The organism is Corynebacterium stationis, from assembly GCF_001941345.1.
GTDB lineage: Bacteria > Actinomycetota > Actinomycetes > Mycobacteriales > Mycobacteriaceae > Corynebacterium > Corynebacterium stationis.
Genome location: NZ_CP009251.1, coordinates 113766 through 341186 on the forward strand (window position 1 = coordinate 113766; position 227421 = coordinate 341186).

223 protein-coding genes, 7 tRNA genes, 1 other RNA gene and 1 pseudogene (2 of these 232 running past the window's edge) are annotated in these 227421 nt (G+C 54.9%); 124 read left to right on the forward strand and 108 right to left on the reverse strand.

The genetic code is table 11. From position 1 onward, the window contains the following. Positions 1-621 carry the 5' portion of a LysR family transcriptional regulator gene (locus CSTAT_RS00595; protein WP_075722117.1) on the reverse strand. Its footprint begins 306 nt before the window's first position, so only the first 621 of its 927 coding nucleotides appear in the window; the start codon lies at positions 619-621; its stop codon lies off the left edge, out of view. A gap of 71 nt (positions 622-692) precedes the next feature. Here CSTAT_RS00595 and CSTAT_RS00600 point away from each other — a divergent pair, with 71 nt between their 5' ends. The 3 genes from CSTAT_RS00600 to CSTAT_RS00610 all read left to right on the forward strand — a co-directional run bounded on the left by CSTAT_RS00600 (position 693) and on the right by CSTAT_RS00610 (position 4068). Then, positions 693-1730, forward strand: a complete 1038-nt coding sequence (locus CSTAT_RS00600; RefSeq protein ID WP_075722118.1) for a YeiH family protein — start codon at positions 693-695, stop codon at positions 1728-1730. A gap of 112 nt (positions 1731-1842) precedes the next feature. Next, positions 1843-2982, forward strand: a complete 1140-nt coding sequence (locus CSTAT_RS00605; RefSeq protein WP_075722119.1) for an HNH endonuclease signature motif containing protein — start codon at positions 1843-1845, stop codon at positions 2980-2982. 75 nt (positions 2983-3057) lie between these two features. Continuing rightward, positions 3058-4068 (forward strand): pirin family protein, encoded by a 1011-nt coding sequence (locus tag CSTAT_RS00610; protein WP_075722120.1) that lies wholly within the window; start codon positions 3058-3060, stop codon positions 4066-4068. On the opposite strand, the gene CSTAT_RS00615 is transcribed toward CSTAT_RS00610, so the two are convergent. From CSTAT_RS00615 to CSTAT_RS00625, 3 genes are read right to left on the reverse strand one after another with little or no spacing between them, the layout of a single operon-like run. Further along, the gene (locus CSTAT_RS00615) at positions 4065-4970 is read right to left on the reverse strand and encodes a CPBP family intramembrane glutamic endopeptidase (RefSeq protein WP_075722121.1); all 906 of its coding nucleotides are present in this window, start codon (positions 4968-4970) and stop codon (positions 4065-4067) included. The two genes, CSTAT_RS00610 and CSTAT_RS00615, sit on opposite strands and share 4 nt — an antisense overlap. Beyond that, positions 4970-5629 (reverse strand): DUF3887 domain-containing protein, encoded by a 660-nt coding sequence (locus CSTAT_RS00620; protein ID WP_075722122.1) that lies wholly within the window; start codon positions 5627-5629, stop codon positions 4970-4972. The genes CSTAT_RS00615 and CSTAT_RS00620 overlap by 1 nt, the downstream gene beginning before the upstream one ends. Positions 5630-5684: 55 nt before the next feature. Then, on the reverse strand, positions 5685-7205 hold the full coding sequence (locus CSTAT_RS00625) for a DASS family sodium-coupled anion symporter (protein ID WP_244892863.1): 1521 nt from the start codon (positions 7203-7205) through the stop codon (positions 5685-5687). A 296-nt stretch (positions 7206-7501) separates the two neighbouring features. Here CSTAT_RS00625 and CSTAT_RS00630 point away from each other — a divergent pair, with 296 nt between their 5' ends. The 5 genes from CSTAT_RS00630 to CSTAT_RS00650 all read left to right on the forward strand — a co-directional run bounded on the left by CSTAT_RS00630 (position 7502) and on the right by CSTAT_RS00650 (position 11339). Continuing rightward, the gene (locus CSTAT_RS00630) at positions 7502-8314 is read left to right on the forward strand and encodes an ABC transporter ATP-binding protein (RefSeq protein WP_075723747.1); all 813 of its coding nucleotides are present in this window, start codon (positions 7502-7504) and stop codon (positions 8312-8314) included. Beyond that, positions 8311-8970, forward strand: a complete 660-nt coding sequence (locus tag CSTAT_RS00635; protein WP_083640568.1) for an ABC transporter permease — start codon at positions 8311-8313, stop codon at positions 8968-8970. The genes CSTAT_RS00630 and CSTAT_RS00635 overlap by 4 nt, the downstream gene beginning before the upstream one ends. Beyond that, on the forward strand, positions 8967-9641 hold the full coding sequence (locus CSTAT_RS00640; protein ID WP_075722124.1) for an ABC transporter permease: 675 nt from the start codon (positions 8967-8969) through the stop codon (positions 9639-9641). Before CSTAT_RS00635 ends, CSTAT_RS00640 begins: the two co-directional genes overlap by 4 nt. Positions 9642-9652: 11 nt before the next feature. Next, complete coding sequence (locus tag CSTAT_RS00645) at positions 9653-10579, forward strand: ABC transporter substrate-binding protein (RefSeq protein ID WP_075722125.1); 927 nt, start codon at positions 9653-9655, stop codon at positions 10577-10579. Between the two features lie 73 nt (positions 10580-10652). Next, a complete protein-coding gene (locus CSTAT_RS00650; RefSeq protein WP_075722126.1) occupies positions 10653-11339 on the forward strand; it encodes an alpha/beta fold hydrolase in 687 nt (228 codons plus the stop codon). Here CSTAT_RS00650 and CSTAT_RS00655 read toward each other — a convergent pair. From CSTAT_RS00655 to CSTAT_RS00675, 5 genes are all read right to left on the reverse strand, one after another. Beyond that, on the reverse strand, positions 11336-11863 hold the full coding sequence (locus CSTAT_RS00655; RefSeq protein ID WP_083640570.1) for a GNAT family N-acetyltransferase: 528 nt from the start codon (positions 11861-11863) through the stop codon (positions 11336-11338). The two genes, CSTAT_RS00650 and CSTAT_RS00655, sit on opposite strands and share 4 nt — an antisense overlap. A 16-nt stretch (positions 11864-11879) precedes the next feature. Next, positions 11880-13703 (reverse strand): ABC transporter ATP-binding protein, encoded by a 1824-nt coding sequence (locus tag CSTAT_RS00660; RefSeq protein WP_075722127.1) that lies wholly within the window; start codon positions 13701-13703, stop codon positions 11880-11882. Then, the gene (locus tag CSTAT_RS00665; protein WP_083640573.1) at positions 13700-15304 is read right to left on the reverse strand and encodes an ABC transporter transmembrane domain-containing protein; all 1605 of its coding nucleotides are present in this window, start codon (positions 15302-15304) and stop codon (positions 13700-13702) included. The genes CSTAT_RS00660 and CSTAT_RS00665 overlap by 4 nt, the downstream gene beginning before the upstream one ends. Positions 15305-15368: 64 nt before the next feature. Beyond that, a complete protein-coding gene (locus tag CSTAT_RS00670; protein ID WP_066792074.1) occupies positions 15369-15572 on the reverse strand; it encodes a hypothetical protein in 204 nt (67 codons plus the stop codon). Between the two features lie 335 nt (positions 15573-15907). Then, complete coding sequence (locus CSTAT_RS00675; RefSeq protein ID WP_075722129.1) at positions 15908-16813, reverse strand: hypothetical protein; 906 nt, start codon at positions 16811-16813, stop codon at positions 15908-15910. A gap of 300 nt (positions 16814-17113) precedes the next feature. Between CSTAT_RS00675 and CSTAT_RS00680 the strand changes: the two genes are divergently transcribed. Together CSTAT_RS00680 and metE are read left to right on the forward strand one after the other, a co-directional pair. Continuing rightward, on the forward strand, positions 17114-18088 hold the full coding sequence (locus CSTAT_RS00680; RefSeq protein WP_075722130.1) for a methylenetetrahydrofolate reductase: 975 nt from the start codon (positions 17114-17116) through the stop codon (positions 18086-18088). Positions 18089-18097: 9 nt separating this feature from the next. Further along, positions 18098-20404, forward strand: a complete 2307-nt coding sequence (gene metE, locus CSTAT_RS00685) for a 5-methyltetrahydropteroyltriglutamate--homocysteine S-methyltransferase (RefSeq protein ID WP_075722131.1) — start codon at positions 18098-18100, stop codon at positions 20402-20404. 22 nt (positions 20405-20426) lie between these two features. Here metE and CSTAT_RS00690 read toward each other — a convergent pair whose 3' ends face one another. Continuing rightward, complete coding sequence (locus CSTAT_RS00690) at positions 20427-21116, reverse strand: HAD family hydrolase (RefSeq protein ID WP_075722132.1); 690 nt, start codon at positions 21114-21116, stop codon at positions 20427-20429. Between the two features lie 101 nt (positions 21117-21217). Between CSTAT_RS00690 and CSTAT_RS00695 the strand changes: the two genes are divergently transcribed. From CSTAT_RS00695 to CSTAT_RS00710, 4 genes are all read left to right on the forward strand, one after another. Beyond that, positions 21218-21754 (forward strand): peptidylprolyl isomerase, encoded by a 537-nt coding sequence (locus CSTAT_RS00695; protein ID WP_079005632.1) that lies wholly within the window; start codon positions 21218-21220, stop codon positions 21752-21754. A 115-nt stretch (positions 21755-21869) separates the two neighbouring features. Further along, complete coding sequence (locus tag CSTAT_RS00700) at positions 21870-22523, forward strand: rhomboid family intramembrane serine protease (protein ID WP_083640576.1); 654 nt, start codon at positions 21870-21872, stop codon at positions 22521-22523. 627 nt (positions 22524-23150) lie between these two features. Next, the gene (locus CSTAT_RS00705) at positions 23151-23495 is read left to right on the forward strand and encodes a PadR family transcriptional regulator (RefSeq protein ID WP_228385289.1); all 345 of its coding nucleotides are present in this window, start codon (positions 23151-23153) and stop codon (positions 23493-23495) included. Then, on the forward strand, positions 23488-24012 hold the full coding sequence (locus CSTAT_RS00710) for a DUF2812 domain-containing protein (RefSeq protein WP_075722133.1): 525 nt from the start codon (positions 23488-23490) through the stop codon (positions 24010-24012). Before CSTAT_RS00705 ends, CSTAT_RS00710 begins: the two co-directional genes overlap by 8 nt. Before the next feature lie 143 nt (positions 24013-24155). Here CSTAT_RS00710 and crgA read toward each other — a convergent pair whose 3' ends face one another. The 8 genes from crgA to CSTAT_RS00750 form a co-directional block, all read right to left on the reverse strand. Further along, positions 24156-24431, reverse strand: a complete 276-nt coding sequence (crgA, locus tag CSTAT_RS00715; protein WP_066792089.1) for a cell division protein CrgA — start codon at positions 24429-24431, stop codon at positions 24156-24158. Between the two features lie 76 nt (positions 24432-24507). Continuing rightward, positions 24508-26523: a Stk1 family PASTA domain-containing Ser/Thr kinase gene (pknB, locus tag CSTAT_RS00720; RefSeq protein WP_075722134.1), complete on the reverse strand. Its 2016-nt coding sequence runs from the start codon at positions 26521-26523 to the stop codon at positions 24508-24510. Further along, positions 26516-28096, reverse strand: coding sequence for a serine/threonine-protein kinase (locus tag CSTAT_RS00725; RefSeq protein WP_075722135.1), 1581 nt, complete (start codon positions 28094-28096; stop codon positions 26516-26518). Before CSTAT_RS00725 ends, pknB begins: the two co-directional genes overlap by 8 nt. Then, complete coding sequence (locus tag CSTAT_RS00730; protein WP_066792092.1) at positions 28096-29511, reverse strand: penicillin-binding transpeptidase domain-containing protein; 1416 nt, start codon at positions 29509-29511, stop codon at positions 28096-28098. The genes CSTAT_RS00725 and CSTAT_RS00730 overlap by 1 nt, the downstream gene beginning before the upstream one ends. After that, positions 29508-30848 (reverse strand): FtsW/RodA/SpoVE family cell cycle protein, encoded by a 1341-nt coding sequence (locus CSTAT_RS00735; protein ID WP_066792094.1) that lies wholly within the window; start codon positions 30846-30848, stop codon positions 29508-29510. The genes CSTAT_RS00730 and CSTAT_RS00735 overlap by 4 nt, the downstream gene beginning before the upstream one ends. After that, entirely contained in the window at positions 30849-32396 is a 1548-nt protein-coding gene (locus CSTAT_RS00740) for a PP2C family protein-serine/threonine phosphatase (protein ID WP_075722136.1), read from the reverse strand. It lies immediately after the preceding gene. Between the two features lie 3 nt (positions 32397-32399). Beyond that, complete coding sequence (locus tag CSTAT_RS00745) at positions 32400-32864, reverse strand: FHA domain-containing protein FhaB/FipA (protein ID WP_066792099.1); 465 nt, start codon at positions 32862-32864, stop codon at positions 32400-32402. A gap of 173 nt (positions 32865-33037) precedes the next feature. Further along, positions 33038-33901: a DUF3662 and FHA domain-containing protein gene (locus CSTAT_RS00750; RefSeq protein WP_066792101.1), complete on the reverse strand. Its 864-nt coding sequence runs from the start codon at positions 33899-33901 to the stop codon at positions 33038-33040. Positions 33902-34122: 221 nt separating this feature from the next. Between CSTAT_RS00750 and CSTAT_RS00755 the strand changes: the two genes are divergently transcribed. After that, positions 34123-34207 (forward strand) — tRNA-Leu (locus CSTAT_RS00755). 79 nt (positions 34208-34286) lie between these two features. Here the strand turns inward: CSTAT_RS00755 and CSTAT_RS00760 are convergent. The 5 genes from CSTAT_RS00760 to CSTAT_RS00775 are packed head-to-tail and all read right to left on the reverse strand — an operon-like array spanning position 34287 to position 37812. Then, complete coding sequence (locus CSTAT_RS00760) at positions 34287-35423, reverse strand: ATP-binding cassette domain-containing protein (RefSeq protein WP_075722137.1); 1137 nt, start codon at positions 35421-35423, stop codon at positions 34287-34289. Continuing rightward, entirely contained in the window at positions 35414-35893 is a 480-nt protein-coding gene (locus CSTAT_RS00765) for an energy-coupling factor transporter transmembrane protein EcfT (RefSeq protein WP_244892864.1), read from the reverse strand. The genes CSTAT_RS00760 and CSTAT_RS00765 overlap by 10 nt, the downstream gene beginning before the upstream one ends. Further along, positions 35887-36072, reverse strand: a complete 186-nt coding sequence (locus CSTAT_RS13720) for a hypothetical protein (RefSeq protein WP_244892865.1) — start codon at positions 36070-36072, stop codon at positions 35887-35889. Before CSTAT_RS13720 ends, CSTAT_RS00765 begins: the two co-directional genes overlap by 7 nt. Then, positions 36072-36827 carry a glycosyl transferase family 9 gene (locus tag CSTAT_RS00770; RefSeq protein ID WP_075722138.1) on the reverse strand — a complete coding sequence of 252 codons (756 nt, stop codon included), beginning with the start codon at positions 36825-36827 and terminating at the stop codon, positions 36072-36074. Before CSTAT_RS00770 ends, CSTAT_RS13720 begins: the two co-directional genes overlap by 1 nt. A gap of 46 nt (positions 36828-36873) precedes the next feature. Beyond that, positions 36874-37812, reverse strand: a complete 939-nt coding sequence (locus CSTAT_RS00775) for a nucleoside hydrolase (RefSeq protein WP_075723750.1) — start codon at positions 37810-37812, stop codon at positions 36874-36876. Between the two features lie 365 nt (positions 37813-38177). Between CSTAT_RS00775 and CSTAT_RS00780 the strand changes: the two genes are divergently transcribed. The 4 genes from CSTAT_RS00780 (at position 38178) to CSTAT_RS00795 (ending at position 40084) form a co-directional block, all read left to right on the forward strand. Continuing rightward, positions 38178-38456, forward strand: a complete 279-nt coding sequence (locus CSTAT_RS00780) for a hypothetical protein (protein ID WP_075722139.1) — start codon at positions 38178-38180, stop codon at positions 38454-38456. Positions 38457-38642: 186 nt separating this feature from the next. After that, positions 38643-39074, forward strand: coding sequence for a hypothetical protein (locus CSTAT_RS13965; protein ID WP_419186557.1), 432 nt, complete (start codon positions 38643-38645; stop codon positions 39072-39074). 103 nt (positions 39075-39177) lie between these two features. Continuing rightward, positions 39178-39714: a P-loop NTPase family protein gene (locus CSTAT_RS00790; RefSeq protein WP_075722140.1), complete on the forward strand. Its 537-nt coding sequence runs from the start codon at positions 39178-39180 to the stop codon at positions 39712-39714. A 55-nt stretch (positions 39715-39769) separates the two neighbouring features. Continuing rightward, positions 39770-40084: a CHY zinc finger protein gene (locus CSTAT_RS00795; RefSeq protein WP_075722141.1), complete on the forward strand. Its 315-nt coding sequence runs from the start codon at positions 39770-39772 to the stop codon at positions 40082-40084. On the opposite strand, the gene CSTAT_RS00800 is transcribed toward CSTAT_RS00795, so the two are convergent. Beyond that, positions 40081-40638, reverse strand: a complete 558-nt coding sequence (locus CSTAT_RS00800; RefSeq protein WP_075722142.1) for a hypothetical protein — start codon at positions 40636-40638, stop codon at positions 40081-40083. The genes CSTAT_RS00795 and CSTAT_RS00800 overlap by 4 nt on opposite strands. A 38-nt stretch (positions 40639-40676) precedes the next feature. After that, entirely contained in the window at positions 40677-42020 is a 1344-nt protein-coding gene (locus tag CSTAT_RS00805; RefSeq protein WP_075722143.1) for a M20/M25/M40 family metallo-hydrolase, read from the reverse strand. A gap of 176 nt (positions 42021-42196) precedes the next feature. On the opposite strand from CSTAT_RS00805, the gene bioB reads away from it, so the two are divergent. Genes bioB through CSTAT_RS00820 form a run of 3 tightly spaced genes read left to right on the forward strand, consistent with a single transcriptional unit; the run spans position 42197 to position 44385 of the window. Then, on the forward strand, positions 42197-43177 hold the full coding sequence (gene bioB, locus CSTAT_RS00810; RefSeq protein ID WP_066792114.1) for a biotin synthase BioB: 981 nt from the start codon (positions 42197-42199) through the stop codon (positions 43175-43177). Beyond that, positions 43177-43440: a biotin synthase auxiliary protein BsaP gene (gene bsaP / locus CSTAT_RS00815; RefSeq protein WP_066792115.1), complete on the forward strand. Its 264-nt coding sequence runs from the start codon at positions 43177-43179 to the stop codon at positions 43438-43440. Before bioB ends, bsaP begins: the two co-directional genes overlap by 1 nt. A 9-nt stretch (positions 43441-43449) precedes the next feature. Then, on the forward strand, positions 43450-44385 hold the full coding sequence (locus CSTAT_RS00820; RefSeq protein ID WP_075722144.1) for a Sir2 family NAD-dependent protein deacetylase: 936 nt from the start codon (positions 43450-43452) through the stop codon (positions 44383-44385). An 8-nt stretch (positions 44386-44393) separates the two neighbouring features. Here the strand turns inward: CSTAT_RS00820 and CSTAT_RS00825 are convergent, their stop codons facing one another. The 3 genes from CSTAT_RS00825 to CSTAT_RS00835 form a co-directional block, all read right to left on the reverse strand. Continuing rightward, positions 44394-45542 (reverse strand): esterase/lipase family protein, encoded by a 1149-nt coding sequence (locus CSTAT_RS00825; RefSeq protein WP_211273020.1) that lies wholly within the window; start codon positions 45540-45542, stop codon positions 44394-44396. A gap of 335 nt (positions 45543-45877) precedes the next feature. Then, complete coding sequence (locus tag CSTAT_RS00830) at positions 45878-46903, reverse strand: tellurite resistance/C4-dicarboxylate transporter family protein (RefSeq protein WP_244892867.1); 1026 nt, start codon at positions 46901-46903, stop codon at positions 45878-45880. A 77-nt stretch (positions 46904-46980) separates the two neighbouring features. Then, entirely contained in the window at positions 46981-48582 is a 1602-nt protein-coding gene (locus CSTAT_RS00835) for an SLC13 family permease (protein ID WP_075723752.1), read from the reverse strand. 127 nt (positions 48583-48709) lie between these two features. Between CSTAT_RS00835 and CSTAT_RS00840 the strand changes: the two genes are divergently transcribed. From CSTAT_RS00840 to CSTAT_RS00885, 10 genes are all read left to right on the forward strand, one after another. Beyond that, on the forward strand, positions 48710-49606 hold the full coding sequence (locus CSTAT_RS00840) for a LysR family transcriptional regulator (protein ID WP_075722146.1): 897 nt from the start codon (positions 48710-48712) through the stop codon (positions 49604-49606). A 102-nt stretch (positions 49607-49708) separates the two neighbouring features. Then, a complete protein-coding gene (locus CSTAT_RS00845; RefSeq protein WP_066839189.1) occupies positions 49709-50785 on the forward strand; it encodes a tartrate dehydrogenase in 1077 nt (358 codons plus the stop codon). Beyond that, positions 50785-51906, forward strand: a complete 1122-nt coding sequence (locus tag CSTAT_RS00850) for a glycerate kinase (protein WP_075722147.1) — start codon at positions 50785-50787, stop codon at positions 51904-51906. Before CSTAT_RS00845 ends, CSTAT_RS00850 begins: the two co-directional genes overlap by 1 nt. A 175-nt stretch (positions 51907-52081) precedes the next feature. After that, entirely contained in the window at positions 52082-52333 is a 252-nt protein-coding gene (locus CSTAT_RS13970; RefSeq protein ID WP_419186558.1) for an Abi family protein, read from the forward strand. Then, positions 52266-53021, forward strand: a complete 756-nt coding sequence (locus CSTAT_RS00860; protein ID WP_075722149.1) for an Abi family protein — start codon at positions 52266-52268, stop codon at positions 53019-53021. The genes CSTAT_RS13970 and CSTAT_RS00860 overlap by 68 nt, the downstream gene beginning before the upstream one ends. Positions 53022-53084: 63 nt before the next feature. Beyond that, on the forward strand, positions 53085-54506 hold the full coding sequence (gene amn / locus CSTAT_RS00865; protein WP_075722150.1) for an AMP nucleosidase: 1422 nt from the start codon (positions 53085-53087) through the stop codon (positions 54504-54506). A 130-nt stretch (positions 54507-54636) separates the two neighbouring features. Beyond that, positions 54637-55293 carry a biliverdin-producing heme oxygenase gene (locus tag CSTAT_RS00870; protein WP_075722151.1) on the forward strand — a complete coding sequence of 219 codons (657 nt, stop codon included), beginning with the start codon at positions 54637-54639 and terminating at the stop codon, positions 55291-55293. A 309-nt stretch (positions 55294-55602) separates the two neighbouring features. Beyond that, on the forward strand, positions 55603-56103 hold the full coding sequence (locus CSTAT_RS00875; protein ID WP_066839198.1) for a ferritin: 501 nt from the start codon (positions 55603-55605) through the stop codon (positions 56101-56103). Positions 56104-56261: 158 nt separating this feature from the next. Further along, positions 56262-56726: a cytochrome C biogenesis protein gene (locus tag CSTAT_RS00880; RefSeq protein ID WP_082869451.1), complete on the forward strand. Its 465-nt coding sequence runs from the start codon at positions 56262-56264 to the stop codon at positions 56724-56726. Between the two features lie 71 nt (positions 56727-56797). Next, positions 56798-57391 carry an HAD family hydrolase gene (locus CSTAT_RS00885; RefSeq protein WP_075722152.1) on the forward strand — a complete coding sequence of 198 codons (594 nt, stop codon included), beginning with the start codon at positions 56798-56800 and terminating at the stop codon, positions 57389-57391. On the opposite strand, the gene CSTAT_RS00890 is transcribed toward CSTAT_RS00885, so the two are convergent. Both CSTAT_RS00890 and CSTAT_RS00895 read right to left on the reverse strand, forming a co-directional pair. Next, positions 57388-58590: an ROK family transcriptional regulator gene (locus CSTAT_RS00890; protein WP_075722153.1), complete on the reverse strand. Its 1203-nt coding sequence runs from the start codon at positions 58588-58590 to the stop codon at positions 57388-57390. The two genes, CSTAT_RS00885 and CSTAT_RS00890, sit on opposite strands and share 4 nt — an antisense overlap. 129 nt (positions 58591-58719) lie before the next feature. Continuing rightward, on the reverse strand, positions 58720-59454 hold the full coding sequence (locus tag CSTAT_RS00895; protein ID WP_075722154.1) for an NAD-dependent deacylase: 735 nt from the start codon (positions 59452-59454) through the stop codon (positions 58720-58722). Between the two features lie 26 nt (positions 59455-59480). On the opposite strand from CSTAT_RS00895, the gene CSTAT_RS00900 reads away from it, so the two are divergent. Together CSTAT_RS00900 and CSTAT_RS00905 are read left to right on the forward strand one after the other, a co-directional pair. Further along, positions 59481-60044 carry an LOG family protein gene (locus CSTAT_RS00900; RefSeq protein WP_066792127.1) on the forward strand — a complete coding sequence of 188 codons (564 nt, stop codon included), beginning with the start codon at positions 59481-59483 and terminating at the stop codon, positions 60042-60044. Positions 60045-60109: 65 nt separating this feature from the next. Beyond that, positions 60110-61771 carry a DUF885 domain-containing protein gene (locus tag CSTAT_RS00905; RefSeq protein ID WP_075722155.1) on the forward strand — a complete coding sequence of 554 codons (1662 nt, stop codon included), beginning with the start codon at positions 60110-60112 and terminating at the stop codon, positions 61769-61771. A gap of 22 nt (positions 61772-61793) precedes the next feature. Here the strand turns inward: CSTAT_RS00905 and CSTAT_RS00910 are convergent, their stop codons facing one another. Further along, on the reverse strand, positions 61794-63428 hold the full coding sequence (locus tag CSTAT_RS00910) for an HNH endonuclease signature motif containing protein (RefSeq protein ID WP_075722156.1): 1635 nt from the start codon (positions 63426-63428) through the stop codon (positions 61794-61796). Between the two features lie 113 nt (positions 63429-63541). Then, on the reverse strand, positions 63542-64003 hold the full coding sequence (locus tag CSTAT_RS00915) for a LysE family transporter (protein WP_075722157.1): 462 nt from the start codon (positions 64001-64003) through the stop codon (positions 63542-63544). A gap of 98 nt (positions 64004-64101) precedes the next feature. Between CSTAT_RS00915 and CSTAT_RS13725 the strand changes: the two genes are divergently transcribed. After that, positions 64102-64218: a winged helix-turn-helix domain-containing protein gene (locus CSTAT_RS13725; protein WP_283117165.1), complete on the forward strand. Its 117-nt coding sequence runs from the start codon at positions 64102-64104 to the stop codon at positions 64216-64218. 115 nt (positions 64219-64333) lie between these two features. Here the strand turns inward: CSTAT_RS13725 and CSTAT_RS00925 are convergent, their stop codons facing one another. Then, the gene (locus tag CSTAT_RS00925) at positions 64334-65389 is read right to left on the reverse strand and encodes an AbrB family transcriptional regulator (protein ID WP_066792131.1); all 1056 of its coding nucleotides are present in this window, start codon (positions 65387-65389) and stop codon (positions 64334-64336) included. 64 nt (positions 65390-65453) lie between these two features. On the opposite strand from CSTAT_RS00925, the gene CSTAT_RS00930 reads away from it, so the two are divergent. Then, complete coding sequence (locus tag CSTAT_RS00930; protein ID WP_075722158.1) at positions 65454-66224, forward strand: TSUP family transporter; 771 nt, start codon at positions 65454-65456, stop codon at positions 66222-66224. Here CSTAT_RS00930 and hrpB read toward each other — a convergent pair whose 3' ends face one another. Next, positions 66225-68570 (reverse strand): ATP-dependent helicase HrpB, encoded by a 2346-nt coding sequence (gene hrpB, locus CSTAT_RS00935; protein WP_075722159.1) that lies wholly within the window; start codon positions 68568-68570, stop codon positions 66225-66227. Positions 68571-68572: 2 nt separating this feature from the next. Beyond that, positions 68573-69145 carry a sugar O-acetyltransferase gene (locus tag CSTAT_RS00940; RefSeq protein ID WP_075722160.1) on the reverse strand — a complete coding sequence of 191 codons (573 nt, stop codon included), beginning with the start codon at positions 69143-69145 and terminating at the stop codon, positions 68573-68575. Between the two features lie 42 nt (positions 69146-69187). On the opposite strand from CSTAT_RS00940, the gene CSTAT_RS00945 reads away from it, so the two are divergent. The 7 genes from CSTAT_RS00945 to CSTAT_RS00975 all read left to right on the forward strand — a co-directional run bounded on the left by CSTAT_RS00945 (position 69188) and on the right by CSTAT_RS00975 (position 73200). Continuing rightward, entirely contained in the window at positions 69188-69868 is a 681-nt protein-coding gene (locus CSTAT_RS00945; RefSeq protein ID WP_075722161.1) for an alpha-ketoglutarate-dependent dioxygenase AlkB family protein, read from the forward strand. Between the two features lie 105 nt (positions 69869-69973). Next, the gene (locus CSTAT_RS00950; protein WP_066792135.1) at positions 69974-70693 is read left to right on the forward strand and encodes an SDR family oxidoreductase; all 720 of its coding nucleotides are present in this window, start codon (positions 69974-69976) and stop codon (positions 70691-70693) included. Positions 70694-70702: 9 nt separating this feature from the next. Further along, a complete protein-coding gene (locus CSTAT_RS00955; RefSeq protein WP_075722162.1) occupies positions 70703-71359 on the forward strand; it encodes a LysE family translocator in 657 nt (218 codons plus the stop codon). 17 nt (positions 71360-71376) lie between these two features. Beyond that, positions 71377-71706 carry a YbjQ family protein gene (locus CSTAT_RS00960; protein WP_066839242.1) on the forward strand — a complete coding sequence of 110 codons (330 nt, stop codon included), beginning with the start codon at positions 71377-71379 and terminating at the stop codon, positions 71704-71706. A 2-nt stretch (positions 71707-71708) separates the two neighbouring features. Then, positions 71709-72020: an MGMT family protein gene (locus CSTAT_RS00965; protein ID WP_066792138.1), complete on the forward strand. Its 312-nt coding sequence runs from the start codon at positions 71709-71711 to the stop codon at positions 72018-72020. 55 nt (positions 72021-72075) lie between these two features. After that, positions 72076-72369, forward strand: coding sequence for an RNA-binding S4 domain-containing protein (locus tag CSTAT_RS00970; protein ID WP_066792139.1), 294 nt, complete (start codon positions 72076-72078; stop codon positions 72367-72369). Positions 72370-72372: 3 nt separating this feature from the next. Beyond that, positions 72373-73200: a VOC family protein gene (locus CSTAT_RS00975; protein WP_066839247.1), complete on the forward strand. Its 828-nt coding sequence runs from the start codon at positions 72373-72375 to the stop codon at positions 73198-73200. On the opposite strand, the gene CSTAT_RS00980 is transcribed toward CSTAT_RS00975, so the two are convergent. From CSTAT_RS00980 to CSTAT_RS00990, 3 genes are read right to left on the reverse strand one after another with little or no spacing between them, the layout of a single operon-like run. Then, complete coding sequence (locus CSTAT_RS00980; RefSeq protein WP_075722163.1) at positions 73163-74041, reverse strand: PrsW family intramembrane metalloprotease; 879 nt, start codon at positions 74039-74041, stop codon at positions 73163-73165. The two genes, CSTAT_RS00975 and CSTAT_RS00980, sit on opposite strands and share 38 nt — an antisense overlap. Further along, the gene (locus CSTAT_RS00985) at positions 74038-74664 is read right to left on the reverse strand and encodes a hypothetical protein (protein ID WP_075722164.1); all 627 of its coding nucleotides are present in this window, start codon (positions 74662-74664) and stop codon (positions 74038-74040) included. Before CSTAT_RS00985 ends, CSTAT_RS00980 begins: the two co-directional genes overlap by 4 nt. Before the next feature lie 27 nt (positions 74665-74691). Further along, positions 74692-76281 (reverse strand): Na+/H+ antiporter NhaC family protein, encoded by a 1590-nt coding sequence (locus CSTAT_RS00990; protein ID WP_075722165.1) that lies wholly within the window; start codon positions 76279-76281, stop codon positions 74692-74694. 148 nt (positions 76282-76429) lie between these two features. Between CSTAT_RS00990 and CSTAT_RS00995 the strand changes: the two genes are divergently transcribed. Together CSTAT_RS00995 and CSTAT_RS01000 are read left to right on the forward strand one after the other, a co-directional pair. Further along, positions 76430-78373 (forward strand): M13 family metallopeptidase, encoded by a 1944-nt coding sequence (locus tag CSTAT_RS00995; RefSeq protein ID WP_075723754.1) that lies wholly within the window; start codon positions 76430-76432, stop codon positions 78371-78373. 24 nt (positions 78374-78397) lie between these two features. Next, positions 78398-79303 carry an alpha/beta hydrolase gene (locus CSTAT_RS01000; RefSeq protein ID WP_066792143.1) on the forward strand — a complete coding sequence of 302 codons (906 nt, stop codon included), beginning with the start codon at positions 78398-78400 and terminating at the stop codon, positions 79301-79303. Here CSTAT_RS01000 and CSTAT_RS13380 read toward each other — a convergent pair. Further along, on the reverse strand, positions 79281-79532 hold the full coding sequence (locus CSTAT_RS13380) for a hypothetical protein (protein WP_156450135.1): 252 nt from the start codon (positions 79530-79532) through the stop codon (positions 79281-79283). The genes CSTAT_RS01000 and CSTAT_RS13380 overlap by 23 nt on opposite strands. A 253-nt stretch (positions 79533-79785) precedes the next feature. Between CSTAT_RS13380 and CSTAT_RS01005 the strand changes: the two genes are divergently transcribed. The 4 genes from CSTAT_RS01005 (at position 79786) to CSTAT_RS01020 (ending at position 83161) form a co-directional block, all read left to right on the forward strand. Further along, positions 79786-80973 carry an ABC transporter substrate-binding protein gene (locus tag CSTAT_RS01005; protein WP_211273021.1) on the forward strand — a complete coding sequence of 396 codons (1188 nt, stop codon included), beginning with the start codon at positions 79786-79788 and terminating at the stop codon, positions 80971-80973. Beyond that, positions 80970-81752 carry an ABC transporter permease gene (locus CSTAT_RS01010; protein WP_066792144.1) on the forward strand — a complete coding sequence of 261 codons (783 nt, stop codon included), beginning with the start codon at positions 80970-80972 and terminating at the stop codon, positions 81750-81752. The genes CSTAT_RS01005 and CSTAT_RS01010 overlap by 4 nt, the downstream gene beginning before the upstream one ends. Then, positions 81745-82533 (forward strand): ABC transporter ATP-binding protein, encoded by a 789-nt coding sequence (locus CSTAT_RS01015; protein ID WP_075722166.1) that lies wholly within the window; start codon positions 81745-81747, stop codon positions 82531-82533. The genes CSTAT_RS01010 and CSTAT_RS01015 overlap by 8 nt, the downstream gene beginning before the upstream one ends. A gap of 184 nt (positions 82534-82717) precedes the next feature. Continuing rightward, positions 82718-83161 carry a hypothetical protein gene (locus tag CSTAT_RS01020; RefSeq protein WP_075722167.1) on the forward strand — a complete coding sequence of 148 codons (444 nt, stop codon included), beginning with the start codon at positions 82718-82720 and terminating at the stop codon, positions 83159-83161. 92 nt (positions 83162-83253) lie between these two features. Here CSTAT_RS01020 and CSTAT_RS01025 read toward each other — a convergent pair whose 3' ends face one another. The 5 genes from CSTAT_RS01025 to CSTAT_RS01045 form a co-directional block, all read right to left on the reverse strand. After that, on the reverse strand, positions 83254-86649 hold the full coding sequence (locus CSTAT_RS01025; protein WP_075722168.1) for an arabinosyltransferase domain-containing protein: 3396 nt from the start codon (positions 86647-86649) through the stop codon (positions 83254-83256). 11 nt (positions 86650-86660) lie between these two features. Continuing rightward, positions 86661-88601 carry a galactan 5-O-arabinofuranosyltransferase gene (locus tag CSTAT_RS01030; protein WP_419186537.1) on the reverse strand — a complete coding sequence of 647 codons (1941 nt, stop codon included), beginning with the start codon at positions 88599-88601 and terminating at the stop codon, positions 86661-86663. Between the two features lie 125 nt (positions 88602-88726). Further along, entirely contained in the window at positions 88727-89485 is a 759-nt protein-coding gene (locus tag CSTAT_RS01035; protein ID WP_075722169.1) for a decaprenylphospho-beta-D-erythro-pentofuranosid-2-ulose 2-reductase, read from the reverse strand. Between the two features lie 13 nt (positions 89486-89498). Continuing rightward, a complete protein-coding gene (locus CSTAT_RS01040) occupies positions 89499-90914 on the reverse strand; it encodes a decaprenylphosphoryl-beta-D-ribose oxidase (protein ID WP_075722170.1) in 1416 nt (471 codons plus the stop codon). Positions 90915-91021: 107 nt separating this feature from the next. Beyond that, positions 91022-91315 carry a hypothetical protein gene (locus CSTAT_RS01045; RefSeq protein WP_156845073.1) on the reverse strand — a complete coding sequence of 98 codons (294 nt, stop codon included), beginning with the start codon at positions 91313-91315 and terminating at the stop codon, positions 91022-91024. Positions 91316-91528: 213 nt separating this feature from the next. On the opposite strand from CSTAT_RS01045, the gene CSTAT_RS01050 reads away from it, so the two are divergent. Beyond that, on the forward strand, positions 91529-92206 hold the full coding sequence (locus CSTAT_RS01050; protein ID WP_419186559.1) for a response regulator: 678 nt from the start codon (positions 91529-91531) through the stop codon (positions 92204-92206). A gap of 51 nt (positions 92207-92257) precedes the next feature. Here the strand turns inward: CSTAT_RS01050 and CSTAT_RS01055 are convergent, their stop codons facing one another. Continuing rightward, entirely contained in the window at positions 92258-92920 is a 663-nt protein-coding gene (locus tag CSTAT_RS01055; protein WP_075722173.1) for a GntR family transcriptional regulator, read from the reverse strand. Positions 92921-93022: 102 nt separating this feature from the next. Here CSTAT_RS01055 and CSTAT_RS01060 point away from each other — a divergent pair, with 102 nt between their 5' ends. Beyond that, entirely contained in the window at positions 93023-93676 is a 654-nt protein-coding gene (locus tag CSTAT_RS01060) for a flavin reductase family protein (RefSeq protein WP_075722174.1), read from the forward strand. Continuing rightward, positions 93673-94932 carry an MFS transporter gene (locus CSTAT_RS01065; protein WP_075722175.1) on the forward strand — a complete coding sequence of 420 codons (1260 nt, stop codon included), beginning with the start codon at positions 93673-93675 and terminating at the stop codon, positions 94930-94932. Before CSTAT_RS01060 ends, CSTAT_RS01065 begins: the two co-directional genes overlap by 4 nt. A gap of 158 nt (positions 94933-95090) precedes the next feature. Here the strand turns inward: CSTAT_RS01065 and CSTAT_RS01070 are convergent, their stop codons facing one another. The 3 genes from CSTAT_RS01070 to CSTAT_RS01080 are packed head-to-tail and all read right to left on the reverse strand — an operon-like array spanning position 95091 to position 97894. Beyond that, positions 95091-95369, reverse strand: a complete 279-nt coding sequence (locus CSTAT_RS01070; protein WP_006823787.1) for a hypothetical protein — start codon at positions 95367-95369, stop codon at positions 95091-95093. Positions 95370-95392: 23 nt separating this feature from the next. Then, positions 95393-96847 carry an MFS transporter gene (locus CSTAT_RS01075; RefSeq protein ID WP_075722176.1) on the reverse strand — a complete coding sequence of 485 codons (1455 nt, stop codon included), beginning with the start codon at positions 96845-96847 and terminating at the stop codon, positions 95393-95395. Between the two features lie 33 nt (positions 96848-96880). Then, the gene (locus tag CSTAT_RS01080; RefSeq protein ID WP_075722177.1) at positions 96881-97894 is read right to left on the reverse strand and encodes a nucleoside hydrolase; all 1014 of its coding nucleotides are present in this window, start codon (positions 97892-97894) and stop codon (positions 96881-96883) included. 80 nt (positions 97895-97974) lie between these two features. On the opposite strand from CSTAT_RS01080, the gene CSTAT_RS01085 reads away from it, so the two are divergent. From CSTAT_RS01085 to CSTAT_RS01100, 4 genes are read left to right on the forward strand one after another with little or no spacing between them, the layout of a single operon-like run. Then, positions 97975-98415 (forward strand): hypothetical protein, encoded by a 441-nt coding sequence (locus CSTAT_RS01085; protein WP_075722178.1) that lies wholly within the window; start codon positions 97975-97977, stop codon positions 98413-98415. A 14-nt stretch (positions 98416-98429) separates the two neighbouring features. Next, positions 98430-99413 (forward strand): plasmid pRiA4b ORF-3 family protein, encoded by a 984-nt coding sequence (locus CSTAT_RS01090; RefSeq protein WP_075722179.1) that lies wholly within the window; start codon positions 98430-98432, stop codon positions 99411-99413. Between the two features lie 6 nt (positions 99414-99419). Next, complete coding sequence (locus tag CSTAT_RS01095) at positions 99420-99830, forward strand: GtrA family protein (protein ID WP_075722180.1); 411 nt, start codon at positions 99420-99422, stop codon at positions 99828-99830. A gap of 24 nt (positions 99831-99854) precedes the next feature. Beyond that, a complete protein-coding gene (locus CSTAT_RS01100) occupies positions 99855-100313 on the forward strand; it encodes a GtrA family protein (protein ID WP_066792158.1) in 459 nt (152 codons plus the stop codon). Between the two features lie 7 nt (positions 100314-100320). On the opposite strand, the gene glfT1 is transcribed toward CSTAT_RS01100, so the two are convergent. Beyond that, a complete protein-coding gene (gene glfT1 / locus CSTAT_RS01105; RefSeq protein WP_075722181.1) occupies positions 100321-101262 on the reverse strand; it encodes a galactofuranosyltransferase GlfT1 in 942 nt (313 codons plus the stop codon). Between the two features lie 43 nt (positions 101263-101305). Here glfT1 and CSTAT_RS01110 point away from each other — a divergent pair, with 43 nt between their 5' ends. Further along, positions 101306-101962 carry a GNAT family N-acetyltransferase gene (locus tag CSTAT_RS01110; protein ID WP_075722182.1) on the forward strand — a complete coding sequence of 219 codons (657 nt, stop codon included), beginning with the start codon at positions 101306-101308 and terminating at the stop codon, positions 101960-101962. 210 nt (positions 101963-102172) lie between these two features. Here the strand turns inward: CSTAT_RS01110 and CSTAT_RS01115 are convergent, their stop codons facing one another. From CSTAT_RS01115 to wzm, 3 genes are all read right to left on the reverse strand, one after another. Then, positions 102173-102607, reverse strand: coding sequence for an XRE family transcriptional regulator (locus CSTAT_RS01115; protein WP_066792161.1), 435 nt, complete (start codon positions 102605-102607; stop codon positions 102173-102175). A gap of 202 nt (positions 102608-102809) precedes the next feature. Continuing rightward, the gene (wzt, locus tag CSTAT_RS01120; RefSeq protein WP_075722183.1) at positions 102810-103607 is read right to left on the reverse strand and encodes a galactan export ABC transporter ATP-binding subunit Wzt/RfbE; all 798 of its coding nucleotides are present in this window, start codon (positions 103605-103607) and stop codon (positions 102810-102812) included. Positions 103608-103615: 8 nt separating this feature from the next. Then, positions 103616-104509 (reverse strand): galactan export ABC transporter permease subunit Wzm/RfbD, encoded by an 894-nt coding sequence (gene wzm / locus CSTAT_RS01125; RefSeq protein ID WP_075722184.1) that lies wholly within the window; start codon positions 104507-104509, stop codon positions 103616-103618. A gap of 103 nt (positions 104510-104612) precedes the next feature. On the opposite strand from wzm, the gene CSTAT_RS01130 reads away from it, so the two are divergent. Next, a complete protein-coding gene (locus CSTAT_RS01130) occupies positions 104613-105821 on the forward strand; it encodes an aminotransferase class V-fold PLP-dependent enzyme (RefSeq protein WP_075722185.1) in 1209 nt (402 codons plus the stop codon). A gap of 55 nt (positions 105822-105876) precedes the next feature. On the opposite strand, the gene CSTAT_RS01135 is transcribed toward CSTAT_RS01130, so the two are convergent. Next, the gene (locus CSTAT_RS01135; protein ID WP_075723756.1) at positions 105877-106833 is read right to left on the reverse strand and encodes an NAD(P)H-quinone oxidoreductase; all 957 of its coding nucleotides are present in this window, start codon (positions 106831-106833) and stop codon (positions 105877-105879) included. A 138-nt stretch (positions 106834-106971) separates the two neighbouring features. Here CSTAT_RS01135 and CSTAT_RS01140 point away from each other — a divergent pair. Further along, positions 106972-107059: transfer RNA gene (locus CSTAT_RS01140), tRNA-Ser, on the forward strand. Between the two features lie 47 nt (positions 107060-107106). Here CSTAT_RS01140 and CSTAT_RS01145 read toward each other — a convergent pair. From CSTAT_RS01145 to CSTAT_RS01160, 4 genes are read right to left on the reverse strand one after another with little or no spacing between them, the layout of a single operon-like run. Further along, positions 107107-108216, reverse strand: a complete 1110-nt coding sequence (locus CSTAT_RS01145) for a ThiF family adenylyltransferase (protein ID WP_075722186.1) — start codon at positions 108214-108216, stop codon at positions 107107-107109. Then, on the reverse strand, positions 108213-108692 hold the full coding sequence (locus CSTAT_RS01150; RefSeq protein ID WP_075722187.1) for a molybdenum cofactor biosynthesis protein MoaE: 480 nt from the start codon (positions 108690-108692) through the stop codon (positions 108213-108215). The genes CSTAT_RS01145 and CSTAT_RS01150 overlap by 4 nt, the downstream gene beginning before the upstream one ends. Continuing rightward, positions 108682-109161 carry a MogA/MoaB family molybdenum cofactor biosynthesis protein gene (locus CSTAT_RS01155; RefSeq protein WP_075722188.1) on the reverse strand — a complete coding sequence of 160 codons (480 nt, stop codon included), beginning with the start codon at positions 109159-109161 and terminating at the stop codon, positions 108682-108684. Before CSTAT_RS01155 ends, CSTAT_RS01150 begins: the two co-directional genes overlap by 11 nt. Positions 109162-109188: 27 nt before the next feature. After that, complete coding sequence (locus CSTAT_RS01160; RefSeq protein WP_075722189.1) at positions 109189-110394, reverse strand: molybdopterin molybdotransferase MoeA; 1206 nt, start codon at positions 110392-110394, stop codon at positions 109189-109191. A gap of 23 nt (positions 110395-110417) precedes the next feature. Between CSTAT_RS01160 and CSTAT_RS01165 the strand changes: the two genes are divergently transcribed. Further along, positions 110418-110684: a MoaD/ThiS family protein gene (locus tag CSTAT_RS01165; RefSeq protein WP_075722190.1), complete on the forward strand. Its 267-nt coding sequence runs from the start codon at positions 110418-110420 to the stop codon at positions 110682-110684. On the opposite strand, the gene CSTAT_RS01170 is transcribed toward CSTAT_RS01165, so the two are convergent. Beyond that, entirely contained in the window at positions 110681-111082 is a 402-nt protein-coding gene (locus tag CSTAT_RS01170) for a phage holin family protein (protein ID WP_075722191.1), read from the reverse strand. The two genes, CSTAT_RS01165 and CSTAT_RS01170, sit on opposite strands and share 4 nt — an antisense overlap. Positions 111083-111206: 124 nt before the next feature. Here CSTAT_RS01170 and CSTAT_RS01175 point away from each other — a divergent pair. The 3 genes from CSTAT_RS01175 (at position 111207) to CSTAT_RS13390 (ending at position 112878) form a co-directional block, all read left to right on the forward strand. Further along, a tRNA-Ser gene (locus tag CSTAT_RS01175) sits at positions 111207-111298 on the forward strand. A 606-nt stretch (positions 111299-111904) separates the two neighbouring features. Further along, positions 111905-112030 (forward strand): hypothetical protein, encoded by a 126-nt coding sequence (locus CSTAT_RS13890; protein ID WP_272867664.1) that lies wholly within the window; start codon positions 111905-111907, stop codon positions 112028-112030. Positions 112031-112737: 707 nt separating this feature from the next. After that, a complete protein-coding gene (locus CSTAT_RS13390) occupies positions 112738-112878 on the forward strand; it encodes a hypothetical protein (RefSeq protein WP_156845074.1) in 141 nt (46 codons plus the stop codon). A gap of 133 nt (positions 112879-113011) precedes the next feature. Here CSTAT_RS13390 and CSTAT_RS01180 read toward each other — a convergent pair whose 3' ends face one another. Further along, positions 113012-113428 (reverse strand): LppP/LprE family lipoprotein, encoded by a 417-nt coding sequence (locus CSTAT_RS01180; RefSeq protein ID WP_083640579.1) that lies wholly within the window; start codon positions 113426-113428, stop codon positions 113012-113014. A 459-nt stretch (positions 113429-113887) separates the two neighbouring features. On the opposite strand from CSTAT_RS01180, the gene mgtE reads away from it, so the two are divergent. The 3 genes from mgtE (at position 113888) to CSTAT_RS01195 (ending at position 117401) form a co-directional block, all read left to right on the forward strand. Further along, the gene (mgtE, locus tag CSTAT_RS01185; RefSeq protein WP_075723757.1) at positions 113888-115252 is read left to right on the forward strand and encodes a magnesium transporter; all 1365 of its coding nucleotides are present in this window, start codon (positions 113888-113890) and stop codon (positions 115250-115252) included. Positions 115253-115541: 289 nt separating this feature from the next. Next, positions 115542-117125 (forward strand): SLC13 family permease, encoded by a 1584-nt coding sequence (locus CSTAT_RS01190; RefSeq protein ID WP_075722193.1) that lies wholly within the window; start codon positions 115542-115544, stop codon positions 117123-117125. A 203-nt stretch (positions 117126-117328) separates the two neighbouring features. Next, positions 117329-117401, forward strand: a tRNA-Arg gene (locus tag CSTAT_RS01195). 112 nt (positions 117402-117513) lie between these two features. On the opposite strand, the gene CSTAT_RS13270 is transcribed toward CSTAT_RS01195, so the two are convergent. Continuing rightward, entirely contained in the window at positions 117514-118668 is a 1155-nt protein-coding gene (locus tag CSTAT_RS13270; protein ID WP_169833249.1) for a tyrosine-type recombinase/integrase, read from the reverse strand. Next, positions 118616-119281, reverse strand: coding sequence for a hypothetical protein (locus CSTAT_RS13575; RefSeq protein WP_075722195.1), 666 nt, complete (start codon positions 119279-119281; stop codon positions 118616-118618). The genes CSTAT_RS13270 and CSTAT_RS13575 overlap by 53 nt, the downstream gene beginning before the upstream one ends. 162 nt (positions 119282-119443) lie before the next feature. Between CSTAT_RS13575 and CSTAT_RS01210 the strand changes: the two genes are divergently transcribed. The 10 genes from CSTAT_RS01210 to CSTAT_RS01250 all read left to right on the forward strand — a co-directional run bounded on the left by CSTAT_RS01210 (position 119444) and on the right by CSTAT_RS01250 (position 123945). Beyond that, a complete protein-coding gene (locus CSTAT_RS01210) occupies positions 119444-119626 on the forward strand; it encodes a helix-turn-helix transcriptional regulator (RefSeq protein WP_075722196.1) in 183 nt (60 codons plus the stop codon). A gap of 31 nt (positions 119627-119657) precedes the next feature. Continuing rightward, entirely contained in the window at positions 119658-119963 is a 306-nt protein-coding gene (locus CSTAT_RS01215; protein ID WP_075722197.1) for a hypothetical protein, read from the forward strand. A 12-nt stretch (positions 119964-119975) separates the two neighbouring features. Further along, positions 119976-120263: a hypothetical protein gene (locus CSTAT_RS01220; protein WP_075722198.1), complete on the forward strand. Its 288-nt coding sequence runs from the start codon at positions 119976-119978 to the stop codon at positions 120261-120263. A gap of 80 nt (positions 120264-120343) precedes the next feature. Beyond that, positions 120344-120598 carry a hypothetical protein gene (locus CSTAT_RS01225; protein ID WP_075722199.1) on the forward strand — a complete coding sequence of 85 codons (255 nt, stop codon included), beginning with the start codon at positions 120344-120346 and terminating at the stop codon, positions 120596-120598. A 37-nt stretch (positions 120599-120635) separates the two neighbouring features. Next, positions 120636-120812: a helix-turn-helix domain-containing protein gene (locus CSTAT_RS01230; RefSeq protein WP_169833250.1), complete on the forward strand. Its 177-nt coding sequence runs from the start codon at positions 120636-120638 to the stop codon at positions 120810-120812. Beyond that, a complete protein-coding gene (locus CSTAT_RS01235; protein ID WP_075722200.1) occupies positions 120790-121074 on the forward strand; it encodes a hypothetical protein in 285 nt (94 codons plus the stop codon). Before CSTAT_RS01230 ends, CSTAT_RS01235 begins: the two co-directional genes overlap by 23 nt. A gap of 54 nt (positions 121075-121128) precedes the next feature. Continuing rightward, entirely contained in the window at positions 121129-121302 is a 174-nt protein-coding gene (locus CSTAT_RS13395; RefSeq protein WP_156845075.1) for a hypothetical protein, read from the forward strand. Between the two features lie 34 nt (positions 121303-121336). Beyond that, positions 121337-122650 (forward strand): AAA family ATPase, encoded by a 1314-nt coding sequence (locus CSTAT_RS01240; RefSeq protein ID WP_075722201.1) that lies wholly within the window; start codon positions 121337-121339, stop codon positions 122648-122650. 12 nt (positions 122651-122662) lie between these two features. Then, positions 122663-123244 carry a hypothetical protein gene (locus CSTAT_RS01245; protein ID WP_075722202.1) on the forward strand — a complete coding sequence of 194 codons (582 nt, stop codon included), beginning with the start codon at positions 122663-122665 and terminating at the stop codon, positions 123242-123244. An 80-nt stretch (positions 123245-123324) separates the two neighbouring features. Further along, positions 123325-123945: a hypothetical protein gene (locus tag CSTAT_RS01250; RefSeq protein ID WP_075722203.1), complete on the forward strand. Its 621-nt coding sequence runs from the start codon at positions 123325-123327 to the stop codon at positions 123943-123945. Between the two features lie 912 nt (positions 123946-124857). Here CSTAT_RS01250 and CSTAT_RS01255 read toward each other — a convergent pair. After that, positions 124858-125430, reverse strand: coding sequence for a GNAT family N-acetyltransferase (locus tag CSTAT_RS01255; RefSeq protein ID WP_075722204.1), 573 nt, complete (start codon positions 125428-125430; stop codon positions 124858-124860). Positions 125431-125463: 33 nt separating this feature from the next. Continuing rightward, entirely contained in the window at positions 125464-126870 is a 1407-nt protein-coding gene (gene pdxR, locus CSTAT_RS01260) for a MocR-like pyridoxine biosynthesis transcription factor PdxR (RefSeq protein WP_075722205.1), read from the reverse strand. 88 nt (positions 126871-126958) lie between these two features. Between pdxR and pdxS the strand changes: the two genes are divergently transcribed. Beyond that, on the forward strand, positions 126959-127879 hold the full coding sequence (gene pdxS / locus CSTAT_RS01265) for a pyridoxal 5'-phosphate synthase lyase subunit PdxS (protein ID WP_156845077.1): 921 nt from the start codon (positions 126959-126961) through the stop codon (positions 127877-127879). 93 nt (positions 127880-127972) lie between these two features. Here pdxS and CSTAT_RS01270 read toward each other — a convergent pair whose 3' ends face one another. Together CSTAT_RS01270 and CSTAT_RS01275 are read right to left on the reverse strand one after the other, a co-directional pair. Then, entirely contained in the window at positions 127973-129055 is a 1083-nt protein-coding gene (locus CSTAT_RS01270; protein ID WP_075722207.1) for a type I restriction enzyme HsdR N-terminal domain-containing protein, read from the reverse strand. Positions 129056-129459: 404 nt separating this feature from the next. After that, the gene (locus CSTAT_RS01275) at positions 129460-130476 is read right to left on the reverse strand and encodes a prephenate dehydrogenase (protein ID WP_075722208.1); all 1017 of its coding nucleotides are present in this window, start codon (positions 130474-130476) and stop codon (positions 129460-129462) included. Between the two features lie 38 nt (positions 130477-130514). On the opposite strand from CSTAT_RS01275, the gene CSTAT_RS01280 reads away from it, so the two are divergent. The 6 genes from CSTAT_RS01280 (at position 130515) to CSTAT_RS01305 (ending at position 134067) form a co-directional block, all read left to right on the forward strand. Further along, positions 130515-131009 (forward strand): tRNA adenosine deaminase-associated protein, encoded by a 495-nt coding sequence (locus tag CSTAT_RS01280; protein ID WP_075722209.1) that lies wholly within the window; start codon positions 130515-130517, stop codon positions 131007-131009. A gap of 58 nt (positions 131010-131067) precedes the next feature. Continuing rightward, the gene (locus CSTAT_RS01285) at positions 131068-131514 is read left to right on the forward strand and encodes a nucleoside deaminase (RefSeq protein ID WP_075722210.1); all 447 of its coding nucleotides are present in this window, start codon (positions 131068-131070) and stop codon (positions 131512-131514) included. Positions 131515-131565: 51 nt separating this feature from the next. Continuing rightward, entirely contained in the window at positions 131566-131778 is a 213-nt protein-coding gene (locus CSTAT_RS01290) for a CsbD family protein (RefSeq protein ID WP_066792228.1), read from the forward strand. 107 nt (positions 131779-131885) lie between these two features. Further along, a tRNA-Ser gene (locus tag CSTAT_RS01295) sits at positions 131886-131976 on the forward strand. A 595-nt stretch (positions 131977-132571) separates the two neighbouring features. Beyond that, the gene (locus CSTAT_RS01300; protein WP_066792229.1) at positions 132572-133042 is read left to right on the forward strand and encodes a transporter substrate-binding domain-containing protein; all 471 of its coding nucleotides are present in this window, start codon (positions 132572-132574) and stop codon (positions 133040-133042) included. Further along, a complete protein-coding gene (locus CSTAT_RS01305) occupies positions 133039-134067 on the forward strand; it encodes a cation efflux transmembrane domain-containing protein (protein ID WP_075722211.1) in 1029 nt (342 codons plus the stop codon). Before CSTAT_RS01300 ends, CSTAT_RS01305 begins: the two co-directional genes overlap by 4 nt. Positions 134068-134081: 14 nt before the next feature. Here CSTAT_RS01305 and CSTAT_RS01310 read toward each other — a convergent pair whose 3' ends face one another. From CSTAT_RS01310 to CSTAT_RS01320, 3 genes are read right to left on the reverse strand one after another with little or no spacing between them, the layout of a single operon-like run. Next, the gene (locus CSTAT_RS01310; RefSeq protein WP_075722212.1) at positions 134082-134960 is read right to left on the reverse strand and encodes an SDR family oxidoreductase; all 879 of its coding nucleotides are present in this window, start codon (positions 134958-134960) and stop codon (positions 134082-134084) included. Between the two features lie 54 nt (positions 134961-135014). Next, a complete protein-coding gene (locus CSTAT_RS01315) occupies positions 135015-137669 on the reverse strand; it encodes an FAD/NAD(P)-binding protein (RefSeq protein ID WP_075722213.1) in 2655 nt (884 codons plus the stop codon). After that, positions 137669-138613 (reverse strand): pyridoxal-phosphate dependent enzyme, encoded by a 945-nt coding sequence (locus CSTAT_RS01320; protein WP_075722214.1) that lies wholly within the window; start codon positions 138611-138613, stop codon positions 137669-137671. Before CSTAT_RS01320 ends, CSTAT_RS01315 begins: the two co-directional genes overlap by 1 nt. 309 nt (positions 138614-138922) lie before the next feature. Between CSTAT_RS01320 and CSTAT_RS01325 the strand changes: the two genes are divergently transcribed. Both CSTAT_RS01325 and tgt read left to right on the forward strand, forming a co-directional pair. Further along, entirely contained in the window at positions 138923-141451 is a 2529-nt protein-coding gene (locus tag CSTAT_RS01325) for an MMPL family transporter (RefSeq protein ID WP_075722215.1), read from the forward strand. 11 nt (positions 141452-141462) lie between these two features. Beyond that, positions 141463-142731, forward strand: a complete 1269-nt coding sequence (tgt, locus tag CSTAT_RS01330; protein WP_075722216.1) for a tRNA guanosine(34) transglycosylase Tgt — start codon at positions 141463-141465, stop codon at positions 142729-142731. Positions 142732-142763: 32 nt separating this feature from the next. On the opposite strand, the gene CSTAT_RS13400 is transcribed toward tgt, so the two are convergent. The 7 genes from CSTAT_RS13400 to CSTAT_RS01350 all read right to left on the reverse strand — a co-directional run bounded on the left by CSTAT_RS13400 (position 142764) and on the right by CSTAT_RS01350 (position 153600). Then, the gene (locus tag CSTAT_RS13400; RefSeq protein ID WP_156845078.1) at positions 142764-142922 is read right to left on the reverse strand and encodes a hypothetical protein; all 159 of its coding nucleotides are present in this window, start codon (positions 142920-142922) and stop codon (positions 142764-142766) included. Between the two features lie 14 nt (positions 142923-142936). Continuing rightward, on the reverse strand, positions 142937-143182 hold the full coding sequence (locus CSTAT_RS13730; protein ID WP_244892868.1) for an IS30 family transposase: 246 nt from the start codon (positions 143180-143182) through the stop codon (positions 142937-142939). A gap of 1 nt (position 143183) precedes the next feature. After that, positions 143184-143612: an IS30 family transposase gene (locus tag CSTAT_RS13735; RefSeq protein ID WP_244892869.1), complete on the reverse strand. Its 429-nt coding sequence runs from the start codon at positions 143610-143612 to the stop codon at positions 143184-143186. A gap of 128 nt (positions 143613-143740) precedes the next feature. Next, positions 143741-143878 carry a helix-turn-helix domain-containing protein gene (locus tag CSTAT_RS13740; RefSeq protein ID WP_336469899.1) on the reverse strand — a complete coding sequence of 46 codons (138 nt, stop codon included), beginning with the start codon at positions 143876-143878 and terminating at the stop codon, positions 143741-143743. A gap of 1016 nt (positions 143879-144894) precedes the next feature. Beyond that, positions 144895-146061, reverse strand: a complete 1167-nt coding sequence (locus CSTAT_RS01340; RefSeq protein WP_075722217.1) for a 5-methylcytosine restriction system specificity protein McrC — start codon at positions 146059-146061, stop codon at positions 144895-144897. After that, on the reverse strand, positions 146045-148657 hold the full coding sequence (locus CSTAT_RS01345; protein WP_075722218.1) for an AAA family ATPase: 2613 nt from the start codon (positions 148655-148657) through the stop codon (positions 146045-146047). The genes CSTAT_RS01340 and CSTAT_RS01345 overlap by 17 nt, the downstream gene beginning before the upstream one ends. Positions 148658-148659: 2 nt before the next feature. Beyond that, positions 148660-153600 (reverse strand): DEAD/DEAH box helicase, encoded by a 4941-nt coding sequence (locus tag CSTAT_RS01350; RefSeq protein ID WP_075722219.1) that lies wholly within the window; start codon positions 153598-153600, stop codon positions 148660-148662. A 102-nt stretch (positions 153601-153702) separates the two neighbouring features. Between CSTAT_RS01350 and CSTAT_RS01355 the strand changes: the two genes are divergently transcribed. Further along, positions 153703-154845 (forward strand): YihY/virulence factor BrkB family protein, encoded by a 1143-nt coding sequence (locus tag CSTAT_RS01355; protein ID WP_075722220.1) that lies wholly within the window; start codon positions 153703-153705, stop codon positions 154843-154845. 19 nt (positions 154846-154864) lie between these two features. On the opposite strand, the gene CSTAT_RS01360 is transcribed toward CSTAT_RS01355, so the two are convergent. Together CSTAT_RS01360 and relB are read right to left on the reverse strand one after the other, a co-directional pair. Beyond that, positions 154865-155131 carry a type II toxin-antitoxin system RelE family toxin gene (locus CSTAT_RS01360; protein WP_075722221.1) on the reverse strand — a complete coding sequence of 89 codons (267 nt, stop codon included), beginning with the start codon at positions 155129-155131 and terminating at the stop codon, positions 154865-154867. 9 nt (positions 155132-155140) lie between these two features. Beyond that, on the reverse strand, positions 155141-155368 hold the full coding sequence (gene relB, locus CSTAT_RS01365; protein ID WP_066792244.1) for a type II toxin-antitoxin system RelB family antitoxin: 228 nt from the start codon (positions 155366-155368) through the stop codon (positions 155141-155143). Between the two features lie 248 nt (positions 155369-155616). On the opposite strand from relB, the gene CSTAT_RS13975 reads away from it, so the two are divergent. After that, complete coding sequence (locus tag CSTAT_RS13975) at positions 155617-155967, forward strand: single stranded DNA-binding domain-containing protein (RefSeq protein ID WP_419186560.1); 351 nt, start codon at positions 155617-155619, stop codon at positions 155965-155967. Positions 155968-156173: 206 nt separating this feature from the next. On the opposite strand, the pseudogene CSTAT_RS01375 reads toward CSTAT_RS13975, so the two are convergent. The 3 genes and pseudogenes from CSTAT_RS01375 to CSTAT_RS01390 all read right to left on the reverse strand — a co-directional run bounded on the left by CSTAT_RS01375 (position 156174) and on the right by CSTAT_RS01390 (position 158460). After that, positions 156174-157321 (reverse strand): annotated as a pseudogene (locus tag CSTAT_RS01375) (IS3 family transposase). A gap of 114 nt (positions 157322-157435) precedes the next feature. Beyond that, entirely contained in the window at positions 157436-157672 is a 237-nt protein-coding gene (locus tag CSTAT_RS01385) for an FAD-dependent oxidoreductase (RefSeq protein WP_244892870.1), read from the reverse strand. Positions 157673-157761: 89 nt separating this feature from the next. Continuing rightward, positions 157762-158460: a queuosine precursor transporter gene (locus CSTAT_RS01390; protein WP_075723758.1), complete on the reverse strand. Its 699-nt coding sequence runs from the start codon at positions 158458-158460 to the stop codon at positions 157762-157764. A gap of 39 nt (positions 158461-158499) precedes the next feature. Between CSTAT_RS01390 and gluQRS the strand changes: the two genes are divergently transcribed. From gluQRS to CSTAT_RS01405, 3 genes are read left to right on the forward strand one after another with little or no spacing between them, the layout of a single operon-like run. Continuing rightward, entirely contained in the window at positions 158500-159531 is a 1032-nt protein-coding gene (gene gluQRS / locus CSTAT_RS01395; RefSeq protein ID WP_083640589.1) for a tRNA glutamyl-Q(34) synthetase GluQRS, read from the forward strand. Between the two features lie 13 nt (positions 159532-159544). Continuing rightward, on the forward strand, positions 159545-161107 hold the full coding sequence (locus tag CSTAT_RS01400; RefSeq protein ID WP_066840153.1) for a cation:proton antiporter: 1563 nt from the start codon (positions 159545-159547) through the stop codon (positions 161105-161107). A 28-nt stretch (positions 161108-161135) separates the two neighbouring features. Next, positions 161136-161483 (forward strand): hypothetical protein, encoded by a 348-nt coding sequence (locus CSTAT_RS01405; protein WP_075722224.1) that lies wholly within the window; start codon positions 161136-161138, stop codon positions 161481-161483. Here the strand turns inward: CSTAT_RS01405 and ffs are convergent. Beyond that, positions 161481-161574: signal recognition particle sRNA small type (gene ffs / locus CSTAT_RS01410), an RNA gene on the reverse strand. The genes CSTAT_RS01405 and ffs overlap by 3 nt on opposite strands. Before the next feature lie 231 nt (positions 161575-161805). Here ffs and CSTAT_RS01415 point away from each other — a divergent pair. The 6 genes from CSTAT_RS01415 to recR all read left to right on the forward strand — a co-directional run bounded on the left by CSTAT_RS01415 (position 161806) and on the right by recR (position 168338). Further along, positions 161806-161894: transfer RNA gene (locus tag CSTAT_RS01415), tRNA-Ser, on the forward strand. A gap of 162 nt (positions 161895-162056) precedes the next feature. Continuing rightward, positions 162057-163328, forward strand: coding sequence for an aspartate aminotransferase type Ic (locus CSTAT_RS01420; protein ID WP_075722225.1), 1272 nt, complete (start codon positions 162057-162059; stop codon positions 163326-163328). Positions 163329-163448: 120 nt separating this feature from the next. Then, positions 163449-163886: a suppressor of fused domain protein gene (locus CSTAT_RS01425; protein ID WP_066792250.1), complete on the forward strand. Its 438-nt coding sequence runs from the start codon at positions 163449-163451 to the stop codon at positions 163884-163886. Positions 163887-163916: 30 nt separating this feature from the next. After that, a complete protein-coding gene (locus CSTAT_RS01430) occupies positions 163917-167069 on the forward strand; it encodes a DNA polymerase III subunit gamma and tau (protein ID WP_075722227.1) in 3153 nt (1050 codons plus the stop codon). A gap of 125 nt (positions 167070-167194) precedes the next feature. Then, entirely contained in the window at positions 167195-167539 is a 345-nt protein-coding gene (locus CSTAT_RS01435; RefSeq protein WP_066840148.1) for a YbaB/EbfC family nucleoid-associated protein, read from the forward strand. Positions 167540-167681: 142 nt separating this feature from the next. Continuing rightward, positions 167682-168338, forward strand: a complete 657-nt coding sequence (gene recR / locus CSTAT_RS01440; RefSeq protein ID WP_075722228.1) for a recombination mediator RecR — start codon at positions 167682-167684, stop codon at positions 168336-168338. Between the two features lie 25 nt (positions 168339-168363). On the opposite strand, the gene CSTAT_RS01445 is transcribed toward recR, so the two are convergent. From CSTAT_RS01445 to leuA, 5 genes are all read right to left on the reverse strand, one after another. Beyond that, positions 168364-170247, reverse strand: coding sequence for an ABC transporter ATP-binding protein (locus CSTAT_RS01445; protein ID WP_075722229.1), 1884 nt, complete (start codon positions 170245-170247; stop codon positions 168364-168366). Between the two features lie 44 nt (positions 170248-170291). Then, positions 170292-171050, reverse strand: a complete 759-nt coding sequence (locus CSTAT_RS01450; protein WP_075722230.1) for a type 1 glutamine amidotransferase — start codon at positions 171048-171050, stop codon at positions 170292-170294. Then, positions 171051-172328, reverse strand: a complete 1278-nt coding sequence (locus CSTAT_RS01455) for a MurT ligase domain-containing protein (RefSeq protein ID WP_075722231.1) — start codon at positions 172326-172328, stop codon at positions 171051-171053. It abuts the gene before it with no gap. A gap of 58 nt (positions 172329-172386) precedes the next feature. Further along, positions 172387-174165: a DNA polymerase III subunit epsilon gene (locus tag CSTAT_RS01460; protein WP_075722232.1), complete on the reverse strand. Its 1779-nt coding sequence runs from the start codon at positions 174163-174165 to the stop codon at positions 172387-172389. A 151-nt stretch (positions 174166-174316) separates the two neighbouring features. Then, a complete protein-coding gene (gene leuA, locus CSTAT_RS01465) occupies positions 174317-176134 on the reverse strand; it encodes a 2-isopropylmalate synthase (protein WP_075722233.1) in 1818 nt (605 codons plus the stop codon). Positions 176135-176531: 397 nt separating this feature from the next. On the opposite strand from leuA, the gene CSTAT_RS01470 reads away from it, so the two are divergent. After that, positions 176532-177773, forward strand: a complete 1242-nt coding sequence (locus CSTAT_RS01470) for a hypothetical protein (RefSeq protein WP_244892871.1) — start codon at positions 176532-176534, stop codon at positions 177771-177773. Here CSTAT_RS01470 and CSTAT_RS01475 read toward each other — a convergent pair. Then, on the reverse strand, positions 177770-178639 hold the full coding sequence (locus tag CSTAT_RS01475; RefSeq protein ID WP_075722234.1) for a DMT family transporter: 870 nt from the start codon (positions 178637-178639) through the stop codon (positions 177770-177772). The genes CSTAT_RS01470 and CSTAT_RS01475 overlap by 4 nt on opposite strands. A 347-nt stretch (positions 178640-178986) precedes the next feature. Between CSTAT_RS01475 and CSTAT_RS01480 the strand changes: the two genes are divergently transcribed. Continuing rightward, positions 178987-180252 (forward strand): aspartate kinase, encoded by a 1266-nt coding sequence (locus tag CSTAT_RS01480; RefSeq protein ID WP_066792260.1) that lies wholly within the window; start codon positions 178987-178989, stop codon positions 180250-180252. A 69-nt stretch (positions 180253-180321) separates the two neighbouring features. Further along, the gene (locus CSTAT_RS01485) at positions 180322-181353 is read left to right on the forward strand and encodes an aspartate-semialdehyde dehydrogenase (RefSeq protein WP_075722235.1); all 1032 of its coding nucleotides are present in this window, start codon (positions 180322-180324) and stop codon (positions 181351-181353) included. A gap of 102 nt (positions 181354-181455) precedes the next feature. Here CSTAT_RS01485 and CSTAT_RS01490 read toward each other — a convergent pair whose 3' ends face one another. Next, positions 181456-182940, reverse strand: a complete 1485-nt coding sequence (locus CSTAT_RS01490) for a YkvI family membrane protein (RefSeq protein WP_075722236.1) — start codon at positions 182938-182940, stop codon at positions 181456-181458. A 359-nt stretch (positions 182941-183299) separates the two neighbouring features. Then, positions 183300-183845, reverse strand: a complete 546-nt coding sequence (locus CSTAT_RS01495; protein ID WP_075722237.1) for an RNA polymerase sigma factor — start codon at positions 183843-183845, stop codon at positions 183300-183302. A 236-nt stretch (positions 183846-184081) separates the two neighbouring features. On the opposite strand from CSTAT_RS01495, the gene CSTAT_RS01500 reads away from it, so the two are divergent. After that, positions 184082-185617: a catalase gene (locus CSTAT_RS01500; RefSeq protein WP_075722238.1), complete on the forward strand. Its 1536-nt coding sequence runs from the start codon at positions 184082-184084 to the stop codon at positions 185615-185617. A 57-nt stretch (positions 185618-185674) separates the two neighbouring features. After that, positions 185675-187153: a hypothetical protein gene (locus tag CSTAT_RS01505; RefSeq protein ID WP_075723761.1), complete on the forward strand. Its 1479-nt coding sequence runs from the start codon at positions 185675-185677 to the stop codon at positions 187151-187153. On the opposite strand, the gene CSTAT_RS01510 is transcribed toward CSTAT_RS01505, so the two are convergent. After that, positions 187154-187432, reverse strand: a complete 279-nt coding sequence (locus CSTAT_RS01510; protein WP_066840137.1) for a peptidase M23 — start codon at positions 187430-187432, stop codon at positions 187154-187156. Positions 187433-187991: 559 nt separating this feature from the next. On the opposite strand from CSTAT_RS01510, the gene CSTAT_RS01515 reads away from it, so the two are divergent. After that, a complete protein-coding gene (locus CSTAT_RS01515) occupies positions 187992-189356 on the forward strand; it encodes a CitMHS family transporter (protein WP_075722239.1) in 1365 nt (454 codons plus the stop codon). Between the two features lie 191 nt (positions 189357-189547). Here the strand turns inward: CSTAT_RS01515 and CSTAT_RS13980 are convergent, their stop codons facing one another. Further along, positions 189548-189823: a flavin reductase family protein gene (locus CSTAT_RS13980; protein WP_083640597.1), complete on the reverse strand. Its 276-nt coding sequence runs from the start codon at positions 189821-189823 to the stop codon at positions 189548-189550. A gap of 47 nt (positions 189824-189870) precedes the next feature. Beyond that, a complete protein-coding gene (locus tag CSTAT_RS01525; RefSeq protein ID WP_244892873.1) occupies positions 189871-190188 on the reverse strand; it encodes a hypothetical protein in 318 nt (105 codons plus the stop codon). Positions 190189-190193: 5 nt separating this feature from the next. On the opposite strand from CSTAT_RS01525, the gene CSTAT_RS13750 reads away from it, so the two are divergent. Continuing rightward, positions 190194-190361, forward strand: a complete 168-nt coding sequence (locus CSTAT_RS13750) for a hypothetical protein (RefSeq protein WP_244892874.1) — start codon at positions 190194-190196, stop codon at positions 190359-190361. Between the two features lie 86 nt (positions 190362-190447). On the opposite strand, the gene CSTAT_RS01530 is transcribed toward CSTAT_RS13750, so the two are convergent. Continuing rightward, positions 190448-190524, reverse strand: a tRNA-Pro gene (locus CSTAT_RS01530). Between the two features lie 97 nt (positions 190525-190621). Next, a complete protein-coding gene (locus tag CSTAT_RS01535; protein WP_156845079.1) occupies positions 190622-191518 on the reverse strand; it encodes a metallophosphoesterase in 897 nt (298 codons plus the stop codon). Positions 191519-191550: 32 nt separating this feature from the next. On the opposite strand from CSTAT_RS01535, the gene CSTAT_RS01540 reads away from it, so the two are divergent. After that, a complete protein-coding gene (locus CSTAT_RS01540; RefSeq protein ID WP_066792269.1) occupies positions 191551-192003 on the forward strand; it encodes a GatB/YqeY domain-containing protein in 453 nt (150 codons plus the stop codon). Between the two features lie 73 nt (positions 192004-192076). Here the strand turns inward: CSTAT_RS01540 and CSTAT_RS01545 are convergent, their stop codons facing one another. Beyond that, a complete protein-coding gene (locus CSTAT_RS01545; protein ID WP_419186539.1) occupies positions 192077-194488 on the reverse strand; it encodes a transglycosylase domain-containing protein in 2412 nt (803 codons plus the stop codon). A gap of 182 nt (positions 194489-194670) precedes the next feature. Here CSTAT_RS01545 and CSTAT_RS01550 point away from each other — a divergent pair, with 182 nt between their 5' ends. The 4 genes from CSTAT_RS01550 (at position 194671) to CSTAT_RS01565 (ending at position 196618) form a co-directional block, all read left to right on the forward strand. Then, positions 194671-195000, forward strand: a complete 330-nt coding sequence (locus tag CSTAT_RS01550; RefSeq protein ID WP_066792271.1) for a WhiB family transcriptional regulator — start codon at positions 194671-194673, stop codon at positions 194998-195000. A 154-nt stretch (positions 195001-195154) separates the two neighbouring features. Next, positions 195155-195310 (forward strand): Sp36 family protein, encoded by a 156-nt coding sequence (locus tag CSTAT_RS13405; RefSeq protein WP_003846100.1) that lies wholly within the window; start codon positions 195155-195157, stop codon positions 195308-195310. A 3-nt stretch (positions 195311-195313) separates the two neighbouring features. After that, on the forward strand, positions 195314-195772 hold the full coding sequence (locus CSTAT_RS01560) for a RidA family protein (RefSeq protein WP_075722242.1): 459 nt from the start codon (positions 195314-195316) through the stop codon (positions 195770-195772). An 18-nt stretch (positions 195773-195790) separates the two neighbouring features. Next, positions 195791-196618: an MBL fold metallo-hydrolase gene (locus CSTAT_RS01565; RefSeq protein WP_075722243.1), complete on the forward strand. Its 828-nt coding sequence runs from the start codon at positions 195791-195793 to the stop codon at positions 196616-196618. Between the two features lie 111 nt (positions 196619-196729). Here the strand turns inward: CSTAT_RS01565 and glxR are convergent, their stop codons facing one another. Further along, positions 196730-197413, reverse strand: coding sequence for a CRP-like cAMP-activated global transcriptional regulator GlxR (glxR, locus tag CSTAT_RS01570; protein ID WP_066792274.1), 684 nt, complete (start codon positions 197411-197413; stop codon positions 196730-196732). Positions 197414-197729: 316 nt separating this feature from the next. On the opposite strand from glxR, the gene nth reads away from it, so the two are divergent. The 4 genes from nth to CSTAT_RS01590 are packed head-to-tail and all read left to right on the forward strand — an operon-like array spanning position 197730 to position 201050. Further along, entirely contained in the window at positions 197730-198386 is a 657-nt protein-coding gene (gene nth / locus CSTAT_RS01575; RefSeq protein ID WP_075722244.1) for an endonuclease III, read from the forward strand. 44 nt (positions 198387-198430) lie between these two features. Beyond that, a complete protein-coding gene (locus CSTAT_RS01580; protein WP_244892875.1) occupies positions 198431-199072 on the forward strand; it encodes a TlpA family protein disulfide reductase in 642 nt (213 codons plus the stop codon). Positions 199073-199090: 18 nt separating this feature from the next. Continuing rightward, positions 199091-199813: an NUDIX hydrolase gene (locus CSTAT_RS01585; protein ID WP_075722246.1), complete on the forward strand. Its 723-nt coding sequence runs from the start codon at positions 199091-199093 to the stop codon at positions 199811-199813. A 43-nt stretch (positions 199814-199856) separates the two neighbouring features. Beyond that, the gene (locus tag CSTAT_RS01590; protein WP_075722247.1) at positions 199857-201050 is read left to right on the forward strand and encodes a MarP family serine protease; all 1194 of its coding nucleotides are present in this window, start codon (positions 199857-199859) and stop codon (positions 201048-201050) included. 98 nt (positions 201051-201148) lie between these two features. On the opposite strand, the gene CSTAT_RS01595 is transcribed toward CSTAT_RS01590, so the two are convergent. The 7 genes from CSTAT_RS01595 to CSTAT_RS01625 form a co-directional block, all read right to left on the reverse strand. Next, on the reverse strand, positions 201149-202852 hold the full coding sequence (locus CSTAT_RS01595) for a dipeptide ABC transporter ATP-binding protein (RefSeq protein WP_075722248.1): 1704 nt from the start codon (positions 202850-202852) through the stop codon (positions 201149-201151). 2 nt (positions 202853-202854) lie between these two features. Beyond that, the gene (locus tag CSTAT_RS01600) at positions 202855-203853 is read right to left on the reverse strand and encodes an ABC transporter permease (protein WP_075722249.1); all 999 of its coding nucleotides are present in this window, start codon (positions 203851-203853) and stop codon (positions 202855-202857) included. Continuing rightward, on the reverse strand, positions 203846-204772 hold the full coding sequence (locus CSTAT_RS01605) for an ABC transporter permease (RefSeq protein WP_066792280.1): 927 nt from the start codon (positions 204770-204772) through the stop codon (positions 203846-203848). The genes CSTAT_RS01600 and CSTAT_RS01605 overlap by 8 nt, the downstream gene beginning before the upstream one ends. Positions 204773-205260: 488 nt before the next feature. Then, the gene (locus tag CSTAT_RS01610; RefSeq protein WP_075722250.1) at positions 205261-206871 is read right to left on the reverse strand and encodes a peptide ABC transporter substrate-binding protein; all 1611 of its coding nucleotides are present in this window, start codon (positions 206869-206871) and stop codon (positions 205261-205263) included. A 206-nt stretch (positions 206872-207077) separates the two neighbouring features. Beyond that, positions 207078-207983 carry an alpha/beta fold hydrolase gene (locus CSTAT_RS01615; RefSeq protein WP_075722251.1) on the reverse strand — a complete coding sequence of 302 codons (906 nt, stop codon included), beginning with the start codon at positions 207981-207983 and terminating at the stop codon, positions 207078-207080. Between the two features lie 99 nt (positions 207984-208082). Continuing rightward, on the reverse strand, positions 208083-208589 hold the full coding sequence (locus tag CSTAT_RS01620; protein WP_075722252.1) for a phage holin family protein: 507 nt from the start codon (positions 208587-208589) through the stop codon (positions 208083-208085). A 264-nt stretch (positions 208590-208853) separates the two neighbouring features. Next, a complete protein-coding gene (locus CSTAT_RS01625) occupies positions 208854-209729 on the reverse strand; it encodes an HAD family hydrolase (RefSeq protein ID WP_075722253.1) in 876 nt (291 codons plus the stop codon). 310 nt (positions 209730-210039) lie between these two features. On the opposite strand from CSTAT_RS01625, the gene ssd reads away from it, so the two are divergent. The 7 genes from ssd (at position 210040) to CSTAT_RS01660 (ending at position 214798) form a co-directional block, all read left to right on the forward strand. Then, positions 210040-211083, forward strand: coding sequence for a septum site-determining protein Ssd (ssd, locus tag CSTAT_RS01630; RefSeq protein ID WP_075722254.1), 1044 nt, complete (start codon positions 210040-210042; stop codon positions 211081-211083). Positions 211084-211085: 2 nt separating this feature from the next. Further along, a complete protein-coding gene (locus CSTAT_RS01635; RefSeq protein ID WP_075722255.1) occupies positions 211086-212387 on the forward strand; it encodes a TadA family conjugal transfer-associated ATPase in 1302 nt (433 codons plus the stop codon). Further along, complete coding sequence (locus tag CSTAT_RS01640; RefSeq protein ID WP_075722256.1) at positions 212384-213178, forward strand: type II secretion system F family protein; 795 nt, start codon at positions 212384-212386, stop codon at positions 213176-213178. The genes CSTAT_RS01635 and CSTAT_RS01640 overlap by 4 nt, the downstream gene beginning before the upstream one ends. 29 nt (positions 213179-213207) lie before the next feature. Then, on the forward strand, positions 213208-213837 hold the full coding sequence (locus CSTAT_RS01645) for a type II secretion system F family protein (protein WP_075722257.1): 630 nt from the start codon (positions 213208-213210) through the stop codon (positions 213835-213837). A gap of 64 nt (positions 213838-213901) precedes the next feature. Next, positions 213902-214123: a DUF4244 domain-containing protein gene (locus CSTAT_RS01650; protein ID WP_066792289.1), complete on the forward strand. Its 222-nt coding sequence runs from the start codon at positions 213902-213904 to the stop codon at positions 214121-214123. A 31-nt stretch (positions 214124-214154) separates the two neighbouring features. Then, on the forward strand, positions 214155-214469 hold the full coding sequence (locus CSTAT_RS01655) for a hypothetical protein (RefSeq protein ID WP_075722258.1): 315 nt from the start codon (positions 214155-214157) through the stop codon (positions 214467-214469). Next, positions 214469-214798 (forward strand): Rv3654c family TadE-like protein, encoded by a 330-nt coding sequence (locus CSTAT_RS01660; protein WP_244892876.1) that lies wholly within the window; start codon positions 214469-214471, stop codon positions 214796-214798. Before CSTAT_RS01655 ends, CSTAT_RS01660 begins: the two co-directional genes overlap by 1 nt. Here the strand turns inward: CSTAT_RS01660 and CSTAT_RS01665 are convergent. Further along, positions 214795-217137: a DEAD/DEAH box helicase gene (locus CSTAT_RS01665; RefSeq protein ID WP_075722259.1), complete on the reverse strand. Its 2343-nt coding sequence runs from the start codon at positions 217135-217137 to the stop codon at positions 214795-214797. The two genes, CSTAT_RS01660 and CSTAT_RS01665, sit on opposite strands and share 4 nt — an antisense overlap. 251 nt (positions 217138-217388) lie before the next feature. Between CSTAT_RS01665 and cspE the strand changes: the two genes are divergently transcribed. Then, positions 217389-217592 carry a transcription antiterminator/RNA stability regulator CspE gene (gene cspE / locus CSTAT_RS01670; RefSeq protein WP_066792293.1) on the forward strand — a complete coding sequence of 68 codons (204 nt, stop codon included), beginning with the start codon at positions 217389-217391 and terminating at the stop codon, positions 217590-217592. A 109-nt stretch (positions 217593-217701) separates the two neighbouring features. On the opposite strand, the gene CSTAT_RS01675 is transcribed toward cspE, so the two are convergent. Next, entirely contained in the window at positions 217702-218142 is a 441-nt protein-coding gene (locus CSTAT_RS01675) for a PACE efflux transporter (RefSeq protein WP_075722260.1), read from the reverse strand. Positions 218143-218252: 110 nt separating this feature from the next. Between CSTAT_RS01675 and CSTAT_RS01680 the strand changes: the two genes are divergently transcribed. Continuing rightward, on the forward strand, positions 218253-218684 hold the full coding sequence (locus tag CSTAT_RS01680; protein ID WP_075722261.1) for a MepB family protein: 432 nt from the start codon (positions 218253-218255) through the stop codon (positions 218682-218684). A 40-nt stretch (positions 218685-218724) separates the two neighbouring features. Here the strand turns inward: CSTAT_RS01680 and CSTAT_RS01685 are convergent, their stop codons facing one another. Continuing rightward, on the reverse strand, positions 218725-219357 hold the full coding sequence (locus CSTAT_RS01685; protein ID WP_075722262.1) for a DedA family protein: 633 nt from the start codon (positions 219355-219357) through the stop codon (positions 218725-218727). 432 nt (positions 219358-219789) lie between these two features. On the opposite strand from CSTAT_RS01685, the gene topA reads away from it, so the two are divergent. Both topA and CSTAT_RS01695 read left to right on the forward strand, forming a co-directional pair. After that, on the forward strand, positions 219790-222774 hold the full coding sequence (gene topA / locus CSTAT_RS01690) for a type I DNA topoisomerase (protein ID WP_075722263.1): 2985 nt from the start codon (positions 219790-219792) through the stop codon (positions 222772-222774). A gap of 51 nt (positions 222775-222825) precedes the next feature. Then, positions 222826-223788, forward strand: coding sequence for a hypothetical protein (locus tag CSTAT_RS01695; protein WP_075722264.1), 963 nt, complete (start codon positions 222826-222828; stop codon positions 223786-223788). A gap of 49 nt (positions 223789-223837) precedes the next feature. Here CSTAT_RS01695 and CSTAT_RS01700 read toward each other — a convergent pair whose 3' ends face one another. Continuing rightward, entirely contained in the window at positions 223838-225109 is a 1272-nt protein-coding gene (locus CSTAT_RS01700) for a DUF418 domain-containing protein (protein ID WP_083640600.1), read from the reverse strand. A gap of 17 nt (positions 225110-225126) precedes the next feature. Continuing rightward, positions 225127-226659, reverse strand: a complete 1533-nt coding sequence (locus CSTAT_RS01705; RefSeq protein ID WP_066792300.1) for an adenylate/guanylate cyclase domain-containing protein — start codon at positions 226657-226659, stop codon at positions 225127-225129. Between the two features lie 108 nt (positions 226660-226767). Here CSTAT_RS01705 and CSTAT_RS01710 point away from each other — a divergent pair, with 108 nt between their 5' ends. Continuing rightward, positions 226768-227421 carry the 5' portion of a DNA polymerase III subunit delta' gene (locus tag CSTAT_RS01710; RefSeq protein ID WP_075722266.1) on the forward strand. It continues 594 nt past the right edge of the window, so only the first 654 of its 1248 coding nucleotides appear in the window; its start codon is at positions 226768-226770; its stop codon lies beyond the right edge, outside the window.

Sequence of the window (227421 nt, forward strand, 5' to 3'; positions counted from 1 at the left end):
GGAGCCTGGTTCTCTTACAACAAGTGGTGTTTCAGCCAGCTCTTGCAGGCTGATTCGCCCGGTTCGCAAAGCCCAGTGGTGGTGCGGGGCAATCACCACAAAAAGCTCGTCTTCCTGGACAATGTGAGCATTAAGCTGCACCGGTACATGTGGCGTTTCGATGAAACCTACATGGAAATGCCCATGCCGAACCTGTGAGATAACTTCTGCTGAATTCACCACGGAAATAGCAACCTGGACATCGGGGTATCGTTCGCGCAGCGCGGCAATCCACACTGGCAAGAGTGTCTCCGCGATGGTCAAGCTGGCGCCGACGCTGAGCGTCTTTTGCGATTCGTCGTGGTTCTCCGCGACCCAAGATTGAAAATCACGAGCAGCATCCAGGACTTCACGCGCATGCGCAGCGAGCGAAAGCCCGAAAGGCGTAGGCACTGAGCCGCTGGGACGACGATCCAGCAAATGAGTTTGCATCGTTGCCTCAAGCTCGGCAATCGCGCGGCTTGCATTGGGCTGCGCCATTCCGACGCTACGTGCTGCGGCGCCGAGGCTGCCGCTATCTACTACTGCCACGAATAATTCCAGGGTGCGGAGGTTGGGCCAGCAGTCCTGAGCAGGAGTCATATCAGTAGTATATGCCCGGATGTGGATTTGCCGTCTACCGCAAATCACGTTGCGCGGTGAGACTTTAAAGCATGTCTACCGGAATTTTGGCACTTGCTTCAAATGAAGTTCAACCGCGCGCACGTGCAATCAAAGCTTATGCGCCCGGACTGCTGCTGTGTCTAGGCGGCGCTGCGGTCGCGATGATTTTCAGTTCTTTTATACCGGGGCTTCGCGCGATGATCGTGGCGATTATCGCCGGGATCGCACTAACGAACATGACAAAACTTCCCAGCACGTTTTCGCCAGGAATCCAAGTAGCAGCTAAGACTTTGCTGCGGTGGGGAATCGTGTTCTTAGGGCTCAAACTGGTTATCGCAGATGTTCGCAGCCTCGGGCTGCCGATGCTTCTGGTTATCGTCTGCATTGTTTCCGGCGGAATCATCGGCACGCTGCTTATCGGCCGCCTGCTAAAGATGAAGCCTGCGCAGGTATTACTGATCGCCTGCGGATTTTCCATCTGCGGCGCGGCGGCCGTCGCGGGTGTCAGAGGCGCAAGCGATGCGGAAGAAGAAGACGTAGTAATCGCCGTCGCGTTGGTGGTGATATTTGGAACCATCATGATTCCGACCATCCCGTTTCTCGGTGCCCTTGCCGGTCTAGCCCCGGAGACGATGGGAATGTGGGCCGGTGGATCCATTCACGAGGTTGCGCAAGTCGTTGCCGCCGGAGGCGCAATAGGCGGAAGTGCTCTAGAAATAGCCGTCGTGGTTAAACTTGCACGCGTTCTAATGCTGGCTCCAGTCGTATTCATTCTGAGCCTCGTAAAACGTCGTCGAAGTAGCGGCGTGCAGATTACGGGCCATGAGAAGCGCCCACCAATAGTCCCGCTGTTTATCATCGGTTTCTTATCGATGGTTCTTCTTCGCTCCACCGTTGACCTTCCCGAGCCCGTCCTCGCCACCGGCGACTTTTTACAAACAATTCTGCTTGCAACCGCGATGTTTGCTCTCGGGTGCGGGGTGAAAATCCAAAGTTTGTTGCACGTTGGCGTGCGACCTTTCGTCCTTGCCTTTGCGTCAACAGTGCTCGTCGCAACCATCGCATTTGTAGGCATTGAGCTCGTCTAATCGGCGTCCCTGTGGATAACTTCGCCGTTTGGGTGACGTGTCATGTGAATTACTCGCAGGTTTTTGAACTTGCCCTAGTCAGGGGTTGCACTGTCGTTTTAGTGTCGAAGTTATGAACGGATATGAATTATTTGAAGCTTTCGACAGAGGTGGCGTGGGTATTCTTCGCGACTTTTACGAGCTATCCCCCTACGACGTAGCTACTGAGGGACACAGACTTTCTACAGTGCAGAAATATGCTCGGCTGGCCAGAGTTTACTTCGGGTCCTGCGACTCGCCGCGTGTGCAGCAAGAGACTGTCGCACTTGCCGAAGAGCGCAGGTTGAGCATCGAGTTCTTAGAGATGGTTAATAAACACGCGAAGAAGTTGAAAGCGCGTGGTGCCGCGTGGAAGTTACGTGCAGAACTCATCGCGTATGAGGGAAGCTACGAAGAAGTCGATGAGTATGGCAAAAAGCGCGTGACCGAAGAAGGCGGCGACAAAGCCAAACAATCTGGCGTACGCGTAGGCCGCGCAATAGACGGGATGCGCACCATTAGCATTACCGATACGCAACGCCGGATTACTGATTTGGAAAAGACCCTCGACGCGGCCATCAAAGGCGATGACCAACCGCGCTCCGAGGCACTGCTCGAGCCTTTCTGGGGCCTAGTCGAGGGTAACGGCACCGAGCTTATCAAGCCTGAATACCGCACCGTGATTGCCCTTGGCCTTGACCAGTCCGCGGAAGTATTCAGCGGTACCGGCAGCGAATCCGTCATCGGTCTTTCCGACGGCACCACCATGACCGGCGCCGAGATTGTCAACGCCGCGATGGAAGGTGCTTTAGGCGAAAAGCTTTACGTCGGTTTGTTCCATCCCACCACCGGCCCGGTCAATCTTTATGAAGCCCGCTTCGCTTCCGACAAGCTGCGAACCCTGGCTATGACCGAGAATCTCGTCTGCCCCTGGCCTGACTGCAACGTGCCGGCCGACAGGTGCCAAGTCCACCACATCGACGCCCACAAACACGGTGGGCATACCAAGCCGTCGAATCTGACGATGTTGTGTAAGTATCACAACGGCGTCAATGATGACGGCCCGGCTACGCCGGGCGGGAAGAAAAGAGGACCAGGCAAACCAAAACGCGGCAAGCCGAAGCGGGGAAGAATGCACCGACACCGCGGCAAAGTCCGCCTGCGCACCCCAGGCGGCAAACTACTAGGCAATACTCACGACCTCAGCAGCATGGGAGCGATGAACCTGATCTAATAGGGCATAACCACGCTGAAACTGTGGACCGAAAGGTGGAAGAGAAAATAAACCCAATCGACTAAGGTTGTTGACATGAACGCAACCGCAGTTGAGATCATTTCTTCCCGCGCTGTGCCGCTTGGTGGTCCGCGTGCGATGACGGTTCATCGCACGCTTCCACAGCGCCAACGATCGCTCATTGGCGCGTGGTGCTTTGTCGATCATTTTGGTCCCGAGGATGTGTCAAAGACCGGTGGCATGGACGTTGCGCCGCACCCGCACACTGGTCTGCAGACCGCGACGTGGCTCTTTACCGGCGAGATCAGCCACATCGATGCCGGCGGCGGACGCGGCCTCGTCCATCCCGGCGAGTTCTATTTGATGACTGCCGGCGACGGCATTTCGCATACGGAGACCACCACGGAAAAGACCACGATCTTGCATGGTGTGCAGCTGTGGATTGCGCTGCCGGATGCCACACGCAGTACTGCCGAGCGCGACTTGGCCTATTTCAAACCGCCAGCTACCGAGCTCGATGGCGGTCAGCTCAAGGTATTTATGGGTGAGCTCATGGGTGCAGCCAGCCCGGTGCATTCGCACACACCGATGGTCGGCGCGGAAATCACCATCGATCCGCGCTCAGAAATCGTGCTTGACCTCAACCCCGAGTTTGAACACGGCGTGATCGCAGACTCCGGAACCATCGTGGTCGCAGATACCGAGCTGGAAAAGACGCAGATTGGATACACCGGCATCGGTGAAACGCGTCTGCGCATCCGCAACGATTCCGATGACATGGGTCGCGCACTATTTATCGGCGGCGAACCACTGCGGGAAGAAATCCTCATGTGGTGGAATTTCATCGGTCGCGACCACGATGAAATCGTGCGCTTTCGCGACACTTGGCAAGCTAGCCAAGGCGAAGACGTCGACGGCCAATTCGGTTTCGTCGATGGCTACATCGGCCACGGCGGCGTCGGCGAAGATGGCCTTGGCCGCAACGCCGATGGCATGACGTGGCTTCCCGCACCGAATCTCCCCAATGCCCGAATGCGCCCGCGCACTCTTACCGAACCCGTCGCGCGGCCAAACATGAAAATCTAAACCTTTTGCTTAACTCCGCGCGAGCTAAGAAACAGCACGACGGCGACTACCGCGAAAATCGCGATGCCAGGAACGCCCATGGGCGCAGCAAGGACGCGGTCCCAGGTATCACCGGTTGCAACAAGCATCGCGGGGAAACCTGCGAGTGCGTTGAAGAATGCGTGCCCAATCGCAGCTGGCAGCACGCTCTTGGAGCGCAAACTCAGCCAGCTCAATACCGCGCCGAAAGCAATGCAGAAAGCCGTGAACAGCAGCACCGCCACGGCGCCGGGAATCTGATCGCTGAAGTTATAGCCCGCTGCGATTAACGGTGCGTGCCATAGTCCCCAGATAACGCCGATGAGCAGCACCTGACTCAGGCGCCCCAGCGGCTCCAAAGTGTTTTGCAGCCAACCGCGCCAGCCGGCTTCCTCACCGAAAGCCATGAGAGCGTTGATAGTAATGCCCGCGATAAACGCCTGGATAACCGTCATGACGATCAACACCGTTGGCGAAATATCCGCACCCGCTTCAATCAAAGGCGCACGGGTCTGCGTCATCTCCCAATCGGGATTCAGCCACCCAGCGGCAGTCGCCAGCGCGATCGACGCCGCAATCACGCTCACAACCAGGACGAACCCGATGAGCACCGAAGAAACAATCTTCTTCCACTGACCATTCGCAAAAGACTCCCGTCCCAAACCAACAGCACCGGTCCACTTTTCAAAGGTAATAAACCGGCAAACAATGACCGTTGCAATCAGTGGCGTGAACATGCGCAGTGAAATCGGCACAATCGCTAACGGATGCGCCAAACCCAGAGTGCTTAAAAGAACGGCATCGAGCGCATAAGCAAGCCCGAAAGAAATCAGCACGAAGAAGCCGACGGCTCTCCAATTGACTGCTCGCGTTACGGTATTCATTAATCTGGCCTTTCCGTTAGCGCCTGGTCAGCGGGCACGAACCACAGTCCAGCCATGCTGCCATCGGTGTTGTAGCTAATGCGTGCAACTAGGTCGGCGGCTTCGAAGGCGAGGGGTTGTTCGACAACAGTGATGCCATCGGCAAGCCCGATAGCTTCAGCAGGAAGTCGCGTTTCTAATGCGCCGCTTATCGATGCCACCTGCGCCCACGTCGTCGCCAAACCCTCCGCATCCAAATGTGCGCCGATCACCGGGCCCAATTGACCTGCTGCTTCTTCCCAGCGGGACGCGGTCAGGTCGTCTAAGAATTGTTCCGCCTTGGTTATGGCTTCGCGCTTGGCTTCTTCAGTGGGTTTATTCATCGCTTTTCCTGTCCGAGGGTCAATCGCGGTGCCAAACCGCTGGAAGGCAGCCTGCCGCGAAATGCCCAGGGCATCGCCGATGGTCTGCCACGTGATCCCGCGGTTGCGGGCATCGGTGACTAGGTGCGCCAATGCTTCATCGGCAAGTGCCTGCAAAGACCGCGCCGTGGACAGCGCATGAGTGACATCGCTGCGCGAACTCTCCTTCGCTGCGTCTGAGGTGGAAAGTTCATCGGCAAGCAATGCGACTATGCGCGTGATGTGATCTGCCAGCTCGTGGCCTCGTTGATTGCCCACGTGTCAAGTCTGCCTTTACAGCAAATGCTTTGTCAAGGAAAACTTGACAAGCCCATCACCACAGACCGATGAGGTCCATCCAACCCATGCCGACGAAGATCCAGATAGCCAAAGAAATCACGCCCGCGACAAGGCCCACACCCCACCATTGCGCCACGGAGTTGTACTTCATTCCGAACAAGGTTGGCGACGCGCCACCTGCGTAATGGGTCAACGATTGGAAGATATTTGAGCAGTAAGCAAAGATTAATGCGGACAATAGCGGCGGTGCGCCGAGCGCGAGTGCCGCGCCGAGGAAGGCGATGTACATCGCGGAAATATGCGCGGTAGCCGAGGCAAAGAAGTAGTGCGCGAAGAAGTAAATAACGACCAAGAGTATCAATGCCGTCAACCAGCTAAGTGCGCCCAGGGAGCCGGCGATTACATCGGACACCCAATCGATAAAACCATAAGCTGATAGGGCAGTGGCCATCATGTACAACACCGCAAACCAGGTCATGGTGTCCCAGGCCGCTTTCTCCCGGATGATGTCTTCCCAGGTCAGAACCTGGAAGATCATCAGGATGATGACTCCGACAAACGCCGTGGTCGTAGCGGAGATACCTAGAACCAAGTCGCCGACTGTCCACAGCAGCAGTAAGACAATGAAGGTGGCGCCCAGAACCTTTTCGCCGTAGCTCATGCCGCCTAGTTGTTTAAGCTCATCGCGGGCCATCGCTTGTACTTCTGGAGTCTTTTTCAACTCTGGGGGATAGACCACATAAATCACGAGCGGCACCACGACCAGCGCGAGAAGCCCGGGAACAATGGCGCCCATGGCCCAAGTCGTCCAGGAGATATCGACGCCAAGTTCACCCGCCAGGGAAGCAATCAACGGGTTGCCCGCCATTGCGGTCAGAAACATAGCACAGGTAATAGAGTTGGAATTAGAAACCACCAGCGACAGATAAGCACCTGCCCGACGGGATGTCGGCCCCGGCTCCGAGTCATAAGTGAGCGCCACCGACTTCATGATTGGCGCCATGATTCCACCGCCGCGGGCTGTCGCCGACGGAATTGCTGGCGACAGCACTAAGTCCGCAAGACCCAAACCATAACCGACACCCAGCATGTGTCCGCCGACTTTGGAGACGAAAAACAGCGCCACGCGCCGGCCAAAACCAGTCTTAATAAACCCGCGCGAGAGCAAGAAGGCCATGACGATCAACCAAATCGTGGAATTACCGAAGCCGACCAGCGCATAAGGTGCGCCGGGGTTATCACTATTCGGCGACAGCGGAACAATCCCGGTGAGCACGGTGGCGATCATGCCGATGATTGTCACCGCACCCATTGGCATCGGCGCCATAATGATGCACACGATGGTGGCCACGAAAATGCCAAACATGCGCCACGCTTGGTCGGTGAGCGCTTCAGGGTGCGGACTGAACCAAAAGATCAGCGCAATAATAATGGGAACGCCGAAGCCGAGCCCCATTTTGCGCCAGTGTTGAGCGGGCGGGGCATCGACACGCTGCTGCGGCGGCGAAGTATGCGACTGCGTCTGGCTAGGTGTGCTTATGGGATTGGCAGGCATAACATGGCTCCCGTCGTGAAAATATTCCTGCTTGTGCAAGATCTCGATGCGGATATCTCTCTCCCCGCGGTCGTGGGAAGAAAACCTTCCGCTAAGTCCCACCTTAGTAACTGGCTATGACGGGAGGAAAGCCATTGACCTGCTAAAAAGGTGAGATTCGCTACACGGTGGTCCAGCTTTAGTCACTATCGGAATTAAAACGTTCCCGATGTTTTCGGATGTGCTGCGGCGATGTGAACGCGAAGGATTCTGATTTTCCAATTCTTTCTGTGCTTGTTGGCCATATACTGGTGCCTATGATCGAGTTTGAACACGTCACCAAGTCCTATCCGGACCAAACCGTGGCGGTAGCAGATTTCTCGCTTGCCATAGACTCGCATCGCACCATCGCGCTCGTGGGGTCTTCAGGCTCGGGTAAGACAACGCTGCTGCGCATGGTAAACCGCATGGTGGAACCTACCGCAGGCCGCGTGCTTATCGATGGCACCGATGTCGGAAGCGTTGATCCCGTCAAGCTGCGCCGCTCCATTGGATACGTCTTGCAGCAAGGTGGCCTGATGCCGCACCGCACGGTGGTGGATAATGTTGCTGCCGTGTTGCGCTTAAACGGTATGGCGAAATCTCCAGCGCGCGAGCGCGCGCTGGAAATGATGGACCGCGTTGGGCTTGACCGCGCGATGGCCAAGCGCTACCCAGGGCAGCTTTCCGGTGGCCAGCAACAGCGCGTCGGCGTGGCGCGGGCGCTGGCGCCGGAGCCGAATATTTTGCTCATGGATGAACCTTTCGGCGCAGTCGATCCGATTGTTCGCCGCGAACTCCAAGATGAGCTGCTGCGACTGCAGGCAGAGCTGGGCAAGACGATTGTTTTTGTCACCCACGACATTGATGAAGCATTCCGCTTGGGCGATGAAGTGGTGATTTTAAAGCCCGGCGGGGTCATCGCTCAGCAGGGCACTCCGACGGAAATTATGGCGCATCCGGCAGATGATTTCGTGCGCGGTTTCATAGGCAGTGACCGCGGGGAGCGACAACTGCGCATTGAAAAGCTTAATGGGCGAACGGTTGCCGTGGACGCCAACGGCCGCCCCGTCGGAGTGATAAGCCGATGATGTGGCTGCAGCTGAATTGGCCGCAGGCACTGGAGCTGTTGTGGGCGCACCTCACTCTAGCTATTCCGGCAATTGTGCTGAGCGCCTTAATCGCCATCCCCGTCGGCCGTTTTGCCTTTCGCAGCCCGCGTATCGGCGGCCCGCTGCTGAGCACCGCGACGTTGCTCTATGCCATCCCGGCGCTGCCGATGTTGATTATCGTGCCGGTGATTTTCGGTGTGGGGCTGCGCTCGCCGGCGACGATGATCATCGCGCTGACCGCCTACGGCGTGGCCCTTTACGTGCGCACCAGCGCTGATGCTTTCGGGTCCGTGGACCATACAGTGCGTGATTCCGCCATCGCCATGGGGCATGCCCCACAGAAGCTATTTTGGCAGGTAGACCTGCCCCTTGCCACACCGGTGCTCATCGCCGGATTACGCGTGGTGTCAGTATCGACCATTGGTCTGGTCACGATCGGCGCGCTGATCGGCGTGCAAAACCTGGGCACGCTGATGACTGACGGTTTCCAGCGCGGCATCGCCGGCGAAGTTGCCGTCGGAGTCATCGCCACAGTGCTTTTGGCGTTGGTGATTGACGCGGTGTTATTAATCATCGGCAAGCTGCTTACTCCCTGGACGCGCCGGGTGAAATCCACCAAGGCGGTGAGCGTATGAACCTTGTAGCTCAAGCCTGGCACTGGCTGACAGACCCTGCGCACTGGACAGGCATTTCCGGGATCCCGAATCGCCTGGCAGAACACATCACCGTAACCTTCGCGGCGCTGGTGGTAGCGGCAGTTATTGCCATCCCCGCAGGCCTTATCATCGGCCATACCCGCCGCGGTGCAGCGGTAGTCGGCGCGATTACCGGTGGTGTGCGCGCTATCCCGACCTTGGGCCTATTGACGCTTTTGGGATTGTGGCTCGGCATTGGCATCGAGGCACCATTTATCGCGCTGGTGGTCTTGGCCATTCCCTCGCTGTTGGTCGGTGCGTATTCCGGGGTGGAGGCCATCGACAGCCACACTCCGCAGGCCGCCCAAGCCATCGGCATGCGACCTGCCCAAGTGCTGCTCACCGTGGAATTGCCACTGGCACTGCCCGTGATCGTCGGCGGCATCCGCGCCGCGACCTTGCAATTGGTAGCCACCACAACCCTTGCCGCCTACACCGCCGATACTGGACTCGGCCGCTATATTTTCTCCGGGCTGAAAACCCGCGACTACGCGGAGATGCTCGGCGGCGCCGTGCTAGTCATTGCTGTTGCTATTATCCTCGAACTTATCCTCGCCACCTGTCAACGCCTCGCGCACCGCGTCGCTATTCCTGCTTCCCACAACCTCTAAGGACTAACCCCATGTTCTCTAAAAACCGTTTGACCGCACTTGCTGCACTCGCCGTTACCAGCGCCTTCGCTCTGACCGCGTGCGGTACCGACAGCAGCCCGTTAGAAGATGACGGAGCAACCAACGATGCCAGCGGTGATGACACCATTGTTATCGGCTCGCAGGATTATTACTCCAATGAGATCATCGCCGAAACCTACGCCCAGGCCCTAGAAAATGCTGGTTATGGTGTGGATCGTCAGTTCCGCATCGGACAGCGCGAGGCTTACCTGCCGGAAATCGAAGCCGGGGAGATTGACCTTTTCCCTGAGTATTCCGGGCCGGTCCTGCAGTACTGGGAGCCAGACACTGAAGCACGCTTGCCTGATGATGTCTTTGCTGCGCTGGAAGAAGCAGCGCCTGAAGGCTTGAATGTTTTGGACCAATCACCGGCCACGGATCAGGATTCTTATGTCATCACGCAAGAATTTGCCGACGAGTGGGGGATCGAAAACGTTGAAGACCTAGATAAAGTCACTGAACCCATGACCTTGGGTGCAAACTCTGAGGCGGAATCACGTCCCAATGGCCCGAAGGGACTTGAGGAGACCTACAGCGTTGAAGTGGGATTTGCACCGATCGAAGACGGCGGTGGACCACTGACTGTAAAAGCACTGCGGGATGGTGATATTCAATTGGCAATCATCTACACCGCTGATCCGTCCATTGAATCCAACAACTTGGTGTCGCTGGAAGACACCAAGGGCTTATTCTTGTCCTCTAACGTGGTGCCGCTGGCCAGCGACAAAGTAGATGACAAGGCGGCTGAAGTTATCAATGAAGTCTCCGCCGCGATGAGTCCCGAAGACCTGGTTTCTTTGAATAATCGTAGCGTCACCGAGCAGTTGCCCGCCGCGGAGATTGCCAAAGACTGGCTGGAAGAAAAGGGCCTGGTGTAGTCATGCCGGAGAAAGCCGCACACGTCATCCTTGTCCCGGGTGCCTGGATGGGCGGCTGGATCTGGGAGCCGACGTGCAGTGGCTAAGTGCCCGCGACATTGATGCGGAAACGATGACCCTTCGCGGCCTTGAACCCGGGTGCTCTGATGCCGATATTGCGCGCGTGAGTCTCGAGGACCACGTGCAGCAGCTTGTCGATGTCATTGAGCAGACCCGCGCCGACAAAGTCATTTTGGTGGCGCATTCCTATTCTGGGGTGGTGGTGGCAGCGGCAGCCGACCGGCTGGGTTCCCAGGTCTCCGGCATCATTCACATCGGCGCTTTCTTGCCTGTCGATGCCCACGCGCTCCTCGATAACTGGGATGATACCGATGATGAACGCGCGCAAGAAAAAGCAGATATCGAGGCCGCCGGTAACCTGTGGCTTGTGCCCACGCGTGAGATGCTCGACTACGTTGACGACCTCACCGATGCCGACCGCGACTACCTAGCTTCGAAATTCACGACGCACCCTGGCCGAACGGTCCTTGATGCAGCGCACCTATCGTCGCCAGTGGAAGAACAGCTCACGACTTATGTCGCGCTGTCTTTGAAGGATGATTTCGATACCGCCTGGGAGGATGCTCCCGCCGTTGCCAGATCAGCTGCCACCTGGCAGCGCCGCAGCTTAGTGAGCGGCCACTGGCCGATGGTCTCCGACTTCGACGAGACCGTCACGCTCATTGAAGAAGAAATCCGCCATTATGGGAGTTCCGCTTAGAAACGTTTCACCAAAACGTAGTGGCCTTCGCGCTCACCGACTTGTTCAAACCCTAAGTGGAAATACAGGCGGTGAGCGCGTTCATTTGCCGCGGCTACTGACAGGGAAATACCGGGAGCGCCCATCTGGCGGGCGAGTTCCGTCGCGGCCTCCAACAACGCGGTTCCGATTCCCTCACCCTTGTAGCGGTTTTCCACCGCCAAGGCGAGCTCGGGGATACCTTCTTCGACGTGGCCGAAACCGTGGAATTCACCGCTACCCCAGTTCAACCACACGCCACCAGCGGGGATGTGCCCGCGCCAAGCGATGAATCCGCCTTTCTCTTCCGTCCAGTTCTGCAGATAATAAATCCAGTCGCGGTCAAAATCTGCGGTGACCTCACCAAGTTCGTCACCGAAGGTATCGGTCAGGAAATTTAATCGCGACAGGTACGTGCGGTCTGATTCGGTGGCGACGATCAGGACCAAGTCATCTTCTGAACTGCTGTCTGGACTGCTCTCGGGAGTGGAATTCATGCGCACCATTTTATCGTGCACGTACCTACTTGCCGTGCTCCCATTGGGCATACGCGCGAGCGTAGTGCCCGTCGAGGGCAATGAGTGATTCGTGGTCGCCGTCTTCGATGATTTCGCCGGCTTCCATAACTAGGATGCGGTCGGCGACGCGGGCTTGATCGAGTCGGTGCGCCACGACCAAGGTGGTGCGGCCGCGGGCGACAGCGCGCGCGGCGGACTCCAAGGCCTCGGCGTGCTCGCTACCTGCTTCGGAGGTTGCCTCATCCATGATCAGCACCGGGGGCTGGCGCAAAAACATGCGTGCCAAGGAGATCTGTTGGGCTACCTCGGCGCCGACCTCGGGGTTTCCGGCACCGATTTCGGTATTCAGCCCCTTCGGCAGCCAGCGATCCCAGGCCGGAGTGCCGTGGCGCAGGCCGACGGTGGAAAGTGCGGTGAGCAGTTCATTATCGCTGGCATCGGGTTTGGCCAGCAGCAAATCATTGCGCAAGGTGCCTGAAAATAGGTGCACGTCTTGGGTAATCAACGCGACGTGCTGACTGATCCAGACATTGGGAACCGTGGCGGTATCTGTGCCATCGACAATCATCTTGCCGGCAGTGGGATATTGCAAGCCCGCGACCAAAGCAGCCAAAGTCGACTTACCAGCACCCGATGTACCGACCAGCGCGGTGGTGGTGCCGGCCTTGAGGGTGACGGAGACATCGGAAAGCACGTGCGCGCCGCCGGGGTAGGCATAGTCCAAGCTTTTAATCTCTACCGTGGGCTGGGGTTTTACGGTGGGAAGCTCGGTATCGGCGACGATGTCATCGTCAGCAATCTTGCCCAGCGCAACAGCGCGGCCCAAAGCAGTTAACGCGTGCTGGATATCGCCAGCGGAAAAGAGCAGGGTAAATACGTGCATCTCCAAGCGCATGACCAATAACACCGCGGTAGCGGCCTCACCCACGCTCAACCAGTTGGCGGATACCATCGGCATGGACATCACCAAAGAACCCAAGAGCAAAAAGCCAAAAGCGATGCTGCCTTGACCCATGATGCGGTTAAACAGCGGCAACCTATCGCCCCAGGCCTGCACCGTTTCCCAGGAAACATAATCCATGCGGCGATGTGCCCAGCGCATCAGGCGGAATTGTCGCAGGGTCTCAAGCGCGCGGATGCTATCGAGCAACACATTATTGCGCTTAGCTTCTACCGCGGAGACCACGTTGGTTACCGCAGGCACATCGCGGATGACCTGCTTAATCCACGGCCACATGATGATTGCAGTAACAATCATCAACACTAAATACGCCGGGTGAATCAAGACCAACGTCACCGCGGTAACGGGGATAAAAACCAAGGTGACAATCAACCGGTCACCAGTATGGCTAATGGTAGAAACCGTCGTATCAATATCTTTGGACAACCGCGTAATCACATTGCCGGTACCCAGCTCCAAAATACGTGGCACGGGCGCGCGCATCACGGCATCGAGAGCCGTTTTGCGCAGGTCGATGCTCAACCGACGCGTTGCCGTATTGATCAAAAAGAGGTTGAGCGCGCGCCCGATGGTTTCGATGACTAAAGCAATGGCGAAGATGATCATCGCTAAGCTCACGGCGTCTTTCCCGGAACCTAAAATAGTGCTGCTGCCACCGGAGATGAGATCGACAATCGAGCCAATCACCGTTGCGCCGATATTCATCGCAGCGGCCGCGGTGATAATCGAAGCCAGAGTGAAAATGACTTGGTAGCGCTTCGGTGCCGAAGGCAAAGCCTTAATGAAATTCCAGATTTCTTTGCCACCGGCAGGAGCCAGCGCATCAGCTTGGCGCACCACGGGTTTAGATTGTGCAGGTTTTGTCATCGTGTCACCACCTCATCAGCGACCGCTGCCCAGGACGGTGAGGAAGAAATCACGATGGTCATGCGCCCTGCACGCAAACTAGCCACGCGCCGGGCCACGGTTGCCAGCGTGATGGAATCTAATCCCGTGGTCGGTTCATCCAGCACCAGTACCTGTGGGTCATAGGCGAGTGCGCGCGCTAAAGCCACGCGTTGGCGCTGGCCGCCAGACAAGTTCAGCCCGGCCTCACCAATGCCCGTGGTAGGTAATTCACCATCCTCGCCAAAGCCGCCAAGTCGAGTGACAATATCGTGGCAGGCCGCGGCATCGAGTGCCTCATGGACCTGTTCTAGCGAGAAGCTTCCTTCGGGGTTGATATTATCCGCCAAGGTTCCTTCCAAAACCGATACTTGGTGCGGTGGGCACAGCGCGCCCATGGAGCCGAGCAGTTTAATATCCTCCGCAATGCGGTGCCGGCCGTCAACCGTCGTCGGCTGCCATACCGTTAGCCCCTTATCCAGGTTGAATGCCGTAGCAATAGAATCCGTGTTGCTACCTGTGGAATTGGCGGGGATGGGTTGCGGCTGGAGGTCATCGACAAGCGATGCGATACGCTGCGTCGATGCCAAAGCCCGGGCATAGAACTGGGTGAGAAAGCCCAGCGCATAGCCTGTCGATGTCAACGCCGGCGGCACCAACATCACGATAGTCATCAGCGCACCGGTGGAAATTTCCCCGGCATAAGTCTGCGTGATGGCATATAACACCAGCGCAATCGCCCACATGGTGGGAACCAGCTGGCGCACAAGCGTCGTCCACGACAGCGTGCGGACCTCTTTGAGCATCGAATCCAGCGCTGCCTGCGACACCTTGGCGAAACGCTGCGACACGATATCGCCGGCACCTAAGCCTTTGACCACGCGGTTGCCCTGGGCGGCATCGGTGGCCAAGCTAAGCGCGATATTGTCATTCGCACGGCGCGAAGCTGTGACTTTGGTCAGCGACTTGGCCGTGAAATAGGAAACCAGCATGGTCAACGCGACGCCGACAGGCAAGGCCGTGGCGACAACCGGCGAGGACGGCGCGATGACGATGACGGCACCAACGACATAGCCCAACATCATGACGGGGAAGTTGAGGATTTCTTTCAACTGCCCAATGTTGTTGCTGTCCTCATCCATGGTGTTAAGCAGCCGGCCGGGGTTAAGCCCCTGGGTGCGGCTGCGCAGCAGTCGTTGCAATAGTCCTAGGCGCAAATCATGCGTGGTGCGCGCGGTGCCCACTTCTGTAAAGGCATCCGCGGTGGACTCGGCGACCCACTGAAACCACAACAACAAGATGGTCAGCAAGACTGGCACGAGAAGCGATGCCCAGGTTAGTTCCCGAAAGACATTTTCAGTGGCGTAGCCAATCACCGCTGACACCGCCGCGCCGACGGGGGCAGAAAGCCCCATGCTTAGCAGCGTCATCCACACGCTGGTGGGATGCATCCCTAGAAGGGAAAGGCTTGCGCGCACGGGGCTGTCCCACCGCGTGGCGTTGATGTCGTAGGAGCTCGGCGGTGAATCCTCCGGCACATACCACGCCCACGTTCGCATCCGTGGGTACTTCGGTGCACTCATGGTGCTTTAGTCTAGGCCTTTGGCCGACGATACACAGCAAAATTTCTGCTGCGAAATGCACTAATTAGTGCATGGTGTAGCGCTCTACATCGGCGCCATTAAAGACCTGCTCATAGCCATCAGAGTCGACGGAACGGAAATCGCTAGAGTTCTCAATAGCTTCCCGGAGCAAATCAAGACGAGCAGAGCTGTCTCCAATTACCGCGCCGGCTGGGAAGTAGTGAGTTTTTCCATTCTTGAGGTTGACGGTAAGTGTTTCGTAGCTCATTGAAATCGCAGCCTCCAACTGGGCAAGGAACGTGGCGTAAAAAAGAAAACCGATTAACCCCACGGAAAGCAACCATGACGCTAATGCAGTTATAGGGTTCTATCACGACTTTTAGAAGTGTTTGGCATAATTGAACCAGCGGCCGACACCAACTGCAATCAAGTGGGATCTACATTACGTTTGGCCCACCCCCAAAATGGCGATCAACCAGCGCATCTCAAGCAGCTGAGATGCGCGAAAGGTGGGATCCGGGTGGGGAGGGTGTGCGGTGTAGTTAAAAAGAAGAACGCCCCAGGAAAACCTGGGGCGTAAATCTTCGCGCGGAAGGCTAGGTGCTACTTCTCGTCGCCTTCGAGGCGGTGCTTGCCTTCGTCCTCGGAGTCATCGGTAACGCGCGTGGTGTCGATGTCTGAAGCTTCGGCGCTCTCGGCCCCTTCGGTGCCATTCGCTTCGGTTTCGGATTCGGCCTGTTCGCGGTGCGCGGCAAGCTGCTCTTCTAAAGAGTTGAGCAATTCCTCATCGCGATCTTCGGCACCTTCTTCGGCCAGGTTGCCGGCTACCTTGGTAGCGCCGGAGACAGGAGCGCCTTCCTTGACGTCATCTTCGGTGGTGGAGGTGTAGACCAAAGTGGAGCCGGTTGCGTCTGGCTCGGACTTATCGGCGAAGTCTTCCACGCGCGGTGGAACCTCACCCGGGGTGTCGTTGCGGCGCAGGAGGTAGTAGACACCGCCGAGAACCGCAGCGATCAAAGCGAGGATGCCGGCGATGGAGAAGAAAGACTTGGTTTTCGACTTCTTCTCTTTGCCCAGCTTCTTATTCAATTTCTTCGTGTTCTTATTCGCGGTCTTTTCCAGCTGCTTGCGTTTGGCTTGCGCCGCCTTGGTGGCCTGGTTGCGTGCCTTCTTACGCGTTGAGCGGGTGGCCTTTTCTGCGCGGTCGCCGAAGTCGGAAGCGGCGGAGACCAAGCGTTCGCTGGCCTCTTCGCCACGGGAGCTAAATTCCGCCAAAGCGCGCTCGATGCGGTCGTGCGCTGCCTTGGTTACGGCACCGGCCTGCTTGCGGGCTTCGGAAAAGTTGGATTCCGCGTCATCGCTGAAGTTATCCGCGTTTTCTTTAACGTTGGAGGCTGCCTCTTCTAAAGCAGAGTAGGCCTGCGCCGCCTTTTCTTTGCGGTATTTGTTGAACTGGCCCCACAACGAGGATGCGACCTTCAACGCTTGTTGCGCTGCGATGGGATTCATATCCTTCTAACTCCTTTACTTCCAGCGAATTCTTTAATCGTGGTCTCTTCCACTACTTAGATACCCACAGTAGTTGTCTTTGTCATGGCTGTGGGGTCAAAACACAATAAATTCTTTACCCCCAAGCCCCAAAATAGACAGCTTGGTATATTTTGCGCAGATTTTATTCATGCTGGTTTGGGGCATTTTGCAAGGCAGCGCAATTTCAAAGGTAACACCATTAAAAACACCTAGTGCAAAAAGTGAACAGCTTGGTACATTTTGGGTACTTGCACATCAACTACCAGCACAGGAGGAATCATGGTGCCACGCATGTCAGCATCTGCGCCGCTCGATTATCTTGAGCTGGACCCTGCCGGACACCCACGTGTGGAAAACAAAGAGCAGGCTTTTTCCCGTACCGCTTTGTCTTTTGAAGTCATCCCCCGGCGGCATGACGCAGACCAAGCAAAAATCGCGAACCTACTTCAGGTACTGGGAAGCTATAACCCGGACTACATCGCGGTAACTAGTTCCAAGCGTTCGGGATGGTTAGAAGGAACCGCGAAGTTCATTGAGCAGATTTCTTCCACCACCACCATGCGGCCTTTGGCGCACTTGGCCTGCACGGCAGGGGACAAGCGCGAGCTCATTAGCTGGATCAACGTGCTTGTCGATGCCGGGGTGCGCGGTTTCCTAGCCCTTCGCGGCGACTTGGAGCCCGGGCAAACCAGTCTTCCAGAAGGCTACTTGCAGCACGGGGATGAACTCGTGCGGCTTATCCGCCAACTAGAAGGGGAGCAGGCAGCACGCTTTGCCGCAGGTCGACTCGCCGTCGCGGTGGCGTGTTACCCCAATGGCCACGCAGAATCAGCAAATGACGATGAAGATTTCGATGTCTTATTGTCCAAACAGCGATCGGGTGCAGATTTGGCTATCACCCAGCTGTTTTTCGATGCCGAAGACTACCTAAAATTCGCGCAACGCGCCCAGCTGGCGGGCGCCAAGATGCCGCTGATTCCGGGAATCATGCCGATCACTTCGCTCAAACGAGCCCAGCGAATGGGCGAGTTGTCGGGGCTTAAGGTGCCGCCAAAGCTCATCGACAAGCTCTCGCGTGCCCGCAGCCCGGATGAGGAATATGCCATCGGCATGGCACACACCGTGGAACTTGCCCAGGCAGTTATCGCGGCGGGCGCCGGCTGTTTGCACATCTACACCCACAACAATGCAGATATCACCCAAGAATTACTGACTGCGATTGGCATTACGGCCAATAGCACCATCAAAAGCTAAGGAAAGCATATGACCAACCAACCCACTTCATTTCCAAAGGCCACGATTGAGGGCTACCCACGCGTTGGGCCACAGCGCGAGCTGAAGAAGGCACTTGAGGCATTCTGGGCAGGCAAGATTGACCAGGAAACCTTCGAATCCGCGGCACATTCCCTGCGCGTGGACACCTACGCCCGCCTGAAGGACTTGGGCCTCAATGAGGACTACGCCATCCCAGCGGACGTTGCTTATTATGACCAGGTGCTGGAGACTTCTTTGACCGTGGGTGCAGTAGGCGGCGACGCGGCTGAGGTTTCTTTGGAAGAGGAATTTGCTTTGGCTCGCGGTAACTCCGAGCGTGCACCTTTGGAGATGACCAAGTGGTTTGATACCAACTACCACTACATCGTTCCAGAAATCGCTGATGGCCAGAAGTTCGTCGCGCGCCCGCAGCGCATCGTTAAGCTGGTGGAAGAAGCTCGCGCCCAAGGTCACGCTGTGCGTCCCTACCTGGTTGGTCCAGTGACCGTTCTTGCGCTGTCCAAGCAGGCAGAAGGCTCCAACGGCCAGCCACTCGAGCGCCTAGATGAGCTGGTGGAGTCCTACATTCAGGTTCTTGCAGCGCTTGCCGATGCCGGCGTCGCCTGGGTCCAGCTCGCCGAACCAGCTACCGTTGCTGACTTGGCCGTTGCTGATGACGCGCAGATCGCCGCGCACCTGGAAGCTGCCTACACCAAGATTTTGGCGGCCGAGAACCGCCCACAGGTATACCTGACCACGCCTTATGGCTCCGCACGCGCCGGGCTGGATGCACTGACCAAGGTTGCGCCAGAAGCACTGCACGTGGACTTGTCCGTGGGCACCCAGGCACTGGATTCCGACTATGTTAACCGCGTGAAGAACACTGTCGATACTGCCAAGACCCAGCTGGTTGCTGGTCTGGTCGATGGCCGCAATGTGTGGGCAGGCAATCTGCGCGCACTGCGTGAGACCTTCGAGCAGTTCGACGGCGCATCCGTATCCACCTCAGTATCGCTGCAGCATGTTCCACACACCGTGGAAGCAGAGCCTAACTTGCCTGTTGATGTCGCCGCATGGTTCTCGTTCGCCAATGAAAAGATCGGCGAAGTTGTAGCTTTGGCTGCAGGTCCTTTGGGTGCGGCAGAAGCTTATGCTCGTGCCGACCGTGCAGTGCGTACCCGTGCGGAATCTACTCGTACCCACAACCAGCAGGTTGCTGACCGCACCGCGGCGCTGCCAAAGGGCCAGGTGCAGCGTGAGCCTGCATTTGCGGAGCGCCAAGAAGCACAAAAGGCGCTTGGTTTGCCGGCACTGCCAACCACCACCATTGGTTCTTTCCCACAGACCTCCGATATTCGTAAGGCCCGCGCTGACCACCGCGCCGGCAACTTGACCGATGAGCAGTACGTTGAGGAACTGCGCAAGGAAGTTGCCAGCGTCATTGAGCTGCAGGAGTGCCTCGGCCTGGACGTTCTGGTTCACGGCGAGCCAGAGCGCAACGACATGGTGCAGTACTTCGCGGAGCTTCTCGATGGCTTCGTGGTCACCGAAAACGGCTGGGTCCAGTCTTATGGCTCCCGTTGCACCCGTCCACCAATCGTGGTTGGTGATGTCTCCCGTCCAAAGGCTATGACCGTGGAGTGGGCTAAGTACGCACAGTCACTGTCCCAGAAGCACGTCAAGGGCATGCTCACTGGTCCAGTCACCATCTTGGCGTGGTCCTTTGTGCGTGACGATGTCCACCAGTCTGTCTCCGCTGACCAAATCGGCGTGGCGTTGGCTGATGAGGTCAAGGACTTGGAAGAAGCCGGCATCGAAATCATTCAGATTGATGAGCCAGCACTGCGTGAGCTGCTGCCACTGCGTGAAGAAGACCGTCCAAGCTACCTGGACTGGGCCGTGCGCTCCTTCCGCCTGGTGTCTTTGGATGCTGCGCCAACCACACAGATCCACACCCACCTGTGCTACTCCGAGTTCGGTCAGATCATCGACGCTGTTGCTGGTCTCGACGCCGATGTCACCTCGATTGAGGCTGCACGCTCCCGCATGGAGCTGCTGCAGGATATCGATGAGAAGTTCCACTCCGAAATCGGTCCTGGCATCTACGACATCCACTCTCCACGTATTCCATCCGTGGCTGAGATGGCCGAGCTTATCCGTGCAGCACTCAAGCACGTTCCGCTCGAGCGCCTGTGGGTCAACCCAGACTGTGGACTTAAGACCCGCGGCTACGAAGAAACCGAGCAGTCCCTGCGCAACATGGTGCTAGCTCGCGACGAAGTCGCCGCAAACCTCAAGGTTTCGGTTAACGCTTAAGCGGAAGGCGAAAGCCTGAGAATTAAGCCCTAAACACCAGCTGGCTGAGTGAGGAAATTACCTCCCGGTCAGCTGGTTGTGGTTCTGGCTGGTGCGAAAGCCCCTGGTAGAAGTACACGCCGGTCAAGCCTGCTTGGCGGGCACCTTCGACATCGTTAAGCCAATTGTCCCCAATTAATGCGGTGCGCTCCGGACTGGTGCCAATCTTTTCGCAGCCTAGCGAATACGCACGTGGTCGTGGTTTTGGTGCATCGTAATCTACTAGTGGAATTAGTTCCACACCCTCAATAACTAAGTCGCCGGCGCGGACTTTACCCTCCTGCATCTCGCGGCCACCGTTGGTCAAAATACCCACCTTCTTGCCTGCCTTCAAGGCGCTGTGGATAGTCGGAATGGCGTCCTTGAATGCAGCCCAATGTGCTTGGTATCCGCGGATGAACCCGGCGTAGAGCTCGGTCGCTTCCTCATCGCTTAAATGCAGCTGGCCAGTAAATTCCTTTGCGCGTTCGCGGCGCTGTTGCGGATGAGAGAGGTCTCCGCGCTCATAGCGTCTTCCCCATTTGTGCTCTAATTCGGACCAGCGTTTGTATTGCCCAGTTGGCAAACCCAGTTCTACACACCAAGCATCGAGGCCTTTATTCGATGCACCGGTGTGATCCATGAGCGTGTCATCCAAGTCGAATAAAATTCCGTCGTAAGCAGCTAGATTCATACTTTTAGTGTACAAAAGTTAAAGCCTGAAAGTAGGGATACTGATCGCTGTGCGCGAGCAATCCCCGGTACACATGCCACGGCTTTAGAACTTTGTTTACAATGGCTGTCATGACTCAGAAGACTGCAACTGCAACGCTGCACACCAACCTCGGTGACATCGTCATCGACCTGTTCGGTAACCACGCACCAGTAACTGTTGAAAACTTTATCGGCCTCGCAACCGGTGAGAAGGAATACTCTGCTCAAAACGCTAAGGGCGAGCAGACCGGCCCGTTCTACGACGGCGCTATCTTCCACCGCATTATTGATAACTTCATGATCCAGGGCGGCGACCCAACCGGCACCGGCCGTGGTGGCCCTGGCTACCAATTCCAGGATGAGTTCCACCCAGAGCTCACCTTCGACCGTCCATACCTGCTGGCTATGGCAAACGCTGGTCCTGGCACCAATGGTTCCCAGTTCTTCATCACCGTGGCGCCAACCCCACACCTCAACAACCACCACACCATCTTCGGTGAGGTCACCGACCCAGCTTCCCAGGAAGTTGTGGCTAAGTTGGCAAAGGTTCAGACCGACCGTATGGACCGCCCAGCTGAAGACGTTGTCATTGAGTCTGTGGAGATTGCACAGGCTTAATACCCTGATGAGCTAACTTCTCATCGTTATTTTCCCGCGTGAGCGCGCTCTATAGTTGAAACTGTAGAGGAAGCCCACGTGGGTTTTCTAGTTTTATCTCGAGGAACTCAAATTCATGCAGACGTGGCTGAAATCCTTTTATCGCACTGCTCCCGCAACGCTGATCATCACTAGTGCGTGCATTATCTTGTGGCTCGTCGCGGCTTTTCAGGCGCGCTCTCTGACGAACGTCTTCAGCAATTCTGAGCTCGTGCACGCCATGATGGTCTGGGGGCCTGCATTCGAGATTGCAGACCACTGGTGGACTCCGCTGAGCTACGCGTTTATGCACCTGGATATTGGCCACCTGACGGTGAATATGTTCATGCTGATGCTCATCGGCCGTGAGGTTGAACGTCACTTCGGCACTGTGTTGTTTGTGGCGTTGTATCTTTCGGCTTCGATTAGTTCGGGACTGTTGATTCTGACCCTGGACTTCATGTCATCCACAGCCGGTGCCTCTGGCGCGCTGTTCGCCCTCATGGTGCTGCTGATATCCGTTTACCGCAGCCGCGGTGCCGACCTGCGCGCGCCCATCGTCTTAGTTGTGGTCAACGTGGCCTATACCTTCCTCACGACTGGAGTATCGCTCTGGGGGCATCTTGGTGGGCTTTTCGCCGGTATCATCTTGGCACTGTGCGTTAACCGCAAATCACCAGTTATCCACTGGGTCGGCATCATCGGCCTGCCCGTCGCTGCGTTCTTTTTATACACAGGGGTTGGAGCTTAAACCCAACAATCATTAAGGCGTCTTCCACACAACGTGGAGGGCGCCTAATTTGCTCGCATTGGCACAGGGTTGTGAATTGTGCCGCCCAGTGAGACGCGGGTTGTGTGCATTTGTGTAATTTATGCCCTGAGCAGGGCAGTGGGGATAACTACGGCATGTTATCCACGGGGACGTGTGTGCGAAAGTAATTCACAATAGTTATCCACATTGTGGATAACTACACGTGTGTAATTGTCGAAAGAAAACGCGAATCGAACATATAAAACGCCAGGTATTCCGATCTTTTGCATATTTTTCGAAACTTCAGAGCCCTGTTAAGACAGTGAGAAAAGTTATCCACAGGCTGTGTGTAAACCTGTGGAGAGTCGAATTCCACAGACTTGTCCCCAGCCTGTGGATAACTTTGTGCACGGGCGGTGTAAAACCGTGGATTACTCCGGGTTTTCACGCCGAAATGGCATGGTGTCCACAAAGGGGAAAATTTTTAACGCTTCTGAACAGCAGAAACCGTGATTTTCTCAACCCTGTTTTTGTTTTCTACCTTGTGTACAACTCGGTTCTATGCTTATCATGTCATTAAACGATATATCAGTTAGCGATATAGCGTTGAGCGATATAAGGAGATGAATGATGGCGAGAAAGCCCGGCTTGGATGAAGGAAACCTTCCAGAAGCGGCGTTCTTTATTTTGCTGGCTGTGAGGAACACCCGTCACGGGTACTCAATCATGCAGCACTTGGAAGAACGCTCAGGCGGATTAGTCACCATCGGTCCCGCGTCGTTGTACACAACGTTGAAAAAGCTCGCCGATGCTGAACTGATTGAGGAAGTTGATTCCTCCAACAACCGCCGTAGCTACCGCATGACCGCTAAAGGAATGGAAGTTGCAACCAAAAATGTCGAGCGCCGCCGGCAACTAGTCGCAGCGGCGGAGAAACTGCTTAACGAAGAGATAGGAGAAGATAATGGCTAAGCGTTGGAGCGGGGGTCTCGCTTTTAGTCCGGAGCGCGAACTGCAAGTATTTCGCGAGATGGCGCTGAAAGGTGAACATCTAACAGGTACAGCGATGGCTGGGCATGGCTGGGAGTTTACGCCAGGTGAGAAAGAAGATGTCATCTTTGACATGACTACCGAGCCGGACGCAGATGATGATTTTTTCGCTATGTGCAAGCAAGCTGGTTGGACCCACGTTCTGTCTGTGGCAGATACGCACATCTTCAAAGCTGCCCCCAGCACCGTTGCATTGCACACCGATGAGCAATTGGAGGTGGAAATTCTGAAGAATCAGCGCAATAGGTTTGCCAAGGCCTCAGCGGTATCCGCAGTTCTATTCATTGCGGTCTTCTTACTTATTGCAAACGTTGAGTTTGATATGGTCCTTGAAATCGCAATCATCGTCGCATCACTATTGCCGGTAGTTTACACATGGATGCCTCTGCTCGGCTTTCAAACCAAGCTCATGAAGGCTCGCAAGCAACTAGATGAATAGCAAAGCAATTCCCATCCGAAGGTCATTCTAACGAGGATGTTCGGCATGGCTCTTATACGCAGGGATGAAAAACGACAATGAGCACGGTAGGTAATCCACCATGCTCATCGTCGTTATGTTTATAACGTTAACGCCAACTGCAGCTAACGCCAGCCCATGGTCATGAGTAGACCAATGATGGCAAGGCCGAAGCCGATGCCGTAATTCCAAGGGCCGAGGGCGTCCATAAACGCGATCTGTTCGCCGGCGAGGTAGTTGACAACAATCCAGGCCAGGCCAATGAGCATCAGACCCAGCATGACAACGATGTACCACTTTGGGGTGCCCTCAGCATTAACTTTTACCGGGGTGCGGTTTGCTGCGGAACCGGCGGTAGACGGTGCAGGGGTCGAAGATGGGTTGTACTTTGACTTTGGCATGGGCCTTTATCAACCTTTTCGCGAATGATATTACGACTAGTATCTCTATTGTGGAATCAAACTCTACCAGAGCAACTTAGGGGATAAGTTCCCGGAGATTAAACTCCCACAGACGGACTGCGATATCGGCATCGCGGCGGACAGAGTCGCCTTCGCTTACCGATGCCCACGCGATCAAATCACTATCAACCGCCGAACCAGTATTAACTGGGCGACCAATATTGAAAGTGCCGGACCAGCCAGCATCGCGCAACGCTTCCTCGGCCTCCTCAGGGGTCTGGCGGACCAAATCCGGAGCAACAATGAGCTGGCCATTCGAAACGCGTACTGTCACGGTGCTATCGGCAGGAATCTCATTGCCTTCATCGGAGACTGAAAGGACTTGTCCATCTGTTTCGGTGGAGTCCACGTTTTCTACCTGAACATCGAGGCCCATGGCATCCAAGGTGGAGCGGACATCTTCAATGTCTTGACCCACCAGATTCGATGGCACACGGATCATGCGTGGACCAGTACCAACGGTCACCGTTACCCGGGAACCACGGGAGAGTTGCGAACCAGCAGGCGGATTCTGCTGGGTAACCCGTCCGGTGTTATCCGCGCTGGATTCTTCTTCTTCGACGCTGTCAGACATGCTCAGGCCGGCATCGGAAAGCGCACGCGAGGCGTCTTCCAAGCTTAAGCCGACGACAGATGGTACCTCAGTGATCTCGCGTCCCGATGACACCGTGAGAATAACCGTGGAATTGCGCTGCAACTGCGAGCCCGGTGCCGGATTAATGCGAATCGCATTGTCACGGGCAATATCGGGATTAGCTTCCTCATTAACCGTGACCAGTAGATCAAGATCTTCTAATTCCGCAATGACTTCACTGCGCGGACGATCTTCCACATCCGGAACGGTGACCATGTTAGCTTGCGCCTGCTGGTCTTGTTCCTGCTCCGCTTGCTGTTGCTGCTGGGGAGTATTCCAATAATCAAAGGCAAAACCGATGAGCAATCCGGCTAGCGCGATCGCCAAAATAATGGCGATCCACTTTATCCATGGCCGTGATTTACGGGCACCGTCGCGCTCGTTGATATCAGCAGAGGCCACACCAGGCGCGGCAACGGGTACGCCAGCTGCTGCTGGCTGCGGATCCATCGTGGTGGTTGCAGGATGAACCGCTGCAACACGAGTGGAATCCTCCGGCTGGCTGTGCGCCGACGGTTCATCGTCAGCAATGTGCATTTGTGCCGCGCGGGTGACATTGCCAGAGCTCATGCGCTCTAAATCGGCACTAAATTCCTGCGCGGACTGATAGCGATCCATCGGATCTTTGGCCATCGACGTCAAGACCACGGCGTCCAAATTGACGCGTTCGGTCGGTGTTAAAGAATCTGGATCCAAAGATTCCGACGGCGCATTGGGCTCTTCCTGGACGTGTTGGTAAGCCACGGCGAAAGGAGTTTCGCCCTCGAAAGGCGCATGACCGGTGACGGCTTCGTATAAAACGCAGCCCAAAGCGTAGACATCGGAACGCGCATCGGCGGGTTTTCCCTGCGCTTGTTCTGGCGAGAGATACTGCGCCGTGCCAATAACCGCTGAGGTTTGCGTCATCGCCGAGGTGGAATCATCCAACGCGCGGGCAATGCCAAAGTCCATGACTTTGACCTGTCCCGTGTTGGTGATCATGATATTGGCAGGTTTTACATCGCGGTGAATAATGCCCGCATCATGTGAGGCCTGCAGCGCATGCGCCACCGGAATGAGCACTTGTGCGGCTTCGCGCGGTGACAACGGTCCATCTTCGCGCACGAGATCGCGCAAGGTACGCCCGTGGACTAATTCCATGACGATATAAGGAATCGCCATCCCATCTTCATCGGCCTCACCGGTGTCATAGACCGCGACAATATTGGGATGGTTCAAACGCCCAGAATTTTGAGCCTCTTTGCGGAAGCGTTCCCGGAAATTAACATCGCGGGCCATTTCTGGACGCAACATTTTGATGGCTACGTCACGGCCGAGCAAGGAGTCGGTAGCACGGTAGACCTCCGACATTCCGCCAGTGCCAATGACGTCGCCTAAACGGTAGCGATCATTAACCATTGGCACCTCCTTCAAGGTTGTTTAAGATATCGTCAATAATATCCTCACCAGGATTTCCTTCCTGGTTACCTCCGGCGTTTCCACCATTGGTGTCGGTGGGTTGCTCCGATCCTCCATCATTGCCGCTGTCGCCGCCAGGGTTGGAGCCGTTATCTCCGTCCTCGCCGCCACCGCCAGGCGTTGGCGAACCGCCGCCACCCGGCGTGGAGTTGGAAGGAGGAGTATTAGTTGGCGAAGGTGAACTGCCAGTTGGCCGTGACGTACGCGTTGGCGAAGGGCTTGAAGAGTCGGTCTCGGTTTGAGTATTGGTCTCTTCGGTTTCTTCTGGTTCTACTTCATCTTGAGTGGGCTCATTTTCCGGGGTGACATATTCCGTCACGATGGAGGGTGCCGTAGAAGTAGTCGGCTGGACGTCGCTGTCATCGCCGCTAAACATCGTGGCTGCATAAAAGCCGCCGCCGACTAGAGCAACAGCGAGCGCTGCAATGCCAACGCCGATCCCGAAATTCTTTCCCGCGCCAGACTTCGTTGCCGTCTTCGCGGGCGCCTGCGTGCTGCTTGTTCCGGAAAGCGCTGCTGCCTCTGGGTCGGTAGCAGGATCTGCGGAAACCGCCGGGTGAATAGTGGTCGGGTTAGTGGTCTTGCCCAGCATGGCCGTAGCTGCCGTTGGTGAAGGCTCCGGCGCGATGAGGTTATTGGGCATTGCCTTCGGCTGCGGTGGGCGCTTGCCCAAACGCACAGCCGAAACCGCCAACGCCAGTTCATTGCCACCGGCATAGCGAGTGTTCGGATCCTTGCGCAAGGTAATCCCGATGAGCTCGCGTACCGGTGCAGAGATATTTGTCGACAGTGGTTCGGGCGCCTGGCTGATGTGCGCCAACGCTACAGAGACAGATGAATCTCCGGAAAAAGGACGCTCGCCGGCGAGCATTTCATAGCCGACGACACCGAGGGAATACACATCCGATGCTTCGGTGACATCCTTGCCTTGGGCTTGTTCCGGGGAGACGTATTGGGCGGTGCCCACGACCATGCCGGTACGGGTCAGCGGAACCGCAGCGGCAGCTTTTGCAATGCCGAAGTCGGTGATTTTTACCTGACCATTTTGAGTAATCAGCAGGTTGCCCGGCTTGATATCACGGTGGACCAGATCCATCCGGTGGATGATCGATAGCCCATGCGCGGTTTGCTCGAGCACGTCCAAAGCCAAAGACTCCGGCAGCATCTTCTCGCGCGCTAAGAGATCCGCGAGGGATTCACCGCGCACGTATTCCATGACGATGAAACAAAAGCGGTAGCCCGAAGGGTCTTCTACTTCGCGGTAGTCATAGGTTTTAACGACGTTGTCGGAATCAATATTTTCCGCAGCATCTGCTTCATTACGAAAACGGGAGAGAAATTCTTCGTTATTGGAGAACTCTGGGCGCAAAACCTTAAGTGCGACTTCGCGCTCATTGCGGACATCATCAGCTAGCCACACAGTAGACATGCCGCCGTGGCCGATGATCCATTGCAGCACATAGTCAGAACCGATCAGTGATTGAAGTAGTTCCTGGTTATCAGCAGTATTCACTACTGGCCACCTCCGTAGCTATCCAGGATCGCACGCCCAATCGGCGCCGAGACCTGGCCACCGGTGGCAGATTCGCCCAAGTTGCCACCATTTTTCACTACAACGCCGACAGCAATGTCGCGGTCTGGGTCAAAGGCGACGTACCACACGTGCGGTGGCAGGCCATCGCCGTGTTCGGCGGTACCGGTCTTAGATGCATAACTATTGCCGTTATAGCCGCTGGTGTTGCGCTCGGAGGCGTACATCAAGTCGGTCAAAGCATTGGCCACGTCTTCATCGACAGCTGTCGATGCTTCCTTTGGCGAGGTAGTCCGAATCTCATTCATCGTGGAATCGGTAATGCGGTTGACCAAATAAGGTTCCATGCGCACGCCGCCATTAGCGACGGTGGCAGCCATGCCCGCTGCCTGCAGTGCAGACATAGACACATCGCGCTGGCCGATGGAGGACTGGCCCACGGAGGCATCGTCAGGCATCTCGCCGATATTGCCCGCTGCGGTTTCAACTCCGATATTGGATTCCTGGCCAATGCCAAAGCCTTCGGCGTAGCTGCGCAATTCATCAGCGCCGACATCCATGCCCATTTCCACAAAAGCGGTGTTACAGGACAAGGAGAAAGCAGTGGTCAAAGTAACCTGCTGGGAGCCGCCACAGACTTGTCCGGCGTAGTTGGTCAGTTGGGTATTGGTGCCCGGCAAGGTGATTTCAGAAGCACCGGTCAGGGTGGAATCTGGGCTGTAGCCATTGTTAAGACCTGCCGCGGTGGTGATGATCTTAAAGATCGATCCCGGTGGCAGGGTTTCCTGCGTGGCGTGGTTTAACAGCGGGTTACCTTCTTGTTCTTGCAGCTGAGCCCACTGGTCATCGATGTTGTTGGGGTTATAGGACGGGCTAGACGCCATCGCTAAAATCTTGCCTGTCGATGGCTGCAATGCCACCGCAGCGCCCTCATATCCAGGCTGGGTGAGCTGGTCATAAGCAACCTGCTGCAGCTGTGGATCGATGGTGACTTCCACGTTGGCACCGTCTGGCTGCTCACCGGTGATGAGATCCATGAAGTTGCTCGTGATCAGCGAATCATCGGTGCCATTGAGGATGTTATTTTGCGAAGCCTCAAGCTGTGAAGCGCCGTATTGCGTGGACAAGTAGCCCGTGACCGGACCCCAGGCAGGCGAATCGACGGGATAAGAACGCGAATAAATGCCGTCCTCATTGGCGGTGGATTGTGCCAAGACGGTGCCGCCGGCGAAAATTTGTCCGCGCGCGACGGTTTGCATGTCATAAAAACCGCGTTGGTTCTTCGGATTATCGGCGTACTTATCCACGCTGAATGCCTGCACCACCGTCAAGTTAATGAGCAAGATGATGGTCAGGATGATGGAGAAAAGCGCGGTGACGCGAATTGATTTGTTCATGAGCGAACCTCCGCCACTTCGGCGTTGTCTTCGGGCGCAGCAATCTCGGCCTGAGGCCTGCGGGCGGTATTAGAAATACGCAGCAAGATAGCCAATAGGATGTAGTTCGCCATCAAGGCAGAACCACCGGCGGAAATAAATGGAGTGGTCAAACCGGTCATCGGCAGCAGCGCAGAAATACCGCCGGTGACGACGAAGACCTGAATAGCAACAGTCAAGGACAAACCGCCGGCAACCAACTTGCCGTAAGAATCGCGTACACGCATCGCGGTATTAAAGCCGCGAGAGACGAGTAGCGCGAACAAGATCAAGACTGCAGACAGGCCGATAAGTCCGAATTCTTCACCGATGGCGGCGAGGATGAAGTCGGAGTGCGCAACCGGCACTAATTCTGGGTAGCCGTTGCCAAGGCCCGAGCCGGTAATACCGCCGGTGGACATGCCAAAGAGTGCTTGGGAGAGCTGGTAGCCGGTGTTGTCGTAGTTTGCCAAAGGATCGAGGAAGTTGGAGAAACGATCCTGGATCTTGTCAGAAATCATGTAGATGCCGGTGGCGCCGACGGCGACCAAAATGATGCCGATGAGCAACCAGGACACACGCCCGGTGGCCATAAATAACATGCCCAGCACGGTGGAAAATAGCAGCAGTGCAGGGCCGAAGTCATTGGAGACACCCATGATGACAATCGCGATTGCCCAGACAATCAGAATCGGAGCTAAGTCGCGCAGACGCGGCAGGGAAATGCCTAAGAAGCGATAGCCAGCGACGGTAAATAGCGAGCGCTTTTGTACCAAGAGCATGGCGAAGAACAAAAGCAGCAAAATCTTCGAGAACTCACCCGGCTGAATGGAAAATGGTCCCAGCCAAATCCAGATGCGGGCCTCTGCGTCTGGTGGCTGCGGCCACACCAAAGGCAGTGCGAGCAGTACGATGCCCACGACGCCCAAGAGGTAGGAAAAGCGGGTAAAGACTTTGTGGTCACGGACAATAATCAAGACCGCGGCAAAAAGCACAAGACCGACGATGGTCCACATGACCTGGCGCGATGCCAAGGTAGTCTCTTGCGCAATATCGATGCGCGCAAGCATTAATAACCCGATGCCGTTAAGTACTGCAACGATCGGCAACATGAGCTGATCCGAATGCGGCGCGAGGAAACACAGCACGATGTGCGCGCCAATGAGTACGCCCAAAAAGCCGCCAATGATCCACAGGATCTCTGTGGTGAGTTCATTGCCTTGGGATAATTCCAGGCTCACCAAAGTGATGGTGAATACGGCGGCTGCCATAATCAGCAGGGTGAGTTCAGTCCAACGACTGTGAAACTCTTTGAGCATTTAGTTCACCTCCCGGCAGTCAATCCCCGGGGTTGACCGGAACTTGTCCTTGTCAGTGGTAGATTCGCGGCACTTAGGCAGTGCGCGCTCGGATAGTTGGGTCAGCTGTGATTGCACCTCGTCATAAGAACCTGAATCTAGGTTGCCTACGGCGCTGCGTTCTGACGGCGGTAGATCGGTTAAGGAAAACGCTTGCGTGCCAGTTGGGCATGAGTTTCCGGCAAGCTGCAATGCACCGTCTTCGCGCAAGCAGGCCACTTGGTAGTCCTTGTTGAGCGGGCGCCCGAACAGTTCCATATCAATGCCCTGCATGATGCGGATTTCCTCGTTGCTGGCATCCGTGTCTTCGGACGTAGTGGAAGCTTCCACAACCGCAACGTAGTAGTTGTTGTTGAGGTAATTCTTGCTAACCCACCACACGCCCGCTACGAGCGCAATGATGACCAAGATAGAGACAATCAACGGCCAGCCGAAGAATCTACGGCGTCTGCCAGGCTCCTCATCTGCTGGTTCAGCATCCGCGGTGCCCTCGGCATCATCGGCATCGACAGGGTTGGTGGGATTGCCACCGGTGGGAGAAACAGTCGAGCGAGGAGCACCAGCAGCCGTGGCTGGGCCCGAATAAGGCTCAATGACCTGCGGGCGACGGTTTAAGGCCGCTGCCCGTGACGCTGCCGAATCAGGGTGCGTGGGCTCCGGAACTTCACCGGCGATCGCACCGACCATAATGGCCTGCGGATTAATTACTGGGGACTCCTCAGAGGCCGCAAATTCGGTGGTATCAGCATTAGTTGATTGCGCAGCTAGAGCATCTAGCTCTGCTACTTCTTCCTCGCTAGCTTCCACAACATCGGCCAAGACAATGGTGACATTATCTGGGCCACCAGAGCGCAAAGCTAGTTCAACCAGCCGGTTCGCAACCTCTTCCAAAGAACCTGCTACTAGCGCGCTTTCAATGGTGGACGCGGTCACCGGATCCGATAAACCGTCGGAGCACAATAAGATGCGGTCGCCTGGCTGGGCATCAAGTAAAAACAGCGTTGGTTCAACATCGCGGCCGTTATAAGCCTTTAAAATCAAAGACTTCTGCGGGTGCGAGGTGACGTCTTCGGGGTCTAACTTGCCTTCATCGACAAGCGACTGCACATACGTGTCATCCTTGGTGACCTGCTGCAACTTCTTATCACGCAGCAAATAAGCGCGGGAGTCCCCGGCATGGCACACAGCGAACTGGGAGCCGTTAAACATCATCGATGTCAACGTCGTACCCATGCCATCCGTTTCCGGATGCTTCCGGATGTGCTCTGCGATAGACCAGTTGGCCTCAGCCGATACCGTGCCCAACAGCGCTAACATGTCATTGTCACGCGGGTTTTTATCCAACCCCATCAAGTGCGTGATCATCAGCTGCGAGGCAACTTCACCAGCAGCGTGGCCACCCATACCGTCGGCTAAAGCCAACAAGTATGGTCCCGCATAGGCAGAGTCTTCATTATTACCGCGAACCAAACCGCGGTCAGAAGCAGCAGCAAAATTAAGCTTTAGCATTACTTATGCCACCAGCCTTACAGTAGAGCGCCCCATCTTGATATCGGTATTGACACCTACCTGCTCAGGCTGATCGATACGATTACCGGCCACAAAAGTGCCGTTACGGGATTCCAAATCTTCCACAAACCACTGGCTGCCGCGCCGGAATAACCGCGCATGGCGTGACGACGCGTAATCATCACCTAAGACGAAATCACAGTCCTGGGCGCGGCCCAAAGTAAAATCTTCCAGACCGGACAAAGCCATGTGAGAGCCAGCTAGAGGCCCATCAATGATCTTTATTTCGCGCGGAGCGATGGCACGTCCTTTAACACGTGGCGCTGCAACTGGGCCGGCCTTGACTGCTTGGTAGGACCCGGCTGCTTTGTTGGCGTCACGACGCATTGCGTTTAGGGCCACCAGAATAAACAGCCACAGGAGAATCAGCAGTCCGATTCTCAGTCCGGACATAATGACTGAATCCATGGGGACCTCCTCATTAAAACGTATGAAACCAGCTTAGTCAGGCACGCCCTGTAATTCAGTAGTGCTGGCACTAGTTCTGTAGCGCAAAAGCATAACCGGTTTCAATTTACGGGAAAAATATAAAAGCTCGCTGTGACGAAGATTTTCACCAGTATGCGAGCTATGAAAAATCACTAGCTTTCTAAGCCGGTGATACGAACCTCAATTTGGGAATGGCCCATCGTGATGATGTCGCCGTCTGCAAGCAGCCAATTTTCAATAGGCGTTTCATTAACGGTGGTGCCGTTGGTGGACTGCAGGTCTGTGAGTACCGCATCCTGGCCGTCCCAGGTAATTTCCGCGTGCTGGCGAGAGACTCCCGTATCTGGCAGGCGCAGGTGCGCATCATTGCTGCGTCCGATGATATTGGAGCCTTCTTGGACGTGGTAGGTCCGCGATGACCCATCTTGCAAAAGCAGGTTAACCGCAGGGCCGTGGGGGATATTCTGTTCTTCAGAGGCTTCCTGGCGTACGAATGAGGTAGTTGCTGCTTCCTCAGCCGGATAATTGGAATCTGGGGTAGTCATGGAATTCTCCTGAGATTGGGAGGCTGAAGATTGTTCATCTTCGTCCTCGTGGGCATCGTGGAAAATCGCGTCAAAGCCCGTGTCCACTCCTGGTTCCTGATTGATAAAGGAAGACACGCGAAGCTGGCCGGTGCGAAGTGATGATTCCTCACCAATGCGCACGACAATAGGGCCAGCGAGTTGCCAGCCATTGTTGCGGATAAATCGCGAGATTTGATCTGCCAAGCCAGCCGGGGTTGAGCGATTGCGTGACAGGTTTTCTACATCCTTGGAGCTCACGCCGACTGAGTAGACGTTCGGGCAGTACAGCAGCTCGTCATCTCCGTGCTGAACATTATCCAGCGCTTCTTGTTTGAGTAGTTCTTCAATTTCTTCGGGAACAACTTTGCCACCAAAGACGAACGCCATGCCGTTATCGAGGCCCCGCTGCATGGCCGAATCTAAACGAGCTAGTTTTTCTAATAGTTCCATGGGTGCGGCGCCTCCTTTCTGACTGCGATTTGAATGAAACCTTCTTTATTATAGGCAACCATAGACCGAAACTAGTAGCTCGCGCGCACTAACAGGCAAGTTTTCTAGGCAAAACCCCAGTTAGTTTTTCTATATTGAACTGCCGTTTTGGCATCAGTGCGATCTCTCATGCTATTGTTGTCTAGTCGGTGTGAGACCTAAGGTTTCATGTTTACCACCCAGCCCGGGTGGCGGAATTGGCAGACGCGCTGGCTTCAGGTGCCAGTGTCCTTATAGGACGTGTGGGTTCAAGTCCCACTCCGGGCACAAAATTTTTCCTCCGAAACATTTTCTCTGATTATGTTTCGGAGCTTTTGTGTTCGGTGCGTACGGGATGCGGATGCGCTTATATGGATGAACTTACCTGCTCGGCCCCATCGCCAAGCTGGAAGATTTCAACGTGGGCATAGCCACGTACTTCTTCGATGAAGTTCTCATCATGACAGGCCAGCACAATGCTTCCTCCGCGGTGCAGATGGGACGCGAAACCTTCGTGCAACATGGTCCGGCCAGCGATATCTAGTCCCACATCCGGCTCATCAGCGCATAAAACATCCACGTGCTCTCCATTGCCAGCACCGATAACTGAGGCAAACTGCGCTAACCGCAGTTCACGTTGTGACAGATCTTCAGGATGTTCTTCGCTGCCCAGATTAAATTGCGCACGTAATTGCGTATCCGGAACCATGTGATTCACGCGTGAATCAATAACCTGATCAATCGGATCCTGCAACATCAAACCGATTCTTTTGTCCCGTTCGACCAGTGCTTTCATCAACGTGGACTTGCCTGCGCCATTTGCTCCGCGCAACCACAACACACCGCCGCGCGGAATAGACAGCGATATGGGGCCAATGACGAAACGGTTCGCCTGAAATTTCCGAAACTGCCACCAGCGCCGTTTTCCTGCGCCCTGGCTGCCCACGAGATCTGGAAAATGCAGATAAGAATCATCGCCGTGATGGGACGAGGGCACCTTTTTCGGCAGCTGCAGGAGTGCTTCTTCTCCTAGTAATTCCGCATCCACATCGGGGTCCATGTCGGACAACCAGGCGTGATGCCCAGCGACCACCACGTCAGCATCGAGGTTGTGCAGAACGTGTGCCAGCTGTTGGCGGGAGGCCGGGTCGAGGCCGGCGAAGGGGTCATCGAGAAGCACCAGCGGCGCATCCAGGATTAACACCGTGCCTATTGCCACCCGCCGAGTTTGCCCACCGGAGAGCTGATTTGGGGCGCGATCCAAAAGTTCCTGCAGATCGAGAGCCCCCGCAATCCTCTCGATGCGCTGACGCATCTCATCTAGTGCAACCCCGCGCTGTTCAAGGCCAAAAGCTAATTCTTCTTCCACCGTGGTGCGTAAATACGTAATGTGCGCCCGCGGGTTAGAAGTCAGCATGACCGCGACGGGAGTGTTTTCATACAAGTCGGTGAGATACTTAGTCAGCCCGGAACCAGAGGGGCCAACCAGCTGCTTTATAGCCACACAACCACCACCAATGCAGCAATCGGCATCAACCAGCGCAGGACTTTTTGTGTGGTTGTATCGGCTACCGGGTTTAATACCGTGCGCTGACCGGTGCGCTCCAATCCGGATACTTCTAGTGGGATGGCGCGCGAGGCTCCTTGCGATAGCAGACGCGTAATCAGCGGTAAGACCACAAACTTAACGGTCTTTGAAAGGCCACGGGTGCTGTGCTGGCGTGGGCTGTGTGCGCGCAAATGATTGGCATATCGCACCGAGCCTAAGGTGTCACGACCTTGCGGAAGCAACTGCACGGCGGAGCCTACGATATAGGCCACCCGCGGCATATGACTGAGTGATTTCACCAAATCTGCAATGGTTACGGCGCTAGCCGCTGTCAAAAATGCTGACATCAAAGCGATGAAGCGAACACTTAAATCCAGGGCCGTCGACCAGTCATTTCTGCCGAAGGGAATGTGGATAATCAGCAAGGATAGGCTAACCGGATGCTTAAGGCGACGGTAGTTGCCAGGACGGAGAAATTACGCAGGCGCACAAGCGCAATAAGCTGCGCAATCACGGCAACGCTTGCGCTTAAAGCAAGTTCATTAAAACCCAGCACCACAATCCATGAGCTAGCCGCCGCAACAATCCAGGTCAGCGGATTCATTAGTGGCTATGTTCTGCTGTACGTGGGGCCAAAGCGCGCCGGGTCTTTTTCGGCAATGCGGCAACGACCGCAAACACAATCACCATGATAAGCCCCTTATCCAACGGATCGGAGATAAAGGACTGCAGGGTAACAGAGCCTAGAAGCGAGTTGCCCATTTCGCGGAAGAGGCTGACTAAAGCGCCAGTGCCGACACCAGCGGTGCCGCCATAGACGAAGGCCGCCACAGGTGCGGCGATGGCACCGGTGATAAGACCGAGCACCGCGCCAGAAACAAATGCCAAGAAAATATTGCGGAAAGCGCCCTTGTTAATGGCCACACCAGCCAACCAGCCGGTTAACGCAGAACCAGCTGCGAAAGGTAGCGCTAGGGGATTAAATAGTGCCCACACCACGGAGCTTAAAGCACCGGTTGCTAAACCAGCACGTGGGCCGGCAAGGGCGGCAACCAGGACGGTACCCACGGCGTCCAAGTAAAGCGGGATACCAATGGAGCCGACGATTTGTCCGATAAGAATGTTCAGGATCAATGCCACTGGAATGATCGCCACGGTGCGTGCCGGCAGCGTGGGCAAAACACCGGCGAGCAGCGCTAAAGTACCGCCGACATAGCCGATGAGAGTAATCAGGGCTTCGGTTGACCCGCCGACTGATTCCCAATCAGTGGGGCGAACTAAGACGAGATAGAGCCAGGTCGCGGCGATAAGCGCGCCACCCACGGCGACTAAAACCTTGTGCGTTGATTTTTGTGACATGCGGAAAATCCCCTAGAGATCATAAAACAGCTGAATTATCCGCATCCTATGTCACCTCGGATGCGAACCGATTCAAAAGTATAGCGGCCCGCAAGAGTTCTGCGTGAGCGGCGTCGACATCAACATCATCCACCAACAAAGCGTTCGCCTTGCGGCCCCAGTGCCCGCGTAAATCTGCAACCGTGGTCCCGCGCATTAATTCAGAATCAGCTTCCACATCCACGGTTACTTTCCGTGTGCTAAAATGTATCTTGCCCAGCGCGATCATCACGGTAAGTAAATCATGAATCTGCGCTAAGTAGCTTTCGCCTTGACTGTCGTGAAATTCGAAATAAAATCGCAGCATCTCCGGTAGGTAGGCGGCGATGGGGGTAGTACCGAGGGCATCGATAAGCGTATTCAGCGTTTGCGGATTAATGGTAAACCGCTCTGTCACGCCTAAAGAACACACCGTGATTGGGTCCTTAGCCTGCGCGAAGGCTTGTTTTGCACCGTGCGGATCCACCCAGGTATTCCATTCAGCAGTCGGTGTGGTGTTGCCCGGGTATAAGTAGGATCCACCCATCAGCGTGGTGTTTCGAACTGCTCCAAAAGTAGCCAGGTTGGTGGCTGGGCCTGTCACAATCAACCGAAGATCGGCATACTGGGCAATCGCATTGCGCCATACATCCTGCCAACTATCCTGGCTTATGTCCTGGGCGCCGGGGTTGATATAACCCAGACCGAACTCCCCGTGAGTTTCCGGGGTGGTGGTCAACGGCACCTGCAAAGGTCCTGGCTGACCAGCTGAAACGGGGATGTGCCCAAGCCCGCATTTATCAAGTACCCAGCGGGTATTGATGGCGGTTTGTGTGATATCCACATTTCCTGCGGTGGTGGTTGCCCCGACAAGCTCAACCTCGCCTTCGTGATGCAAAGCTGCCAGGTACATCAGTGCTAATGCATCGTCAATGCCGGTGTCACAATCAATAAGAACAGGAATCATAGAGATCAAGTCTAAGGAAAGGGCTGCAGTAGTGGTTTTCTTGGTGCTTTTCAGCTTGGAGCACAGCATCCGATGTCCGCGTGGAATGTGTGATGCGCAGAAACAAAGCGATAATGGGCAATTTGCCAGCAGTGACAAACCACCTGCTGACATGAAAGGCGTGGTCAGACCTTCCATCGGTGGTAACAAAGACTTGTATGCCAAGACGGTGCCAAAGCTTTTCCATATCCCCTGAATTTCGGCGACGTTATTTCCACGGCTAAATCCAGCCTATGAATCGCAACCAGCCACTCCCACTAAGAAAAGCTACAGGTGCGAAGCGTCCCAGGTTTTGTTCCTTCTGAGTAGATCGGAAAATCTGAAGTATGCCAAAGAAATTTGGCCGGAATGCTAAGGGCCGTGTGGCCTGCCTGGTAGAGGATCGTTTTTTGCCCGAAAACCTGTCGATGAGGAAGCATGTCAGGCAATTGATGCAGCAGGTTCGGCGCGACGGTTACACTCGCGAACACTTAGTTGCTGAAGTTGCCAAGCTGAGCCGTGTAAATCAAGAGTTGCGCGATACCAACGAATTGCCCAGGGCGACACCGGCTTTTTCGCATCGGAACTCGCCCCGAAGCGTCGAAAATGATCTGGTTCATCGATGAACACCGGGATCGTTTCTCAATCGAGTTCGCATGTGAGACGTTAAACACCCACCGTACTGGCGGTTTTGTAACCCCGTGGCTATCGCCAGTCCAAGCCTCGTGGACTTAGCTCGCGTCGTTTGCACGACGGTTGCTTTGGCAGAACGCATCCGCAAGGTCCACACTAAAAATTGCAGTGTTTATGGAGTGCGAAAGAAGTGGCACGCTCTTGCTCGTCAGGGGATTGATATCGGCTGGGAGCAAAGCGCTCGTTTGATGAGAATCGCTAAAGTCGCTGTTAAGCCCAAAGGCGGATCGCCGATAACAACCGATAAACCCACAGGTCCGGATAATCGTGCGAACCTGAAAAGGATTTGTGTACACCGCTTTTATCGCCGATGTGTTCTCCCGCCGCAATGTCGGCTGTGCCTTGTCGGATTCGATGCCGCCCGAGGCGTTGCCGTTGCAAGTACTGAACCAAGCGTCTTGCTGAGCATAAAATCGCTGCTTCCACTGAAGCGGTGGATGATTCCCATGGCAATGTACTGGCGGAAAACGTCAACAGCTCGTACAAAAATGAGCTCATCCATACCAGGAGGTGGGATGATGCTGTTGACGTGGAAATTGCGACACAGCTGAGGGTGAATCAGTATTCTGCAAGAGCAGACCCGTTAAAGAAATAATAGAAATCAAGGCAACCGCCTAGGAAGAAAGCCCGGGGCACTTCAGTAGGCTCTTTTCAATGTCATCTGCCTTAACAATGGAAGTTTTAAATGCACGCCGAATAGTGATTCAAGGCGTGACCGGGGCCGGTAAATCTACGGCTGCGCGCACGTGGGCAGAGCTGAAAAATTTGCACGTCATCGACTATGACAACGACGTGTTGTGGATGCCCGCTTCAGAGTTACCGTGGACGACGTATTCGACTGAAAAGCAACGTGAACGGGTTTGCCGACATGTGGAAACTGGGGCGTGGGTCATGGCGTCGTGCGGCTCGAAAGTTGCCGATATTGTGTACCCCGAAACCGATGTCATTGTGTATCTGGATTACTCACCGCTGGTGACTTTCGCACAACTATTCAAGCGCACGATGTCACGGTCGTTACGCGGGGAGACCTGCTGCAATGGCAACAAGGAATCATTCCGGATGTCCTTACTGAGCAAAGACTCGATCTTTTTGTGGTGGTTGCAGACCTGGCGCGAGCGTCGGGAGCAAGCACGCATTATGGAAACTGATCCCAACATGCCGCCGGTTTATCGACTAACGCATCCGCGGTAATTCCACGCTCTCGTGCGCTACGCCGCAGACCTCAGCGCGGACTAAACTTGCGCCCATGCCCACAATTTACGGAGATACTCTCGACGATGCGGGTCGCTGCACGCATTACCACTCTGAGAAAGACGTGATTGCCAATAAGTGCGCGACCTGCAATAAGTACTGGGCATGCTACGAATGCCATGCTGCAGCAACTGACCATAGCTTCGGGGCGATGGATCTGAAATCCCGCGCAGTGCTGTGCGGTGCATGCGGCCATGAGATGACCTTTGCTGACTACATCGGAAATACCAATACCTGCCCGCAGTGCGAACAGGTATTTAATCCGGGGTGCTCACTACACCGCCATATCTACTTTCAAGTCCCAGATTAGAACGACGAGCCAGGGATATTGGCAGAGACTTCCTTGAAGGTGTTGGATGCGATCTTCGCTGCATCTGGAATGCGGAAGGTAGCGATATTGGCTACAGGGACATCCACGGTGGGCATACCTGGCTGAACGAGGACAGGAATTACCTGTGCACCAGTGTTTTTAGTGCCAGAGTTCTTGGTTCCAGAGTTAGTTTTGCCGGAGTTGTTGTTCTGGTTCCCAGAATTGTTGTTGCCACCGGTGTTTCCGCCAGTATTACCGCCGCCGTTGAGGTTGCAACGCGCAATTGCTTCATCCATGCGGCCGATCGCTTCGCGGACCTCGCCGCCGCGTGGGTGGACCGTGGCGACGGCAAGAGCCTGACGCTTCTTGGAGTTGTAGTCAGAAGCGTTGGTGTACTGGGACTTTGCTTGGGAACAAGAGATTTGGCCAGAGGGCATCTTTGCCAACATGTCATCGACAACATCGGCAGATGCGATGGCTGGGCTGGCAAGGGTGGCGGTTAGGGCAGTGGCGGCTGCAATCAGCCCGGTCTTCGCGGAAGTCAGTTTCGGCATAAGCGCATTATGTCACACCTGCAACATTCGTGAAACCCCTAGCGAAGCCCCAAGAATTTGTGAACCAGTGAGTCATAGGCGCGCACGGTCAATTCTAGGTCCTCTAGGTAGAGGTGCTCATCGTGGCTGTGCAACTGGGAGTTGGCGCTGGCCATGTCGCGGTCGCGGGCATGCATCGCAAAGCCATAAGCGCGGCCACCGTTATCGCCCTCTAGGCGGCGTGCAAAACGTAAGTCCGAACCGCCCGTTGCGTGTACTGGAACTACGGCCGCATCGGGGAAGAACTCCTGGGTGGTGCTGACAATCGCGTCCCACAGGGGGCCATCGGCAGGCGAATGCGTTGCGGGTTCGGTAATAAGGTGCTCGATTTCTACCTCGTCAGCCAAATCACCTAAAGCAGTGCGCAGGAAATCATCTAGGTCTTCCTGGGTTTGGCCGGGGAATGGACGAATGTCCATTTCCAGCCAAGCATGCGATGGCAGCACATTAATTGCGCCACCGGCGCGCAGGACCGTCTGCGCGATGGTGGTGTGGGAAAACGCATGCGCATAAGCAGACAGCGCGCCGAACTTTTCATAATCGGCGTCGGTGGCGGTGCCATCGATAAGCACTTGCTGCGTTGCCTCATCAAATTTGAAAGCCCGAACGAAACCTTCCCACGTCTCATTCGACACCGCCGGTGGCTGCGCGGCGGCAATCCGGCGTGCAACCTCTGCTATCTTGACCACCGCGAAGTCCTTGCCAAACGGCGTGGAACCATGCCCGGCATCGCCGTGAATGTGAATGCGGCGCTGGCCAGCACCCTTTTCACCGGCATTAAAACCAATCGCATCACTGCCATCTAATACCGGCAAGTGCGAACCGCCGGTCTCCGATAAGCAATTGCGCCAGGAAAATGCCTCGGGCTGATTCTCCGAAATCCACTTCGCGCCCAACCCGCCGCGGGCTTCTTCATCCGCGAGACCCACAAAGGTCAACGTGCCTTTCGGGTGTGGGCCCTGCGCAATCTTGCGGGTTACCGCTGCCTGGCTGGCGGTAATAAACAACATGTCTACTGCGCCGCGGCCGTATAACTTGCCATCTTCAATCAATGCATCAAATGGCGGCTTAGTCCACTTCGGCTCATCCACCGGCACCACATCAATATGGCCTAAAAGCGTTAACGGCTCAGCCTGCGGATCGGAACCATCCACCGTAAACGCCACCGATACTCGGCCTGGATGCGGCTCAAACTTTTGCACCTTGACGTCAGTGCCCTCAAAGAACTTCTCTAACGTTGCCGCATTTCGGTATTCCTCACCCGAATCCGCGGTTAAATCATTCACGCACGCATTGCGGATAAGTTCCTGCAGCAAATCCAAAGTGTCATCATAAAGGCTCATAACCTGCCATTGTAGTGCGGTGATGCCGTGTAGGCAGAGGCCGTGGCTCTTTCTAGTCTGCCACTGGGCGGTTAATGGTCCTCCTGGAACAGAAATTACCCTACAATGAGGGAATTAAACAGCGTTTAAACCCGTTTATTGAACAGCGTTTAATTGATGGTTTATGCTGCTGTGTCATGACTATCATTGACGTCGCACGCGACAAGGCACTCGAATTAGGCCAGGGACTAAACAAAGAAGAGCTCGTCGAGGTTCTCAACAGCGATGACTCGCAGCTGGAAGAACTGGCGGATATTGCGCACCAAACGCGTCTGAAGTGGTGTGGGCCGGCAGTGGAGGTCGAAGGAATCATCTCCATCAAGACCGGTGGCTGCCCAGAAGACTGCCACTTTTGCTCGCAGTCGGGGCTGTTCCAGTCGCCGGTGCGCTCGATTCGCTTGGATATCGCGGAGCTGGTGGAAGCGGCCAAGAAGACGCAAAAATCCGGTGCGACAGAGTTCTGCATCGTCGCCGCGGTGAAATCCCCAGACCAGCGGCTGTTGGACCAGGTCGCGGTGGCGATCCAGGCCATTGAGCGTGAGGTCGACATTGATATTTCCTGTTCTTTGGGTACGTTGACCGCCGATCAGGCGCAGCAGCTGCGCGAGATGGGTGTGAAGCGCTACAACCACAACCTGGAAACTGCGCGCAGCTTCTTCCCGCAGGTAGTGACCACTCACACCTGGGAGGAGCGCAAGAACACGCTGGATCTGGTGCGTGGCGTGGGCATGGAAGTGTGCTCCGGCGGCATCATCGGCATGGGCGAATCCCTGGAACAGCGCGCGGAATTCGCAGTGCAGCTGGCAGAGATTTCCCCGTGCGAGGTGCCGATGAACTTCCTGGACCCGCGTCCGGGTACGCCTTTCGCCAACCGTCCATTGGTTCCAATGGGTGATGCTTTGCGCGCGGTCGCAGCATTTCGCTTGGCGATGCCTTCAACCACCCTGCGCTTTGCCGGCGGCCGCGAACTTTCCCTGGGCGATGACGGTACAGAAAAGGGCCTGCTGTCTGGTATCAACGCGATCATCGCAGGTAACTACCTGACCACACTCGGCCAGGAGATTGAAAAGGACATTGACATGCTTGGGCGCATCGATCTGCCTATTAAGGCGCTGTGATGCCGCCACGAGAAGCCACGTGGCCGCCGCAGCTGGGTGAATTGGCCGCGGCGGTTGCAGCCGGTGAAGCGCCGCTCTTTCATCCTAATACTGGCCAAGAACTAGCTACAGAGGCCGAGATTTCCCTACACGCTGCCGCGGCCGCCGGACTGGATGTTCCGCGGTATTGCCAACTGTGCGGGCGACGCATGGTGGTACAAGTTCGCCCCGACGGCTGGCTGGCGCACTGCTCCCGTCATGGAGATTTGGACTCCGAGCATTAAGCTGACTCCATGGCTTTCCATGATGAAGCAGTAGAACTCGCTCACCGCTCCGCATTGCGCTCCATTGCGCGGGTGGTCAGCGATACTGCCGTGCCGACGCCGCCGGAGAAGGCGCTGGGGGACATCGTCAAGCAACTGCGTAACGGACCCGCCGCCGTGCTGACGGGAGCTGGTGTCTCCACCGATTCTGGTATCCCGGATTACCGCGGTCCGCAAGGCTCTTTGTCGCGGCATCGGCCGATGACCTACCAAGAATTCCGCTATGACCCTGCGGCCTCACACCGCTACTGGGCGCGCAGTTTCGTCGGTTGGCGGGTAATGAATCGGGCGCGTCCCAACCGCACGCACTTTGCGCTGGTGGAACTAGAGCGCGCCGGGCTGATTAATGGCGTTATTACGCAAAATGTTGACGGACTGCATAAGGCCGCGGGCACGCACACGCTGGTGCCGCTGCACGGCGATATGGAAACGGTGCTGTGCCTGGAATGCGGCAATATCGAAGACCGCACGGAATTTGATGTCCGCCTGGGCGCGCTGAATCCGGGCTACGTGGAATCGCTGATTGTCAGCGCCGATATGGTCAACCCGGATGGCGATGTCACCCTCGATATGGAAGCGATTGCGCGTTTTCAGATGGTCGGATGCACGCGCTGTGGTTCCAAGCTGTTGAAACCCGATGTGGTCTACTTCGGCGAATCGGTGCCGAGTAAACGCAAGGAGGCCGCATATTCGCTTATCGATGCCTCCTCGTCCCTCCTTGTCGCCGGCTCCTCCCTGGCGGTGATGAGCGGGATGAGATTCGTTTTAGAAGCCCGGAAACAAAATAAACCTGTTGCCATTATCAACGGCGGGCCAGGCCGTGCAGATACCCGCGCGACGACCTTGTGGCGCACCCAAGTTGGCCCTGCCTTTGACGAACTCTTAGACGCTTTGGATCTGTCTTAATGTGATGCCTACATGGGGCCAATCTGGCGCAGAATAGTCCGGGCGATGACGCGTACGCGTTTATCCACCGGCAAATCGTGGTGTAGGACGACTGCGCGGCGGTCGAAGTCTTGGACGTAGATATTGCGCACCGTGCCGTCTTTAACCTTGTCTGGTGCCAGGAAACATGATTCTGGTGGCACCACCACGGCATCCGAGCGGGTGACGATGTTGGTGTAGGTAACACCCTCTTCTAAGTCACCATCCCGGTTGACTTTATCAAGGATGTCGCTGCCGACGATTTGTTGCGCGCCAGCTGGACCAAAGTAGGCATCGATGACCGATTGCATGACGCCATCGGCCCGGCGGCTTGTCACCAGCGGGGAAAGGATTCCACCTTGGGTGGTGCCGTGATTCGGCGTGCCGATGCACACCAGGTGCTTGACGTACTTCGCCCCACCCAACAGGCGCATCCAATAGCGCGCGACCAGCCCGCCTTGGGAATGGCCCATGATGATGACTTTTTCAGCCCCGGTGGTATGCATAACCGCTTGAATATAGGCGCCAACCTGCGCCGCTGAATTCGGAATCAGGCCTGTGGCGCGTGTGCCATAATCGGGTGCGAATACGGCCCAGCCGTCCTCGCGGAGGTCAGCTCCTAAAAGCTGCCAGATACCCTTGGAATCACAGGTGCCGTGCAGCAAGATTACGGGCCAGGGACGCTGCGTGGATAAAGTTGCTGTCCAATCATCTTCGAAGATGCCGCGGGGTTTTAGCCGTGCGCCCAGTGGTAGCGACGATACCGTGCTGCCAGAGCCAGCCTGCTCCATTCCTTCATTACTGGTGGTAACTTCCGCACGAGTGGTGGTTGTGTTGTGCTCCTCGCCGGTGGTGTCAAAGCTTGCCTGCTGTGAGGGATTAGAGTGCAGCCGCGCGGCAATCTCCGTGGCGACTTCGTCGCGTAAAGACACCGCGGGTGCGGTATCCGATACGCCGACCCGCCGCGGGTCATTGCGCCATTCACGAAGCCCCGATATGGCATTTTCAATGGGCGCTAATGGTCTTGGTGCACTTTCTTCCTCACTGCTAATAGGCGTGAGGAAACTTTTCAGGTGCTCGGAAATGACAGCGCGTAATTCGGCTAATGAATCTTGAGCGGGCAAAAGGCAGCCTCCCATTCATGGTGCTGCACTTCATTCTAACTATCTTCGTCGGAGTGCATTGTTTAGTGATTGATTGTGATAGTTTTATCGTCCAGAATGTGTTTAGGCAAGCCTTTCCACATTAAATTCAGAAGTATTTTCAAACCTCCGACCTGCATAAATGAGAATAAACTCCCCATATCAATAAAAAGTTTGAGAAAAGGGGTTGACGATACCTCACGATGATGTAAAGTTAGCCTTGCCTAATCACGGGCGGCACGATGTAGGAGATGCGCTCCACACCCTGCATTGTGTCGGAGATTAGTCATGGGGAGAAGGGCCCGTCAGTGCGCAGCTGGCGGGCCCTTCATTTAATTTCTGCTCTTCAAGAATCCCAGCAGGATATGGCGCAGCATGGCGATGAAAACAACTCCCCACACGGCAACCGCAATCCATAGTGCAACTTCTCCGAAGGCTTCGACCACCGGCAGGTTATCCACGCGGCCTAAGGTAATCGAAGCGACGGAGAACATGCCGATGGGAAAGACCATAGACCACAGGGTCGGGGTGTACTTGAGAGGAATCTTGTGCACGAAATGCCGCCACACGCCGGCGCCGATGAGCACGGGAATCAGCCACAGACAGAAGCTCCAGAACACGGCGATGGTGCTTTCGATGAGCGCGCGCGTGGCATCGACCATCGGGCTGGATTCAATATTGACCACATTGGTTCCCGCGACTACCGCGATGGCCAGCGCACCCATGGCTACCCAATAGGGTGGTTCAAATTCTTTGGCGCTAATTCCGTAGTGAATAATCCGCAGCAGCACCAAAATCGCCATGCAACCATACAGTGCTACTCCCACCGACCAGGATAGGACGGTCAGAAGGCCCAGCCATCTTTCATCGCCAGGCAAAAAGGGCTGTGCATTCGCGAGCCCGAGTGCCACAGATTGACTCGCCACGGCCCAAATAAACCAGGTGCCGTTGGTACGCGACAGAATCGGTTTGCCGTCGCGGGTCATAAAGACCTGCCAAGGCAAAAGGTACCCAAAAATAAACCACAAGATAGCAGCAAAAATTACCAGCGGAACGGCCAGCCGATAATGACCAGAATGCAAATGGCGCACGGCTAAAACGCCGGAGCCAGCCACAACGGTGAAATAAGCAAAAGCCAGTTCCGGGCCGCGCAGGTCGTGCAGCATTGCTTGTCGATGCGAAATTGCCCGCCACACATATAACACCCACAACACCACATAAGACACCGCGGCGATCCACAGCAGCGCGGTCGAAAGCGCCTCAAAACCTACTAAATACAGGCCGACGGAAACTATTCCTGTTGCCATGACTAGCGCGAAATAACCAGGTGATAACCGCTCTAAAGAATCAGAAAACACGCCCCTAAATCCTGTTAAAGATTCTTTTGGGGCGTGTTCCTGCAACTGCTCATTCATGTTGCTTACATTAGCGGTTTCTAGCCAATACCCACCAAGGTTGCAACGGTTGGAAGGAAGAAGATGATCAGCGCGCCGCCGATGATGTCGAAGCTGATGCCGGTGCGAATCATGCGCGCGATGGAAACACAGCCGGAGCCATAAACAATGGCATTTTGTGGCGTGGAAATCGGAAGCATGAAACCAAAGGATGCGCCGAAGGTAGCGGCCATCGCCGGGATGACGGGGTCTACTCCTGCGGCCATGGCGAGTGGAACCACAATCGGCACGGTCACAGCCGCTGCAGCAGTATTACTGGTGGTCTCCGAGATGAGGATGGCCAGCAGCACCGCCATCGCGGTAATGACAAGTGCGCTAGATACGCCCAACATGTTGTTGAGGCCAGAACCGATGGTTTCCGCCAGACCGGAGCTGCCCAGCATGGCACCGAAGATCATGCCGCAGCCGAACAAGATGATGGTGCCCCAGTCAATCTTGGCAGCATCTGACCAATCCAAGGTGTACTGCAACTTCTTGGATTCAACAGGCAGGATAAACAGCAGTACTGCGCCCATGACGGCAACGATTCCTTCGTTCAGGCGTTCATCGACAAGCTCATAAATAGCGGAATCGGTACCAATGAACATGCCCAAAATCGCGGGAAAAATCCACAAGAACACGGTGATGGAGAAAGCAATGACCGTGTTGATTTCCGCACGGGACATCTTGCCCTGCCGCTCTTTATGCTTAGCGACGAATTCGGCCACGCCTTCAATGCGGCGGGTCTCTGGGCGGTTGACCAGGAACAAAATGACGCTTAAGGCCAGCATCATGCAAATGCAGATAGGAAGCGCGGTCATGACCCACTGGCCAAAGGAAATGCGTACGCCGGTGGCCTCTTCAATCAGCCCCCGGCCAATCAGGTTGGGTGGCGCGCCCACGGGGGTGAGCAAGCCGCCAATCGATGCGCCATAGGCGAGCATCAACATCAACGCGGCACCCACGCGCAGACGCAACGGATCGAAGTCTTCTTTAACAATGCCCTTATCCTGCATGAGCTGCGCAATGACAGTCAGAATGCCCAGTGCGGTAGGCAGCAACATGGCAACTGTGGCGGTGTTGGAGACAAATGCCGACAGCACACAGGTAATACCGCCAAAGGCCAAGATGATGCGCACGGTGGAATTGCCCACGCCAGGCAGGCCCAGCACGAAGTAGGCGAGTCTTTGCGCAACACCGTGCTTGAGCATCGCCTGAGCCAGGATGAATGCACCGATGAAGGTGAAAATCGTGGTGGAGCCGAACGGTGCGAGCACCTCTGCTGCCGGGGCAGTGCCGATAAGCACCATCGACCCAACGCCTAACAAAGCCGTCACTGGAATGGGCAGGGACTCACACAACCACAACAAAATGACGCCGATCAAAACCGCAGCGACTTTCTGCTGGGTGGGTTCCATGTCATTGGGAACCCACAGCATGAACAGAAAACCCAGTGGGGCGAGAATAAATCCTGAGACCCGTCGAATAGTTTCAAACTTTTCTTCCGCAGGCGATAATCGTTGCTGCTCTAGGCTGCGGTAAGTTCCTCCGCTGAGCAGAACTTCCGTCACATTCGTGCGGATTGACCGCGTGCTGGCGGTCATTGTGTTGTTGGGCATTTTCATGCCTCCCTCCTGATAGTTGCTAGTATCAGCATGGGATGTGATGCGTATTACGTCCAAGACAAATTTTCACTACCACACATAGGGCATGCCTATGTTAGGAGGATGCGTGGACATTCGGCAATTGACGTACTTTCTCGGAATTATTGATTATGGGGGATTTGGCAAAGCGGCAGAAGCTTTGCACGTTGCTCAGCCGTCGCTATCGCAATCCATTCGCGTCCTCGAGCGCCGCTTGGGAGTAGAGCTGTTTCATCGCACCGGCCGCGGTGCTGAATTAACCAGCGCGGGCGAAAGGTTAGTTCTGCCCGCACGCCAGGTGCTGCGCGACTTAGATGCCGCACGTCGCGCAGTATCTTCGGTGCGTGATCTGGAATCCGGCACGGTCAATGTCATTGCTATGCCCAGTCCCGGCGTCGAGCCTCTGACCGGGCTGATAAAGGCATTCCACGCGCGCTATCCCGGCATGATGGTCAACGTCGAAGGTTCTTTTACTCCCGCAGAGACCGTCGAAGCCATCCGTTCCGGCACTGCAGAAATTGGCCTGCTTGGCTCCTCGGGCCAGCCGCATACTGCGGATTTAGATGTGTGCCAGTTGGAATCGCAGCCTTTAGTGTTGATTTCTCCACCAGGTACGGAAGCTGATTCGGACACCATTGAGCGCCAGCACCTTGATGGATTGCGGTTTGTTATTTCCCAGCGCGGATCACTGATGCGGCAATTGATTGATAGTGCGTTGGTGCATGATTCATCGACAAGCGTCATTGCGGAAATGGCACACCGAACCTCCCTGCTGCCCTTGGTGTGTGCAGGCGTCGGGCACACAGTCATGCCGGATTCGTGGCGCGATATTGCTGCCAGCAGTGGGTGCGTGGTGCGCCGAATCGTTCCCGAAGTGCACCTGGATATCTTCGTAGTCAGCCGTAAAGGCGAGCTCAGTCCCGGCGCTGAGGCATTGATGTCTTTGATTCACAGCCGAGCGTTGGGGCTTGATTTCAGCACATAGTAAAAACCTATGTGGGGCAATGAAAATAGGTCTTGGACTTCCCTTGTTTACGAACTTTAAATGGAATGTGTCAGCAGTCACTTTAAGAGCAAGGAAAAGCACATGAGTTCGCAAACATTTGAAATCGCATCCATCCCCGCCGATGGCGTCGGCCACGAAGTTGTCGAAGCAGGACGCGACGTCCTTGATGCCCTGGCAAAGAATTCCGGTGGCGCCTTCTCATTCGACTGGAAGGATTTCGACTGGGGCAGCGAATACTACGCCCGCACCGGCCGCATGATGCCGGAAGATGGCCTGGACCAGCTCAAAGACCTCGATGCCATCTTCTTCGGCGCTGTGGGCTGGCCAACCGTGCCTGACCACGTGAGCTTGTGGGGCCTGCGCATTGCTATCTGCCAAGGCTTTGACCAGTGGGCCAATATCCGCCCAGTCAACTTCCTGCCAAATGTGGAATCACCAATTGTCGATGCGCATGAGCGCAACCTCGACTGGATCGTCGTTCGTGAAAATTCTGAAGGCGAATACTCTGGTTTCGGCGGACGTAATTTCTCCGGCCGCGACGGCCTGGGCGAAGTAGCCACCCAGGCAGCAGTGTTTACCGAGGTCGGCTGTGAGCGAATCTTCCGCTACTCCTTTGAACTCGCGCGTACTCGCGACCGCAAGAAGTTGTCGAAGGTTACCAAGTCCAATGCGCAGCAGTACGGCATGGTGCTGTGGGATGACGTCTTTGATCGGGTGGCCCAGGACTACCCAGATGTAGAAACCGAATCAGTGCTTGTCGATGCCATGGCCGCCAAGTTCGTCCTCAATCCCGAAGACCTTGACGTGGTGGTTGCATCGAACCTGCATGCCGATATTCTTTCCGACCTGGGCTCCGCCATGGCAGGTTCTTTGGGTCTGGCCGCAAGTGCGAACCTCAACCCAGAGCGCCGTTTCCCATCGATGTTCGAGCCAGTCCATGGCTCCGCGCCAGATATCGCTGGCCAGGGCATCGCGAACCCAGTTGGTCAGATTGGTTCCGCAGCGTTGATGCTCGATCACTTTGGCCTGGATGTGGAAGCTAAGCGAGTGCGCTCAGCGATTGAAAAGACATGCGCTGACGGTATCCGCAGCCGTGAGGTAGGAGGTAATTCTTCGACCAAGGATATTACGGCCGCCATCATCGACAACCTGGCCTAATGTCTCAGGTCCTCATCTGCTGCGATAAGTTCAAGGGCTCCGCCACATCGGCAGCAGTATCCCAAGCTTTGGCTACAGGCTTGGAGCAGGCGGGGCACAAGGTTTCTATCGCACCGCTTGCCGATGGCGGCGACGGCACCTTAGAAGCCTTCGACTCCTTGGGCTACCAACGGGTCTCTGCACAAGTGCGTGACTCCAGCGGCGACATCATCATCGCAGAATATGCACTCAAAGATTCCACCGCAGTCATCGAAATTGCTCGCGCTTGTGGCTTGCATGATAGACAGCCAACCTCGGAAGCTGCCGTGCAGGCAAGCTCCTGGGGAGTAGGTGATCTGATTGCTTCAGCTGTCGATGCCGGCGCTCGCCGCATCATCATCGGACTCGGCGGAAGTGCGACAACCGATGCTGGTTTCGGCATGGCTCAAGCTTTAGGCGTGCAGTTCTTCAATTCCGCGGGCGCGGAAATAACACAGGTCAGAGACTTAAACCTCGTGCACAGCTTCAGTCTGGAAAAGCTCGACCCGCGCCTTGCTGAGGTAGACTTCATTATCGCATCTGATGTGCGCAATCCCTTGTATGGAACCAATGGCGCTGCCGCTATCTATGGTCCGCAGAAGGGACTAAGCGACACCGACGTTATCCGCGTTGATGCAGCGATCAGGCACTTCGCCACCGTGGTTGAAAAGAGTGGCGAAGCGCAGAGCCCCGGAGCCGGTGCAGCAGGCGGGCTAGGTTTTATGGCGATGGCGCTTCTCGATGCCGAGATGCGCTCCGGCGTCGACATGATCCTCGATGAAACAGGTGGTGAAAAACTCCTCGACGAAGCTGATTTAGTCATCACCGGCGAAGGCCGCATCGATACGCAAACCTTAAGCGGCAAAGCACCAACTGGCATCTCCGAGCGCGCACATGCCCGCGGCATTTCAGTCGTTGCTGTGTGCGGACAGAATTCATTGCCGGAGGCATCGTCAAGCACTCTTTTTGAAGCGATCTACGCTCTCACCGACTTTGAGCAAGATATATCTGAGTGCATCCACAACCCGTTGCCCATCCTCGAGCGCATAGCTTCCGACATAGCTTGTAACCACCTTGCCGACGATCGTGACAAGTCACCCTAGAGCTGATATTCTTTATATCAACATGGCGCCCCGCTCTCTTTGAGAGTTAGGGGCGTTTTCTAATTCGGGTTCAAAGAAGTTGTCTGAATGAACATATAACCTTTTCAGCATGAGTAACTATCGTAAAAAGTACTTAACTATCGATGAACAAATCGAGCTTCTTAAGAGTCGGGGAATGGTTATCAATGACCATGATTATGCTTCGCGTCTGCTCTCAAGGGTTGCCTACTACCGGTTGAGCGGATACTGGTACCCACAAAGAATAATCACAGGTGGAGTTAGGAAAGATCAATTTCTTCCAGGCACTACGCTTGAGTCAATTGAAGCAATATATCTATTTGATAAGGATCTAAGGATCCATGTTTTTAAAGGTATCGAAAATAGTCGAGGTTGCCTTAAGGGCCGCTTTAGGAAATGTGATCGGTAAGCACGGAAGCATGGCTCATACAGATCCAACGATATTTCGCACTAAATTTTCCGGTTATGATAGGTCACGGGGATTCTACGACCCGAAGTCCAACAAAAATAATGACTCACATCAAACCACTATTGATAGCTTGGCGCGAAAAACTCGCCGCGCTAGACACGATTTCGTTCAGCATATTAAAGATAAATATGGACTTCCATTGCCGGTATGGGTAGTTACTGAAGTGATAGATTTCAGTGATCTTTCTAAATTATACGAAGGGCTTTTGGAAGAAGATCAGTGGAATGTTGTGAAGAAATTTAACTTCGAGGACGTACTCGATAAAAATCCTGGAGGAGCCTCCAGAAAATTTGTAATCACGCTAGCGAATTGGCTTGAGGTGTTAACCTTCACGCGCAATTCTTGTGCTCACCACTCGAGAATGTGGAACGCAAACTTTACGCGTCAGATTTCTGCGACAAAGTTGCTTCCAGCAGAAGTGGAACACTTATCTTTAACTACTGATGCTCAAAGAGCACGAATTTATCCGGCATTAGTTGTGATTGCATGCATCATTAAAAGAATTGAACCTAATACTTCGTGGCATAGGGAACTAGTCACGTTGATGAACAAATTTGCAGAGACAGGACGTAACGAAGGCGAGATGGGTTTTGTGGACAATTGGCGGACCGAGTCCGTTTGGGCGTAGGCGTCTCAACTCCAGAATCAAAGTGCAATCACGAGGTGTGAGGAACGTAGCTAGGATTGCCCTATGAGCGATTTGCAGCATGCCCACACGGTAGAAGAGGCCATTGAGCGACTAGTTCAGCTGTACGATTCTTCGTGCGAGTTGGCAAGAAAATCCCTGGAGACAGGCGATTATGATGCTTACCGGCACGTGGTCTATCCGAAGATTGTGGTCGATGTCCGCGAGTGGAGCCCCATCGACCGTTCACAGCCTTTTGGTTACGTCGATGAGGCAGGTCGATACAGTGCGACGATTTCTAAGCCCTATGTCATTCGTGACTATCTGCATGAGCAACTGACGCGACTGACGGAGAATTACCCCTGCGATATCTTCGTGGGTCAATCAGATGTGCGAATTCCGCCGGAGTACATCCGCAATATTGGGGATACTTCAGAAGCGCGCCGGGCGGGTGATGTTGCGGATGCAATTCCGCGTCCCACCTTGGATGAAGTCCACGACGCCATTATTGATGGTGAGTGGGACGCTTTCCACGGCGAAGAAAAGCCGCTATTTCATTTCGGGCCGCAGCGCTTCGATATCGCGTGCGCGCGCATTGAGCATTACACCGGCATTGAAATTGATACGGTGCAAAAGTTCATCCTCTTTACTAACTACGCCATCCACACCACCGAATTCGTGCGCTTTGGTTTAAGCCAGTTAGCTCAGGAAGACTCGCGCTACACGTCGATGGTGCTGCCTACCGGGGAAACGCTGCATTCTGATGATGCGGTCAATGTGGACTGTGAGCAGCTCACGCTGACCTCACGTTTTCAGATGCCACGCTTTGACCTGGTTACCGCCGCGGGTGATGGCATCACCATGATCAATATTGGTGTCGGGCCTTCGAATGCGAAGACCATTACGGACTGCTTGGCTGTCTTGCGTCCAGAAGCCTGGATCATGATTGGCCACTGCGCCGGCTTGGATGGACGCATGCGCATCGGGGACTTAATCCTAGGCAATGCCTATCAGCGTCAAGACAACCTCTTGGATGGATACGTGGGCTCTCATAACCCGATTCCCGCCATCCCTGAGGTGCAGCGCATGCTGGAGGCGTCCGTCGATGAAATTTACGGCACCAATAAAACTCTGATGCGTACTGGCACTGTGCTTTCCACCGATGACCGCAATTGGGAGTGGCGCACGAGCCGGCAGCTATGGGAATGGTTAAAGGCATCCACTGCGGTGGCCGTGGATATGGAATCCTGCACGATTGCTGCCAATGGCTACCGTTACCGCGTTCCCTACGGCACGTTGTTGTCCGTATCGGACTTGCCGCTGCATGCGGTTCCAAAACTTCCGGCACAAGCGCAGGCATTTTATTCGAACTCTAAAGAGGCTCACGTGATGTGTGCAGTGCGCACGGTCGAGCAGCTGGCGGATAACCCGCAGCGGCTGCATACGCGTAAGTTACGCCGGACTATCGGTGAGGTGCCCTTCCGCTAAACGCGGGGTGCAACTTTCGGAGGAACTTTAGCCCGGGCATTGCGCTTTAGGTAATCCTAACCTTATAGTTGGGTTCAATTGCATCACCGATTGTCCCAGAAGAAGGGATATCTCTTAAAGGAGAACAACCATGACTGTTACAACCTCGCAGCCATTGTCCGCAGTGCTGAAGGAAGCTACCGCCACCGCGCATGAGGATGCAGAAGGCTCCCGCTTTATGGAGGAGCTGTTGGGCGGAAAGCTCAACACTGAAGCGGTTGCTGAATTTACCGGTCAGTTGTGGTTTATTTACGAAGCTTTGGAACGCGCCGTTCGCGCAATTGAGGACCATCCGCTGGCGGACTCGATTGTTGACCGTCGTCTCGAGCGTCAGGTGTCCCTGGAGGCTGACCTCGCAGGCCTGTACGGTGCGAACTGGCGCGATGCTATCCGTATCCTGCCGGCGACCATGAGGTACGTCTCTCGTTTGGAAGAGCTTACCGGCACCGGCGATCCGGTACCGGTGATCGCTCACCACTATGTGCGCTACCTTGGTGATGTTTCTGGCGGTCAGGTAATCGCTGCTCGGTTGGGTGCCTACTACGACATCGATCCAGAGTCATTGAACTTCTATGACTTCTCCGCTATTGGCAAGATTCCTCCATACCGTTCGAGCTACCGTACGGCCCTGGATGAGCTGGATCTAAATGAGGAACAGCGCGAGAATCTGCTGGAAGAGGCTCGCATGGCTTTCGGCTTCAACTCTGGCGTATTTGCTGATTTGGCTAAGCGGCACTGCGCTCAGTAAGGCGGACGTGCTGTGTCGGGCGCGGGTATCGAGTGAGAAAATCAACTCGGCACCCGCGCTTTTTCTATCTTGGGCACCCTTGCCGCTCCCCTGAAATTGGGTAGACGGAAGTTTCATAAAATCGTTATGAAGTAAATGCTATCAAATCTGCATGATTAAAAACGTGTTATTACCTGAGTTTTTGGGTGAATTATCTTAGGGTTTCCCAATTTTGGCTGGCCTAACCTACGTGGCGCATAATCTCCAAACGCTTTAAAGTTGGTACCTGAACGCAGCGCACGAAAGAAAATACGAGGAAAGAGGAAGAATATGAACGAGAAGCTCATCACCGCAATCAACAACCAGGTCACCAACGAGCACCAGGCTGCAATGATCTACACCCAGCTCGGCTACGAGATGGACGATCTGTCCTTCCCAGGCATGCGTGATTGGTTCATGGCTCAGGCAGAAGAAGAGCGTGAGCACGCTCAGAAGTTCGCTGACCATTTGCTGGCTCGCGGCTACCGCGTTGAGCTCGGTGACATCACCATGCCTTCCCTGAAGGCAGCAACCCCACTCGATGCTTTCGAGGCATCTTACGCTCACGAGCAGAAGGTCTCCGAGGATATTCGCGAGATCGTCCGCATCGCTGACGAAGTTCAGGACTTGGACTCCCGCTCCATCTTGAACTGGTTCATGAATGAGCAGATTGAGGAAGAGGACACTGTTTCTGAAATTATCGACCAGATCAAGCTGGTTGGCAACGACGGCGCTGGCCTGCTACGTATCGACCGGGGCCTATCTTCCCGTCAGCCTGCAATCGACGCATAAATCCGCTGCCGATAAATAGATAGTCCCGCCCATTACTTACTCTTGAGTATGTAGTGGGCGGGTTTATTTGTGAAGTAGTTCATTGAATCAATAACATCTCGGTATATTTATGCAGATTCTCTTTCATTTACCCGATAAGGAATGGAAGAATACTTGCTATGTCACCAAAGCAAAAGATCGCGTTGTGTGCGTTCCTCATTAGTTTGGGGTTTGCCATGTTATGCGGAGCAACCCTCATGGTTACCCAAGTGGCCTTGGGGACCTTTCTTTTCGCGTTTTCCCTCATGCTCTCCCCGTTAGCCGCCATTTTCATGCTGCTGGTTAGCTGGTACATGAATGTCGGTTCTATTTCGAAGGCCCTCTTTGGCTTGAGTGGAACATTGGTGTTGGCGTCTTTGGCTTTTGCCGTTTTCACCCCCTTTGGCACGCTGCCGAGAATCAGCATTCCTGTGTTTATGGCCGGTACTGCAATTGGCGTCGGGGCGGTCTTACTGGTCAGCCCCTATGCCAAGCTAGGCGGACCTTTTAAGGTGTTCCATCCGCAATCTGGCACCGCAGTTACGACCACTGCACCTTCTACAACTTCCAGATCTTCGCAAAACCATCAGATGATCGGAAGCTGATAAACGCGCTCATGTTTCATTAAACTGGACCAGCACACGCCAATTGGCAAGGAACTGGTTAGAATCTAAACATGAGTACGAGAGTGTTATTTGACCTCTACGGGGTCTTCCTTACCCGCGGGGTAGAGGACTCTCTACTGCACATCACTGATGCGGTCAATGCAGAGGTGGCTCAACAATTTCGAAAAACATACTTGGAATTGCGCCCCGAATTAGAAGCCGGGCACATTAGTGATGAGCGGTGGTGGCAGCAACTCGCGTTGCGGTCCGGGGTCGACAATGGCGAAATCTCCGAAATTGCTCGTGCTTTAGAATCCACCTTTGAGCTCAGTGCCGAAGGCCTGGAGATGGCTTCTAAGGTCATGGATGCCGGCTTTGTCACAGGACTTTTCGCCAATATTTCACCCGGCCTGGCACAACTGGCCCGCGAAAGATTTGCTTGGATAGAAGACTTCGCTGCCGTTATTTTCAGCTGCGATATAGGAGTATGTAAACCCGACGCGGCAGCCTTCGACGTAGCGGTGGAATCTCTCGGCGCAACGGCCAAAGACACCGTGTATTTCAGCCCCACGCAAGAATTCGTCGATGCCGCACGGCAGATGGGCATCGACGGCTTTGTGTATCAATCGCCGCAGCAGGTCTTTGAGGTGCTGGACGCTCTCTAGCCTCGCAGCGAAGCGCGACGACGCGGGGTCGGAGCCTCTGCCGGTGGCGAGCTAGGCTGTAGGGACAAAGGCACGCGCAGAAGTGGGTCTAGCGCTACAGCGCGCGCAATCGCGCGGACAATCTCCTGGTGAGTTGGGATCAAGCGCAACTGCAGGGCATGAATATCGGCGCCATCGCGACGCTCGGCGATGAATTCACGGATATGAGAAGCAAAGAGCTTTGCGGCACGAGGGTCATCAATAAACGCCGATCCTGCCAAGACCACGGTCACAGGATTGTGCTCAACTACAAGGTCAGCGGCGATGGACGCCAAAAGACGTGCGCGTTCATCCAGGATGCTGCGTGCTGTCTCATTGTCTTCTGCGACCTCAGCGGCTTCAGACAAGGTGTTGACGTGAATATCGTCGACAGCCAAGGCGTCCAAGACAGCTTGGGTGGACACGTTGTCTTCTGATGCGGCATCTTTTAAGTTGAGTAACTCTGAAGAAATCGTTGGTAGTGGCACCAGCTGGGAGACGCCCTCTTTGGTGGATAGGGCAGCGCCAGTGGAGTCATCAGCGAAGAGAACCAATACGTTTTCTTGCTTATCTAATTCCGCGCTTTGGGTTTCCGAGCCCAAAATCGCCGGAATGGCAGAAGAGACAACCACCGGAACATTGAACTGGTAGCGCAGTCGCTCAGCGATGTCTACGCCTTCCCAGCCCAGGTTCGAGGCCCATACGAGGCCGTCCTCATCGACGTTGCCCGAGGTAGTCACGCCGACGGAGACTAAGGTGCGCGAGATGCCAGTGGTGAGACGGTTTACGCCAGCCATGATGTGCTCGATGAAATCGGATTCGCTCAAGCGTGCAACCGGGGTCGCGATATCGTCTTCGCGCAGAGTGCGGCCCATGGTGTCGAATAATGCAATGTGGGTGCGCGAGGTGCCAATCGCGATACCGGCCAGGATCCACTTGCTATCAGCTACCTCTAAAGGAACGGTAGGACGTCCACGGCCCCGGGTGCGGGTGAGGTCGGTGCGTTCCTGCACCAGGCCAGCCTCTAATAACACTGCAGTAGCGCGGGTAATGGTGGGCTGAGATAGTCCAGTAGCCTCTACTAATTCGCTGCGCGTGATGATCGGATTGAGTCGCACCAAATGCAGGCAGCGCGCAGCAGGAGTTTGCGGAGGGGTAAAGACTGGACCTGGCTTAATCATGAAGTCATACTAACCTGCCTAGACCGCATTGTCTAACAACGTCGACCGAGCTGTCTACAGAAATTCAATATTTTAGATTCAACCTGCGTAAACCTGCGGGTTGTGAGCGATAGACCAAGTGGTACAGGTTTATAGATCCAAGATCTTTGGCAACGCTTGTGCTGCTGTGTCTTCCATCCACACCGTGGCAAGGTCCGTAAGCTCACTGCGCTGCGGGGATATCTCAATGATCGGCGTGCCCCGGCGGTGTGCAAGGGTCGGAAGTCCCGCCGCCGGCCATACGGAACCAGAGGTTCCCACGATGACTACAGCATCGGCCGACCGAATATTCTCTTCTGCCTTTTGCCAATGGTCCTGCGGCAGGGGCTCCCCAAACCACACCACGCCAGGGCGGATGGAACCGCCGCAGTTTCCACAAAGTGGTGGAGAAAGTCTTTCAACCGGGGTGTTCGGAAGCTCTATATCCTGCGGGTAGGGAAGGCGGCAGGAGGAACATCGGAAAGCGAAAAGCGATCCGTGAAGGTGTGCAACATCGCTGGATCCGGCACGTTCATGCAGGTTATCAATGTTTTGGGTCGTAACAGACACTGTGCGGGATAAGTTAGCAATCGCCTGGTGACCGGCATGTGGCTTAGCCTTTTGCGCCAGATGTGCGCGCCACAAATACCACGCCCACATGGGCTCCGGATCCCGTTGCCATGCCTCAAGCGAAGCCATATCCTGCGGGTTTACCCTTTCCCACAGCCCGGTACGCGCATCACGGAATGTGTCCAGGCCGGAATCAGCCGACATTCCGGCGCCAGTGAAAAAGTGCACGTGGGAGGCCGCATGAATGATCTCACGTGCTTGAGCCACGGTAGTCATGCTTGTCAGCTTATATGCTTTAAGGCATGAAATCAGTCGCTATTTATTGTGGATCTTCTATGGGAAGCTCCCCGCGGTATGCGGAGGTAGCCAAAGAAATGGGCGAGGAGCTGGCGCGTCGCAACCTGCGGGTCGTTTACGGCGGCGGCAATGTGGGGCTTATGGGCACGGTGGCTGATGCTGCGTTGGCTGCTGGAGGGGAAGTCGTCGGCGTTATTCCACGCCAGCTGATTAATCGGGAAATGGCGCACGCGGGGCTGACTGATTTAGAGGTGGTCGACACCATGGCGCAACGTAAAACTCGCATGGAAGAGCTTGCCGATGCCTTCGTCTGCCTGCCCGGCGGTGTGGGCACCTTGGAAGAAGTGGTGGAGGTGCTCACCATGCAGCAGCTTGGACACGTCCAAGGGCCGGTGGGATTGGTTAACGTCGATGGGTTTTGGGAACCTTTCGTGCGCACCTTGGAGTCGATGGTGGCTTGTGGTTTTGTGCAATCCCGCTACATTGATGCCATAGCGTTATCTTCGGACCCAGCGGAGATTCTGGACGAATTTGCTGGTTGGAGTCCAATTGGCGCCAAATGGAGCTGATGTGGACACGCCACGCCGTGGTTAAGGTGTGCACGCTGCATTATTGAAAGATAGACTTTGGCGATATGAGTTCTGAGCACCAACCTGCTCGCGAGCCATCCTTATTGGATGCCTCCTGCGATAATTTTCTTGCAGACCTAGCGAAGCTAAGCCCAACGGACGCAACCGAATGGGGCATCGAAGGCTACGAAGGCGACCTGCAGGACTTTTCTCCTGACTACTTCACCGCGGTTGCAGACCGTACCCGTGAGATGGTCGCGGATCTAGACGCGCTAGATGACAGCACCGATGAGTCCGACGATGATGACGATTTTGATGACGTAGATTATGTCACCGCAGCAGTCCTGCGTGACCGTTTGTGCCTGGAGCTGGACCTGCACCACCACGGTGAGGATATTCGTAATCTCAATAACATTGCCTCCCCGGTACAAACGATCCGCGACACCTTGCTGCTGATGCCGCACGATACCGCTGAGCAAAAAGACGCAATTCGCTCTCGGCTGTCCAAGGTCGAGGCAGCGCTTCAGGGCTATCGCGAATCTTTGGTAGAAGCTGCTAACCAGGGGATGGTTCCACCAACTCGGCAGATCAATGAAGTTATCGGCCAGTGCAATGCGCTTGCCGATGCCTCCTCGATGCTCGACGAACTCGGCTTAGAAGAGGGCAACGCAGAGGTCGAATCCGCGAAGACAGCTTTCGATGACTTCTCGGGCTGGCTTTCGGCAGAACTACAGCCTTCTTCTTCTAACGAAGATGCTGTGGGTCGTGAACGTTATGCCCGTTTCTCGAAGCTTTTCGTCGGCGATTCTGTTGACCTCGATGAGGCTTATGAGTGGGGACTGCATCGTCTGCAGGAAATTCACGCTGAGCAGCTAAAGCTTGCTGAGGAGCTCTACGGTCCTGGCACCGCGCTGCGCACGGCGGTACGCAAGCTCAACGCCGATGAGCGCTACCAATTGCACGGCACTGATGCGCTCGTGGAGTGGATGCAAGGCGTTGCCGACAAGGTCATCTCCAACCTCAATGGCACTTACTTTGATATCCCCGAGCAAATCCAAACCATTGAGTGCAAGATTGATCCAGCCGGCACTGGCGGCATCTTCTACACTCAGCCGACTGAGGACTTCTCCCGTCCTGGTCGTATGTGGTGGTCGGTTCCTGCAGGCCAGGAAATCTTCCACACTTGGCAAGAACTGACGACTGTCCACCATGAGGGTGCGCCGGGTCACCACCTGCAGATTGGTACCGCGCTTTTGGAGTCCGACCTGAACTCCTGGCGTCGTAACGCCTGCTGGAATTCCGGACACGGCGAAGGCTGGGCCCTGTATGCCGAACAACTCATGGCGGAGCTAGGCTACCTCGAAGATCCTGGCTACCGCATGGGACTTTTGGATTCCCAGCGCCTGCGCGCTGCACGTGTTGTCGTAGATATCGGACTGCACTTGGGCAAGAAGACCCCGGACGGATCTGGCATCTGGGATAAGGCACACATGAAGTCGTTTATGCGCGAGAACACCGCCATGGACGACGCGAACCTTGCTTTTGAGGTTAATCGTTATCTGGGCTGGCCAGGTCAGGCACCAAGCTATGCCATCGGTGAGCGCCTGTGGCACAAGACCCGCGATGATGCTGTCGCCCAAGGCATGACTACGCGAGAGTTCCACTCTGAAGCACTAGCGTTGGGTTCTATCCCGATGTCAATTTTGCGTGAGACCATCCTGGATTAATTCGTCAATTTTGCGAAATCCTTTAAAAGGGTGGTTCTTCGGCCGTGGCATTTTCTTTCTTCTTTCGCCACGGCCGTTTCCAATTGTGCGGTAAGCGGCATGCGACCTTAGCTTTGTATTTGAACTCTTCTAACAGGTTTTCCGGTACAAGGCTTGCGAGTCTGTCGACTTGTTCCTGAACCCTGCGCTCGATTTCTTCCTTTTCAGCCGCGACTAGCTTCTTATGCACTCGCACCCACCCAGCGATGTCATTCGGTGGGGTGAAGTTGAGCCCCATTATGTTAGCGGCTTCGATGAGCATAAAGACGTTCGGACTTATCGATGGTGGGAACGGTTTGGTGAAGTCACCTTCGCGAAGCCAAGCTTGGGCAAGTTTGACATCATCGACCCACGTTTCATCCAGTAGGTCTTGGAATTCTTGCTCGCGCTTATCTGCGGCGGCGCGCTCGTGATACCAGTCATCGATTTCTTGGGCCTGCTCATGTGCACGTTCTTGCGCATTTTTGCGCCGTGCGACAATCTTTTGAGCGAAAGACTGCAGCCAATTCTTCGCCCCGCGCCCAATCGGACCATCTTGCGCGGAATCCGAGACCCAAGTTCCATCTTCGAAAATCCAGTAAATGACGTCCGAGATAGGGTCGACGATGTAATGCGCACGAGTATCGGTCTTGACGTTGTGGTGGTGTTGGCACAGTGCGAACAAGTTTGACGGCGAGGTCGGTCCACCCTCATCAAAGTTGTGGCGATGGTCGAGCTGGCAGTGCTGGGCTGGTACTGAGCATCCAGGCCAGCGGCAGGTGCCGTCACGGCCTTCGACGAATGTCCGTATCGCATCCGTTGGGCGGTAGCTAGCGGTTTCTGCAGTGGCAGCGGCGTCCATGTCGATGAAGGTGGCGTCTTCCCGAAGCCGCTCGACGGTTTCTGGTCCGACCCAACCCACGCCTTGCAGGTACGCCGGTACCCCCTCCAGATCTTTTGCGGTAAATAGCACTAGCTTGGTCTGAACCTGCTTGGCGTCAAGCTCTCCGGATAAGATTTTGAGAATTGCTTCAGCACGGCTGATACCTAATTCTCGCGCTGTGGCTTTTACGCTCTCGTGAGCGGTCTCGATTTCTTCGTGCGGAGCTTCAATAGTTAGCGATGAGGCGTTTGCGCTCACCTGGGTTTTGGTGAATCGCCGTTGTGGGCGTGGATCTTTAACGGGAATGCGGTCATCGAATTCGGCGACCATTTGGCGCACGCGTTGCCCAATATTTCTTGGGCTGGGTAGGTGTTGATTGGCTGTTCGTGGGGTGAGGTAGCTGGTGATTTTGGCATCCAGCTCGGTAATCACTTCGGGCTCAGGAGTGGCGCCAAGCTTTGATAAGGCGGTATCAATTGCGATAATGCGTGGAAAATCTAAATGCCAGTGAGTGGTGATGGCTTTATGGAGTTGCGGTAATTCAGTGGTTAAGCGCTGTAAAGCGACGAGGATTTTAATAACGTTATCGGGGGATTCGCCCGCCTGACGGGCATATTTTTCGCTAACTAATTCGCTATCTTCTTCGAAGTCTGGAATGAGCTTTAACCAAGCTTCATACTCCATGCTGCGGGTGGTGGAATAAAGTTGGGATAGTGGATTCTCTGGATTGTTGACTGCATAGAAACACGTACTCATCGCATATCCGTTCAACTAGAACACATTTTCTAAACTTGATGATATAGCCATTCAGGATTTCCTTCCAGTCGAACAAGATAACGAGTCCAAAACATTTACAGTTGCCCCAGGCGCTAGGTGGTGATGGTTTGTTCAATGCCGAGTCCGATGCCGGACAGGATCCGCACTGTAATGGCAACTTTGGGACGGTTAGCCAAGGCGGTGGCTTCGCCATATTCGCCGGCCAGGTAAACCGCCGCGCAACCAATGATGTGGATAACACCGAAAACTAAAATCTGCGCGCTAACCGGTGGCGCGGCTGCCTGCCTGGTGAAGTGAGGCAATAGCGCCAAGAAAGCAAGTAGGTCTTGGGGTTTAGTAGATTGATGCCCATGGCTTGGATGAGCAGGCGGATGCTGGGCTACATTCATCTTTACTTGGGCTGAAGGTGCTTCGCGTAGTGTCTGAATGCCGAGCCACACCATGTGTCCTACGCCAGTCAGTGTTAACGCAAGCATGGCAGTGTCAGATGCGGTCATAATAACGGCGATGCCGGCGGCAACAATTAATGTCGCGGTGATATGCTCGCCGAGCACGCCCCTTACCGACCAGCGACCAGGCCATCGGGTTATTTCCCATGGACGCTATAGACATGAAGATTCTTTCAATCTTAGGTAGGGATGGGCGCGCGACGATGACAGATATTGCCGCGGAATTAAACCTCAGCCTCTCAGCTTGTCATCGGCGATTTCGGGATTTCGAGGCTGTTAGGGCAGCCGGGCTCCCAGCTGCATATCGCGGCGGAGTGTAAGAATGCTTTTCAGCAGCTTTACGATGAGGTATTGTCCCAACTTCCTGGCATTCGTCGTTTAACCTCAACGCTGATTATGAGTACCGTTGTGCCGCATCAGATGCTGCAGTCGCTTTCAGGAAGTTTTGCCCCGGCCACGAAATAGGACCCTGAGGATATGCGGCAGGTAGGCCGCGACGGTAAGAACCAAGATGAGGCGGATAATCTGCAGGGAGACCACGATTGGGCCGGCGCCGCCTTCAGAGGAAAGTGCCAAGACGGTTTCTAGGGCACCTGGGCTGGTGGCGAGGTAGGCCTCGAAGTAGGTGATGTCGAAGACCGTCATGACTGGCACTGCGAGGGTCGCGCAGGAGCCTAAGATGAGTGCGATGAGACCAAAGGTTGCAGGCAGCTGGCGTCCAAAGTGTCGCAGCGTGGGCATGGAAAGTCCACCGCCGCAGACCCAGCCGATGGATAGGAAGGCCATGATGCGGAATATTTCGAGCGGCTGCATGGTGACGGCGTCGGGAAGCAAAAAAGACACCAGCACGGTGAGCACAACTGGTCCCATGACTGAAGCCACGGGGATGCGTAGCTTTTGGCCTAGAGGTTCGCCGAATGCTGCAATCGCGACGATTAAAAGTATCACCCACCATTGCGTATTCGCGTGGAGTGAGGCATCGGTATCGCCGGATGGATGCGGCATAAACGTTACTAGCAGCGGCAAACTAACGGAGACGCACAACAGGCGCAGGTACTGAGTGAGGGCGACGTAGCGGAAGTCGGCTCCTAATTCATCGGCAAGCGGCGGCATCATCGACGCACCACCGGGCAGAAGAGAAAGCACGCCGGTCTCGCGGGAAATTGCGCCCTTTTGCATCTTGGCCAGCAATAAGCCGCCCACCATGCAGAAAGCGATGGAAGCTATGCCAACAGCGATGCCCATGGGGACATACTTGATGAGCTGGCTTGCCGATGACAACGTCAACGGCACCGCCGCCATAATTCCAATGAACCCGCGTGAGATGCCATAAAAGTGCTTGTTGACCGGCATATCACGTTGCGAAATCAGTGCTGCGGCACCCGATGCCACAATAGCTGCGAGAATCCATGCCGCGGGCACATTGAGCCAGTCAAAGAGAAAACCCAGCACTATCGATGCCGGGACCACGACTAACCAGCGGAAATCCATGTGCCTGCCTTAACCATTGGCGTATCCAAGACTCTCTAGGGTATCACCGGTTTATAGTAATGCCATGGAACTAGAGCTTGCGCAGTGGGCGCTTTTGTTGGGCGGCGCCGCAGTTGCGGGTTGGGTGGATGCTGTTATCGGCGGCGGGGGACTAGTGCTTATCCCGTTGATTATGGCGGTGATTCCCGGAGTCGCGCCTGCCACGGCACTGGCGACTAATAAACTGGCTGCGGTATCGGGCACGGCATCGGCCGCTTTTACGCTGATGCGCACGGTGCAACCGCCGATGAAAGAGACTTTAAAATTAGGGCTCATCGCGGGTATTGCGTCCGGCGTCGGTGCGCTTGCAGCGACTTTGATGCAAGAAGAATTCATGCGCCCGCTAATTATCGTGCTGCTGCTCGCAGTGGGTACCTTCGTGGCTTTCAAACCATCGTTTGGCACCGGCAACTCTGATGGCGTGCGCGGTGGTTGGCGCACGTGGGCAGCCCTTGCGGCCTGCGCTGGTATTGGATTCTACGATGGCATCTTTGGTCCCGGCACCGGCATGTTCCTCATCATGAGCTTTACCGCTATCTTTTCGCAGAATTTCATTAAATCTGCTGCCATGGCCAAAGTAGTTAATACGGCGACAAACCTCGGTGGCCTCGCCACATTCATTATCGGCGGGCACGTGTGGTGGACGCTCGGTATTGCCTTAGCCATTGCGAATATCGCGGGTGCGCAACTGGGAGCGCGCACCGTCCTTGGTGGCGGCACCAAATTGGTGCGCTACGCGCTGCTTACTTTAGTCGTGGTGATGTCGGTGAATCTGGCTTACCAACAGTGGTTTTAGCTACATTCGGTTCTTGGTGCGGGCGGTGGCTTGAGCTGTCCACGGATCTTCCGGCCAGGGATGCTTGGGATAACGCCCGCGCATATCGGCGCGTACTCCGGCATAGGGGCCAGACCAAAAACTCTTTAAATCATCGGTGACTGCCAGTGGTCTTCCAGCAGGGGAGAGCAGATGAAACTGCACGCGTACCCCGGCGCATTCAGGTGACTCACTAAGGCCGAAACACTCTTGCAATTTCATCCGGGCGACGGGGCGTCCAGTCGAATAGTCGATCCGCGGATGCGAACCAGACGGCACTGATAATCGTGCGGGCGCGAGGTCCTCGAGTGAGTTCGCCTCGGGCCAGGGCATGAGACGCTGTAGCGCCTGGTACATATCTATTTCCTTGGGCGAGGCGCCATGCGCCATGGCATCGAGTTCAGGACCCAGCCAGTACTCTGGGTCAGAGGATTCCACGTCGGGCCACGGTTCACCAAGCTGCGCATGCAAGAAATTCAAACGCTCGCGCAAAGACTGTGCCTTGCCAGAAAAGGTGAAGAGGGATAGGCCTTCGGTGCGGATGCCATCGGCAAGCGCGGCGGAAGCCTGCTCTGGTGGAACCTTAACTGGCGTGCTGGACAACTCGATGGCCCCTGAACGCTTAATCGCGCGGCCCTGCAGCTTGCCGCCGGTGAAGGTCGCGGTAAGAGTTTCTTCGACGCCGATGATGTCGAGGGCGTCGCGTTCGGAAATGGTGGCTGCCGCGCGAATGACTGAGCCTGCCTTGCCCGCGCCGGTTTTAGATACGCTGACCTCAGCGATTGAGAGCCATTCACTTGCCCGCAAGGCGTTATATTCTGGCGGCAGCCAGGCTCGGGTCCCGGAAGCCAAGAGGTAGTCAGAATCGGAAACTTTCTTGGCTATGCGCTGCGGAAAGGCCAAACCGGTGATGACGCCGGGATCCTTGCTGCCGGAAGAAGTGGAACCTTTCACCAGGCTGCGTAGGCGCTTGACCTCGCGCTGGGGTGGTTGGGCCGTGGCAATATTGCCCGAGGGGGAGTCGGATAAAACCGCGATGGTCTCTGCCGCCTGCGGGCCGCATTCGAGCAGCGCGCGGCCAAGGCGCGGATGCAGCGGTAGTTTGGACAACCTGGTGCCCAGCGCGGTGATCGTGCCATCCTGAACTGCGCCGATGTCGGTGAGTGCCTGCTGTGCCTGCATCCAGGCATTATGCGGTGGTTTGTCGGGCAGTGGGAAGTCCGCCCCGCCACCCCAGGCTGCAATGAGTAGTGCGGCCTCAGTGAGATCGGAGGTCGCTATTTCTGGAGTGATGTGCGCGGCCGCATGCTGATAATCCGATTGGGAATAAGCACGGATCACGGTGCCAGGTCCTTCACGCCCGGCACGACCTGCGCGCTGATCCACCGTGGATTGCGCAGCGGAAATAGTGACCAGCCCGGTCATGCCACGGGCAGCGTCACGGCGCGGCACACGTGAAAGGCCGGAATCGATCACCGCGCGCACACCAGGCACGGTCAGGGAGGATTCGGCGATGGAGGTGGAGACCACGATTCGCGGGGTATCGGAAGGCCTGAGTGCCTGATCCTGTTCGGTAGAACTCAGACGGCCGTGCAGCGGCAGCGCGCCGGGAATCTGCATACAGACTTGCTCAACTTCGCGCACGCCAGGGACGAACACGAGGACGGAATGGCCGGTCGTTTCCCGCGCTAATTGTGCCTGCGTGGCCAAATGCGTGAGAAATTCCCGCGTGCAGCCAGCGCGCCCGGGGTGCGGGGCGTAGTGCGTATCCAGCGGATAGGTCACCGCCGGGGTATCCAGCACGGAAGCATTCATCAAATTTGCGAAATGCTGCGCATCTAAGGTGGCGGACATGGCGACGATGGAGAGGTCATCGCGAAGCTCTGCTAATTCCAACAGCATGGCTAGCACCAGGTCGGTGTCTAATTGGCGCTCGTGGACTTCATCGATAGCTACGGCGTTAACGCCGGTGAGCTCGGGGTCGGTGAGTAGGCGCCGCAGCAGTACGCCCGGGGTCATGAATTCCACGTGTGTGCCTGGGTGGTGTTCGCCGCGGATACTAAAGCCGACCTTGTCGCCGATACGACTGCCATCGAGCTGTGCCAAACGCCGCGCCGCAGCGCGCACAGCCACGCGTCGAGGTGCGGTGACCAGCACTTTGCCGAAATGATTCGCGAGCGCCGGCGGCACCAGGGTGGTCTTACCGGTACCGGGCGGAGCTTGCACAACCAGGCGGCCGGTCTGCGCGATAAGCTGTGGCAGCCGGTCAATATCGTTGGCAACGGGCAGGCCCTGGCCAATCGCGGAAAGATTAAAAGCAGAAGACATAGTTATTTATCGAGCGTACGCACAACCTTGCCGGGGGAGCCCAGCACCAAAGAATTATCAGGAATATCGCGGGTGACCAGCGTGCCGGCACCAATGACGCATTGCTTACCGATGCTAACCCCCGGAAACACAGTCACATTCGCCCCTAACCAGGTGTTATCCCCAATAGAAATCGGCTTTGCCTGCTCCCAGCCTTCGCGGCGCATCTGATGGTCTGCCACCGGATGCCCAACCGTAATAAGTGAGCAGTTGGGTCCAATCATGACATCATCGCCCAAGGTAATCGGTGCTTGCGCCAGAATGGTCGCATTAAAGTTAATGAAGACTCTTTCGCCACAGCGCAGGTTGGTGCCGAATTCAATATTAAGGGGTGCATGAATCATTGTGGAGCCCGAATCCGGGTGGATCAGCTTGGCGATGACCTCACGTGCCTTTTCCGGATCCGTATTTCCTAAATCATTGAGCTGCTTTGCGAGTTTGAAGCCTCGTACCTGCTCGGACGTAGTCTCCGGGGTACGAGGCATAAACCATTGGCCGGAGACCATGGCTTCCCACTGATTTTGCTGCTTAGTCATAGATTCATTGTGTCAAAAAGCTCGGCGATTAGGATAAGGGTCATGTTGTTTCATGGCATCGAGCGCAATCCGTCGAAGGTAAAGCCAGGCGTTGCGCACGTCCCCGGCTGGTTGGATACCTCGGTGCAGCGGGCCTTGGTGAGCCAGCTTCGCGATGAAGCCCGCATCATGGCCGGCACACCCATGGCTATGCACAAGCCGGTGTTGAAATCTGGCGGACAGATGAGCGTATTTATGCTGCACTTAGGTCATTTCTGGGACCATCAGACCTACCGTTACGTGGACCGCATAGCCGACACACGCGTTCGTCCAGTCCCGCACAACCTTCTGGATATAGCGCACCGTGGATTGCAGGCAGCTGCCGATGTCGCCGAAGAACTCTCACCCTGGGTAGATAGCTTTCGTCCCGATATGGCGCTGATTAACTTCTATCCGCCAGGTGCCACGATGGGAATGCACCAAGATGCTTATGAAACTACGCTCGCTCCGATTGTGTCTTTGTCCATCGGTGATGAAGCAGTCTTCCGCATCGGTAGTACTGAGCACCGCAATAAACCGTGGGATGACATCGCCCTGCTCTCAGGCGACCTCGTCGTCTTCGGCGGCCCCAACCGCCAAGCCTTCCACGGCATTCCCGAAACCCGCCCCGGTACCCTCGATGAATCCTGCGGTCTTACAGAAGGCCGCATCAACATCACCTTCCGGCAGGTTTATCCGAGGTAACTGGGAGCGGTACGGTAGACCCTAGGAGCCCCTTGCATTCCTAATTTGTGAATGAAATCCGTGCGAGGGCTGTGGCAGGAGTCTCATTGGCATATTGTGGGGTGCATGAGTATCCCAGAGAGTCAAAAAGTTGCTGTAGTGACCGGAGCATCGTCAGGCATTGGCGCTGCTAGTGCACGTTTGCTGGCTAACGATGACTGGCACGTTGTTGTGGCTGCGCGCCGCAAAGACAAGTTGGATGCATTGGCTGAAGAAATCGGCGGCACTGCCGTTGAATTGGATGTGACCAGCCAAGAATCAGTCGATGCGCTCGCGGCGCAGCTGCCACGCGTGGATCTGCTGGTTAACAACGCTGGTGGTGCCAAAGGACTGGAACCACTGACGGAAACCTCCATTGAGGACTGGACCTGGATGTATGAAACCAACGTCTTGGGCACGGTGCGGTTGATTCAGGCGCTGATTAAGAAGATCGAAGCAGCTCCTGATAACTCCGGGCTGATTATCAACATGGGTTCGATTGCCGGCTGGAGCGTTTACGAGGGCGGATCTGGATACAACGCTGCGAAGCACGGCGTGCGCGTTATTTCGCGTGCGCTGCGGTTAGAAAACCACAATATTCGCACTACAGAAATCATTCCGGGTCGCGTGGCAACGGACTTCTCGCTTGTGCGTTTCGAAGGAAACGAAGACCGCGCTCAGGCTGTCTACGATGGCCAGCTCAACTTGGTTGCTGATGACGTCGCGGAAGCCGTGCGTTGGGTGGCGTCGTTGCCGAATCACGTCAACATCGACAGGCTAGAACTGAAGCCACGCACCCAAAGCTAAAGTCATTGTGTGGCTTTTGCATCATTACTAACACTTACCGGAGTCTGGCTAGCAGTCTGTATCGCCCCAGGCCCTGACGTAGTTCAAGTGATGCGGGTGGCCTCGCGCTCCGTGCGCGCTGGGCTGTGGTGTACTGCCGGTATTACTGCCGGTATCGCGGTGTGGCTGACTGCATCGCTGGCGGGAATGTCCGCGCTGATTGCTGCGCACCCTGGGCTGCTGGGGTTGTTGCAGCTGTTCGGCGGACTATTTTTGGCGTGGATGGGGACCCAATCGGTACGCTCTGGCGTTCGGGCTCGCCGCGCGCCATCGCATATTGTGGCCACAGAAGACTCTCCAGCAGCACCTGTTGCTGACACAGAAATGCCCGCGCATGCATTTCGCCTGGGGTTATACACCAACTTGTCCAACCCCAAGGCTCTAGTGTTTTTCGGCGCGGTCTTCGCGCAGTTTATCCGGCCCGAAATGTCTATCGCCTGGACGTTTGCAGTTGGGATTTGGCTGTTGGCTTTATCAACGGCGTGGTTTGTAGTCGTGACGTTTATTGTGCGCGGCTTTTCCACTTGGCTAGCGAAGTACTCGCCGCTTATCGATGTCCTCGCTGGAGTAATCTTCATTATTTTGGGAGCGGTGATGGTTTACGAGGGCATTGTCCATCTGCTTTAGTGGGTAGTATTAGGCTCATGATTTTTACTACCACGAACAACGTTGAAGGCCGCGAAATTGACACCTATATCCGCATCATTGCGGGTGAAACGGTAGCCGGCATTAACTTCCTCAAAGACATTGGTGCCTCTTTCCGTTCCATTACCGGTGGCCGTTCCGCAGGTTATGAAGAAGAAGCAGTCCGTGCCCGTGAATCGGCACTGAATGAACTGTGGAACCGCGGTCAGGAAGTTGGCGCGGATGCCGTGGTAGGCATTGCTTTCGATTACTCGCCGATGGGCACTTCCAATGACATGTTGATGGTCACTGCCACGGGCACTGCGGTCAGGCTCAAGCCATTGCAGTAAGAATGTCGGAACCAGAGGATGTGGCACAGCGCGTGCTTGATATCGCCGCGCTGATTCCCCCAGGCAATGTTTCCACCTATGGGGAAGTCGGCAAAGCCGCAGGGGTAGGCCCACGTCAGGTGGGATCTATCATGCGGCAGTGGGGCTCCCGCGTGAGCTGGTGGCGAGTGATCAAAGCCGATGGTACTTCCCATGACTTTGACCGTGCCCAAGCCCATTGGGAAGCCGAAGGCATCCTATTGCGCGGAAAGGCAGTGCGCATGGATCTGTGCGGAATGGATCATCAGGATCTGGAAAACATCGCTAAGCAATAAGCACGTTTGAGCACCGAAAGTGTGGATCTGGCTGCCAACTGTAAACTAGGTGGCTATGAGCGACATCGAAGTACCGATCTCGGGTGAGTCCATTAAATTAGGTCAGTTCATTAAACTAGCCAGCCTTGTTTCCACAGGTGGGGAAGCCAAAGCTGCGATTGCTGAAGGAGCTGTCACCATCAATGGCGAGGTGGATACTCGCCGCGGTGCGAGTGTGCGCGCTGGCGATAGGGTCTGCATCGGCAACATTTGTGCGGTCGTAACTACGGCTGATGATGACGATGATGACTACTTCGATGAAGCTACCGCCGATGATGATTTTGATCCTGAAAAGTGGAGGAACCTCTAAACCATGCCCGCATTTATGTCAGAAGTAGGCATGCCCTACTGGATTGATCTCACCACCTCGAACCCAGAAAAGTCCGCGAAATTCTACCGCGAGGTTTTGGGCTGGGAAGTCACCGCGGAAACTGATGAATACCGCATCGGCCGCATGCAGGGTCTTCCCATCGGTGGTTTTATCCCGCAGCCAGCTGATTCCACCATGCCAGATACGTGGGTGACCTACTTCCGCGCCGGCAACTTAGAGAAGGAATGCCAACGCGCCGAAGAACTTGGCGGTCGCGTACTTTCGGGTCCACAACAGGTAGAGCTGGGGCAGATGGCATTGCTTAGCGATGTCACCGGTGCCCTATTCGGGCTGATTGAGCCAAAGAATAGCGAGCAATTCGTTGCCGCCGGCGAGCCAGGTCTGCCGGTGTGGCACGAGATGACGGCGACGAAAGACTTTGCGCAAGCACTGGATTTCTACGGTGAGCTGTTGAACTGGGAGATCCGGACCCAGTCCACCACCGGTTCGGAGAAGCCTGAAGATGCTGATTATGCAACCGCGGAAGAAGAAGGCGCACCTTTCGCAGGCCTGTGGAATGCTCAGGGCAAGTTCCCACCGCAGGTCGGAGGATTTTGGCAGACCTACTTGGGCGTACGGAATATGGAGCAGGCTATTAAGTCCGCTATTGAATGCGGCGGCGAAGTCATCCGCGAGCCATGGCTGTCGACCTTCGGGCTGATGGCCCTGGTTGCAGATGCCACCGGCGCTACTATCACTTTGACTGAGGTTGAGGACGCTCCGGAAGATGATGTCACTGAGTCTGATGACATTTTAGGTCTGGACGTGTAATTATCTCAGAGGTATAGCTATGTCCTACATCTTCGCGGTAGAGCTTAGTGCTGACGATGCATAGGCGCGCAAAGATGTAGTACATCGCGACCATGATGATGAGCACCTTAATGACCATTGGCGTTAGCGCAACGAGGTCATAATTCCACGCGAAGTGAATGGCAAAGGCCACTAGCCACCAGCCAATGACCATGCGAATGCGCCATAAGCGGGATTCATTCGCAGCAAAGAGCGCCCAGCCGATGCCCCAACCGGCAATAGCGGTGCACATGATGTGAATACCCGGTCCTGCGAGCACACGCAACCCCCATGATTGCCAAAAGCCTAGCCAATCAGAGTCTGGGTGTAGCTGTGCGCCACTTGCGCCGTAGAGAACATTTTCTACTGTCTCAAAACCCAAGCCGATGACCGCACCTACTAAAAGGCCATGCCAAGGGCGGGAAAGCTGCGTAAAAGCCAGGCAGATAATTACTACGCCCAGTGCTTTTACAATTTCTTCCGGATAAGCGCCGGCCCAAGACGCAGCGGAGGAGTGGCTGGATGTATACGCAAAAATTTCGATGAGCGGAGTGCCCATCGGAAGGCTGAGCAGGATCGAAACTCCTCCGCCCCACAATAGGGCAGCATGAACCCACAGCCGTGATTGCCCAGGTTTTTTCTTCGGCCAAAACGGCAGCCTAGAGAGTAAAAAGATCACGATGGCGAAATACACAGCGGTCAACATCAGGCTGATTACGCCGAGTCCTGGTGACATTAAAATCGCCGTTAAAAACATAAATCCAGCAACGCAGCCGCCCACCACCATGCTGATGATGGTCAGAATGTAGAAAAATTTACTCATGCAATATTCTCCATCGCTACTTCCTTCGGCGCCTGTGCATTCAGCAGCGGAATTTCTACCTGCGGTTGGGGTGTGAAGTCTTCTTCCATACCGACCGGGAGTGGGGCATCGGAAAAGCTTCCCCACACTTTTTCTGCCAGAGGAAGTAGTTGCTGCGGTTGTCCTTGCAACAAGATCTGGAATTCTTCCCGGGCATGGGCGGGATTCTGATTACGGATATTGATGGCAACCATGTTGAGACTCGGTAGAACCATCACGGCGTCATTTTCAATGTGAGTGATGGGTTCTCGTGGAAGTGCAGTAAGGCTGTGCGCACGCACTGCACGGCGCAAAGAATGGTCGGAGTCCTTAACGTCTTTGACCCAACTGACTTGGACATTAGTGTTTCCGCAGATATAGGAATCAAGTAACAACCCAGCTGGGTCCCACTCACATTCCACACCGTCAATCGGCTGCTCCCACTGCGTTTCAGAAGTGGTGATGACCAGCGGCTCGGTGTGCTTTGGATTAGTGGAAAATACAGACAACGCAACCAAGGGCGCTGCGATAGCTAGTGCGAAAGTCACGCACAACAGCGCGAAATATTTTCCCGCCCGTGCCGGCTGGAGTCGGTATGTTGCCATAGCTATCAGGCTACAAGATAGCTGGTTCTATGCTTCGGCCGCTACTTCCTCAACAGTTAATCGATTGCGCGATTTCAACATGACAACGATGATTCCTAACCCAATAATCATGCTCACAAAGCCAACGAGAGCAGAGGAAGTGATGGCGAAAAGTATATATCCGGTCAAAGCTGCCGCAGCGCCCACAAAGGCATAAGGCAACTGAGTATTGACGTGGGTAGCGACAGAACAGCCGGCACCGGTGGATGACAAAATGGTGGTGTCGGAAATAGGAGAGGAATGGTCACCCCACACGGAACCGGCAAGGACCGCGCCGAAGGCTGGGATGAGCAAAGTTCCATCGGGAGCAGCGGCATTCATGATTTCACCAGCCAGTGGCAGCAAGATGCCAAAGGAACCCCAAGAGGTGCCGGTGGCAAACGCCATGCCAGCGGCGATGAGGAATAAGACTGGAACTAACCAGATTGGGGTGACAGACAAGCCGGTGACGATGCTGGCGAAGTACGCACCCGTGCCTAGCTCGCTAATTAAGGATCCCAGCATCCAGGCCAGCAATAGTATGTAGATGGCCGGCAACATGGATTTCGCGCCCTCCAAGGAACCGCGGGTAATAACACCAGCGGTGAATTTTTCATCGTGACGTGTATACCGGATGCAATAAGTAAGGGCGATGAGCAGACCTGCAATGCCGCCGATATTTAACGCCATCGCAACATCCGCATTAGCCATGGCGTCTAGTGCCGACCATGAATCTGCGGCGCGGGCCCCGGTGAGGTACATTCCGGAGATAACTCCTACGACAAGGACAGCGAAAGGAACTGCCAGCGCTCGGATAGTGCCTCGGTCATGAGTTGGTAAGTTGTCGGTGATCTGTCCCGGCACGTCATCTTTGTCAGCTAGCACACCTTTGCCCGACGCCGCGCGTTGTTCTTCGCGGCGCATGGAACCGAAGTCAAGTTGCCACAACACAACAACCCAGAGCAAGATAATTGCTGCGATGGCATAGAAGTTCATGGCCGCCGAGCGCAAGAAGACTTCCATCTCACTCATCGTCAGCGCAGAGGCCGCGAGGATTGGAGCCATGATTCCAATGATCGAAGCCCCCCAGCTCGAAAGCGGAACGAGTACCACCGTCGGTGCAGAACTCGAGTCCACGAGATAGGCCAACTTTGCGCGTGAAACTTTGTGTTGATCGGAAATGGGGCGGGAAATTTGGCCCACAGCAAGGGCATTGAAGTAGTCATCGATGAAGATGACCATGCCCAAAATAACCGTGAGAATTTGAGAATCGCGGCGTTTTTTCACGCGCTTTCGAGCCCAATTGGAAAAGGCCTGGGTGCCGCCCGACATTAATACAATGGCGGTAATAGCACCCAGTTCCAAAAGGAAAGCGAGAATCAGAATGTTGTACCAGTTCGGTGCACCATCAGCCCAGAACAGCTCCAGAACGCTGGAAAAGAGTAATTTCAGGCTTTCTACTGGGTGAAAATTTGTGATCAGCAAGATACTTAAGATCACGCCGGAGGCCAGTGACGCTAAGACCTTGCGGGTAGCAATCACCATGATAATCGCTACTAGCGGCGGCAATATTGTCAAAATAGGAAATGATTCGACCATGCTGGGGCTCCGATCAATTAAAAAATTCTAAGCAAGCATAAACTATTTTCAGCTGTTTGTCTCATCTTGTGGACACCTACCTAAGCTCGCGAGTAGGAAAAATCTAAATAGCTGCCTTCGTGAAATGTTTTCGCATAATGTGGGCGGTATGACGCAACTTCATGATTTGTACCAATTTGTCAGTGGGCCTTGGCTGAAAACCCACGTTATTCCCGATGACCGTGGTGTAGACGGAACTTTCCATAAACTACGTGACGAGGCAGAAGAGCTCTCGCATAAGATTGTGGAAGAAGATACTGGCCGTGCCGGGACGCTTTATAACTCCTATATGGACACTGACGGCATTAACGCCGCGGGCATGGCGCCGCTTGATGCGGATCTGGACCGTTTAGCTGTCGCGGGAATTGATGAATTCGCGAAAGTGGTTGGTCAGCTTGAACGGCTAGGCGTGAGCTCACCTGTTACTTTCTGGGTCGAAAAGGATTCTGGCTCGGAAGATTGCGTTGCTTATATCATTCAGTCTGGCTTGGGTCTGCCGGATGAGGCATACTACCGCGAAGAAGCACACGCTGAAACGCTAGCGGCATACCGAGTGCACGTCGAAGAAATGCTGGAATTTTTAGACCCAGCGCGTCTATTCGGTCTTGGTGCCAAGGTTGCAGCAGAGCGCATCGTGAACTTAGAAAAGAAGATTGCCGCAGGCCACTGGGACGTGGTTGCTACCCGTGATGCGGTAAAGACATATAACCCCACTGAATTTCAAGATTTGCCGGAGATTGTGCGCACCGTTTTGACCGGCGGTGGGCTGCCTGCGCACCGCGTGGTTAATATGATGCCTTCTTACCAGGAGCATCTGGCGCAACTTCTAACCGAGACCCAGCTTGCGGATTGGCAGCTGTGGGCCACCTGGGCGATTTTGCGTGCGCGCGCGGGAGTTCTGCCGGAAGAAGTAGGCAGGAAGAACTTTGAGTTCTACGGCACCAAGCTCACCGGTGCGACGCAACAGCGTGACCGCTGGAAGCGCGCGCTGGGCTTGGCGGAGAGCTTGGTGGGTCACGAAATCGGCAAGATTTTCGTCGATAGGCACTTCCCGGCATCGTCCAAGGCAGAGATGGATGAGCTGGTGGAATACCTGGTTCGTGCTTATCGCGAGCGCATCTCGCAGCTGGAATGGATGACGCCGGAAACGCGCGAGCGTGCTTTGGAAAAGCTCGGCAAATTTAAGGCCAAGATTGGCTACCCAGATACCTGGCGCGATTATTCTGGCCTGGAATTCTCCGCCGCAGGTGCAGACTTGGTTGAAAACCTGCGCAACGGCAATGCCTGGGCGCATGATTTTGAGCTCAACAAGATTGGCAAGCCGACTGACCGTGATGAGTGGTTTAGCACCCCGCAGACGGTGAACGCTTTCTACAATCCAGTGGTTAATGACATTACTTTCCCCGCTGCAATTTTGCGCCCGCCGTTTTATAACCCCGAAGCGGATGCCGCAGAGAACTTCGGCGCCATCGGTGCGGTCATCGGCCACGAAATTGGCCACGGCTTCGATGACCAGGGATCTCAGTACGATGGCGACGGCAACTTAAACTCCTGGTGGTCAGATGAAGACCGCGCAGCATTTGAAAAGCTCACCTCCAAGTTGGTCGAGCAGTTCGATGGCGAGGTGCCTTCCGTACTTAAACAAGCAGGCATTGAATCTGGCGGCGTCAACGGTGAATTCACCTTGGGTGAAAACATTGGTGACTTAGGCGGATTGGGAATCTCCGTGGTTGCCTACCGCTTGTACTGCGAGGACAAGGGCCTTGATATCAACGGCCAAAAGGCGCCATTCGAGATTGAAGGCGGCTCCGAAGAACTCGAAAACGGTGAGTTCACCGGCTTGCAGCGTCTTTTCCTCGCGTGGGCACGCGTGTGGCGCACGGCGATTCGCCCGGAGATGGCCAAGCAGTACTTGGCGATGGATCCGCACTCGCCGGCAGAATTCCGCTGCAACTTGATTGCTGCGAATATCGCTGAGTTCTACGATGCTTTTGACGTAGCTGAAGATGGTCCGATGTTTATTGAGGAAAAAGACCGCGTGACCATTTGGTAGCGCGTACCTAGTAGCCTTGGGTGCATGACTGCAAACGCGAATGATGCTGATAATCACCCGTGGCACATCGGTGGCTATGACCATGTGATGAGCCAAGAAGACCAGCTTGAGCAGCTGTATTCGCACCTTGAGGCGCATTTCCCACTTCCGGATTTCACCCCGCCGTGGAAGGGCGGAAGTGGGGATCCCACCGCAGCTGATAATTACAGCGCTAAGTTGATGGATCGCATTACGCAATCGTCGATGATGCTGCTCGGCAGCGCGGTGGACCATGCCATGCCAGGTGTCGCCTTCACCGACGGTATTGATGTCAGCTATCCCGGTGAAGGACTGGCACAATTTACGCCCGCGGAAAAGACTTCCACAACGTGGATTGTGTCCTTCCACTCTGGCGGATGGTGGCGCGGCTCGGGGGCCGCGTTAGAGATTCAGTGGCAGCCAGAAGTTGCCGCCGTAGCTAACCTGGCCGGCGTTGTCGCTGTAGATGTCGATTATCCGCTCGCGCCGCAGCACACAGTTGCGGATATGGTCGCCGCTGGCCGCGCGGCGATTTCCTATGCGCGGGCCAATGGTGCAGAAAAGATCGTGCTCTGGGGTTATTCTTCCGGCGCAGCGCTGGCTACTTTGCTTGTCGGCGAATCCATCGACGCCCTCGTCTTGACCTATCCAGACTTTGCGGCTTTAGATGGGCTGCCTGAAGAAATCCGTGGTGATACGGTACTGCCTGATAGTCGCAGTTGGCCAAAGACTTACCTGCAGATTGCGACACATGACGAAGTGGTAGATGGCGCTCATGCTCGCGCGGTTGCACAAGGCGCAGGGGATTTAGGCATTGCCGAGTATGTCTCACGCCACCGCATTTCAACGCCGGAAGTGGCGCGCAAGCGCGTGCAGGATATCGCAGAATTTATCGCAAAGATACGTGCTTAGTAGCCGGGTATGATTCATCTGTTTCTACTGCTTTCACGGGCTGTAGAAACAGCGTATTAACAATCAAGGCACCGGCGATTAGCACAGCTATCCATCCGATAATTTTCCAGGACTTTGCATTGGGGTGGGGGATGGCCAACCCTTGTAATTCCTTGCTCTTATAAAAAGCGTAGACCGCCGTGATGCCAGCTAGCGGGAACATGTACGGGAAGCCGAAGATAGTAGCCAAAACGCAAAGGATAAGTAATGCGGCTGCGGTGCGTATTCCTGTAAATGGTCTTCCATGTTCAACAGCCTACAGTAGACCAATCAGTACAGGCTGCCTATTTTATTCATGGATAACCCCGCATTCTGCGCGGGGTATGGACACTGTTTGATTTATTCGTTAATCTCACTAGTTGTTGTATTTTAAGACAGACCAGTCTATTCCTAGTTGAGTGCTCGGTCTATTATTCCCGGCCCGAGTGAAAGATGCAGTACTAGTGCCACATGAACATAAGTCTTTAAGCCTGGGGCGCAGGCGGCTTCTGCAGTTGGCTGGGTTGGCGACAGCCTCGACGGCGGTGGCTGGTTTGGCGGGCTGTGGGACATCGACAAGCACCAGCGAATCAGCTGATAACACCGCGTTGACCATTGGTTACGTACCCATTGCGTGCTCTGCGCCTATCGCCATTGCTGATGCGCTGGGGCTATTTGAAAAGCACGGCGTCAACGTGGCCCTGAAGAAATTCTCCGGCTGGGCTGACCTATGGACTGCCTATGCCACTGAACAGCTCGATGTCGCGCACATGCTCTCACCCATGACTGTGGCCATTGATGCCGGGGTGACCAATGCCGCGCGCCCGACGGAGCTGTCCTTTACCCAAAACACGAATGGACAGGCCATTACTTTGGCCTCGAAGCACTATGGCTCGGTGAAATCACCGGAAGATTTCAAGGGCATGGTGCTGGGCATTCCGTTTGAGTACTCCGTGCACGCGCTTTTACTGCGGGACTACTTAGCGGCACACGGCGTGAATCCCGTATCTGATTTGGAGCTGCGCCTTTTGCGGCCTGCCGATATGGTAGCGCAGCTAGCTGTGGAAGGCATCGATGGCTTTATCGGCCCGGAGCCTTTTAACGAGCGCGCGATTAAGAGCGGCTCGGGCAAGATTTGGGTGCAAACTAAGCAACTGTGGGATAAGCACCCGTGCTGCTCGGTTGCGATGGCGAAAGAATGGAAAGCGGAGCATTCCACCGCGGCGCAGGGCGTTGTCCGTGCGCTGGAAGAAGCCGCTGCCATCTTGAGTACACCTGCGCAGTTCGATGCTTCGGCGAAAACTTTGGCGCAGGAGAAGTACCTCAACCAGCCGCCAGAGCTTCTCGATGGCCCATTTTCTGGTGTCTACCAGGACTGGCACGGCCAGACCCACACGGACTTAGACCGCATGTCCTTTGGCGACCCAACGGATCCAGCAGCGATTGTGTGGATGGCCACGCAAATTGCCCGCTGGGGCTTGGGTGGGGACACGTTGACGATGGATGATTCCACTATTATCGCCGCTGCCGAAAGTGTGCTTGTGCCGGGACTGGAAGTAAAAGGCAAACACTTAAGTATCAATGGCGTGGATTTTGATCCACTAGCCCCTACCCGTGGATATGACCACATGGACTCGGTGATTTTTCGGTGAATACTAAACCCAAACCACTTCACGCCGTCATCATTGGCGTAGTGATGTTTATCCTCACCATCGGCATTTGGCAGTTTTCCGCCAACGCCGGGTGGATTAGCGATATCGCGCCAACACCAGCGAATACCTTCGCGCGCGGCGTGGAGATTCTCTCCGATCCGTTTTATCAGGACGGCCCCGCCAGCGTGGGTATCTTTTGGCATTTAATGGCTAGTTTGCGCCGCGTGCTCTTTGGCTTCCTGCTCGCCGCGATCATTGCGTTGCCGGTCGGTTTTATCCTAGGGCGCAGCACGACGCTGCGCTGGGCTGTCGATCCGGTAGTGCAGGTTCTGCGCCCAGTCTCACCACTGGCGTGGCTGCCACTCGGTCTCGCGCTTCTCAAAGACGCTGAAAACACTGCCGTCTTCGTCATCTTGCTCTCGGCGCTGTGGCCGATTCTAATTAACACCATCGATGCCGTGCGCAGCGTCAACCCGACCTATATCAACTTGGCCGATACCATCGGCACCTCCTGGTGGTCGCGCATTGTCTATATCTGGCTGCCGGCATCTTTGCCCGGCATCATCACTGGTCTGCGTTTGTCGTTGTCCACCGCCTGGCTGGTTATCGTTGCAGCAGAGATGCTCATCGGTGGGCGCGGCGTGGGCTTTTTCGTGTGGAATGCCTGGAACCGCCTGGATATTGATGCCATCGTCGTCGCCATTTTCATCATCGGTATTGCTGGATTAATCCTTGACCACCTTGTTGGCGCATTGCAGAAAGTAGTTCGCTATGACTAAATCCTTACAGGCCACCTCCACGGATGCGTCGGTGGAGCTAGATTCCATTACCAAGTCCTATGGTCCAACCACGATTATTGGCGATACCAGCATCCACATCAACGACGGCGAGTTCGTTGCCTTGCTGGGCCCATCAGGGTGCGGCAAGTCCACCATCTTAAAGATGATTGCGGGTCTCGCGGAGCCTTCCACCGGAACAGTCAGTACTGGGCAGAAGAAAGTTCAAGGTCCAGGCCCCGATCGCGGCATGGTCTTTCAAGACCACGCGCTGTTGCCGTGGATGACCGCGCGCGGCAACATCGATTTTGGTCTGCGCTCCGCGCGCCCCGGCTTGAGCAAATCCGAGCGGGCCGAAATTACCCGCACCCACTTGGAGCAAGTAGGGCTTACCGATGCCGCCGACCGTCGCCCCGCCCGTCTTTCTGGCGGTATGCAGCAGCGTGTTGGTCTTGCGCGGGCTTTCGCCATCGACCCGCCAATTATGCTTCTCGATGAACCCTTCGGAGCTCTCGATGCGTTGACCCGCCGTGAATTGCAACTGCAACTGCTAGGTATTTGGGAAGCCTCCCAGCGCACCGTCGTCATGGTCACCCACGATGTCGACGAAGCGATTCTGCTCTCTGATCGTGTGCTCGTGATGTCCAAAAGCCCCGAGTCCACCATTATCGCCGACATCAACGTCGACCTACCGCGTCCCCGCCACGACGCCAGCGAAGACCCGGCTGTTGAAACCAAGACCGCGGAGCTGCGCAAAGAGATGCTGAGCCTGCTCGAGCACTAAGCAAATTTATGCTTTAGGATAAGAGTATTGCCGCCTGCTACGACGGGATAGGAAGAAGACTCTGGGGCCCAGCCGGAAAGCTGGACTCAGGGTCTTCGCTTAACTAATCGTTGACCTTGCATAGAACCTGTCCTAGCCTGAGATGTACGCATTTTTCTATAGGCCGCATCGCGTCGGGGGAGTAATGAAGTTTTGGAAAGGCGCCGCCGCGTTGTTAGCTGTGGGCGCAGTAGCTTTTGGTGGTTCTATCGCGGGTACTAATTATGTGCTGGATTCGCGGGAAGAAGCCCAGTTAGGGGCACAGCAGGAATTGCTTGATGCGCAAGAACGCAGCCAAATCGTGCCAGGAGTTGATGACAGCGTGGAGGCAGCGGCCAATGCGTCGGAGGTGCGAGACAATATTGGTACCTATACGGTGCGCTGTCAGGTGCATGAAGGCAATGTTGACGGCGAGCTATTGGGCTTTGTCTTTGGTAATCATCATGAGGACGTAGAAACTGCGGTACACACGGCGGAAGGATTTCTGTCCCGTGTTGCCCCAGAAGGCAATGGGGATTTAAGCCATTGCAGAACCTGGGAGAAGTACTCGTCGATCGGTGCTTATGATGCCTCAGGGCGCGCGGTCTAGCTTCTACAAAACTTAAAGCCCCGACTTCCCGCACCGTGAGGTGTTGGGGAGTCGGGGCTTCGATTTCAAGTGAAGATTAAGGACGAAGCACCTTAATCTTCACCTTCCTTGCGGATCTTCATCTCGGAGTTCTGCCACCAGCCGGTGCGGGTGATTTCCTCGTAGTTGATAGCGGCTGGGTCTGGGGTGATACCAGCGGAGTTGGTGCGCAGCTCGTATTTCTGGATTGCGCCCCAGTCACGTGCCCAGTCACCGTCGAGGTAAGACGGAATCTCATAGGAGTAGTTGACGGCCTCAGCGGTAGCCATCGCGCCACCACCGGAGAAGGACTGGAAGTCCGTCAGAGAAGTCTGCGCAGGGGCATCCGGCAGGATGCGGTACTCAGGGATTTCCGTGACACCAGCGAAGTGGTCAAAGGTGCGCTGGCAGGGGAACTGGAATGCCGTTGACCAGTCCAAAAGGCCTGGAATGGAAGAGTCGAACTGGGAGTTCAACGAGGTCAGCTCAGGTACACGCGGTGGGGTAAAGGCAAGCCAGGAATCTTCGTCGGTGGAGTCATCGACAGCCACGAGGCGAACCACGTTGGCTTCTTCAGGAATTTCATCGAGTGCTATGCGCAGATTGCGCCACTTCGGTGCGGCACCGACATCGCGAAGCTCGAGCTCACCAGTGTTGGTGACCTCATTGCCCTCACCTAGCGTGCCGTATTCCAGGGTCAGCTCCATGCCTTCTTGCTCAATGTCATTGACATCGTGGTGGTAGATATCGCCCGCGGCAGATACTGCCAGAACGGGAGTGTTTTCACCGGCTTGCTCTGGCAGGTTGTACCACTGCGTGGTCACCTCAGAGGTACCGCGCTGGGCCGAATTGTAGGAACCCAAAACCGGCACCTTGGTGTAGTCCAAGTTGAACGGCAGGTGCATGGTTGAGCCATTGACACCATCGGTGCCGCGGATGCCACCGGAGGAAGTATCGGTAGCGTTTTCAGCAGTGGATTGAGCATTCGAGCTGGACTCGGAGTCACCAGACTGCCCGCCGAGCGATGGATCGCTGCTGGAGCTTGCTTGCTCCGAATTCGACGGGGAGGAACCGGACTGGTTCGAACCAATCGCTCCGACAGAAGCGGAGTTGAGGTTTTCTGGCTCAATATCTTCAGGGATGAAGTTTGGGTCAAAGCCACGGTTTTCCTCATCCGGGTTGATCAAAGAATCACCGAGTTCACCTGTAACCGGAGTCAGGAAGGAATCGTTGGTGTTAGTTTCAATCAACGCCGAATCAGCCATCTGGCAGACATTGCCACCCAAAGCCTTCAAGTTGCCTTGACCGACCGAGTAATTCGGCGACTGCGAGATATAGCCCTTGGCAAAGGATAGGCAAGAAAAGGCCACGATGGCGATACATGCAATCGCCAGCGGCGCAGACAAAATATTTGCCCGCCGCTTCGTGGAGACCTGCGGCTGTTCAATGCCATGGTTCTTGCGGTAGTTATGCCGCAGCGCCTGAACAATACCAATGGCGATGATGATAAGACCAATGACCATGACCACGGTGGAGGCTTCAACGGCCATGAACTGAACAGAACGGTCCCACCAAGGAATCCCGAAGGAAGATACATACCACCAGGCATTCCAGCCGGCTAAGGAGATAGCCATGAGCATGACTACCGATGCCACCGCGAAGGTACGCGCACGGGTTGAACGCATTGCAATTTGCGACAGAACAACGGCGCCGAGTGCAGCGATCACGCCGGCGATGCCCGCGTAAATACCGAAGTGGTGCGTCCACTTCGTCGGGGTGAACATGAGGAAGAACATGCTCAACGCCATGATGATGAGCAGACGCTGGGTTGGGCCCTTCGGCGTACCCAAAACCTTCTTATCGCGGATGAAGGCGTAAATGATCAACGCTAGCGAGAACAGCATGGTGAACATGGCGAAACGGCGCGTCAGCGAGCCATCAACCGAGCCTTCGAACAAAGTGGTGTAGCGAACGTATTCGTCGTACCAGTTCAGCGATGGGCCCACGGCAGAGCGCACGCGCGTGGATTCCAGCACTGTGGCCAAAGTCTGATCACTAAAGACCAAAGCGATAACGCTGGTGCCTACCGCCAAGAAAGAAGCCACTAGTGGCAGCCAACCGCCGACGGATTCCTTGCGGCGGCTAAAGATAGAAAACAGCGCGGGCAAGCTGACTAGGAATACGCCTACGGCGAAGAGACCTGTAGGACCCGCGGTCAGCGTCAGCGTTGCGGCGATGGTGCCGATAGCTGCTGGCAGCATGCGCGAAGTAGCAATCGAGCGCTCAAAAGAAGCCCAGGTAAAGACGACGCCGAAAGCCACGATGGGCTCTGGGCGAATACCGTTGTTGTACGGCAACCAGAAGGCCAAGAACATAAACGCGGCGGTCCAGTGCGCGACGCGACGGTCATTAATAACTGGACCAAAGCGCGGCAGGATCTCACGCGAGAGAATAAACCACGTTAAAATCGCTGCGATCAGCGTTGGGATACGCATGAAGACAGAGGTGGCCGAAATATTGGAGAGAAACGCCACGAGGTCGTAGTACGGGGTACCAAAAGGTGCCTCGGGAACGCCGTACCAACGGTAGTAGTTGGCCATATACGTCGAGTGTTCTTTGACCCGACCCATGGTCAAAATGAAGCCATCATCTGAGGTATTAGCACCAAATATGTGCCAGAAGACCAAGATGGCAGAGACAACACCATCGAGTGGGCGCACCTGCTTCCAGGTCGCTGGCATGAAGCTAATCTTCTTGCCGTCCAAGCGGTCCATACGCGCGATGCACACCAAGGCAGCCAGCATCATGACGGCGCCACCAATCATGGCGACCAACTTGATGGTGGATGGCGAAGAAGTAAACCGGGAGTTGATTTCCACGTGGACATTCATCCCGGCATCGGAAAGCTGCGCGAGGTTCTCCGGGGTATCTTCAATCTCGGTAAAGACACCAACTACCTGCGGACGCAGGTCATCTTCAGATTCCTCGGTGAAATCACCAACGCTGACGGTGGTGCCATCTTCGACGGCGTTGATGGTCAACACGTCGTCATCGTTAAGCTGCGAAACCTGCTCGGCGGAAAGCGAGAGCACAACCTCATCTAAGGAGATAACCGAAAGGCCATCTTCTCCCGCACGCACAAACATGCCGCGGTTCGATGCTTCCTCTGACTCCGGTGGAACCGTGCCATAGAGCATGTCCTGGCCTTCGCGGAGCATATCGATGGCAGCGACCGGAATGGCAGCATCAATTTCTTCCGGGGAGACGGAAATCAGCGGCGCAGTCACCGAATTCAAAGAATCATTCGCAGGCCAGTCAAAAGAAGACTGGGTCTGCGTAACTGGCAAAAACGGCGTAGCTAAAAACAACACGAAGCCTAAAAGGCCGGTGATGATTGCAGCAAGGCGCAGCCCCTTGGGTGCAGGGCGCGCGCTTAGCTCAGGTAGCTCGGCGGTGTAGACATCATTCACGACAAAATACCTTAGTTCACTCGAGCGGCGACGACGAAAGGCCCAATCTGCTTAACGTCCCAGAGATCGGAATCGTTGAAGACCTCTGGGTCAAACAAGATGGCGTCATAACGGACATTGGGCTGGTTAGGGAAGATATCCACCGCCAGGTGTGCCTTGTAACCATCATCGGGCGATTCAATATCGCCGCGGAAGATCATGGCATTGGGCACATCCCACGGGTTATTTTCTAGCGTGTCGACGAACTCCTGAGGGCTCTGGTCCCAAGAATTTTCTGCCCACGTAGCCATCTCTTCATTGCGCTGCTTAAACTGCCCCAGCGGATTGGCGTAGTGCGCGGTAAAAGCATTGAAGCCGTAGTACGGGTAATAGGCCATAAAGAGCTTCTCATCCGTCATTACGACATCAGCGTTGTGGCCTTGGAAGAACTCATCGATCTCGGTGTAGTACCGCGCGGAGTCGGCAGGGAATTTATCAGCGCGCTCACCGTTGCCGTCGGTATCGGAATAGGCACTATCAATCGCGGTTTGGTGTTCCGCCGGGATTTCTTGCATGTAGAAAATTCCTGCCAGCGCGGTAATGACTGCGACTACCGCGGCGAGGTATTCGCGGGTGCGATATTGCTCGTAGAGATGAGCAAGACCCAAAACACCAGCGGTAGCCATAATCAGCACGACGAGGATTTCGAGGCGGAAACCCAGCAACGTCGTGCCCAATAGTGGCAGCACCATGGATGCGACAATCCACAGGTACACGCCAATCAGCGCCCAACCCAGCGTGCGAATGTGGACGTTTTTAACGCGGATGACCAAGTAAACAATGCCGATAAGACACAGCAAGCCAACTATGGACGGCGCCAAAAATGGCACGGGCACTTCGGTGCCTTCTGCCGGTAGGTAGTGCTGGGCGGCAGTTTCGGTGGGGAAGTCCGCGCGCAGAACCGCGAGGAGATAAGGCCCCCACGCGATTGCGGCAATGGCCAAAGAACCAAATCCAATAACCGCTAGGCGCACAATCGGTTTGAAGGAACGTTCCACAATCGCGGTCACCAGAGCCACGAAAGACACGACCGTAACAGCAATCGCGCCGGTAAATAGCGTGTAGAACGTTGCCGAGATTCCCAAGAATACCAACAGTCCAACCGTTGATCCCCAGGAACCGTGGAAAGCGCGTGAGCACATGACCGCTGCGGCTGGAACACCCAGCGCAATAACAGCGGAGTATGGTTCATCGACAGCGAGTGTCAGCGTCAACGCGGTGGTGGTCAGCGCAATGACCGTGCCCAAAGGCAAAGAACCCGTTAAGCGTTGCCAGACAGGAACCAACAAGCAGCAAGCCATGGCGATAGAAACCAAAGACCACGGCTGGAATGCTTCCCAACCTTGCAACCCTAAAAGATTGGCCATTCGCCCGCCGAGCCAGAACCAACCCATGGGATAAAAAGTGGGCATATCAGCATAGTTCATATCCGCATAGCCGCCCTCAACGGTCATGCGGGTCAAAAACTGGGTGCGAAAGACCTGGTCAACCTGAATACCGTGCAGCCATAACTTGGACGCTGATAGCGGCATCCCCAAACTACAGATGACAATCAGCGCAGGGGATAGATAAGCCACCACGACTGTTAGCCATGCCAGCGGCCCTTTGCCCTGCACACCGCGTTTGGTCCACAGATACAACAAGCCGGCGACGATTACTACCGTGACCACAATGCCCGCGGTGGACAGGCCGCGGGTGACCATCGAGGTATTAAAAGCAGGCAAAGAAACCTGTTTGAACACAAACCAGGCTATTAACGTAACTAAGCCGCCACCGATGGCCGCTGCCGCCATACCGACTAAGACGCCAAGGAAACTTGTCGTATCGCGAGTTGCAGGCGTAAGCGAATGGGTATCGCGCACTGGGGTGGAATCGGCAGGCGGGTTGGCCTCCGCTGAATCGGTCACAGTCATGGGGTTAGTCTCCCATACATAGGCGTTATTCCTTGCTAAAGGCCGCTTCCATAAATCTAAACGTGGAAGCGGCCTTAAAAATCAGAGGTCGAAGAGCATGAAATTATGAAGTCCGGCTCAAGGTTTTAAAACGGCAAACGACGGAAGATCGACTGCGGAATGAACTTGAATGCCAAAGAAACGTACTGGAACAGTGGGTGGACAAAGATGGAGTCCTTGCCTTCCAACACTGCCTTGACGGTTGCTTCAGCGACCTCATCAACGTTGACGGTCAGCGGTGCTTCACCAGCGTCAGCGGACATCTTGGTACGAACCTGGCCGGGACGGACAACCAGAACGTTAACGCCAGTGCCACGCAGTGCCTCATTGAGGTTGACGTAGAAACCATCGGTGCCGGCCTTGGATGCGCCGTAGACAAAGTTCGAACGACGCACGCGCATGCCCGCTACGGAGCTCATCGCCACGATGGTGCCATGCCCCTGCGCCTTGAACTTCTTGCCCAGTAGAACACCAACAGATACTGGTGCGGTGTAGTTAATCTGCGCAGAAGCCACGGCCTTTGCCTGGTCCTGCCACAGTTCTTCCTGGTCACCCAAGGTGCCAAAAGCTACAACAGCAACGTCAACATCGCCGCGCTCAAATGCCTTGTCGATGACCTGTGGGTGGGACTCAAAATCAGTCGCGTCGAAGTCAATAACTTCAACGTCTGCACCCTGTGCCTTCAAAGACTCCACTGCGTCAGTAATGCGTGGGGAATCAGCGCGCGCCGCGAGTGATACTTTGGCTGGGCCGTTCTCTAAGAACTCGGAGATGATTCCCAGTCCGATTTCGCTGGTGCCGCCGAGCAGCAGCAGGTGTTGTGCTTGTCCAGTTGCGTTAAGCATGCAGATTCCTTTCTTAGCGCAGCTCGAGGCGGCGTGACATGTCGGAGGCGAAGACGCCCGTTGGGTCAATGTTGTTGCGGGTCTTGAGCCAGCCGTCAAGGCCGGGATACATGGCGTGGAAATTCTCCGCAGAGGTGCGGGATTCCTTAGCCAAGTACAAACGGCCGCCGAATTCCATGACGCGCTTATCCAAGTCATCCAAGAATTCCCCCAGACCTGGACGGATGGGGAAGTCCACGCAGACGTTCCAGCCTGGCATCGGGTAGCTCAACGGCGCTTTGTTGCCTGGGCCAAACAGCTTGAATACGTTCAGCGCGGAGTAGTGGCCGGACTTCTGCATATCGCGGATGATGTCCTTGAAAGGCTCAACAGCGTCCATTGGAACTACGAACTGGTACTGCAAAAAGCCCTTGGAACCATAGCCGCGGTTCCACTCACCAATAAGGTCGAGCGGCTGGTAGAACTGTGTCAGGTTCTTGACCTGGTTCTTCGCTGGTGCGCCCATGGCGTAGTAGGCCTCACCGATGGCCATGAGCGAAAGCTTATTCATGGTCCAGGATGGGAAGATATCTGGCACGGTCATCAGCTGCGGTGCGTTGAACTTCAACGGGTCAGCAGCAAGCTTCGGCGCGAATTCTTTCAGCTGCTCCAACGTTGCCAAAGAACCACGGGAGATTGTCGAGCGGCCCAGCTTTGGCTCAGGTGAGATCACGTCGAACCAAGCGGAAGAATAGGTGTAATTGTGCTCAGAACCATCAGAGTGCGCCGCAACGGTTTCATCCAGGTTGCTGGTGCGCTCAGTATCAGCGATGAAGTACGCGGTTTCGGTCTTGGTCATGCGGATCTGCGCGCGCAGGATAATACCGGTCAGACCCATACCGCCGACGGTGGCCCAGAATAACTCTGCGTCTGGGTCATCCTCGCTGCCTTCGGGCGTCAGGTGCAGCACCCGGCCATCAGCAACCAGCAATTCCATCGAGGTGACGTGGTCACCAAAGGAGCCTTCGGAGTGGTGGTTCTTGCCGTGAATATCTGGACCAATAGCGCCACCGATGGTGACCTGGCGGGTACCAGGCAGAACCGGAACCCACAGGCCAAACGGCAGGGCAGCCTTCATCAGCTGGTCTAAGGTGACACCGGCATCAACATCAACAATTGCCGATTCCGGGTCGATGGAGTGAATACGGTTAAGCGACTGCATGTCAATGACAAGGCCGCCGGCATTTTGCGCTGGGTCGCCGTAGGAACGACCCATGCCGCGGGCGATAACGCCGCGGCGCAGGTGATCTGGTTTATCTGCATTATCGTCGGCGACCATGGCAACGGCCTGACGGATTTCATCTACGTCAGCGGTTGCCAGCACATGTGCGGTTGTAGGAGCCGTACGGCCCCAGCCATGTAAAGATTTTACGGTGGTGTGCAATTCCATAATTTCCAAGCTTACCTAGCTTTAGGGATACACCACCTAACCAACGGGGCTCATTCACTGTTTACACAGGTGATTTTCAGTACAAGGATCCGGGATTCGGATATTTCCTACACATCCTCAGTAGTTGTCGCTGCTTCTTCTGCGCGCGTGGTCAGTTCATTGAGCGTCTCTTCGGCGTATCTGCTAGCAATCAGCTGCTCATATAACTCGGCATAAGCTTGCTCATACATGGCGTAGAACTCTTTGTTATCAAAGAAGCGTTCCTTAAGGATGCCGCTATCGCTGCCGCCGCCTGCGCCTGCACCTTCACCTTCTTCACCACCAGGCATTTGCCCACCTTCTGGCATCTCCATACCTTCTGGCGGCTGTGGCATTTCGTCGTTAGTTGGTATCTCGGGCATTTCCATACCCTCAGGCATTTCCATGCCTTCGGGAAGAGCGGCAGGTGCAGACCGCAATCAACCAGATGCCCCGCAGGGACACTTAGGACTTAGCGGATTAAAAGAACGCGTTGGTGCAGTGGGCGGAAAGATTTCTACTTCGCATGCAGCAGGTAAATTTATCCTTCAAGCCGGACTTCCTTTGCGCAGTCAGAGAAGAAACCGAGAGGAAAAATAGTGACCACTGTTGTCGTAGTAGATGATCAAGTACTGGTGCGCCAAGCAGTGGTAGACATCCTTGCGAGTGCCGACGGAATCGAAGTCTTAGGTGCTGCCGCCGATGGGGTAGAATCCGTTGAAATGGCAGCTGACCTAGAACCCGATGTTGTGTTAATGGATATTCGCATGCCGCAGCTTGATGGGATTGCGACCACCGAAAAGATCTGCGCTGAACCCACGAATATCAAAAGCCGGGTACTAATCCTCACTACGTTTGAGGAAGACGAATATGTGGTTTCTGCTTTGCGCGCCGGGACCAGCGGTTTCATTGGCAAGGGTGCTGAGCCTGAGGAAATCATTCGCACGGTGCAAGCAGTTGCTGCTGGTGATGAACTTCTATCCCCAGTGGATACGCGCAGTCTCATTGCCCAATATGTGCGCTCACCCGGGCCGCGACCGGCGGTCTCTGAAGAAGCATCGAAAAGCTTAGCTTTACTGACCGAGCGCGAACGTGAAGTCTTAGAACTTGTAGGGCGCGGGCTTTCTAATCAGGAAATTGCTGAGAAATTCTTTATCTCCCCACACACTGCGAAGACGCACGTCAACCGAATCATGAGCAAGATTTACGCGCATGACCGCGCACAGTTAGTCATCCTGGCTTATGAAAGCGGGCTGTTAGTGCCCGGGGAATAGCACTGCGAAAGGCTTGGATGTCGTTCAACGTGGAACACTGATGGCGGGCAGTTAGAGCGACCAGTTGGAGCCACGGGTGGGTTGAGCTCTGGCGGTGAGAACGCTAATTGCTTCGTCAACGAGGTAGTCATTGAGCGAGGTGGTTGCAGCTTGGGCGGCGGGGGAGTCACCGTCCATGATTGCGTCGAGGATTGCGCTGTGGTGTTTCTTTCCAGCATCCATTGTGAATTCGCTGTTGGTAATGGTGGCGCGCCAGAAGCGGCGGGACAACACGTAGAGGGGACTTAATGATTGGGCGAGGTAGTGGTTGTCCGCGCCGGTGATGAAGAGTTCGTGACTGGTGGCAACGGCTTTGAGGTAAGAATCAAGGTCTGTGCAGGATAAGAGGCGTTCGCGCTGGCGAGTTAGTTCTTTGATGATGTGGTCGTCGGCGCGGGCGATAGTCAAAGTGACAGCTAGGGATTCCAGCGCTCGGCGGACTTCAAGGCCTCGGAGCTGACCGTCGACGGACAAGGCACTAATCCGAATTCCAGATCCGGATCGGGCGTCTACAAGCATCTCGTGGTCCAAGCGTTGGAGAGCTTCGCGCAGGGGAGTGCGTCCTACGCCGAGAAGTTCTTGCAAGGTGGCTTCAGTAAAGGTCGCGCCGGGTTCAAGGGTGCATAACTCTATGCGGTTGCGGATCTCTGCGTATGCCTCTTCTGCCTTGGTCATAGAAAAATATTTTACTATCCAACGCCAAATCCCTTGATATATGGCTTATATACGTTTAATATATTTCAAATAAGTGATCCAGGCTACAGAAAGGTAAGTGTTATGAAGTGGCACCCAAACTCCGAGAAGAACCCACTGCCCTACTCGCCGTTTAAAGCATCGACAGTTCCACGCCCCATCGGTTGGCTCTCCAGCGTGGATGAAAACGGGAATGAAAATATTGCGCCTTACAGCCAGTGGCAAAATCTGACCTTTGACCCACCGCGCGTGATGTTTTCGGCTAACCAGTACCCAGACGGCCGGCGCAAGGATACTGTGCTCAACGCGGAAAAGACTGGCTGGTTCGTATGGAATATGGCCACCTATGACCTGCGTGAAGAGGTCAACAAATCTGCCATGGCACTGTCAGCGAATGAAAGTGAATGGGACAATCTGAACGTCACCAAGGAATATGCGGATAACTATCCGATCCCCATGGTGGCGGAAAGCCCCATCAAATTTGAGTGCCGCTACATCTCCACACAACGCTTAGTGGGAAACTCCAATGTCGGCACCGTGGATATCGTCTTTGCACAAGTGGAGACCATCCACATCAACGACGACGTCATCACCGTGGATGGCAAGCTCGACGTGCCGCGAATCAAGCCCATCGCGCGCATGGGATATTTCGACTACACAGTGGTCACCGATACATTTGAAATGCGCGTCCCGGGCTCTGATGCGGATGCGCGGGCTGGCCTTGAGGGGACATCATGAGTGTGGCCACGGACCGGCGCCGTCTGAAAGATGTCCTGGGTGCAAACTTTGGAAACGTTCTGGAATGGTATGACTGGAACATCTACACGATCTTTGCGCCGTATTTCGCGTTGCAATTTTTTGCTCATGACGACCCCACTTCTGCGCTGCTATCCACCTTCGCGGTTTTCGCCGTGGGCTTTATAGCGCGGCCAGTAGGAGGCTACGTTTTCGGGGCATATGCAGACAAAGTAGGCCGAAAGCAATCCTTGTTTGTAGCAATGATGCTTACCGCAGCGGGTTCTTTACTCATCGGCATTGCACCCACCTTTGATTCCGTAGGAATTTGGGCTTCTGTTCTTCTGGTCATCATCCGGTTGGCTCAGGGATTAGCCCACGGTGGGGAGATGGGAACGGCGGTTACCTATCTAGTGGAGCGAGCCCCTTCGCATCGGCGGGCACTTTATGGTGCCAGCAGCTGGATTAGCGTTGTGGTGGGTACCATGTTGGCTACGCTGATGGGCCTGGCAGTTAATGCATGGCTGTCGGAGAGCGCGATTGCATCCTGGGGTTGGCGTGTTCCCTTCCTAGTGGGAGGTGTTCTAGGAATCTACGCCATCTGGTTGCGGGCGAATCTACAGGAAACGCAAGCCTTTACGGCTGCGGCTGAGAGTGCTCCTACGGGCGAACCCAAGACTTCTTATTGGCGGGGCATTGCGGTCATCTTCGGTGTGTCCGCCGGTGGCTCACTGATGTTTTATACCTGGCTTATTTATCTGCCCACCCACGCGCAAGTGGGTCTAGGTCAGTCAGCATCTTCTGCACTGAGTGCTAGTCTTATCGCCCAGGTCGTCTTCATTATCGCTATCGCAGGAATGGGCGTGCTTGGGGATAGGATAGGCCGTAAACCTCTGGTGATTGCTTTTTCCATCGGCTTTATTGTGCTCACCATTCCGCTCTATTCGATGCTTCAGGGCACCTTCTGGTCCCTACTTGGCGTTATGGCCGCGTCCCTGGTGGTGCTGGCTATGCTCTTCGGTGTCAACGGTGCTGTGTGGACCGAGGCCCTGTCCATTCGCCGCCGTGCTGTGGGCGTTGCCGCCACACTTTCCCTGGCCACAGCCATCTTCGGTGGAACCGCACCGTATCTCAACACCTGGCTTGAAAAGAACGGCACCCCTCAATACTTCGAGTATTACCTCATCGCCGTGGCCATCTTGACGTTATTGACCGGAATATTTATGAAGGAGACCAAAGACGTCGATTTGAGTAAATAGGATAAGGCGGCAAACAAATCAGATTATTGCTGATGTTTGCCGCCTGAACTGCCTTTAAATAGTTCGCAACATCGCCGTCGAGCAGGAAAGCAATAAAGAACTCTCCGATACAGACTCCGGTTGGATTTAATGTATGCAGGTTGAGAACGCGTAGCTGTTTAGTACAAATCCATGATGTCGCGGATTTCGGTGGGCAGTTCTTCCTGCGTAGTGATTTCGGGGCCTTCATATTCGCGCAAAATTTTGTAGACCAGGCCGCGGGAGGCGGAATCCAGCATCGGAATTTCTTCGGCCATCAGCCTGGTCATGAAATCATTCAGTGGAAGATTGGTGTGCTCCGCGGCGATAAAACGCCCGTTGCGCTTGTCCTCTTCCGTGCGCTCATCTTGAGCAGCTTGCTGGGCAGGGGTCAGATTTTCCATCTTGCCGTCATACATGCCACCCAGCTTAGTCCTTGTACTTAGACCACTTGGCCTTCAGCTTCAGCTGCGGTGACCTTCGGGATAAAGAGCGAGGTAGCTACCGAGATAGCAAGAATGACGGCAGCGACCAAGAAAGCCGTGGTGTAGCCAGCAGCAGAATCTGAACCGGCAGGGGATCCAGCCACCATGAACACCGGCAGGATGGCAAAGGAGACGCCGGCACCGAGGTTAAAAGCGGCGGAGTTCATACCCGGCAAGAAACCTTCGTTGTCCTTCGGGGAGTTCACAACACCGAGGTTATTGAGCACGATATTGCCAATACCAGCGTAGGTGATACCCAACAAGATGACGGCAACAATCAGCGTGATCTTGGAGTTCACACCGACGAAGGCCAAGAGCACCAGCAAAATTGCGGAAGCAGCGTTGCCAATACGCAGCAGGTTGCCATAGCCAATCACCGGTGCGAAGCGGCCAGCAAAAGGACCGACGACCAAACCGATAAGTGCATAAGGTGCCAGCAAGAACAAGGATGCGGCATCGGCGCTCATGCTAAAGCCCGCGGTGGGGTTTTGCGCCAGCGATACGGCAACACCGTTAACAGCAGCGAAGACACCAGTCATGGTCAACACGGTGGTCAAAAGCAAGCCCCAGGTTGAACGACGCTTGAGGTACTTCGGTGCAACCAGTGGCTGGTCGTGCTTATTTTCCCACTTCCAGAACACCGCGAAGAAGCAAAGACCAATAACGACTCCGACGATAACCATGAACCAGTTGGCAGCGCCGGCCTTACCGGCCTCATTAACAGCCAACGTAATCGAGCAAACACTGATAACCAGCAGAACTGCGCCCAGCCAATCGACCTTGATGCCACTCGATGGCTTAGATTCCGGAGCCCACGCAGCGACCATCGCTACCGCGATAAAGCCCACGATGGCAATGAGCCAGAAGACAGAGCGGAAGCCCCAGTGCTCCGCCATCCATCCGGAGACAAGTACGTCCACACCGGCGACGCCACCGTTGATAGCGGCGACTAGTCCTAGTAGCGTACCCAGACGCACTTCGTTTTTGACCTGGCTGCGCAGGATAATCAGGGTCATCGGAATGGTTGGTCCTGCGATACCCTGCAAAGCACGCGCGAACATGAGCACACCAATATTTGGCGCTAGTGCTGCGATGACGCCGCCGAGGGCCATGACAGAGAGCATGATGAGCAGGATCTTGCGGCGGCCGACGATATCGGAAAGACGCGGTAAGAATAGCCCGCACATCGCACCACCAGTAAAGAAGGCGGTCTGGGTGAGCCCCACCGCGGCTTCGTCGGTGCCCAGCTCGTGCGCCATGGTGGTCAGCACTGGTGAGAGCATAGAGGCGTTGAGCTGGAAAGCTACGGCGGCTGCCAGCAGCACGGCCATGAGCAGGGGCAGGCCACCTTTGCGGGTATCAACCGGGTCGATAACACCAGCTGATGCTTGGCGGTTGGGAGTGGAAGACATTGGGTTCTCCTGGATCGGCTAAAGCGCTAAGTCTTAAAAGTTGGTGTTGCCAATGCGCGTTAGGGCATCGACCAGCAGATCCCAGAACTTCTCGACATCTACGTCCACGGCTACGGCGGTATTCGGGGCCTCGAAATCGGGATCGTCGGTAACCCCTAGTCCGCTCGGGTCATTATTAGACCAGGTGCGGCGGAAATCGACGATGGTTTGCCCGCGGGCGTGCTGTCCTTGAGTTTCCACATAAATCGGGGCGTGAACAGTTCGCAGGATAGATGGATCGGCAACTGCTGCCACAGCCAATGGATCGTGCATAGGTGGGCCCGGGTAGTTGCGCTCTTTCATGTAGGAAGCACCAAAGAATTCCACGAGCTCTGCGATAAATTGCGCAACATCGGTGCCAATGGCCTTGAGCTGTTCCATGCGCTCAGGTACCGCGAGTACCTGGTGGGTGACATCGAGTCCGACCATGGTTACTGGCCAGGATTCTTCAAAGACAATCGCTGCGGCTTCTGGGTCAGCCAAGATATTGAACTCAGCAGCAGGAGTCATATTGCCGGTGTGGTGCCCGCCGCCCATCAAAGTGATTCCGCCAACGCGCTCAACCAGCTGTGGGTACATGCGCGCGAAAAGTGCGATGTTGGTTAAAGAGCCGGTAGGAATAATAACCACGGAACCGGGTTCATTCTCAGAGATAACCTGGGCAATGAGGTTGACCGCGTGGATGTCTTCTAGCGGGACACTAGGCTCAGGCAGCTGTGGGCCATCGAGGCCAGAATCGCCGTGGATTTCATCGGGGATAAGTTGCGGGCCCACCAGCGGACGCGAGGCACCAGCGGCAAAAGGAATGCCGGTGATACCCGCAACCCGTGCTACCGCGCGCGCATTGGTGGTGACTTTTTCCAGAGTTTGGTTGCCGGCGACGGTGGTTACGGCCAAAAGCTCCAGGTTAGGGTTGCCATGTGCCAGGAGCATGGCGATGGCATCGTCATGGCCCGGGTCGCAATCGAGGATGATTTTCTGTGCAGGTGAGGTGGAATCTGCGTTCATTCTCGCAAAGTCTACTCGCTACCTTCCTATATATTCACAACTCCCCGGCAATTGACTCGACGCAGGTATTCTGGGGCGCTATGACGAATGAATCTTTCAACAATGCAGACAAAAGGGAAGACAATTATGCCCTCGATGACACTTTGGCTGGGCGTGTGATCCAGGCAGGGTTTGCAGGCGTAGCGCTGAGCTTTCCGGATTACATCAAAAACCCGAAGTCGCTGATTGCTTCGTATATCTTGTTGCTGGGCTCTTTTGCCGGACTGGTGGGCTACCTCAATGCCATCGATGAAGACGAGGCCACCACTCCTGAACCGCCGGCTGAATCTAGCTTCCCATTGTGGCAGCTTATCGCTGGTCTGAGCATCATTGCGGTATTGAAAGTTCTGGGTTTGCGCAAGCTGGCCAAGGCGCTGACCAAGCGCGGGGTGAAGAAACCGTGGTCGATTTTCGGCGGGGTGGGCGCTGGCGTGGTTTTCGCTGCTAGTGAGTATGGCGCACGTCGCGGAACTGACATTTAAGTACGCTGGGTACTATGTCAGGCACTGGAGTATTTGACCTCGACAGCCTTCGTGACCGAAAAAACCGCCAGCGTGCAAAGCACGCCGAGTCCTCCCGCGACGGTCACGTCGGCGGTCAGGAGCATGAAGAAAACGTTGATACAGATACGACTGTCCACTTACGCCGCGAACCATTAACCGTTATCCTGCAAGTCTCTAATATTCGAGATGATGCTGAAGTACATCGCCAAATCGGCATTAATGATGCATTGACTTTTGCACAGCTTCACGATGTTTTGGTGACCTGCTTTGATCTACCTCACGAAGAGTCCCCGTGGCACTTTTACTACCTTGACGAAGAAGCACAAAGGATAGATCCTCGCCACCACGTCGCGGAATTTTTATGGCGCGAGGGCGAAGTGGTGGAATTCACCTGGGGGCTGTGGGACTTTAAGCTCACAGTTGCAGAGATCTATCCGCGTGATGGCGGCACCCCGCAAGCACTATGCGTGGGCGGTTCAGGATCCTTTCCAGGATCCAAATTTGACCTCACCGCGATCAATGCAGCGCTCACCGGCCAAGCGGTCATTGATGAGATTTTGACCTATCTGACCCCGCCGGTGCGCGGCATTATTGAACGCTCCCGCCTCTTTGATTTCGTCCCCCTTTTACAAGCTCTTGATCTGAGCCGCGACGTGGAATTATCTGCTGAAGTGAGCAAGAAACTCGCCTCGTTGCCGCGGGAGGTAACAACCGAGGGCCAAGACGCCTTTTGGTCGATTGTTCTAGGCCTAGCGTGCATTGGCAGTGAAGAATTAATGGGCGCAGTTACCGCCACCACCATGGAAGCATTGGGGTGGATTAATGATGACGGTGAGGAGCTAACGGCGGCAGAAATCTGGGCGATGTGTGAGGCATCGACAAGCGTATTAGCGTCTGTCGGCGCTTGGGGACCTGAGGCTGCCGCACCTGTGGACCGTTTAGATATCTTCCGCGCGCTATTGCGTGGGGTAGGCTAACGCTTCGTGACTTCATCGAATAACTCTTTAAAGACCCAACTTACGCGGTTCGTGCTCGTCGGCATTTTCACCGCGATCTTGGACTATTCAGTCACCATGCTGCTGACCTATTTTGGTCTGCACCGCTCTGCGGCCAAGGCAATTGGTTGGGTCTTTGGCACCGTCGCGGCCTACTTGGTTAATGCGCGCTGGACTTTTGGCGCGAAGATTTCCGGCAAGACCGCAATCAGCGTGGCCTTGTTATATGCCTCGACCTTTGCTGTGCAAAATGTGTTGTACTGGCTGCTAAATTCCCCGTTGCAAGCTTTAGGTTTTGATGGTTTGGTCAAAGACACCATCGCTTTTGTGATTGCGCAGGGTGTTGCCACGGTGACAAACTTTATTATCCAGCGCGTCTTTGTCTTTAAATCAAAATAAGTCTTTTTAGATGGGATTCCTGCGATGACTTCTGAAGGTGCCGAACGCCTGGCTAAATCAAATTCACTGCGCGGCCAGTCCACGAAATTCGCAATCACCGGCGGTATCTCCGCGGTGATTGACGCAGGCCTGACCTGGATTTTCCAGATTGCGCTGGCGCTTTTAGGCAATATTGAAGCGCGCTCAGTGGGCTTTTTCTTCGGTACCTTAACTGCCTATCTGTTGAATCGCCGGTGGACTTTTCGCGCCCAGCCATCCAAGCGGCGTTTTGCCATGGTGGCGCTGACCTATGCTCTTACTTATGCCGTCAATATCGTGATTTACCGGTGGGCGTTTCCATTTTTTGATCACAGTCTGGACTGGCGTTCCACCTACGCGCTGGTGGCAGCGTTTATCCTCGCGCAAGGAACCGCCACCGTGATCAATTTCTTTGTGCAGCGGTGGTTGATTTTCCGCAATGCGCCCAAAATTCGCGAAGTTTAGCTGGGATTTAGCCGTGCTCTGGGCGGCGGAAATCTTCGCGACGGCCGCGGTTGTGCAGCTTGAGCCACTGCGCAAACCCCTTCGGGTCATGCTGCTGCACGAGGAAGAACCAGCCAAAGCGCGCGAATTCCTGCGGTAGGAGCTTGCGCATTCCCCGCTGCCACAGCAAGTAGCCACGGTTGCGGTAGGTGAAATAGCGCTTGAACTCGCCTTCGGGATACTGGGTGTGCATCTTGCCGCCTAAAATCGGCTTGAATTCATCAGAGCCATCTGGGTGCAGGTAGGCACAGGTTAACGCCGTGCCAAACGACAAGCCCGAATTAACCAGGCGGCGGTGGTATTCCACCTCATCACCGCGGATAAACAGACGGTAATCCGGCACGCCGATAATCTCCATAGCGCCGGCCGAGATCAGCGCACCGTTAAATAGGGAAGCGATTCCAGGCAGAAAATCGCCCTCTAATTCTTCCATGCGCCGGCGCCACACCAGTCCCTGACGCAGCGGGAAAGCCAGTGCTCCGGGGTCGTCGATATTGCATACAGCAGGGGAGACCTCATGCAACTTATTCACTTCAGCAACGCGGTAGAGCTCCTTCAGCACCGTTTCATCGGCAGGGCGGCCGTCATCATCGGCGCACCAGATGGCATCGGCGCCCAGTGAAAGTGCGGTTAAAAATCCCAAGGCAAAGCCGCCCGCGCCACCCAGGTTGGTCTGCGAGGGGACATAGACGGCACGCTCGCCAGCGAGGTCATCGACAAGCTGCTTAACGGCCTTATCTGCCCCGTTGTCGACAACAATGACCCACTGCACCGGATGGGTTTGACCTACTACCTGCTCTAGAGAGGCGCGCAATAATTCCACGCGGTTGTGGGTGACAATGACCGCCGCGGTGGAACCGGTTGAGTTCAAAGGTGCAATACGTGGGGAAGATGTGCGCGAAGTGGGCATGGCGTTTATTCTTTCACGAATTTCCCGGTGGTAGCATTTCGCCATGGATCTCACGCGCATCTGGCCGCCTTTTGGCTTAGAAATCACAGCTGCCCACACTGGTGAGGAAATTTCACTGCGCGTGATGCGCGATGAAGATATCGCAGTGCTTAACGATGCCACCCCGACCGAAATTTTCGGCTCCGATATCCCCGAGCATGCGTTTGGCTGGCTTTTCGATGAAACCAATAGCCCCACGCTACTTCGCTGGTCGCACCGTGTACAGATGTCGCCTGCGCACTGGTCCCTCGACTTCGTTGTGGTTCAACACAACAAGGTGATCGGGTCCGTTGATATGCGCGCTACTGATTTTTCGACCACGAAATCTATCGAAACCGGTTCGTGGATTTACCACCGCCTCCAAGGCCGCGGCATCGGGACTTTAGTGCGCCACGCCATCGCAGAGCTGGGCTTTAACCATTTCGGCGCCGAACGCCTGACCACCGCCTGGGCGTGCAGTAACAAAGCCTCGGCGGCTGTGAGCGCCAAGCTGGGATATCACGTCACTGCGGATATCACCGTGGAATCACTTGGTCCTGATAATCACACTGCACCGGGTGTGCGGGCGGAACTTCTACGCGGCAATTATCATCGTCCAGCAGCCCTTCAGTGCGAAGTTCGTGGGCTGACCCCGAAGCTGAAATCGTTGCTGGGAATTTAGGAATTCTTTTTCCCACACACGGATTTTGTATAGTGCACCTGGTTGAAGAATATGGCGCTATACAAAACCCGTGGCTGACCGTGGATGCGTGGAATCCGCGATCGCTGTCTTCGGTGATTTAAGTTGACAGTCTGCCTAGCCAAAGTGCACTAGGAAAGCCCGCGTTCCTCTGCAGGAGGCGGGCTTTCTTATGCGATAGATGAGTGCACCTTACTCGGCGGCCACGTGGGGGAGCTGAAATCCTGCCCGCAATGCCACGCCATAAATCGCGGCGCCAAGAGCAAGCACTCCACCTAGCGCGAGAATTGTGTTGAGGGAAGTACCAATAGGATCACTATTTTCGACATCCTTTTTCACGGAGCTTTTCGCCAAGCCCCAGCTGGATTCGACGAGTCTGTCAGAAGTGCTCTCGGAACTATTATCACGAACGAACTCAGAAGATTTATTCGCGGCACTGACTGAGCTAGTTGGCTGTTTTAATAGTGATGTGCTGACGGGAAATTCAAGTTGCCACTTAAGTAAATCTTTGCGGATTTGGCTATCAGAACCCGAAGAACCTGTACCGAGACCTTGCGCAGGTGCGACACCGGTGGATAGGGACAAGGCTGTAAAAACTGCTACAGCAGCGGTGGATATACGCTTCATATTGTTCTTCCTATATGCAGCTTTAAAGCTATAAAGCTGAAGTGGATTGACGTAGGTGCGGACTTATATAAGCCCATACCCACGTAATCAGCAGCAAGGAAGAAGCGCAGTACAAAACGAGAAAATGCCCACTTCGGTGAGTAAATTCAACCGGAATTTCGGATGATGTGCACCGTAGTGGGCATGGTTATCGGCGTGTTGATTATTGAGCGTCTTCGCGCTCAAAGCGGGTACGCAAATCGCGGACGTATTGGCCGACTTCACGGCCTTCGTATTGACCGACGACATCGGCTACTTCACCGGCGGCGCGGATTTGTCCCTTATCGATCCACAGTGCGGTATTGCAGAGCTGTGCAAGGAAGTCGTTGGAGTGTGATGCAAACACCAAAATACCGGAGCGCTTCACCAGTTCTTCGAGGCGCACGCGGGCTTTGGCCATGAAGGCCGCGTCAACGGCGCCGATGCCTTCATCGAGAAGCAAGATTTCGGGCTCAATGGAGGTCACCACACCCAATGCCAGGCGCACGCGCATACCAGTGGAGTAGGTGCGCAGCGGCATATTGAGGTAGTCACCGAGTTCGGAGAACTCTGCAATCTCATCCATTTTGGACTTCATCTGCTTGATGGTCTGGCCCAAAAACAGCCCGCGAATGATGATGTTGTCGTAGCCGGAGACTTCCGGATCCATGCCGACGCCTAAATCGAAGACTGGGGCGACGCGCCCGCGCACATTAGAAGAACCACGGGTGGGCTCATAAATGCGCGATAGCAAGCGCAACAGGGTAGATTTGCCGGCGCCGTTGTGGCCGACTAGTCCAACGCGGTCGCCTTCGCGCAGGTGCAAGTTGATGTCTTTGAGTGCTTCAACTACCACAACGTTGTCATCGTTTTGCCCGATGGCGCCACCAGCGGTTGAAAGCACGGCCTTCTTCAACGAGCGTGACTTCGCATCAAAGATGGGAAAGTCTACGCACGCGTTATATGTATCAATAGAAACCATGGTTCTCCTTAAACCCAGTAGCTCACGCGGAAGCGCCACTGGCGCATAGCCACCATGGCAATAAGTAGTCCGCCTGCGGTAAATGCCAAGACGATCCACCAGTGATAAGCAGCTACCGGCTCACCAATCAACGGTGCGCGAACAACCTCAAGGTAGTGGTACAGCGGGTTGAGTTCGGCGATGCGGGCGCGATCTGCGACCGCTCCACCTTGATCTGTAAGCGTCTTCGTCGTCCACACAATCGGAGTGACATAAAACAGCAGCTGCGTCAGCGCTTCTAGCAACGGCGCAACGTCGCGGAAACGTGTAGCCACCATACCGAAGAACATGGCTACCCACACGCCGTTGACAATTAACAACAGCATGCCGGGGATGACCAGGAAGAATTCCCAGCCCAAAGAGCGCGGGAAGATGATAATCAGCAGCAGCCAGATGATGAGGTTGTGGCCCAAAAATAGCGTTTGCCGCCATACTAAGCGGTAGACGTGGACTGATAGTGGTGCCGGAAGCTGTTTGATGAGGCCCTCATTATCGATGAAGATTGTAGAGCCCTCTTTAATCGCGCCGGAGATGAAATTCCACATAATCAAACCGACGGTGACATGTGGAAGGAAATCTGCCAGCGGCAGCTGGAAGAGCATGGAGTACAGCAAACCCAGTGCCAAAGCCATCACACCAGTAGCGATGGTGATCCAGAACGGTCCCAAAACCGAACGGCGGTAGCGCTGCTTAATGTCTTGCAGACCTAACATTAGCCACAGTTCGTGCTGTTTAGCGCCCTGGAGAAGGTCTTCGAAAGCCGCTCTGAAAGTCTTGGAATCTGACGGCGGTACGGTATGACCCTCTGGAGTGCTAGTCATGCGCGCAATATCTGCGGCAAGTGTATTTTTTTCTTGCTCCATGTCGAATACCCTAGCGTCATAAAGCTCACTAGGTGGTTTTCACCCGCCTATAAACCCGTATAGAGTAGTGAGCGTCAAGAGCCAGCAGGAGGGAGAGCTTGACGTGGATGTAGCTAGCGTGCGCGGTCTTTACACAGGCCTATCTGACGGTTGGACGTACCTCAATGCGCACGATCAGCCACAAATCGCGGAACGAGTTTCTGCGGGAGTTGCGCGCGCTTTTCGGATGTCGCCAGCAGTTGCGGCAGTGGAAACATCAGGGGGCTCGCATTCCGCCCCGGTTGCCGCGGGGCGTTTAGAGCGTGCGGATTTTATCGCGACAGCGCGGATGGCTATCGCCGATTTAACGGGCGCACACAGAAATTCTGTCGTTTTAGGCCCGAGCTTGCCGGTTTTATATTCACGTCTGGCATCCAAGTTGGGGCCGTTGCTACGGCGTAATTCTGCCGTGGTGTTGCAGCGTTTAGATTCGGCGTCATTGGGAGATATTGCTGCCAATATTCGGTGGGCGCAGCCAGACCTAGGCACTGGCGAGCTACCCGGGTATCAGTTCAATGAACTTATCGATGGCACTACAAGGTTCGTTTCTTTCACCGCCGCACATGCCACTCTGGGCGCTGTAGCCGAGGTTGCAGAGATTACCGACATCATTCGTCGACAATCACGCGCGTGGTCGCTGGTGGATGTCTCAGCGCTTGCTACGTACCGCGCGATTGACATCGGTGAGCTCGGTGCAGATATTTTGGGCATTGACTTGGCTCAGATCGGTGGCCCTGAGGTTGCTGCGCTGGTATTTCGTGATGCCACCATGTTCAAGCGCCTCAACATCACACGCGATGATTTGGAATCCCGCGTATCGGCTGGCCTTGCTGGTGGTGTGGGCCCATTGGCTGATCACTTCGCTCGCCTCGGCGATCCAGATGACCAGCTGCGAGGTTCGCGCCGCACACGGTTGCGCAATTCGATGCTCAAGGTTTCCGAGCACATGAGCCACCTGAGCGATGAGCTCTATGCCTTGATGGGTTCACTTCCCGCCGTCCACATTTTGGGTGTTACTGGCGAAGCAGCTAGTGGCGCTCGCACTGATAATCGCATTCCGCGGCTTTCTTTTGCTGTCAAGAATGTCCCGGCGGATACCGTGCACCAGCGCCTTTTGGGAAATGGATTAGTCACAACGCTCACCCCGCGCAGTGAGCTGCTCTCGGAGATGGGCGTCGACGATATCGGAGGCGCAGTCACCGTATCGTTGAGTCCTTTTAACACCCACCAAGATATTGAGCACTTAGTGCGCGTGGTTGCCTCGTTGGCCTAGTTTGACGGGGCTGAAAGCAATGCAAGCCTGCTGTTCTCGCCCCGTCGTTTTGGAGCTACTGCACCAAAACCACCTTGCCGGTGTGGGAGCTTTCTACTAGGTGATTGAGTGCTTTGGCTGCGTCTGCAAGGGGCAAGGTTTCATGGATGTGGTGTTTTACGCGCCCATCTTCCAACATTGGCCAGACATTCTTCACAGTCTGGCGGACTATTTCTGCTTTTACTTCCGGTGAGCGGCGACGCAAGGTTGTGCCGTGAAGGGAGATATCTTTCATCATCATCACACCCATGTTGATTTCGGCCTTATTACCGCCTTGGAGACCAATGGTGATCATGCGCCCGCCTTTGGCGAGAGCGAACATATTCTTTTTCAAATAAGGCCCGCCCACGATATCTAAGATGACATCGCACTGGTTCTTGAGTTCTTCCGCGAAGTCTTGTTCTTTGTAGTTGATTAAGATATCAGCGCCGTAGCTCTTGCACACCTCGAGCTTTTCTGCGGAACCCGCGGTCACCGCAACGGTTGCGCCAATGGCTTTAGCGATCTGAATAGCCATCAGACCGATGCCGCCGCCACCGCCGTGAATCAAGATGGTTTCGCCTTTGCTTAGGCCGACTTCCATGACGATATTGGACCAGACAGTACAAGCGGTTTCGATAACAGCTGCGGTCTCTGCGAACGAGAAACCCTCTGGGATAGGAAGTAGCTGACCTTCCGGTACAGCGACGTATTCGGCATAGCCGCCGCCGACCAGCAAAGCACCTACTTTTTCTCCTACTTCGCGGTTGGTATCGCCAGCGTCCGCGATTTCTCCCGCACACTCTAGTCCGAGGATGTCAGAGGCACCCTTGGGTGGCGGGTAGTTACCTTCTGCTTGGGTAAGGTCTGCGCGGTTAACACCTGAGGCAGCGACCTTGACTAGTACTTCGCCAGGCTGCAGAGTTGGCTTCGGTACTTCTTGGAGCTCGAGGGTTGCTGGGTCCCCTTCGGTGGTTTGGACGATTGCTTTCATCACATCAGTCATGTCCTCTACGCTAGACAAGTTTGCGCAATCAAGCACGCAGTTTTAGTCTTCAACCTTCTATCGGGTAGTCTTTTTGTGTGCTCGAGTTCAGACCTAGTAGATGTGTGAATCTCTCTTAGAGCGCACGGAGACGTGGCAGAGCGGCCGAATGCACTGGTCTTGAAAACCAGCGTGGGGAAACTCACCGAGGGTTCAAATCCCTCCGTCTCCGCCAAGAAAACACCCGATTACCTGGATTTATGCCAGTAAATCGGGTGTTTCTTATTGTTTATCTAGCCACGCGTCGATGCCACCGCGCAGTGAGTAGATACCTTCGGTGAACCCGCGCTGGTTGAGTATCTCGACTGCGCGAGCAGAACGAATACCTCCGGCGCAGTGGATAACTACTGGGAGTGATTTCGCTTGGGCCGAAGCAATCTCTTCGGGAGTTTCACCGTCCACCATCCGTGGAAGCGGAAATTTAACAGAACCGGGGATGGCAAACATTTCTACTTCATCTGGATTCCGCACATCGATGATAAGCGCGTTATTCGGAATCTCATCAACTTCAGCAACCGTAGGCAATGCATTATCTACCGGTGGTTCCTCGAAAGCTTCTGCGCCTTGGGTCGGGCCCGTGGTGCGCACGCGTTCGGTAACTTCCGGGTTACCGACTAGTGGGATGTATTCCCACGTGCCTTCGAGTGCAGTGAAATAAGCAATCTTTCCAATCAGCGGAGTTCCAACACCTGTAATTAGCTTCATTGCTTCAAGCGCCATGGCAGAGCCCACAATGCCCACTGTGGGGCCAAGCACCCCGGCTTGTGAGCACGAAGGCACTGAACCTGGTACGGGCGGGATAGGGAAGAGATCTTCATATATAGGGCCGTTGTCGGCATAGAAGACGGTGAGCTGGGCATCGAATCCCAAAATAGAAGCCCACACGTGCGGAATACCTAAAATTGCGCAAGCCCAGGACGCGTTATAGCGGGTGGCGAAGTTATCCGTGCCATCCAAAACCACATCGGACCCGCGCAGGTGCCCTAAGATGTTGTTCTCATCCAGGCGTTGAGAAACCACTTCCACGGTGATTTCTGGGTTAAGAGCGACCATCTGCTGGCGTGCTGATTCGGCTTTGTTGACGCCAATCTTGTCAGTGGTGTGAATGACTTGGCGATGCAGGTTGGAAACATCGACCGTATCGGAATCGATGATGGTGATTTTTCCAACCCCTGCACCCGCGAGATATAACAGGGCAGGGGAGCCAAGCCCTCCAGCGCCGATGACGGCGACGTGGGAATCGCGAAGCTTAGCCTGGGCGTCTTTTCCGAACCCAGCCAAAGATAGTTGCCGGCGGTAGCGAGAGATTTCCTGGGGAGAAAATTCTGTCATTCCAATCCCACCCACTGGGTGCCGCCTTGTGAAAGCTCTTGTTCTTTCCAAATAGGTACTTCGGCTTTAACAGCGTCCGCAAGCTCCTCGGCAGCTGCAAAAGCCTCACGGCGGTGCGCTGCTGCAGCGATGACCATAAAGGCTAAATCCCCAATACCCAAGGGGCCAGTACGGTGTGCACACCACAAGCGAACATGCGGGTGCTGCGCGCTAATACGAGCGGCAACCGCTTCTATTTCCTGCTGTGCCGTGGGGTGCGAGGAATAGATCAACCTCGTTACGCCCTGGCCACCATCATGATCGCGCACAACTCCATCAAAGGTGACCACCGCACCCATGGCATCGGTGACGACATCTGTGCGCGCTTGCGCCGCAGCATTTTCAATCGGTTCCTCCATCATCAATGCTGCGATGACCTTGCCTGTTTGCTCATGCACATAGGCTGGGTCAAAAGCCGGATCGTGATTAGTGGTCATTATTTCCTTCCATCGTGGTGATGATGTGGCCCAAGATTTCCTCTAACACCGCACAACCATCTTTTACCCCACCGGTAGACCCCGGCAAAGTCATCACAAAAGTTGAACCTGCAACACCCGCAATACACCTTGATAAAGCCGCAGTAGGAAGCTTTGCTAACCCCTTATTCCAAAACGCAACGGCGATACCAGGCATTTCTTTATCCAGATGCTTTCTAATTGCTTCAACCGTGAGGTCGTCGGGACTAATCCCAGTTCCACCTGAGGTTAATAACACAGCTGGCGCATTTTCCGAACGTAAAGCCTGCTCGACAGCGGAAAAAATGTCGGCATCAGCCACGACGATCGGATCAGGCGTCTTAAGCCCCTGGTTGCGCAGAAAATCTACGGCGATGGGACCTGAACGATCTTCATACTCGCCGGCTGCAGCCCGCGTCGAGGAAACAATGACCAAACCAGTACGTGACATGGATTCTCCCTAAGAAAAATTGCGGGTTTACAGGGGATAAACCTGCACGGCGCTGCCTATACCTAGCTGGGCGCCGGCAGGAATACGGATGAGGTGCGTGGCTTCGACAGCTTGCGTAATCAAATGCGAGCCTGACCCGCCGATAATATGCGCCACGGTGGAGCCATCGGAGCAAAATTCCACGCGGCCGCGGCGGAACTGATCGCGGCCTGTGATGCCGGTGGCGGGATTGGCAAGCTGTGCCCACGAGTCCGGTGGCACGTGCCCTAAGACTGGGGCGACAAATAACCGGAAGCTCACCAACGTAGACACCGGATTACCCGGCAAGCAAATAATAGGGACGCCATTAAACACCGCACAACCTTGTGGACCACCCGGTTGCTGATCCACATGACCGAACCAAGCTGCTGCAGGAGCATTTGCACCCGAGTCAGAAGACTCCAGCACCTGGCGGACAACCTCGAACTTGCCAGCACTAATTCCGCCCGAAGTAACGACTACATCTGGTTGCCGGTTCTCAATCGCGGCAGCCAGCGAAGTTTTTAAAGCGGAGGGATCATCATTGGTGGCTACGTGTCCAACCACCTCTATCCCCGCGCCATAAGCCATCGCGCGCAGCATCGGCGCATTCGCGTCGGGAATAGTGGCTATCCTCTGTGCGTCCGCTACCTCGGCTGCCTGAATTTCTGCACCACCACTACAAATGAGAATGCGCGCCGGGCTAAATACTTCTACCTCGAGGATGGACTGGGAAGCCATGGTTGCTACTGCGGCAGCACTAATGGTGGTACCTGCAGGAATGATTGTGCTTTCTGCAGCGACATCACACCCCTGGACACGAATAAACTGACTAGGCTCAGTAGCTGGAAGCGAAATGGTTTTACCGGGTTCAAGGAATTCCGCCGGAATAGCCTTTTCCACCGGGATAATCGCCGCTGCATCGGCAGGTACTGCCGCGCCAGTCATAATAGGGGCAGCTTTGCCAGCTAGTGGTTGGGGTGATGCGCCCGCCGGGATAGTCGCTGCGACCTCGAATCTGCCGCCGTCTGCAGTGGGTACGGCGTAGCCATCCATTTGCGAATTATCAAAGCGTGGGGAATCAAAACCCGCGATAATGTCAGCGCTTGTCGTGCGCCCGAGGGATTGTTCTATCGGAATCTGTTCGGTTCTGCGTTCACAATAAGCAGCGACCAGTTGGCGGATTCGCTTGAGGTGAGATTCCGGGGAAGTCATAAATACATTGTAGGATAAGAACCATGGTTGACGTGCACTTTTTCGCCGCTGCCCGGGACGCCGCAGGTTGTACCCACACCAGCCTTGGCAATGCAGATGTCCCGGCAACGTTGGGCGAGCTTCTACAATATCTATCCACTACCTTTACTGGCACCACTGGCGCTGGTACTTCCATGGCAGAGGTACTTGAGCGCTGCTCTTTCTTGTTGGATGGTAAATCCGCCACCGCCGAAACCCCGCTGAGTGGCGTCTCTCGCGTAGATGTACTTCCGCCTTTTGCGGGCGGTTAAGACCGCGCGCGCAGCGGGCTGGTGAAGAAATTAACAATGCCGGAGATAATTGCTAGCACGATGGCGCCCAGGATGGCTGGCCAAAGTCCATCGACGTGGAATTGCGAGCCTTGGAAACTCAGCAGATTAAACAGCCACTCTGCTAGCAGCAACACGATGCCGTTGATGACTAGTGCAAACAGTCCCAAGGTGATACACGTCAGCGGCAATCCAACGACGCGGAGGATTGGTGCAACCACCGCGTTAACGATGACGAACACCGCCGCCAGAACCAAGAATGCCGTTAATTCGTTGCCTTGCGTAGCTGTTAGTTCAATTCCTGGGATGAATTCCACGACTGCCCATAAACCGGCGGCAATGGCGATAACGGTTAAAATAAAATTCCACAAAGTACTCATATAAGGAAAGTATAAGTGAGTTTTCCCTTATGCCGTGGAACTCGATCTAGCCTATGTGCCACCCTATTTGGCGCATTACACAAGTGGCAGGTAAGCTAACTCTCGCCTGTTTATAGGCAAAGCTGGAGACGTGCCAGAGCGGCCGAATGGGGCTCACTGCTAATGAGTTGCCCTTCTAACGGAGGGCCGGAGGTTCAAATCCTCTCGTCTCCGCCAGCTAGAAACCCCTGCGACTGCAGGGGTTTCATTTATTGAAGAACGCGCATTGTTCGGTGTAGCTAATTAATATCCGCCGGTACTGCGTTCATTCGGGGAAATGCGTTTTATCGTCAATTACGTCGCGTCGTTACGTTTTTTGGCGCGATTGTCCACTAATTCACAAAAACCGCGAACCTTGTAACGCAGAAGTCTTGCAATGCGATTGCGATTGTTCTATCATGAATCAATCAACGCGGAGCGCTGTATCGATAGTTCTTGAGGCTGGCTCGTCACGGTTTGTTGCGATGATTTTGTAACCGCTCGGTGAAGATCGGTTTTTGCGCTTGGTCAATTGGCTTATGTCCGCAATAATGCTGGCGCATTTGACGATCGCCCCCCTAGGATGGGGGTGCTTTTGGCGCCTTAAAAATGCAAGGTTTTGCGTTTGGATCTAGGGGTAAAAACGCTCTGACCATGGGTTTGTCGCACAATTAATTAAATTCAACGGGTGTAGATGTCGGATTGAATGGTAGCGGGTATTGCGCATTCCAGTGGGCATCATGAATACTAAAAGGCACAAGTTCGTCACAAGGCGGGCTCACATCTACTTGAAAGGATCGTATTATGATCTCCGACCTCATCACTGCACTGTCCACCGCTTTCGCACGCGTAGTCAACCTTGTTGGTGGCGGCCTGGACGGCGTCTTCGACGCTGTTGGCCAGCTGTCCTCCGGCATTTTCGGAGCGTAGTCTCCTTGGCCCAATTAGGGTCAGCCTTGACAGGCGAAAGCGTTACCAAGCGACACTTTCTGCACCTTTGACAGGTGGTTGAAAGGGTCGCTTTTCACGTTTTGTTTTGAACTTTGGCTAAGTGGGTCCTACCCCTGGCGTCATAGCGAAACATGGAGCAGATTCTTTTCACCGGTGTAAAGAATCTGCTCCATTGTCCGCACTAATGCTGAAACTATCGCCCGTGGAAGATCTGGCATCGAGTTGCATACCAAGGGATCGGGAACATCGTTTGGAACAGTTTCTGGTATTTTTGGGGGACGAGCCATCATTTTGGACGCTTAGTTTTGCAGGTATCTAGCGAAGGGATGCGCTACATCAGTGTTAAACGAACAGTATCTATCTTGATGTTGCATATAAGGCGCGATGGTGGCCCTGTAGCCTATTTTCCGCCTAAAACGAGTGTTGCAGCACTAGAAAAATCAAGCAGAGGCACTTTTCGATAATTAGTTTGACAACCAGTCAGAGTTTAATACCCGGGGATAGTTTGGGGTTCAATGCCTTGGATTGGCTGGTGTGATAAGTAAATTGAAATGGCCTAATAAACTAGATCATTAATCAGTAGTTACACTTAGGTTGCGGTTACTAGTACGAATAGTGAATACTGTAGTACTGTATCCAACGAGCTCGTCAAAAGTCGAGCTCTGATCTCTTGAAAGGAATACACAATGATCAATGACATCATCACCGCAGTTTCCACCGCTTTCGGCCGTGTAATCAACCTCGTTTCCGGCTTCCTCGGCGGCGCTGAAGAGGGCGGCGTTTTCGGCGCTATCTCCCAGCTGTCCTCCGGCGTTTTCGGAGCATAGTCTCTCCGGCCTGATTAAAGGTCGGCCCTAACAGGCGAGAGATATTAAGCGGCGTTCCCAGCACCAAATGGTGTGGGACGCCGTTATTTTTATGCCTGAATACGGGGAGTCAGGCAAGTTCCGGGGATTCGGGTTAGAGGCCCTGGTTGGGGAATTCTCCTATGGTGCCAAGTTGGTCGTTGTGGGCATCCCAGAAGAAGGTCAGGATAGCGGTGTAGTTGGGGCCTTCAGTATTCGAGCCACCCGCTTCCTCCAAAGCTTCCCAGCCTTTGTAGGTGACGATGAGTCGGGTGCTTCTGTCCTCGATGCTCATCACTTGCTGTGGGTAGGCGGAATCGATCCGAATGTATTCATCTTGGTGGAAGAAAAACAATTGGGTGCCAAATTGAGAATTGACCTTTGGCTGCTTAACCAGTACCGCGTCGCTCAAATTGGAGCAGGGGTCGTAGTTGCGGTCGGCTTTATAAGGCCAAGCAGTGTGCGGGGCACTGGGGGCGCAAGGGTGGCAATCGCATCGGTGAAAGCGCTGTTGGATGGCGAGATCCCGCAATCGTCAGGTGGAGGTTCGGGTGACACTTCAGGTGCGGCAGAATCAGACGAAAGCTTGCTCCGTTAATGACTCGGTAGGTTGTTTTGCTTCTCCACTGGTCGGGGATGCAGCGACAGCCATCGTGCTGGGCGAGGTCTCCTCAGCAGCGTCATCACCGGTGGAGCAAGAGGCGAGTCCGAAACTAAGCAAACTTGAGGCGACAACGGTGTATGGGCGCCGCATTATGGGTGCTTCTTTGGGCGTCGATAGTAGTCTCGATCGTACGTTGGTTATTGTGCGTCAGGAATGGGTATCTGGCAGTCGGGGTTGCGGTGGAAAGCATTTAGTTTCTCTTGGTTAGTTAAAAATTGGTCTTAAGGTGCTCAGATGGCCTTTCGGCAATTCGCATCTGGGCAGTCTAAGCTGGTGAGAGCTGAAGAAAATTTTCCTTTGGGAACGATGCGGTCTGTGGAGGTGCGCATGAGCGATATGACTAAAGAGTCTATTGATGTCTTAGACGATTGGCTGAAGACTGACAAGACTATCGACCCGAAAGATGCGCCTCGATTACAAAAGCTTCTGGCGGAGACACCGCTCCAAGATGTTATCGCGCTCGTGGAGCGTCACAACGCCGTGCGCGCGGCCTTAGCATTGCGACTTTTGCCACGGCAGCGCTCCATTGAAGTCTTCGATGCCTTGGACTCAGCGCACCAGGCAGATCTCATCGATGAACTCGGAAACGCCGAGGTCTTTGAATTTTTTGACGAACTAGGTCCAGATGACCGGGTTTCCCTGCTTGATGAGCTGCCAGCGGAAATTGCTGATCGCCTGCTGCGCTCTTTGAACCAGGATAAACGCGATGTCACCGGCGTGGTGTTGGGTTACCCAAAGGGAAGCATCGGCCGGCGCATGAGTCCGCAGGTGCCGCAGATTTACCCCGAGATGACTGTCGTCGAAGCCTTGGCGCGGGTCCGCGAGACTGCGGATGAACTAGAAACCATCTACACCTTGCCGGTTACGCGCAAAGACCGCCGGTTAGTGGGAGTTATTTCTTTCCGCACCTTGTTCACTGCGCGCGGAAACCGCTTGGTTGAAGACTTAATGAGCGACCCAGTCTTTGCCTATGCACACGATGACGCAGAGGAGACCGCCCGCTGGTTTATGCCGTTGGACTTTCTTGCTATGCCGATCGTGGATGAGTCCCGTCGCCTCGTGGGAATTTTGATGTGGGATGACGCAGCGGACATCCTAGAGGAAGAAGATACTGAGGATTCGGCGCGCTCTGGCGGTACGGAAGCTTTGCAGCAGCCATATATGTCCACGCCGCTGTTGAAGTTGGTGCGCTCGCGCATCGTTTGGCTTCTAGTGCTTGCTGTCTCGGCACTACTGACAGTAAAAGTATTGGACAGCTTTGAAGACACCCTCGCCGCAGCCGTGGTGCTTTCGCTGTTTATTCCCTTGCTAACGGGTACTGGCGGTAACACTGGAAACCAGGCGGCAACTACCGTCACGCGTGCTTTAGCACTCGGTGACGTTCGCTCCAAAGACTTCATTCAAGTGCTCTGGCGTGAGCTACGCGTGGGCCTAGTTCTGGGCAGTATGCTCGGTGCCTTGGGCTTTATTCTGGCCACTTTTGTCTACGGACTAGACATTGGCATCGTAATCGGACTGACCCTGCTGTTGATCTGTACGATGTCAGCCACTGTTGGCGGACTGATGCCAATTTTGGCTAAGACTATCGGTGCCGACCCAGCAGTATTCTCTAACCCCTTTATCTCGACCTTCTGTGATGCGACAGGTCTCATCATCTACTTCCTCATTGCAACCTCGGTGCTAGGTTTGTAAAGGTCTGTATTAGCAAAAACACTCAAATTCCCTGAATTACGTCGATGTAATTTACCTAGACGATCGGGGGTGATTTGGGTGTATTTTTGATATCAAAATAGGCGAGAATTCCTTTCTTGTTAAGAAGTTTTGTAGGTTGTCCGTAGCACCCTTTCTGTGAATAGAGTCTCTTTCAGCCTTCAAGTTGGTGAGAATTTCGTTTATGCTCTGCACGATTTCCACCACACTGGCGCTTGGGGTCTTGGTTTATGGAAAGTAGCACCGAGATGAATTAGGAGCACACAATCTTATGTCGACCCCAGTAACGCACGAATCGACGCACGAAGCGGCAGGTGAAGAAGACAAGGGGCCCAAACCGCAAGAATGGCGCCGCCAATTAACCGGCCTCTTCGTCGGCCTAATCCTGGCCGCATTGGTTTACCTATTCTTCCCTTCCAACTCAGTTGAGACTGTTATGGAATCAACTGGTGCGGATCCAGAAGGAGAGTACACGTACCAGTCCCTGCGCATTGTTGCCGCCACTACCGTGCTCATGGGCGCGTGGTGGATGACAGAGGCAATTCCGCTCGCAGCAACTGCTTTGCTGCCTATCGTCATCTTTCCGATCACCGGCGTCGCAGAATTTTCTTCCGTCGGCGGGCCTTATGCTTCATCCACGATTTTCCTATTCATGGGCGGTTTCTTGCTGGCCCTTGGCCTACAGCGCTGGAACCTACACCGTAGGTTGGCGCTGTATGTGGTGAAGATTGTCGGTACTTCGCCAAAGCGCCTCATTCTCGGCTTTATGATTGCCACTGGCTTTATGTCCATGTGGGTATCCAACACCGCGACCGCCGTGGTTATGTTGCCAATTGGCATTTCCGTGTTGCAGCTCACCGCTGAAACCGTCGGTGGAATGAAAAACCAAAAGAAGTTTGCTACGGCGCTCATGCTGGCTATTGCTTACTCCGCATCGATCGGCTCTCTAGGAACCTTGATTGGTACCCCGCCAAATGCCTTGCTTGCCGGGTACATGAAAGAAGCACACGGAGTCACCATTGGCTTCGGCCAATGGATGCTGGTGGGTATGCCCGTTGCCATCGTCTTTACCGTTATTGCATGGTTGGTTCTTATAACCGTGTTCAAACCAGAAATGGATCACATCCCCGGTGGCAAGGAACTCATCAACGATGAGGTTGAAAAGCTGGGCAAGTGGACCGGTCCCCAGATTCAAGTAGGCATCATCTTCCTGTTGGCGGCATTTACCTGGGTTGCAGTTCCATTGCTTATGGACACTATGGGGTGGGATTTCCCTTATGACGACGCCATCGTGGGTATGACTGCAGGCTTGTTGATGTTCATTCTTCCCGCGGACCGCAAGACTGGTGTGCGCCTGCTGGACTGGAAGACTGCAAATGAACTGCCGTGGGACGTCCTGCTGCTTTTCGGTGGTGGCTTATCACTATCCGCAATGTTTACCGCGTCAGGCTTGTCCCTATGGATCGGTGAGGTCGCTAAGGGGCTGGGAAGCCTCCCAATCTTCTTGCTCATGGGCGCGGTTGCAGCCTTGGTACTTATCCTGACGGAGTTCACATCCAACACGGCAACCGCAGCGACCTTCCTGCCGATTATGGGAGGCGTTTCCGTTGGTATCGGCCTGACAGCAAGCGGCGAAATTAACGTTCTGCTCCTGACCATCCCAGTCGCGCTAGCCGCAACGTGTGCCTTTATGATGCCGGTGGCCACCCCGCCAAACGCGATCGCCTTCGGCTCGGGTTATGTCACCATCGGCGAAATGATCAAGGGCGGCGTCTGGCTCAACCTTATTTCTCTGGTTCTGATTACCCTGGCCGCTTACTTTATCGCTGTGCCGGTATTCGGGTTGGTGTTCTAGCCGCATCCTCCATAAAGTCCAGTACTCCGCCTCCGAGTGCTGGACTTTGCTTTGCTTGGAAGTGTTTACAAAGAGCGCATGAATTGCGCTAAAAATCGCTAAGAAACCTGTCGTAACCAGCGGTTTTGTTAGTTTACTAAAGTGTGAGTATAGTTAATCAACGTTGCAGGGAACACCGTTTAGGAAGTTCAAGGCAATGGAACGCGCCCGTAGCTCAACGGATAGAGCATCTGACTACGGATCAGAAGGTTGGAGGTTCGAATCCTTTCGGGCGCACAAAGAAATAGCCCCTTACCAGCAGAAATGCGGTAGGGGGCTTATTTGTATTGTGGTTGGGGGTTCAATAAATCACACGTTAATCACACGGTTTGATTTTTTAGGGCATTTCCTAGAGTTCTAACGCCGCCGTGTAGTCTCCAGCGTCCCCCGCTTCAATGTAGAATTCCTCAGTGATTTTTGTAGAGCCGTGACCTAGTTGCAGCGCCGCCGCCTTAGCCCCGTGGGTTCGTTCAATCTTTGTTGCCACGGTAGGCCGGAAGTCTTTCAACCGAACATGCTTTAACTCTTCACCCCGGGCTTCACGCCATGCACGATTGACGTTAGCCAAACTAGTTAGCCCGCCACTTCGGTTAGGGAATACCAAATCACTTTCACGGTTCACCCAACGTTCCATGAGCATTGCAGTGGTATCGGCCGGCAACTTATTTACTCTTAGCCCGCTTCTAGTCTTAGTCACAGGTTGCCTTACTAGCCCTTTGCCCTGTCCTTTGCCGCCCTTTAGCTCAATGACGATGCCAGTGACTTTTACAGTCGCCGGGGTAGCGGAGAGGTCTACATCTTCCCACCTCACGGCTAGAGCTTCAGCAGGCCGCATGCCCGTGCCACTCAGTAGCTTCACGATGCCGACTAAGTCCATGAATTTACGGGGTGTCTGCCACTGTTCCGCTAATTCAATAGCCCGTGTTTCATCACGCTTAGATAGCGCCTGTGGCTCACGTTTAACGCCCTTATGCAGTAGTGCACCCGCTGTAGGGTTCTCGTTCCAGGCAACAACACCTTTACTCATGACCATCTTGAATGCACCGGAAAGCATGATTTTGCACAGTTTCGCGGTTGATGGAGCGCGGTAAGAAACCAGTTCCAGCCATGTTGAAACATTGTCAGTGGTCACATCTTCCAGCGCCATTGATGCTAGGTTCCATTCACCGCGTTCACCTCGCAGCGTGCTAAATAGTTGCCTGTATTTATCTAGTGTCTGTGTGCGTACTTGACCGGTTTGTTGGACTACATCACTAGATAGGTCATGGATTACTTCACGGCTGTCGATCCATGCTGTTGCTAGTTCCAGCACGGTTGATTTGCCTGTGAGCACGTTAGGGGTTGATTCAGGTGCTTTCTTGCCGTAGACCTTACGCCTGGCCGCCGCTGTTACTTTTTCTTTCGCAGCGGTTCGTGTGGGTGCATCTGCCTGTACGTAGCGTGTTACGCCGTCAACGCACCCTACCCTTACGCGTGCGCGATACTTTATTGGTTTGTTGCTCACCTTTTTTGTGAACAATTCTCCTAGTTCGCCAACGCTTAGTGCTTTCCTCGCCATTGTTAGTGCCTTTCGCCTTAGGGCGACCCCCCACACTGGAAACATTGAGAATGCCTAGTTCACGTGCCTTGGCAATCATCCGCCCGGCTGTAGCTGTTGATGTTTTGAATGCATCCGCTACCGCTTCTTTCGGTGGTGTGCCTAGCCCTATTGCCGATAGGTACACCTCAGCTACAGCCGCGCTTACCTTGGACAGGTCACCTTTCGGCCATTCTTTACGTAAGGCTTCAAAGTCGAAACGTTCTGAAAGTACATCAGGTTCAGTTGGTGCGCTAACCGTGTAGCTACTACCTATCAAATCATTGAGAAACGGTTCAGCCATTGCCGTTAATTTGCCGTAGGGGATTGCTCGCAGCCGCCCCGGGGAAATTCCGAGTTTCGATGATTCAAAGGGCGTTGCACGCACGTCGGAGCGCACAATCACCGCAGGCTTACCGGTCTCTTTGTAAAGGGTTAGCGTCACGGCTAAGTTCTGTTCACCCTCGCCAAAGCATTGCGCGATGTAGTAGCCGGGATCTTCCTCTAACGCTTCTATCAGCAGCAATGACCATTCGTTCATGTGTCCAGTGTGGTCGGTCGCTATCCAGTTTTCAAACTAAATCAAACAGAATAATTTTGATTCACTTTACATAGTAGATCAATTCATGTATTCTCACAATTAGTAATCCGGTTGACATACCGAATCATATAGTTTTAATCGACCCCCTACCAGGAGATACAGATGAGGATCATCGACAGCTTTAAGCCCGAAGAACTAGCACAAGAACTAGGTTCCACCACTGGCACCCTCGCAAACTGGCGCAGCACAGGAAAAGGCCCAAAATTCGTGCGCATCGCCGGGCGTATCCACTACATGCGTGCAGACGTAGAGCGGTGGATCCAAGACCAAATCAACGCCGCCTAAACCCACCACCACAACAGGAGACACCACAGCCATGCACGACCTACTAGTAATCCCACAGACCGGTAACAACATTCCCGCGCCACACCTCAACCACCAGGACGCGAAACAAGTATTCGCAGACTGGCAGGCATACGGCAACGAACCTAGCCCGAAACCGGTCAAAGAGTTCTGGACTATCGCAGTAGCGCACTGGAAAGACGGCAAGTTCACCATCACGTCACAATTCAATATCCCCCGCCGAGATGACCACCAGGAGCCACAACTAGCCACCGTGACCGTGCTCAGCTTCCAGCACTCACACAACGCCCATGTAACCATCAACCAGGCAGCAGCCTAGGAGCACATCATCATGCATAACCCACAACTTCCAGACTGGATCGACATTGAGACACACCGCGTTAGCGCGTCATACCACGTGGTAGACCAAATTGGCGTTACACCTATCGGTATTACAGGCCATAAGTTGACCGCCATTGTCGATGACCTAATCACGTTTCTAGGCAGCCTCGAAGAACATTCGGATGACTATGAGCTAACAAGCGTCATCCACCACGGCGCTAATGATTCATCACTGGAGATCGTTATTACCAGTATTTCGGATGCCGCCGTAGCTACTGTGTACGCCGTCCAAAACTAGGCCAAAAGGAAACGCCCCCGGGAGCCAAAACCAGGGAGCGTGTAGAGCCAAAGCCATGACCACAACAGGAGAGTATCCGCATGACTAGCAACACTGATTATACCACGTTAAGCCCGTTAGAACTAGCCATAATCAACGGTAATCCAGGGTTTAACACCCGCGTCACCGTAGATATGAACACGGGTAAGCCCTACGTCTATATCCGTTCCGATGATAAAGAGTGGAGCGGGGAAACCTTGACCGTTGAACAGGTCGATGCGCTTATCGCCACCTTGCAGCAGGCACGCGATAATGCCGCCGAATACCTAGACGTTATCCCGTTCATGCCCGCATAAATCTGGACAACGCTGACAGTGTGCGAACTTTATGCACATGGAATACATGACCTACGAAGAAGTCCAGGCACACACCGGGCTAAGCCGTGCATCAATCCTTAAACGTATCCGACAAGGACGGCTAAACCCGGTCAAAAGTGCATACGACAACCGACGCAACCTATTTCCCCGCAAAGAAGTAGAAGCACTCAATGACCGAATCCCAGCAGCCTAAGAAGCACAAGAAACGGCTAACCAAGCAGCACAAAAACTTTGTTCGCTTTAGCTACGAAGTCTTAGCCGGGATATATAACCCGCCGTGGGTAGCCGAAGCACCCGAAGCGGTACAGCGTGCATATCTGGCAGGCCAGGGCATGGCGTTAAAAGAATGTGCAGAAGCAATGTTTGGTGGTTCGACCGTCTTTAATCCTGACATCTGGAAAACCAAACTTCACGAATACGCCAAAGAAGTCGGAGATCCACGACTCAACCGATAAGAAAACCCCCGCTAGTGCTGGCAGGCATAAATAGCGGGGGTGGAAAGAAATCTAATGACGATTCTACACCAGGCAACAGACACACACAACAAAACCAGCATCAACATGCAAGCGTTCAAAGCATGGCAAGCAGGCATGAAACGCCGCTACCACGCCGCCCAACGATGTGAACCGCTTGCACACCGCCCCGGTGATGACCGTGGCTTCTCGATGCACTGGAGCAACTAGCCTAGCCACCCTTACAAACCCAGGAGCCTTAAAAGTGCCTATCTCCCCGCGTGAACAAGCACGCCGTGACGGTGTACCCGAAGATCAATTACACCACTACCCAGACAACCTAGACCTAGACATGAGAGAGCTACACCAGGACACCGCCACAGCCGCGCCACAGCGCCTAGCAGCCGTGCCTGAACCTAGCAGGCGCATCAACTTATTTAGCGCGTCCACGGTCAAATCAGAACACCTAGACTGGTTAATCCCTAACTGGATACCCCACCGTTCAATCACCTTACTGGCAGGGCGCGAGGGGCTAGGAAAATCAACCATTGCATCCGGTATCGCAGCAGAAGCGACCACAGGCAAACTAACCGGTAAACCTATCAATGTTGCCTACGTTGCTACCGAAGATTCACTATCCATCACGGTTAAGCCACGTCTACAGGCAGCAGGAGCAAACCTTGACCGCACATTCTTGCTCAACGTCACAACCGAAGAGGGGCACGAGGGGGCGTTAAGTCTCCCCGGTGACATCAATCGTTTAGGTGATGCCCTTAAAGACCATGATGTAAAACTAGTCATTCTCGATGCCGCTAAATCTGCCATGCACTCCAGTCTTGACGGTTATCGCGACGATGACGTGAGACAGTTTCTAGAGCCACTAGCAGGCCTATGCGATGCCCTAGATATCGTTGTCATTGGCTTAGTGCATTTCGGTAAACGTGAATCGACAGACCCCGGCAAACTAATTCTAGGGTCTATCGCCTGGAGCCAGATAGCCCGTTCAGTTCTATCGGTAGCAGTCGATGACGAAGGCACCCTAGTAGTTACCAACACCAAAGGGAACCTAGCGCCTAAACAGGTATCGCGTGAAGCCCGTATTGAGTCTGTCACCGTACCTACAGATGACGGCAAAGCAACAGAGGTCGGCCGCATTGTGTGGGGCAATGAGACAGACCGATCCGCATCCGAGCTACTGGTATCGCACGATGACGATGATGACCGAAGTGAAGCGGAACTGATTGTTGTTGACTTCCTTATCTCGCAGGGTGGTTCAGCGCCGGCTAACGATGTGCGTAAGCAAATCATGGCAGCCGGCCTTACCTGGAAAACGGTACAGAACAACCGCAAGAAATGGGGCGTAAACACTACTCAGCGTGAGGGTGGTTGGGTGTGGACTTTAGAGCAAGCACATCCCGCCGCTATGTCCCGTACACGTGGGGGTCGGGATGTGGGATATGAGCAGGTAGACACCACTAAATCACGTCCCGAAGAGGGGCACATCCCACGTCCCACGAACGACGATACTAACCGGGATGTACCCGAAAACCAACCATCATTGCCGATGAAATCAGCGTGATAGGAGCGTTCCGTGAGTGAAAAAATAGAGCGAATCATCCAGCCCGCCCGGCCGGTCGATGCCGAAAATAAAGACCCCTTAGCCGAAGAAGTAGTAACCGCCTGGAGCGTAGGAATGGGGCGTAATGAGATAGCGCGCACCTTAGGTATCACCCGCTACCGAGTCAGCAAAATAGCAGACACCTACGGACTAGAGTTCAACGCCGAAGCGACACAGCACGCCACCAAAGCACACGCGGAATACGCCCAACGTGACCGTGCGGAGCTTGAAGCCCGGTTCGCCGCCCTGGCACACACAGAGCTAGACAAAGCCGAAGAAGCCGATGATGACCAATCCCGGTTCATTCATATCCGCAACGCCGCAATCTCAGCAGACAAATCAATAGCCCTGGCAGATAGCGCCCACAAACTCAACCACGGCGTAGACGATGCCGAAGAGGGCAACCGCCTTGTCAGTATCCAAATGGGGCTAATGATGAACCAGGCCGAGCGGGTTAGGGAAATCATGCAAGACCCTACCCCTGGTAAGAAACAGCCCGATACTAACGATCCGTTCGGTCATCTCAGAGTCGCAACGGATGATGAACCTCCCTAAGCCATAGGCAGGACAATCACCAACCACAACCAATATCAACGGTGCAACAGCACCACCTACCCCTATAGGAGAGCCACATCATGGCTAAATCACTTTCAGCAATCCAGGCCGAAATCATCAAGTTGAACGTAGAAATGAATGAGCTGGCTAAGTCCATGCAGCCGCTCAAAAATGACTACACCCCAGAGGGCTTGCAGAAGCGCTATGCCGATACCGTAAAGCGTGCACAGTTCGGTGAACGTATCGCAAAGCTACGTGAGCAGGCCGCCGCGTGGAATCAGGGCGCGCATAAGTCAGCGGACGACGCGGTTAATAAGTTGTTGCCTTACCCAACAGAGCCTAACGCCCGCGTTGCCACTGAGCTTGCAATGCAGCGTGTTCTAAGCCGCCCTAACCTGGATGCAGATACCGCCGTTCAAATCTTTGAGAATTTGGGAACGTCATGGGAGCGCACCATGCTAGGCCGTGAGTTCGCCGCCCGTGGTCTTGTTTCCAAGGAGATGCAGGACGGTATTCTTAAGGCGAATGAACCGGAGTATGCCGCCGCGCAGGATTCCCGCAACTATGCGGATACGGCAACGCATGTTGTTGGTAGTCAGCTGGAGTTCCTGGAGCGTCTCGCAGGTGATTTCAATGCTAGTTCTGATGCCACGGAGCAGATTAATATTTCTGATATTCCGGGTGCGGATGTAGCTTACTAGCGTCCCTGGTGTTTCTTTGCCCTCATGTCCCTTGTGGATGTGGGGGCGTTCTGCGTTTTGCCTGTTCAATATTGCCGTTTAAGGCGTTGGGGAAATCAGCGCGGGGGATAGTGCCACTCAGTCGCTTACACGGGCGCGGGCTATCGAACATTAACGTGTGATTAGAAACTGTGTTCCTCGAAAATATCCCACGTTTATCACACGGTTTGCGGAATTTTATCCCCTCATCTGACCTGTGTTAACGGGTGTATTGTTGCAGGTCATCTAGCATATTGTTTAACTATAATGAATCCGTGTGATTTAGGTTTAACCTTATCGAACATAAGAGCTGCCAACAGAAGGTTGGAGGTTCGAATCCTTTCGGGCGCACAAATTGAAACCCCGGTTTGAGTGACTTATTGCCATTCTGACCGGGGTTTCCTGCGTCGCTAAAGTACTTTTGGCAAATAGCTCGCACCTGCTAGCGCACGGGAGATGGAAGCTACTGGATTGACCGGAAATCTCATACATGCAAGCTTTTCGACCTTGCAGAGTATCGGTTTTATTCAGAGCTGCGGAAACTGTTTCATCAGACACCACTTGCCATGTGGCTTTTTTCGGAGGCCCGGCGGTCGCCGGGCGAGAGCCTAAGCGGTGCTCCAATTTTACGTGATGAGTAGCCTGGCTCCTAAGGTCGTCACGGGGGATACGACCTGAAGCAAGCTCTGCGTCAGGAGACGGAACACGGCCTGCGGTGTGCGCACACTGGGTGACCTCGGCGTTGCAGCACTTCAAAGGCTTGCTAGTCATTTCAGTTGATTTCGAGCCGGATAGATAGAGCGCTGACTATAAACCTTGTAGCAGATCTTGTATCGCCTTCGCGCGTGTAACGCTCTTTGTAGCACGTTTCCGAACCTGCCGTGGCTAGGCCGTCTAGCGGCGCTGCATCGACCAGACGGTGGGAGTATCTGAGCGCCTTGTGGTTGCATAAACATGGAATCCGAGGCGTTCGTAAAGCTTTACATTAAGAGGATCAGATGTCTCCAAATGAACAGGAACAGGTGAACTAGAAGCTTCGTCGATAGTTCGGAGAAAGTGCTTGATAATCCGTGTGCCGAGCCCTTGTCCTTGCGCGTCGGGGCGAACCCCTATTGTTGCTAAAGACCAGCTATTTTCTATTTCGGGATCCGGTAGTTCAAGATGAGAATTCTGAGACGGAGAATTTCCCATTGCAGTGCTTATGTGGCCCCAAACCTGATGCTCAACTTTCTCAGTTGCGCTAGGTTTGGTCGCGGCCAAAACTGCAGTATGGGCGTCATTTACTAGAACTACCCCAAACGGAATAGCTATATGGATTAGGCAAAGTTCTTGGATCCGGCGGATTCTATCGACGCGATTGTCTGCCGCCACGGTCCAGTTAGTCCAAGGATAGTTCTCAAAAGCTTTGCTTAGAGTTGCGGCAGCCGGCGGTATATCAGCTGCCGTTGCAATTCGGAATTCATCCATGGGTGAAGCCTAGCAACGTGGTCTGCGACGCGGCTAATGGATTACCTCACCAATCTCGGCGAGTGCCCAATCCAAGGTGTCATCGTCATGCGAGCCGAAACCAAAAACTATGCCATTTTCGGCATTGCTGCTGCCACCCCAGTACTGCGACAGCGCTGTGACGTCGATGCCTCGGGCGTGGAGTTCGGCGACTATGTCATCGGCAGGCTTCTTACAGATAAGCACAGCATGCAGCCCGCCTCTGATGGGGCGAAGTTCAGCTTCTTTCACGTCGGAAAAAGATCGCTGAACGGTGGCGCGCCGGCGGCGATAAACCCGGCGTAAGCGTTGGGTGCGGCGGCGTAGAGCACCGGTATTGAGAAAGTTAGCCACGGCGGCTTGAGTAATAGCGCTGACGGGCTGGCCGAGCACGCTGCGCAATTCAGTCAGCTGCGTGGACCATGAAGTAGGCGCGACCAGATAGCCGCAAGATATATGTGGGCTGATGACTGAAGAAAATGTACCCAATAAGATGGTTCGCTCGGAGGCTAGAGACGTCAATGGGGGAAGCGGCATACCGACGTAGCGTAGCTCCGAATCGAAGTCATCCTCGATGAGCAAAGTGTCAGTGTATTCAGCCCAGCTCACTAGTTCGGTTCGACGGTCGGCTGGTAGGGAGCCGCCATAGGGATATTGATGGCTGGGAGTGACCAGGACTGCATCAAGATCGTGCGGAAGGCCATTTATAACAAGCCCTGTTGAGTCAGCAGGGAGATCCACGGTGTGGTGGCCAAGTGCTTGCGGAACCCGGCGCAAGCTGGGATAGCCAGGAGATTCCACACCGATGTGCGCGGGCTCATTGAAAGTCTGAAGCAGCAAGGCTAGTCCTTCGCGCGCACCGGCAGTGACAATAATGCGTGATGGGTCTACGACCAGACCACGCATGCGGCGCAGGTGTTCAGCAATCTCAATTCTTAAATCCATCAGCCCTTGAGCAGGGCGCTGCGCCGGTGGGTTCGAGGAGGCCTTGCGCCATGATGCACGCCAGGCAGAATCAATCAGCGTTGAAGTATCGGGCACACCTGGATCCAGGTTCAAGATCTGGGAATGTGGGCGAGCTCGAGGCTGCGTCGGCTGTGCAGAAGAGCGGGGCGCAGACGGTTTTGGGCTCTCTAGTTCCTTGGGTTTTAACAAGTGCAACCCTGGGTTGATAGTGGTGCCAGACCCATGTGCAGTGACAATATATCCTTCGGCCGCCAGCTGGTCATAGGCAGTAACCACGCTGCCGCGGGAAACGCCAAGCTGCTTTGCCAAAGCACGGGTGCTGGGAATGTGATCGCCGGGACTTAAAACCTGCTCGGCAATCAACTGTCGGATCTGTGAGGTGAGCTGCGTAGGGATAGGCATCGCCTGTTGAGCATCAAGGGCCAGTGGCAAGGCAGAGACAAGATCAGAACGCATGGGTTAATCATTACTGCAAAAGTGGTCTAATGCAATTGCGTGAATGTGGCTCTGTTTATAAACCACTTTTGAGTGTTAGATGATTTTTATGACTCAAACATTTGTCGAAGAAAAACAGAATTCCACCCCAGATACCGCGGTAACTCCCGTCAAGCGCGGTGTTGCAGATTCCTTCAAGGGCGGGGTGATTATGGATGTGGTGACCCCGGAACAGGCCCGCATCGCTGAAGCGTCCGGCGCAACCGCAGTCATGGCTTTGGAGCGTGTGCCAGCAGATATCCGTGCACAAGGTGGCGTGGCGCGCATGAGCGACCCGGACCTGATCGAAGGCATCGTCAACGCGGTTTCCATTCCAGTGATGGCAAAAGCGCGCATCGGCCACTTCGTTGAAGCGCAGGTACTGGAAGCTCTCGGCGTAGATTTCATCGATGAATCCGAGGTGCTTAGTCCAGCGGACTACACCCACCACATCAACAAATGGAAGTTCAACGTACCTTTCGTCTGTGGTGCTACCAACCTGGGTGAGGCGCTTCGTCGTATCACCGAAGGCGCTGCAATGATTCGCTCCAAGGGTGAGGCCGGCACCGGCGATGTCTCCGAAGCAGTGCGTCACTTGCGCACCATCCGTGGTGACATCAACCGCCTACGCAGCCTCGACGAAGACGAGCTCTTCGTTGCTGCCAAGGAATTCCAAGCACCATATGACTTGGTGCGCGAAGTAGCTAAAACCGGCGAGCTGCCAGTTACTACCTTCGTAGCCGGTGGCGTTTCCACCCCGGCCGATGCCGCCTTGGTTCGCCAGATGGGCGCCGAAGGCGTGTTCGTGGGCTCCGGTATCTTCAAGTCTGGAAACCCTGAGGCCCGCGCTGTGGCCATCGTCAAGGCAGCAACGCACTTTGATGACCCATCCGTCATCGCGGAGGTCTCCCGCGGCTTGGGTGATGCCATGGTCGGCATTAACGTCACCGACCTTCCTGCACCTCACCGTCTAGCTGAGCGCGGCTGGTAATCAGTAGGCTCAATTCGTACACACCACACCCTCGCACGATGAAAACTCGCGATGGTGTGGTTTTCTCATAATTCCTACTTGTTTGCTGTAGATTTAGCTATCGCGAAGTGCCCTGCACCGTTCGCGCAATAGATCCGAGTAATTGTAGATATCTTCGATAGCGTTGAGATCAAAAACTTCCATCTCGCGATCCTCATTGAAAATGCCGATCCGCGGGATTTTACGGTCGAAGAAAAGGCGTGCAAGAGGCTTACGGTTGTTATCTTGGTACAAAATCGCGCAATACGATTTGGCATCACGCATAGTGATGTCATTGATTGGAACTTCGCTACAGCAGATCGCACGAATTATCCCGAACCCTTGAATTTCCGTGTCAGTGGTGATGATGCCGTCTGATGGCTCTAATGCTTCAGGTTCGTTAGTTTCTACCGGTTCCTCTTTTTGAGGCGATACGATTTCCTCATAATCTTGAGCAGAACGAAGTCGGCGGTTTGCTTCATCCTTCAAGAACTGGGCTTGTGCCGTTGTGATGAGTTTCGTGAAAATTTCAAGGTTCTGAGCTGTCATCCTGCGGGACGTCACACGGGCGGCAATCTGCTTTACCCAATCGGAATCTGGTTCTTTGAGCTGCGCAGAAAGAACTTTTCGAATCTCAGAAATGTACCTAAGTTGTTCAGCGCTGGCAGCGATTGTTTCAGAATCAAAGTGAGTCTTAGTACACATTTCTAGGTGTGGAAAGACCCGAGCATCAATATTTGAAAGATCAATGGTCATGAATGGTTTTTCGTCCATGCGGTTCGCTGCATCTAGTTGTGCATAAAATTCGTAGACTTCACCATTAGTGAGAATTGCGAATTCAGTATCCGTCACATTGAAATAGCGGACTAGCTGATTAGCGTGATCAAGGCGTAGCGGTTCGCCAACCTTCTTGCACTCGATCAGGAATCGGAAGTCATTACCGGATTTGATGGCGAAATCTACTTTTTCGCCCTTCTTGATCCCAATATCTGCAGTGTATTCAGGAATGACCTCACGCGGATCGGTGACATCGTACCCAAGAACAGTGCTGATAAAAGGAATGATGAAAGCTGTTTTCGTGGCTTCCTCAGTTTCGATAATGGGCTTGAGTTCACGGACTTTAGCTGCGAGTGCATAGACCGCCTGATCAATACTCATGGGAAGTGATCTCTTTCAAAGTAGGGGTTAAAGAATGCGTGAGAAATAACGCAATCTGGGAAATAGGGTTAAGGTGGCCCACTTGTTGGCTCCAAGATTGATGTTTCTAGAGCTAGGGTGATGTATGCGTCGTGCAAATCCCGTTGCGGTATGTCATCAAGGTTATCTTATACATACTTCTAATTTTGGGGCTGCAATTAGAAGTGTAGATCTCGCGCCGGACGTGGGCTCAACGTTGTGTTCGAATATTAGAAATCGCCATTCAGGGTCTACCACCTGAAGAGCCCAGCATTCGATACGGGCGAAGGGGGAAGAGTTCTGCTCCGTGAACCATTTAAAATAGGGATTGAAATGACAACGGCCCGAGCTAAAGACTCAGGACCGAAGGTTCAATGGATGAGGCCTTAGAAAACCTCGATGCGCCCGCCCAAGGATTCGGCTTGCTTGAGGGTCGAGACCCAGCCATAAGCGCCGGGCTTGAGGCGAAGCACAGGGCGGGAAGAAATCTTGACGGGGGAGACCGAGTTCTTGTGCGCGCCGGAGCGGGCGTTTAAGCGAGTGCGGGCGCGGTAGCCGGCATCGGCCAAGTAGGAAATGTCGGCAGGGTCGGCGGCGAGGTTATCGCGGGCATCGGCAAGCAAGATAAGTGCTTCATCGAGGACATCGACAAGCGCTGCGGAGTTGGTTTCACACATTTGGCGCACCAATGCAGGCGAAGTTCCGGCCACGCGGGTGCCGTCTTTGAATGAGCTTGCGGCAAGTGATTGCGCGAGAATTCCGCCGTTATCGCCGACTACTGCCAAGGCTTCAGCCAAGACATGCGGCAGATGCGATACGCGGGCGACTGCGGCATCGTGGTTGGCAACTTCGACAGGGATAGCTTCAGCGCCGGCGAGTTGGATCAGCTTGGTGACATCGGTAAACACCTCAATCCAAAACTTGCCCGGGTCTTCGTTTTCTACAGCATAGTCAAAGGCGATCGCCCACGCGGCCTGCTTAAACAGGCCGGTGTGAGAGTGCTTCCACCCAGAATCGGCGGTACCAGCCATCGGGTGGGAACCAACATAGTGAGCTTCTAAACCGTGGTCTTTGACCAGGCGGAGTACTTCCGCTTTCACGGAGACGACGTCGGTAAAGCCACAATTGGGGGCATGCTCTTTGATGGCATCAAGAATATCGCCCACCGCATGCATGGGCACGGCGATGACGATGAGGGCTTCATCGGCAGCCGCCCGCTGCAAGGTCGCGACAAGATCATCCGAGGCATCGAAGCCTTCTTTAATCGCAGCGCGCACGCCAGAGGTAGAACGATTGAAACCATAAACAGTAGCGCCGCGGGCAGCGACATCACGCAGGAGGGAACCACCGATCAAACCTAAGCCGATGATGCAGGTAGGTCGAAACACTTCTTTTGAACTCACAGTGACAATTCTGGCATAAAACGACTAATCTCACGCATATGAGCGATGACGACTTCGACGGCTACTCATTTGCCGTCACCGTAGCATTGGGCGCTGGCACATGGAACGTGCGCAGCTATAACGATCCTTTCAACAACCCGCAGGATTCTTTAAACGCGGTACGCACATTGCGTTCCGAAGGTGCGGCCTTTGCCCTTTTATGCGTAGATGATGACTATTTTGTAGTAGTTCGCCCAGTTCCGGGCGGGGCGCGCTGGTTTATCTCTGATGCGACCATGGCTGTCGATGATGACTTTGCCGCCGGCATATTAGAAGAAGCCGGCTGCGAAATCCCCGATATTGACCCGGCTGATCTAGATGACGTGGATGGCTACGGCGATGGCGATTTCGACATCTTTGAAGATTTGGGCGTGAATGAATATCAGCTAGCAGCCTATGTCGACAATGATGAGGACTACCCCTCAGACATGTTGCTGCGGATCGCTGGCGAGCTAGGTTTCGGAGATGAGCTCGAAGAAGAAATCAATTCCTAACGTGACAAAGGCGGGAGGGTTGCCGGAGTCTAGGGGACATCGACAAGCAAAAGTGCGAATGCAACGCGCTCTAGAAGTTGCAGCCTCAACCCCGGCAAGCGATATCCCTGTCGGGGCGGTTATCTACGCCCCCGACGGCACGGAGCTGGCCACTGGAGTAAACCGCCGTGAGCAATTAGCTGACCCCACCGCGCACGCTGAGGTTGAAGCCATCCGCGCTGCTGCGCGCGCCTTGGGTGATTCCTGGCGGTTGGAACATTGCGAACTGGTGGTGACGCTGGAGCCGTGCGCGATGTGTGCAGGCGCAGCACAGGCCGCCCGGATAGGCTCGGTGGTCTTTGGCGCTTGGGAACCGAAAACTGGGGCGTGCGGCTCACTTGTTGATGTCCTGCGTGCCCCCGGCGCACTGTTTGTCCCCGAGGTGCGCGCAGGCGTGTCAGAAGCACAATGCCAAGAATTATTGCGAGATTTCTTTCAAAACTTACGCACCACCACGCGGAAATGATGCGTATCATGGAAAGAGTAAACACCGCTCAACACTACAAGGAGGCTCACCATGGGCGATTTTGAAAACAAGAAGGACGACCTCGTCGGCAAGGCAAAGGAAACCTACGGCGAAGCAACGGGTGACCACAAGGCTGCCAACGAAGGCAAGGCTGATCAGGTCATTGCTGATGCGAAGGAAAAGGCTTCCGACGCAGGTGAAGCGATTAAGGATAAGGCCAATAAAGTTATTGGTTCTTTCAAGAAGGATGAGAACGAAAAGTAATTAACTTTTCTTTTCTCCAGGCTTGAGCCCTTCGCCGTTGCTTTCCTTTTTGGCTTAAAGCGGCGGCGATTTGGTGTCTGCGTTTATGCTGCAGTAACCTTGTTCGCGGTGGCGTGTCCGAGCGGCCGAAGGTTCTCGCCTCGAAAGCGAGTGTTGGGTAACCCCCAACCGAGGGTTCAAATCCCTCCGCCACCGCCAAATTTTCAAAGCCTACCCCGGGGCATTGTTTGAACTAGATTTCAGGCGATGACCCCGGGGTTCGTGCTTTCTGGCTACTACCACTAAGGCCACGGCCCGCGGTTGGTTGGCCCAGGTGACTTAAAAACGATTCGACGTTCGAACCGGGCTATCGGTGGCCACATGCGAAGCGGTAGTAAAAACAGAGTCACGTAGAACCCGTCCGCTGGTTCTGACCACGAGCTGAACAGCCCGATGCACAGCTCTAATTCATCACCAGCGCCCACACCGCGCTGCTACCTATCTCTCCTAGGCGCCGTGTTTTCCAGTGTGGAAGTTCAAGGAGAACTCCGCGTGCGGCATAATGGTCGGCCTGTGGGGAATAGGGTTTCTTGCTTTACTGCTCATAAGCGGTGCTGCGCTGATTCATTGCGATTTACCCGAACGGTATTTCTATGAGGTAGAAGTAGCAGTCATCGAGCTGTAGGACGTGGTGTTCGCGATATACTGGGTCACAGCAGGCTTCTTAAAAATGCTAGATAATGTGCCGAAGGTTGGGCAATCTGGCCTGTCTACTTTACGTAGTTTTGTGTGGTGACGATTGAAGGAGCAAGTTATGAGTCGACTCATTTGGTGGCGGGCGGCTTCAATTGCAGCCTGCGTTTCGTTTCTGTCTGCCTGCGGGACAATTCCAGCAGACTCTATCGGGACCCTTGATCGGGCGCGCACAGGGGACTTAGTCGTCGGGGTTTCCGAACATCGTCCGTGGACGGAAGTCTCCGACAAAGGGCAATACTCAGGTTCGGAAGTGGAACTGATTAAAGGATTCGCGGAAAGCATTGACGCCGATGTCGAATGGTACAGCGCCCCGGAGTCCGTGCTGGCCGGCAAAATCAAAGAAGACCAACTAGATATTGTCATCGGTGGGTTAACCTCTACCTCTCCGTGGTCGACTCATATGGCGCTCACCCGTCCTTATACGAAAGTAGATGGGGAAAGCATGGTTATGGGAACTAGGCTCGGCGAGAACGAACTCATGGTTGCGTTGGAGCGCTATTTAGCGGAGGAATTTGGTGAGATTTCATGAAATTAGGAATGGCTAAACTCAAGCAACCGCGGCACGATCGACTTCCTCAGCAGCAGCAAGAGACTATGCGTAAAGCTGTGCGTATGGAACAGGTAACCATTGGTTTCGTGATAGTTACGATCGTATTGGTCGGTGCTGTGGCTGGGCAGTCCCAGGCGATGCGCAGTGCGTGGGTGGAAGACATGCTATCTCTGGTTCCTCCACTAGCATTTCTTATTGCATCCAGGGTTGTTCGAATAGCATCGAATCGGCGCCAACCCTATGGCTATCATCGTGCAATAGCGATTGGCCATCAAGCAGCAGCGCTGGCCCTGCTAGTTATGGGCGGGTTGCTGGTCTTTGAATCGATTTCAGCTTTGATAAAGCAGGAAAAGCCCCCAATCGGAGTGGTTGTCCTCTTCGGGCAGGACATTTGGATGGGATGGTTGATGATAGTCGTTATGGCCCTCTCCGCTATCCCCATGGTTATCCTCGGCCGAATCAAGCTCCGATTGGCTAAAGAATTAAACGATAAGCTGCTTTATGCTGATGCGGATATGGCGAAAGCCGATTGGGGAACCGCAGCTGCCACCATTATCGGCGTACTCGGTATTGGACTTGGCTTCTGGTGGGCTGACTCTATCGCCGCCTTAGTAATTTCAGTGTCCATCGTGAAAGACGGAATTACCAACATCAGGGCAGCCGTGACTGGCCTGAGCGATGCACAAGCCACCCGTTACGATGACTCAGCTGCACACCCGCTCACCACAGATGTTGAAAAACTTGCACGGGAGACCGCATGGGTCTTACAAGCCCGGGCACGCGTACGCGAACAGGGACATATTTTCCACACAGAATTGTTTGTTGTCCCAGTAGAGGGCTATGTGCCGACTCCGGCAGAAACTGCGGATTTGCACAAGCGAATCGAAAAATTGGACTGGAAACTGCAAGACACAGTCATAGCAGTCGTTGAAGAGCTAGACGCAGAACAAGTACCGCCCTCGTCCGAAGCCCAAGTCGGGGCATCATCCGAGAGCGGTACTTGATAAGTTGTCAGACTTTAAGGCGTTGGTGATCCACCGGTGACGCCGAGGGTTTCACCGACTACGTAGCTTGCTTCGTCCGAAGCTAGGAATACGTAGGCACCGGCGAGTTCTACTGGGTGCCCAGCGCGTCCGATTGGTGCGTGCTGGCCAAAGCCCTCAACCTTTTCTTGCGGCTGGCCATGGCTTGGTTGCAATGGTGTCCAGATTGGACCAGGTGCCACGGCGTTTACTCGAATACCTTGACCGATGAGACTGGTAGCCAACCCCTTCGATAGGTTGTTCATCGCGGCTTTAGTCATGGCGTAGTCCAACAGTGTTTCTGAAGGTTGGTAAGCCTGGACTGAAGAAGTAAAGATGATGGCTGATCCTGGCTGCAGGTGAGGAATTGCCGCCTTGGTGACGCGGAAAGTTCCGTACAGATTGACCTGCATGGTTTTATCAAATTCATCGTCGTCGATATTTGTCAGCCCCTCTGCCCACACCTGGCGTGAAGCATTATTGACCAAAATATCTAAGCCGCCAAGTGCTTCGACGGTTTTTTCTACCAGCGTGCGGCAGTATTCAGCGTCTTTCAGGTCCCCAGGGAAAGCAAACGCTTTCTGGCCCGCATCTTCAATAGCTTGGATGACGCGGTCGGCATCAGGTTGTTCTTCAGGAAGGTACGCGATTGCGACATCTGCGCCTTCGCGGGCGTACGCGATCGCCACGGCAGCGCCAATACCGGAATCTCCTCCGGTAATTAAAGCCTTGCGGCCTTGAAGCCTGCCGCTACCTTTATAGCTATCGAGGCCGACGTCAGCTTGTGGGGATAGTTCAACGTCAAGGCCCGGTTCCGGTTGGGTTTGATTTTCTGGGTCAACGGTTGGATATAGCGTGCGTGGATCTTGTGGCATTGTGTTTACCTCTTTCCTCGAAAGAATCTTTGGCCACCTCCCAGCATAGGGACATTAGGGGAGATTTTCGATGTCATCTTTCTCGCCTTGCGGCCATACGACGTTGGTGGCTAGGGGGATTTGATGGGATGCGCTTTCTAGAATGTGCATGAAATATCCCGCCGTATTAGGAATAGCGATGATGTCACCTGGCGCAACGCCGCGCGGGAAGCGAATGCGTCGGCGTAAAATTAGCTCATCTTCAATGCAATAAGCACCCACCAGATACGCTTCGAGCTCTTCGCCGTCGACGTCGACATGGTTGGTATCACTGTCAGTGATGTGTAGTGGATCAATAAGGTAATCGTCGGATGTCGTCCGGCACTGCGTACGGTTCATAGCCACACCTACCAGAGGTAAACCGTCACTGCGGGTTTTCACAAAGGCAACTTCGGTCAGGATGAGTCCACACCCATCAAGCAAGCTTCGACCAGGTTCCAGGTGCAGACGTAGCCCACGGTCGATGAGCATCTGCGCAACACCGTCGGAGAGTACGTCTTTCAACCACGCTCCACGAACCGGGGATTGGTGGAAAGGATAGGTGTTGGAGAGAGGATCAGCTTTCCATGTGAAAGGGTCGGCATAACCATCCAGCACAGCAGCGCGTGCGTCTTGGTAGCGCGCCCACTGCTCAGCGGAATCGATGTAGCTCATCGGAACGCCGCCGCCGAGATCAATGAAGTGGGGAGTATGCCCGCACGCGCGCAGAGTATCAACGAGTTCGCAACATTCCCGAAGAGCCGTAGCACGATCTGCTGCGGCGTAGCCATGGAGGTGGACATGCAAGCCGACGACATTGACACCAGGAGTTGGAACAGAGAGATGCTCCGCCCACTGCGCAGATCTTTCACCAAAGCGCGTCGGCGGCAGCAAAGAAGGATCAGGAGCCACACGTGGAGCAACCAAGGCGGCTTGGTTGCCAGCTAAAGCGGCAATTCGATCAAATTCGGCTCGTGAATCTGCAGAGATAACCACACCATTGGAAATAGCCAACTGCAAGAGACGATCTGGCTTAATCGCTGCGGACAAGATGATACGCTCACCTGCTACCCCACGATCCAGAACCTGTGTGAGTTCACGCTCGCTGGCTACATCTACGCCATGGCCTGCATCGCGCACCGCGTCGACGAAAGTCAGTGCTTTATTAGCCTTGCGAGCAAAGAAAATGTGGGTGTCCACACCCATCTGCTTTCCCGCGTTCACCAGTTCGTCAATATTGCGAGGAAGAGCACCTGCATGCAAGACGTTGACGGGGCTTCCGAACTCCCTCACTAGGTCGCGACATGCAGCGGGATCAGCCGCTAGTTCTTGAGCCCAAGGCTCGATACGAGCGGTGAGCGGTGGGATGCCATGAGCGTGACGGGGAGTAGTACTCGCACTGTTGATCACACGTTGAGCCCAGCGTGGAATGACGCGGTGCAGGGTGCGCGATAACGTGTCGTTTCCCAATACGACGTCTTCGGTCATTCGTCCTACCGCAGCTAAATGCTGCTGCCCTACGACAGTGCCGTCAGGATCTACATCTAATCCTCTCGTCCCTGGACGAATGTGCGCGTGGCCTTGTTCAACCAGGTGACTAATTAAAGTTCCAGGAACAACCCCAGGCGGTGGTATCACAGCATCGATAACCACGGTGATATCGAGCTCTCGGACAAGGTCTGCCAGGGGTTCGTCACCGCGGCCCAAATGGGAAATATCGACAGTACCTTTTTCGACGAGATCGTTGAGGTAAGCAGCACTTTCGGGCGGTGGGCCAAATGCTACCCGTTCCATTTCACGCGCTAACTCTGCAAATCCAACTAAACTGTCGCGACCTTCGTAAGAAGCACGTTCTACAATGCTGGGATACATGTCGCGCCAAGCAACACCTAACCCCCATGCATCATCGTCTATGCCAGCGTGCTGCTGAACTTGTTGGGAAACCTCGTCAAGCACCGCTCGAAGGGCGGACAAGTCCTTTACTTCGCGAATTTTCTTAGACCCCGCGTCCAAAATATCGCTCAGGTCAAGACCTGCGGTATCGGGCTTAACGGTCATTAGCTGGCCGGTACGGGTTATAGGAATAAACACAGCCGGATGACATGCGCGGGTAATATCGATGAAAGTCAGCGCTGCGCCACGCACCAAGACCCGATCCTGAAGCCCGATACCTTCCAAGTTACTTGCCGGATACGGCGAAGAAATGAGTCGAACATTGTTAGGGATATCAGCGGGAGATAGTGCCCCAGGCCAGCTCAAGGCGTGACCGGTAGCAAGCAGGACTTCATCGAAGCGCTCACCGTGGATAGTCCAGCGGCCGTCAGATTCCGCAGCCGGTGCAAGCTCTTCCACGTGGGTGGTGTGTTCTGTTAGTTTGCAACCCCGGGGAATATGCTGTTTCAACGCAGCCCAAGAATCCGAGAGGAATTCACCCACCATCCGGCGAGGGGGATATTCCGTTTCCACACCGCGATCACGCAGCCAGTCGTCGAATTTTCCTAGCTGAGTACGGATGATAGAGGAGCGAACATTAACCAGCCATTCTTCGGGCTGAGTGACATCATAAGCTAATCCACGCCCGTCGTCGTATACGTGGAGATCCACGTCGGCTGACCGTTGTCGTGCAAGCTCAAGTAGTTCCTCGGCGGCCCACAAGCCGCGGGGTCCACCACCGATGATTGCCACCTTCATTACAGATTTTCCTCCACCCAATCGTCGTTATAGATTGTGTCCATATAACGCGTTCCATCGTCGTGCACGATAACCACAACATCACTGCCAGCTGGGATGTCCGCACTCAGCTTTTCCACTGCGGCGATGACAGCTCCTCCGGACGCGCCGGGCAAGATGGCCTCAGTTCTTACCAGTTTTCGGGCAGCTTCGACAGAGGCGCGGTCATCAATACGTAGAACACGATGCGGGGAAATTTTCTTGGACAGTTCCGGCACCATGCCTGCACCAAACCCCGGAAGATGGCGGGTGCCGGGGTGTCCGTCGAAAAGAACTGAACCTTCCGCATCCACTGCAGTGACTTGGGTGTCTAAGCCGTGCGTGGCGACGTGCTGCAGACATCCGCCAATGGTTCCCGTAGTGCTTACTGCCACCAGTAGATGATCCGGTGCGTGCCCTAATTGGTTAACGATTTCTGTCATCGTGCCTTCGTCGTGTGCTACGAAGGCAGCTGTATTGGAATACTGATCTAGACACGTGGCATCCGGCATCTGAGCAAGGAGCTCTGCTACCCGGGCCCGACGCGCAACCAACCAATCCCCAGTATCAGGATCTGGTTCGGTGATTTGATGAACTACGGTGCCAAGCGCTTTCATGTGAGCGATGGTGGTGCGGTTCGCGCGTGGGTCGACGACACAGTGGAAAGTCCAGTCCCCGAGGACGGCTTCGCGTGACAGCGCGATACCGAGATTGCCGGAACTGGATTCGACGACAGTGTCTCCAGGTTTTAACTGGCTGGCAGTGACCATAGCGTGAGCCGTTCGGTCTTTAGCACTGCCCCCGGGATTATAAGCTTCGAGTTTCGCCCACAAGTTGAAGTTCCAATTGCGAGCAAGCCTATCAAGCCGAACAAGCGGAGTGTTGCCGATAGCGTCGACGATTGTGCGAGCGGAGTTGTGTTCCATGAATGCGAGCTTACATGCGTTTGAAACAGTCAGCGCGGGAATTGAGAATATTCACAGAGGCCATTTCTAAGTGTTTAACGGGGCGTGGTTCGGCAGTGGAAGGCTCGGTGGAATTGGAGTTTAGAGCCGATGAAGAAGAACGTTCCAGGGGGTTTCAGGACACAAACTTCGGGGAGAGAAAAATAGAAATAACGAGATATGGTCCGCGAGATTTCTTCAACGTTGATCCATGCTTAAACTAGAGGCTCTAGTCTCGCTCGAGTCTTTTTAGGTTATTTTCCGTTGTCTGCTTGAAGGTAGTTTGTCACTGTGGCTAAGTTTCTTTTCCGCGTAGGTCGCTGGTCGTACCTCAACAAGTGGAAAGTCATCATTGCGTGGGTACTGTTGCTCGCCGGCGTCGGCGGTGCAGCAGCGGCGCTGTTAAAGCCGATGACACAGGAGTTCTCAATTTCTGGAACCCCAGCGATTGAGGCAACCTACCGCACCATGGAGCTGTTCCCCGAGGGGGGTAACCCCGCTAATTCGGCATCGGTCAACTTGGTATTTAAAGCCCCAGATGGTGAGAAGCTGTCTGACCCGGACAATCAGGCGGCTATCGATGAGGTTATCTCATATCTAGAAAACAACCTGGATATGGGTGATACCATGCGTTTTGGCAACCCGTTGGAGGTCTCGCCACGGCTGGAAGAGGAAGTAATTTCTCAGTTCACGGATATGGGTCTGCCGGAAGAATCCGCGCGCGAAGACGCTGAGAATCTCTCGATGGTCAATGATGATGAGACCATCGCGTACACCACTTTCGATTTTGATGCGGAAAGCCCTTATTCGGTAGAGCAATCAGACAAGGATACCGTTACTGATGCTATGAACCTAGGCCGCGATTTGGGCCTGCAGGTCGAAGCAGGTGGTGCGGGTTTCGGCGATGAAATCGCGGTGAATACTACCTCGGAGATTATTGGTATCGGTGTGGCTTTCTTGGTGCTGATCTTTACCTTTGGGTCCTTGGTTTCAGCCGGTATGCCGCTAATTTCCGCGGTGGTTGGCGTTGGCCTCGGATCTCTCGGACTATTTATTGCCACCCACTGGGTCGAACTCAACAACATCACTCCAGTCCTCGCGGTAATGATCGGCCTGGCTGTGGGCATTGACTACGCCTTGTTCATTCTGTCGCGGTACCGCTCGGAACGCGCGACGAAAGATGGCCCCGATGCCGCCGGTATGGCTGCAGGCACCGCCGGTTCTTCGGTGGTCTTCGCCGGTGCCACGGTCTTTATCGCGCTTTTCGCTCTCGTTGTGGCCAATATTGGCTTCCTCACAGCGATGGGTCTCGCTGCCGCCGCTACCGTGGCCATTGCAGTTATTGTGTCGCTCACCTTGATTCCAGCGTTGTTGGGTCTCTTGGGTGATAAAGCTTTCGCCGGACGCATTCCTGGCGTAGCTGGCAATCGCCGACGCGTGAAGAAGCACAAGGCCTCTAAGCATGCTGCACAGTCGCAGCGGCTTGCCCAAGAGATGGGCGTAGACGGGGCTAATGAAGATGCTGACGGCGATGCTAAAGCTTCGCGGGAGAGTGGAGCTTTAGCAGACTCTTCCCGCGGGACCTTCCGCATGACGCCGACGATGGGTAATCGCTGGGTACGCCTGGTGCGCAAGATGCCCGGTGTCGTTATGGCCTTTGTGGTCTTGAGCCTCGGTGCACTATCCGCGCCGGTACTGGATATGGAACTATCGCTGCCAGCGGATACCACCTCAAATCCAGATACCACGCAGCGCAAGGCCGCTGACTTGCTGTCCGAAGGTTTCTACCCCGGCGTCAACGGTCCTTTCTTGGTCATCGTCGATGCAGAAAATATCAATGCCGATGCACCTGCATTGCAGTCCTTGATGGATGCCCAAGGCGAGGATTCCACGCCGACTGAGCAAGCACAGCTGTCGTCGTACATGTACACCGCGGATGCGCTCAAGCGCGTCGGTGGCGTGCGCCATGCACAAATCGTGGGCCTGAGTGAAGACGGCCAAGCAGCACAGATTATGGTCTCTCCGCAGACTTCTCCTACCGATGCCGCCACCGTCGGCGTTGCCAGTGCCTTGCGCGATGCCACAGAGCGCATTGAAGATGCTACCGGTGCAGATTTGGGAATGACTGGCTTAACCGCAGTCCAGCTGGATATCACCGAGCGCCTCGAAGAAGCCATGCCGGTGTATCTGGCTATTGTGGTCGGTCTTGCCATCTTGCTGCTGTTCTTGGTCTTCCGCTCACTTTTGGTGCCGCTGGTCGCAGCGCTTGGCTTCTTGCTTTCCGTTGGTAGTGCCTTCGGTCTGACCGTCTTGGTCTGGCAGCAAGGCCTGTGGGATTTGGTACCAGCCCCAGGTCCGCTGATTTCCTTTATGCCGATCTTCCTCATCGGCGTGACCTTTGGTTTGGCCATGGACTACCAGGTCTTTCTAGTCACGCGCATGCGTGAGCACTACTCGCACACGAATGGTCAGCCTTCTCCTGGATCCCCGTATTCGGGCGTGGATGAATCCACCATCGTGGGCTTTACCCAAGGTGCGCGCGTGGTCACAGCCGCTGCGATCATTATGATTTCGGTGTTCGTGGCCTTCATCAACCAGCCATTGCCGTTCATTCAAATCTTTGGTTTCGCGCTGGCAGTCTCGGTATTCTTCGATGCCTTCTTCATTCGCATGTCTCTGGTGCCGGCCACGATGTTCTTGATGGGCAAAGCAACCTGGTGGATGCCCAAGTGGCTGGATAAGATCATGCCGCCGCTGGATATTGAAGGCACGGCTTTGGAAAAAGAGTGGGAAGAGAAGGAACGCGCCCGCGCAGATTAGACTGGTTGGCTATGAGCCACGAGCACGCTGATGATCTTTCCTTTGATGTGACTACCCGCCTGGGCGATGGCAGCCCCGGCAAACATGGTCGTACCGGGGTTATCCATACCCCGCACGGTGATATCCAAACCCCTGCCTTCATTCCCGTTGCCACCAAGGCAACGGTGAAGACTTTGACCCCGGAGCAGATTAAAGCCACCGGCGCGCAGGCGATTTTATCCAACGCTTATCACCTCTACCTGCAGCCAGGCCACGATATCGTGGATGAAGCAGGTGGCGTTGCAGCCTTTGAAAACTGGGATGGCCCGACTTATACCGACTCCGGGGGATTCCAGGTCATGAGCTTGGGCGTGGGTTTTAAGAAGGTCTTGGCCATGGACGTGGCAAAGTTGACCGAAGGCGATATACGCGCGGCCAAGAAAGAACGCCTTGCGCATGTCGATGAAGACGGCGTGGATTTCCGCTCTTTCATCGATGGTTCCAAGCATCGATTTACCCCAGAATTTTCGATGCAGATTCAGCACGGCCTAGGTGCTGACATCATGTTTGCTTTCGATGAATTAACCACGCTGGTCGATACCCGTCAGTACCAGGAAGAATCTGTGGAGCGCACTCACCGCTGGGCCAAGCGCTGCCTCGATGAACATGACCGGTTGACCAATGAGCGCACGCACCGCCCGAAGCAGTCGCTGTGGGGCGTAGTCCAAGGAGCACAGTATGAAGACCTGCGCCGTCAGGCTACCCGTGGCCTAGTGCAGCTATCAGAGCAAGCAGAAGCCGAAGGCAAGCGCGGTTTCGGCGGCTTCGGCATCGGTGGTGCTTTGGAGAAAGAAAACCTGGGCACGATTGTGGGCTGGTGCTGCGATGAGCTGCCGGAGAACAAGCCACGTCACCTACTCGGTATTTCTGAACCTGATGACATGTTCACCGCGATTGAAGCTGGTGCCGATACCTTTGACTGCGTCGCACCAACTCGTTTGGGACGTCGCGGTGGCGTATACACACTTGATGGGCGCATGAATTTGATGGGCGCGAAGTTCAAGCGCGATTTCACCGGTATCGATGAAGAATTCGGTGGGTACGTTTCAGAGAACTACTCCCGCGCGTACATTCACCACTTGCTCAAGGCGAAGGAATTCTTAGCGGGAACCTTATGCACCATCCACAACCTGCAATTTATGATCACCCTGGTTGATAACATCCGCAAATCCATCGATGGCGGCTACTACGAGGCCTACCGCGATGAATTCATGGGACGGTACTACGCCAACAAGAAGTAGGGGGTACCCCAGTGGGGAGTACCCCTGCCGGGTTAGGACAAGAGTGCGTGGAAGACCTCGGTGCTGGATGGGTGGGTATAGATGCCATCGCCAAGTGCTGAGGCCGGAATCTTGTGGCGCATGGCTACTGCCACCAAGTTGATGAGTTCTTGGGAATCAACGCAGTACTTGAATTCTAGGCGTCGTTGCACCGGTGGATGTGTATTTAGGTGATGCTACCGGTTTCTCTTAGGGCTTGTGTCATGATTTCGGCTGGGGTTTTCCAGCCCAGGACCTTCCTGGGTTTGTGGTTGTGAATATTGGCAATCATCTCTAAGTCTTCAGCAGTGTATTGCGACAGGTCTGAAGATTTGGGAAGGTTTCGCCGCAGTCGGCCATTAGTGTTTTCATTACTGCCGCGCTCCCAGGGGGATCCAGGATGTGCGAAGTAGACAGGAATATCGGTGGCCATGCTAAACGCTTTGTGTCGTGGGCATTTCTGATCCCTGGTCCCAGGTTATTGATGACCACACGGATTTATCAAGATGCTGCACAGTATTCTTCAGCGCTTCTAATACCGAGGTTGAGTCGTGACGGCCAGGTAGCTGGCCTAGGACGACGAACCTGCTGACACGTTCAACCAAGGTGATGACCGCGGATTTATTACGTGCTCCTAGAATGAGATCACCTTCCCAGTGGCCTGGAATGACTCGTTGACTGACCTCGTCAGGGCGGTCATCAATGAGTATCATTTTGTCGACAAACCAGTCATTAGCTTTGTTTTCACGTGGGCTGGTGCGCTTTCGTCGACGTGTCCGTCCGGTCGGAAGACTTAGGCCTAGGTCTTTTAGTCGTCCTTTCGGCTCTAGATAGAACGCTTCGTAGATGGTTTCATGGCTCACTCGCATCTCCTGGTCATCTTAGAAAGTCATGGAAGGATACGCCCAGCAATTTCTTCTGGTGACCATTGTGCCCGCAGCGCTTCCACGACATACTTACGCAGTGGGGGTGATGCCATCAGCTTGCCTATTTATGGGCGCGCTCTGCGTGCGGTGGCTTTTAATTGGGCATCTTCTGGGCGATAAGGCCCCTCGGCGCTGTGGTCGCGGCGTAGCTCGCGGCTGATAAAAGAATGCGAACGTTCCAGTCTGCGGGCAATTTCTCGTATGCTGTGTCCCCCCGGTACAGATCAGCAATCATCACGCGCTCTGCATGGCTTAAATACCGAGGGTGTATCTGTGTATACGGGTTAACCCCTGGTGGCAGCTTAGGCTCAGGCCGGCGGGCAGGGTCGATGCCACCCGTAGCGTGTAAAAGGCGGTTCATAAGCTTGTTATACGCCTTTGCAGCAGGACCTGCAGGAACAAAACTCAAACGGCGTGCATGATTTGTTCCGCGTCCTTCTTGGCCTTTTTCAAAGTACAAGGCCTTGCGGTAGTCAATTCCCGTGGCGACTGCCGCATCTTTTTTCGACATATTTGCCAGGCGTGATTCCAAGTAATTAACCCGAAGGTTGGTGGAATTGACCGTGCGTTGGTACCGACTAACCGGCTTCACCAACCCAGCCTTTTGCGCTCGTGTGCGCAAGACATCATCATTTAAGCCAACTGCTACTGCAGCAGCATTGACCGTCAGTCCAGATCTCACAAGCTTCAATCCCGCGTCGACAAGCTGCGGATCTGTGGTGTGAGGACGGTAATTAATAAAGGATTGGCTATGGGCAAAATTGCGGGTATGAGCATAATTACAACCCAGCCGGATCGAAGCCTGATGTAGGCTTATCCCTTGGCTGAGCAAGTCACGGATACCTGCTTTGTCTTCATCCGACAGCGAATGGAACGAACCATTAGGACGGCTATTCATTGCACTACCTCCGACTAGAAGTGGTGCAACGACGACCTGAAGCTAGGGCGTACTCTAAAATCGGAAGAGCCCGTATACACTCGGAAATTCTTCATGCCTGCATTCTACGGAAAACTGAGGAATGGGCACGGGGCCAGAGCAGCTGCTGCTCTGCGCGCCACGGCGAAGCAAACAGCGATTGGCTCACTTACCCCATCGCGCTTGCCGATGCCGCCCTCACCGCCGCTCAGCTCGCCCTCGGCACCCTAGGCGATGGTAGCCAATTCGCTTCGATAGACGCGAGGACTCTCGGACCCGGCGTTGCGGCATGCTGTGTTGGGCTTAAGAAGTAAATCCAGAAAAACCTGAAGCTAGAGCGGCTTGGACAGAAGGCGGAGTCGCAGGGATGTCGACTCCGAGCGCAGCGAGCGCGCCTTCTCGAACCGTGCTCGCTCGACCGGTGAGGTCTAAAGCCGCAAAGGAGAAATCATGACCATGAATGCGGAACTGTTGGTGCTGGTTAAAAGTAGATTCGGGTGCTCCTAGAGCTGCATAGACCATCGCGCCCGCAACCGGCCGGATCTCGCCTCCCTCAGCGAGTGCCGCCGCGTGCGCCAGCACGTAGGACTGGATTTGATAGAGGTGGCCCGACGCCAGTGTGTACCCAGTATCCGAGCGGTTTCTGGTCGCCATGGACGTGAACTTGGCATCGACGATGACCTCGGTGCCATCTGGCTTAGTGAGCATGATGTCTGTGAGCATCCGTGGAAGCTGCGCAGTAGCTGGGGCGTTGAGGGGCCAGCCCAGGTACTTCGCACCACTGACTGTCCACCCCAAAGGCGTGAGATGGTAGCGGTAGATTCCGAGTAGCGCTCGCTCGAAGAGCCTTCGCAATTTGGCCTCTGATATTTCTGCACGAGCAAACGCGTGTGGGCCGAGGCCGGAACGCGGAACAAATAGATTGAGCAATAACGATGCCACTGCTGTGGGGTGGACGTCGGCAGGAGAGAGGCGGCCCGCTGGCTCAGGTGTCGACGGAATAAATGGCACTCCCGCGACTTCGAGAGATCGCGCCAAGCAACGGCACCGCGTCGCCACTGCTTGATTGAGCGGCTGAATGAGGTTTTCTGCGTAGTGCAGAACACGAAGCAAGTAGCGGTTGACGGGGTGGTCGCTGGTGAGCTCGTTGAACTCGCACCGGATCTGGCCCTTGTCGAGTAGCCGGTGTCGCTGCGTTGCATAAACATCGATCTTCCCGCGCACGCGGTGAAGAGTCGCGGCGCGACGGCTGAATCCGACGCTGAGCTCGCGTGTGAGGCGGCGCTCGACGGCCTCGCACAACATGGTAGTGAGAAGCAATGGCAGCTCGGCGTCCGCAGCATCGACCGCGGCGTCGGTGATAACTCCGCGCCGATAAACCTCGGATGCATAGAGCTGCAGCAGCCATACGCTGCGCATCGGCACGTGCTTGCTTATGGGCTCTGCAGAAGTCTTAGGCTCGAAGTTCACGAAGTGCTTCCTTCAAGACCTCAGGCTGGTCGTACCAGTATTCGCGTAGAAGCGGTGCCAAATCCGTGTCGACAATTGCATCGAACCATTTGCGCGTCTCCTCGGCGGTCAGCGGTTTTGACGACCTACGCGGCGTCACGAAGCTGTGCCCCACTTCGTAATCGCGTCCCAGATTGATGTCGGCGGCAATGCGGGCGTTGAGCGCATCCAGCTTCGTGCCGATAGCTTCCAGCGTCCCTCGATCGTAGCCGCAATTAGTCGAACAGTAATCGAGCCACCGCTCATTGAATTGAGGCTGAAGATCAACGAATGCGAAACGTCGGCGCAACGCCATATCGACCATCGCGAGGGATCGGTCCGCCTGGTTCATCGTGCCAATTACGTAGAGATTTTCGGGGAGAAAGATTGGCTCGCTGTCTGGTGAGTAAATCGTCGTCAGTGCACTTTCGACGTTGCGTTTGTCGGCTTCAAGGAGCGTGAGCATCTCGCCGAAGATCTGCGCAGGATTGCCGCGATTGATCTCCTCGATGATGATGAAATGCTTGCGCCCCTCGTCGTTACTAGCAGCTCGTACGGCTTTGAGGAAGGGGCCAGGCTGCAGACGAAGATGGCCATCGCTCGCAGGGCGGAACCCTTCGATGAAGTCTTCGTAGGACGTTGACGGGTGGAACTGCACTGCGGTAATTGTCTCGTCAGAGGAGTCCTCGAGCATCGCGTAAGCAAGCTTTCGGCCGAGCCAGGTCTTTCCGGTCCCTGGCGGCCCTTGCAAGATGAGGTTCTTCTTTTCACGCCATCGGCGGAGGATAGTCTCGAGTTGTTTGCGGTCGAGGAAGCATCCAGCGTTGAGAATATCCTGAATGGAGTAAGTCTCCTGCGCTTCTTCAGTGAGTTCCTCGAGTTCTGATTCGACAGGTGCTTCAGATTCGTTCTGCGCGTATTGGAATGCTGTTGCCGACAATCCTGCGAAAGTTGGCGGATCAATCATGGAATCCTGGAGCCAGTCGGCGACATCTGTAAGCGTTGCGAGATACGAGGCACCGTCAGTTACAGTGCCGACCACATCGATGCCCATGCCGTCTTCGGATTTAAGGAAGTCGGCATTGCGGCGGTCGAGAGCCATAAAGGTTTCAGGACGAATCCAAAATAGGCCCATGGTATACGCGACCTGTGAGCGGTCCTTTACCGCGGCGTCGTACGCATCAATGAAGTCGACGCGGGAGTGACCGTGTTTCTCGCGTGGGTTGTATCGCAGAGCGGCCTCGAAGAGCGTCCAGATTCCGTCATAGAAGGCGGTATTTCCAGGATCGGTGTACTTCGATTCGAAGCGTGCCGACAAGTTGTTACGTACCGGCAAGCCATCAACCGATGTTGGAACCTCGGCGCTAATATCGAATGCTTCCTTGAGCCCTCGATAAATCGCTTCCTTGTTGGATATGGTCAGCGAGCGATTGATGAGCGCATAGACCGTAAATGGATCGATGTCCGTGGCGGTTTCTTTGCCGTCCTCCTTCGACCACTCCCACAACATATTGAACAACGATGGTCGCTCGGAAAGTCGTGCTGCCTCACGGAGTTTCTCTAGTAGAGCTGTGCGGTCAGTGCGATAGGAAAGGAGTCGTTCTGCGAACTCGCGGTTGAAGCTGATCCAGTCAAGAACGAATGAATCTGTGGTCGAGAAGTCTTGAATGTCGAAATCTGGATCACCAGAGCCGTCAATCACAGACAGGAAACGTTCATGTGCGTTGTTCCGCTTTACTTGCGAAAGAGTCAGCAAGCTTGTGATGGAACGCCGCAGATCAATGCCTAATTCATCGCGCTGGAAAGGTTCTTTACTCCACTCGATGGGAACTCGGAGATGTGCTTCGGCATCGGGTTCGCTGCGGTCAATGGTGACAGGACCAGTGACTCTTCCATGGAACACTGCACCATGGACATGGTTGCTCGGCATAAGAACAATGTCGCCCACTTGGAGCTTCGTACGGAAACGGTAAAGTTGCCCTGCCTGAGTATTGATCTGGCCGCGCTTCCACTCGGGATAGGCGGCCCGCATGGCCTTTTTGATCTCGTCAAGGGTCTCGGTACTTTCTACCTCTTCGTTGTAGTACAAGCCCGGTAGACCGAGGTTTTCTTGAAGAGCACGCTTCTCACGGACGCCATCTTTGCCAGCGCGGAGAACCCAGACGTAATCATCGCTTGTTTCGGGCTCGTCGGCATCGTCATCAGACGAGGATTTTTCGATCGTCCCCTTCGCTTCGAGAACACGGTCCCGCATCTTCACAAACTCTCGCTGTTGTTCGCGGCGCAGCGGATAGGGATTGTCCTTGAGCCATTGGATGCCTTCAGGCGTAATTTGCGTTACGGCGCGCTCAACATCGGCCAGTAACCCGGAGCGACGCAGCTCAAACGTCGCCCAATTAGCACGGTCTTCATAGGAGTAGCCGTGCTTGAGCTTCCGGTGAATTTCGTCGCCAAAGTCACGAGCGGTGACTCGACGAACGGCTTCTATGTAGTCGGTGCGGTGGTGTGGCTTTCCATCCGCGGCGACCTCAAGGACTACCGGCAACATGGATTTCCAGTTATAAATCTGTGGGCTCATTGCTACTCCTTATCCTCTCGAATCCCTTCCACAATCCTCACAGTCTCCACCGCCACACGCGTGACCTTCGCAATGAGGTCCACGATGTACCGCGGATTGCCCACCTCGTCAGCCCAGTCGTTGGGGTCGTTGACGATTCCCGATGCCTTGTCTTTCTTCACCTGGTACCGGTCAATAATCCACGCCAGCGCAGACCGCGAGCCGAGTATGTACTCGTCCGCCTCAGCCGGAATGTCGCGCACGGTCACGGACTTGTTGTAGACCAACGTCGTTACATCGTTGACGTTTTTACCCGTCTCTGGGTCCTTCTTCTTCGCCCATTTCATCTTCTGCACGCGCCACGTCTCGCGGGAGTTCTCGTCCGCCGATGCCTTCACCGCCACCGTGACCGGCCACGGCTCCACGTCCTCGTAGTTGACGTGCAGGTCCATGAGCTCCCGGCCGGCGGCAGCCAGCTGGTCGAACCGCGCCCGTGACGTCGGCGTTTCGATATGCGGCAGCATCTTCTTCAGGTCCGCGGCGTACTTCTCTCGGTACCCCGGGTCATGCAGCTGCCCGTACACGAAGGAGAAGATATCATCCTTCGTCACATCCGAGCCCAGCGCCTCGCGGTAAATCCCAAGAATCTCGTCCGTGATGTTGTCCACGCGACGGTAGCCGTCGAGGATTTCTCCTTCAATACCAGGCTCCGAGCCTTCCGATTCCCCCATCCCAAAGTCCAGCTCACCCTCCGGCGCCTTGATGGGTTCCCAGGTCCAGCGCGGGAAGAACTGGCCGGAGTTTTGGAAGTGCAAATTTGGTGGGAGGATGGAGCCGAGAAGCGAAAAATTGTCGTTTGATCCTGTTCCCGTTACCGCAAATCCGAGATTGGGGGTCTTAGGGGATGGGAAAGCCCAAGAAATCAGCCTTGGACGGTCCAGATAGTTGGCGCCGCTGTACAAGTGCATCTTTTGGAATGGGCGATATGCACCGATGATGATCCTCGTGGGGTCGAAAACGAGCTGAACATTGCGGTTATGAAGGCTGTCGAATTTCGATGACCATTTGATTTTTTTATCATCCTTCAGCGGTACGTCCCCGAGCATCGAATTGAAGTTGAGAATCGATGATTCGACGTTTGACGCCAAGGAATCTGAAGAAAACGAATAAGCCCACTTGTCGCGGTTCGTGCTTATACCCGGTCCGGATATTCTTAAAATACCTGTTGTACCAGCCTTTGGATCTGACTCGAGCGGAACAAATGTTGATAGTTCCTCACCGCGTTGTTCGATCCAATCTCCGTGTTTGTTTGGGTGGAGGATTTCCCAATCGACATTATCGAGCGTGGAGCGATCAACAATCGCAAGTTTTTCGTCTGCGCTGAGGTAGTCGCCAATATCGCGGTAGTGGATACAGACATCGTCCGGGATTTCGCGCTTGACGGCAATGATGATGGCGACGGTGTTGCGGCTACCGGAGCCGAAGACCTTGCCGCCTTCTTTGCGGGATTGCTCGCCGGCAGTTCGTTGGTTGCCACGGAGGTTGTACACGTAGATGTCGCTGAGCTCATCTGCTAGTGAAAGTCGGACGCCATCGGCGGTGTTGCCGTCTATCCAGCCGCCGTTGGACACGAATGCCATGACGCCGTTTCTACCGAGGCGATCGATTGACCATCTGAATGCTCGCAGATACGAATCGTAAAGGTCTGCTTTACGCGAAGCGGTTGACCGGGCTGCAAATGACTCAAGAATTCGGTTGTCAAGTGTTGGGTACTTGAGATTCGCGTTGTTGTCGTTCGCGCTCATCTGTCCCACGGAGTAGGGCGGGTTACCGATGATGACGTTAATAGGAGCGTCGATTTGCCGTTGAATGGCGGCGTTGTTTTCCTTGAAGACCTTGATGTCGAGGATGTCGCCTTCCTCGTGGATTTGGAAGGTATCGGCAAGGGCGATGCCGGCGAAGGAGACGTACGCGGGTTCAGGCTCATTGTCGCGCTGGGCGCGTTCGGCTTGGAGGGCGTTATACGTCGTTTCGATGTTGACCGCGGCGACGTAGTAGGCGAGCAGCATGATCTCGGTGGCATGGAGTTCGCCAGCGTACTTGCGGGCGAGGTCTTCCGGTTCGATGAGGCCCGACTGGAGGAGCCGCACCATGAACGTGCCGGTGCCCGTAAACGGATCGAGGATGTGGACGCCTTCGTCCGTGAGCCCCTTGCCGAAGTGCTCGCGGGAGATTTGGTCCGCGGAGCGCAGGATGAAGTCGACGATCTCAACCGGGGTGTAGACGATGCCGAGGGCCTCAGATTGCTTCTTGAAGGCTTTGCGGAAGAATCGCTCGTAGAGGTCCTTGATGACTTGTTGCTTGCCGGAAGCGGAGGAGACCTCGGAGGCGCGGATGCGGACCGACTCGTAGAACTTGGTGAGGGATTCGGTCTCGGATTCGAGCTTGGCGTCGGACAATGCGTCGACCATGCGCTGCATGACGCGGGCGACCGGGTTGTGCGCGGCGAAGTCGTGCTCGGTGAACAGCGCGTTGAAGACCGGGGCAGTGATCAGGTGCTGAGAGAGCATGCTGATGGCTTCGTCCTCGGTGATGGAGTCGTTCAGGTTCCCGCGCAGGCCCTCGATGAAGACCTCGAATTCCTTGCGGATGGTGTCGTCCGCAGCATTGATAAGCGCCTTGATGCGGGCGATCTGTGCCTCGGCGATAGTGGCGACATCGTCAGCCCAGTCTTCCCAATAAGTACGCGTACCGACCTTGTCGACCAGCTTGACGTACATGGCTTCCTGCCAGGCCTCGAGGGAGAATAGCGCAATCTGCGCCGAGGTGAGGTCCTGCTCACCGGAGGACTCAGAGTGGCTAGCCGGGGTGGCATCGGAAGCATCGAGCTTTGCCTGGGCGTCCTTGGCTTTGTCTGCAAGGGACTGCTCTTCCTCCTTCTTGGTATTCTTCACGCTCTCGATGTCGATGGGAAGCCCGACCTTCTCGTTGAGCGCAATCGAGTTGACCTTCGCATTGAAGCGGTCATCGTGAGCACGCAAGGCGTTGAGAATCTGCCAGACTACGCGGAAGCGCGTGTTGTCATTGAGGGCCTGGGACGGGGAGACTCCCGGCGGGATGGCGACGGGCAGGATGATATAGCCGTAGTCCTTGCCCTCGGCTTTGCGCATGACGCGGCCGACGGACTGGACGACGTCGACCATGGAATTGCGCGGGTGGAAGAAGATGACGCTATCGAGGGCAGGGACGTCCACGCCCTCGGAGAGACAGCGAGCGTTGGTGAGGATGCGAGTCTCGTCCTCAGGGATGGAGGACTCGAGCCAAGAGATCTTATTGCCGCGCTCGAGGGCGTTCATGGTGCCATCGACGTGCTCGACGGCGACCTGGAGATCGATGTTGAGCAGGCTCACGTCGTTGGTAGCGGCGTGGTCCTTGAGCTGCTCCTGGTACTGGCGGATGAGCGTGGGGAAGGTCTCTTGGATAGTCTTCGAGGCCTTGATGTCCTTGGCGAAGGCAACGGTGCGGCGCATGGGTTGTGCATTGGCCTCGAAGCCGGACTTCGTGTCCTGCTCGGCACCCGAACGCTTCGCGAGTCCGTTCCACGCGCCGATCATGGCTGAGGCGGTGGTGAGGTTGATTTCGTTGGTCGGGTAGGCAGCGAGGACGTCCGCGGCGATGTCTTCCTCGACGGTCATGACGAGGACCTTGTAGTCAGTGAGCAGGCCCTTGTCCACGGCCTCACCGAAGCCGAGGCGGTAGAACTCGGGGCCGTAGATGGCCTCGTCATCCATGGAGGCCAGCTCCGCGGAATGTTCCTCGGCTTTGCCCTTGACGTTGTCGTCGAAGAGTCGGGGAGTAGCCGTCATGTAGAGGCGCTTGCTGGCCTTGATGTATTTTTCGTCGTGAATCTTCACGAAGTTGGAGGCGTCCTCTCCGGCGAGAGTGACGCCGGTGGTGCGGTGGGCCTCGTCGCAGATGACGAGATCGAAGTCATCCATGCCGAGCTCTTGGGCTTCGTGGATGGACTCGATGGATTGGTAGGTGGAGAAGATGACGTTGAGGCCCTGGCGGCGCTTGCCTTGCTCCGTACGATGCTTGATGTCGTGTCCGTCGGTGGAGACGGGGACCTCGAGATCGTAGGAGGCGATGTCCTCGGCCTTCTTGGAGACCTTCTGGTCGGAGCATACGGCGTACGGCTTGAGTGGCAGGTTCTGCTGCGACTGAGCGGTCCATTCCTTGAGCGTCTGCGAGAGCAGCGAGATAGAGGGAACGAGGAAGAGGACGCGGGCCTTGTTTCCGTTGTTCTCGGCGAATTTTTCCGCGAGGCGCAGCGCGGTGAACGTTTTGCCAGTGCCGCAGGCCATGATGAGCTTGCCGCGGTCGTGAGTTTCGAAGCCGGCGATGGCCTCCGCGATGGCCTCCTCTTGGTGCGGACGCGGGGAGTACACCTGCTTGCGGGTTAAGTTAATGGCGATGTCGCTGCCGGGGAACGTGATGTCCCAGTCGATGGGGGATTCGGCGATGGAGGCAGTGCCGATGCGGTTGGTAGGGATGAGCTGGTTGTCCAGCATTTCCTCGGCGTTCTTGCTCCAGCGGTCCGTGGTGGAGATGATGATGCGCTGAGCAAAGGAGTCCTTGCCGTGCTCGGTATCAAAGGAGCGGCCGGATTTCTCGAAGAAGGAGTCGAGGTGGGACTTCTGGAGGTAAGCGGTCGGCTCATAGAACTTGCACTGGATGGCGACCCAGCGGCCGTCCTCGCGGCGGCGGGCTACAAGGTCAATGCCGGTATCGGACTGTCCGTCGTAGTATTTCCAGTCGATGAAGCGTCCGACGTCCTCGTACTCTTCGCTCAACGTCGGGTCATTACGGAAGTAATTGGCCATGAGCTTCTCAAAGGCGATGCCGTACTTGCCTTGCGGCTGGTTCTTGCGTAGCTGGTCGAGGACGTCGGAGAAGGTAGACATGGTCTCTATTATGGCGGGTACTGACGTGCTATGAGCCGATAGACTCGAATTAGCTTCCTTGATGCGTCGGCCCGCTCTGAGTACGCCCGGTAAGCTGCAGGTATGACACAAAACGCCACGCCGGGCGACGGTGAGAAGAAGGGGGCACGGCCAAGCCCTGCCGTCGCTGCGCCCAATAGCGGGGAGCTCGTGCGCACGGAGGTGCCCCGGGCGTATGGCTTGGCGGGGGAGAGCGCGCGGCACTTGTCGCGCCGGGCGTGGGGGTTAGTTGCGCGCCGGGTGCGCCATGAGCTCTTCATGAACGCGATGATGGACCGCGCGGCGACGCTCACGTTCTTTACGGTGCTCACGGCGCTGCCCATGGTGTTGGGCGTGTACTCCATTGCGACGTTGGTGCTCGCGCGCAATGAGGAACAGGTGCAGAAGCTCACGGCCGATTTCATCGGGACATATCTGCCACAGGAATGGGCGGACGCCGCGCAGCGGGTCGTGGATGCGGTGGTGGGCTCGACGCAACAGTCGACGCTCATGCTGGTGTTATCGGTGGTCCTCGCACTGTTTTCGTCCTCGGCGTATGTGCGGGCGTTTGCGCGCAGTGCCAATGCGATGTATGGGCGAGTGGAAGGCCGCGGGCTCGTGCGCACGTGGACAGTGATGTGGCGGCTCACCGTCGCGATGGTGCTGGGCGTCGTGGTGATCTTTGTGGCGCTCATGCTGCAGCGCGACATCGTGGTGGGACTGTTGCGGCCTTTTGGTGGGGTCGCGGGTGTTTCTTCGGTGCGTTCTTTCCTCGTCGATTCCTTCCTGCCGGTGTGGCAATGGCTGCGCTGGCCGGTCGTGGCGGTGGTGAGCGTGACGCTGTTGGCGTTGCTGTATCGCTTCGCGCCGAATGTGCGGACGCGGAAATTCCAGTGGCTCACGGTGGGCTCAACCATCGCGTTGCTGGGTGCCGTCGTGGCGTGGGGACTGGTGCGGGTCTATCTCACGGTGGTGGGTGCGCGCAGCGCGTACGGCGCGCTGGGGACGGTCATCAGCGCGCTGTTTGCGTTGTGGATCATGAACACGCTGTTTATCCTCGGCGTGAAGATCGACGCGGAGATTGCGCGGGCGATGGAGCTAGAGCGAGGGCTCGAGTCGGAGCGCGTTATTCAGGCGCCGCCGCGGGCGACCGGCTCGGCGGTGGCGCAGTCCGCCGCTGTGAGAGAATTGGAGGGGTTAGGCAAGGAGATCCGACTTAAAGATTGAGGATGAGCGAGAGTGCGGCTTATCGGTACACCGCAGAACGGTGTCCGACTTCGACCGCGAGCACAATGGCTTTATCGTCTTCGATGGCGCAGAGAATTCGATAGTCTCCGACGCGATATCGCCATCGTCCAGATAATGGCCCCGTAAGGCCCTTGCCGTGTCTACGAGGATCGTCTGTTCCATCCACGTTTTTAAGGAGCCACGTTGCAATAATCCTCGATACGTGCGGATCTAGTTTCGACAGCTGTTTGTCGGCTCGCCGGGAGATGCGAAGGCGGTAGACCATGGTAACGAATTAGTTCACGTATTTAGCTGCGAGTTCTTCTGCGGAGAGGGTCTCTGGATCGGCCTTGAACTCGGCCATGGCTTCCTCCCAGACCGTAAGGTCAAGCTGATCTTCCATGTAATTGTTGACGACGGTACGGATGAATTCAGAGGTGGTTTGGCCGTACGTGTGGGCGAAGTCTTGGATTGCTTCCTTCTCCGCGGTGTCGAGACGGAGGGTGATGGACGATGGTGACATGGTGGCCTCCCTAGCCAGTTTTCTTTCTGTAAGACATTGTAAGGCGAAGTCATGTGGTGGACAAGGGGCTGGATGATGAAGCGTGGACTGGAGGTGTGTTGTCTAGTGACTTCTTGGACTTGGAGTCCAGTTAGTTTATGGACAGGATGTCTAACGACTTTTTGGACTCTGGCTTCTTGACAATGTGGGGATGGCAATTCCCATGGTGCAAAATGGCGGAGAACGTGGCCGAAACACTCCAAAAGGGTATGAGTGTCATTATTACTGGCAAGCTCAAAGCCCAGTCTTATCAGACTAAGGAGGGGGACAACCGTACGGTGTTAGAGGTGTTGGTTGAGGATGTTGGGCCGTCGCTTTTGTTTGGCACGGCTCAGGTTGCGCGTAATCCTCGGGATGGGCAGAGCACGCCGCAATCCGGCGCGTGGGGTAACACGCCGCAGCAGCCCGCTCAGGGTGGTTGGGGGCGCCGGCACCGACCGGGCAGGACAACTCGCCGAATATGCCGCAATCCCAGCAGAACGTCCAACAAACCATGGACGAACAGCCTCCATTCTGACCCTATTTTTAGCCCGCGTCACGTGTTGACGAGGGTCTTTTAGCTTTCTAAGGACAAATTCAAGTGCGCTATCCATTCAACACCAATGACATCACGAGCCAATGCCGCCCCGGCGGCAGCTGTCCTACCTGTAACGCAACCGAGCCCCCAGAAATGGTGCACACCTTCACCGTCTGGGAGGAACGGGCCCGACCTCCAGAGAGTAGATACCTTGGGGTGTATAAAATGTAGGTGTAAGCCTATCACTCTTTATGTGGTTTGCGACTCAAACTCATCGGGAGTTTGATATCCGCACCAAGTGTGTCGGCGGCAAGTGTTGTAGCGCACGCACCAGCGGAAGACATTCCTACGGCAGATCAGCTGGTTGGCGAACGTCTTCGTATCCTTGAGGACCTCTCGCTTCAACGCTGCGTTAAACGACTCAGCGAGGGAATTATGCGCGCTGGTTCCCACCGCGCCCATCGACTGGGTAACGCCCAAGCGCCTGCATGTTGTCTGGGACTACGATGAGGTGTAGACGATTCCGTGATCTGAGTGGAAAATCGCACCGTCAAGACCTCCTCGCAGGTGGGAAGCGTTTTCGAGGGCTTCTTCTACCAGTTCGGTACGCATGTGATCTGCGATAGCAAACCCAACAAGTTTGCGGGAGAAACAATCAATAGCTGTTGCCAAGTACATGTTCGTTCCGTCTGCGATCGGCAGATACGTAATATCGCCGACCAGCACACGATTCGGAGCGTGGTCGGTGAAGTCACGGTTCACCAAGTCTGCGAACACGCGCCGGCCTGTGTCGCGCACGGTGGTCTTGACCCTGCGCTTGTTTTGAAATCCGAATAGGTTCTGGGCCTGCATCAAGCGGGCCACCTTTTTGCGATTGATCCGCTTGGCAGGGGTTGTAGCACCGTCGCGATGTGTGGGGTCGTTGAGTTCGGTAGTGATGCGACGAGCGCCCCAGACGCCGTTTTCAGCGTCGAAAATGGCCTGGATCTCAGCGGCCACCAGAGCGTCATCTAAAAGGCGCTGACTACGACGTGGAGCCGAATTCTTCTACTTGGAGTACGAAGACCGGTTAAGGTTTAGAACTTCGCACATCCGCTTAACCGAGTAGTCGGGGATATCGTCACAGGCGAACTGGAAGCGGATCACCAGGTCGTCTCTTCCGCACAATACTTCGCGGCCTTGCGCAGAATTTCACGCTCTTGACGAAGCCGCTTGTTTTCGCGCTCTAGCTGGCGAATTCGCTCCGCATCAGCAAGCTTAGCTGCCGGTGACGAGCCTGCATCATTAGCGGCAACGTTGGTATCAAACTGCTTGTACCAGTATCCCAGGGTCGAGCGATTGATCCCGAGCTCTTTTGCGACTTTGCGCATCGAAGCATCTGGGCTCGCCTCGAGCATCGCGACGGCGTCGCGCTTGAACTGTTCCGTGTAAACCTTGACGCGGGCATGGTGGTAGATTTCCTTCCTTCCCAACCACAGTGGCTGGAATCCGGGGTGTCTACCTAACGGGGGTCAGGTCCGAACCGAATCTTCGTAATTTACGCCGTGCTCGGAATCCACCAGCATGGTCTTGGTCGGAACACACGCAATATTGATGCAGGTGCCGCCGTACATTTTCGGGGACTGCTCCACCAAAATGACGCGGTCGCCGTGCTCCGCGCGGTTCATGGCGATGGTCTTGCCGGCCTTACCAAAACCGATAACCAGCACATCCACGGTAGTTTCAGCCTGATTAGTTGTCGTTGCCAAAAAACCCTGCCCTTTCATAAAAAGAAATGGCTTGGCGAGCCACTAAACGTTGCTACACCAAGCCTAATCACAAACGGGACGGGAGTTATTTACACCGGAACGTAATCTTCGCGCTTTTTCACCCACGCGATCACTCGGGTGGTCACCGGCAAGAGCACAATTTCAATGAGTGTCTTCCAGAAAAAGCCCACGGCGACGTAGTTGATGAAGCCGCCGACGGAGTCGACACCGATGACGGACGCGGCGATGGCGCAAAACAGCAAAGTGTCGCCAAATTCACCAACAACGGTGGAGGCAATCAAGCGGGTCTTCAAACCGCCTTCGCCAGAACGTTTCTTCATCGCGTTCATGATCCAGGCGTTGAGCAGCTGGCCCACCAGGTAGCCCGCCAGAGAAGCCAGAACAATTTGTGGCACCAAGCCTAAGGTCGCAGCGAAGGCTTCTTGGCCTTCATAGAAGCTTGCCGCAGGCAGCCAAATAGCGATATAGAAGCACACCACGGCCAAAATTGCCATGCAAAAGCCGATATAGATGGCGCGCCGGGTGGATTTAAAGCCGTAGCATTCGGCCAGCACGTCGCCGACGATATAAGCCAGAGGGAATAAGAAAAACGCGCCGTCTGTGATCAAAGGGCCAAGTTCAACACCCTTGGTGGCGTTGATGTTGGAAATAAGGAAGACGACGACAAACACCGTGACCAACCACGGATACAGAGTGGACTGTACCGGGATGAATCGGATGCTCTCGCCGCCATTTTCTGCGGTTGCGGTTGCCGATTTACTTGTCATGAAATACATCTTCGCACCTGAAGTCGTAACCTAGAAATTATGCATTTTTTGCCACACAGCACGAACACCCAAACAACGCAGGAAAAGCAAGCCGGCACGCAGCCAGGTCGCCATCGCAGCGAGCCGCACAGCAACACTCAGGGTGCGGGGCGTTATGCGCCGAGTCCATCAGGGGACTTGCACTTTGGCAACCTGCGCACAGCCTTGTTGTCGTGGTTGTATGCGCGCAGCACCAACCGGAAGTTTTTCATGAGGGTCGAAGATATTGACCAGCAGCGCTCCACGCCGGAGTCGGCGCAGCGTCAGTTAGAAGATTTGGATCAGCTGGGGTTGGAATGGGACGGGGAGGTTATCTACCAGCAGGATCGCTATGACATCTATGAAAAGGCTTTGGCGAAGCTTCCACACTATGAGTGCTATTGCTCGCGCAAAGACATCCAGGAAGCAGCCTCTGCCCCGCATGCCATTCCCGGGCAATATCCCGGGACCTGTCGGGATTTGAGCGACGAGGAAAGAGCTGAGAAAAGAGCATTGCTTGCCGATGCCTCCCGCGTCCCCGCCCTTCGTCTGCGCTCCGAGGTATCCACGTTTACGGTCTTTGATGAATTGGCTGGCGAATACACCGGTGATGTTGATGACATGATTTTGCGCCGGGGCGGCAATGCCAATCAGATTGGCCCACTGGGCCCGGATTGGGCCTATAATCTGGCGGTCGTCGTTGATGACGCGGAGCAAGGTATTGATCAAGTCGTGCGCGGTGATGATTTATTGTCATCAGCGCCCCGGCAGGCGTATCTCGCGCAACTTTTAGGCTATGACATCCCGCAGTATGTGCACGTTCCCTTGGTCTTAAATGACAAAGGCCAGCGCTTAGCCAAACGCGATGGGGCAGTGACCTTGCGAGAGATGTTAAAAACTACAGAGATCGCATCCATTATTGAGCAGCTTGCGCAGTCTTTAGGTTATTTTGGAATCCATAGCGCTGATGAGCTACTGGAAGCATTTGATCCGCAAGACTTTGCACAGCGCGACGCCGCACACCAGCCTTTTACATGGACTGCCAACACTTAAAGGACTCCAGCGCATGGATATTTTGATGGTCTTAACCGGGCTTTTAGCCGCGACGGTCTTTGCTGTCGCATTAGGTAATAAGACAGGTTTGCCCTGGCCAGCTTTGCTGACATTGTTGACCACCGCGGTGGTGTTCATCCCAGGGTTTTCAACCTTTACAGTGCCTTCGGAGTTGATTCTTCCTATCTTCTTACCGCCGCTGTTGTGGGCGTTAGCCCGGCGGACTTCGTGGGGCGTGATTCGCGAACAATGGCGCACCATCTTGTTGCTGTCCGTGGTTTTGGTGGTCATTACTACCGCAGGCGTTGGTGCCGCAGCATATTTCTGGCTTCCCGGTATTGGGCTTGCCGGCGCGATTTTGATTGGCGCGGCAATCGCCCCACCGGATCCCGTTGCCGTGGAAGCAGTAGCCGAACCAGCAGGTATCCCGCACCGCATTACAACGTCCTTGCAGACCGAAGGGTTGTTTAATGACGCCGCATCGATTGTGCTTTTCCATCTAGCGCTTTTCGCGGTTACCGAAGGAAATGATCTCTCCGTTGCCAGCGGAGTATTGAACTTTGTTTACTCGTCGGTGGTTGCCGCTGTCTTGGGACTGGTTATTGGCCGGGCAGCAGCGTGGTTTATGAAGCATATCGATGATTCCACCGCGCGTAATGCACTGACCTGGGTGGTGCCATTTGGCACCTATATCACCGCGGAATATTTGGGAGCCTCCGGTGTTATCGCCGTGGTCATCGCCGCTATTGAATTAAGCTCCCGGGCACCGTTGATTGCGCAAGACCGTTCCTCGGGGCAGAATTTCTGGGATTCTGCCGAGCTGCTTTTTACCGGCGTCGCCTTTGGTCTCATCGGCATGTCCGTGCGCGATGCCATTGATGAGGTTGGCTCTGACCTGTGGCATTCCGTCTTCGTTGGTGTTGGCCTTTCGCTGGTTGCCATCGTCATTCGCGGAGTATGGATGTATATTGTGTGCCTAATTAACCGCCAGACTGGGCAGCGGCGCAGCGCACCCACCCGCCTGCAAGAAGTCCTCTTAATGACCTGGTCGGGTATGCGCGGACTCGTGACACTGGCACTGATTTTGTCTATTCCCACCGGCGCTTTGGCCTATCATCATGAACTCGCGGTTATTGCGCTCACGGTGTTGCTGATAACCATGGTGGTCCCGGGCATGTTGCTGCCGTGGCTGATGAACCAATTGTCTTTGCGCTCGCAGGCAGAATCCGCCGAAGATGCCATGCGCGCTGTTGTCTCTGAACGCTCGCGCCAAGCCGCGATGCGCAGCCTGCGCAACTATGCCGACACTCTCGACCCGGAAATCGCCGTCGCCGTGGATAACTGGTTTGAGGAAAACCTCGGTGCCGGCGACTTATCATCAGATGAGCGCAGCGTGCGTATGGAAAAGATTAAACGCGCTCGCACGGAGGCCAGCAAAGCCCGTGAAGTTGCATTGCTTGCTTCGCAAGAAGAGCTACTGCATATGCGTAAGAACAGGGAATTCAATCCCGCTATCGTCGATGAAATCCTGGCCGAAGTTGACCGTGCACTGTTGACAGTCAACGACCGGAAGTAAGAAAAGATTTCTGGCTACACTGGCAGCTATGGATGGGCAGGGAATTTACGAATACGCCGAAGACGACGCGAGCATGGACTACCTGTACGGGTTCTTTGACAAAGACCTGAAAGACCGCCTCGAAACCGAACGTCAATTTATCCCCGAAGGTTTAGAAGACCTGATCGGGGACAATTCCCTGCTCGACTACATTTGGCTGTGGATTAAAGATGCTGGCCCGCGCGGGTTCCGTCAGTATCTTTTCGATGGGGGCTATGCAGAATCCGAAGTCATCGAAGCTTTCCTAGCTAAGCGTCAAGAGTGGGGAATGAACACGCCACCTCATTTGGAATGGCTTGAGCAAGATGACTTTGACGTCGCGTCCTTGGAAACTTAAAAGGGACCCCGCGCACCCGACAGAGCCTGCTGACCCTTGCTGCATTCCTGCCCTGGGGGAGTTCACAGGATGACGCCACGCGGAATCCTCTCCTAGAGCCTAGCGCTTGAGCGACTGCATTACAAAATAAAGGGTATGCAAAGGGCATGCCGAGAATGCTCTCTGGCGAAAAGGGGCGCGCTGAGGCGCGCCGAGACATTCACTGGGGCGCAGTCCTAGGAAGCCCGGTAGTGCAAACTCGGTACTCTAATAATTTCCTTTAAAATACGTTGTGACCTGCTGATTTTGTGTGGTGTTGCCCGTGCTGATAATGTTTCTTCTCGGAGGATTCGACTAGCGGCCTATGTCACACGCCTGGAACGCGTGCGGGGTTCACGCCCCTCGTGGGTTCAAATCCCACATCCTCCGCCAGTGAAAATCTCGGACTTCTGCACTAGAGGCAGGGTCCGAGATTTTTTGTTTTGCCACTTGCCCGCAGATGCGGGGATGTGAAAACAGCGGCTGTATAAATTCGCTACTATTGGACTCTACATAGGGCCTTATACAGAACCGAAAGGTAGGCGAGCACGTCTCATGTCGCTGCTTGAACTTGACTCTGATCAGCTAAAAGAATTAGCTGACCGCACTCGTAAAAATTATGAAGAGCTCAAAGCAAAGGGTCTCAAGCTCGATCTGACGCGAGGCAAGCCTTCGGCTGAACAGCTGGACCTAGCAGATGAGCTGCTGTCTTTGCCTGGTGTAGATAACTACACGGATAAAAACGGCACCGACCTGCGAAACTACGGCAACGGTGAAGGCATTGCTGATATCCGTGAACTCTGGGGCGAGCTGCTTGGCATTAACCCTGCGCAACTGTTGGCTGCAGATTCCTCCTCGCTGAATATCCAGTTCGATCTCATCTCGTGGTCCTGCGCGTTCGGTAATAACGATTCCGAAAAGCCATGGTTTGCTGATGAGCAGCGCAAGTGGATCTGCCCAGTGCCAGGCTACGACCGCCACCACACCATCTCTGAGCAGTTCGGCTTTGAAAATGTCACCGTGCCAATGCTCGAAGATGGGCCAGACGTTGACGCTATCGCTGAGCTGGCCAAGGACCCTTCGGTGAAGGGCATGTGGGCAGTACCAATGTTCTCTAACCCGACTGGGGTGACGTTTAGCAAGGAAAGCATCGAAAAGCTCGCGGCTATGGAAACGGCTTCCCCGGATTTCCGCATCATGTGGGATAACGCCTATGCCGTGCACACCTTGACTGATGAATTCCCTGAAATCATCGATGTGCTGGGCATCGCGGAAAAGGCCGGCAACCCGAACCGTTTCTGGGTTTTGTCCTCGACGTCGAAGATCACCTTCGCGGGCGCTGGCGTAGCCTTCTTCGGCTCTTCGCGCGAAAACCTGGACTGGTACATGTCCATTGCTAATTCTCGCGGCATTGGTCCCAATAAGCTCAACCAGCTGGCGCATGCGAACTACTTTGGCTCAGCTGAAGGAGTGCGTTCGGTAATGCGCAAGCATTCTGGCATCCTCGCGCCGAAGTTCACCGCTGTGCAGAATATTTTGCAAGACCGTCTGGGTGAGTACGACGTTGCGCGGTGGACCAAGCCTGAAGGTGGCTATTTCATCTCCGTCGACGTTATTGACGGCACCGCCACGCGCGTGTGGGAGCTGGCGAAGGAAGCCGGCATTGTGCTGACCAAGGCTGGCTCGGCGTTCCCAGGCAATGATGATCCGAATAACCGCAATATCCGCTTGGCGCCGTCGATGCCACCGCAGGAAGAAGTAGAAGAAGCCATGGATGGCGTCGCAACGTGCATCCTGTTGGCTGCAATTGAGAAATTAGGTGCCTAAATTAACCGCGAGGAAACCGCTGTTTGGCTAGACGGAATCATCCCGGGCGACCTGGAGTTTAAAAAGGTCGACGGCTGGCATTTAGGTCTAGCCGCGCTTGATGATGCCCAAAGCCTTGCCGTGACCACCCAGTTCGCTGATGTGGATACTGGGTTGGTCAAACAAGGAACTGAGATGCCTGTGCGCTGTGAGATCATTGCGGTTGCACGTGCGCCGCAAGCAGCCGTTGCCGCTGCCGTGGTGGGCGTGGCGAAGAAGCTGCAAGAAGCAGGTGGCGAGATTGCCGCGCAGCCAGGTGTCTTAGTGCCCAATATTGAATCCGCCCTTGACCAGGCGTCCGATATTACGGTTTCCCACGGCATGTTGATTGCGCCTTATCTGTGGGGCGGGCCTTCTCCACAAGTCGAAGAAGAAGACCGGCTCACCTTAGGGTTGCAGCTGATCATGCTTACTCATGCTGAATATGCCTATGCTGTGGAAGAAGGCGTGGCCGCGATGCAGCAGGCAGTAGCGGAGTCCAACATTGACATCTTGGACTGGACACGCGCAGATTCTTAGCCCCATGTTGTAGAAGGTAGAATCACCACCGTGGCTTTATACCGGAAATATCGTCCAGCGACTTTTGCTGAAGTAGTTGGGCAGGAACAAGTAACCCAACCGCTCTCGGCAGCACTCGATGCAGGGCGCATTAACCACGCCTACCTATTTTCCGGTCCGCGCGGCTGTGGCAAAACCTCGTCTGCGCGCATTATGGCGCGTTCTTTAAACTGCGTGCAAGGCCCAACGTCTCAACCCTGTGGCCAGTGCGCTAGCTGTATTTCATTGGCGCCTGGTGGGCCTGGCAACTTGGATGTCACGGAGCTGGATGCGGCATCGCATAACTCCGTGGAAGATATGCGTGAGCTGCGTGAGCGCGCTTATTACGCGCCAGCGGATTCCCGCTACCGCATCTTCATCATCGACGAGGCCCACATGGTTACTAACCAGGGCTTTAACGCGCTGTTGAAGATTGTGGAGGAGCCACCAGAGCACCTCATCTTCATTTTCGCGACTACGGAACCGGATAAGGTCATTGGCACCATCCGTTCGCGTACGCACCATTATCCTTTCCGCCTGCTTACTCCGCCGGCGATGAAAGGCCTGCTTGAGCGCACCGTGGCATCAGAGGGCGTCTTCGTGGAAGACTCCGTCTACCCAATGGTGATTTCCGCCGGTGGTGGCTCCCCGCGTGATACTTTGTCGATTCTGGATCAGCTTCTTGCTGGTGCCGGTCCAAATGGCCTGACCTATGACATCGCGCGCCCGCTTCTGGGTGTTACCGATGAGACTTTGCTTGATGACACCATCGCAGCGCTGGCCCAGGGCGATAAGGCCGCGCTGTTTAAGCACGTCGATGCCATTATTGAAGCCGGTCACGAACCACGCCGCTTCGCCGTTGACCTTTTAGCTCGTCTGCGCGATTTGATGATCTTGCAAGCAGTTCCCGACGCCATTGCTGCCGGGCTTGTCGATGCCCCCGTCGACCGCGGCCAAATTCTCACCGAACAGGCCCAACTATTTAACGGCACGCAGCTGGCGCATTATGCTGCGACAGTCAATGAACAAATTGGCGCCCTTCGTGGTGCTACCTCACCACGACTCTTGCTGGAGATTCTCTGCGCCCACCTAGTCATGGAACCAGCCTCAACGGAAGTTTCTGTCGCCGGTTCTCCTCCTGCGCAAGCTGCTCCAGCTGGCTCCGGAACGAACGCCGGGACCAGCACGCCTACCGGCGGTACGCCCGCGGGCAATAGCCCTTCAGGCACTACACAAGGTGGCAGCGGCCAAGGCAGTAACGCTCCATCAGGAATGGCCGCTGCCCAACAGGCCGCCGCCGCGATTGCAGCCCGCCGCAACCAGCAGCGCGAACAAACTCAGCCCCAGCAGAGCCAGGCAAAGCAAAGCCAGTCGCAGCAAAGCCAGCAACAGCCTCAAGCGCAGAGGCCACCGCAGCAGGTTCAGCAAGCCCCGCAGCAACAGCCACAGCAGGAGCAGTGGACCCAGCAGCCTGCGCAGCCGGCACCCCCTCAGGAGACTCCTGCCGAGCAGGCACCCGCAGAGCAGACACCGGTGCAACAGCCAGCTGCTCAGCCTGCGTACGACAACCGTCAGTCCGCAGAACAAGGCGCAGAGCAATCTGCACCGCAAGAACGACAAGAACCGCAGGCTCAGTGGGCTCCGCAGCAGCCGCAGGCATCTCAGCCACAAGCGGCTTCGCCCACGGCAGAGCAACCACCGGCGCAACCTGTCTCCGAGCTGCAGCAAGACGTGCAGCAATCCTGGCCTGCTCCAGTGGAAACATCTGAGCCAGCTCCGTCACAGGAAGCAGAGCAGCACCAACAGACAGCTCAGCAAGAGGCTGCTGAGCCCGAGCAGACCACCTCTGAGGTGACGGCACCTGAGGAGACTGCGTCCGAAGCAGGAACACCTGCTGCCGCAACAAGCCCTGAGGATGTGGTGGAGCAGCTGCGCAATAACTGGCAGCAACTGCGTGCGAGCGTATCCAAGCGCAATAAAATCGCGGGCATCATGCTCACCGAGGCACGTGTGCTGGGCTTGCGTGATAACACCTTGATCCTGGGGCATACCACGGGAGCATTGGCTGAACGGTTGAATGCGCCAGCGAATAACAAGGACGTTGTCGCCGTCGTTGCTGAAGAAGCTGGATACCAGTTAGCGGTCCAGTGCATTGTGGGCACGGACCCTGCAGCTGCTGGGTTTAGTGCGGCTCCACCGAAGCCGAAGACGTGGAACCCACGTGCTGCGAATAATGCAGCGCGCGAAACTGGTGATGACGATCAGGAGTCAGAGAGTCCTAGGGACTACAACACTCCCGCTTCTTCGCAGCCAGCGGATGAGTCTGTAGAAAACCAGGTACAACAGCCACGTCCAAATAATCCTCAGGAACCCGAGCCTTCCCAGCAAGAAACACCGCACTCCAATGGAGCTGGACAAGCTGCATCTGGGTGGGGAACCCCACGCGCACTGGGCGGAAACATGGGTGGCGCACGTGATGCTGCGCAGGATCCGCAAGGAGCTACGCAACCGGCGCAGCAATCCAACTTCGCGCAGCCAGCTCAACCTGAACAATCGCAACCAGTGATGAATCAGCCTCCCGCTGCAGCGCCTGCCGTTACGCAGCCTGCTGCGGCTCAACCTGCTGCGAGTAAGCCTGTAGCGCCGGCACAGGAAGAATCGGGCCAGGTTGATTGGCGTGCACGCATTGCTCAAGCCAAGGCGCAGACACAACAGCGTGAACAGGAATTGAGAAATTCAGACACGTTCAGCGACGGTCGTCCTTTGCCACCCGATCCAGGGCCAGAGGCGTACCCGGAGTATGAGTCAGTGCCGCCTGAAGATGCTTATGCACCGCAGAGTCAGAGTCAGCGGCCGGCGCAAAACGCTGCCCGAAACCAGGGCGGTTTTGGTGGCGGGACGGCACAGCCGCAAGCGAATACGGCTCACAACGGAGCATCGCCAAGCAATGCACCGCAAGCACAGCCACCAGCGCAACCACAAACCCAGCCACAAAATGGGCAAGAGCAGGAGCCCGTGGCTCAGCCGCAGGCTGCGTATTCTCGTGAAGCACAAGAAAACGAGATGATGGATGATGCTCGCGAGCAAGGCAATTTAGATAGGCGCAGTGCCACTGAGGTGGCCATGGAACTACTCGAAAGAGAACTCGGCGCGCGCAAGCTGTAGCAATGCCGGCAAGCCGGCGTTGGCTGTTAGTGATCATGGCGGCTTTGCCGCGATGAAAAGGCGGGAAATCGGTACACTTAAATTTTAGAAATCCTTTAATGAAAAGCACCGATGGAAGGTATGCAATGACTACTCCAGAAAACTCCACCCCAGACATGAACGACATCCTGGCGCAGGCTGCACGTGTGCAGGCTGAACTACAAAAGGCACAGGAAGAAATCCTTGCTACCAACGTTGAGGGCACCGCAGGCAACGGCATGGTTACCGTCACCATGACCGGTGGTGCAGAGCTAGTTGACTTGAAGATTGATAAGTCCGTCGTGGACCCAGAAGACGTAGAAACCCTACAGGACCTCGTCTTCGGCGCATTCAAGGATGCACACGAAAAGGCAGGCCAGCTGGCACAAGAAAAGATTGGTCCGCTTTCCCAGGGCATGAACGATGGCGGAATGTCTGGCATGTTCGGCTAAGCTGAACTAGTTTCCACTTATTTTAAGACCGCGTGCGTTTTACACTAGTGAAACGAGCGCGGTCTTTTAATGTTGCCGTAGCCGCCGCAGATAACAGCAGCGAAAGTGCACAGATGATCGTGATGAAAGGACGTAGTTAAGCGTGTTTGAAGGGCCGTTGCAAGACCTCATTGATGAGCTGTCGCGACTTCCTGGGGTAGGTCCAAAAAGCGCGCAGAGAATTGCGTTTCACGTTCTGACCATGGACCCAGAGGACATCGACAGGCTGACGAGTGCCTTGACGTCCGTGCGTGATGGCGTGACCTTCTGCCGTATTTGCTGCAATATCTCGCGTGAATCAGTATGCCGCATCTGTGTGAACTCCCAGCGCGATAAAAGCACCATTTGCGTGGTCGAAGAACCCAAAGACATCCAGGTCATTGAGCGCACCGGCGAATATGAAGGCCGTTACCACGTACTTGGTGGCGCCTTAGATCCTCTGGCCAATGTGGGACCGAAAGATTTGAATATCTCGCAGCTCCTGCAACGCATCGGTGGAGTACTGCCGGATCGTGAGCTTGCGGACTCGACAAAAGAAAACCCGCAATACGATGAAACCCCGGAAATTACCGAGGTCATCTTGGCTACCGATCCGAATACCGAAGGCGAAGCGACCGCGGCGTATTTGGTGCGCTTGCTGCGTGATTTCCCGAACCTCAAAATCACCCGCTTGGCTTCAGGAATGCCGTTGGGCGGGGACTTGGAGTTCGTGGACGAATTAACTCTCTCCCGCGCGCTGCAAGGGCGGTTAACCATCTAGCAGCAGGAAGACTAAGCGATACGGCTTAGTCTTCCTGTTGGGAGTACAGCCGTGCATAGGCGCCATCGAAGGCAAGAAGTTCTTCGTGCGTGCCAGACTCGATAATCCGTCCACGGTCGACGACAAAGATACGGTCGGCGCCTTCGACAGTGGACAAGCGGTGCGCAATAGCAATCGTGGTGCGCCCTTCAGCAGCGGTATCAAGCGCATGTTGTACGGCGCGTTCATTGACAGTATCGAGCGCACTGGTGGCTTCATCGAGAACCAAGACCCGTGGGTTTTTCAGGAGCACGCGTGCAATTGCGATGCGTTGCTTCTCACCACCGGAAAGCCGGTAACCGCGCTCCCCAACGATCGTGTCATAGCCGGTTTCAAAGCTAGAGATGGTCTCATGGATATTCGCCATGCGCGCGGCTTGCTCAATTTCCTTTTGGCTCGCATCCGGCTTGCCATAGCGTAGATTATCCGCGATCGATGCGTGGAATAAGTACGGCTCTTGGGTGACCACGCCAATCTGCGCCATGAGCTCTTTTTGCTTTAATGTGCGCACGTCATCGCCGCCATATAACACCGTGCCTGAGCTCGCATCATACAAACGCGGAATGAGATTACCGATGGTGGTTTTACCTGAGCCTGATGCGCCCACGAAAGCCACGAACTGCCCCGGAGCGATATCAAAAGATACGCCATCAAGAGTGGGGCGTGACTCAGACGATGCGTCGTCATAGCGGAAGCTTACGTTGTCGAACTGGACGTGGCCAGCACGACCAGGCAGATCCGATGGTAACTTCGCATCAGGCGCATCCACGACAGCCGGCTGAAGATCCAAATACTCAAAAATACGCGCAAATAGTGCTGAGGAGGTTTGTAAGTCTAAAGCCACGCGCATCAGACCCATCATGGGAAAGAGGAGACGCGATTGCACGGTGGTAAAAGCCACGATGGTTCCGGCGGTGATTCCTGCTTCGCCAAAGGCAAAGCTACCGCTGCTACCAGCGGTCAACAGCCAGCCGGAGACCAGATAAACAATGGCCGGGACCGCCGACATAAATACCTGTATCACGGCGAAGAAGAGCTGGCCACTCATCGCTTGGCGCACTTGTAGCGAAATTTGGTGGCTGTTTTCTTGTGCGTAGCGTTCTACTTCCGCGCTTTGCCGTGAATAAGTCTTGGCCAATAAGATGCCGGAGACCGATAGGGTCTCCTGGGTGATGGCTGACATTTCAGAGAGTGATTCTTGCGTTTGCCCCGCGATGCGTGCACGGATTTGACCAACGCGGCGTTGTCCCCAGACTAAAAACGGCAAGACGATCAGAGCAATGATGGTGAGTTGCCAGCTCAACAACAGCATGGCGATAAAGGCGGAAATTACTGTGACGGTATTGCCAATGACACTGGAGACCGTATTCGAAAGCACCCCGGCGACGCCGCCGACATCATTTTGTAGACGCGACTGGATGACACCGGTTTTGGTGCGGGTGAAAAACGCCAGTTCCATCGACTGCAGATGTGCGAAGAGTTTGATGCGCAAGTCACCCATAACGCGATTGCCCACGCGCGCGGTGTAATAGGTCTGCACCACTGAAATTAGCTGGATGACGACAAAAAGTGCCAGCATGGCGCCGACTAGTTTTAGCAGGACCGGCATATTAGGACCACCCGCGTCAGGGAAAAGCCCTTCATCAAAGACCCGCTGGGTTAAAAGCGGGGGCAGAATGCTTAACCCAGCCGACAAAAATACCATGACAATGATGACGGAAATTTGCGCGCGATAAGGACGAAAGAGCCCAAAGATACGTGAGCCGAGATCCTTAATTTTTGGCGCTTGCCGGTTGATTTCCCGCTGGGCTTCATAATCAGCATTGGACACGCGCGCGCCTCGCGGTCCACCACCTCCACGCATACTCATTACCAGCTAATATTACTCGCTTGGCAGCATGTACGTGGGCGGATTTAGCCGCGAAGACGCTCCGCACGCAGCTTATCGACGGCCGGCAGATCCAACGGCTCCAGATCGCTGAGTGCCTGCCCAGTAGCTTTGGCTAAGAGCAAATCTGCCAACTGTGGGTTACGCGCTAGACAAGGCCCGTGCATATAGGTGGCAATGACGCTGCCCTGCACGGCTCCTTCGCCGTGGCGCTGTACCTTACCATCGGGAAGCTCAAAGGTAGCTGCCTCATCGGAATTGCCAGTGCCACGTTCAATGGTGCCCAAAGGTTGCGCAGAAGAACCCAAAATGGTGGCACCCAAATGGTTTTCAAAACCGGTCAGCGGCTCGGTGAGCTCTGCAGTAAAACCAGCACCAGTAGGGGTGGTGGCTACCTCGCCGATGGCGCGCTCTGCCAGGGGAGTGGTGGTGGCATCGATAAGCCCTAAGCCATCGACAACCCGACCTGAGGCGCGGAAGGATTCGCCGAGCACCTGCAAACCTGCACAGACTGCGAAGATAGGGCGCTGCGCCTGGGCCGCGCGGCTAAGCCCCGGGTTGTTGCGCAAGTGCTCTGCCGCGAGAATCTGCGCGGTGTCTTCGCCGCCACCCACGGTGTACAAATCCAAGGATTCAGGCACGGCATCGCCCAAGTTAATCCGGTGGATTTCTGCCTTCCAACCGCGCAGGCGAGCACGCTGGCGCAGCACGAGAGCATTGCCATCATCGCCGTAAGTGCCTAAGACATCAGGTAAAACGAGGCCAATATTGAGTTCGATAGACATTTAGGACTCCTTTTCTTGGCGCTCGAGGGCCTTTTTCAAATCGCGAAACGCGGTGTAATTCGCCAGAACTTCCACGCGTCCCGGCGGACAGGAATCAATCGCTGCGACCGGATCGGGGATTAGCTCATGCCTGATGTCGGCGTAGACCAAACGCACCGCCAAATCCGTGCCGCGCTCACCGGCGGCTTTGACGGGAAGGTCTTCAAAGTCTTCGAATTTCACATCCCACAGCCAGGACATATCCACGCCATCGGCAACCTGGCCATTGGTGGCAATAACGAGTCCGTCGGCGGTGCGGTCAATCATTGACAAGGCTTCTTGCCAGCCGGCTGGGTTCTTGGCCAGCAGCAGGCGAATCTGGTGCTCACCCCGCTGGATGGTGGAGTAGCGTCCGGCGACATCGACGACCTGCTCAGCAGCACTTTCAGCGGCCTCAAGGTCAACATCGAAAGCCTCTACTGCAGCGGCAATGGCTTGGGCCGCATTGCCGCGGTTCGCCCGGCCCGGCAGCGCGAGGTTTAAATCAGTGTGGCCAGCAGGGGTGACCAGGCCACCATCATCTACTGCCCAAGCTGGGGTGGGGCGGCGGAACTCGCGGCCATCGGCAAGCTTTTTCACCGCGTACCAATCATCGTCGGTGCGCACAATGTGCCCTCCGGTGCGCGGACAGCTGACGGAATCGCCTAACCAGCCCGCACCCGCAGAAACCCAAATGACATTCTTGGCGTCAAAAGCAACAGAGGTCATCAGCACGTCATCGCAGTTGGCAATAACTAGCATGTCGGGGTTGGCCTCGACCGCACCGCGCAGTGCGCGTTCAATCTTGTTGATTTCACCTACGCGGTCGAGCTGGTCGCGCGAAAGGTTCAACAACACCAGGGCCTGGGTTTTAAGCGCCTCTGCGACGTGTGGAACGTGTAGCTCATCGACTTCTAACACGATATGCGAAGCATTTTCAGCAGCCATCAACGCGGAAACAATACCCGCGTCCATATTGTCGCCGCCGTCATTGGTAGCGATGTCATATTTCTTATTCATCGCGGCTGCGAGCATGCGCGTGGTGGTGGATTTGCCGTTGGTGCCGGTGACAATCACCGCGGGACGATCGCCTGCCAGTTGTTCCATGATGCCCGGATCGATGGCACGGGCTACTAGTCCGCCAATCATTCCTCCGGCGCCGCGGCCGGTTGCCCGGGAGGCAAAGGTGGCTAGGTGTGCTGCAGCCACAGCGGTTTTAGCGCGTAACTTCTTTATTTGTCGCGGCAGTTGAAAACTCATGGTTCTAGGCTAGTCGGATTCAGCGCCGCAACGTTATATTGCAGTGCTCGCGCCGGGGTTAAGACTGCTTTTTCTCCGCGCTTTTAGCGCCGGAGTCTGCTGCGCTGGTACCGGATCCGCGGTTGTCTTGGTTGCGTGACCGATTGCGGTTTCGCCCGCCACGTCCACCGCGACGCCGCCGACGGTTGGAGGACTTAGCGTTGCCTGACTGGTTGTTTCCACCATGGTTGTTACCGTCTTGGCTCTTGCCCGGCTGGGACTTTCCAGATTGGGCACCTTGCTCGGTCTGAGGCTGTGCCGAACCCTGCGCTGTGTCTTGGCCCTGGTTGTTATTTTGGCTATTGCCACCTTGGCTGTGGTTACCAGCGTGCGCTGCATTGGTGCTGCCGCTGCCGCTGCGACGGCGGCGACGTCGACGATTGCTGGACTGGCTACCGCCGGTATTCGACGAGCTAGCGCCAGTGGAGGCGTTGCCGGAGGTGTTGCTGCGGCGTGGAGCAGAGCTGGAATTTGGATTGCGGCGCTGCGGACGTGGAGCCGTGGTGGGCTTTTCTTCCACCTGCGGCTCTGGGCCGGCTTCTTCGATGCGCTTGAGCGCAGCCAAGAATGCCTCATCACCCATGAGCGGGATATCTTTGCGGTCGGCGTGCATTGCTTTGCCCACCAGGTCAGTGGTGATATTGCAGACGACAACGGAAGTTTCTCGCGAGAGCTTTTCGACGTAGTTGAGTTCTTCACGCACGCCAGCTTCGATGATGATGTCGGGATCCATCGCGATTTCAGGCGCGACGACAAATTCCATACCGCGCACCAACTCTCGCCCAGGCACATACGGGCCGGGGTTGTGGTGCATGCGCGGGGCATCCATGGCATCGACACGGATGTGTGAGCGCTGGAGCCCGAATTTATCGGCGCGCAGCTCAGATGGATCCAGGCATACAACATCGCCACGTTTTGCTTGCAAGCTGTGCAGCTGCCACAACAAATTCGTTTCCGCACGTGCGGTATCTTCCGCGGAGCGTTGGGCACGCTCGACGGTCGCGGTTGGTGGGGCAGTTGGAATGCCGGTGGCTAGAGCTACCGAAGCTAGACGGAGATCCGTAAGCGGAAGCTCATGGCGGCGCGCGGTTGCCAAAGTATCAATGATGCCCTGAGGACGGGGGATATGTCCGACCTTGATGCGTCGCGAGCGGCTGCGACCATTGCGGTTGCGCGAGCGGTTTTGACGTGCAGCTGCAGTCATGGCGCGGCGTGCTTCAGAGACCAAAAATCCCCAGGTCACCGTGGCATCGTGCACGATGATCGTACGGTCATCGATAATGCGATCGATGCGCTTTAAAGCCTTGCTGAAAGGAATACCCGCAGAGACTTCTTCATGGCTTAAACCATGCTGATGTTTGGGGCCGGGATCTGAATCCGGGCAAAAGACCAGAAAAGTTGCGTCCCCGATTTCGCCTTCAGCGTTATAGGTCACGGCGTCGAAAGAAATCAGCCTTGAAGTCGCGGGATGAATCCCTGAGGCGCCTAAAGATACAGCGACATAGGGAAATTGTTGTACTGCCTCGCGCCGCGCTAATTCAGCTTCGCTGGGGCGACGTTCACCGTGCTGGCGCTCACTAGAGTTGTGCTCAGGACTTTTGGCAGATGCTAAATCCTGCTCGGAGCTATCAGCTGCCGGAGTTGCAGACGCAGGTGTCCCAGGTTGCGCAGCCGGCCATGAACCGGGCAGTGGGCGCGCTGTTTCGGAAGATTCCGCAGCCTTGCGCGCGGAGGCAGCACGGCGCGACCTGGAGACCGTGTGGCGGCCAGTGCGCTGATTATCATTCGTGCTAGTCATCGCAATTAGTCTAGTTCACCCTTCTTGAGTGATGGAGTTCAGCCACCCTGTGGCGGAGGAATCTTCCACGTTTAAACCCCACCGCGAACAAAGCCCCAGAGTCCGAAGAAAGATTCCCGGAGACTCTGGGGTTATGAAATTTCTGAAGCGATTAGCTCAGCGCACGGTTGACAGCAGAGGTCATAGCACGCAGGGATGCACGAGTGGTGGAACCGGCAATGCCGACGCCCCACATCTTCATGCCGTTGACATCGGCGCCGATGTAACATGCAGCTTCCGCGTCATCACCAGCGGTACGCGCGTGCTGGCTGTACTCCAGAACCTCGAAGTCGATGTCCAGCTTCTCCAGCGCATTGGCATAAGCGGCGATTGGGCCGTTACCGTGGCCCGAAATCTTAGATTCCTTGCCGTTGTAGATTACGGTGACATCAACCGTGGCATCTTCATCTTCTGCCTCGGCGTTGTCGATATCGAAGGAAGTAACTTCCAGCGGAGTAGTGCGCTCCAGGTATTCCTGGTTGAAGATATCCCACATGTGCTTGGAGTTGACCTCGCCGCCCTCAGCATCAGTAATTGCCTGGACAACGTTGGAGAACTCGGGCTGCATCGCACGTGGCATCTTGATACCGTGGTCGGTCTTCATGATGTAGGCAACGCCGCCCTTGCCGGACTGGGAGTTCACGCGAATAACGGCTTCGTAGTCGCGGCCAATATCCTTTGGATCGATAGGCAGGTAAGGCACTTCCCAGGTGGACTCACGCAGTTCTTCATAGGTGACATCGGTATTCGTTGCACCTGGACGAACAGCATCTGCCAGAGCATCCATGCCCTTGTTGATAGCGTCCTGGTGGGAACCAGAGAAAGCAGTAAAGACCAAGTCACCGCCGTATGGGTGGCGCTCTGGAACGCGCAGCTGGTTGCAGTACTCAACGGTGGAGCGGATGCTGGAGATATCCGTGAAATCAATCTGCGGATCAACACCCTGGGTCATCATGTTCAGACCCAAGGTCACCAAGTCGACGTTGCCGGTGCGCTCACCATTGCCGAACAGGCAGCCCTCAATACGGTCAGCACCTGCCATGTAACCCAGCTCTGCTGCGGCAACGCCTTCACCACGGTCATTGTGTGGGTGCAGCGACAAGATGATGGAATCGCGTTTAGCAAAGTTGCGGTGCATCCACTCGATGGAGTCTGCGTAAACATTCGGGGTGATCATCTCTACCGTCGATGGCAGATTGATGATCATTGGATTCTCAGGGGTAGCTTCCATAATGTCCACCACGGAGTTACACACATCAACTGCGAAATCCAGCTCGGTACCAGTGAAGGATTCTGGGGAGTACTGCCAGCGCCAGTTGGTGTTGGGGTAATCCACAGCAACGGACTTGATCAGCTCTGCGGCATCGGTTGCCAGCTTCTTAATTGCTGCCTGATCCTTACGGAATACCACGCGGCGCTGCAGCTTGGAGGTGGAGTTGTAAAAGTGCACGATGACATTCTTTGCACCTTCACAAGCCTCGAAGGTGCGGCGAATCAGGTGCTCACGCGCCTGAACCAGAACCTGGATGGTGACATCTTCTGGGATCAGGTCTTGCTCAATGATTTCACGCACGAAGTTGAAGTCGGTCTGCGATGCAGAAGGGAAACCCACCTCAATTTCCTTGTAGCCCATCTTCACCAACAGCTCGAACATGCGGTGCTTACGTGCAGGAGACATAGGGTCGATCAAAGCTTGATTGCCATCGCGCAGGTCAACAGCACACCACTGGGGTGCAACTTCAATCTTCTTATCTGGCCAAGTGCGGTCCGGCAGCGTGATCTCTTCGACTTCCTCGGCGAAAGTCAGATAGCGGTCTACTGGCATGGACGATGCGCGCTGCTTATTCCATGCCGGTTGGCCTTCGCGGCGAGGCCCAGATGGAGTAGTGATTTCGCGAGGAGCAGAGATGAAAGAGTCTTTAGGAGACATGGGGATTAAATCCTTCTTTGTTTAAACCAGATGTAGACGACGGTGACGTAGTGAGAAACGTGGTCAATGCCCATGATAGGAGGGCTTCATCTGTATTTTTCCGTGTCGTACGACCGGCAGAACAAACTCCGCGACGGGGTGCCGGTCGTACTTGAAACGACTACTGGAACCCGCCGCGGCAAAGAAGGAGTTGCCGTGCCCGGAAAGTCATACGCGTTATCCTAGCGCATGATGTGACCTTCGGCGTGTGAAATTTTAAGTGTTACCCCCTCCAGGTGTGCAGCAGTTTCTCACATCATGGGAAAACCATTTCGTGTCCTGGCTAAAGTTTTACTCTTTCGGGCTCTTTTAACGGGTGTGATTGCGTGAAGGCGGGGGCAAGCTAGGATCGAGTGCTATGAATGACCGGCCCACAGCTGCCCAGACCGCGCACATTGATGCAGGCCCGGATACGAAGTCCGCATCAAAAGTGGCGCGGGTCGTGGCCCTGGATAAGTGGCCTGGTGCGGCAGCGGGTGCATCGACAAGCTCTTTAGCGCGAAGCACTTCTGCCTGGAGCTGGGTCCTGGCCCTGATTATTGTCAGCGTGGGCACCATGGCGCGTTTGGCCGTGCTGGCGGTTTTAGCAGCGGTCAACGATGACAATGTGTGGGGACTGTTAAATAAATGGGATGCGGCGCACTACGTCGATATTGCGCGCGCCGGGTATTTCTCCGGCACCATCGGAGGGGTTTCTGCCGAAGAAATTCGGCTGGCCTTCTTTCCGGCCTTTCCCATGATTATGCGGGTCATCTCCAACCTGACGGGTGTCGATTATGCCATTGCGGGGATGATCTTCAACTTCTTTGCCACGGTCTTTCTAGCGCGCGGCGTTATGGCTTTGACCGCGCGCTGGGGCTATGGAATTAAAGAGCAAAGTGCTGCGGCGGTGGTGGTGACCATGGCGCCGATGTCCATTGTTTTCAATATGCCCTATACCGAGGCGCTCTTTGGGGCTTTGGCCATCTGGGCGCTGGTGGCATTGGTGGATAAAAGCTGGTGGATGGCCGGGGTGATCATCTGCGCGCTAGCTTTTGTGCGCATTACTGCCATTGCCTTGGTGGCGGTATTTGCTCTCATGGTGCTGCTTCATGCCCGAAGTTCCTGGAAGGCTTGGCTGGCGCTGGTGATTTCTCCGCTGCCGCTTATTGGCTATATCTGGTGGGCATCACAGCAGCTCGAAGGGGTGGGCGGCTATTTTGGTACCCAAGAAAAGCACTGGAATTCCGGCTTAGATTTCGGGCAAGCAACTGCACGCTGGATTTTTGAAACCCTCACTTCTGCCGATAACACGGGCTATTTGCTCAGCACCATGGTTTTGCTTGGCGTGCCTTTCGCGCTGATCTTGGCGTGGCGGCGCGTTGATACTGGCACCTGGTTATTTAGCCTGGCGCTGGCAGCGAATGTCATTTTATCTGATGGCGTGATGCATTCTCGCCCACGCTTGTTGCTGCCTGCTGCCGTGCTTTTTATCCCGTGGGCACAGGGCGCGCTCAAACATCTGCCGGGGTGGGCGGCCTGGACTTTAATCATTGGCTGGGCAGCATTTGGCACCTGGTTTTCGGCTTATATGCTGGCAGTATTTCCCTGGGCGATTTAGTTTGGCTGCGTGGACACTTTTACGCGCGGCAAGGTGCTCATCGGCTTTTGTGAGAGCACGATGGTGGCTATCACCATGGTTGCGACGGCCAGTGCCATAACTAGCCAGCCCAGTACACTGCGGACCTGAAATTGCTCATGCAATACCGCGTATCCTAAGGAAAATGCGATAAGCGGTTCGATGATTTTCATTGCTGGTAATGAGTGCTTGAGTGGTCCCGCGTGGAAAGAATATTGTTGCAACACCGTGCCAGCACCGGCGGCAAATATTAGCGCATATAAAGGCCAGGACTTCAGCAACTCACCTAACCCGGCGGCCGTGAAGGTATCCACTACAGCCTTCGATAACAGAGCGACGTAGCCATATAAAATCCCGCACACCACCCCCAGCAGCAACGCGCGTTGGGTACGGATACGTGAAGCAGCCACACCGAAAGCGGCCATTAGGGCAAAGCCGAGGGCAAATGCCGGCAGCCAGCGCGCCAGCGGCGGAGAAGTAATTCCGCCGGTCGGGCGTCCAAAGACCAAGATGACCCCAACCGACAGGGTTAAAAGACTGCACCAGAACAGCTCTTCCGAAGACATACGCCGGTTTTGGTACCAGGCAGCCAGCGGCAGGGTAAACATCAAAGACAGCACCAAAATGGGCTGAACAATCAACAAGGTGCCAAAACCTAGCGCAATAACTTGCAGGCCGTAGGCAATCACGGCGCTGGCAGTGCCAATCCACCACACCGGGTTGCGCATGGCAGTGCGCATGACGCCGTGACGGGCGTTTTCAGCGATTCTTTGCCGAATGACGGTGCCCCAGGCAATAACTAGTGCAGATGACAGGGCAAATGCGATTGCTACAAGGTTGGACAGCACGAGATATACCGTAGTGAAAAACTGGTGCATGCGGAAATGCACAGCCCAGTCGGAAGTAGTAGGTGTTGACGCAACGCTTGTCGATGCTCCCTTCAGATTTCCAAGTACTGGACTCTTCATCTCAAAAACGAGGCTTGGGCTATGGCTAAACAGTGAAAACCTGTACCATGACAATTTGACTACTAAGTGATAGAAATTAAGCAGTAATTCGATGTCACCGCTCATATTGCAGCTTCTGCATAGATTTTAGAAGTTGTGGAATGAAAAGAAATCCGTGGTGTATGGCGAACTACAGTAAAATTTTCACTGGCAATTTATAAGGACTAGGCGAAAGGCGGCAATACGACGTGGCCCTCATCGTTCAAAAGTACGGAGGCTCCTCTTTGGAGTCCGCCGAACGTATTCGCGCAGTAGCAGAGCGAATTGTGGCAACGAAAAAAGCTGGCAACGACGTGGTTGTTGTCTGCTCCGCCATGGGTGATACGACCGATGAATTATTAGATCTAGCAGCACAGGTAAACCCCGTGCCACCGCAACGTGAGATGGATATGCTGCTGACCGCTGGTGAGCGTATTTCTAATGCACTGGTGGCTATGGCGGTGGAATCTTTAGGCGCGACTGCGCAATCTTTCACCGGTTCCCAAGCTGGTGTGCTGACCACGGAGCGCCACGGTAACGCACGCATCGTGGATGTTACCCCGGGGCGTTTGCAAGAAGCGCTGGATAAGGGTCGTATTTGTATTGTCGCTGGTTTCCAAGGTGTAAATAAAGACACCCGCGATGTCACTACCTTGGGCCGTGGTGGTTCCGATACCACGGCTGTCGCACTGGCTGCGGCGCTGAATGCGGATGTATGTGAGATTTACTCCGACGTCGATGGTGTCTATACCGCGGATCCGCGCATTGTTCCTAATGCGCGCAAGCTGGACAAGTTGTCTTTTGAAGAAATGCTGGAGCTAGCCGCAGTTGGTTCCAAGATTTTGGTTCTGCGCAGTGTGGAGTATGCGCGTGCCTTTAATGTTCCACTTCGAGTTCGTTCGTCTTATAGCAGTGATACCGGCACGTTGATTGCCGGCTCAATGGAGGATATTCCCATGGAAGAAGCAGTATTAACTGGTGTAGCAACCGATAAGACCGAAGCTAAGGTCACCGTCTTGGGCATTCCGGACAAGCCGGGTGAGGCGGCGAAGGTCTTCCGCGCTGTAGCGGATGCAGAAATCAACATCGATATGGTTTTGCAGAACGTCTCTTCTTTGGAAGACGGCAAGACTGACATCACCTTTACCTGCCCACGCACCGACGGCCCACGTGCCATGGAGATTTTGTCCAAGATGAAAGAAGAATTCTCTTGGGGCAATGTGCTCTATGACGATCAGGTGGGCAAGGTCTCGCTGGTCGGCGCAGGTATGAAGTCGCACCCAGGCGTGACCGCTGATTTCACCGAAGCACTGCGTGATGTGAACGTGAATATAGAGCTGATTTCTACCTCTGAAATCCGCATTTCCGTTCTCGTACGTGAAGCTGACTTGGATCGTTCTGCACGCGCGTTGCACGAGACCTTCCAGCTGGGCGGCGAAGAAGAAGCGACAGTCTACGCAGGCACTGGCCGTTAAGGCCGGACGCTAGAAATTATTTAAACTTTCATTAAGTTTCACACTCATCAAGACAGGGTTGATTAAAAAATGACCACTTTGGCAGTTGTTGGAGCCACCGGACAGGTGGGCCAAGTTATGCGCGACCTCTTGGAAGAGCGTAACTTCCCAGCAGATAAGGTGCGCTTTTTCGCATCACCACGCTCGGCTGGTACCGAGCTGGAATTCCGCGGCGACAAGATTGTCGTAGAAGACCTCACTCAAATCACGGAAGAATCCGTCGCAGATGTTGATATCGCACTGTTCTCCGCTGGCGGTTCTACCTCCAAGCAGTGGGCTCCGGTATTCGCTGCCGCTGGCGCAACCGTGGTGGATAACTCTTCGGCGTACCGCAAGGATCCTGAGGTTCCTCTCGTGGTCGCGGAGGTAAACCCACACGCGGCGCAGAACCCTGCCAAGGGTATTATTGCTAACCCGAACTGCACCACCATGGCTGCGATGCCAGTGCTGAAGGTTTTGGCTAACCAAGCTGGTCTGAAGCGTCTGCATGTTTCTTCCTACCAAGCTGTCTCTGGCTCCGGCCTAGCTGGTGTGGAAGCACTGGCTAAGCAGGTTGACAAGATCGGTGAGCACAATGTGGACCTAGTGCGCACTGGTGCTGCGTTGGAAGTTGAAGATACCGCTCCTTATGTAGCTCCGATTGCATACAACGCTCTGCCACTGGCTGGCAATATCGTTGACGATGGCTCCGGTGAAACCGACGAAGAGCAAAAGCTGCGCAATGAATCCCGCAAGATTCTTGAACTCCCAGAGCTGCGTGTTGCTGGTACCTGCGTGCGCGTGCCAGTATTTTCCGGGCACACCATGACCATCCACGCAGAATTCGAATCCAGCATCACCCCCGAACAAGCTACTGAGGCACTGAGCACCGCTGCTGGTGTCAAGGTCGTTGACGTTCCAACGCCACTAGAGGCCACTGGGATCGATGACGTACTGGTCGGACGTATCCGCCAGGACCAATCTGCGGATGACAACAAAGGTCTAGTACTGGTTGTCGCCGGCGATAACCTGCGCAAGGGCGCGGCACTTAACACCGTGCAGATTGCTGAGCTGCTGGTTTAGACAAACAAAAATCCACCTGGTCGAACCTCGCTTTTGAAAGCCATATTTTAAAAGGAGTGCGAATCCAGGTGGATTTTTTATGCCGTATCGATGCTATTTTCCTTAGCTCTGCTTAGCTGCGGTATCTTCCGGCCCGCCGAAATCTAGGTCAGTATCTAGGCCCGCATCCGGGGTAGTGGTTGGCGCCGCGGCTGCCTTAGTGTCCGTCTCCGAAGCTGCCGGCGCTGTCGCTGCAGCTGAGGTCGAGGGTGCAGTTGCCACTTCTTCTTCTGGAACCTCTGGCTTGGTGTGCTGCACATAAGTGACGGAAGGCGCTGGGTCTTCGCGGTCGAAGCCTTCGAGCGCAGCATCGGATTCGAGTTCGTCGAGGACTTCATCGGAAACCACTTCGACGAATTCTGGGGTGTCCATGTTGGACTCGGTGGCAAGTTTTGCCAGTTCACGTTCGTTCTTCTTCGTGAAACGCTTGCGGGGATCCAGTTTGCGTGCAACCAATTGACGTGCGCGCAGGCGACGGTCAGTTTCGGTTTTAACCTTGTTGCGGTTTTTGAGCCATGCGAAGGACATCACCACGATCATTAAGATGCCGATGTAGCCCAAGATTGGGTACACGTTGGCAACCAATGACTGGAAGCCGACGAAGGAGAGTGCGAAGCCGAATAAACAAGCAATAACGTACACACTGTAGAACCGACTTGGTTTATCGCGGGTTAGGCGCTTTGCCATGGCGTAGAACATACCCACTGCGGTATTAAAAATCATGCCGAAAATAGCGAAAGTCATGATGTAGCCCAGTGCTGGGTTAATACCATTAATAAGGGCAAGAACTGGAAGGTCAGTTCCGTTAACTTCGGGAGCAATGAAGAATAGGGAAGAAACCAGCAAGGCGAGCAGCAACAACGTGGTCAGGCCGCCCAAAATGCCACCCATTCCGACTGCACGGTTATCCAAAATATTGCCACCGATAACAATTGCCATGGAAACTGCACACATGATGTTCAAACCGGTGTAGTTCATCGCAGAGAGCCACCAGTTTGGCAGTGGGCCGGCGACGTTATTTACCGCATACTCATGAGCTGCGGCGATATTTAAATCAGAGGTCAGCAAGGTGTAGCTTGTGACACCCACGATCAAAATGATGATCACCGGCGTGATAGCCCCGATAACAGCGGTAACTTTGTCTACGTTTAGTAGACCAGTGGCAAGCACGAGAACCAGCATGATGAGTGCACCAACGAAAATCGGAAGGCCCTTGAATTGCTGGGCTAAGTTAGAACCCGCACCTGCGAACATCACAAAGCCGATGCTGAATAGAGTAATCAAGGTTCCAATATCTAGGATTTTGGAAGTAATTGGACCAGAAACTCGGTCATATACTGCAGTGTGCTCATTGGCTTGGAAGTAGGAACCAAGCTGCAAGACGGCAATACCCGTAATCGTGGTTAGAGCCGCGGCGACGATAACGCCCCACAAGCCCATCTCACCGAAAGAGACGAAGTACTGCATTGCTTCCTGGCCGGAAGCAAAACCGGCACCCACAAGGACACCGACAAACGCCATGGAAATACCCAATGCGCGTTTAATCATGGAAAGACAACTCCAAATCGATTAATTTATCTCACGCAAAACGCGAAGAGCATCCACAAACAAGCTCGGCCCCCCACGTGTTGCGGTTAGCTCAACGTCAGCAATGAAATGCCAACAAAATGGTTAATGCAAAAGTATCCGGCCTTTGGGTGCAAAAGCCGTACAATAGCTCCAACCTACAAAGCTGGGTGATTCATGTCATCTAAAAACCATCCGATTAAAGATAAATTCATCGAGTAGTTGAGATGATTCGGCTGCTAGAGCGCAGTAAAACGTGGACTATCAACATTGTGTAACAATTGGGCGTTGCCTGGATGCAGGGTGTCCCAGCAAGCACCATCTGATGCCAAGAAGCGACTTTAGGCGCCGTCGATTAAGTCTTTGCGAGCGCGTGAGACGCGAGAGCGAATCGTGCCAACGCGGACGCCAGCAATTTTGGCGGCTTCCTCGTAGGTATATCCCAGCACTTGGGTGAGGATGAGGGCTTCGCGGCGGTCTTCCGGTAACGCGTCAATTAAGGCGCGCGCATCAATCCATTCCGCCCACGCGGTGGAATTTTCAGGCGAAGCCGCATCAGCGGTCGCATCTTCGTACTCGGTAGCTGATTTCCGAGGCCTGGCCATGTCATGGCGGATATTGTCTACCCACACGCGCCGGGCTAAAGAAAGTAGCCACGTCCGAGCAGAAGACCGTGCTGCAAACCGGGGGAGGGCACCGATGACGCGCAGATACGTTTCTTGGGTGAGGTCATCAGCGATTTCCGGCCCACCCAGGTGGGCTAAAAGACGCCACACGTCATCTTGGGTAGAGCGAATGAATTCAGTGAGCGCTTTGCGATCACCGCGACCGGCTTTTAAAGCCAGCTCGGTAACTCGCGCATCATCGCGCCCATGATTGGAATTCACCCATATCAATCTACCAGCCGCATTGGGGGTAATCCTTATGGTGGTGTGCCCGGCAAAAATGCGGCGAAAAATGCCACAGATTCTGCTTCATCTGCAGTGATACGGAGATCTTTTCAATCGTCAAGGTGAATATTGGGTAAAACGTATGAATCTCCAGTTATTGTTTGCCGAAGTTTATAAACGTGGGTAGAATCGAGGGCACCCAAGACAATCAACCCGACGATTTAGGAGCACATATGTCTGCTGCTGATGAAGTATTGAACAAGGGTGAGCGCGTAGCTGGCCAGGGCAATTCAACTAGCCCATCTGGACAGCCCGTTCCATCCGAGAACACCTCGATCACCGCTGGCCCACAGGGGCCAAACGTTCTCAATGACATTCACCTCATTGAGAAGCTGGCTCACTTCAACCGTGAGCGCGTCCCAGAGCGCACCCCTCACGCAAAGGGCCACGGCGCTTTCGGCGAACTCCACATCACCGAAGATGTTTCCGAGTTCACCAAGGCAAAGCTGTTCCAAAAGGGCACCGTCACGCCAATGATGGCGCGCTTTTCCACGGTTGCTGGTGAGCAGGGCTCCCCAGATACCTGGCGTGACGTTCACGGTTTCGCGCTGCGCTTCTACACCGAAGACGGCAACTACGACATCGTGGGTAACAACACCCCAACCTTCTTCCTGCGCGACGGCATGAAGTTCCCAGATTTCATCCACTCCCAGAAGCGTCTCGGCCGCAACGGCCTGCGTGACGCAGACATGCAGTGGGATTTCTGGACTCGTTCTCCTGAATCTGCACACCAGGTGACCTACTTGATGGGTGACCGCGGTACCCCTAAGACTTCCCGTCACCAGGACGGCTTCGGTTCCCACACTTTCCAGTGGGTAAACGAAGAGGGCAAGCCAGTTTGGATCAAGTACCACTTCAAGACCCGCCAGGGCTGGGAGACCTTCACCGATGCTGAGGCAGCGGAGATGGCTGGTAAGAACGCTGACTACCACCGTGAGGATCTATACAACTCGATCGAGCAGGGCGATTGCCCAATCTGGGACGTCAAGGTTCAGATCATGCCTTTCGAGGATGCAGAGAACTACCGCTGGAACCCGTTCGATCTGACCAAGACCTGGTCCCAGAAGGATTACCCACTGCACGATGTGGGCTACTTCGTTCTGAACCGCAACCCACGCAACTTCTTCGCTCAGATTGAGCAGGTTGCTCTGGACCCATCCAACTTGGTTCCTGGCGTTGGCCTGTCCCCAGACCGTATGCTGCAGGCACGTGTCTTTGCATACTCTGACCAGCAGCGTTACCGCATCGGTGCGAACTACAAGCAGCTGCCAGTTAACCAGCCACTGAACGCTGACAAGGTCAACACCTACGAGCACGAGGGCTCCATGTCCTTCCTGTTCAACAATGAGGATGACCCTGTTTACAGCCCGAACCGCTACGGCAAGGGCGCTGGCTACCTGGATGACGGCGAGACCTCTGCGCAGCCAAACGCTCAGGCATCTGACCTCTACGTCAACCCAGACCCACACGGCACCGACTTGGTTCGTGCACCTTACGTCAAGCACCAAGACGATGATGACTTCATGCAGGCGGGCATCTTGTACCGCGAGGTCATGGATGACGGCGCTAAGGAGCGTTTGGCAGATAACATCACCAACGCAATGGCTGGTGTTTCTGAGCAGGTTGAGCAGCAGGTCTACGAGTATTGGACCAACGTTGATGAAAACCTCGGCGCTCGCGTTCGTGAGCTGTTTGCTTCCAAGAAGTAAGAGCACTTACGGTGCGCCTTGACCATTAAGGCGCTGGTGGTCGATAAGTTTTCATCTATGACTTCTCATACCACCCGCGCATTATGGTCGTTGCTTTTGACCGTGCCCATTATTGTGGGCGCGGTTTTCGCGTTTTCTACTTCCTGGGAACCTTCCCAGGCTTGGTCTAGTGGGGAAGACGCCACCGGCGCACCGGCGGACCAGGTAACGGCAGAAGATGTAGTCAATGCGCGCAGGGCAGCCGGCGAGGCACAGTCGCAGGCGGGATTTTTGGTCTCGGGAGCCGAGCAGCTTGCCGATGGCACCACGCAGCTTCGCGAAGGAGCCGATGAATTAGGGCCTGGCGTTGACCAGTTGGTCGAAGGCGCGCAGGCGCTCAGCAATGGCATGACCGAGCTACAGGCGGGTACCGGACAGCTTGGCGATGGGGCATCGCAACTGGCGAACGCAGTTGATTCGGCCGTTAACCAAGTAATTGGTCTTGGAGCCGTACAAGGGCAGCTTCTAGAAGCTGTGGAGTCCGCTGAGCATGATCTCAAAGGCGTAGATTCCAAAGAAGCCAAAGAAGTACGCGGGGCGATTGCTGACTTGAAGCGGCAATTGGAAGCCTTTGATGTTGAAGCAGAAGTCACTGATCCTCTAACGGAGCTGCAAAATGGCTCCCGTGAACTGGCTAATCAGCTTGATGTGCCAGGCTATGCCTATCACGATGGTATCTACTCGGCGACGCAAGGCAGCCAGGAACTACTGGCAGGATTACAAGAATTGCAGTCGGGTACCGGTGTGCTGACAGATGGTTCGCAAGAGCTTTCCGATGGCGCCGACCGCATCAAGTCCATGGCGGACTTAAATAAGAACAAGGCAGATGCCGTGCAGCGCGCGCTACCTGCCGTGCAGGCACCCGCGGCAGGCGAAGTCAGCGAAGAAATAGATCCGGAACTTGCTGCTGCGGAAGAAGACATCACTGGTGCTTTGAGTCCCGTTGTAGCGATGCTGCTTGCTGCCTTGGTTATGCTTGGCGGTGCAGCACTGGGGTGGGCATGGGCAAGCCGCATAGGACGACCAGTCGTCACCTTGATTATTGGCACGATTGGCCTGGTTGCTGCCAGCACAATGTTGTTGTGGATTCTGGCAAGCGTGATTACCCCAGTGGGTCTTATCCTGGGTGCCGGATTGATGGCGCTGGCATCTTTGGCCTCTACGGTTATCACGCATGCGATCTTGGCGCGCATGAAAGTTACACCGGGACTCATCACGGCTGCGATTGCTGGCATCGTCCAGCTAGGGCTTGTCGGCTATGTCTGGAAGACCGCTACCACCGGTGAGATCGGCACCATCTGGCAAGTACTCGCCAACCTCACGCCGTTGAACTGGGCGACCACGGGTCTTATCTCTGCTGGAAATGAGGGCAGTGCGACCATGCTGTGGACCTCAGCCAGTGTGCTTGCTGCCGTGGTAATCCTCGGGGTTGTCGTTGTTGCAGTAACCCGCAAGCCAGCGCAGGTGCCTGAGGGAGACGCAGCATCTGTTGCCTAATTAAGGCGCTTTGATGTGCTCGGGTTCTTCGTAGAACTCGGTCGGGATTGGCCGCGGAGTCGGCTCTTGCGCTCGGAATGCTTTTAGCACCGGGCGCCAATTTTTTGGATTAGTGTCATACTGCTCAATCTCGCCGGTCTCGCGGTTGACCAGAGTCGGCCCGATTGAGTTATCTGGACGGCTCGGGCTAAACAGCCAATGTGTGTCGGTCTCTGCTGCGCCTGCGAGTGGGCCGCGGTGCTGAAATACTTTTTCTACAGCTTCATCAAAGGTAATCATCGTTATCCACCTTAGTATGAGTTGGTGATGTGGCCTTGGCTATATCTGTGGAAAGCATCGAAATAGCAGTAATTCAATAATAGGTTGCTGTGAACGGTGCTATAGGTTGGACTCGGCAAATTCACCAGTGCTAGTGTGGTCATTGCTCACGTAGTCCGCTTAGGGGGCGGACTGACGGTTTCTCCAATCCGTTGTGAGTGATAGGGAATAGGGCGGCGCCGCAGCTGTAGGGATGCGGCGCCGTTTCCTTGTTTTTCATCAGGATGGGCAGTGAAGCTTCGCTGTAAGGAAGCTAACAATCGGGGGCGAAAGGGCTAGGGCTTCCAGAACTGAATCGGTGCAGAAAATGTGCGCATGGCGGCCGCATGCTTATTTATGTACAGCAGCTTTGCTTTCTTACTCAAACGTTTAAGAGATAACCGAAACTGTCAAATCTCGGGGCGCGTGCTACACGCCCGCGTTATTTGTGACCCTATGCACGGGTTTAATATTTCATTTCTGCGCCCACAGTGCGTAAGTTAGCGCGGTGATAGTACCAGTAGTGTGAATGGAATTTTATATGCAAACGCCCTTGGGTCTGACCATCATGGGTCTTTTAATTATCGCTGTGACCGTCGGAATCTTAATCCGCGGAAAAGCCAACCCGATTATTCCTATGACGCTGGTCCCTGCGATCGGTGTCTTCATTTTGGGTTATGGATTTGAGGACCTTGCAGACTTCTATGAGAGCGGTCTCGGGTCTGTGATGAGCGTCGTGGTGATGTTCATCTTTGCCATCATCTTCTTTGGGATATTGCAAGATATCGGGCTTTTCACTCCGGTGATTAAATCCCTCATCGTAGCCACGCGCGGCAATGTCATGCTGGTGACTTTAGGTACCGCTGCCATCGGTATCGTCGCACACCTCGATGGTTCTGGTTCCACCACGTTCCTGCTGACGATTCCAGCACTCTTGCCGCTGTACAAAGCCATGAATATGTCGCGCTACGTGCTGTTGACCATCGTGGCGATGGCCGCATCCGTGATGAATATGGTTCCGTGGGCAGGTCCTTTAGGGCGTGCCGGTACGGTTATTGCTCAAGACCCGAACGATATCTGGATGCACCTCATCCCTATTCAAGCTGTCGCAGCAGTGTTGGTCCTCGGCATCGCGGCGCTACTGGGCTGGTCAGAAAAGCGTCGCATCGCAAAGCTTCAAGCATCTGGTGAATTCCAAGGCACCACCGAAGTTGACGTCGCATCGTTGGCTGCAGAATTCCAAGCCCGCCAAGATCAGCAGCAGGAAGAAGACGGCTACCACTTCCGCACAGGGCGCTTTATCACTGTTATTAACATCGTGCTCGCGCTCGCTGTCCTTATAAGCTTGCTTTCTGGCCTCTTGCCACCAGCTCCTGCCTTCCTCATTGCCACAACGATTGCCCTAGTGGTCAACTTCAAATCAGCCGGTGATCAGTCTGAAGCCCTCAAACGTCACGCGCCGAATGCCCTGTCCATGGCCGGCGTCATCTTGGCAGCGGCGATGTTTTTGGGCGTGCTTAATGAATCCGGCATGCTGGAAGAAATCGCACTCATGTTGGTTTCCATCCTGCCTGCTGCCGTGGGACCTTACTTACACGTCATCGTTGGACTGCTGGGCGTGCCGCTAGACCTGTTGACGTCGACTGACGCCTACTACTTCTCGGTCTTGCCGATTGTGCAAGAAACTGTGGCCACATATGACGTCACGGGTCTTGGTGCTGCCTCAGCGCTGATTGTCGGCAACGTTATTGGTACTTTCGTCTCGCCATTTTCTCCAGCGCTGTGGCTAGCCCTAGGGCTAGCTGGCGCGCAGATGGGCAAGTACCTCAAGCTGGCTTTCCCAATCGCTTGGATACTGTCCGTAACCATGGTACTGGTGGCGTTCTTTACTGGAATGTTGGCCTAAAACTCTCATCCGGCTCCGTGCGGTTTGAACTGGGAGTTGTGGAAGACCAATGGAGTTTGCTCGGCGTGGCTGGTGGTATCGAGGAATTCGAGCACGGCGAGGGTGTGGTCTCCGGTAATGATTTCCTCGACGAGGCGGGTGGTGAAGGTGGCGGTAGAGCCGTCGGTAAGTACGGCGGTGCCATCTGCTGTCTACGAAACGTCATCGAAGCGTTTATCGGCCGGGCCGGCGAGTTGACGGATAATACCAGCGTGCTCAGCAGCAAGGGCAGAAATCCCTATGGAGTCTGCTTCGCGAAGACGCGGCCACGTCGTAGAAGTGTCCTGAATGGAGACGCCAACTAGCGGGGGATCGAGGCTAAGCCCAATGAAGGAGGCAGCGATCATGGAGGTCGGTTGTGCATCGACAAGCGCTGCGACCGCCGTGATGGGGGTTGGGACCTGCGCTAGAACCGGGCGCAGTGCGATGGGAGAAAAGTAGTAGGCATGATACTTCCTTTGCTGAAGGGGGTTTACTAGTCTTCGAAACGGACATCGACTTGGTCTGCGAAGTCGAAGACGTCGGGGAGAACGTCCGCGCGCTCAGACGCGCCGATTAGGTCATTTTGGGAATCGATCACCTTTTGATCGAGCGGGATTTGCAGGCGTGTGCTGCGGGTATTGATCTTCGTTGCTTCTGCGTCCGTGCCGGTTTCCTGCGCGAAAATCTTCTCCCATTTCTGGGTTATCATTTGTCCACTGATATGCACGCTCGATGCGCTCAAGGAGGTCGTCGATGGCTTCGGCGCGGGAGTCATCGGCAAGCGCGGCGTCACTTGCGACCCCAAAGACATAACCATTGGACACACCCTCGGCGGTAATCAACGGCACGGCCCCGCCGACTTCCGCGATGGCTGTGTACGGATCCCACACCGTCCAGGCATCCACCCGTCCGGACTCGCAAGCACTCTTCGAATCCGCGGGCTGGAGAAGCTTTTGTCATCAGCTCGCGACGCTGCGCGATTGACCGGAGGGTATCCCCCGTGGGCTAACCCTTTGTTAAAAGCAGGGGATTAGCCTAAAAGGCTAGCGAGAAAGCGCTAGAAAAGAATTTGGTCGGGATAACAGGATTTGAACCTGCGACCTCGTCGTCCCGAACGACGCGCGCTACCAACCTGCGCCATATCCCGAATATCGCAATCTTGTGCGGTACAAAGAAATTATAACGCCGGGGTGGGGTGCGCCCCCAAATCAGGAATCACGAATTTGGGAGTGAACTATTTTTAGCTACTGAGCTTTTTCGGTGATGCGCAGCAGTGTTGCCGAAGGGCGGCAGAAGATACGCACGGGTGCGAACTTAGAGGTGCCCAAGCCATTGGAGACGTGCATCTTCATCGGGCCAAAGTCGTGCAGGCCTTGGACTCGCTTGCGGTCAATCCCAGAGTTGGTCACTAAGGCGCGGGAGCCAGGCAGGCAGATTTGCCCGCCGTGGGTATGGCCAGAGAGCGAGAGTTGGTAGCCATCGGCAGCAAACTTTTCTAGCACGCGGGGCTCGGGGCTGTGCAGCAAGGCCAGAGCAAGGTCCGCGTCCTGGTTCGGCATACCGGCGATATCGGCGTAGTCATCCAAATCATGATGCGGATCATCGACGCCAGCGACAGCTAATCGCACGTTGCCGACCTGGAATTCATGGCGGGCTTGGGTGGCATCGCGCCAGCCATGCTCCATGAAAGCCGCCCGCATGCCGCGCCAGGGCAAATCGACATAAGACGGTTCGCGCTTGGCGCCCCACAAGTATTTAAACGGGTTTACCGGGCGCGGTGCCCAGTAATCATTGGTACCAAAGACGAATAGACCCGGGTATTTCATCAAGGGGCCAATGGCTCGCAGGACATCGGGAACACCGGCTACATCAGAGAGATTATCGCCGGTATTGACCACCAAATCCGGTTCGAGGTCAGAAAGTGCGGAAACCCACTCAATTTTTTCCTCTTGCCCTGGAATCATGTGCAGGTCGGAGATGTGGAGAATCTTAAATTCCTTGTCACCGCGCAAAGTGCCTGGTTTTAGCAGCGGCACGGTTACTTCCTTGAGCTCGAATTTGGTCAATTCGGAGTAGCCCCACGCGGCCGTTGCAAGGCCTGCGAGGGCTGGAGTTAGGAGTAATGGCACTATTTTCTTCACGCAACCAGCCTACAGGGGTAAATTAGGAAACTATGAGTCAGTTAAAAGAAACCATCCGCGCAGACCTCAAGACCTCAATGAAGGCAAAAGAAAAAGAACGCACCGGTGCAATCCGTGCTCTCCTCGCAGCTATCCAGGCAGAAGAAACCACTGGCGCCCGCCATGAAATCACCGATGAAGACGTTTTGAAAGTCATCGCGCGTGAGATCAAAAAGCGCCGCGAATCCGCACAAATGTATGCAGACAATGACCGCCCTGAACTGGCTGAGGCAGAGCTTGCTGAGGTGCCTTATTTCGAGGCATACCAGCCGGCGCAGCTGGGTGATGCTGAGTTAGAAAAGCTTGTCGATGACTCCATCGCCGAAGTTGGCGCTGACTCCATGGCACAGATGGGCCAAGTCATGAAGATAGCTACCGAAAAGGCCGCTGGAGCCGTAGACGGCAAGCGTCTCTCCGACGCAGTTAAGGCCAAGCTAAGCAGCTAGCGGGTTGAGTAAAGGCGGGCACCAGGGAGAAAATCTGGTGCCCGCCTTTTGGCGTGCTTGAGGTAGCTAAGTGTTAGTTGAAGCCGAAGGTGCGACGCAGCTCATTGGTGAAATCATCGATGTCGTCTTGAGAAATCAACGGCTGCGGATTGCGGTTGCCGCGGCCATTGCTTCGTCCATTGTTGCGGCTATTACTTTCGCCGCTATTACCGTTGCCTGAGTCCTGGGTATTGGAGTCGCTGGTATCAGGGGCTGTGTAGCCAGATCCGTCAGAGATCTGCAGAGTGATCTCGGCGCCATCGGCAAGCCCATCGCTGCCCTTGAGTGCGCGTACAACGGTACCTGAAGCTTGTGCATCCGGAACTGAGATAACGCGCACGTGGTAGCCTTCTCCCTCGAGCTTTTGGCGAGCAGAGCTTTCGCTGCGGCCGCGCACGGACTCTAAGAGACCAGTGGACTTACCGCTGTCATAGGCGCGGTCATAGTCGGAGATGGTGCCACTAGTAGCCGACTGGAGCTGCGTGGCCATGCCGAAGAAGGTGCGAGCTGGTTCGGTACCGCCGAAGAGCGTCCCGTTGCCACACTGGCGCACGGGGCTGGTGCACAACGAGGAAGTATTGGTGCCGTCATTGTAGATATAAGGCGCTGCTGATAACCCAGAGTTAAAGCCCAAGAAAGCAGCCGATTGGTTGGACTCGGTGGTACCGGTCTTTGCAGCGATCTGGCCATTCCAGCCCATCTGATTGGCAGCTGCCTCAGCAGTACCAATGTGGGCATCGGCAGTCATCGCATTGGCGAGTGCATCGGCAGCTCCGCTATCCATTACGCGTTCACAAGGCGTTGATTCGACATATACTTCATTGCCATTGCGGTCGGTGATATGACCAATCGGATCTGGCTCGCACCAGGTGCCATGGGCAGCCAGAGTAGCGCCGACATTGGAAAGCTCCAGTGGGTTTACCGCGGTAGGTCCCAACGTGAAAGAACCCATTGGGGCTTCCTTGGCGTAATCCGCGAGTGAGTAGTCCTCGTTGAAGCTGCCTTCCTTGGCGTAGCTGCGCAAGCCCAGCTTCACAGCCATATCTACGGTCGCCTCAATACCTACTTGCTCTTCTAACTGAATGAAGGTGGTGTTTGGCGAATGCGCTAACGCTTCTTCAAAAGTCATGCGTGGCTTGTAGGTGCCAGCGTTTTCAACACAGTAACGGTTAGCCGGGCAATTATCGGCGCCGCCGAAACCAAGGCCTTCCGCGTCATAGCGAGTGGGAACGTCCAGCATATTCTTAATGCCATAACCTGCTTCCACTGCAGCAGCTGCAGTAAAGACCTTGAAAACAGAGCCTGCACCGTTACCCACCATGGAATAAGGCTGCGGCAACAAGGTCTCATTTTGGTCCAGATCCAATCCGTAGGTCCGGGAAGAAACCATTGCGAGTACATCGCGGTCGGTTTCAGAAGGGCGAACCACGTTCATCACCGATGCCACGCCAGCAGCATCCGAGGAGGTCTGGGCGTTAACCGATTCCTTCGCGCGGTCTTGCACCACTGGATTCAACGTGGTGTCAATGGTGTAGCCGCCACGGGCTAATTCCTCCGTGGTGATTCCGCGTTCGTCTAAATATTCAAGAACATAATCGCAGAAGAAACCGCGGTCACCGGCGCCAATGCAGCCATTAGGTAAGGTGCTTGGGCGATCTAGCACGCCTAAAGAGTCGGTGTTAGCCTCATCGGCTTCAGCTTGGGAGATATAGCCATTGCCCACCATCGATTGCAGCACTGTCGCACGACGCTTGAGTACCTCTTCCGTATTGGTATACGGGTTCAAGTATTCAGAGGACTGCACCATGCCGGCCAGCATTGCAGATTGTGGCAAGGTTAGCTCATTAGCACTGACGCCAAAATAGGTGCGTGCAGCTGCTTCGATGCCATAGGCATGGTTGCCGAAGGGGACAAGGTTGAGGTAGTTCGCCAGAATCTCATCTTTGCTCAATTTCCGGTCAATCTCCGCAGCCATGCGAATCTCACGCAGCTTACGGGGAATGGACTGTTCAGTGGCAGCCTGGCGTTCTTCGTCCGTGGTGGCATCGACAAGCAAAAGGTAGTTCTTTACGTACTGCTGGTTCAGCGTTGATGCACCCTGGGATACACCACCTGCCAGCACGTTAGTAGCTAGCGCGCGGAAATTACCCTGGATGTCTACGCCTTCATGCTCGTAGAAGCGATGATCCTCAATGGAGACGATCGCATCTTTCATGTTTTGCGAGATCTGATCGGGCTCGACAGGGTGGCGGCGCTGATTGAACAGGTAGGCCATGTTGTTGCCCTCGGAATCACGGATGGTGGTTACCCCCGGGATAGTGCCCGCTTCCAGCGCTTCGATGTCCGATTCCATAGCATCGGATGCAGTGGCAACCGCGACACCAGACAAGCTCGCTGCGGGTGCTAGGGCAACGGCAACGAGCACGCCAATAATGACGGTGACCAAAGAGATTCTTCCTAGAGCTTTCACCCCCAATACCCTACAAGGTCTGCGCGCGGGAGGAAACAAATTAACTCCCCCCTAAAGTGTGACCTGTTAGACACGTTGCGAATGCTGTGAATACACTTACTACCAGAGCGTGAATACGCCTCATGAGATTATGTGTGGATAAGCAGAAGGAGCGCCAGATGACCGTGAGCTTGAAGATGTCAACTCAGGCGGACACCTACAATGCGACAACCCCAGAACGCGGGGAGTGGGTGACGCAAGCTAAGTGTCGAAATGGTGACCCTGATGCACTTTTTGTGCGCGGTGCGGAGCAGCGTAAAGCTGCCGTTATTTGCCGTCACTGTCCTGTCCTTAATGAATGTCGAGCAGATGCTCTAGATAACCGCGTGGAATTCGGTGTCTGGGGCGGACTAACTGAGCGCCAGCGCCGTGCGTTGCTGCGCAAAAACCCACACATCACTAACTGGGCTGATTATCTCGCCCAAGGTGGAGAACTAGAAGGAATCTAAGGGTGTACAGGGGCACAGCCTGTACACCTGAAATAGACGTATGAACTAGTCGTATGAACTAACCGCACGAATTAACTGCAACCGGAATATGCGCTGCACCCCACTTTGTGCCTAACTGGCACGGGGCGCAGCGCTTTTGTTTATGATGGGGCGCATGAAGAAATGGGAATATGCAACCGCTCCGGTCTTAACTCACGCCACCAAGCAAATTCTTGACTCGTGGGGAGAAGACGGCTGGGAGTTGGTCACGATCACACCAGGTATGAATCCAGAAAACGTAGTTGCTTACTTTAAGCGCGAGGTTCAATAAAATATGTCTTTCAAAGCACGTCTCGAAGAACTTGGATACACCCTGCCACCAGTTGCAAAGCCGCTGGCTTCTTATGTTCCAGCGACCGTTGTTGGTAACCAGGTCTGGACCTCTGGCCAGCTTCCTTTGATTGATGGCGCACTGCCTGTTACCGGCAAGGTCGGTGCTGAAGTTAGCGCAGAAAAGGCGCAAGAGCTCGCGCGCGTCAGCATCCTTAATGGCCTAGCAGCTATCGATGCTGAGGTCGGCCTGGATAACGTCACCCGTGTCATCAAGGTCGTGGGCTTTGTATCCTCGGCGCCAAATTTCACCGGTCAGCCAGCAGTCATCAATGGTGCTTCGGATTTCATCGGGGAACTTTTCCAAGAAGCTGGCGCGCACGCTCGCTCCGCAGTTGGCGTTGCCGTACTGCCGAATGATGCGCCAGTGGAGCTAGAACTCATCGTGGAATTTGCCAAGTAATAGGTTAGGCTGACACATATGGAGCATCCTGCATATAGTCAACTGCGTCCTGTTACGCAGCACGCCGGTGTAGTGTTGTGTGACAACCCCAGCTACACAGCGCTTGAAGGTACAAATACGTGGATTATTAAAGGCGATGAAGATGGTGCCGCCATCGTGGTCGATCCAGGACCTGATGATGAAGGGCACCTCAACGTCGTCACCGCCCAGTCCGGCGGGGAAGTAGCCCTCATTGTGCTCACGCACCGGCATGATGACCATGCAGCGGGAGCCCTTCGTTTGCGTCAGTTAACAGGCGCGCCTATTCGCGCCTTTGACCCGAGCTACTGCAGTAAGGGCGCCGAGCCACTTGTCGATGGCGAAATTATCTCCCTCGATGGCATCAGCCCAACCCTAGAGGTAGCTCATACCCCAGGGCACACCAGTGACTCGGTGAGCTTTTTCGTGTGGGCAAGCCAGCCGCAGGAATCTGAGCTTGAAGGCATCGTCAGCGGTGATACCATCGCTGGGCGCCACACCACCTTGCTTTCTGAAACCGACGGTGATCTTGAGGCTTATTTGAAGTCTTTGGACATGTTGGAAGAGCGCGGCAAGAATGTGCCGCTGCTGCCAGGTCATGGTCCGGATCTGCCGGATGTTTCAGAAGTAGCACGCAAGTATATAGACCGCCGCCACTACCGATTGGACCAGATTCGTCAGCTGTGGGCGGAGCACGGCAAAGATATTGAACTCAAAGTCATGATCGATGAGATGTATGACGATGTAGATCCAGTCCTGCGTCACGCCGCAGAGCAGTCAACTCGCGCAGCGTTAAAGTATTTAGACGCACATCCAGAAGAGGTTTAACCGCCGTCTAAAGCAAAAGACCCAGTGATTCATTCACTGGGTCTTTTGCTTTGGGTTTTGTGGAGGTGGAGCGTTGGCGCCACCTTGACGAAGATTCAGGCTGGTGTTTACTTAACGAGCGCGCTTGGCGAGGTGCTCGGTGTTGACGATGACAACCGACTTGCCTTCGAGACGAATCCATCCGCGGTGAGCGAAGGTAGCCAAAGCCTTGTTGACGGTCTCACGTGAAGCGCCAACCAGCTGTGCAATTTCTTCTTGAGTCAGGTCGTGGTTCACGCGCAGTGAGCCACCTTCTTGCACGCCGAAGCGGTTTGCCAGCTGCAGCAAGGTCTTTGCCACACGGCCCGGAACGTCGGTAAAGATAAGGTCAGCCAAGGAAGCATTGGTGCGACGCAGGCGACGAGCCAGCACACGCAACAGCTGCTGTGCAATAGCAGGGTGGTCAGAGACCCACTGCTTGAGCATTTCCGAGTTCATGGTGGCTGCCTGAACCTCAGTCACACACACTGCGGAAGAGGTACGTGGGCCTGGGTCGAAGATGGACAACTCGCCGAACATGTCGGATGGACCCATGATGGTCAGCAGGTTCTCACGACCATCGGGAGCGTGGCGAGCCAGCTTAATCTTGCCGGCGGTGATGATGTACAGGCGGTCGCCTGGCTCACCTTCCTCAAAGATGGTGGTGCCGCGTGGGAAACGAACAGTTTCCATTTGCTCAATCAAATTATTGACAGCTACCGGGTCGACACCCTGGAAAATGCCAGCGCGCGATAAAATTTCCTGTACGCCTTCCACGTGCGTCTCCTTTACTTTTAACGCCTAAAATCTTCAACACTCCACATCCTACAGTGGAATTAGTCACTTTAGTGCAATTCCCCCCAAATAATCACGGAAGTCCCGTATAGGGAATCACTTGGGGCAGAGGACGAAATGCTTAACTACCGAGCACTTGTGTTTCGAGTTTTTCCATCAAGATGGCAAAGAGTGCCAACCCGACGGGTACGAGTACTACTAAAACGATCATGTCTTAGAGTCTAACTAATGAGAAATTGATAAAGTTCCCAAACCTCGATTTTTCTCATTTTAGTTCACTGGCACAAGGAGATTGACCATGGGCAGCGGCATACGTGACGAGACCAAACGCGCGGAATATATCAATGAAGTCTTAGCTGAGACCTATCCAGATGCACATTGTGAATTGGACTTTACCAACGCGCTGGAGTTGACTGTGGCCACCTTATTGTCCGCGCAAACAACCGATGTGCGCGTTAACCAGGTAACCCCGAAACTCTTCGCGGCCTATCCCACCGCCGAAGATTATGCTCAAGCCGATGAAAAAGACATCGAAGACGTTATTCGGTCGTTGGGGCTTGCTCCTTCGAAATCCAAGCGACTGGTGGGGATGGGACAAAAGATCATCGGCGACTTTGAGGGTGAAGTGCCCACGAGCATTAAAGACCTAAGCTCCTTGCCCGGAGTTGGGCGCAAGACCGCTTTGGTTGTCCGCGGTAATGCTTTCGGCATACCTGCACTAGCCGTAGATACCCACGTTAAACGGGTTACCTTCCGCCTTGGCATGGTGGAAGACGCGACCGAGCTAAAAGTAGAAAAGCAATTATGCGCCGTGGTGCCGGAAGAAGAATGGATGATGTTTTCACATCGAGTAATCTTCCACGGGCGCCGCTGCTGCACTGCTAAAAGCCCTGCATGCGGACGATGTCCCCTACTCGATGTCTGCCCATTTCCTGCGCCTGCCCAAGATAGTTAGACTCAGAACGAGATTAAGGGCACTAAGCTGAGAAAAAGAGGTACGTGGTGAAAAAGAGCGTGGTCTTTTCCATCCTGATCGCAGTGGTGCTGACCATCGGGGTGATTGCGCTGGCAATGTCCAACCTAACTACCGGCAACCCAGACGCCTCCGATGTCAGCGCTGAATCGGCAACCACTACTCAAGGGGACAGTCTGACAGATGAGACTGTCCCGGACGAGGCAGTTTCGGAAGAAGATGCATCGACAAGCGAAGTAGCGACGCGACCTGACTGCCCAGCGGGACCAGTCGCCGGGGTTGAACTGCCGTGCTTAGGCGGGGAAACTAGCTCGGATAACGCCACCGATTCTGGCATTTCCATCGTTAATATTTGGGCTTGGTGGTGCGAACCCTGCCGCGAGGAACTGCCCTATTTGGAAGAAATCGCACAAGCACACCCCGAATGGGACGTGGTGGGTGTGCACGCAGACCGCAACGCCGGCAATGGCGCGGCTTTCTTAAACGACCTAGGCGTCGATCTGCCCAGCTACCAAGATGACTCCAATCTGTTTGCCGGAACCTTAAGCCTGCCTGGGGTCATTCCCATTACTTTGCTCGTGGTTGATGGGGAAGTAAAGGAACGTTTTATCCAGCCGTTTAAGTCCACAGAAGAAATAGAGACAACCATCACAAAGGCACTAGCTTAAGTGGCTAGGATGGGGGACATGGCAGAAAAGTTCCCCGTTGCTGACTCACCGGGCGTTAATACCACGCTGTCTCCGGAGAAAGCGCCACACTGGTTGCGCTCGGCTTTAGACGTCACTGGCGAGGATGTCGTTGAGATCATCGGCAAGCGGGCGCAGCAAGACGTGTTGCCGTCACCGAAGTCTGCTGCGGTGCTCATGCTTTTAGGCGGAACAAGCGCCGATGATGCAACGGTGCTGTTGACCCACAGGTCACCGCACCTGCGTTCACATTCTGGCCAAATCGCTTTTCCAGGTGGAAAAATAGATTCCACCGATGCCAACCTTATCGATGCAGCGCTGCGCGAAGCCTGGGAAGAAACCGGCTTGGATTGCACGTCGATTACTCCGCTGGCGCACTGGGGGGAGACCTTTGTGCCGGTACGCGGTAACCGGATTAATGCGGTCTTGGCGCATTGGCACACACCGGGCACTGTTGGTGTGGTCAATCCTGAAGAAGCTGACGATGTTTTCGTGCTACCAGTAGAGGAATTGCTCGCGCCAGAAAACCGCATGATGCTGGCCTGGGATTACTGGACCACGCCCGCGTTTCGCGTCAATGGCTATGTTATCTGGGGTTTTACCGCTGCGGCATTGACAACTTTATTTTTAAAAACCGGCTGGGAGCAGGAGTGGGATCAAACTCCCCGCCTGGATTTACGCGCGGTGATTGCGGCCTCGCGTAATAATGAGCGGAGGGTCTAGTAAAGTCCTGTAAGTTACGCAGTAAACGCTCAAGGGAGAATTTGTGGATCCAGCCTGGATAGTTGATGGCTTCATTGTTGTAGCTGTCCTTGCAGCGATGACAACCGGCTGGCGCCAAGGCGGATTGGCGTCCTTACTCTCTGCCGTAGGAATTCTCGCAGGACTCATCAGCGGCCTCGGCGTTGCGCCAATGGTGCTGCAGATAACCGACCAAGTTGGTATCCGCTTCCTGCTGGCCTTAGGAATGCTGATCTTGCTGATCGGGCTGGGCCAGCTCTTAGGCTCTGCCTTGGGCCATGCAATTCGCGACCGTATGAAAACCAAATCCGGACAGCGCGTGGATTCTTCATTCGGCGCAATTTTGATGTCCGTATTCTCCCTCGTCCTGATTTGGCTCATTGCCACCCCGATGGCGACGGGCCTGAGCAATAGCGTGGGTAAAGGAGTGCGGGAATCTGCAATTTTGCGCGAAGTTAATAAGGTCATGCCAGATGAGCTGACCCAATTACCGCGCAGCATTTCGGGAATGCTCAATGACTCGGGCCTGCCACCGGTCGTGATGCCGTGGGAAGACGGCTCTTCCGTTGATGTTGAAGCGCCAAATATTGAAGTGGCTGACCAAGCCATGGTTCAAGACATACGCCCTTCGGTGGTGCACGTTATCGCTGATGCCGATGGCTGCCGCCGGCGCATGATGGGCTCCGGCTTCGTTACCGCGGATAACTATGTGGTGACCAACGCGCACGTGGTGGCCGGAACACAAACGGCTTACGTGGATACCGTGGTCGGGATCAAAGAAGCACGCGTGGTTTATTACAACCCAGAAGTTGATATCGCTGTGCTGCGTGCAGAAAATCTGGGGCTAGAACCTCTAGCGTGGGCGGATGGTCCTGCATATACCGGTGACGATGCTGTGGTGATGGGCTTTCCACACTCTGGACCCTTTACCGCGAATGCCGCGCGTATTCGCGAACGGGTCAATATTGCCGGGCCAGATATTTACTCCAATAGCCGCGTTGAACGCGAGTCCTATATCTTGCGCGGCACCGTCGTGCAGGGCAACTCTGGTGGCCCGCTGATTTCTCCCGACGGCAGGGTTCTAGGCCTTATCTTTGGTGCTTCCGTCGATGACACCGATACCGGATATGCCATCACCGCCGAAGAAGTACGTTCCCATATCGGTGATGTGACCCGGTTTGAAAACTCCGTCGATACGCAAGAATGCGTCGCGCAATAATGTGGCATCAAATAATTGCAGGTTGAAGGCATAAGTAAAGCTCGCGCCTGAAGGTTTGTTCAACCTTTCAAGGTGCGAGCTTTAGCTATTTACCAGCGCTACTCGTGGAGACCGAGGTTCTCGCCGGTGCCGAGCTCAATATGCATGCCCGGAACCGAGTTGATGAGATTTCGGGTGTATTCCTGTGAAGGATTATCGAAGATTTCATCGGTAGTGCCTTGCTCGACCACAGCACCCTTTTGCATGACGACGACATCGTCAGCAGTCTGGCGCACGACCGCTAAGTCGTGGGTAATAAACAGGTACGACAAGTTGAGGTCGCGCTGAAGTTCAGCCATCAGCTGAATGATCTGGTTCTGCACTAGGACGTCGAGTGCTGACACAGCCTCATCCAAGACAATGACCTCAGGATTAAGTGCGAGCGCGCGCGCGATGGCGATGCGCTGGCGCTGGCCACCAGATAATTCATCGGGGTAGCGGCGCATGGCAGAACGTGGCATCGCAACCATATCGAGTAGCTCGGCGACGCGAGCTTCGCGCGCCTTGCGGTCACCTATCTTGTGCAGACGCAGGGGTTCTTCGATGCACTTGAAAATCGAATACAACGGGTCTAAAGAACCATACGGGTTCTGGAAGACGACCTGCATTTTCCGGCGCAGCTGGAAGAGTTCCTTGCTGTTTAACTTGGAGGTATCCGTGCCTTCATAAAAGATGCTGCCGGAAGTTGGCTCTAGAAGATTCAGCACCATATTTGCGACCGTGGACTTGCCCGAACCGGACTCGCCCACCAGCGCCAGGGTAGTGCCACGACGCAGGTCAAATGAGACATTATCGACTGCCTTGAATTGCTGCTTCTTGCCGCGCGAGTCACGAACGTTAAATTCCTTGGTCAGATTGCGCACCGAAATGACAGCTTCATCAGAGTGCTCTTCCGCTGCACCAGCAATCAGCTCAGAAGATTCAATGCCAGCTTCACGGGCAGCGCGAATGCGTGATGACGCAAGGGACGGAGCGGCAGTGACCAAACGCTTGGTGTAAGGGTGCTGCGGGTTTTGCAGAATCTTGCGCGACGGACCTGATTCCACGATGCGCCCGCGGTGCATAACAATGAGGTGCTCCGCGCGCTCTGCCGCAAGACCCAAGTCGTGAGTAATAAATAGCACGGCGTTGCCGAGTTCTTTGGTCAGGGATTCAAGGTGATCCAGAATCTGCTTCTGCACTGTGACATCGAGAGCCGAGGTAGGCTCATCGGCAATTAGCAGTTTCGGGCGAGCCGCCAAACCAATGCCGATGAGGGCACGCTGACGCATACCGCCAGAGAACTCGTGTGGATATTGCTTTGCGCGTGCCCCAGCATCGGGAAGGCCTGCTTCTTCCAGGACTTGGACGACGCGCTCTTTACGCTTGGAACCCTCGACGACGTGATTGGCCTTGAGCGATTCCTCAATCTGAGTACCAATACGCCACACTGGGTTGAGGTTCGACATCGGGTCCTGCGGCACCAAACCAATGTGGGAGCCGCGGATACGCTCATAGTCCTTGTTGCTAAATTTGGTGATGTCCTCACCATCAAAGACAATCTGACCGTCGGTCACCTTGCCGTTACCAGGCAAAAGGCCCAAAATAGACATCGCCGTGGTGGACTTACCTGAGCCGGACTCACCCACAATAGCGACGGACTGGCCAGGGTAGATGGTCATGTCGACGCCACGAACTGCCTCGACGATTCCGGTAGAAGAAGAAAAGGCAATCTTGACACCTTTCATCTCCAACAAGGGCTTCTCAGCGTTATGTTCAGTCATGGTTATCGCTTCCTTGCCTTTGGATCGAGCGCGTCACGAACAACATCGCCCATCATGATAAAGCTCAATACGGTCAAAGCCAGCGCACCAGCAGGGTAGAACAAGACCATAGGTTCTTGACGCAGTGATGCCTGAGCTTGGGAAATATCTCCACCCCACGAAACAATGGTGGGCGGAAGGCCAATACCTAAGAAGGACAGTGTTGCCTCAGCGACGATGAAGGTACCCAAAGCCACGGTGGCGTAGGAGATAATCGGTGCTGCGGCGTTAGGCAGCACGTGGCTAAAGAGGATCCGCCATTTGGATGCGCCGATCGAAAGCGCTGCCTGGACGAACTCTTCATTCTTAACAGACATCACGGCACCGCGGGTAATACGGGCGATGCTGACCCAGCCAAAGAGCCCAAGCACCAAGACCACGGTGATAACCGTGCGGTATTCCTTAAACATCTGCATGACCACGATGGCTGCCAGAACCAGTGGAATAGCGAAGAAGATGTCAGTGATACGCGACAAGATGGTATCAACCCAGCCGCCGAAGAAGCCCGCAATAGAACCGATTAGCGCGCCAACGATGGTGACCAAAGCAGTGGTGAGAACACCTACGAGTACCGAAGCGCGTGCGCCGTAGATAACGCGTGCGTAGATATCGCAGCCTTGGCGGTCAAAGCCAAAGATGTGGCCTGATTCTGCAGGGTTCAAGGAATTTGCCAGACTGCAGGAACGTGGGTCAACCGAGGTAAAAATGGACGGAAAAAGCGCGAGCAGCAAGGCGATCAAGATCATGACGGAGGCAACCCAGAACAATGGGCGCTTACGCAGGTAGCGCCAGGCTTCCGCCCACTGCGATGAAGGAGCAGATTCATCCTTGACAGCGTCTACGGCACCAAGACCAGTCTCATCAGTTTCAGCGATGTAGTGGTCTTGACCAGGGCGGCCGGGGGATGCCAAGAATTCTTCGGCGAGGTCATGTGGGTCTGTATTGCGATCGATATTAGGCATAGCGAATCCTTGGGTCGAGTACCGCGTAGAGAAGGTCAACCAACAGGTTGGCGACGATGTAGATGACTACGAGGACAGTGGTAAAGGACACGATGGTGGTAGGCTCGCCGCGCAGAATTGCTTGGTAGAGCGTGCCACCGACGCCGTTGATACCGAAGATGCCCTCAGTAACAATGGCGCCAGTCATCAGTGAACCGAGGTCAGCGCCGATGAAGGTAGCCACTGGAATCAGCGAGTTACGCAGCACGTGGCGGGTCATGACGTTGCCGCCTGACAAACCTTTAGCTCGGGCAGTACGCACATAGTCGGCGCGCATATTTTCACTAACGGATTGGCGTGTAAGGCGAATGATGTAAGCGCACGAGAGTGCACCCAGCACAATTGCTGGCATGAGCAGGGATTCGAAGGATTCGTCTCTACCAACGGTCACGGGGAGTAGGTCCCAGCGAATACCGACAATGTACTGGAATACGAAACCGGTAACGAAGGAAGGAACTGCAATAACCAGCAAGGAGACAACCAGCACGGTGGAGTCAAAGAAACCACCGCGGCGGATACCAGAAAATACACCGAAGGCAATACCGAAGATGGTTTCAAAGATGATCGCCATAAATGCCAGCTTGAGCGTTACTGGGAAGACATTGCTCATGACCTCGGTAACGGGCACTCCAGAGAAAGTAGTACCAAAGTCCAAGGTGAGAATCCCTTTGACGTACAACAGATACTGAACGATAAATGGCTTGTCTAGGTTGTATTCTGCCTCGATGCGGGCCCGCGCAGCTTCCGTAAGGCCGCGGTCACCGCCTAGTGCCTCTACCGGGTCACCCGGCATGAGGAAGACAAGTGCGTAGATGAGCAGGGTGGCTCCGAAGAACACCGGAATCATCTGGAGCACTCGTCGCCCGATATAGCGCAACATAAATGTGTCCTTTACAAAATTGTGGGTCTACCTACCGAATCCGCAACCAATCTAAGTCACCACGTTGACCGGCTGTGACCTATCTTAAATCGACGGCTGTACTAGTGATAATCAACATAGTCCCGGGTAAGTGGCGATTTTCTGCCCAAAACTAGTTTGTTGGGTGTCACGTCCTACAGTGTGGTCAACGAGAATTAATAAGCTGGGCTAATTCACACGGATGCGAAAATGTATTCCACGGGATGGGAAGTGGCTTTGTTCCCGGCTAGCGTTTGCGGCTACCCCATATAGAGGGCGATCCTTTCACCCGCATTGGGATAACTTAGGAAACCCCGTAGTGCTGGTGGTTAAGTCCCGATAGACGTGACTAGGCCCTCGCTATCCAAGAAAGCGGGAGCGAGGGCCTAGTTTTTAAGAACTTGCATGCTCAGTCTGGTTGAACAGCCGGTGGGCAAGACCCAAATAGACCGCAGGTCTATGAAGGGGAATTAGTTCTTGGTGATGTCGGTGAAGACTGGAACGGAATCCCAGCCGAAGACCACGTTGTCAACGTTCTCGGAGTAACCAGCGGTCACGTTGGAGTACCACAGTGGGATAGCTGGAAGGTCTTCGAACAGGATGGTCTGAGCTTCCTTGAAGCGGCCAGCTGCTTCCTCTGGGGAGCCAGCTGCGTCAGCTTCGCGGATCTTGGCGTCAAAATCAGGGTTAGAGTAGTCACCGTCATTGGAGCCAGCGCCGGTACCGTAGAGTGCGGCTAGGAAGTTGCCCATGCCTGGGTAGTCAGCCTGCCAGCCGGTGCGGAATGCGGTTTCGATGGTGCGGTTGGTCACTTCATCACGCAGGGACTTGAAGTCTGGGTATGGAGCGCCAACAGCTTCAATCTCCAAGGTGTTCTTGATGGAGTTGGCTGCTGCATCAACCCATGCCTGGTGTCCACCGTCAGAGTTGTAGGCGATGGCGAACTCAGGCGAGGACCATTCATTGATCTCATCTGCTTGTGCCCACAGCTCCTTGGCCTTTTCTGGGTCGTATTCCAAGACCTCATTGCCAGGAACGTCTTCGGAGAAGCCTGCTACAACTGGGGAAGTGAAGTCATGGGCTGGAGTACGGGTGCCTTGGAAGATGGTGTCAGTGATCTCTTCGCGATTGATGGCATGAGACAGTGCCTGACGTCGCAGGACGCCTTCTTCGCCACCAAAGTGCTCCAAGGATTCACCGATCGTAAACGACTGGAAGACCGCGGAAGGCTGGTTGACAGCGCGGTCGCCCAGGTCAGACTCGTACACGGAGAACGCGGAGTCTGGAATCTGGTCCAGAACGTCTAGGTTGCCGGAGAGAAGGTCAGCGTATGCTGCGTCCTGGGAAGGGTAGAAGACGATGTCGAGGCCATCGTTTTGTGCTGCGTGATCGCCTGGGTAATCAGGGTTTGGTACCAACAATGCGTTGGAGTTGTGGTTCCACTCTTCCAGCATGTACGGGCCGTTGCCCACTGGGTTTTCGCCGAATGCATCCATGTCATCGAATGCGGACTCTGGCAGTGGGGCGAATGCGGAGTAGCCGAGGCGCTGTGGGAAGTCAGCGGTTGGCGCATTCATGGTGACCTTAAAGGTCTTGTCATCGATGACCTCGAGGCCTTCGAGCTCTTCGACGCCCTCTTCTGCATAACCCTTGATTGGCTCGAAGAAGTACGCACCCAGCTGTGCATTGGCAACGGCATAGTTCCACGCATCCACAAAGGAGTTGGCAGTCACGTCTGTGCCGTCGGTGAACTGCCAGTCCTTCAAAGTGATGGTGAATTCAGTGTTGTCGTCGTTAGCCTCAATGGACTCTGCGACTTCGTTGTACGTCTCGCCATCAGCGTCGTATCCCACGAGGCCGGAAAAGATCGAGTCGATGATCTTGCCGCCGCCTGTTTCGTTGGTGTTGGCAGGAACCAGGGGGTTCTGTGGCTCGGTGCCGTTGGCGAGAATGTAGTTGTCGCCTCCTGATGAGCCGCCGTCGGAGGACGCGCCATCATCAGATGAGGAGTCGGAGCACGCCACGAGGGCGAGCGTGGTTGAGGCTGCAGCGAGCAGCGTGATCGTCTTCTTGATCGTCATGAGGGGTGACCTCCACGTTGAGATGAAAAAACCATTAGCCAAACCTGTGATTGGGCTTGGAGTAAATCTACCTTGTGAACGACGACACAAACAAGAATTGCAAAATCTGCGCTGGTTAAAGTGCGTCAGTCCCATGTGGTGAAACTGGAAGCTACCTGCGAAGATTGTAAATCGTTTTGCAAAAAATGTATTTCCACTCACCCCGTTTAAGGGGTGAGACGTAGCCAACTCCCAATCGCCTCGACGAATCCAGTTGGGTTTTCCAAGTGCGGCATATTCTTTGCCTGAGCTACCGTGCTTTCAGTGAAGTTTGATGCCACCCGCGTACGTGCACGACGCATGACCGGCAGCCACAGGCGTTGCCCAGAGTGTAAAAACAGTACGGGGGATTCCACGCGGCGCTCTAGCCAGCGCAGCGGCACGCCGGAAGTCAGCAGCCTGTGGTTATAAATAGCCCCCCGTTGCACATTGCCAATTTGGGAAGCTAGTTGGCGCAGTCGCACAAACTCTTCGTATCTTAAGGCGTTGTTTTTCCGAAATTTGGAAGACGTATTATTGTCCAGCTCGCCTTTGTAGAATTTCTGCGGCACCGTGTGTACCGGTAGTCGGCACCAAAAAGAGCTGGCAAGAAGATAAAGAAAATCCCACGGGCGCGCGGCGATGCTTCGACGCAAGTCAACCGGGAAAGCGCCGGAGATACTCACTACGCCAGAAACACGCTCTGGCTTATCGATGGCAACGGTCCAAGCCAAAGACGCTCCCGTATCGTTTCCCACCACTATTGCCTTGTCGTAGCCGAGGGCCTGGATGATGCCAGAGATGTCTCCGGTGAGTGTGCGGATATCTTGTCCGCCACCTGAAGGGGGTTTATCGGACATGCCAAAGCCGCGCAGGTCAACTGCGGCGACGCGGAATCCCTTGCTGGCCAATGGGGCAATGACGTCTCGGAATTCGAACCAGCCGCCGAAGGAACCGTGAATTAAAACAATTAGAGGATCCCCTTTTTCTCCAGCGGTAACCACGTGTAGACGAATTCCGTGGGTGTGGACAAACTCATGTTCAAAGTCTCCTTTGAGCTCCACGACGGACGGAGAAAGAGGCTTAGCGGTCAAGTGAATTCCTTACAGAAGTACGTTGGCGGCTCATATAAAAAATCCGCCCGCAGCAAGATCTTATGCGACGGACGGATGGGAGAGGGAAAGGAAGAGGTTTTAGGTGTAAAGGCCCTTATTGCGCTTTTCTACTGCATCCTTTGCCTTACCTGGCTTGAGGTGCTTGAGCTCTCCGACTGATTCAATAGTCTTTTCTGGCTTTTTCACCTTCTTGATCTGGCTAAAGCCAATGGCCGCTAGGACGCCTGCGATAACAAGCATGAGCAGGAAGACGATGAGGTATGCAGCCCAGCGGTCGAACCACAGCTGGGTAAGCAGCTCCGCGAGGAAGAAGAAAAAGAAGAAAGAGCTGTATAGGGCAATAGTGCCAGCTGCGCCGAAGAGGCCAGCGCCGATGCCGCCCTTCTTAGCCGAGGCCGCTAGCTCGGTCTTTGCTAATTCAACTTCAGAGCGAACCAGCGTAGAAATCTGCTCAGTCGCATTAGAAACTAGTGTTCCGATAGAAGTCTCACCCGGCTTGCTGGTGTCAACATCCGATAGCGGAATGGAGTTAACCTTTGGGCCGAAGCTCTCGGTGCCATCGGTGTAGAGTCCGTCTTTGCTCACGGTAGAAAACCTTCCTCAAAGGGTGCGCAGAATCATTTCATTAATCTTTAACAACCACAGTAGATCAAAAAAGCCACCGTGACATACGTTCCCATCCTAATAGATTTAAATTGTCGCGCTTTGTTCGGCGTGGCAATTGCTGTAATTAGGGAAAACATTCGGGATCTGGCGAGCACCAAATCCTCAGCCGATTGGCCGAGGGGGGCATCGATAAGCACCTGCGACCCCCCACGTCGGTAGGTAAAGAAACTTTAGTGAGTTTCTTTACCCCGCGAGTGGCGTGTGTGGCCAAGTGAAAAAGTCAGTCACTTTGGGTTCTTTGCGTTGTTCCAGTGCTGGGCGCTGAAACAACCAGACGCCGGCTACCACCAAGGCCGCAACGCCTGCGACAACGGAAGCGCCAATGCCGACTTCCTTTGCGCCAGGCATAGTAAAGAGAGGAACTGGGTCGCGGAAAGTGCGGATGTCCCACTGGTTTTCTAATGCGGCCTTCTTCATGGCGCGGTCTGGATTAACGGCAACTGGGTTACCTACTAATTCCAGCATTGGAATATCCGTGGCCGAATCTGAGTATGCAAAGCTTTGGTTCAAGTCGATATTCTCGGAGGCGCCGATTTTGGCTACCGCATCCGCTTTGGCGTGGCCTTTCAGGTAGTGGACAATTCCGCCGGTAAAGCGGCCGTCCACCGTCTCTAATTCGGTAGCGACAACGTGTTCAACACCAAGTTCCTCGGCGATGAGTCTCACGAGTGTTTTCTCGGAAGCGGAAATGATCACAACTTCGTGGCCAGCGGCTTGGTGGAACTTAATGAGTTCACGAGCCTCGTGATAAATCGCTGGCGTGACCACTGTATGCATGGTCTCACGTGCGATATTTTCTACTTCTTCCACAGACCAACCAGTTACCATCGCTGCCAATTGGTCACGGGTGGCGTCCATTTGCTCAGAGGTCTGCCCGGCCATCATGTAGCTGGCCTTGGCCAATGTCATCTGGAGGGCATCACTTGGGCTAATGAGGCCGTTGTGCATGAATTCTTTGCCGAAGGCGAAAGCAGACGAGGTGGCAATGATCGTCTTATCCAGGTCAAAAAATGCCGCGATGCGGCCGTTCTTCGCTGGTAGAGGATCGTGTGTGCTCATGTTCTGCTTTCTTAAAATCCATGCCGACGATTATCTAACTGTTATCCGCTAGCCAATCGAGCAAGTGGCAATGCCAAAACAATACCGATTAATTGTAACGATTGGGAAACACGTTAACTGCTGTGACTATTGTGGCACCGTTCCTGGTCATTGTCTATAGGAAGAATCGGTGAAAATCATTGAATCGTTACTGAGTTATCCACAGGAAATCTATGACATGTCACTCTTTGGGTAGAGAAGTGGCGAGTTATCCACAGGCACTCTAAGTAGGCCTAGTGCTGGATATGCCCCCAAAGCCATAGTTGAAGACATGAAGCACCACACCGATTTTATTCTGATTGCCTGCACAGACCCCGTAGTTACACCAGAGGCAGCACATGCCGCTGCAGCCACCCGGCGCGAGGTTATTCACGTTACCGATCCGCGCGACCTTAGCCGCTACGCCCTTGATGCCGCGGCGGTGATTGTTGACGCCTCGACTGCTGTACACGTTGCAGCCACCGGGCGGCGCTCCCGCATTTACTTTGTAGCGCCAGAGCCCGGGCCTATTGATTATGAAATGGCGCTGCGCTCGCACGCCGAACAAGCTTTCATCCTGCCCGCGGAATCAACGCAATTGCTGCAAGCCTTGGCGGCAGATACCACTGAACAGCACCATGCTGCCGCGTTGCGTATCACGGTGGTTGGCGCCAGCGGAGGAGTAGGCGCATCCACTTTGGCTGCAGCGATTGCGCGTATGGCCTGTGCCGAGCAAAGTACGGCGTTGTTAATTGATGCCATTCCGCTCTCCGGCGGTCTTGATTTATTGATGGGCTTAGAAGCCGCACCTGGTGCCCGGTGGCCCGATATTTCTTTAGGCACTGGCGCAATTGATGCAACAGATATCGCGGCAGCTTTACCAAGTACACCTGATGGCATCACGGTGTTATCTGCGGCGAGAGCAAAAGTGGAGACTCCTTTTACTTTGGAGTCAGAAGCCGTCGGGCGTTTGATTTCCGCAACTTCAGGCGGATTCGATGTTTTAGTTGTAGACGCCCCGCCGACACATATTCCGCAAGCATCAGATTTGGTGGTTGTGGTGTGTGCGGCAGAGGTGAGGTCCTCAGCTGCTGCCGCTGAAATCTGCGCGGAGCTGAAAGCACGGGGAAGCAATTTTGTAGTGGCTCTTCGTCACCGTGGATGGTCAGGGTTAAGCGCTCGCGATATTGAGCGCATTACTCAAGGCGATGTGTCAGTGGAAATTTCCCACATCAAAAGCCTCACTAAGGCAACTGAGGTTGCAGGTCTTCCCACCGTATTGCCCAAGAAACTCGCAGCCCCGGCATTAGAGCTTCTAGCTGTGGCGGGGTGGTGACGATGGTGGATAACGCGGCAACTCTAGTTGCGTCCTTACAAAGTGCTTTGGCAGAAGAGCCCGGCTTAGCGCACAACCCCGCGGCGGTGGCTCGACGAATTCGGGAAGAGGCAGGAGTCATTAGTGACGTCGAGGTTTTAGAAATCCTCCGGCGTTTGCGCAATGACACCTCAGGTTTGGGCCTTTTAGAGCAAGTATTAGCGCGACCGGGGATTACGGATGTGGTGGTCAACGGCCCCGAAGATGTATTTGTGGACCAAGGAAATGGCCTGCAGCGTGCAGCAATATCTTTTAACTCTGATGCGGAGGTGCGCAGACTGGCCACGCGCTTAGCAATTAGCTGCGGTCAACGCCTTGATGATGCTCAGCCTTTTGCCGATGGGCGAATTAATCGCGACGATGGAACTAGTTTGCGCATTCACGCTCTACTTGCCCCGCCGAGTGAATCAGGCACCTGTTTAAGTATTCGCGTATTGCGCCAAACCAACACTTCGCTTGATGACTTGGTTGATAACCGCACCCTGACTAGAGAAAGCGCCGAGCTTCTTCGCGCCATGATTGCAGCACGGACTTCTTTCCTGGTTATTGGTGGTACGGGTTCTGGAAAGACCACGCTATTATCGGCGCTGCTGTCTGAGGTGTCTGTTGATGAACGCCTCCTTATTATTGAGGACACCGCAGAACTGCGACCTAATCATCCGCATGCGGTTACTTTGGTTGCGCGCCGGGCAAATGCTGAAGGCTCTGGTGAGATAACCATGGCGCAGCTTTTGCGTCAATCATTGCGTATGCGACCTGACCGCATCGTGGTCGGAGAGATTCGCGGTGCCGAAGTTGTGGACTTACTCGCAGCGTTAAACACCGGTCACGATGGTGGTGCTGGAACTCTACATGCCAACTCCTTGCACGAAGTTCCGGCACGTATGGAAGCGCTTGCAGCATTGGGAGGGCTCGACCGCACGGGCCTGCATTCGCAGTTGGCGGCAGCTGTCGATGTCGTCTTGACCATGGCACGGCAACCCGAAGGCAGACGCCTTCGGGAGATCGGCATCCTCACAGGAAACCCTGTCACCACCGAGGTCATCTGGTCAACGGATGCTGACCTGCACCCTGGATATCAGAGCTTTCGGGACTCTCTTGCTCTGCGAACGCATGTTCCGCGAACACATGCTCCGAGCGACTTTGAACCGCGGGCTGTTGAGGAAGATGCAAAGCCGGATGCTGTAACCGGGAACTCGAACCTGCATATTCCTGCTGGCTTTGATGGCTCATTGGATAACTTCCGAACAGGAGAAATCTCATGAATCCGGCCGTTTATGCACTGCTTCTTCTTGCCTTAAGCACATCAGTGTCAGAGACAAAGAACTCGGAACGGGTAGTTAATAACAAGAAGTTGGCCACCGCTGCGCCCGCCTGGATGATTCTGGCCACGGTATTTCTTGCAGTCTTTCTTTTTATGGTCCTTGGTCGACTCACTGTGATTGTGGCAGCCATCATCGTTGCAGCCACAGTGGCGTGTAGCTTCAACAATGCGCGGAAGAAGAAGATGAACGTGCAGGCAGAAGATGCCATCGCCAGGCTTTTAGGAAATATGACAGCCGACCTGCGCGCCGGTGCCTCGTTTCCGGCAGCACTAAAACGCGGAGCCGAAGATTTAGCGGCAAGCTCGACAACGTCGATGGAGATGAAAACAGCAATTGCAACCGCAGCGGTCGTAGCTCATCGCGGTGGCAGCGTCTCTACCGTGCTGGCCACTTCGCACCCGCAGTTAAAAACCCTAGGCGCGTTGTGCATGCTGAGTGAAAGGCACGGCATTCCGCTTTCCGATGTCTTCGAACAAGCCCACAACCACATCGAAGCCAGAAAGCGCCACCGTGCGGCAACGAAAGCCAGCCTGCAGGGACCGCAGGCCACCGCGATTGTGCTCACGTTGTTGCCGCTGGCAGGGATTTTCATGGGCACCATCATGGGCGCTAACCCCGTGGGGTTTCTCCTGGGCGGTGGCATCGGCGGAGTGCTCTTAGTTATCGGCGTGGCTTTGGCGTGCGCCGGATTTAGTTGGTCACGCACCCTCGTTGCCAACGCAGCGAGTTAAAAGAAGCTATTGAAAAGGAAAGAAAAGACATGAATTACAGCGTTATCGCTCTTATCCTCATTGCAGCAACCTTATGGATTCCCAGTGCTAGCGGAGACATCGCCAAGCGATATGTGCACAGACTAGGCCCCAAGACCCCGCGCGCCGGGCCGAAGGGAACGCTTAAGGATGACGGCAAGCTGCAAATTTTGCTGAGCAAAGTTCTGCCCCAGAGCTCATCCGTAGTTGATCCTTTGGTCATTGCTGGCGATATTGAGCTTTTCATCGCCTGCGTGCGCGCTGGGTTATCTGTTCAACAAGCCACGAGCGCAGTATCGATTGTGGCCGATGAACCAACTGCAACCTATTGGGAACAGGTCAACTCCTTGCTTGCGCTTGGAGTGGAACCACACCGGGCCTGGGTGCATATGGAGCACCTACCTGGATTGGATGAACTTGCCCGGTTAGTTGTCATGTCGGAGCATTCCGGCGCTGCTATTTCCTCTGGTTGCCAACGGCTGGTGGACACACTGCGGGCGGATGCCACCAGCAATGCCATTGCCAAAGCCGAAAGAGCAGGGGTCTTTATTTCCCTGCCACTGGCGATGTGCTTTTTACCCGCCTTCATCGTGCTTGGGCTAGTTCCGGTAGTAATCAGCCTGGGTGCACAACTTCTCTAACCGCCAACCCATTTACCAGTTCGAAAATAACAAACTCTCTGAACGCTTAAGAAAAGGAAAAATCATGAACACTCACAACAATCTGGCAAGCAAAGCTCTCGCGGTAGTCGTTCGCAAAGCGAGCGTAGTCAACAATGAAAATGGTATGAGTACCATCGAATATGCGATGGGCTCGTTGGCTGCCGCAGCCTTGGCGGCGGTGCTATATCTCGTCATTAATGGCGGCGCGGTAGTTGATGCCATTGAAGGAATTATCACTGATGCTCTATCGAACACGCCGGGTTAATCTAGCACATTCAAGATAAGGAGGAAAGCACGTGAAGAAGCTGGTATTTAATGACCGGGGCTCGGTCACCATTGAAGCGGCGCTGTCATTATCAGTGCTGATTATCGTGGCCGCGGCAATAGTCGGCGCGATTGCGAGCATGGCGGCATATATTTCCGCCGTTGATATTGCGGGTGCTGCTGCGCGGGCGCATGCCATCGGCGTTGAATACCAGCCACCTCGTGAAGATATCTCCGTGGCTGTCGCAGAATCTTCCGGACTCATCACGGTGACAGCACAGGTTCCTGGTGTTATCGGCACTATGAGCGCCACCGCAGCCTTTCCCGCCGAGGTAGGTGGGCTGTGATGATGGTGCGCAAGAAGCTTATCGATGACTCCGGGTACGCCACCATCGCTTCCTCCGGAATCATTATTGCCGTTGTAGTCTTGCTTGCTGCAGTGGCGGTGATTATTTCCCGCGTTGTGGCTTTCCATCAAGCCCAGGTTGCCGCCGATATGGCAGCGATTTCTGGCGCATATTCACTAGCCCGTGGGGAAGACGGCTGCGTCGAAGCCGCGCGCATCGCACTTGCCAATGCCGCAGACCTCGAGCAATGTACGGCCCAAGGAGCTGATATTCAGGTTGCAATTACCGTGCGCGGGCAAACTGCACAGGCGAAAGCGGGTCCTATTTAGCTAGCAGTTAACGTCACCAACGCGCCCAGTAGTTTGAGCGCGCCTGCCTTATCCAGCGGCTGATTGCCGTTGCCGCACTTCGGTGATTGCACGCAAGATGGGCAGCCGGATTCGCACGGGCAGGAGCGTACTGCTTCGAAGGTGGCTGCAATCCATTCGGGAAAACGCTTGAAACCTTCTTCGGCAAAGCCGGCTCCGCCGGAGTGGCCGTCGTAGACAAAGACCGTGGGCATCTGCGTGTCCTGGTGTAGGGCAGTGGATACACCACCGATATCCCAACGGTCACAGGTGGCAATCAATGGCAACAGACCAATGGCGGCATGTTCAGCAGCGTGCAGCGCGCCGGGAATATCGGCCGCGCGAATACCCATTGCTTCCAGCGCCAATGGGTCGACGGTATACGCCACCGCGCGGGTGCGCAGGCGTTGCTCCGGAAGATCGAGTGGGAAAAGATCGGAGGTGGTGCCATCGGCAAGCTTGCGGAAGTAGCCGACGACTTGGTCGGTGACTTCGACATCGACAAGCGCTGCCCATACGCCGCCACCGTAATCTTTTAGCTCATCCTCATTCGCCGCGCCCATAATTGCGATATCCGTCGTGGAATTGGGCTGCGTGGAATACTCCGGCTCGCCCGGGGTGGCAAAGGCGATGCCCTCATTAATATTGAGGTCATCGATGATAAAGCTTTCGCCCTGGTGCAAATAGACCGCACCAGGATGCACCTGAGAATTCGCGCGGGCACCATCGACGGTGCCCAATAACCGGCCATCGCTGGTGTCCATAATGAGCACGTCATTGCCCGCTCCGCCGCGCAGGCTGACCTGTGAGTGTGCGGTCTCCGGCCGCAGGTCACTATCTAACTGCGGCACGGCGAACCAGCCCTGCGGGCGGCGACGGACAAGTCCTTGGCGGGCAAGTTCTTGTATCACTTGCTCGGCGCGGTAGAAACGCACCTCAGCATCGGTCAACGGTTGTTCGGTGCACGCGCAGTAGATATGTCCGTAGAGGATATATGGGTTTTCGGGGTTGAAAACACTCGCCTCGACTGGCCTGCCCAGTAGCGCGTCGGGGTTGTGCACGAGATAGGTATCCATCGGCTCATCGCGTGCGACAAAGACCACCAGGGAGCCCTGCCCGCGGCGACCGGCGCGGCCAGCCTGCTGCCAAAAACTTGCTACCGTGCCGGGAAAACCCGCGGTGACCACGGCATCTAAACCGCCGACATCGATGCCCAATTCCAGCGCCGAGGTGGTAGCCACGCCCAGTAACTCGCCATTATCGAGTGCTTTTTCCAGCTTGCGGCGGTCCTCAGCCAAGTAGCCTGCGCGATAAGAGGCAATCCGCTGCGCAAAATCGGGCCTTGCTAGTGCGCCGGAAAGCTCAGCCTGGCAGCGTAAAGCGACCTGCTCTGCGGAGCGGCGGGAGCGTACAAAAGCTAAGGTGCGAGCACCTTCGCCAACGGTTGCCGCCATGATTTCGGCAGCTTCCGTGGTTGCGGCGCGACGCACTGGCGCGCCATTATCGCCTTCCGCGCCCTCGATAAAACCCGGTTCCCATAGCGCGATGGTGCGCTCACCAGTCGGTGCGCCGTCATCGGTGACCTCGGTAAAACCTACCCGGGAGGTCAACCGCTGCATGTGAGCGCCGGGGTCATTCATCGTGGCAGAAGCCCCAATAATGGTTGGATGCGCGCCATAACGTGCACAAATGCGCAATATCCGCCGCAGAACTAACGCGACATGTGCGCCGAATACCCCGCGGTAGGAGTGGCATTCATCAATGACAATAAATTCCAGGTGCCGCAAGAACCTGGTCCAGCGTTCATGCGCAGCCAAAATCGACATGTGCACCATGTCGGGGTTGGAAAACACAAAGCGCGCATGGTCGCGAATCCCGGCCCGTGCTTCGGTCGGGGTATCACCGTCATAAGGAGAAGGAATGACAGAGCTTAGCTTGTCGATGCCCTTTGTCAGCTCCATTATCGCCAACAACTGATCTGAGCCGAGTGCCTTCGTCGGTGTTAAATACAACGCGCACGCGGTGGAGTCTTCTGCCATTCGGGTCAAGATAGGAAGTTGATAACCCAAAGACTTTCCCGAAGAAGTGCCCGTGGCCACCACTACGTCGCGTCCGGCGAAGGCTGCATCGGCGACTTCGCGCTGGTGTGAATAGGGCGCGTGGATGTCGCGGTTCTTAAAAACCTCAACTAGCTCGGGCAATGCCCAGTGAGGCCACTCGGTATAGTGCGCCTTCTTAGCAGGCTGAGTGACGGAATGGGTCAGCGCGGAGGTAGAAAACCGTGGCTTTAGAGCGGCGAGTAGTTCTTCACCAAAACTCAAAATCTACCCCCTTTTTAGGTAGTCGAGAAAAAGAATTCCTTTAAAGACTACCGCCGGGTAAGCAAACGTGTCACACTGACTGTGGTCGCAGTTTCTTGGCGCAAGATTTAACACCACTTTGGTGCTCGCAAAAAGAGTTATAGCAAGATTTTATCGCGTGCACCCGGGGGACCGGGAGTTCGAAAAAGTTTGTTTGACCCGGCGTTGATAATTCTTCAACGACGAACCCCCTATTTTTAAGGATATTTATCATGGCACAGGGAACCGTAAAATGGTTTAACGCTGAAAAGGGCTTCGGCTTCATCGCTCCAGAGGATGGCTCCGCAGACGTTTTCGTTCACTACTCCGAGATCCAGGGCAACGGCTTCCGTACCCTCGAAGAGAACCAGCAGGTTTCCTTCGAAATCGGTGAGGGCCAGAAGGGCCCACAGGCAACCAACGTTAACGCTATCTAAGCATTAACCAACTGCCTTTATCCTCCACATCCACTTCGGATGTGATGGCTGGATAAAAAATTAAGGACTCCTTCGGGAGTCCTTTTTCAGTTTTGTCTGTTTGAATTTCTTACTTATTTACCGGGGTAGTGGATTCAACCACGTTTGTGTAGGGCGGCCAGATCTTGTCGAAGACCCACATGAACACGAAAGTGTAGATGAGGAAGAAGACCAAGATGCTGGCTTGTAGGAAGAAAGCTTCCAGTAAAGAGACTTTAAGAACCCAGGCAACAACTGGGATGAGAAAGCACGTTAACCCGCCTTCAAAACCAATAGCGTGGACAATGCGGTGCTTGACCGTGCGGGTTTGAGATTCTTGGCGGCGCTCCCACGCTTCAAACATCGACGTCCAGATGAAGTTCCACGTCACTGCCACCGTAGATGAAGCAATGGCAACAGCACCTGATTGCCCACCGCCAAATCCCAGTGCGGATAATCCAAAGGTTACAGCGAGGATTCCCACTAGCTCATAGACGATGACATAGACGATGCGGCGCGTAGTTGCTGACAAGAATCCTCCAAAAAGATGCAGTTAAAAGTGCGGAAATTGAGCTTAGTCTGTTTAAGCGCGAACGCACATTATCAAGGACTTCCCATGCCTGGCTGGTAGCATCGACGCCCATGAAGTTTCGCGGGTTCGAAGACTACGCACATGAACATGGCATAGACGCCGAGGTGCTCCCCGAAGAGCAAAACAGTGACTATGAATCCGGTGTTGCGACAATTGAAGACGCGAAATGGCACATTCGTACCGCGCGGAATACCCCGACCAAACCGGGAGCGTTCGTTGCTTTCTGGTGCCGAGATAAAGACGGCACAACGGCACCCTTCAAAGCTGATGAAGTTATCAGCGGGCTGCTTGTATTTGTGGAGCAGAACGGGCAGCGGGGAGTATTCCGATTTACCGCTGAGCATTTGGAAGCGCTTGGTATTACAACAGGGAAGCACTCCGGGAAGCGCGGGTTTCGGGTGTATCCAAGCTGGGAAACGAACTTAAATAAGCAGGCCACAGCAACGCAGCGTGCCCAAAGTCCAGCGTTCCAAGAATACTGAAGCGTTCAGAGCTCTTCATTAAGCGTTCAGCAATGAACGCTTAATTATGGGCTTCGGCGTAACCGCGGCGCACGTCCAAAGCGTCCATGATCTTATTTTGCGTGCGTTGAACCAAAAAGCCTAAGACGGTAGCGAGAACGACTGACAAGAGCATCGCAAATAGTGGGCTGCCAGAGAAAATGACGCCGCCGAGATAACCAATGGCCAGTGCTTGCGCAGCCCACAGGATTACGCCGAGGGTGTCGAAGATGAAAAACATTGGCCACGGAAAACGTACGGAGCCCAGCAAAATGGTCAGCAGCAGGCGGGCAGACGGGATAAAGCGGGCGATGATAATGGCCGCGCCGGCGTTTCTGCGCATATTGCGCTTGACCCACACTAAGGCACCATAGGCCTTGGAGCCGCGACGAATGCGGTTGACATAAGGCATCAAACGCGTGCCTAAGAGGAAACAGAGGTTGTCACCAACCACGGCGCACATCACCGCGACGATAAACATCAAACCAATATTTGGTTCCCCGCGCGCACCGGACCAAGCACCGACGAGATTCAGCGGAATTTCTGAAGGCAAAACGGGGATAAAGCTATCGCCGAAGATTAAAGCGCCGATGACGGGATAAACCCAAGCAGTGGACATGAGAAATTCAATCCACATCGTGAGGGTGTCAACCACTGGTGAATGCTCCCTTTCTGACGGGGAATTTCCGTCGAATACTAACGCGCCGTGGAAGTTGCAATGCAGGCTGATAATTAAAGGAAAGCCTGTTGCACTATGGGTCTTAAGAAGATTCTAGTGGCAAAAGCGCCAAGTGATAACAAGTAGTAATGCGTTCAACATTTAATCGAAATATTGACGGATCAACAGCGCATATCTGCAGTTAATAACGGTAGTTAGGGAGGATAATTTATTTATTGCGTCAGTGAGGCGCAACTTGTTGACTTTTGTATGGTGTGGTGAAGTAGTGGTAGAAACATCTGAGACAGCCCTATTAAATACAGTATCTCTAGTAAAACTTGCCCCACGTGCATGTGGTTGGTGATGTCGCTGTGTACTGTAGGGGCAATTAGACATTAGGTTCGAATCATCGAAGGAGATGAGGTCGACGTGGCAGAGCCATCAGGCAAGACATTAGTCATCGTGGAGTCAGGTACGAAGGCGAAGAAGATTCAGCCATACCTAGGTGACAACTACATCGTTGAGGCCTCAGTAGGCCATATTCGCGACTTGCCTCGTGGTGCTGCTGACGTTCCTGCGAAGTTTAAGAAGGAAGCTTGGGCGCGCTTAGGCGTCAACCCCGAAGACGACTTTACTCCGCTCTATGTCATTAGCCCGGATAAGAAAAAGAAGGTCGCTGACCTTAAAGCCAAGCTCAAAGAGTGCGACCAGCTTTATCTGGCAACAGACCCGGACCGCGAAGGCGAAGCCATCGCCTGGCACTTGCTGGAGGTTTTAAAGCCTAAGGTTCCGGTGCGCCGCATGGTCTTTAATGAGATCACCAAGTCGGCCATTTTGGAAGCTGCGGAAAATACTCGTGAGCTGGATGAGGACTTGATTGATGCGCAGGAAACTCGCCGCATCCTCGACCGTTTGTACGGATATGAAGTCTCGCCCGTGCTGTGGAAGAAAGTCATGCCACGTCTATCCGCTGGTCGTGTGCAGTCGGTGGCAACCCGTGTCATCGTTGAGCGCGAGCGTGAGCGCATGGCTTTCGTGTCTGCGGAATACTGGGATTTGTCTGCGGATTTAGCAGCGAAGAATTCCGATGCATCGAATCCTGCGCCGTTTAAGGCACGCCTGAGCAGTGTTGATGGCCAGCGCGTTGCCCAGGGCCGTGATTTTGGTGATGACGGCAAGCTGACTACCAATGAAGTAGTCGTGCTGGATCAAAAGCGTGCACAGGCGCTTGCCGATGGCCTCGATAACGCTGCCATGCACGTTGCTTCTGTCGAGCACAAGCCTTATACCCGTAAGCCTTATGCACCGTTTATGACATCGACTCTGCAGCAGGAAGCCGGGCGGCGTCTGCACTTTACCTCTGAGCGCACCATGCGTATTGCGCAGCGACTGTACGAAAACGGTCACATTACCTATATGCGTACTGACTCGACCTCGCTGTCGCAGCAGGGGCTGACCGCAGCGCGTGATGCAGCGGTGTCGAACTTCGGCAAGGAATACGCGGCATCGAGCGCGCGTCGTTATGACCGCAAGGTGAAAAACTCGCAGGAAGCACACGAAGCGATTCGTCCTGCTGGTGAAACCTTTGCAACCCCTGGCCAGCTTTCTGGTCAGCTGGATGCTGAGGAATTTAAGCTTTATGAGCTGATTTGGAAGCGCACCGTGGCATCGCAGATGGAAGATGCCAAGGGCCAGTCGATGAAGTTGACCGTTGCAGGTGAAGCATCGACAGGCGAGAGCGTGGAGTTTTCTGCAACTGGTCGAACCATCACCTTCCCAGGCTTTTTGAAGGCCTATGAGGATCAAGCTTCGGCGAAAAACGAAGACGAAAATCGTTTGCCGCAGCTTGAGCAAGGCGATGACCTCGACGTTGCCGAAGTTACTGTTGACGGGCACTCGACCAATCCACCGGCGCGCTATACCGAAGCCAGCTTGGTCAAGAAGATGGAAGACCTAGGCATTGGCCGTCCTTCCACTTATGCTTCGATCATCAAGACCATCCAAGACCGCGGCTATGTGGTCTCGCGTGGCAATGCCCTGGTGCCAAGCTGGGTTGCATTTGCCGTGGTGGGGCTTTTGGAGTCGCACTTTACGGAATTGGTGGACTTTGATTTCACCTCTTCGATGGAAGATGAGCTGGATGCGATTGCCTCCGGTAATGAGGACCGCACTCGCTGGCTCAACGGCTTCTACTTCGGCGATGCTGAGAAGGGCGCCGAAGACGCAGACATCAAGGCAGCGTCAATTGCACGTCACGGTGGGCTGAAATCGCTTGTCGATGTCAATCTGGAAAACATCGATGCCCGCAAGGTCAACTCGATCCGTCTGTATACCGATGCCGAAGGCCGCGATGTATTTGTGCGCGTCGGCCGCTACGGTCCTTACATCGAGCGCCAAGTCGGAGTTAACGCAGAAGGCGAGCCGGAATACCAGCGCGCGAACCTATCTGAGACCACCACGCCAGATGAGCTTAACGAGCAACTCGCGGAGAAACTTTTTGCAACCCCACAAGGTGGCCGTGAACTGGGCGAAAACCCAGCCAATGGGCGCACCATCGTGGCGAAAGAAGGCCGTTTTGGTCCCTACGTGACCGAAATCGTGCGCGACGATGAGCGTGCGAAGGCTGAAGCTGAAGCCGAGAAGGTCGTTGCCGAAGAACGCGCTGCGGAAGACAAGCAGCGTAAAGAAGACGGCATGCGGGCGAAGAATTGGGAGACCAAGACAGCCGCCAAGCAAAAGGAAAAGCGCATCAACGAATACGTTGATGAAAAGCTCAAGCCTGGTACTGCCTCGTTGTTTAGCTCCATGGAGCCTTCGCAAGTGACCTTAGAAGATGCTTTGCAGCTGTTGTCCTTGCCGCGTGAAGTTGGCGTGGATCCTGCAGATAATGAGGTCATCACGGCACAAAATGGTCGCTATGGCCCGTACCTCAAGAAGGGTACGGACTCGCGTTCTTTGGCGAATGAAGAACAGATCTTCACCATCACCTTGGATGAAGCGCGCCGTATTTATGCTGAGCCGAAGCGTCGCGGACGCCAGGCTGCGCAGCCACCGCTGAAGCAGCTCGGTGACAATGACGTCTCGGGTAAGCCAATGTCGGTCAAAGATGGTCGCTTTGGTCCTTATGTGACCGATGGCACCACCAATGCCTCGCTGCGCAAGGGCGATTCGCCAGAGACTTTGACGGATCAGCGCGCCAATGAGTTGTTGTCTGAACGTCGTGCGAAGCAAGCTGCCGATGGCGGTGGTGCAACTAAGAAGACCACCAAGAAGACGGCCGCGAAAAAGACCACGGCTAAGAAGTCCGCGGCGAAGAAGTCCATGGCGAAGAAGTCCACGGCGAAGAAAACTGCTGCTAAGAAGCCTTCGCCGGGAACGAAGAATGTGGTCAAAGCGGGTTCGCGCCGGAAGTAGTCATCAGCGGTAGGCTGGGCGGGGTTAGCACACGCACGAAAGGACTAACCCATGCCACAGTTGCCGCTGACTGCTTCGTTGGAAGAGGGGCTCGATGAGCTGCTTTCCGATGTCTCCCAGGTAGAAGTCGAAGGCGAGTTCCTTACCCGTTCGCTTGAAGGGGTTCACGCTGTTTTGGCCGCGCTAGCGCCGATGCCGAAAGAGCAGGAGCGTTTAGCCGTTGCGCTTTTAAATGATGTGAGCTTCTTCAGCCGTATTTTGCCGCTCGTGCCAAAGGTCCACGTGCTGGCGGAACCTGCGATTTTGCTCCTGCTGGCTGGCAACGCGATTGCGCGTGCCGGTGAAATTACGCCGGGACACTATGTGTCTTTGGAAGATTATGTGCAAGCAAAACGCAACCCCGGTTCAGTCGATGCACCAACGGCGACTCCGCAAACGCTGGAATCAGATTCTTTGTGGCAAACTACAGCTGCATTGGTTGCGGGAGCTGTAGCGCGCATCGCTAAGAACTCGGCGGAAAAGTCGCAGGCTCTTCGTACGCCATCGCGCTGGGGCGTGAAGGCTGTTGTTTTATCCAACCTGGGATATTCCGCCGCAGCACTGGGTGCGGGCGCGCGGCCCCAGGGCAAGACCATCGGTCTTTATGCCGGGGTATGGGCAGCGGGAGTTGGCGCGGCTGTACTTGCTGCGCGTAACAATAAAGTCTCCCAAGACATGGTGCCCGCGGTTGTCTTAGGTGGTGCAGCATCAGCGACCACGGCTGCTTTGGTATCGGATGAGTCAGTATTTCGTTCAGGCTCCATTGCCGCGCGCGGGGCGAGCCACGGCGCGAACCTACTATTTGCGGCAGAAGCCATGACCTTTGCCCGCGCCGTAGTGGAGGGAAGCATCGCCGGCAAGGGCAACAAGCGAAACTTCTTCAAGCGCAATCTGAATGCAGTCCTCGGTGCGGTGGAAAGCTCAACCAGCTTCATTGGCCACGTGCTGCTTGCCGATGGCCTCAACCGCCGCTAGGGATATTGCTTGTTGAAATATTCCTAGGACAAGTAATTGCTGCAAGCAATTACTCTGAAGCCTCCAATTCGCGGCGCTGTTTCGCGCTGTAGAGCTCTGGCTGCATCGTGGGGCCATAAGACAAGCGGCGGTGCACGGCTTCAAATGGCCCGCGTTTGTTGGCCTTTTCCAGTACCCACGCCAGCAGTAAGGACACTGCCCAGACGCCAAAGGCCAACGCTGTCTGGGCGGTGACGCTATCTGGTGCATAAGCAAAAGCAAACGGGTAGCAGATGATGATAAAGGCGATGGACTGGAAGACATAACCACTCATGGAACGCTTACCCAGGGCGATAGGAACCTGCAGCCACACCGGTGGGGTATGACCTTGGTTGACGCGGTCCTGGATGGGTTGAAGGGCTAGCGCAAACATCGCTAACAGCGCAGGGCCTGTCAGCGTACCCAGCATTGAGTTCGCAATGACGAAGTTTCCGGCGAGAGCTTCGGGCAATACGCCAATGACTGAAAGACCCCACGGTAAACCGATACCGAGGATAATAAGCCCGCCGACAATCGCCCAAGCCCACAGTTCTTTCCGGTGCGCGCGGACATCGGCAAGCACTCCGCGCCGCGCCCACGTAAACCCGATGAGCATAATCGGCACATACATAATCACGTAGCCTGGGTAGCCTGTCAGGTTCAACAGGAAGTAAAGCCCGTTAAAGGCCAAGAACTCTCCGATGCTGTGAAGCTCCGTATTACCGGCTCCGCCACCGAGCGTGTTGGCTATATCTGGCATGGCGATTAGCGCCCATATCAAGTAGCTAAGACCCGCCACCAGCACGATTCCCAAAAGACTATAGGAAATAATCGCGAGAATTTTATCGCGCATGGTCAATAGCGCCGCGATGAGCATGCCGGAGAGCCCGTAGTAAAACATGATGTCGCCGTAAAAGAGCAAAAGCAGGTGAACTGCACCAAATACGGCGAGGAAGAAATAGCGCCGCAGCAATACCGCGCGAGCGCGACTGGCAGGAAATTGTTTGCGCCACAAACTCATGGCAATCAACCCGACGCCAAAGCCCAGCATGGTGGTAAACAGCGTCAGGCCGCGGTTGTGGGCGAATAGGGTAGTCAATACCGCCAAGATTTGATCCCAGACCGTGTTGACTGAACCTAAGAACTCCGAATGCGGCGCACTAGGTGTCAACCATGCCGTAGGAAGATTAGCCACGGCGATGCCCAGCAGCGCTAGGCCACGGGCAACATCGGGCACCACCATGCGGGCGGTGCCTGCACTAGTTGCTCGCGGTCTCGGGGGTTGAGTGTCATCTTGAGCCATGAGGCCAAGATTAACAGCTATAATTCTGCGCGGTCGGCCAAAGTTGCGCGGATCGGGCGCGCGAGTTGCGTCATGCGGCGGCGTCCGCGCAGCTCAATAGACTTCATGAACGTCCAGCGAGCCTGTTCAGTCTCATTCGCATTTTTTAACGTGGAAGCATTAGTCAGCACGCGTCCAGGTGTATCTTTTGCGAGCTCAGTCAGACGTGCGGCTTCGTTGACGGCGTCGCCGATGACGGTGTACTCAAAGCGATCTAGCCCGCCGATGTGGCCGGCAACCACGTGCCCTGCTGCCACGCCGATACCGGCTTGGAGTTCCATATCGCGCAATTCGTGGCGCAGTTCGCGTGCAGCTTGCAAAGCTAGCGACGTGGAATCGTAGACATTCAAAGGAGCACCAAAAATGGCCAGCGCAGCATCGCCCTGGAATTTATTGATGATGCCCTTGTTGCGGTGAACTACTTCTACAACGTGCTCAAAGAAGTTATTGAGCTCTTCCACAACGCGTTCCGGGGTGTTGTTGACCGCAAACGTGGTGGAGCCAATGACGTCAATAAAGAGCACTGCTACCTTCCGGTCTTCGCCGCCGAGCTCGGGGCGCTCATCCATCGCGCGCTGCGCAACTTCATCACCGACGTAGCGGCCGAAAAGATCCCGTAGGCGCTGGCGCTCATGCAAACCGCGCATCATTTCATTGAAGCCGGCCTGCAATACACCCAGCTCGGAGCCATCGTAGATATCGACTTCTACGTGGCGTTCACCGCGACGCACACGGTTGATGGCATCTTGGAGCTCGTAAATTGGATCCACCACGCTCATGGTGGAATAGGCCGTGGCCATAGCGCCGGTGCCAAGGGCAGTGAGCGTCAACGCGACGACCGCCGGCAAGATGGCATTGGCATCGTCTGTAAAGATGCCGGCAACTTGCGCCAAAAATACTAAGACAATACCCAGCAGCGGCACACCGGTGGACATAATCCACGAAAGATACAGACGCTGCTTAATTGGCGGTTCTAGGGTGGAGTCCTCAAAGCGGCGCGCCAAAGCAGTAGCGGCAACAGGGCGAACCATGCGTTCTGCCTGCAAGTAGGTAATGAGGACGACGACCATTCCAGCCAGGATCGAGGCAACAGCTACTACTAATCCAAGTGTGGCATCGGAAGCAGAAGTAATCGCTACGGTGATACCGATTCCAATGAGCCACACCAGTGCGGCAACCGCTGCTTGGTAAATAGGAATGCGCATAACCAGGTTGCGCACCATATTCGGGTCATGGTTATCCGGATTGCGCTGCCAATCCCACACGGGGCGGAAGAGCAATATCGTAGCTGCCATGCCGACGATGACCGCGAAGATAACGAAGGCGAAACCTAGCCCCAAGAGATTGTCGAAGTTCGTGGTGAATTCACGAATTTCGGGCATGGGTAGGAAATAAACCACAAAGGTCATAATTGCAACGGCGCCAACAATATTGGTGCCCAACACGATCGCGGCATAGATGGGCCAGGAAGTGCTCATCAACCAAAAAAGACCGCGCATGACTCTGCTCATAGCTTCCCACTCTATCGTTAGTGACTAGGCCTTCGCCTAAAAAGGTCTAAGCTCATCAAAAATCAGACTTGTGCAGGGGGACAAGGCGCATGGACATAAGAAAGTAATATGGGTGAGGTGACTGAGATTTCTTTAACAAGCGGTTCTGTTGCGCAGCGTTTAGCAGATCGCCCGGCAGTGCAAGAGGCCATTTTGCAGGCCGCGCGCGCCGCCCGAGGGCTGCCAGGTGCAGATCCGCGCGCAATGAGCCACTCCTGGCTGTTTACAGGCCCACCGGGCTCAGGGCGTTCCAATGCGGCGCTGGCTTTTGCCGCAGCATTGATGTGCACCAATGTGGACACCAACGGTCCCGAAGCAGAGCTGGGGTGTGGGCAATGCGATGGGTGCCGCTCAGTTTTAGAGACCCAATCTCATCCGGATCTGAAATTTTGGACCCCGCAGGGGCTGACCATCAAGGTTGAGGAAGTCCGTGGGGTTATCAAAGACGCGATTGCGCTGCCTACCCACGCGAAGTTTCGCGTGATTATCTTCGATAACGCAGATCGCCTAACCGCTGGTGCATCGAATGCTTTGCTAAAGACAGTGGAGGAGCCTTCGGCGCAGACCGTCATCATTATGTGTGCACCTTCAGCAGATCCGCAGGATTTCTCCCAAACCTTGCGTTCACGCTGCCGGCATTTATATATCCCTTCGCCGTCGGTCGAATACATCGTGGAGCAATTAGTGTCGGAGGGAGCATCGCCTAACGATGCCCACCTCGCC

Bases quoted from the DNA above. Each gene is read 5' to 3' on its own strand.
- CSTAT_RS00600 (WP_075722118.1), top strand. From the start codon at position 693: ATGTCTACCGGAATTTTGGCACTTGCTTCAAATGAAGTTCAACCGCGC.
- CSTAT_RS00605 (WP_075722119.1), top strand. From the start codon at position 1,843: ATGAACGGATATGAATTATTTGAAGCTTTCGACAGAGGTGGCGTGGGT.
- CSTAT_RS00610 (WP_075722120.1), top strand. From the start codon at position 3,058: ATGAACGCAACCGCAGTTGAGATCATTTCTTCCCGCGCTGTGCCGCTT.
- CSTAT_RS00615 (WP_075722121.1), bottom strand. From the start codon at position 4,970: ATGAATACCGTAACGCGAGCAGTCAATTGGAGAGCCGTCGGCTTCTTC.
- CSTAT_RS00625 (WP_244892863.1), bottom strand. From the start codon at position 7,205: ATGCCTGCCAATCCCATAAGCACACCTAGCCAGACGCAGTCGCATACT.
- CSTAT_RS00630 (WP_075723747.1), top strand. From the start codon at position 7,502: ATGATCGAGTTTGAACACGTCACCAAGTCCTATCCGGACCAAACCGTG.
- CSTAT_RS00635 (WP_083640568.1), top strand. From the start codon at position 8,311: ATGATGTGGCTGCAGCTGAATTGGCCGCAGGCACTGGAGCTGTTGTGG.
- CSTAT_RS00640 (WP_075722124.1), top strand. From the start codon at position 8,967: ATGAACCTTGTAGCTCAAGCCTGGCACTGGCTGACAGACCCTGCGCAC.
- CSTAT_RS00645 (WP_075722125.1), top strand. From the start codon at position 9,653: ATGTTCTCTAAAAACCGTTTGACCGCACTTGCTGCACTCGCCGTTACC.
- CSTAT_RS00655 (WP_083640570.1), bottom strand. From the start codon at position 11,863: ATGGTGCGCATGAATTCCACTCCCGAGAGCAGTCCAGACAGCAGTTCA.
- CSTAT_RS00660 (WP_075722127.1), bottom strand. From the start codon at position 13,703: ATGACAAAACCTGCACAATCTAAACCCGTGGTGCGCCAAGCTGATGCG.
- CSTAT_RS00665 (WP_083640573.1), bottom strand. From the start codon at position 15,304: ATGAGTGCACCGAAGTACCCACGGATGCGAACGTGGGCGTGGTATGTG.
- CSTAT_RS00670 (WP_066792074.1), bottom strand. From the start codon at position 15,572: ATGAGCTACGAAACACTTACCGTCAACCTCAAGAATGGAAAAACTCAC.
- CSTAT_RS00675 (WP_075722129.1), bottom strand. From the start codon at position 16,813: ATGAATCCCATCGCAGCGCAACAAGCGTTGAAGGTCGCATCCTCGTTG.
- CSTAT_RS00680 (WP_075722130.1), top strand. From the start codon at position 17,114: ATGGTGCCACGCATGTCAGCATCTGCGCCGCTCGATTATCTTGAGCTG.
- metE (WP_075722131.1), top strand. From the start codon at position 18,098: ATGACCAACCAACCCACTTCATTTCCAAAGGCCACGATTGAGGGCTAC.
- CSTAT_RS00690 (WP_075722132.1), bottom strand. From the start codon at position 21,116: ATGAATCTAGCTGCTTACGACGGAATTTTATTCGACTTGGATGACACG.
- CSTAT_RS00695 (WP_079005632.1), top strand. From the start codon at position 21,218: ATGGCTGTCATGACTCAGAAGACTGCAACTGCAACGCTGCACACCAAC.
- CSTAT_RS00700 (WP_083640576.1), top strand. From the start codon at position 21,870: ATGCAGACGTGGCTGAAATCCTTTTATCGCACTGCTCCCGCAACGCTG.
- CSTAT_RS00705 (WP_228385289.1), top strand. From the start codon at position 23,151: ATGATGGCGAGAAAGCCCGGCTTGGATGAAGGAAACCTTCCAGAAGCG.
- CSTAT_RS00710 (WP_075722133.1), top strand. From the start codon at position 23,488: ATGGCTAAGCGTTGGAGCGGGGGTCTCGCTTTTAGTCCGGAGCGCGAA.
- crgA (WP_066792089.1), bottom strand. From the start codon at position 24,431: ATGCCAAAGTCAAAGTACAACCCATCTTCGACCCCTGCACCGTCTACC.
- pknB (WP_075722134.1), bottom strand. From the start codon at position 26,523: ATGGTTAATGATCGCTACCGTTTAGGCGACGTCATTGGCACTGGCGGA.
- CSTAT_RS00730 (WP_066792092.1), bottom strand. From the start codon at position 29,511: ATGAACAAATCAATTCGCGTCACCGCGCTTTTCTCCATCATCCTGACC.
- CSTAT_RS00735 (WP_066792094.1), bottom strand. From the start codon at position 30,848: ATGCTCAAAGAGTTTCACAGTCGTTGGACTGAACTCACCCTGCTGATT.
- CSTAT_RS00740 (WP_075722136.1), bottom strand. From the start codon at position 32,396: ATGCTAAAGCTTAATTTTGCTGCTGCTTCTGACCGCGGTTTGGTTCGC.
- CSTAT_RS00745 (WP_066792099.1), bottom strand. From the start codon at position 32,864: ATGGATTCAGTCATTATGTCCGGACTGAGAATCGGACTGCTGATTCTC.
- CSTAT_RS00750 (WP_066792101.1), bottom strand. From the start codon at position 33,901: ATGGAACTATTAGAAAAACTAGCTCGTTTAGATTCGGCCATGCAGCGG.
- CSTAT_RS13720 (WP_244892865.1), bottom strand. From the start codon at position 36,072: ATGAATCCGCTGACCTGGATTGTTGCGGCGGCTAGCTCATGGATTGTG.
- CSTAT_RS00770 (WP_075722138.1), bottom strand. From the start codon at position 36,827: ATGTCACAAAAATCAACGCACAAGGTTTTAGTCGCCGTGGGTGGCGCG.
- CSTAT_RS00775 (WP_075723750.1), bottom strand. From the start codon at position 37,812: ATGATTCCTGTTCTTATTGATTGTGACACCGGCATTGACGATGCATTA.
- CSTAT_RS00780 (WP_075722139.1), top strand. From the start codon at position 38,178: ATGCCAAAGAAATTTGGCCGGAATGCTAAGGGCCGTGTGGCCTGCCTG.
- CSTAT_RS00790 (WP_075722140.1), top strand. From the start codon at position 39,178: ATGTCATCTGCCTTAACAATGGAAGTTTTAAATGCACGCCGAATAGTG.
- CSTAT_RS00795 (WP_075722141.1), top strand. From the start codon at position 39,770: ATGCCCACAATTTACGGAGATACTCTCGACGATGCGGGTCGCTGCACG.
- CSTAT_RS00800 (WP_075722142.1), bottom strand. From the start codon at position 40,638: ATGCCGAAACTGACTTCCGCGAAGACCGGGCTGATTGCAGCCGCCACT.
- CSTAT_RS00805 (WP_075722143.1), bottom strand. From the start codon at position 42,020: ATGAGCCTTTATGATGACACTTTGGATTTGCTGCAGGAACTTATCCGC.
- bioB (WP_066792114.1), top strand. From the start codon at position 42,197: ATGACTATCATTGACGTCGCACGCGACAAGGCACTCGAATTAGGCCAG.
- bsaP (WP_066792115.1), top strand. From the start codon at position 43,177: ATGCCGCCACGAGAAGCCACGTGGCCGCCGCAGCTGGGTGAATTGGCC.
- CSTAT_RS00820 (WP_075722144.1), top strand. From the start codon at position 43,450: ATGGCTTTCCATGATGAAGCAGTAGAACTCGCTCACCGCTCCGCATTG.
- CSTAT_RS00825 (WP_211273020.1), bottom strand. From the start codon at position 45,542: ATGGGAGGCTGCCTTTTGCCCGCTCAAGATTCATTAGCCGAATTACGC.
- CSTAT_RS00835 (WP_075723752.1), bottom strand. From the start codon at position 48,582: ATGACCGCCAGCACGCGGTCAATCCGCACGAATGTGACGGAAGTTCTG.
- CSTAT_RS00845 (WP_066839189.1), top strand. From the start codon at position 49,709: ATGAGTTCGCAAACATTTGAAATCGCATCCATCCCCGCCGATGGCGTC.
- CSTAT_RS00850 (WP_075722147.1), top strand. From the start codon at position 50,785: ATGTCTCAGGTCCTCATCTGCTGCGATAAGTTCAAGGGCTCCGCCACA.
- CSTAT_RS13970 (WP_419186558.1), top strand. From the start codon at position 52,082: ATGGTTATCAATGACCATGATTATGCTTCGCGTCTGCTCTCAAGGGTT.
- CSTAT_RS00860 (WP_075722149.1), top strand. From the start codon at position 52,266: ATGTTTTTAAAGGTATCGAAAATAGTCGAGGTTGCCTTAAGGGCCGCT.
- amn (WP_075722150.1), top strand. From the start codon at position 53,085: ATGAGCGATTTGCAGCATGCCCACACGGTAGAAGAGGCCATTGAGCGA.
- CSTAT_RS00870 (WP_075722151.1), top strand. From the start codon at position 54,637: ATGACTGTTACAACCTCGCAGCCATTGTCCGCAGTGCTGAAGGAAGCT.
- CSTAT_RS00875 (WP_066839198.1), top strand. From the start codon at position 55,603: ATGAACGAGAAGCTCATCACCGCAATCAACAACCAGGTCACCAACGAG.
- CSTAT_RS00880 (WP_082869451.1), top strand. From the start codon at position 56,262: ATGTCACCAAAGCAAAAGATCGCGTTGTGTGCGTTCCTCATTAGTTTG.
- CSTAT_RS00885 (WP_075722152.1), top strand. From the start codon at position 56,798: ATGAGTACGAGAGTGTTATTTGACCTCTACGGGGTCTTCCTTACCCGC.
- CSTAT_RS00890 (WP_075722153.1), bottom strand. From the start codon at position 58,590: ATGATTAAGCCAGGTCCAGTCTTTACCCCTCCGCAAACTCCTGCTGCG.
- CSTAT_RS00895 (WP_075722154.1), bottom strand. From the start codon at position 59,454: ATGACTACCGTGGCTCAAGCACGTGAGATCATTCATGCGGCCTCCCAC.
- CSTAT_RS00900 (WP_066792127.1), top strand. From the start codon at position 59,481: ATGAAATCAGTCGCTATTTATTGTGGATCTTCTATGGGAAGCTCCCCG.
- CSTAT_RS00905 (WP_075722155.1), top strand. From the start codon at position 60,110: ATGAGTTCTGAGCACCAACCTGCTCGCGAGCCATCCTTATTGGATGCC.
- CSTAT_RS00910 (WP_075722156.1), bottom strand. From the start codon at position 63,428: ATGAGTACGTGTTTCTATGCAGTCAACAATCCAGAGAATCCACTATCC.
- CSTAT_RS13725 (WP_283117165.1), top strand. From the start codon at position 64,102: ATGACAGATATTGCCGCGGAATTAAACCTCAGCCTCTCAGCTTGTCAT.
- CSTAT_RS00925 (WP_066792131.1), bottom strand. From the start codon at position 65,389: ATGGATTTCCGCTGGTTAGTCGTGGTCCCGGCATCGATAGTGCTGGGT.
- CSTAT_RS00930 (WP_075722158.1), top strand. From the start codon at position 65,454: ATGGAACTAGAGCTTGCGCAGTGGGCGCTTTTGTTGGGCGGCGCCGCA.
- hrpB (WP_075722159.1), bottom strand. From the start codon at position 68,570: ATGTCTTCTGCTTTTAATCTTTCCGCGATTGGCCAGGGCCTGCCCGTT.
- CSTAT_RS00940 (WP_075722160.1), bottom strand. From the start codon at position 69,145: ATGACTAAGCAGCAAAATCAGTGGGAAGCCATGGTCTCCGGCCAATGG.
- CSTAT_RS00945 (WP_075722161.1), top strand. From the start codon at position 69,188: ATGTTGTTTCATGGCATCGAGCGCAATCCGTCGAAGGTAAAGCCAGGC.
- CSTAT_RS00950 (WP_066792135.1), top strand. From the start codon at position 69,974: ATGAGTATCCCAGAGAGTCAAAAAGTTGCTGTAGTGACCGGAGCATCG.
- CSTAT_RS00960 (WP_066839242.1), top strand. From the start codon at position 71,377: ATGATTTTTACTACCACGAACAACGTTGAAGGCCGCGAAATTGACACC.
- CSTAT_RS00965 (WP_066792138.1), top strand. From the start codon at position 71,709: ATGTCGGAACCAGAGGATGTGGCACAGCGCGTGCTTGATATCGCCGCG.
- CSTAT_RS00970 (WP_066792139.1), top strand. From the start codon at position 72,076: ATGAGCGACATCGAAGTACCGATCTCGGGTGAGTCCATTAAATTAGGT.
- CSTAT_RS00975 (WP_066839247.1), top strand. From the start codon at position 72,373: ATGCCCGCATTTATGTCAGAAGTAGGCATGCCCTACTGGATTGATCTC.
- CSTAT_RS00980 (WP_075722163.1), bottom strand. From the start codon at position 74,041: ATGAGTAAATTTTTCTACATTCTGACCATCATCAGCATGGTGGTGGGC.
- CSTAT_RS00985 (WP_075722164.1), bottom strand. From the start codon at position 74,664: ATGGCAACATACCGACTCCAGCCGGCACGGGCGGGAAAATATTTCGCG.
- CSTAT_RS00990 (WP_075722165.1), bottom strand. From the start codon at position 76,281: ATGGTCGAATCATTTCCTATTTTGACAATATTGCCGCCGCTAGTAGCG.
- CSTAT_RS00995 (WP_075723754.1), top strand. From the start codon at position 76,430: ATGACGCAACTTCATGATTTGTACCAATTTGTCAGTGGGCCTTGGCTG.
- CSTAT_RS01000 (WP_066792143.1), top strand. From the start codon at position 78,398: ATGACTGCAAACGCGAATGATGCTGATAATCACCCGTGGCACATCGGT.
- CSTAT_RS01015 (WP_075722166.1), top strand. From the start codon at position 81,745: ATGACTAAATCCTTACAGGCCACCTCCACGGATGCGTCGGTGGAGCTA.
- CSTAT_RS01020 (WP_075722167.1), top strand. From the start codon at position 82,718: ATGAAGTTTTGGAAAGGCGCCGCCGCGTTGTTAGCTGTGGGCGCAGTA.
- CSTAT_RS01030 (WP_419186537.1), bottom strand. From the start codon at position 88,601: ATGACTGTGACCGATTCAGCGGAGGCCAACCCGCCTGCCGATTCCACC.
- CSTAT_RS01035 (WP_075722169.1), bottom strand. From the start codon at position 89,485: ATGCTTAACGCAACTGGACAAGCACAACACCTGCTGCTGCTCGGCGGC.
- CSTAT_RS01040 (WP_075722170.1), bottom strand. From the start codon at position 90,914: ATGGAATTGCACACCACCGTAAAATCTTTACATGGCTGGGGCCGTACG.
- CSTAT_RS01045 (WP_156845073.1), bottom strand. From the start codon at position 91,315: ATGCCCGAGATACCAACTAACGACGAAATGCCACAGCCGCCAGAAGGT.
- CSTAT_RS01055 (WP_075722173.1), bottom strand. From the start codon at position 92,920: ATGACCAAGGCAGAAGAGGCATACGCAGAGATCCGCAACCGCATAGAG.
- CSTAT_RS01060 (WP_075722174.1), top strand. From the start codon at position 93,023: ATGAAGTGGCACCCAAACTCCGAGAAGAACCCACTGCCCTACTCGCCG.
- CSTAT_RS01065 (WP_075722175.1), top strand. From the start codon at position 93,673: ATGAGTGTGGCCACGGACCGGCGCCGTCTGAAAGATGTCCTGGGTGCA.
- CSTAT_RS01070 (WP_006823787.1), bottom strand. From the start codon at position 95,369: ATGTATGACGGCAAGATGGAAAATCTGACCCCTGCCCAGCAAGCTGCT.
- CSTAT_RS01075 (WP_075722176.1), bottom strand. From the start codon at position 96,847: ATGTCTTCCACTCCCAACCGCCAAGCATCAGCTGGTGTTATCGACCCG.
- CSTAT_RS01080 (WP_075722177.1), bottom strand. From the start codon at position 97,894: ATGAACGCAGATTCCACCTCACCTGCACAGAAAATCATCCTCGATTGC.
- CSTAT_RS01085 (WP_075722178.1), top strand. From the start codon at position 97,975: ATGACGAATGAATCTTTCAACAATGCAGACAAAAGGGAAGACAATTAT.
- CSTAT_RS01090 (WP_075722179.1), top strand. From the start codon at position 98,430: ATGTCAGGCACTGGAGTATTTGACCTCGACAGCCTTCGTGACCGAAAA.
- CSTAT_RS01100 (WP_066792158.1), top strand. From the start codon at position 99,855: ATGACTTCTGAAGGTGCCGAACGCCTGGCTAAATCAAATTCACTGCGC.
- glfT1 (WP_075722181.1), bottom strand. From the start codon at position 101,262: ATGCCCACTTCGCGCACATCTTCCCCACGTATTGCACCTTTGAACTCA.
- CSTAT_RS01110 (WP_075722182.1), top strand. From the start codon at position 101,306: ATGGATCTCACGCGCATCTGGCCGCCTTTTGGCTTAGAAATCACAGCT.
- CSTAT_RS01115 (WP_066792161.1), bottom strand. From the start codon at position 102,607: ATGAAGCGTATATCCACCGCTGCTGTAGCAGTTTTTACAGCCTTGTCC.
- wzt (WP_075722183.1), bottom strand. From the start codon at position 103,607: ATGGTTTCTATTGATACATATAACGCGTGCGTAGACTTTCCCATCTTT.
- wzm (WP_075722184.1), bottom strand. From the start codon at position 104,509: ATGGAGCAAGAAAAAAATACACTTGCCGCAGATATTGCGCGCATGACT.
- CSTAT_RS01135 (WP_075723756.1), bottom strand. From the start codon at position 106,833: ATGAAAGCAATCGTCCAAACCACCGAAGGGGACCCAGCAACCCTCGAG.
- CSTAT_RS01145 (WP_075722186.1), bottom strand. From the start codon at position 108,216: ATGACAGAATTTTCTCCCCAGGAAATCTCTCGCTACCGCCGGCAACTA.
- CSTAT_RS01150 (WP_075722187.1), bottom strand. From the start codon at position 108,692: ATGACCACTAATCACGATCCGGCTTTTGACCCAGCCTATGTGCATGAG.
- CSTAT_RS01155 (WP_075722188.1), bottom strand. From the start codon at position 109,161: ATGTCACGTACTGGTTTGGTCATTGTTTCCTCGACGCGGGCTGCAGCC.
- CSTAT_RS01160 (WP_075722189.1), bottom strand. From the start codon at position 110,394: ATGACTTCCCCGGAATCTCACCTCAAGCGAATCCGCCAACTGGTCGCT.
- CSTAT_RS01165 (WP_075722190.1), top strand. From the start codon at position 110,418: ATGGTTGACGTGCACTTTTTCGCCGCTGCCCGGGACGCCGCAGGTTGT.
- CSTAT_RS01170 (WP_075722191.1), bottom strand. From the start codon at position 111,082: ATGAGTACTTTGTGGAATTTTATTTTAACCGTTATCGCCATTGCCGCC.
- CSTAT_RS13890 (WP_272867664.1), top strand. From the start codon at position 111,905: ATGATCTCCGACCTCATCACTGCACTGTCCACCGCTTTCGCACGCGTA.
- CSTAT_RS13390 (WP_156845074.1), top strand. From the start codon at position 112,738: ATGATCAATGACATCATCACCGCAGTTTCCACCGCTTTCGGCCGTGTA.
- mgtE (WP_075723757.1), top strand. From the start codon at position 113,888: ATGAGCGATATGACTAAAGAGTCTATTGATGTCTTAGACGATTGGCTG.
- CSTAT_RS01190 (WP_075722193.1), top strand. From the start codon at position 115,542: ATGTCGACCCCAGTAACGCACGAATCGACGCACGAAGCGGCAGGTGAA.
- CSTAT_RS13575 (WP_075722195.1), bottom strand. From the start codon at position 119,281: ATGAACGAATGGTCATTGCTGCTGATAGAAGCGTTAGAGGAAGATCCC.
- CSTAT_RS01210 (WP_075722196.1), top strand. From the start codon at position 119,444: ATGAGGATCATCGACAGCTTTAAGCCCGAAGAACTAGCACAAGAACTA.
- CSTAT_RS01215 (WP_075722197.1), top strand. From the start codon at position 119,658: ATGCACGACCTACTAGTAATCCCACAGACCGGTAACAACATTCCCGCG.
- CSTAT_RS01220 (WP_075722198.1), top strand. From the start codon at position 119,976: ATGCATAACCCACAACTTCCAGACTGGATCGACATTGAGACACACCGC.
- CSTAT_RS01225 (WP_075722199.1), top strand. From the start codon at position 120,344: ATGACTAGCAACACTGATTATACCACGTTAAGCCCGTTAGAACTAGCC.
- CSTAT_RS01230 (WP_169833250.1), top strand. From the start codon at position 120,636: ATGGAATACATGACCTACGAAGAAGTCCAGGCACACACCGGGCTAAGC.
- CSTAT_RS01235 (WP_075722200.1), top strand. From the start codon at position 120,790: ATGACCGAATCCCAGCAGCCTAAGAAGCACAAGAAACGGCTAACCAAG.
- CSTAT_RS13395 (WP_156845075.1), top strand. From the start codon at position 121,129: ATGACGATTCTACACCAGGCAACAGACACACACAACAAAACCAGCATC.
- CSTAT_RS01250 (WP_075722203.1), top strand. From the start codon at position 123,325: ATGGCTAAATCACTTTCAGCAATCCAGGCCGAAATCATCAAGTTGAAC.
- CSTAT_RS01255 (WP_075722204.1), bottom strand. From the start codon at position 125,430: ATGGATGAATTCCGAATTGCAACGGCAGCTGATATACCGCCGGCTGCC.
- pdxR (WP_075722205.1), bottom strand. From the start codon at position 126,870: ATGCGTTCTGATCTTGTCTCTGCCTTGCCACTGGCCCTTGATGCTCAA.
- pdxS (WP_156845077.1), top strand. From the start codon at position 126,959: ATGACTCAAACATTTGTCGAAGAAAAACAGAATTCCACCCCAGATACC.
- CSTAT_RS01270 (WP_075722207.1), bottom strand. From the start codon at position 129,055: ATGAGTATTGATCAGGCGGTCTATGCACTCGCAGCTAAAGTCCGTGAA.
- CSTAT_RS01280 (WP_075722209.1), top strand. From the start codon at position 130,515: ATGAGCGATGACGACTTCGACGGCTACTCATTTGCCGTCACCGTAGCA.
- CSTAT_RS01285 (WP_075722210.1), top strand. From the start codon at position 131,068: ATGCAACGCGCTCTAGAAGTTGCAGCCTCAACCCCGGCAAGCGATATC.
- CSTAT_RS01290 (WP_066792228.1), top strand. From the start codon at position 131,566: ATGGGCGATTTTGAAAACAAGAAGGACGACCTCGTCGGCAAGGCAAAG.
- CSTAT_RS01300 (WP_066792229.1), top strand. From the start codon at position 132,572: ATGAGTCGACTCATTTGGTGGCGGGCGGCTTCAATTGCAGCCTGCGTT.
- CSTAT_RS01305 (WP_075722211.1), top strand. From the start codon at position 133,039: ATGAAATTAGGAATGGCTAAACTCAAGCAACCGCGGCACGATCGACTT.
- CSTAT_RS01310 (WP_075722212.1), bottom strand. From the start codon at position 134,960: ATGCCACAAGATCCACGCACGCTATATCCAACCGTTGACCCAGAAAAT.
- CSTAT_RS01315 (WP_075722213.1), bottom strand. From the start codon at position 137,669: ATGAAGGTGGCAATCATCGGTGGTGGACCCCGCGGCTTGTGGGCCGCC.
- CSTAT_RS01320 (WP_075722214.1), bottom strand. From the start codon at position 138,613: ATGGAACACAACTCCGCTCGCACAATCGTCGACGCTATCGGCAACACT.
- tgt (WP_075722216.1), top strand. From the start codon at position 141,463: ATGAGCCACGAGCACGCTGATGATCTTTCCTTTGATGTGACTACCCGC.
- CSTAT_RS13730 (WP_244892868.1), bottom strand. From the start codon at position 143,182: ATGGCCACCGATATTCCTGTCTACTTCGCACATCCTGGATCCCCCTGG.
- CSTAT_RS01345 (WP_075722218.1), bottom strand. From the start codon at position 148,657: ATGAGCCCACAGATTTATAACTGGAAATCCATGTTGCCGGTAGTCCTT.
- CSTAT_RS01350 (WP_075722219.1), bottom strand. From the start codon at position 153,600: ATGTCTACCTTCTCCGACGTCCTCGACCAGCTACGCAAGAACCAGCCG.
- CSTAT_RS01355 (WP_075722220.1), top strand. From the start codon at position 153,703: ATGACACAAAACGCCACGCCGGGCGACGGTGAGAAGAAGGGGGCACGG.
- CSTAT_RS01360 (WP_075722221.1), bottom strand. From the start codon at position 155,131: ATGGTCTACCGCCTTCGCATCTCCCGGCGAGCCGACAAACAGCTGTCG.
- relB (WP_066792244.1), bottom strand. From the start codon at position 155,368: ATGTCACCATCGTCCATCACCCTCCGTCTCGACACCGCGGAGAAGGAA.
- CSTAT_RS13975 (WP_419186560.1), top strand. From the start codon at position 155,617: ATGAGTGTCATTATTACTGGCAAGCTCAAAGCCCAGTCTTATCAGACT.
- CSTAT_RS01390 (WP_075723758.1), bottom strand. From the start codon at position 158,460: ATGACAAGTAAATCGGCAACCGCAACCGCAGAAAATGGCGGCGAGAGC.
- gluQRS (WP_083640589.1), top strand. From the start codon at position 158,500: ATGCATTTTTTGCCACACAGCACGAACACCCAAACAACGCAGGAAAAG.
- CSTAT_RS01400 (WP_066840153.1), top strand. From the start codon at position 159,545: ATGGATATTTTGATGGTCTTAACCGGGCTTTTAGCCGCGACGGTCTTT.
- CSTAT_RS01405 (WP_075722224.1), top strand. From the start codon at position 161,136: ATGGATGGGCAGGGAATTTACGAATACGCCGAAGACGACGCGAGCATG.
- CSTAT_RS01420 (WP_075722225.1), top strand. From the start codon at position 162,057: ATGTCGCTGCTTGAACTTGACTCTGATCAGCTAAAAGAATTAGCTGAC.
- CSTAT_RS01435 (WP_066840148.1), top strand. From the start codon at position 167,195: ATGACTACTCCAGAAAACTCCACCCCAGACATGAACGACATCCTGGCG.
- CSTAT_RS01445 (WP_075722229.1), bottom strand. From the start codon at position 170,247: ATGAGTATGCGTGGAGGTGGTGGACCGCGAGGCGCGCGCGTGTCCAAT.
- CSTAT_RS01450 (WP_075722230.1), bottom strand. From the start codon at position 171,050: ATGTCTATCGAACTCAATATTGGCCTCGTTTTACCTGATGTCTTAGGC.
- CSTAT_RS01455 (WP_075722231.1), bottom strand. From the start codon at position 172,328: ATGAGTTTTCAACTGCCGCGACAAATAAAGAAGTTACGCGCTAAAACC.
- CSTAT_RS01460 (WP_075722232.1), bottom strand. From the start codon at position 174,165: ATGACTAGCACGAATGATAATCAGCGCACTGGCCGCCACACGGTCTCC.
- leuA (WP_075722233.1), bottom strand. From the start codon at position 176,134: ATGTCTCCTAAAGACTCTTTCATCTCTGCTCCTCGCGAAATCACTACT.
- CSTAT_RS01470 (WP_244892871.1), top strand. From the start codon at position 176,532: ATGAATGACCGGCCCACAGCTGCCCAGACCGCGCACATTGATGCAGGC.
- CSTAT_RS01485 (WP_075722235.1), top strand. From the start codon at position 180,322: ATGACCACTTTGGCAGTTGTTGGAGCCACCGGACAGGTGGGCCAAGTT.
- CSTAT_RS01490 (WP_075722236.1), bottom strand. From the start codon at position 182,940: ATGATTAAACGCGCATTGGGTATTTCCATGGCGTTTGTCGGTGTCCTT.
- CSTAT_RS01500 (WP_075722238.1), top strand. From the start codon at position 184,082: ATGTCTGCTGCTGATGAAGTATTGAACAAGGGTGAGCGCGTAGCTGGC.
- CSTAT_RS01505 (WP_075723761.1), top strand. From the start codon at position 185,675: ATGACTTCTCATACCACCCGCGCATTATGGTCGTTGCTTTTGACCGTG.
- CSTAT_RS01510 (WP_066840137.1), bottom strand. From the start codon at position 187,432: ATGATTACCTTTGATGAAGCTGTAGAAAAAGTATTTCAGCACCGCGGC.
- CSTAT_RS01515 (WP_075722239.1), top strand. From the start codon at position 187,992: ATGCAAACGCCCTTGGGTCTGACCATCATGGGTCTTTTAATTATCGCT.
- CSTAT_RS01525 (WP_244892873.1), bottom strand. From the start codon at position 190,188: ATGTCTTTGGGGTCGCAAGTGACGCCGCGCTTGCCGATGACTCCCGCG.
- CSTAT_RS01540 (WP_066792269.1), top strand. From the start codon at position 191,551: ATGAGTCAGTTAAAAGAAACCATCCGCGCAGACCTCAAGACCTCAATG.
- CSTAT_RS01550 (WP_066792271.1), top strand. From the start codon at position 194,671: ATGACCGTGAGCTTGAAGATGTCAACTCAGGCGGACACCTACAATGCG.
- CSTAT_RS13405 (WP_003846100.1), top strand. From the start codon at position 195,155: ATGAAGAAATGGGAATATGCAACCGCTCCGGTCTTAACTCACGCCACC.
- CSTAT_RS01560 (WP_075722242.1), top strand. From the start codon at position 195,314: ATGTCTTTCAAAGCACGTCTCGAAGAACTTGGATACACCCTGCCACCA.
- CSTAT_RS01565 (WP_075722243.1), top strand. From the start codon at position 195,791: ATGGAGCATCCTGCATATAGTCAACTGCGTCCTGTTACGCAGCACGCC.
- nth (WP_075722244.1), top strand. From the start codon at position 197,730: ATGGGCAGCGGCATACGTGACGAGACCAAACGCGCGGAATATATCAAT.
- CSTAT_RS01585 (WP_075722246.1), top strand. From the start codon at position 199,091: ATGGCAGAAAAGTTCCCCGTTGCTGACTCACCGGGCGTTAATACCACG.
- CSTAT_RS01595 (WP_075722248.1), bottom strand. From the start codon at position 202,852: ATGACTGAACATAACGCTGAGAAGCCCTTGTTGGAGATGAAAGGTGTC.
- CSTAT_RS01600 (WP_075722249.1), bottom strand. From the start codon at position 203,853: ATGCCTAATATCGATCGCAATACAGACCCACATGACCTCGCCGAAGAA.
- CSTAT_RS01605 (WP_066792280.1), bottom strand. From the start codon at position 204,772: ATGTTGCGCTATATCGGGCGACGAGTGCTCCAGATGATTCCGGTGTTC.
- CSTAT_RS01610 (WP_075722250.1), bottom strand. From the start codon at position 206,871: ATGACGATCAAGAAGACGATCACGCTGCTCGCTGCAGCCTCAACCACG.
- CSTAT_RS01625 (WP_075722253.1), bottom strand. From the start codon at position 209,729: ATGAGCACACACGATCCTCTACCAGCGAAGAACGGCCGCATCGCGGCA.
- ssd (WP_075722254.1), top strand. From the start codon at position 210,040: ATGAAGCACCACACCGATTTTATTCTGATTGCCTGCACAGACCCCGTA.
- CSTAT_RS01635 (WP_075722255.1), top strand. From the start codon at position 211,086: ATGGTGGATAACGCGGCAACTCTAGTTGCGTCCTTACAAAGTGCTTTG.
- CSTAT_RS01640 (WP_075722256.1), top strand. From the start codon at position 212,384: ATGAATCCGGCCGTTTATGCACTGCTTCTTCTTGCCTTAAGCACATCA.
- CSTAT_RS01645 (WP_075722257.1), top strand. From the start codon at position 213,208: ATGAATTACAGCGTTATCGCTCTTATCCTCATTGCAGCAACCTTATGG.
- CSTAT_RS01650 (WP_066792289.1), top strand. From the start codon at position 213,902: ATGAACACTCACAACAATCTGGCAAGCAAAGCTCTCGCGGTAGTCGTT.
- CSTAT_RS01660 (WP_244892876.1), top strand. From the start codon at position 214,469: ATGATGGTGCGCAAGAAGCTTATCGATGACTCCGGGTACGCCACCATC.
- cspE (WP_066792293.1), top strand. From the start codon at position 217,389: ATGGCACAGGGAACCGTAAAATGGTTTAACGCTGAAAAGGGCTTCGGC.
- CSTAT_RS01680 (WP_075722261.1), top strand. From the start codon at position 218,253: ATGAAGTTTCGCGGGTTCGAAGACTACGCACATGAACATGGCATAGAC.
- CSTAT_RS01695 (WP_075722264.1), top strand. From the start codon at position 222,826: ATGCCACAGTTGCCGCTGACTGCTTCGTTGGAAGAGGGGCTCGATGAG.
- CSTAT_RS01700 (WP_083640600.1), bottom strand. From the start codon at position 225,109: ATGGCTCAAGATGACACTCAACCCCCGAGACCGCGAGCAACTAGTGCA.
- CSTAT_RS01705 (WP_066792300.1), bottom strand. From the start codon at position 226,659: ATGAGCAGAGTCATGCGCGGTCTTTTTTGGTTGATGAGCACTTCCTGG.